Origin of the sequence: Bacillus mycoides (genome assembly GCF_001757995.1) — a bacterium.
Taxonomy (GTDB): Bacteria; Bacillota; Bacilli; order Bacillales; family Bacillaceae_G; genus Bacillus_A; species Bacillus_A mycoides_B.
Window position 1 is genome coordinate 55,952 of sequence record NZ_LXLV01000070.1, and the last position, 230,686, is coordinate 286,637.

The window sequence follows — 230,686 nt, forward strand, 5'->3', positions numbered from 1 at the left end:
ATATTCGCAGGCATAACGCAAATGGAAAAAACATATACCGATTTGCAATTTATAAATGTCCGAAAGATCATACGTGGAACCAAAAGCTTCACATTTATAAATCATTTACTGATCACGTCGAAACTGTCGATATGACTCAGCAAGAACAAACTGAAACAAGTACTACCATTTCCATTACACAACATAAAGAAAGTGGCATAGCTGAAATCACGATCGTATTAGACATCGTTTTTGGTTCCCACCGAATTGATAAAGCATTATCCACATATATTTCTGATTGGAGCCGTACACTCATTGTGGATAAAATTAAAAATGGGGATATCCAACTAAATGGACAACAAATGAAGCCAAACAAAACGCTTTCTGAAGGTGATTATATTTCAATTTGTTTGTAAGGAGGACTCTCATGTTAAAGGTAAGAAAAGGCACAATTGATTTATTGGACGAATTAGATGTGATGTATGCAGAATGTAAAGAAGCACTCTTACAGAATCAAATTTACCAATGGGATGATTCTTATCCGACGCGAGAACACATTTCCTATCATCTAGAACAGGCCGAATTGTATTGTCTATTCCAAGACCAAGTACTTGTCGGCGCCGTCGTCTTAAACGAAGCACAGTCTCCAGAATACAAACTAATTGATTGGTCAGAAACAGACGGACGCTTTCTTATCGTCCACTCTTTTGTCATCCATCCGCTCGCGCAAGGAAAAGGATATAGTAAAGTACTTTTATCCTTTTGGGAAAGTGAAGCAAGGCAGGAAGGTTGCAAAGGAATACGCCTAGATTGTTTTACAGGTAATCCTGTTTCATTAAGCCTATACGAAAAAAACAATTATATTTGCCGAGGTGCTGTTTATTTCAAAAGTAAACAGCCTCCTCATAATTGGTATAATTGCTATGAAAAAAACCTCTTACAATCGTAAGAGGTTTTTTTATTTCTTCACTTTTCGTAATACGAAGTGTGCACAACCGAAGTTACAGTACTCGTATAAATACTCTGATAAAGTACTAATTTTCGTATCATATGTCGAACGTTGATTACTATCATCAAAAAATCCACGCAATCTAAGTTGCTCATAACCCCAGTCTCCAACGATATAATCATATTTATTTAAAATTTCCGCATAGCGCTCTTTAAATGCTTCTTCACTAAAACCGTCACGAAAGTTTTTAATTACTTCGTACTGAACATTATTAACGCTCACCGTAGTATGAATCTCTTGCTTTTGCTCCATTATGAACTTCCTCTCTAAGCATTCTTCTTTTTATCGTATCACAAAGCATAACAACCAACAATTTCAAATACAAAAAATTGCAAATTAGTACATGCTATGGAGAAGGAGGTGATACATCGTGAAAAAACAAATTTTACTTTCCCTTCTCACTCTTTCCTTATTTGCAGGCTGCCAATCAACTAATAAAGCCGAAATGGAGCGTGAAGAAGGAAGTCGTGTTCTTGTTTCCAACAAAAACGACATGTATCATACAGAAAACACAAATACAAGGTTAACTAGAGTCGGTTATTCTTCTAAACAGAAACATGAAGTATCTAACAAACAAGTAGGCGCTATTAACCGTGAGAAAGTCGCCGAAATGATTACGAGCATGACAGTCAAACTTCCTGACGTCACCAATGCCGCTACACTCGTTACCGACGACGAAGTGTTCGTTGTATACCGTGCAAACACAACGGATCCGAAACTCGTAACAGATCAAGTATATAAAACAGCTTTGTCCATCGTCCCTCGCTATTATAAAGCATATGTATCAACAAACCAAAAGTTGATTTCTCAAATTCAAGGTCTTCAATCTGGTAGCTTAAACGATAAAGAATATGAACAAAGTCTTGATATGTTAAAACGTGAAATGAGCAAAAACCCTCATTTGAATAATACGGGGGATCAAACTTTAAATGATATGATAAAAAAATAAAAAGGTGGAGAAAACCTCCACCTTTTTACTATTTCTTACGATCCGCATAAACCTCCATCGCATCACACATAAACTGCGCTAAACCTTCACCAAACTTATCAATATTTTTCGTAAAGCGCTCATCAGCAACATACATTTGACCGAGTCCCTTAAATGCCGCTAATGAATATTCACCGAAGTTTTGCAAGTAATCGTACCATACCCCGATTGCTTCTTGTGCCTCTTTAGAATCCGGTGCTCCATTTCGAAGTGTTGCTAGATTTCTGTAAATATTATTAAACTCCTCCTGTTTCTCTGTAGACATACCCTTCGCTGTTTTATTCGCTTTATCTACAGCCTCATCTCCCCATTTTTCACGTGCTTCTTCTTCGTACGGGTTATGACTAAAATCAAATCCTTCAAATTTCTCTTTATTCGTCATCTCAATCTCTCCTTTTGTATGCTGAATTGTTTTATTAATCGTCGCTATCACTTTATCCAACCTAGCTCGCTTTTCAAGAAGCATTTTCTTATGAAGCTGTAATGCCTCTTCACGGTCGAATGAAGGACTCATGATAATCTCCTTAATCTTCTTTAAAGGGAAGCCAAGCTCTTTAAAAAATAAAATTTGCTGTAGTGTTTCTAAATTTTCATTGGAATACAGACGATATCCAGACTCTGTCGTCTCATCTGGGGTTAACAATCCAATTTCATCGTAATGATGCAGTGTGCGCACACTAATTCCAACTAAATTAGCTACTTCTTTTATCCTCATTGTCATGCGTATCTCCCCCTTAATACATACGATAAAGTATGACGCAACGTTAGAGTCAATAAAAATTTCATTTTGTTTTTGAAAGATTCATCTCTCCACATTCCCCTACATTTCATGCATAATATATATGTACATACATTAGAAAGCGGTGAAAGTATGGTTTCAAATACTGTAATTGCCAGTATCATAATTCAACTCGTTGTTTCGGTTCTGGTCCCAATTATTGTACTCGTTTATTTCCGTAAGAAATATAATATTAATTGGAAAATAGTTGGTGTTGGTATCCTTATCTTTATCGGGTTTACCCAAATTCTCGAAACACCATTCCAATTATTCATGCGTGGTAATCCCACAACAGCTGAGTTTTTAAAGAACCCATTTATCTTTTCGATTTTCGGCGGACTAACTGCTGGTATTTTTGAAGAACTAGGTCGTTTCGTTGCCTTTTACTACTTACTGAAAAAATATCGAGATTATAAAGACGGTCTTGCGTACGGAATTGGGCACGGCGGTATTGAATCGATTTTAGTCGGCGGATTCGCTGGGCTTCAAACTCTTACCTTTGCAACATCTATTAACAATGGTAGCTTCGCTCAAATGGTTGAACAATACCCACAGTTGAGCCATATCAAGGACTTGTTAATAGAGCAACCTGCCTATTTATACTTACTTGGTAGCCTAGAAAGAATTATGGCATTAGTGCTGCAAATTGCCTTCACAATGCTTGTCGTATACGCGGTAAAACAAAAGAAATACATTTTCCTCGCATACGCTATACTATTCCACGCACTTGTAGACTTTTTCGCAGCACTTTACCAAACAAAAATGATTAACATCTTTGTAGCAGAAGGAATTACTCTTCTCTTCGCGATTGGTGGTTTCATTCTTATTCGTAAAATGAAAGAGAAATTAGTGAGTATGCCAGAGTAAAAAATAACCCACCAATCGGTGGGTTATTTTTTATATAGATTGTCGTAGTGATGATAACTTTTCCCCCCTCGCAGCTCCCTCTTTGTTTCTGCATCTATAACGATGTACTTATGAAACTCATCTACTTCATCTTGGGAAAAGGAACCAAAAAAATAAACTTGGCGATCTGGATGAACAAACGAATCTTGAATCACCACTCTACTGCGACAGCCGACAGCAGTTTTTTGTCGGAAGTTAAATTCTGCATCTTGTACTTCTTTCCATAAAATTTTCTTTCGAACATTATACGCCGCATTTTTGTATTCCTTATAGACCTTCTTATCTAACTGTTCATAAAATAGATCTTCATTCACAAACGATTTGTTTTGATTGCTCGGGTATTCTAAGTTTTGATTTGATTGTGCATATGTTGTGGACAATTGTATGAAGAAACAAATACTGAATACAATACATATCATTTTTTTCATAATTGCACCTCGATTTTCTATTATCCACATTACTTTTCCACATACTTAGATCACTATTCCGCTTCCAAGAAAAAGGAATTTTTTCCACATTTGTCGAAGTATATATCGTCAACTTGAAAGATGGGGATGAATTATGAAGAAAATTATTGTAATACGACATTGTTCCGCAACTGGACAAAAACGTGATGCCGAATTAACGACTGCCGGAAAAGATCAAGCTAACACCCTTGCTACATTCCTCTTAGAGAATCATCTACAAATAGATCATATTATTTCGAGCCCATTTGTCCGTGCTATCGATTCCATTCGGCCCTATGCGCTCCAAGCTAACTTATCTATCCAAGAAGATGAACGATTAGCTGAACGCATATTAAGTAACGTTCCAATGGATGATTGGATGCAAAAACTAGAATCCACTTTTACAAACATAGATATTGCCTTTTCAGGCGGAGAGTCAACAAAACAAGCAACGGACCGTGCTATATCGCTTATCCAAGACGTTTTAAAATTAAACCATACTACGACACTACTTGTTACACATGGTAACTTACTTACGCTCATTTTAAAGCACTTTGATCATACTATCGGCTTTAATGAATGGAGAACTTTAACGAATCCTGATGTTTACGAAATTACAATCGATGAACGAAGCATCGTAAAACGATTATGGGAAGCATCGTCCAAGTAGTATCCCTTTCCAAAACACTCAGTTGACGCCGCGAGAAGAGACTGTATTAACAATAGAGAGGGGTATCATTCAATATGTACGAAGACGTACTTTCTTTACTACATAAAACAAATGCTTCTTATGAAAAGTTTGAACACGAACCAGTACTTGACTATGAGACTGATCGCATCGTTCGTGAAAGGCTCGGCTTACAAGGCACTCCAAGTAAAAGCCTATTTTTAAAATCAAAAGCCGGGGCGTATTACGTATTCTTTACGTTAGAGGGAACTCGCCTCAACCGAGGAGAGATGAAAGAAATAACAGGAGAAAGCTTATCTCTCTGTTCTCCTGATGAGCTAAGAGAAGAGACTGGTTGCATGCCAGGATGTGTAGCTCCTTTCGGTTATTCACAAGATGTAACGATTATTGTGGACAGTTCGATTTATACTTACAAGAAAGTTTTAATCACACCTGGTGTACCCGAATTTACAATTGAATTATCCACAGAAGAATTAAAAAGAATTTTATCAACGTGTCAAAATACAGTTTTAGAGTATAAAAAAAAGGAGAGCTAATCATTAGCTCTCTTTTTTCATTATTTCGCTTCTGCTACTTTTTCTTTCGCAGAACGAACTTGCTCGTCCGCATGATAAGAAGAACGTACAAGTGGACCAGCTTCACAGTGGCTAAATCCTTTGCTAAGTGCAATTTCTTTAAGCTCTGCAAATTCTGCTGGTGGGTAATATTTAAGAACTGGTAAATGCTTCTTAGATGGTTGTAGGTATTGTCCAAGAGTTAAAATATCCACATTGTTTGCACGTAAGTCATCCATTGCTTCAATTAAATCTTCTCTTGTTTCACCTAAGCCCACCATAATGCTCGATTTAGTTGGAATATCAGGCTGCATTTCTTTTGCTCGACGTAAAAACTCTAATGAACGGTCATACTTTGCTCTAGCGCGAACTCGGTTAGATAATCGACGTACTGTTTCAATGTTATGGTTCAAAATATCTGGTTTTGCATCCATTAACATTTTTAAGTTTTCTTCTACCCCAGCCATATCAGATGGTAATACTTCGATAGATGTGAATGGGTTTTTACGACGTACAGCACGTACTGTTTCAGCAAAAACAGCTGCTCCGCCGTCTTTTAAATCATCACGTGCAACCGCTGTTATAACAACGTGCTTTAAGCCCATTTGTACTACAGAATCTGCTACGCGTTCTGGCTCTTGTAAATCAAGCTCAGTTGGTAAGCCTGTTTTAACCGCACAAAAACGACAAGCACGTGTACAAACCGCACCTAAGATCATAAATGTTGCTGTTTTCCTTACAGCCCAGCATTCATGAATATTCGGACATTTCGCTTCTTCACAAACGGTATGAAGATTCTTAGAACGCATCATTTTCTTTAAGCCTGTATAGTTTTCATTCGTGTTTAACTTAATTTTCAACCATTCGGGCTTGCGCTTATACTCTGTTTGTTTTGTCATGGTTATCAACTCCGCACAATATGAAATAGTTTACCGTGTTCGCTTCTTTCAATGTAACATATCTATTCTAACGTATGAAAGCGATTTGCTCAAATGAAGATTCTAAGATTTTTTCCAATCGTTCCCTATAATGAAATACTCCGTATATCCCACACTAAAAAGAGTGATGTTGTGAAAGGAGTCTATTTCATGCTTCGAAAAATTTCTCTTTTGCTTTCGATTTGCTTTCTTCTCCACCAAAACATCGCTTACGGTGAAGATAATCAGCAAAGCATATATGAAAAGCGTATGGCACTATATAAAGAAACTGAGCAATCTTCAAGTATTCCGTGGTATTACTTAGCTGCAATGGATCAATACGAAAGAAACATACGGAGCGTAAGAAAGGATATTCCGAAAAAACCAGATGCCATCATTTCCCTTTATTTCAAACCTGAAATATGGGCTGGACCTGTTAATAGTAATGATACTCTCCCCCATACGATTTCTCTATTTGGCGGAATGGGTTTAGATGGTGACAAAGATGGATTTGCAAACGCAAATAACAATCGTGATCTTCTGCATACAGCAGCAACTATTTTAAAGAAACAAGGAACATCAGAAGACCGTATTAACATTATGCTTTGGGAATATTATAGACGTGCAAAAACAGTTGAATTAATTACAGAATACGCCCGAATTTATAAACATTATGGACGCATTAATTTAGAAGGAAATGCTTTCCCTCTCCCTATTCGCAGTGACCATAGCTATCGTAGTACTTTTGGTGCTGGTAGAAGTTTTGGCGGCAGGAGGATTCATGAAGGAACCGATATTTTTGCTGGATATGGCGTACCAGTACGATCAACTTGCTATGGCGTCATTGAAACAAAAGGATGGAATCGTCTTGGAGGATGGCGCATTGGTATTCGTGACCTTCATAATAATTACCACTATTACGCTCATTTAGGCGGGTTCTCTAAGGAAATACAGCTCGGACAAATTGTCGAACCAGGAAAAGTAATCGGATTTGTCGGTAGTACTGGTTATGGTCCTCCTGGCACAGCTGGAAAGTTCCCGCCTCACTTACATTTCGGCATGTATAAAGACAATGGCTATACAGAATGGGCTTTCGATCCATACATGCATTTAAGCCTTTGGGAACGAAAAGAACGAGCAAATACAAAACGATAACCGTAGCGAATTGCTACGGTTATTTTTTTATCCCGCTATTTGCCGGGCAGTAAGACCCCTACCTCAAAATTCAGCGAAAGCAAAGAAGTTCGGTGGGGGCCTTACTGCCCGTAAAAGCCCGATTGGTGAAGGCTAATAATCAGTGGGGGACGAAGCCCCCCACTGATTAAAGTCTCACTTTATATTCACTAACTATCCGTTTTCTTTTTATCTGGTACAACAACTCCGCCACTTCCGTAATAGGTAGGCACTTCACCTTGAACGATGCGCGTCGCAATCGGAATGTTTTGCTTCACCTTAATTTCTTTCGTGCGTAACGGAATCATAACTTGTAACGTCACTTCCACTTCCATAATAATTTTGATCGCTGTATTATTAATTCCTTGTGGCTCAACTAACTGTTTAATATCCGTATTCACATGACCAATTGGCGTAAAATTAATCGGAATATCCGGCCCTATATTACCAAGAAGCGCATTATCGGTTATGCGTCCAAAAGGAACTGACATAGATACCCCATTCTCTTCAAAAATACCAAGTGCTTTCGTATCCCCTTTTTCTACTTGTTGTAAATATTTCTCTATGTATGCAGTAGTCGATGTTAATATTTCATTTACTTGTTTTGTATTTAAATCAATTGTAGATACTTTCCCGTTCCTATCCGTTTGTACTTTCATTAATGAATCTACATCAAACCCTTCATTAATTCGGTCTTTTACCGCTTTCGTCATAACTGCTGTTGCCATTTTATGCGTCTCTGTTTCCCCATACTTAATTAACGTTGGCTGAATACTTTTATTTACAATCCATAAACCTTGAACTACCATTACGATAAAAATGATAAACGAAATAAGCAGTATATACCGAAAGGAAATCGGTCCCCTTCGAAACCGCGAATTTTTCGAACGAAATATGCTCATAAGAAAACCCTCCTTCTTATATTATTTCTATGCAAGAAAGAGGGACGATATATGCTTATCTCATTTTTAATAGTGCATCTTTTCCGATTGTGCCTACCGGAATACCTAAAGCTTCGGCTTCAATCGTTACTGATTCCAGCGGTGCTTCAAGAAGTTGTTCAATCGTTCTTACACCAACCGCACGGCCAGCAATAATTCCTCGATCACCTAACTTCTCATTTAGAAGACCTACATCTAAAGCACCGCACATAATATATCCTTTATCGCTCATTACAGCTAGCAAATTTGTCTTCGGAAGTTTTACGCTAACAGCAATGAACGTATAGTTATCAATTATAATTGGCTCTATATTAACCATAGTTCACACTCCTCTCTTTCTTATCTTTATGACAAGAGAAAAATGAGTGTTACAAGTTAACTAGCCTATAGTTTGACTGAAGATGTATAAGTTATCAACATGTCTGTTAACACATCTCTAAGCAATTCCGGCATATAATATTGTTTGTCAGAAAGTGTGGATAGCTCTGGGTATAAGTATCCGAATGTAAACATATCAATCGTTCCTACCGTATATATACGGTCTAATTCCAGCGATTCGCCGTTAATCAATACATCTTCTAGTAAAATTTTATTCCCTGGAATCGTATCTGGAATCACTTCCAAACCATCGTAAATCATTTTCCCCATTACTTTTCCACGAAATCCGAATCCTTTCACCTCAAGATTCTCCATATTCGGGCGGCGCGCTTTCAAAATAACTTCTCTTAACGTTTTCCCTGGTACTTTTAATAGACATGGATTAATTGGATGTGGACAAATTCGATGAATGTCTCCGCGCGTCACAACACCTTCATTTAATCCATCAAGAAGTACACCAGCGTTCACCATCCCAACATCCGCATTACACCACTCTTTAAGTGCACTTGCCAACATATGAGAAAACGTCGTCTCCTTAAACCAATCAACCGGTAATGATTCTTTTAAATGAACGACAGGCTCAGCCATTATATGTTTACTTTCTTCCTTTAGCATTTCAATTGTGGATAACGGCTCGCTATAAGCACCTAACCGTTCTGTCTTAATCGCTCTACCGTCTTTTTTCAACAGTCTCTTCGTCTCTTTATCCACAGTAAGCTGAACGTGACCGACGTAATGTCCCCACTTTTCACAACAGCAAAGCAAAGTATCGTTTACAAGAACACCGCGCTCAAATAAATGATGCGTATGTGCCCCTAAAATAACATCTATATCATAATGCTCCGCCATATACTCATCCATACTTTTTCCAAGATGAGAAAGCACAACCGTAATGTGAGCTGTATCCTTAACTTCTTCTAAAATAGACTCTAAATGGATGATTGGATCTTCAATATGCCAGTCTAACATATGATAAAACTCTGGATAAGCTACCGTTAATCCAATAAAGGCAATCGTAATCCCATCTGTCGTTGTATGTAATTTATAAGGCTGCGCCCACGCCGGACGTACACCTTCTTTTTCAAATAAATTCGCTACGAGCACCTCAAACCCAGCATCATCATATAGACGATTCAAATGCTCTTTCGCTAACGTAATTCCTTCATTATTTCCGATCGTTACATAATCATATAACGCCTCATTTAAAAGCTTCGTATTCCCAAGTCCATTTGTCGCTTCCGAAATACTATGAAAACGATCCACATGATCGCCAATATCCACAGTTAAAACAGTCTCTCCCGCTTCCTGTCTTCGCTTTTTCTCCCCTAGTACAAACCGAGAAATTTGCGGCCAATTTTCAAAATGACTATGTATATCGTTTGTATGATAAAGGTGGATGATCGTTTCTTTATTTATATTCAGAGAAAAAACCTCCTCTCAGTTCCTTACTGCCATTTACGCTACACGTACGCAATAATCCTGTAAATACTTTTCGTCTTTTCTTGCTATTTTACATTGTACTCGCATTATAAGAAAAAGCCAAAGATTGCCCTTTTAATATGAAAAACTCTATATTACTTTTTTTAATCTGTTGATTCGTTTGGGGGGTATTTTCTGTGGAAATGATTCTGGCTGGTGAAGCGGGTTCTTTGCTGGATTTGTCAGTATCTTTGCCCCACTTACCTACTTTTTGTATAGGTGCGGGGTATACAGCCCTCTCTGCTATGTCGTAATTTGTTGATAAGTCGATATTCCTTGTCGAAACGTCGATATATTGGAATAATCGCTGATATATTCCAAGTTGTGGTCGATATATTTGAAAAATCGCTGATATATTTTACCTAATACCCACCTGGGTATCCCTTCCCGACCAGACCAGCTTACCCAACACAAAAAAGCGCCCTGCACAGCAGGGCGCTTTCTTCATACATATATTAACCAATAGAACCTTCCATCTCAAACTTGATTAGGCGGTTCATTTCAACTGCGTATTCCATTGGAAGTTCGCGAGTGAATGGCTCGATGAAGCCCATTACGATCATTTCTGTAGCTTCTTGCTCAGAAATACCGCGGCTCATTAGGTAGAATAATTGTTCTTCTGATACTTTCGATACTTTCGCTTCGTGCTCAAGTGAAACGTAATCGTTTTTGATTTCGTTATAAGGAATTGTATCAGATGTAGATTGGTTATCCATGATTAACGTGTCACACTCGATGTTAGAGCGAGAGTTTTTCGCTTTTGGTCCGAATTGTACGATACCACGGTAAGTTACTTTACCACCATGCTTCGCAATCGATTTAGAAACGATTGTTGAAGATGTGTTTGGTGCTAAGTGAATCATTTTCGCACCAGCATCTTGGTGTTGGCCTTTACCAGCAATCGCGATAGATAATGTTAAACCACGAGCACCTTCGCCTTTTAAGATAACTGCTGGGTATTTCATCGTTAATTTAGATCCGATGTTACCGTCAATCCATTCCATCGTTGCGTTTTCTTCACAAACCGCTCGTTTTGTAACTAGGTTGTATACGTTGTTCGCCCAGTTTTGGATTGTTGTATAACGGCAATATGCATCTTTCTTAATGATGATTTCTACTACCGCACTATGCAGTGAGTTAGTCGTGTAAACAGGTGCAGTACAACCTTCTACGTAGTGTACATGTGCGCCTTCGTCTACGATGATAAGCGTACGCTCGAATTGTCCCATATTTTCAGAGTTAATACGGAAATACGCTTGAAGTGGTGTATCAACTTTAATACCTTTTGGAACGTAGATGAATGATCCACCAGACCAAACTGCAGAGTTTAATGCAGAGAATTTGTTGTCTGTTGGTGGGATTATTTTTCCGAAATGCTCGCGGAAAATATCTTCGTTCTCTTTTAATGCGCTATCTGTATCTTTGAAGACGATTCCTAGAGCTTCTAGGTCTTCTTTCATGTTGTGGTATACAACTTCAGATTCGTACTGTGCAGATACACCAGCTAAATACTTTTGCTCAGCTTCAGGAATACCTAATTTATCAAATGTCGCTTTAATTTCCTCAGGTACTTCATCCCAAGACTTCTCAGATTTCTCAGATGGTTTTACGTAGTACGTAATTTCATCGAAATCTAAGTCGTTTAAGTCGCCGCCCCATTGTGGCATTGGCATTTCATAGAACTTATCCAGTGATTTTAAACGGAAGTCTAACATCCACTGTGGTTCTTCTTTCATACGTGAAATCTCTTCAACGATTTCTTTTGTTAAACCGCGTCCAGCACGGAAAATCGAAACGTCTTTATCCTTGAAACCATATTTATAATCGCCGATATCTGGCAGTTGCTTCGCCATGTTGGTGTGTCCCTCCTTATATAACCTCGTTTTTAGGAACCTTTAACATTACTTATCTTCGTTTAAGCCCTTTTCTAACGCTTTCCACGCTAATGTTGCACATTTAATACGTGCCGGGAACTTGCATACGCCTTGTAATGCTTCAATATCTCCTAAATCAATGCTGTCATCATACTCTTTTCCTAGCATCATGTCAGAGAAAATTTTAGAAAGCTGAAGAGCTTCTTCAATTTTCTTTCCTTTTACTGCTTGTGTCATCATTGAAGCTGAAGACATTGAAATTGAACATCCTTCGCCTTCAAACTTCGCTTCTTGTACAATACCCTCTTCTACTTTCATCGTAAGTTGAATACGATCGCCGCAAGTTGGATTGTTCAAGTTAACGGTAACACTATCTTCTAACACGCCATGGTTACGAGGATTTTTATAATGATCCATAATAACTTGACGATATAACGTATCTAAATTATTAAATGACATTTGTGAAATACTCCTTTGTCTTGATTAGCGATTCAACAAATGTATCAATTTCTTCTTTTGTATTATATAAATAGAAGCTTGCACGTGCTGTAGAAGAAGCTTTTAGCCACTTCATAAGCGGTTGTGCACAGTGATGTCCTGCGCGAACCGCAATGCCTTCTACATCTAATACAGTTGCTACATCATGAGGATGTACATCATCAATATTAAATGTAACTAGACCAGCGCGATGCTTTGGACCATAAATTGTAACGCCATCTACTTCTGATAGTCTTTCTAAAGCGTATTGCGCTAATTCATGTTCATGCTTTTCAATATTATGAAGACCGATTTCTTCTAAGAAATCAATTGCCGCACCAAGTCCGATCGCATTACCGATAATCGGTGTACCTGCTTCGAACTTCCACGGAAGCTCTTTCCAAGTAGACTCTTGTAAGTCTACGAAATCAATCATTTCACCACCAAATTCAATTGGTTCCATATTGTTTAGCAATTCTTTCTTACCATATAATACGCCGACACCTGTTGGTCCGCACATCTTATGAGCAGATAATGCGTAGAAATCACAGTTTAAATCTTGTACATCCACTTTCATATGAGGTGCACTTTGTGCTCCATCAACGATCATGATTGCACCGTTTTCATGTGCGATTGCTCCGATTTCTTTTACAGGGTTAATCGTTCCAAGTACGTTAGAAACGTGCATAATAGAAACGATTTTTGTATTCGGTGTAACTGTTTGACGAACATCTTCAATAGAAATTGTACCGTCTAGTTGAAGCGGAAGGTATTTTAAAGTTGCACCAGTTTTCTTCGCAACTTGTTGCCACGGAATGATGTTACTATGGTGCTCCATGTAAGAGATGACGATTTCATCGCCTTCTTTTACATTATCAAGACCATAGCTAGCTGCTACTGTATTTAATGCAGTTGTCGTTCCGCGCGTGAAAATAATCTCTTCCATTGATTTCGCATTAATAAACTTGCGAACTTTCTCACGTGCACCTTCATACGCGTCGGTAGCTTTTGTACCGAGCGTATGAACACCGCGATGCACGTTAGAATTATATTCTTTATAATAACGTTCTAACGTTTCAATGACTTGAATTGGTTTTTGAGAAGTTGCTGCACTATCGAAATAAACAAGTTGTTTGCCGTTCACTTTTTGATCAAGAATTGGAAACTGTTTGCGTATTTCATGAATATTCATTAGCGAACTTTCCTTTCAATTACCTCAACAAGCTGTGCTTTTACTCCTTCAATTGGAAGCTCATTTACTACAGGTGCTAAGAATCCATGGATGATTAAACGTTCTGCTTCGCGTTTTGGAATCCCACGGCTCATCAAGTAGTATAATTGGTATGGATCTACGCGGCCTACTGAAGCTGCGTGACCTGCCATTACATCATCTTCATCGATTAAAAGAATTGGGTTTGCATCACCGCGAGCTTTCTCATCTAACATAAGAACGCGAGAAGATTGTTGTGCATTTGATTTAGATGCACCGTGTTCAATCTTACCAATTCCATTAAAGATAGATGTTGCACTATCTTTTTGTACTCCGTGTTTTAAAATCCAACCTTCAGAGTGTTTACCGAAGTGAACAACTTTAGTTGTAAAGTTTTGTGTTTGGTTACCACGGCCAATTGTTACTGTTTTCGTATCAGCATATGAACCGTCGCCCATTAAGTTCGTAACGTTCTCTGAAATTGTGTTTCCGTCATTCATAAGGCCTAAAGCCCAATCAATACGGCCGTCGCGTCCAACAACACCGCGGCGGTTAACGTAAGTTGTTACGTCTTTTGCTAATAGATCAACCGCACCGAATTTCACTTGTGCGCCTTGTTCCACGATTACTTCTGCTACGATATTTGCAATACCTTTAGCATTTTCATTTGCAACGTAGTTTTCTACATAAGTTGCAGTACTGTTCGCATCAGCTACGAATAGTACGTGGTTATATACATTAGCTTCTTCGCCGTCTACTAAGAATACAGCTTGAAGTGGCGTTTCAAGAACAACGTTTTTCGGAACATATACGAATGCACCGCCGTTGATTAATGCAGCATGAAGTGCAGTTAGACGATGTTCGTCTACTTTCACGCCGTCTTTCATTAAGTACTTTTGTACTAGTTCAGCATGCTCTGTTGCAGCTGTTACGATATCTGTAAAAATAACACCTTTTTCTTTCGCTTCGTCTGCTAAAGAAACGAAAGCAGTTGTACCAGTACGTTGTACTAATACGCTGTTATTTTCATCGATTAAGTTTTTCACTGCTTCTGGAAGCTCTGTTAAAGAACTTACAGGCTCTTGCTTAGCAGCGTCGCCTTTTCCGATAAAGTCCCATTTGTCAATTTTCGTTTTATCAGGCGTTGGCATTGGAAGTTCAGTTGCTTGTGCAAGAGCTTGTAAGCGGAACTCAGTCAACCAAGCAGCTTCGTTTACTTCGCTTGCGCGCTGACGGATTGTTTCTTGATCGAAAGGTAATGTACCGATTGTCATGTTTATGCTCCTCTCTTACGCTTCTTGCTCTGCTGTTTCGTCTTCAATACCTAATTCTTTTTTAATCCAGTCGTAACCTTCAGCTTCTAGACGTTGTGCAAGCTCAGGGCCACCAGATTTAACGATACGACCGTTCATCATAACGTGAACGAAGTCTGGAGTGATGTAGTTTAATAAACGTTGGTAATGCGTAATCATTAGGCAACCGAACTCTTCGCCGCGCATTTGGTTAATACCTTTAGATACAACTTTTAATGCATCGATATCAAGACCTGAGTCGATTTCGTCTAAGATTGCAATTTTTGGCTCGATCATCATTAATTGAAGAATCTCGTTACGTTTTTTCTCACCGCCAGAGAAACCTTCGTTTAAGTAACGTTGTGCCATTTCTGGATCCATTTCTAGGAATTCCATGTTTTTATCTAATGTACGGATAAATTTCATAAGAGAAATTTCTTCGCCTTCTTCACGACGTGCATTAATTGCAGAACGTAAGAAGTCAGCGTTTGTTACTCCGCTAATTTCACTTGGATATTGCATTGCTAGGAATAGACCTGCTTGTGCGCGCTCGTCTACTTCCATTTCTAATACATCTTCACCGTCGATGATGATGCTACCTTCTGTTACTTCATACTTTGGGTGACCCATAATTGCAGAAGATAAAGTTGATTTACCTGTTCCGTTAGGTCCCATAATTGCGTGGATTTCTCCACCTTTTACTTCAAGGTTTACACCCTTTAAAATTTCTTTGCCATCAATTGATACATGTAAGTCTTTAACCGTTAATGTAGAACCAGCCATCTCAATACCTCCATTAATCCTATATATACATTTTAAAAATTACTAAAACGTTCATATTCTCATTTTATTCTCATTCTAATCTTATATCAAATAAAATGATATCGCAAACGCTGAAAAAATGTAACAATTTTTTCACAAATGTATATAAGTATTTCCCTTGCATCCTTATATGATACACCTTTCTTCTTATTTATATAAAGCAAAAAGGACTAGGAATTTCCCAGTCCTTTCCTGCACTTATTCATTTACCGGAAGTACAGCACCTTTATATTCTTTATTAATGAAATCTTGAATTTCTTTCGAATGTAGCACTTCTACTAGCTCTTTAATTTCTTTTTTCTTCTCGTCACCTTTACGAACTGCGATAATATTTGCGTAAGGAGAGTCTGATCCTTCAATTGCAATTGCATCCTTTGTTGGATTTAATTTCGCATCAATTGCGTAGTTTGAATTAATAAATAAAGCATCACCTTCATTGTTTTCGTACAGCTTCGGTGAAAGCCCAGGTTCTACATCTGTTTTAAACTTTAAATTTTTCGGGTTTTCTACAACATCTTTTACTGTCGCTTTAACAACATCTACACCGTCTTTTAATTTAATAACGCCGCCTTTTTGTAACAACGCTAACATACGACCACGCTCAGCTACGTTATTACTCATAATAACCGTTCCTCCATCTGGAAGCTCTTTTAAGCTTTTATATTTCTTAGAATAAATGCCCATTGGCTCTAAATGAATTTTTCCTGCGTTTACAATTTTATATCCTTTTTCTTGAATTTCTTTATCTAAATACGGAATGTGTTGGAAGTAGTTCGCATCAATTTCTTTATCCGCTAACGCTTTATTTGGTAACACATAGTCCTGGAATTTTTTAATCTCTAATTTAATACCTTTTTTCTCTAATATCGGTTGTGCTTTCTCTAAAATAACAGCGTGCGGCACGTTAGAAGCTCCCACGACAAGCTTATTCTCCTCTTTCCCCCCGCAGGCAGCTAATGTAAATACAGACAGTGCTGTAACAACTGACAGTATAATCTTTTTCATATGATGTCCCCTTCTCCCCTATAGTTATGTAGTTAGAAAAAAGAACCGGCATACACCAGCCCTTCTTCAAACGATTATTCTTTTACAGGAACAACTGCCCCTTTATATTCTTTATTAATAAAATCTTCAATTTCTTTAGAATGTAGCACTTCTACAAGAGCTTTAATCTCTTTTTTATCTTTATCGCCTTTACGAACTGCTACTACGTTTGCGTATGGAGAATCATCGCCTTCAATTGCAATTGCATCTTTTTCTGGGTTTAATTTCGCATCAATCGCATAGTTAGAGTTAATTAGAACAGCGTCGCCTTCTTTATTGTTATACACTTGTGGTAATAAACCAGGCTCAATATCCGTTTTGAATTTTAAGTTTTTCGGATTATCTGCAATATCTTTTGGAGTTGCTTTAACTGGCTCTACTCCGTCTTTAATTTTTAAAATGCCTTCTTTTTGTAAAATTGCTAAACCACGTCCATGATCAGCAACAGAATTACTCATAATAATTGTCGCCCCGTCTGGAAGTTCTTTTAAGCTCTTATATTTTTGAGAGTACACGCCAATTGGTTCTAAATGAATTTTCCCCGCTATTTCAAAATCATATTTTTTATCTTTAATTTCTTTTTCTAAATACGGAATGTGCTGGAAGTAGTTTGCATCTAAATCCTTATCCGCCAACGATTTATTCGGTAATACGTAGTCTTGGAATTTTTTAATTTCTAATTCAATCCCTTTTTTCTCAAGTAACGGTTTTGCCTTTTCTAAAATAACAGCGTGCGGTACGTTAGAAGCCCCAACAACTAGTTTCTTTTCATCTTTATCTTTCGCGCCACAAGCAGCTAACCCAAAAATTGAAGTTGAAATAAGTGCTGTAAGTAATAATTTTTTCATTTGAAATACCCTCCCGTTTTTCATTATCTTTTATCTATTCGAGTCGTTACACTATCACCAATAAACTGAATGAAAAATACAACTAGTAATACACAAATTGTCGCAACGATTGTTACATCGTTATTTCCTCGCTGGAATCCTTCTAAATAAGCAAGTGTTCCAAGGCCACCAGCACCAACAACACCTGCCATTGCCGTATAGCCTACTAAAGCAATTGTCGTTACCGTAATACCAGATACTAATGCTGGTAACGCTTCTGGAATTAATACTTTCAAAATGATTGTGCTTGTTTTTGCTCCCATTGCTTTTGAAGCTTCAATTACCCCTTTATCAATTTCACGAAGTGCGATTTCAACCATTCTCGCGTAAAATGGTGCCGCTCCAATAATTAAAGCTGGCAGCGCTGCACTCGCTCCGAGAATTGTTCCAAGAAGAATCTTTGTGAATGGGATTAATAAAATAATTAAAATGATGAACGGTATAGAACGGAAAATGTTTACGAACGCTCCAATCACCGTATTAATCGCTTTATTTTCCCATAAATTATCTTTCGCTGTCATAAAGAGTAATAGTCCTAAAATAAGTCCTAAAACAAATGTGGCAAGTGCTGCGATTGCCGTCATATATAACGTTTCACCAGTTGCTTCTAACATTTGATTCCAATCAACATTTGCGATTAACTTATCCATGTGCAATCACCTCCAGCTCTACTTGATCTTGATGAATCCCTTCTATTGCTTGCTGGATCGCTGTTTCTTCACCATTTAAATGAACGACTAAACTTCCGTAAGAGCCGTTATTCGTTTGTGCGATATTTCCTTGCAAAATGCTAACTTCTATATCACCGCGCTGCATTAACCTTTGAAGTACTGGTCTTTCTACCGCTTCACCGACAAACTGCAAACGAATTACTTTTCCATCTGGATACTTTTCTATCAAACTTTCAATCGTTTCATTCGTATCTTCAGAATCAGTTAACTGCTGTACAAATCGTTTTGTAATGTCTTGCTTTGGATTACGGAATACGTCAAGTACTGGACCCGTTTCTACGATCTTTCCTTTCTCCATTACAGCAACACGATTACAAATTTTGCGAATAACGTGCATCTCATGCGTAATCAATACAATTGTTAAGCCGAGACGCTTATTAATATCTAATAATAAATCTAAAATTTGATCCGTCGTTTCCGGATCAAGAGCTGACGTTGCTTCATCACATAAAAGTACTTGTGGATTATTAGCTAACGCTCTTGCAATCCCGACGCGCTGCTTTTGTCCACCACTTAGCTGAGATGGGTACGCGTCTCCTCTTCCCTCTAATCCAACGAGATGAATTAACTCATCGACACTTTTTCTTCTCTCCGCCTTATCGACACCTGCAATTTCAAGTGGGAATGCGATATTTTCACGCACAGTTCGTGACCAAAGTAAGTTGAAATGCTGAAAAATCATTCCGATTTCTTGTCTTGCCTTACGAAGTTCATTTCCAGTAATCGCTGAAATTACACGATTCGCAATTGTAATTTGGCCAGAAGTTGGTTTCTCTAACTGATTAAATAATCTGATTAACGAACTTTTCCCAGCGCCACTATATCCGATAACACCAAATATTTCGCCTTTCTCTATTTGTAAGTTGGCGTTATCTACAGCAGTGACATCACCGCTTTTTGCCTTATATATTTTCTTTACATTTTCTAATAAGATCATGATGCTCACCCCTATTTTGTTTGGATAGACTCCGCATTTTTTTATTTTTGATGCGTGTAGTCCACCGTTATCATTACTCTTATTATTTGAATGTCCTCCGCATTCAAACAACAAAAAAACCTTTCCGCTTTTAGAGAAGCAGAAAGGTTTATATGCGTATATAACAACATTATCCCTCTCTCTCATCTCTCAAAGCATTTGCTTTGCAGGAATTGGCACCATTTCAACATAAGTTGACGGTTGCCGGGCTTCACAGGGCACAGTCCCTCCACCTCTCTTGATAAGAGAAATCAGATTAAATTTTCGTCTGATTTAAAATTTATGAAATTGTCTATATTTTATGAATTGAATTGTATCAATATCCACACGCTGTGTCAACAGGAATTTTTGTAAAAAAAGAAACTTCAGAATTTTAAGCCCCTACTGACATCGGTTTACATATATGAAACATCGATTCAACTAATAACATCGTTCGATATGTTCCAGAATATTGTACCCGTCCATCACTCATTAACGTTTGCAACCTCATATTTCCAGTCACTAATTTTTGTACATCCTCTTCCTCTAAACAAACGATTTGTTCCGTTCCTCTCGCTTCTTTCAAAAGTTCTATATAATCTCTTGAAATTTGTAACGAACAGCATTCATCTCCAAAACGAAAATTAACAGTTCTTTCTCCTTGCCTTAAAAGCGGTTCTAAATGATATTGACCATTAGCGTAATTTACAAATGATTGAAGCAAAGAATATAATTTCATCCTAAATCACATCCCTCATATCACTTTCTATTACATACCATTCCCTCTTATTAAAGCGCAATCCTGTTACTTTCGCTCGACAAATACTGTATCTATCACGCATGTCGACATATTTCCCAAGAAATATGTCGAGGCGGCAAAAACTTTGCCGCCTACTTTAATTCCGTATATAAATATTCAACCGAATGAAATGCATATATTTTCTTCATCAGTGTCCCATTTTCAAAAATAAGTAAACACGGTACACTTTCTATCCCATACTCTTTCGCTAAATGCGGAGCATAATTTAAATCTAACATTCCAATTTTCAAATCTTCAATCGTCATCTCGACGACCGTTAACATCTTCTTTGCTAATTGGCATGTTCCACACATTGGTGTATATACATATAGCACTGTTTTTTCTTCGTTTTCTATTAGGGTTGTAGCTTCGGCACCTGTCCAATCAATCACTTCTATCATTCCTTACCGTAAATATTCTGTATAAACGTCAATGTCAGCTCCCCATAATACATTTGCTAAATGTGAAGAAGGCGCAGTCGCCACCTCGCGATACGAGCGATCAATATAAATATGCTCTGCTTGCGGAAATTCTTTTCGGAATTGTTTCCTTAACTTTTCTCCTGCATCATCAGCATCCACTAGCACATACACATCTTTATCAAAAAACTGATCAATGAGCTCATCCATTTTCGACAAACCAATTGTACCATTTGTACAAACAATTTCCACTGGTTCCCGAATAATAGATTCAATCTTTCTTCTGTCCGATTTACCTTCTACAATAATGACTTTTTCCACATAAATCATATGTCATCACCCGATCACCATATACTATACAACCTTTAACTTAGTATATAGTATATTCGTTATTTTCATGTTGTTTCCTGTTTATTTTTGCAAAAGAAAAGCGGAACCGACTGTTTAGCCCTGTTGGCTAAGGTTCTTTCGCACAGAAGACGCTTTTTGTCTTCTCGTGCGGAAGGTTCTTAGACATGAAGGGCTAGGAGGTGGAGCTGGACAATAAAGAAAAGCGCAAGCGCCTCAGGTGAAGAAGTGAAATGACCGAATGTTCTAGCCGCTGGATCGGCATAAATCCTCAACGAAAAACGTTCTCCTACATGATAATTAATATATATGTTTTTAAATTCGTTATGTACACAACATAAAAAAGGACAGCACAAAGGCTGTCCTTTTTCTTCGACTATAATTAGTCTTGGTTTGTCATTTCTGCATATTTTTCTGCAGTTAATAACTTCTCAACTTGGCTTGCATCAGAAAGTTCAACTTTAACCATCCATGCACCCTCGTATGGAGATTCGTTAACTAGTTCTGGTTGGTCACTTAATTCTTCGTTTACTGCTACAACTTTACCACTTACAGGTGCGTATAATTCAGAAACTGTTTTAACAGATTCTACGCTTCCGAATGGCTCGTCAGCTTGGATTGTTGCACCTACTTCAGGAAGTTCAACGAATACGATATCGCCTAACTCACCTTGCGCAAAATGAGTAATACCGATAACAACCGCATTACCTTCTGTTTTTACCCATTCGTGTTCTTCAGAGTAACGTAAATTATTTGGAATGCTCATGACTGTACCTCCAGTGAATGTATTAATTATGTAAAAATACCTTATTGGTACTTTTTCCACACACTTTCAAACTGCTCTTCGTTAAAACCAAGTGTTACACTCGTTCCATCTGTTACAATTGGACGTTTAATTAACATGCCATCAGATGCTAAAAGCTCGTACATTTCGTCTTCGCTTGCATCCTTTAACTTATCTTTTAAACCAAGTTCGCGGTAACGCATTCCACTTGTATTAAAGAATTTTTTTAATGGTAATTCACTTTTCTCATGTAAATTACGTAAATCTTCTTTTGACGGTGGATTTTCAACAATATGAATCATCTCATATGCTACATCGTTTGCCTCAAACCATTTCTTTGCTTTTTGACATGTGCCACACTTTGGATATGAATAAAATGTTACTGTCATAAATTCACCTACTTTTTTACTAACCTTTACCTTTATCATATAGAAAACATTTTATTATTTCAAACGATTATTCGCTAAACTTTTACTTATTTCGTGATAATTTTTAATAATCCTGCTAATTTTTCTTATTTTTCCGCCATTTATTTAAGGAAAAATAAATATATAATTTTTTTAAAACTTTTTTCTCATCACACGCCGAACATATATCTTAAACAAACGTTTGATTAATTTCATATTTTTCTACCTCAACCTTTGGAATACGTAGATTCTTTTATACCGAACATATACCTTAAACAAACGTTTGATTAATTTCATGTTTTTCTACCTCAACCTTTGGAATACATGAATTCTTCCATACCGAACATATATCTTAAACAAACGTTTATTTAAAAAATAAGAAGCCCTTTTACAGGCTCCTTCATCATCGACTTAAATAGTCCGAAATGGTTTGAAATACTACTATATACATATTATGAATATTTTGATTGGAAACCGTATCATTATATAATCCTATACCCCAATATTGTCCCTCAGGTCTTCCCATATTCACAAAACCTTGCGTATACATCATTGCCCTATCCCTTGGGGCATTGTCAAAATCTAAATCTTTTTCAGTAAAAATCAAATACGGTCTATCTTGTAAGCCAATAAAAAATACCGGCTTCTTTAACGATAAAAATAAATCCGTATACTGTTCCTTTGATGCTTCTTGAAAATATTCTTTCATGACGAGAAAACCATCAACTTTTTCGGATTTCTCCTGCATCTCTTCTAACTTTACGTTTTTAAACTTTATATTCCTAAATGTATCTTTCGGCTTTTCACCAACAACTCCAATTACGAGCGCTCTCCCGTTATATTCTAATGTATCTCCTTCATTATCCTTTGCACATCCAGTACTCACTAGGCATAACAATATAAAAACTAAAAAATAAAGTGAACGCTTCATTTAGCAACCTCCCCTCTTTTAAGTCAAGTGACAAAAATGTAAGGTGAATTCAAGAAAATGTAAGTAAAATCGATAGCCCAATTGGATTTTCTATATTATAATCAATTGAATTTATTTACATTACTAAAACATAGGAGATTATCATGAAGAAATTTAAACTTTCATCTCTTCTTCCGTTAAGTTATATACTTCTACTCGTACTCGTAAGTCCCCTTTACGATGTATTAAATAAATCTACTGTTCACGCAGTAGATGTCACAACTGTAGTAGATGGTTGGATTCCATTTGTGAAAGCATTTATTATTCCTTACTTACTTTGGTTTCCATACTTATACGGTGCACTTATTTATTACTGTTTTGCTGATCGAAAGCAATATTATGTCACTTTAAGTAGTGTAATTCTTGGAAAGCTTGCTTGTTTTTCGATTTATTTTTTTTGGCAGACAACTGTACCACGCCCAACCGTCGTTGGAACAGATGTATTTTCCGAACTAGTCCGCTATATTTATAGTATTGATCAACCAGTAAACTGTTTCCCAAGCATTCATGTCCTTACGACATTTGTAATTATGTTAGCTGCCTTTAAGCGTAGAGAACAGTATGCTTTGGAATATTACATTCTTACTTTCTTCGGTACACTTATCATTTTATCAACGCTATTTACGAAGCAACATGCATTTGTAGACGCCATTTCTGGAATGACGCTTGCAAGCGTACTATACTTCGGTGTTCAACTATTGTTAGCAAAAGAAACAGTGACAGTTCCAGTAAAACAAAATCATAAAATGTAAAAAAGCAGACTGTGGCTTCTTCAGTCTGCTTTTCTCTATATTAAGGAGATTTTCAAATTAAGATTGCGGTACAGTCATATCACCAGAATGAATACGACCTGCTTTTTTAAGAGCAATGTAAAGTATATAAGAAACAGCTACTGGGATGATGATATAAGTGATTATCATCGCTGGGACAACCTCCCACCCTTGGCTAGAAATTAAATTAATTGGTGCGATAAGAGAGCTTAATCCAAGACCTGCAATTTCTTTTCCTGCTTCCAGTTGGAAAATTAATGCTGATACTGGGCCCACTATAGCACTGGCGACGACAGTTGGGACGAGAATCATTGGATTTTTAGTAATGTTCGGCAACTGTACTTTTGGAGTACAAAGTGCCTGAGCTAATATGCCACCTAAATTATTCTCTTTCGCTGAAATAACAGAGAATCCGATAAACTGAGCAACACATCCTGCAAGTGCTGCACCGCCTGCAACACCATCTAAGCTAAGTGCTATCGCTAAAGCAGCTGATGAAGCTGGAGAGATAAGTAATAGTCCCCAAACTACAGCAATCACGATAGAAGCGATGAATGGGCTACCAGCTGAACTATCTTTAATGAATGCGCCCACCGCATTTAAAACCGGGCTAATATTTTGAGCTAACCAAATACCGACTAAACCAGAACCTAATATTGCTGCAAATGGAACGAGCATCATATCTAAAGCAGTTTTTCCACTTAATCGTTTACCAATATAAACTGCTAAAGTCGCTGTTAATAATGCACCAATTGGTTCACCTGTTTTAATGATGAGACCAGCTTCAGTAATTGAAATTGAACCAGCTCCAATTGCTCCGGCTACCATCGCTGAGAAAATTACGAGCCCGTTTGCACCGAGCATAAAAGCAATCCCGGCTCCAATTGCTGGTGCCATAAGTGATTTTGCAACAACTCCGATTGTAATAAGTAATGGGATATCAACAATTCTCCCTATATTTTCGATCAGTAAACCAATTCCAAGGGATACGAAAATACCCTGTGCGATTCCGGCAGAAGCTTTAAACACACGAGACATTATATATTCCTTCATTTGTTTCACCTTCTCCTATAATTTAGTAACCAACTGTTTTCATATAATCGCGTAAAACATCGTTTGATTTTGCAAAGCGGCTTTCTTCATCTTCTGATAAGTTTAGTTCTACCACTTCTCTTATACCGTCTCTAGTAATAATTGCTGGTACTCCTGTACAAATATCGTATTCGCCATATTCACCATCTAAAATAGCTGAAACAGCGATAACACGGTGATCATCATTGAAAATTGAGCGCGCAATATAAGCTAAAGAATTTCCAATTCCGTAATAAGTAGTTCCTTTGCGCTTATAAATTTCCCATCCAGCTTTTGCAGTCTTCTCAACAATTTCATCTAAATCTATTTCACCTAAGCGTTCTTTTTGTTCCTCTAAAATTTGCAGAATTGGTTTTCCACCAACAGTTACATGAGACCAAGCAACCATTTGAGAATCACCATGTTCTCCTAATGAATACCCATGAATACTACGAGGATCTACATGTAACATTTTAGATAAAATTGTTCTTAAGCGAGAAGAATCTAGTGATGTACCAGTACCAAGTACACGATGTCTTGGCAAACCAGATAATTTCCAAACTTGATATGTAATAATGTCAACTGGGTTCGATGCGAGTAAGAAAATGCCATCAAATCCACTTTCCATTACGCCGCCAACAATGCTTTCCATAATCTTAGCGCTTGCTCCTAAAGTGTCTAAACGACTTTGTCCAGGCTTCGGCGCTGGTCCTGCTGTAATAATAACAATGTCCATATCTTTGCAGTCTTCATAACTTCCTGCATATACTTTTGTTCTTGTATTTGTAAAGTTAATGCAGTGCGATAAATCCATCGCTTCTCCAACTGCACGTTCATGATTTATATCAATTAACAATAGCTCTTCGCAAATCCCTTGGTTTACAATGGAATACGCACAGCTTGATCCAACTAATCCAGTACCGATAATTGCAATTTTTCTTGTGTTTCTATTCATAGCAATCTCTCCCAATTGATTATGTAGTCTATTTCTTTTGTTCTTTACACTCCTAATTATAGAGGTTCTCACGATAGAAACCATGGATACTTTGTGAAATATTGAGCAAAGTTTTTGTCCTTTTTGTGAATTGTTATATTTAATTTTCGTCATATTTGTTACAACTGGAAAAATATTTCTTATGTATTTATTGACATATACAAAATAAAAACGAGCGAATCCATTCGCTCGTTTCATTCATCGCGCTATTCCGCACTTAATTGACTTTTTAATTGCTGTACAATCATTGGATTAGCAGGCGCTGCCGGCTTATAATAACTTTTTTGCTTTGCGTATTCATACATATTACGTTGACGGGATTCATCTTGATTACGAATTTGAATTAACGTTTGATGTAACTGTTCATTATCAGACTGAGAAATATAATTTGCATAACTTGTTAAACTTGAATTTAACCCTGCTAAATAATCGTTTACCATATCTTTTTCATTCATTTCTCTCTTCCTCCTATCCTAAAAAATTCATTAATTGCTGTTTCGTATTTCGTGCATCTTGTGCATCCTTTTGTAGCATTTGTTTCAACTCTGGATCTGTACAAGCCTGTGCATACTGTTCCAATTTGTTAATAATCGTCGCATGACCACCAATTAAATGACGTAAATTTTCTACTTCAAGCTCTGTTAAATTTTGCATATAACATACCCGCCTTTCTTTGTTCATTCATCATTAGTATTTGGTTCTTTTTGGATTGTATTCATTAACTTTTCCCACATATAAACAAAATAAAAGATGAATAGCTAGGCCATTCATCTTTTCTGCTAAATATTCATTCAATTTTATAAAGAAACAATCATACTTATACTCACAAGTAGGTTCCATACAATATGTAAAATGATGCTAGGTACAATAGATTGTGTTTTCTTATATAACATAGCAAATACAATCCCCATAATCATTGCCGTAATCGGAAAACCACCATGAAGAATCCCAAAGATGAAGGAAGAAATAATGGTACCAACTAGAAAACTATATTTCTTTTCAAAAAATCGATACAAAATACCTCTATATAAAATTTCTTCTTTAATTGGTGTAATTATAGCAACACTTAACACATATATAATACTTTGTAGACTATTTTGAAGTCCTAAGCTCCCTAATTGATCTCGTTGCTGCTCTGCACTTTCAAAACTAAACAACTCTAACATTACATACTGAGTGAATGCAATGATGATAAAACCTATTAATAAATACAAGTAGGTTTTCCCATTTTTTAAAACAGATACATCCCAAATGTTCTTAATAAAATGAAGCACTGGTTTATAAGCAAATAAAACAATAGTAACAACAGCTGCATCAAATAGAAGTAAATAATATCCCTCTAAATTAGCACGTAATACCTCTTCTCCAAAAATTCCAAGGGCTAAAGCAAGGAATAATCCCCCTAAGAGTGAGAACCCTAGAATGCTTGCAATCGTTACAACTAGATTTTTATATGTTATGTTATCTACTTCTCTTTCTGCATTATACGCGTCTAATACTGTTTTTCTCATACTATTCCTCCATTTGTTTTCATTACCTTAACGAAAACCCTTTAATACAAATATATAGATAATATAACAAAATTTCCCAAAAGAATAATATGCAATTTTACATATCCTGAAAACTTTGTATTATATAGTTTTTGGAACTAGATTACTATAGAATAATTATTAGATGGAATTCCAAAAATTTCTTATCTATCCACCATAACCCTCGCATCATATAAAACTTATTAATTAAAGGAGAAATGAACATGAAAACCCACGACTGGCTTACAGAGATCCAGAAAGGCTCTGAACCTAATCCCTATCAAGATCCTATTGCATTTATTTTCGTTTGCTTTTCCTTAGCCATATACACATTTTTCAAACCTGCAAAATAATATCATTTAATGAGAAAAAGCCTACCGTTCTTTTGGAATCATATGCACTAAAAAACCTTAGAATTGCTTCTAAGGTTTCCCGCTATTCATATTCGAGACGCCATTCTTATAAGTAACGAGAGAATTAATAATATAACTACCAATCCGCCGGTTACTCTTGCTATAAATTTCTTTTGTTCGCCCGCACTGGAAACGGTAAATCTGAAGTATAATATGCCACCCACCGCAATAAGAATATATTCCAATATGATACTAATAGCCGGAAATCTCCACAATCCAAAACCAAGCATAGGTAAATCTCCGAGATTCCCCTGGAAGTAACGGCAAATCAGCACGGTGCACAAGTAAATCAAGAATCCAATGACTAAAAACTACAGCCCCAACAACAAAGCCACTCCGCTTGCCCCAAAACCTCATACCCACCATTCCTGCAACAAAAGCAATAAACAGTGCTCCTATTAAAGAGTGTGAATGATCGCTTCACCATAACCATTACTATTAATAGGCTCAATTGTCTCTACTCCTAAAACATAAAGCGGTAAAAAAATGACATCCAATAATTGTGTGCTTAACATGAGAGCCCAAAGTGGTAGTTTAGGTGACTTTGTTTTCACTACTGCCGCTAAGCCAAAATGCCCTGCAAACATTTCACTTCACATCCTTTTGTAATTTTGCCTCCAGCAAACCGCAGCCTACTATACAAAAAGCATGATCAGCAACAAATTCTTGTTGTCTCGCTTCTTATTCACTCTCTCATTACATGCAATCCTTTAATGAAGGTTTCTAACAATAAATGTAAACTCGTATCTAAATCTAATGGCAAACCAAATCCACCCTGCTGTTCAATCGACGCAAATCCATGACAAATACTTCTGAATCCACGTGTCGCATGAAGTGCATTCTCTCCCTCTAATCCGTATTGTTGTAAAATCTGAAGACAAAGCTTTACAATTCCGTCACCTGCTTTTCTTACTTCTTCATCTCGTAAAAAGGTTGCTTCATACAATCCAAGATGTTTTCGGACAAACGCTACGTACGCTTCTCCTAATGCATGAATTGCTTCATCCATACGTTTATCCGAGGCCGCCTCTTTCAGCTCGTAATGCAACTGTTCTATTCCGTAAATACCAATATTTTTCCGGACATCCTGTAACCCTTTCACATGATTATATAGAGAGGGCGAACGTATCCCCAACCTTTGCGCTAATGATGCTAATGTTACTTCTTGTATCCCATTTTCATCTGCAATTTCTGCAGCTGTTTCTACAATTTTCTGTAATGTAAGTCCGATTCTCGGTGACATAAATTAACCCTCTTTCATACTTTCTATATTCCGCCTAGCTTCCTTAATAGCAAGTTTTATAGCAGTGCCTGGATCCTTTATCATTTTTCCATGTCCTGCCGCAAGCAAGGAAGGCTCATATTCTCTTAGCTTCTCTGCACTTTGTAATGATATTTCTTTTCTCCACGTTGCCATCGCAGGAAACGGAAACCAAAATTTCATTTGTCCCGAAACAGCCATACCTCCTCTTGTTTGGAATGCATCTCCAACAATAAGAGCTTTATTTCGCACATCAAGAAACGACATGGATCCTGGCGTATGTCCCGGTGTCATAATCGCAAGAAGCGATCCAACCCGATCGCCATCTTCCAATAAAACATCCGGTACCGTTTTTACCTTTTTAGGTACACCGCCTTTTATTGGTATATTCGGTTCATCCTTTTGTAACGACGTATCTCCTTCTAACAACCTTGCGTCCCGCTTAGAAATATAAACCGGAACATCCGCAAGCACTTCTTTTAATGCGTCTAACGCACCGATGTGATCATCATGCGCATGTGTTAATACAATCTTAGTAATTGGTTTCCCTATTTTCTCAGCCGCCTGTAAAATGCCTTTTGCGCTATATGGCAAAGCCGCATCAATTAAAGTTAAACCATCTTCTTCCTCCACAAAGTAACAATTCACAGGAAACACTCTTGGTAAAAATGACAATTGATATACCGTTTTTTCATGTATCATTCTCATATTTCCAGCTCCCTTTCCGAAAAAACTAATGCTATTAGTTTCATTATACTAATGGCATTAGTTTTATGTCACTAAAAATTTCATTTTTTCAAAAAAAAGAACAGTAGTCGTATAAACGACTACTGTTCTTTAAAGATATTAAACTGTGTAACGCTCATCTTCTAAAATTTTCGCAGCAATTTCACGTTTCTTCGGAATTACATTAAGTGGTGTGTGGCGAGTTAATTTACGTAATGATGATAACATCATGCGCAGCATGTCGCCATTTTCAACTGCGATAAGTGTTTCTTTCGCATCTGCTTCGATTTCGTTGAATGCTTCTTGGCAGAATACTTCAGTGTATAACACTTTTTGTTTATTCTTTTCAAGACCAGTTGTTTTAATTGCTTTTTCTGTACGAAGAAGAGCTGATTCCATTGCATAAAGGTTGCTTACGATGTCAGCGATATTCACAAGAATTTCTTGCTCTTTATCTAATGCTTTACCGTATTTTTGAGCAGCTAATCCAGCTACCATTAAACCAATTTTCTTCGCGTTCTTTACTAAATACTTTTGAAGTGCTAATGGCTCATCGCCTACTTCTTCTGGCATCATCATCATTAACTCTTCTTGTAATTTTTGTGCTTTTTGTAGTAATGGTAATTCACCTTTCATCGCTTTACGTAAGAACGTACCTGGTACGATTAGGCGGTTAATTTCGTTCGTTCCTTCGAAAATACGGTTAATACGAGAATCGCGGTACATTCTTTCAATCTCGTACTCTGCCATAAACCCGTAACCACCGTGAATTTGAACACCTTCATCTACTGTATAATCTAACACTTCAGAACCGAATACTTTATTTAAAGAGCACTCGATTGCATATTCAGCGATAGAAGCAGCTACTGCTTTACCGTCTTTTACTTCTTCCTCAGATAATGTGCTCATGCGGCTTTCGAATAAACCTACTGTACGATATACAGAGCTTTCAGCTGCATATGTTTTCGCTGCCATATTCGCAAGTTTCTCTTGAATTAATGGGAAGCGAGCGATTGGTTGTTTGAACTGTTGACGTTGATTTGCATATTGTGCTGAAATTTCTACTGCACGTTTCGCAGATCCAACTGTACCAACACCTAATTTATAACGGCCGATATTTAAAATGTTGAACGCGATAATATGGCCTTTACCAATTTCACCAAGTAGATTTTCTTTCGGTACTAATGCATCCTCTAAAATTAACGTACGAGTTGAAGAACATTTAATACCCATTTTCTTTTCTTCTGGGCTTGTAGATACACCAGCGTATTCTTTCTCTACGATAAATGCTGAGAAGTGCTCACCATCTATTTTTGCGTATACGACAAATACGTCAGCGAAAGCAGAGTTTGTAATCCATTGCTTTTCACCGTTTAATACGTAATGTGTACCTTCTGCATTTAAACGTGCAGTTGTTTTCGCACCTAATGCGTCAGATCCTGAACCTGGCTCAGTTAATGCGTATGCAGCTAATTTTTCACCAGTTGCAAGTAGTGGTAAATATTTTTTCTTTTGCTCTTCGTTACCGAATAATACGATTGGTAAAGATCCGATACCTACGTGAGCACCGTGAGTGATTGCAAAACCACCAGCACGAGAGAATTTCTCTGCGATTAACGCTGAGCTTACTTTATCAAGGCCAATTCCGCCGTACTCTTCTGGTACGTCAGCGCCTAATAAACCAAGTTCACCAGCTTCTTTTAAAAGACGAACAGAACGATCAAACTCATGTTGCTCTAAATATTCAAGCTCTGGAAGAACTTCATTTACGATAAAGTCCTCTGTCGTTTTTGCAATCATTTTATGCTCAGATGAAAAATCTTCTGGCGTAAACACTTGATCAATTGTAATCTCATCTACTAAAAAGCTACCACCTTTAACCGCACTTCCTACTGTTTTTTCCATGAAAATTTCCTCCTTCATATTTTCATGAGCCGCTTCTCTCATTTTGAAAGAAGCTGGCTCTCCCATTTATTTTTTATAAACCTTTGTTGCTTCCATTCTTTGCTTTAGCTTCGTCTCGTTCTGAACGAGCCGCTTACACTTTTTTTATAGTAATTCAAATACTCCCGCTGCTCCCATTCCGCCGCCGATACACATTGTTACGATACCGAATTGTTGGTTGCGACGTTTCATTTCGTGAATAAGGGATAGTGTTAGTTTTGCTCCTGTACAGCCAAGTGGATGTCCAAGTGCGATTGCACCGCCGTTTACGTTTACTTTTTCTTCATCTAAACCAAGCTCGCGAATAACTTGGATAGATTGAGAAGCGAATGCTTCATTTAGCTCAAATAGACCGATATCAGATAGCTCTAAACCAGCTAGTTTTAACGCTTTCGGAATTGCAGCGATTGGGCCGATTCCCATTACTTCTGGTGGTACTCCAGCTACTGCAAATGAACGGAATTTTGCAAGTGGCTTCATACCATCGCTCACTGCTTTTTCACGATCCATTAATAGTACAGATGCTGCACCGTCACTCATTTGTGAAGAGTTACCAGCTGTTACAGAACCGCGAACGTTAAATGCTGGACGTAATTTGCCTAAAATGTCTAACGTCGTCTCTGCTCTTACACCTTCGTCTTGTGCGAAAATGATTGTTTCTTCTTGCAGTTTATTATTTGATCCAACCGAGCGTAACGTCACATCTACAGATACTGTTTCATCAGCAAAGTTCCCTGCAGCTAATGCTTTTGCAGCACGTTGATGACTTCTTACCGCGAATGCATCTTGCTCTTCACGAGAAATTCCATATTTCACAGCAACTTGCTCTGCTGTATGTCCCATACCCATATAATATTCTGGAGCAGCTTCTACAAGGCGACTATTTGGACGAACGACGTGTCCCATCATCGGAACTAAACTCATTGATTCCGCTCCGCCTGATAATACAGCCTCAGAGTGACCAAGCATAATGCGCTCTGCTCCGTAAGCGATACTTTGTAAACCTGAAGAACAGTAACGGTTAATTGTAATAGCTGGAACATCGTAAGAAAGTCCTGCTAGCCCGCCGATATTACGAGCCATATTTAAACCTTGTTCTGCTTCTGGCATCGCACAACCGAAAATTAAATCATCAATTGGTCCTTCATAATTCGCACGCTTTAACGTTTCCTTTACTACTAACGCCCCTAGATCGTCAGGACGAACTGTTTTTAATGAACCCCTCTTTGCTTTTCCAATTGGTGTTCTTGCTCCCGCAACAATGACAGCTTCTCTCATGAACGATATCTCCCCTCGTTATTAGTTACGTAATGGTTTCCCTTTTACAAGCATGTGCTGCATTCTTGCTTGTGATTTCATCTCACTTACTAAGCTAATAAATGCTTCACGTTCTACATCTAATAAATATTGCTCATCAACTTCTGTTCCGTACGGCACTTTTCCGCCCGCAATGACATATGCAAGTTTCTTCGCAATGTGCAGATCATGTTCAGAAATGTAACCTGATAAATGCATTGCTTCTGCACCAAGTACAAGCGTTGCATATCCTGTCTCGCCAACAACTGGTATCTTTTTGCGGATAGGCGCTTTATAACCCGCTTCATATAAAGAAAGTGCTTTTTGTTTCGCATCATATAGTAAGTGATCACCATTCACACTAATACCGTCTTTATCGCCTAAGAAGTTGTTCGATACAGCTTCTTGTGCTGATGTAGAAACTTTCGCCATCGCTACAGATTCGAATACTTTATTCGCAATTTTTTGCAGATCAAACTCTACACCGTTTGCCATTTTGTTTAAGTGTTTAATGTATAACTCTTTGTTACCGCCTCCGCCAGGGATTAAGCCAACACCTACTTCTACTAAGCCCATATATGTTTCGCTAGAAGCTTGAATGCTCGCTGCTGGTAAACAAACTTCTGTACCGCCGCCAAGCGTCATACCATATGGCGCTGCTACAACTGGCTTAGAAGAATACTTAATTTTCGTCATTGCATCTTGGAAGTTTTTCACAACCCACTCAATTTCAAAGTAGTTGTCATCTTGTGCTTCCATTAAGATCATTGCAAGGTTCGCACCAACGCAGAAGTTCTTCGATTGATTTCCGATAACAAGACCTTTATAATTTTTCTCTACTTCATCAACAGCGTAGTTAATCATTTGCGTAATATCCATACCGATTGCATTGCTCTTCGAATGGAATTCTAAGCAAAGGATGCCATCACCTAAATCAATTAAGCTCGCTCCGCTATTTTTCTTTAACACACCGTTTTTCTCTTTTAACTGCTTAAGAGAAATTGCCTTTTTATTACGTTCGATTAGCTTATATTCACCATTATCGTAATAGTAGCTATCGCCATTATCATGTTTATAGAAAGTAGTGAAACCTTTCTCTAACATTTCTTTCACCCAAGTAGGAACAACTGCGCCGTTTTCTTCCATCTTTTGAACGGACTTTTCAACGCCGATTGCATCCCAAATTTCAAATGGTCCTTGCTCCCAGCCGAAGCCCCATTTCATCGCTTGGTCAATTGCAACGATATCGTCAGCAATTTCTTTATGAAGTTTTGCAGAGTATAAAAGAGTTGGCGTGATAATATTCCATAACAACTCTCCTGCGCGGTCTTTCGCATATACAAGCGCTTTCAATTTATTCGCTAATCCTTTTTCTTGTTTACTTAACTCGATAGATGCAGCTTTTAATTTTTTGCGCGCTCCATATTCCATCGTTTCTGGATTTAATTCTAAAATTTCTTTTCCTTGTTTTAAGAAGAAACCTTGACCAGTTTTACTTCCAAGCCATTTTTTATCAAGCATGTCATGCATGAAAGCAGGTACTTTAAATACATCACGCTCTTCTTCTTGTACATTTTCATATACGTTATTTGCAACGTGTACAAATGTATCTAAACCAACAACATCTAATGTGCGGAACGTTGCGCTCTTCGGACGACCAATTAATGGGCCTGTTACAGAGTCAACTTCTCCAATACTATAGCCACGCTTAATCATTTCTTGAAGCGTTACAAGCAAGCCATACGTACCGATGCGGTTTCCAATAAAGTTTGGTGTATCTTTTGCGATAACAACGCCTTTTCCAAGAACGTCTTCGCCAAATAGTTTCATGAAGCTTAATACTTGTGGATCAGTTTCTTTCGTCGGTATTACCTCTAGAAGTTTTAAATATCGTGGTGGGTTAAAAAAGTGTGTTCCTAAGAAGTGCTTCTGGAAGTCGTCTGAACGACCTTCTGCCATTTTTTCAACGGAAATTCCTGATGTATTTGAGCTCACAATTGAGCCAGGTTTACGAACAGCATCTACTTTTTCAAATAGTTTCTTCTTTATATCTAAGTTTTCAACTACTACTTCAATAATCCAATCTACATCAGCTAGACGCTCAAGATCATCTTCTAAGTTACCTGCTTCAATCAGTGCTAGATTTCCTTTCACTGTCAGAGGAGCTGGTTTTTGCTTTAATAGTTTTTGCACAGCCGTATTACTAAAACGATTTCTCACACTTTTATGTTCTAATGTAAGTCCCTTCGCTTCTTCTTCTTTCGTAAGCGCCGGTGGTACAATATCAAGCAATAATGTCGGAATACCAATATTAGCTAAGTGTGCCGCAATCCCTGAACCCATTACGCCTGAACCTAGAACAGCAGCCTTTTTAATTTGGAACATCCATTTCTCCCCCTATTCTTGAATGAATGCTCATTCAATTTTTCGACATAAGTCGCAATCAATGAGTGAGCCTCTACTAATAAATATATGATACAGTTTGAATTTTCGCAATATATTTATTGATAAAATTTTCTGAAATAAATATATTTCTTTCATTTGGCTATGCTATACATGTGTATTTTCTTCACTAAAATGCACATTTCCTTTTTATAATCTGACGAAACTGGAGGAATATATATGGCAAAACTTAAGAAGAACCCTTCAAAAGCTGGAATTAGCGCAGCAAGCGTAACTGGAAATGCAGGTCCGCATAATCAAGGTGTTGAAAAAGGGCGTCAAAGTAATAACCAACAATATAAGAAGCATAATATGGGCGAAAAATAACGCTATATTTTTGGGCAGAGAACGTGGCATAATGATTAATGGCTGCTTTTTCTGCCCAATTTATTTGTACATATGGAAAACAAAAGAGGGAACGACGATGAAACGAACAATAGTTATGATTGTAATGATTGCCACACTATTTACAGGGATGATTTTCTTCTCTTATGCACAAAGGCAACAAGTTGTAAGAGCAGATCAGCCTAACATTACTGGGCAATACGGAATTACAATCAATGCAGACACAGGGGAAATTTTGTATGGAAAACGCGAGGATGAGCGCTCTTATCCGGCTAGTATAGCCAAAATGATGACAACTCTTCTCTTACTTGAGAATGTAAAAGAAGATGAAGAAATTACAGTTACAGAAAACGCAATTAAAACAGAAAGTCAAAGTAAGAAGATTAAGCTTCGTGCTGGTGAAAAATTAAAACGTGATGAGGCATTAAAACTTATGCTCATCATTAGTGCAGACCCGATCGCTGAGTCAATTGCAGAACATATCGCAGGATCAAAAAATGAGTTTGTGAAAATGATGAATGCTAGAGCGAAGGAACTCGGGACGAAGCATGCAACTTTCAAAAATGCAAGCGGTGCTGATGCACTTGGAAATAAAGTATCACCTTATGACATTGCTATTATTACGAAAGAAGCATTAAAGTATCCAATTGTTTTAGATTATATGAATTCAACACATACTACTCTACATACTTCAGAGCGCTCTCCAAAAATTGCAAACTATGGACGAGAAGAACTATATGCTGATCCATATGCGATTGGAAGTAAAAGCGGTTTATCAGCACTCGGAAAATACACAGTCGTAACAGTTGATAAAAAAGACGGTAAACGCGTCATTAACGTCGTGTTATCTTCTACTCGCACGCAGCTATACCCTGATACGAAGAAAATGGCGAACTACGCATTTGAGCAATTAAAATAACCAAGGAGTATTTTCTCCTTGGTTATTTTTTGATCATACCTTTTAATACGAACGCAACGTTTGCTGGACGCTCTGCTAGACGGCGCATGAAATAGCCATACCAGTCGTTTCCATAAGGCACGTAAACGCGCATTTTGTAACCTTCTTTTACTAGCTCAAGTTGACGCTCTGTACGAATACCAAATAACATTTGGAATTCAAATTGATCCCTTGGAATGTTGTGTTCTTCCGCAAGCTTTTTCGTATATTCAATAATCGCTTCGTCATGTGAAGCAATTGCAGTGTAATTTCCATTTAATAAGTGCATTTTAATAATTTTTTTATAATTGTCATCTACATCTTTCTTTTCTGGGAACGCTACTTCTTCAGGTTCTTTATAGGCCCCTTTTACAAGACGTAAATTAGGATTATAAGCGTTTAAATCTTCAATATCTTTTTCTGTACGATACAAGTAAGCTTGAATAACAGTACCAATATTATCGTATTCAGATTTTAATTGTTTAAAGATATCAATTGTTTTCCCGCAGCGCGTATAGTCTTCCATATCAATTGTAATAAACACACCGTTTTCTTTTGCAGCTTCTAAAATACGGCGCATATTGTTCATTACGATTTCGTCAGAGATATCTAATCCCATAGAAGTCATCTTTAAAGAAAGCTGTGAATTAAGACCTTCTCTTCCAATTGCACGAATCGCTTCAATCGATTCGCTGGCCATTTCATTTGCTTCCGCTTCGTTATCAACGAATTCACCTAAATAATCGATTGTTACACAAAGACCTTGCTTATTTAATGCTTTAATTGCAGCTGTCGCTAATTCAATCGTCTCCCCTGCGACGAAGCGACCTGCACCAAAGCGCAAACCATACTTTTTAGCCAGTTTTGTTAGCGCTTTATTTTTAGACAAGAAAAGAAACGAATTTCGCATTAATTGTTCCATGTAATTCACCCCTATGACTATACTTTATCTGTTTTTTACCCCTCTTCAAAATTATATCACTGTTTAAAATTATTTGATACAAATAATTATTTAGATAATTTATAAAATACTATCAAAACATTTAAAACTCTATATTCTCGCTTGTAAATATGGAGAAAATATTTTTCGACATTCAGAAAAAACGAGTTTACTAGGAAAAAAATGAGCATGCCGAAAATATTCGACATGCTCACAAAACCATTTATTTTTCATCTAAATTATATGAGGATATTAATAACAAAAACTTGAGGTAACATTATCTCAAGCCTTCTTACTTCTCATTTCGCTTCTCATCATTCAGCTTTTTAATATTCGTAATTAACTGTACCATCTCTTCTTTCGCATCTGGATAAGTCTCATTCCAATGCTTCACTAAAGCTGGCATCGTCTTCGCAATATAAGAATAAAGCGCCCATTTCTGTACCTGCTCTTTTCGCTCTTCGTCGCTCTCTCCAAGTAATAGTTCCGTGTATTTCTCTAGTAATCCGTCAAACTGCTCATTAAACTTTTCACTCATCTTATTTACCTCCAATATGAAAAAAGCAGCGAAAATCGCTGCTTCTTCTTATAATTTTGATCGAACAGAGTTTAATTTCTTCTCCATCGTACTTACTTTATCACGGCGATCATCGATACGAATTGTTGTCGCAACGCGCTGTGCACCTTTTGTATATGGAACTTCATGCATTTGTTGAATGACTTCTAAAATGACAGGAAGATCTCCTTCAATTACTGTATTCATCGGTGTTAATTGATACTTCACACGATCAGCATTTTTCTCTAGCACCTTTTGTACTTCTGCTACATATTCACTAACACTTGGATTACCTGTTCCTACTGGAATAATCGATACATCAACAATTGCCATAGTAACTTACCTCCTATAATCGCTTCTTATATATCCATTGTCTATTTTACCAAAATCTTTACCATTTTAATAATATGTTATTCCTCTACTTTAAACTGCTCAACCAATCTTTCTAAGTCCCGCATATTCTCTGTCAAACTTTCCATCGTATGAGCTACCTTTTCTAGATGATTAACCTGTGACTCGGTTGCTGCATTTACCTCTTCAGAAACAGCCGCGCTCTCTTGGCTTGTGCTAGCAATTGTTTGCATAACTTCTGTAATTTCTTCTTGCTCGTGACCTATGTTATTTACCTCTTCTACCATTTTTTCAACTGAGGTACTAATAGTGCTTACAACTGACATAATTGTGCGGAATTCTCTCTCCGCCTCTGTTGTAACTTTATTTTGTATATCCGCAATGTCTTTCAATTTACTTACAACTTCTACAACTCGTTTTACTTCTAACTGCACATCGCTAATCATTATTGCAATCTCACCCGTTGCCTCTTTTGATTGTTCAGCTAATTTCCGAACCTCTTCCGCAACAACAGCAAAGCCCTTACCTTGTTCACCTGCACGTGCTGCTTCAATTGAAGCGTTTAAAGCCAGTAAATTCGTTTGATCCGAAATACCTTTTATAAGCTCTACAACATTTTGAATTGATCCAACTCTTTGCTCTAACTTACCGGATGCTTCTTCCGTATGAACAACGATAGAAGATGATTGTCCTCTTGTACGAACTAAATTCCGCATCGTATTGAGCCCCTGCTTAGATGCTTCTTCCGCCTTGCCAGTTACGCCCTTTATTTCACCAACGGAACTATTCATTTCTTCCATCGACTGCGCCATATTTTCAAGTTGCGCTGAAACCTCCTCTACACTATTAGCAAGAGTAGACGCACCTCCGCTCACATCATCCATTGCACCTGAAACTTCTCTACTAGCTGCTACAGTTTCATTCGTTAAATAATGCAGATTGTGAGTCGATTGCTGTACTGTCGATACACTATTTTTAATTTTACTTACCATTTCATTCATTTGCTCAACCATATGATTAAAGTGAGTCGTAAGCATACCAACCTCATCTTTACTTGTCACCTTCATTTGTAGTGTTAAATCACCTTCCGCTACTTTTTGAACGTGATTTGTTAATAGTTGTAATGGTCTTGCTAATCTTCTTGAGAATATGTATGACGCAACTATTCCAATTAATAAACTTATACATGCCGTTAAAATAACCGTATTTCTTGTTTCTATTAGTAAGTTATCAATGGACTCTTTCGGATATACAATCCCGATTTTCCATTTCATCTTATCAAACAATTGACTATAGGCTACTACATCTTTTCCGCCTAATGTCGCCGCCGCAAATTTCGTTTCATCTTTATTTAAACTTTTAACAAGTGGTTCTTTCGAAACATCTTTTCCTACTTTCTCTGGGTACACAATGGCAATATTTTTATCATTTATAATAAACATTTCTCCGCCATTATTATATTGAATATTATGGAGTAGCTTTTGAATCTTCCCTAGTGATACATCCATTGCTACAACACCTAACACAGAACCATCTTGTCCGGCAATGGCTTTTGAAACTCCAATACTTAACTTACCCGTCGCGATCTCATATTGTGGTTGTCCCCAAATAATCGATTTTGTATCTGCTTCTGACGCTTTATACCAAGGACGACTTGTTGGATCATATCCTTCCGGTACTTTGCCTCCTTCAGCAAGGTTTGCACTCAACGTTTTTTTATCTTTCGTCCCTATGTAGACATCTAAAATATCAGGATGATTCTTTTTAAACCTTGAAAATTCCTTTAAAATAAAACTCTCCTCTTCTGGAGTAACCCCATCTTGTAGCATGTTTTGAATATCATCATGAGTTCCATAATGACCCATATCTTCTTCAATTCGCTGCATAAATGCAGTTAACTGCTCTGTCACAAGATCCATCGTATTTTCAGAATACTGGTCTAAGGAGTGCGTTTCTTTCTCTTTTTGCAATTGATACACAGCTGTACCTAATATTACAAACATCATAGAAATAAGCACCGAAAATACTACTGCAATTTTTAAACGTAAACTTCTCAACATCTTCCCTCAAGCATCCCCTTCTCGATGAAATTTAATCATATTAATCACTATATTAAGTATAATAGATAAATAAGAAAGCTCAATCTATATAGTTTAAAAACTTGAAATTCATTCTCATTTCAATCAACTTACTTGTTATCTCAACACTTGTGTAAAAACAAATAGTTCATTATCCTTAAACTATATAATCTCATTCGTTCGGAGGGAACTATGCTACAAAAATTCAGTTTCTCACAATATGAAAGCCAGGCCTATGAAGTTGTCGTATCAAGCAATGAACCATTAGATGCAACAACTATCGTTAAACATTCAGGTGTTCCAAAAGCAAAAATATACGAAGTGTTAGCACGACTCATTGATAAAGGGATGGTAATGGATTCTGTTTCTGAAAAGAAAAAATTGTATACAGCATTACCACTCAAGCTAGCAATTGAAAAGTTAACGACAGAATTCCAATCTAATATTAAAGAACTTGAAAATAATATTTCTAAAAAGTCATTTACAGATGACCGTGTTTGGAGTTTGAAAATGCAGTCTTCTATTAAAGTACAAAGTAGGCAACTTGTAGAAGATGCGAAAGAATCCATTCGCATCTCCGCATGGAATGATACCCTTTTAGAATATCTTCCTTTACTAGAACAAAAAGCAAAACAAGGGGTCCAGATCGAGTCCCTCATAGTTGGAAAAGTAGAAACAGACTTAGAAAACATGCATTTTTTAATCCCAGCTGAAGAGCCTAACGCATTAGAGCGTTACTTACTACTCATCGTTGACGATCGCGAAATTTTATTTGCTGGTGTGGAGCAAGAATCATGGCAAGCGATGAAAACAATGTCACAACCTTTCGTGAAGTTCTTTACGGAGTTCTTCTATCATGACGTTGCACTTGCGAAGATTACAGAGAAACACCATGATCTCTTTATGGAAGATGAGGAAATCAGAAGTCTATTAATGAAGTTGAGGTATTAAGTAATTAAAACGCAAAAAGGAGTCTAGCTCTTCACCTAGACTCCTTTTCATTTTGTTCCCTTATCTCCATCAAAAGCTCAATAATCTTCTCATTTTGCTCCACTTGTTTCTCAGAATTTTGATAGATGAAACGAACCCATCTAAATACAAAAATAATAAGAAATAATGGGACCAAAGAAATTAGAAAACCAATAATTGAAAAATTAGATTCCATATACTATCACCTCGCTATATACTCCCTTCTCCATTTCTCTACTAACCCCTGCAATTTTTTACAAATAAAAAAAGAACCTATCAAACGATAGATTCTTTTTTCGCAAACTGATTCGAGCGTCCTCTCGTAATTGAGAAAATCGCACAAAGTAGCGCCAATATAATAAAACCGCCGCCTACCCAAGCGTTATATATAACAGATGATTTCTCAATAACAACTCCGCCCACTGTTGAACCGAGCGCAATTCCTAGATGAAGTGCAGAGTTATTTAAACCTTGCTGAATACCAGCTGATTCCGGTGCAATTTCAATTAAATAGTTTTGCTGTGCTGGCGAAATCGCCCAGCTCAGCATACTCCATAATCCCATCATAATAATGAAGAGCGGGAATGAGAATGTCATCATCGGCAACATAAAGATTGCACATGCAAATACGATAATGATGGAAATAATACTTTTCTTCGATCCCCATTTATCAGCAAGCCATCCACCAAATCCGCCGCCAATTACTGCTGCAATTCCGAAAATGAAGTAAAACACACTAATCCAATTTGCTTCAACATGCATCACATCTTTTAAAAACGGTGTTAAATATGCGTATAGCGTTAAATGACCTGTTAAAAATAAAAATGACGTTAACTGTGCACTTACAATTTTTTTATCCTTTAAAGTTGCAATTTGTTCTCTTATTGATAATACCGATGTCGGTGGTACTTTCGTTAAAAATAATGAAATACAAGCAATCGCCATAACAGTTAATATTGAAATTAATACAAATGGTGCACGCCATCCATATGCATTTCCTAGCACAAGACCAAGCGGCACTCCAAGTACGAGCGATCCGCTAATCCCCATAAAAATGATCCCAATTGCACGCGCACGAAAACGCGGTTCTACTACACTAGAAGCAAGTGTTACAGATAGTGCAATAATAAGCGATCCACTCGCCGCACAAATTACCCTTGAAAACATTAACATCTCATAATTCACACTAAATGTCGAAACGATATTTCCTATTAAGAAAATTGATAATGCCACAACATATAATTTTTTTCTTTCAAACTTGCCTGTTAATGCTAATAAAACTGGCCCTGATAGAGCGAATACTACTGAAAATATTGTAATAAGCTGACCAGCTGCACTAATCGACACACCTAAATCATTGGCAACTAAATCAAGCGTTCCTCCTATAATTAGCTCAACCGTTCCGACTACGAAAGCCGCAATAGCTAAAATATATACACGAAAATTCAAGTCTTTCCCCACACTTTCTCTTTTGGTTACTACTATTATAGTAACCAAAAGAGAAAGTGGACGCAAGTACAATTTTTTTACAGCAAAAAAGCAGGCATATTATATGCCTGCCCTTCAATCATTAAACTTCAGTTTCTTTCTTCTTATTCAAGTACCAATACACCGGAAGTCCAGTAAATACAATTCCAATTGATAAGAAACAACTTACCGGATCATTAATAATCGCACTTCCAAGTACAAACAATGACCCTAAAATCGCAACGATTGGTACAATCGGGAATAACGGTACACTATATGCACGCTCTTTATCCTTGTTACGCTTTCTTAAAATAAAGACACCAATAAACGTCATTACATAGAAAATATAAATAATGAATACGGAAATCTCAGATAGCTTATTCGGATCACTAATAAGCATTAAAATAATTCCTAATATGATTTCAACAGTAATCGCATTTGCTGGTGTTTTAAATCTCGGACTTTCCTTTGCAATAAACTTAGAAAACGGAAGGTGTCCACGCTCTGCCATCGACATCGGAATACGCGGGAACGTTAAAATCTTTCCATTTAAACAGCCGAAAATAGAAATGATAATACCGATACTAATAATTTTCCCGCCATATTCTCCAAGTAACATGCCCGCAGCTGTCGCTGTTGCATTTTCTCCAAGGTCTACAATTTTCGTTGCTGGTAAGACATTTAATAACGCTAAGTTAATTAATACGTAAGCAGCAGTTACAATTAAAATACCAACTGTCATTGCCTTCGGTAATAACTTTGTTGGGTTCTTCATTTCTCCGCCAATAGAAGCGAGTAAAATCCAACCATCATAAGCAAATAAAGTTGCTAAAATTGCCATCCCGATACTTTGATTTTCTGAAATCGGTACAACTACGTTGAAGATGTCACTATTCCCTTTCCAAAAGCCTAACACAACAATTAATATAATCGGAATCATCTTTCCAACTGTCGTAACCGTTTGGACAATGCCTCCATATTTTGTTCCCATACTATTTATAACGCCTAGGAACGCAACTGTTCCAATTGCGATTGGTAAATTCCATACTTTATCTAAATAGAAAAAATTGATCATTAAAGAACTAAAATACAAACCTAACGTTCCAATAATAGCTGGTCCATAAACAATCGTTTGCATCCAGCCAGATAAATACCCCCAAAAACTTCCGTAAATCTCCTCTAAATACGTATACAACCCACCATTTTTCGGAATTTGCGCTCCAATTTCGGCTACTGTTAAACCACTTGCTAGCGTCAACAGACCACCAATTACCCAAGCAAAAATAGCCATATTAGAACTCCCTGAGTAATCTAATACGCTCCCTGGTTTCATAAACACACCAGACCCAATAATAGTTCCTACTACGATAGAAAGTGCTACTGTTAAACCAATTTTGTTTTTCTCATCATGATGCATGCTGCGTATCCTCCTTCCAATTCTAATGTGATGCAAAAATGAAATAAAAAAACACTCCTCCCTAAAAAAGGGACGAGTGTTGTATTCGTGTTTCCACCCTTGTTTCAATTAGTAAAGTGACATACTTCACCAATTTCTCAAGTCTAAATAACGGTTTTTGCCGGCAAGCAATTACTAGATATCCGTTCACTGCTGCAGTTCAGAGGTGGTAATCGATTTTCCCGTATTAGGAAGCTCACAGCCAAAGACTTCCCTCTCTGATAATCGTAAAAAACTGATCATATCCTCATCATCACTTCTTGATGTCGAATTTTGTAGTTATTTCCCATTATATTGAATTGTTAGAAAAAATCAATATATTTTTTATATAATATAAGAAATATTTCTCTTCTTATATTATAACAGAAGCTACTTTATTTCTCTAATCTCCTCATCCACGAACGCCATAAGGTGATAAATGAAATTATATCGGGGATTCGACAAGGAATATCGACTTTCCAGCAAAAAACGACAACGATAGCAATCTACATAATAAGAGGAGGCTGTTCCAAAGACAGCCTCCTCGCATACGTACCTTTCGGTTGCCCACACGAAAGATACGACATAGTTCAATTATTTATCATCTTTTCCCATGAAAAATTTATGATTTGGAAGATCGACATTTAATTCCGCTAATTGTTTCTTTTCATTTTCTAGAATCGCTTTCGCTTTTTCTTTTGTCGCTTCATCTAATCCCGTAAAGATGTCTTCATGCTTCTCTTTCTCTGGTAGGTTTACGCCTAACTCTTTCAATTTCTCTTTCACTTGCTCACGTGTTAATGTTCCGGATTTTTCTTGTTCAAAAATTGACTTTACTTTTTCTTTCGCCTGATCATCTAAGTCAGCAAGCATATCTTTACGCTTACCCTTATCTGGAAGATTTACGCCCAACTCTTTCAATTTCTCTTTCACTTGCTCACGTGTTAATGTTCCGGACTTTTCTTGTTCTAAAATCGACTTCGCTTTTTCTTTCGCCTGATCATCTAGTCCTGTGAACATTTCCTTATGCTTACCCTTATCTGGGAATTTCACACCTAGTTTTGTTAATTCCTCTTTTGCTTGCTCACGTGTTAATTTTCCAGATTTCTCTTGTTCTAAAATCGACTTCGCTTTTTCTTTCGCCTGATCATCTAATCCCGCAAACATTTCCTTGTGCTTACCCTTATCTGGGAGTTTCACACCTAGTTCCTCTAACTGTTTCTTTGTATCGTCCATAATCGTTTTTACTTTTTGTTTTGTAGCGGTATCTAAATCTTTTTTCGCAGTTTTTGTAGGTTGCTCAGCCGCCGGAGTATTCGTTGCCGCAAATGCTGGTATACCCACTCCTCCTATAATTCCAAATGATAAAGCACCTGCAATTGCTAAATACCCAACTGTTTTCTTCTTCATAGGAAATTTCCTCCTTCATATTTCTAAAGCATGTACACTTTCGTATACAATGCCAATAGTAATGTTGGTTTCTTAAAATTTCCTTAACGATTCAAATAAAAAACACCGCTCGTGATGAGCGGCGTTTTTCTAAGCTTTTTGTAATTGTAATTCTTCACGTTCCATTATTTTTCTTAATACAATTGTTTGTGTCATTGTAAATAAATTACCTGTAATCCAATACAGCACAAGTCCTGATGGTGCCGCAATACCCATAAACAAAATCATTGCTGGCATCATAATTTGCTGTATTTTCAGCATTTGTACTTGCTCTCCAGGCGTTATATTTGATTGGAACACCTTCATTTGAATAAATGTTGTTAACGCTGCGATAATCGGTAATATATGATATGGATCTGCATGTCCTAGGTTCACCCATAAAAATGAAGATGTACGAATCTCTTCAGTTCGGCTAATCGCATAATACAAAGCAGAGAAAATCGGCATTTGTATAAAGATTGGCCAGCACCCAGCTAACGGATTCCAACCGCCTGATTTCATTAGTTCTGACATTTCTTTTTGATACTGCTTTTGTTTTTCAAGATCTTTACCCACATCACCGTATTTCTGTTTCAGCTTCTGTAATTCAGGTTGCATTTTTTTCATTTTCGCTTGGCTACGATATTGCGAAACAGCTAATGGAATCATCGCTGAACGAACAACAAGCGTAATGATAATGATTGCAATCCCAAAGCTAGCTCCAGGTATATGATGAGCAACAAATTGAATCATAAATGAGATTGGATATACAAAATAATGGTTCCAAATTCCCGTACTATGTGAATCAATTGTACCTGCATTACTGCAGCCAGATAAAACAAAAACAAGTAATAATGATAAACTAATGAGCCTAGCTCGGTATGATTTTAACATGTTCATTCCTCCAATGTTTCGTAATTAATTAGCGAAACATTGGTGTATATGGACCTACCTCGTCACTCTCTCCGCTCGATTCTTGTCTGCGGACAGAACGAATCATTCCATATTTATAAAAAATAGAAAATAGCGGTACATTTCTTGTACCCTCTTCACATGTATCAACTAGTTTAAACGCTCTCTGTCTACCGCTCGATGCTTGCTGACGCACGAAACGAGAAACGTTAGCAAGAAAAAAGACTTCTAATAAACAAAGCGCTGTCGTTACAAACGATATATATAGAATTGCATCCTGCAATAAAAATTCCATCGCTTCACATCCTTAATAAAGTCATTTTAGCACATTCAACAAACATTCTCTATTTCCTTTTATTTTCAAAAAAGAATTTTGCATATTTTCTCAAAAAATTATGCCGAAAAACTAATGTATTCGCTTTCTTTAGTATATTCACACGTATCTTTGAATAGGTTTAATTTTTTAGAAATTTATAAAATTTTTGCATTATAATAAAACTATTGCCAGTTTTTGAAAAAAGCTTTATTCTCTTCTTGTAATCAAAAATGAATATGGAGATGAAACATACTATGGGTCAACTAGGAGACGCCGATTACGTTCCCGACACCGCCTTTTTATCCTTCCCAGCAGCTAAAACATTTCACTTAGAATTTATGATACAGTTAGTTGTTATTTTTATAGCCTCTATTTTGTATGCAATTTCTATGAATATGTTTTTTATCCCGCATAATATGATTAGCGGTGGGTTCGCTGGTGTAGGGATGATTATCGGTTATTTAATGCACTACAATATCGGAGCACTTATCTTTTTACTAAACATTCCGCTTCTTATTTTAAGTCACTTTTACTTAGGAAAGAAGACAACCTTTTTAACGGCATACTTTGTAGCTGTATCATCTTTAGCGATGAACATTATCCCAGTACACCAAGTTTCAGACGATATTTTACTGTCTTCTGTATTCGGTGGTGTCATCTGCGGTGCTGCCTCAGGAATCATATTCCGATTTGCTTCTTCAACAGGTGGTTTTGATGTTGTTGGATTAATTGTAGCGAAACATCGCGATGTTTCAATTGGAGCAATCATCTTTGGATTCAACTTAATCTTACTTGTTGCAGCAGGATTTATTTTCGGATGGGATATTACGCTTTATACGTTAATTAGTCGGTTTGTAGTCAGCAAAGTAATTGATGCCGTGCATACAAAACATATTAAATTAACGATAATGACAATTACAGAAAAAGGTGAGGAAATAAAAAGCTCACTATTACATCACGGCATACGTGGGGTGACAATGGTAGATGCTGTCGGCGGCTATACAAACCATAAGAAAAAAATGATTTACACTGTCGTAACTCGCTACGAGTTGGGCGAAATGAAACGTATTATCCGCCAAGTGGATAATAAAGCATTTATGAACATTACTGAAACAGTTGAAATTGTCGGCCGTTTCAAACGTATATAAAAAAGCGCAAGGAACTACAATTCCTTGCGCTTTTTATTTTTTACACTTATTACAAAATCAGATAATTCTATTATTGTATCACTAAATGTGTTATAATAAAATTAGACTTACAAAAAAGAGTATATAGACTTGGAAGTTTCTCTTATTTTTATAAGCAAAAAGAAACGAGCAGTCGGGTATATTTCAGACACCATACACGTAACGGTTTTAAAAAAACCGCTCATCTTAGTTATTCTTCACTGATCTTTTTATAAAAAGATACGTACAACTAAAATTCACTTCAATATACTATACCTACCTTTTTGACTTCCAAATCATCTTATTACATAAGGAGATGAACATATGAATCAATATATACGATACACACTAGCTGTCCTATTTGCCATCGTCGGCGGCGTGATCTGTTTCTGGACAAACACTCAACTTGGAGAGAATATCATTTTTAATGGAATCGAGACACTTGTAAGCGCTTCAATTTTAGGCGGATACATTTTCTTCCTCTTCAATCCAGAAGAAAATGCTCAAAAAACAATGTTATTAACAATGATCGGAATCGTTGGCGGATGTATATCCTACTCAATGACAAACTATACATTACCACTTCAATTAAGCTCAGCTTTCTTCCACGGTCTTTGGACTTGGTTCATTGCATTCTGCCTAGCAGACGTATTCAACCTATTACAAGACCACGAAGAAGAAAGTGGTCAACAAATTGAAAGCAATTCTTAAGCTGGAAGATACTCTTCCAGCTTTTTTGTTTGTTATTCTCCACTCTTGCATACCCCGCTTGGTATTTATCGAAATATATCAGCGATTCCTCGATTATATCGACCGTTGCTCCAATTATATCAACGATTTTTTCATTATATCGACGTTTCGAAACAGTATATCGATTTACCGACATCCTTCGACACCCCGAAAGCACAACATACCCTATCCCCCAAGCAACTTACTGCCGAACTCTACGATTAAAAAGATAACTAATAGGATCGCGAGTATCTTTAATGCTACATACGCTACTTTAAAAACAGCATAAATAAGCAAGACTATCAAAATAATCGTTAAAATTTCCATGTTTACTTCCTCCAAGCTTTGCTCTTCTTATCTCATTTTACTCGCCCTAAGCTTTTTACGGAACGGCATAAGATTACATACAGAAAAGAGGATACCTCACCCATCGTAAGATACCCTCTCCTTCAACTGCTCGAACCACTCTCTATCCAATTGTAAATATCCCATTTCACTCTTCTCAGCAGTCTTCAATTCTTTATCCGCTTTCTTCATATAAATATGGCATACTTCCATGTCTTGCTCTAAATATTTGATAATTCCTTGCGTACGGTAATACCCATGTAAGTCCATTTTTGTAATGGCCTTTGCATGCTCCTTTGCGTATTGCAGGGAAAGACTTTCCTTCTGATACAGTACTTTATATAAAAGGTACCAACTATGAAAACTACTAACGAAATATTTATTTTCTTTCGTTACAGGTAGTTGAACAATTTGTTCTACATACGGTATCGCCCTTTCCATTCCCTCTTGATCAGCTCGGACATAAAAGACGAGCATAAGTCCACTCATTATGTCCCTAATATCTTTATCCTCTTTTATTTTTTCTTCACTAATTTCTACTAATCTCTCATCCCAATCTTTCGGTCTTTTGTAACTAAATAACTCACTCGATACTTGAATCGTGTATAAGTGCTCCCTAGCCTTTTCATCATCTTTAATTAAAATGAGAAATTGCATGCCATCGCTTAGTAGCGTTCCCTTAATTGGAATTGCTGTGACGACAAAGATTGCAAGATGTAACACAGAAAAGTATAAAAGCATGTGGTAATAACTCACCATATATATGTAACCTGATACAATACCAAATACGAAACTCGTTAATGGTCCACTTAAAGTCATCCATGCCCATTTTTTTGAAAGGTTCGGTGTGTGTGTGGAAGACGGCACTAACATTGCAACGCCACCAACATACATCCATATTTTATTTTCTCGAATTCGTATTTTCCCCTTTTCTCTTTGAACAGTAATAGGCCCTACTGTCATAAACTTAAATTTCAAACCGACTATCAAACCACATATTACATGCCCTAATTCATGAATAGCTAACACAAGCAATGCAATCCCGAAAAAGGCCCATATTTCTATAATTTGCTGTACTTTTTCTATTCGAATGAATCCGTATAAAGCGGAGCAAACGAAGGCAGCGAATAATGAAAAAGCAGGCCTTCTTAAAATTTCCACCGTTTCTCTCCCCTTAATAAATCATTTTTTTGTGCATTTCGTACATGTATGTTCCAACATGTAATACCCAAACAAACGAAATCATAATGACCATAAAGAAATCTTTTCCATCTAAAAGTGCATATGCAATCGCCGCAAACCACGCACAAACAAGTGTCATATTTGTATATTGATATGCCTTATATCCCGCTTCATGAACGATTTGCTTTTGCCCTTCATCTGCATTCTTTGCCCACATTTCCATTGACTGAGAATACGTGACACTCTGTTCTGGATATAGATTGTTATACTTTTTCCTCATTACAAATCCTAACCAAGTTATAGCAATAAAGCATACTGCAGATGCCACTGTACTTACACTAACAAAAAACAAGTTCCCCTCACCTGTATACGTTCGGTAAAAAGCAATCACTGAGCAAACAAACCATGATGGAATAACAATTTCCATTACTCGAAGATAAATAAGTACTATTCCTAATCTTCTTCCCTTAACATTTTCCTCTTCATCTTTCGTTTGTGCGAGCGCTCTTGTACGCTTCCAAATATAATATATAGCTATTGCGCCAAATACACTCACCATAACAGTGCTAATAACAGGAGATATTTTACTAGTACCCGCTGTTGCAATATCCCCTACTACATACCCTATAAACCCGCCGCATACTGCTCCTACTAACAACTTCAATATAGCCGTCATTTTCCCATTCCCCTTACTCCCCATCTCCATCTTCCCCCTCCACTAACATAAATATCTCCTCCACCGGCGCTCCAAAAATTTGTGCGATTTTTAGCGATAACACAATAGATGGCGCATAATCCCCACGCTCAATTAAACTAATGGTTTGCCGTGATGAGCCAATCGCTTTACCTAACTCACCTTGTGATAAACGATGCTTTGCTCGAAATTCTCTCACCCGATTTTGAAGCCTCATATTTTACCTCTTTTTCTTTTATTTAATTAGAATTGTAAATAATATCCTGTTAGATGTCAATTATAATTGTCATTTTGACGTGGATATATGTCAAAAATACATATATATTATACTAGATATAACGTATATAATAATTTTTAAGAACTACATTATTGAGGTGTCTAATGAATAAAAAAATGCTCTTTCCTTACGCTCTTATTAAATTTTCAGCGGCCTGTTCTCTCTTTTTTTCTTTTTTATTATTTTTCTTTATAGGAAGTGATATGAACTTCTTTAAAACTTCCGAATACTTAACTGGATTTATATATATTTTTTGGTTTTACCTTCTTTTCCTCTACGCGATTTTGTGCTCGGTTATAATTGATAAATTAAATTCAAAACGTAATAGCACACCAAGAACAATTTTGCTTTATATTTTATGTGGTTACTTATTCTTCCTTCCATTCCATATATACAATGGGGGAGATGTAATCATAATTTTCATAATGGGATCTGTAGGGGCAATTTGTTCTCTTTTCTTTTATTTATGTACTTGTATAGCAAATAAATCAAAATGGTTTCGATATATGACCGCTATTATCATTCCTATTTTATTCATCGCAATATGCTCTATTGATTTTACCCAAAAAGAACAATGGGTTGAGCACAGTACAAAAAATACATTTGAGGCGGATTTCTCATATTTTAACGGCACACATAAAATACCCGTTTATGTAAAAAAGGGAGAAACACTTGAAGTTAACGTAAACTTCCTTATTACTGAAAATAGCGCCTACCAAGGTTATGGCACTGGCTTTTCTAGTGAATTTAATAAATATGAACCCCTTTCCGAACTAAGCGACGATACGTATGAACTTTCACCTAGTAAAACGGGGACATATTATATAGAAGTGACCGGTTACGGTATCGAAGGAAAAATAAAAACAAACTGGATAATAAAATAAAAAGGCAGTGCTTTTGCACTGCCTCCCTAAAATCTGACATAGAATGGATTCCATATTAACTTGCGTTTTGTAAAAATACTCGTTTTAGTTGTTTGCGGAAACGAATGCCTAACGTAATTGCTACAATGACAATAGCTCCGAAAATGATTTTACCGATATGATCTCCCAGTAATCCGAAAATATCATGTAAGTTACCACCTAACCAGTAGCCACCGATTAAGAAGAATGATACCCAGAATAAAGCACCTGAATAAATTGTAATCGCAAAACGACGAAACGGTAAGTTAATGATACCTGCAAAGTATCCTGTAAAATGACGTACACCAGGAATGAAGAAACCGATAAAGATTAGAAAATATCCATACTTATCGAACCACATTCTCGTTAAATCAATTTTTTTTTGTGTTAAAAATACGTACTTACCGTATTTTTGAACAAAAGGCATACCAAGCTTATTTCCTAAAAAGTATTGGATTGTCATTCCTACACTTGTCCCAATAAAGGATAGGATAATTAAAATAGGTAAACTCAGATCACCCTTCTGTGCTAAAAATCCCGCATATGCTAATGTTGGCTCTCCCGGAAACGGAAGTGCAATATATTCTAACAGCAAGCCTACAAGTACTACATAATACCCGTATTGCTGAAATAATTCATGAACCCATTCCATGTCATCTCCCCTTTCATTCACGTACAACTTGTTACTATTATTGTATAAAAAAATTGTCGAAATAACTATCACAATAGCTTACATTTTTATTACATTTTTGTAAGGCTCGCACTAACGTTTTCTGTTCTTTATTTAATTATATAAATTATCGTTTTAAAACGGGATGACACCTATCTATTGCAATGGCTAGAGACCTTAATATACAAATTTTATCCAGTTTTTAGCACTCAAAAATCGCCTCATTTTGTTCTCTATAAAAAACCATAACAAACTCATACTAACTTCATATTAGCTTCATATATGTATTGTAAGATTATATCGGAATTTGTTGAAAAGTTTAACTACTATATTACCTAAACATTAAATTGAATAAATATAAGTCGTTTTCCGAAATTGAAAAAAGGGAGAATAAGAATGGAAGCTTATAAAATGCATAATTTTATTAATACAAATGTTGAATCTCATCCAAATGAAACGATTTTTAATTTACACATATGTGAAACAAATGAATTTGACGTATGTGTAACAAAATCTACAACGCTATCTTTTGTCGTTTCTAAAAAGAATATTAAAATTGTCACGAAAAAATGGACTAACTCTAATCATGAAAGCATGATTGGAAAAAGTTATATCATTCCAACTAAAGCGTTTCATTATTTCTTACCAATCATTTCTGAAACAGAAGATGAAATGAACATTCAAGTACAGAGCTTCGGACTACACGGCGAGCTTTTACTAAATGAAAGATTGCTCATTGATAAAAACAACAAACATAATACAAAAATTACCACTTTTTTTGAATCACTAAATGAAAACGTAAATCAAACATTACGAGGATTACAAATTCATTGTATGTAATACTACTAAAATAGTAAAAGGAGAATATCAATGAAAAAATTACTAGTAACTATTATGTTATCGTTAGTTTTTTTAACTGTTCCATATATGTCTGCAGAGGCAGCTTCAACTAACGAACAACTTATCGTTGACACGAAATTAAATAAAATGGATTTCTATCAAAATGGAAAGCTTATAAAAAGCTTCACTGTCGCTACTGGCAAAACAGCAACCCCTACACCGAAAGGTACTTTTCAAGTGGTAAATAAAATTAAAAACCGTCCTTATTATACAGGACATATTAAAGGCGGCGATCCACGTAATCCACTTGGTGACCGTTGGCTCGGATTAAATATGGCAGGAACATACGGAACAACGTATGCGATTCATGGGACTAACAATAATCAAGCGATTGGCAAAGCTACAACACTTGGCTGTATTCGCATGTATAACAATGATATACATTGGTTATTTGAACGTATTCACCAACGTGCCACTGTCACTGTAAAATAACCTATGAACAAGATTTACATGTAGCCAAGAATTTTATATCTTGGCTTATTTTATTTATTCATTTACAGTAGCTAAACAACTCTACTTGCATATATAATGAAAGTAGACCGCACTAAATAGCATAAAAACATTAATAAACATAGATATTAAAATTATACAGTTATAATATTTTATAAATTTTACATTGCATACTATAATAGAACTACTGTGATTCTGAAATATTCAGTCCAATAAACAACTCCCCTTGCTACTTTTATGATTATTTTATAGCGGGGGCTTATTATATGTATACAACTTGAGTCATCGGAAAAATGATGAATTCGAATATTGCAGTAAAAAGCGTTATTTAGGAGGTGTTACTATGACGCATATACTGGTGATTGAAGACAACCCAGATATACAAGAACTTATTCGTGAATTTTTAACTGCCCAAAATTTTACCGTTGATGTGGTTGGCGCTGGAACAGAGGGTATTCTTCTTTTCCAAAAAAATTCATACGACCTTGTCCTCCTTGATGTAATGTTACCAGATATAGATGGTTATAGTATTTGTAAAATTATGCGTGGACAGTCTGATGTACCAATCATTATGTTAACAGGCTTACATAATGAAGAGAGTGAAATTAAAGGGTTTGAGTTGGGCGTTGATGACTATATTACGAAACCGTTCCATTACACGGTATTTATTAAACGCGTAGAAGCTGTATTAAGAAGGACAACAACGAAGGAAGCCGAAACTGCAACTATACTACAATTCCATGAATTGATGTTAAATTCTACAGCATATGCAGCTTATGTTCATGGTAATCAAATTGAACTAACAACTAAAGAATTTGAGATTATATATACGTTGTTACAAAATCGAGGAAAAGTATTATCAAGAAGTGATTTGTTAAATAAGGTATGGGGCTATGAACATTATGGTGATGTAAGAGTTATAGATACACATATTAAAAATTTAAGGAAAAAATTAGGGATTACTTATATTAAAACGGTGAAAGGCATTGGCTACAAAATCGAAGTATAGTAAGGATAACATCACCAAAAATATTTTCATCAAAACCCTATTGTTTTGTGTTCTTTTATCAATTTGTCTTTATCAAATCATTTATTTTCTAGCTTTAAACTATGATAAAGGGCGTTATGCGAAAAACCCTGAAACTCAAACTGTGGAACATGCGGATTCAGTTACGAAAAATGAACAAAATACAGCTATTTCAGGGAGTAGCATCTCAAATTTCCAGTCATCTATTATAGATTTCAAAACACTCTCTACTGCTATTAATCATCTTTTGCAACCTAGCCAAACTACAAAAGCAAAAGAAAATGTAGCAAATCTTTCTGTGGAAAGTAACAAACCTGAATCATATACTAAAGCGGAACAAACAGCCGCTAACACTGATTCCTTACATACACAAAATGCAGCAAAGAAAACAAACGAAACACATGATAATCCTAGTTTAGCAGATGCCTTGCAACAATTAGCTCCAAATATTGGTGCAACAATGCTTGCATTATCTCTGCTCGGTTCTTTATTTTATGCCAAACTAATTGCCAAACCTTTTCAATATATGAGTGATACTTTAAAAGATATTATAAATCTGGACTTTTCAGATCAACAATCACCTAACAAAAATACAGATCAAACAGATTTTAATTTGCAAGTAGCCGCTTCACAAGTCCCAACCATTGTGAAGCATCTACATGAAACAAATACAGATTTACGAAATGAGCTCAAGAAAGAACAACAATTAGAACAATCTCGCAAAGAATTTATGTCTATGGTATCCCATGAATTAAAAACACCTATCGCAGCCGTTATGGGACAACTAGATGGCATGATTCACGGAATCGGTGCTTACAAAGATAGAGATAAATACTTAAAACGTTCCTACGAGATGATGCAGGATATTAACGTATTAACGGAAAAGATGTCAGAGTTATCCAAAATACAAAACCCTCAATTCAAACCGAATTTAGAAGTTATTTCACTATCTAACATCATTGAGGACGTTATGAAGAAAGTAGATTATTTTATATCTGTAAAGCAATTAAATGTTCAATCTAATATTAAACAAGACGTACAAATTTTAGCTGATTCTAAATTTATTCAAACTGCTATTTTTAACATTATTTCAAATGCAATTCATTATACAATCGATCATCAGCATGTATATATAAAGCTTTATGAAAAACCGAACGGTTACGCATTAGAGGTATTAAATACAGGTTCACAAATTGATGAGGACAAACTCGCTCATTTATTTGAGCCTTTCTATCGCGCTAATCCTGGAAACAACGGTTTAGTACAAGGTAGCGGTCTTGGATTATATATCGTAAAACAAATACTAGATAAACATCAGTTTCCTTATGGAATACAAAACACACCTCAAGGTGTAAAATGCTCAATTGTCTTTCCAAAAGCAATGTAAACTACTACTATAATTTCATACCCCAAACTCATACTTCGTATGAGTGGCGGAATTTTGTAGAGTCTCTGACTCTGTTTCGTTCGCCCGTTGTCCTTATTAGGATAACGGGCGTTTTTTATTTATCCCGCTATTTGCGGGCAGTAAAACTCCCATCTCAAAATTCGGCTGGAGCAAAGAAGTTAGGTGGAAATCGGGCTAATAATCAGTGGGGGATGAACACACCCCCCACTGATTAAAGTTTCACTTTATATAAGGAGGTTTTTACATGGAAAAATTTAAGTATTCATTACTAGTTTTATTCGGCGCTTGTAGCTACGGCGTACTTTCAACTATTTTTAAACTCGGATTCATCGACGGATTTTCATCACACCAATTACTGGGAGGACAATATGTCTTCGGGTGGATTGGACTACTTTTACTCGTTCTTTTCTTTTCACGCCATAAAGTAACAAAAAAGCAATTCTTTTCATTACTAACAGTCGGAACAACGATGAGTATGACTGGGATTTTCTATGCTATTTCTGTAGAAGAACTACCAGCCTCTATCGCTGTCGTTTTACTCTTTCAGTTCACTTGGATTGGTGTAGTCATCGAAGCGATTGCCAACCGAACATTCCCAAGCCGTGAGAAAGTTATATCTATTATTATTTTATTTACTGGTACATTGTTTGCTGGTGGAGTATTTGAAGGCCTTGGACAAAACTTTTCGACGAAAGGTATTATCTTTGGGCTATTAGCTGCCGTCTCTTTCTCATTCTATGTATTTGTAAGCGGGCGCGTTGCTACAGATGTTCCGCCCTATACGAAAAGCTTTCTTATGACAACGAGTGCTACTCTTATTGTATGCTTATTTTTCCCGCCTACCTTTTTAACAGATGGTGCCTTACAAGCAGGCCTATGGAAATATGCTTTCTTTCTTGGACTGTTCGGGGTGATTATACCTGTCATTTGTTTTTCAATTGGCGTACCAAAAGTAGGAACAGGACTTGGCACAATATTAGGTGCAGCTGAATTACCAACAGCAATTATCGCTTCTATTACACTTGTTCATGAAGTTGTATCATTCATGCAGTGGATTGGTATTGTGGTTATATTACTCGGTATTTTTACACCACAACTACTTACTGCTAGGAAAGAAAAGAAACATAATCGTGTGCATAGTGCGTGAAAGCATCAACTTGTATATAAATGTGAATAAAGTTACGATATGTTAAACTTTAATACTACCTTCAAAATAACATATGATATTGTGGCTATTATTCTCGTAATCCTTGCTGTGCTTTTCTTTTTGAAAGATAAGAAAGAGGGTTATACAGCATAACAAAAGACCTTTCATTTATTTGAAAGGTCTTTTGTTTACATTTCACTTTACCGCTCCATATAACTTCTCTACCTCATGTTCAATTTGTTTTACATCAATTCGCTCAAATAATGGCTGCACATTATTAATTTGGTTTGGCAACGTATTTTGAGGTTCCCAATTTACTTTAACACTCGATAATGTATTTCTAACTCTTTCACTTGAAAACGGTAAAAATGGTTCAAGCAGTTGTGCAAAGTTTGCTATCAGGTAAACACAATTATAAATTGTTTCCTCACATGAAACTGGTTCGTCTTCTCTTTGTTTCCAAGGCTGCTTTTCATCAAAGTATTTATTTGCAAAGCGTACTGCATCAAATATTGTTTCTAAAGCCACCTTAAATTTAGTTTGTTCAATCGTCTCTCCTACACTTTTATATAATCCTTCTACCTTATCTCTCAGCTCTATATTAATATTTGCTTTTGGCACAATGCCATCATAATACTTTTCAATGAACTTCAACGTCCGGTTCACAAAGTTCCCGTATGCACCTAATAGTTCACTATTATGACTGTAAATGAATTCACGCCATGAAAAATCAGTATCACGATTTTCTGGTGCATTTACTGTTAAAAAGTAACGAATAGAATCTGGATTATAGCGTTCCAATATATCAGGTACCCATACTGCCCAATTTTTACTTGTCGATAACTTTCTTTTTTCTACTGTTAAATACTCATTCGAAACGATATGACGCGGGATCGCTTCTTCTCCTATTCCAAGTAATACCGCTGGCCAAATGATTGAATGAAACGGAATATTATCCTTACCATGTACATAATATGTTTTCGCATCTCTATCCCAAAACTCTTGATCAGCTTTCTCTGTTTCTTCAGCCCAGTGTTTACTCGCTGAATAATATCCTGTTACAGCTTCAATCCATACGTAAATTTTCTTATCTTCATATCCTGCCACTGGAATTGGTACCCCTATTGGTAAATCACGTGACACTGCCCTATCTTGTAATCCTTCCTTTAAATATCTCTCTGTTAATTGAATTGCATTGTCGCGCCATGTTCCTTTCTGCTTTGCAATTTCTACAGCCGTTTTAATTTGTTGTTGAAATTTATGCAATGCAAAATAGAAATGCTCTGTTTCCTGTACTGATGGCATACTACCGCATAACTTACATTTCTTTTCTAACAAATCGAGTGGATCTAAAATAGCGGAACAAGCATCACATTGATCACCCCTCGCCCCTTCATGGCAATGTGGACAAATACCTTCTACATATCGATCCGGTAAAAATTGCGTACACGTTTCGCAATAAGCTTGTTCAACTACTTTTTTATAAATATAACCTTCTTCTAATAGACGTAAAAAGACTTTTTGAACAGTTTCATGATGGTGCTCACTATCTGTACGTGTATAGTAATCATACGTAAAACCAAGATTATGAAAACATCGCTCGAATTCTTCATGATATTTATTAGCTATTTGCTTTACTGTAACCCCTTCTTGTTTTGCTCTAATTGTAATCGGTGTTCCATTACAATCACTTCCCGAAACATACAACACATTCTCACCTTTAGCCCGGTAATAACGTGCTAAAATATCTCCAGGTAACAAACTAGCAATATGCCCAAGATGTAACGAGCCATTTGCATACGGCCAAGCGCCTCCAATAAAAATACTCATCTTATATTCCTCCTTTAAAATATAAAAAGCCCCGCCCCTATCTTAAAAAAGATAAGGGCGGGGCTGTATAAACAGTCGCGGTACCACCTTATTTCGTCAGTCATTCGCATAACTAACCTTAACAAGTACGGAGCAATTCATGCTCTTATACTGTGGTTTTGATAACGAGAACCAACTCTCGTCGCCGCCTACTATTATCATTTGATAAGTTCAGGACGAAGCTCAAAGGCCATTGTTCAAATGAATATTCTTGCTTCTTCTCAGCTACCGAAGCTCTCTGGAAAGAATGGTTCCATTCTACTTTTCCTTTTCAACGCTTTTATGTATAACACGTATTTTACGACTTAATAACAGAAAAATCAAACATTTGTTCAAAAAAAAACAGGAAATCCCACTCACTCACCGAATAACTATACGTTCACAAAAGGAGTGATAAAATTGAATCAAAAGCAACTAAGTACTATTAATGAAAGAAGCTGGAATGCAGCTGCTTATGAAGCTTGGACAAATCGTCACGGCACGCCGACAGAATATGCAAAAAAACTCATGCAAGATCCTGTTCATGAAGTATCCTACTATTTACCTTACATACAATCTCCAAAAGGAAAGCGTATTATTAATTTACTCGGATCAAAAGGAAACAAGGCGGTTGCTCTTGCTCTTTTAGGAGCCGATGTAACAGTTGTAGACATTTCAGCAAGTAATGAAAAATACGCAACCGAACTAGCAGAAGCTGCTGGAGTCTCTATTCAATATATCATTTCCGATGTACTAGATTTAAATCTATCCCAATCATTTGATATCGTGTTACTGGAACTTGGCGTGCTCCATTACTTTTTATACTTAAAGCCACTCTTTCATATAATCTCTCACTTACTAAAACAAGATGGGACATTTATACTGCGTGACTATCATCCTGTTTATACAAAATTATTAGGAGTAGATCATCCATCCTTTCGAGCAAATGGAAATTATTTTGCTGAGGAACTTATTGAAGATGAAGTAGCTTATAGTGCTCTCCTTACTGAATCACAGAAATACGCTTTACCGAGAACAAAAATTAGGCGCTGGACACTTGGAGAAATTATTACAGCAATGGCAGAAACAAATTTCAAGGTTGAAAAATTGATTGAAGAACATGGTTCTCATCAAAGGTGGGTCTTCCCTTCTACTTCACCCGAAGGAATTGAAGAACGTATACCCGGTCTATATACATTAATTGCGACAACATGCAAAAAAGGATCCCTTCACGGATAGGATCCTTTTTTTGCATGCTTACGCATATAAGTTGAGGTTGGAGATTACCATAATTCTGTAGAATAGGACACAAGATATTTCAACATTCGTCTCTGACTTACGTCGTCAAAAAGGGGTATGACCAACATAACGAAGAGTAATGTTTAGTTGATAGTGATAATCGTTATCAACTAATTAGAAGTATACAGGATGTTATTTCGAATTACAATAGTATTTCTTATTTTTATTTAAGAATTTTTGATATATAAATATATCCATTTTAATTCTACTTATCTGCCTCTTTCCATTATCTTCTATAATCTTTTTAAACAAACTTCATAATAAAGAGGGATGACTTTTCAACCCTCTTTTTTCACTTTAAAATATATCTTTCTCTCTCTTCCTCTGTCTGCTATAATGCCTAAAGGAAAGAAGAAAGCTTTGTTCCTTTAGGAGTAAGGTTTTCTTTTAATTCGTTATATGGATTAATTCTAATACTAAGATTTTAAAAAAGGAGGCTTTTTTATCATATGAATTTTATGAGCATTAGAAAAAAACTTCTGTTTATGATGGGAACGATTTGCGCTTTATTTGGCATCGCATTAGCTTTTATTTTATTCTTTGCTGTTGACCAATCTCATAAATCTGAAGCACTACAAAAAGATATTTCCCCTCTTGCAACAGAATTAAAAGAACGTGGAGACGCGTATCAAGTACAGCTTTCAGCTTTAAGAGATTATTTACTGCAACACGATCAAGTCGAATTAGACAAGTTTCATGAAATGAGTAAACTTCTTGAAGATAATAAAGCACAACTTCTTTCTAACCCTAACTTATCCCAATCTGTAAAAGATGCTATGGAACTAGGCTCTACTTGGAGAATATTTATTGAAGAAAAAGTTTTCTCTCTTGCAAAAGAACAAAAATGGGAAGAAGCATTACAACTTGCTTCTTCAGAAAATGGTACTGTTTATAAAGTTATTGGTGATTTTACAAACTATAGTAACGAACAAGCTAAGTTACGTGAACAATCCATTGAAAAAATTGATCAATCTTCACTGCTAATTGAATATATTGTTTTCTTATCACTTGTTATATGTATTATTGTTGCACTCATTCTTGCATGGTGGTTCTCTGGCAAGCTGGTTAAACCAATTGAACAAATTGATACGAAATTAAAAGAATTAGCTTCTCAAGAAGGTGATTTAACAGCACGCCTACAAGTAAATAGCAATGATGAAATCGGTGCAATTGCCACATCATTTAATAACATGTTAGAAAACTTGCAGCATATCATTAATCGTGTTCAAAAAACTTCTGTAGAAGTACAAAATACTTCTGAAAATATGCTAGAAAAGACCAATACATCGCGTGATGCAACAATAAAAGTTCAAAGCTCAATGTCCAATTTAAATGCCAGCATCCAATCGCAAACTTCTAGTATGGAAGAAAGCTCGACTGCAATGGATGATATGGCAATGAGTGTTCAGCGCATTGCAGAATCTGCTTCTTCTGTAGCCGAACTAGCTGTAGCCACGTCAGAACACGCTAACGACGGAAGTACTGTTATTCAAAAATCTATTTCACAAATGACAACGATTCACGAAGCTGTAAATGCTACATCAGAAGTAGTCGAACGTCTAATCACTCACACAAAATACATTGATACAGCTGTACAATCTATCTCTAATATCGCTGAACAAACAAATCTACTTGCTTTAAATGCTTCTATTGAAGCGGCTCGTGCCGGTGAACAAGGAAAAGGATTTGCTGTCGTAGCTGATGAAGTTCGTAAACTTGCTGAACAATCAAAAACAGCGGCAACAGATATTAACCAGTTGCTACATCAAATTCAAAATGATACAGAAACTGCTAGCTCTATGATGTCTCAAGGTCGCTCTGAAGCATCTGAAGGCATTAACGTCATTCGTGAAGCAGGCTCTTCTTTCACAACAATTGTTGGTCAAGTGAATACAGTGTCTACTCGAATTCAAGACATATCAGCAACTGCTGAAGAAATGGCCGCAAGCGCTGAAGAAATGAATGCTTCACTTAATAACATCGCTTCAATTTCTAATGAAGTTTCAAGTGAGACTGTCGCAACAGCACAGTTTGCTAAGCAGAAAGTCCTTGTGATGAATGAAATGACTCTCACTGCAAAACAAATGAAACAAACGGTTGAAGAATTAGATCAGCTAGTATCTCATTTTAAAACTGAATAGCTTTTCAAAAAAATATTCCTCTCTCAGGGAGGAATATTTTTTTGAGCTCATTTCCTGCACTTTATCCCGCATATCCGTTATAATGAGAATCGATATCATTAATATTTAGGGGGTGCTACACATGTCACAACAAGCATTTGAAGAAAAGTTATATGCAAACTTAGAAGCTGTTATTGATCCTGAACTAGGTGTTGATATTATCAATCTTGGATTAGTTTATGACGTTACAGCGGATGAAAATAATAATGCTGTCATTACAATGACAATGACTTCTATCGGTTGTCCAATGGCTGGCCAAATCGTATCCGACGTTAAAAAAGTACTATCAACGAACGTACCTGAAGTAAATGAAATAGAAGTAAACGTTGTATGGAATCCACCGTGGACAAAAGAACGTATGTCACGCATGGCAAAAATCGCATTAGGTGTTCGTGACTAAATAAGGAAAAGACCTGACAATCCAGTCAGGTCTTTTTTCTATTATTATTTTACTCCTACAGCGTCATAAGCTTTCGTTACAGCTTGTAACTCTTTAGAGTTTTTACCGTATAAATCTTCTGCTGATTGAAGTGCTGCTTGACGCATCATTTTAAAGTCAGAGTTTGCAGTTAAATATTTTGTAAGAGCACGATAGTAAATTTTTTCTGTTGCTTCACGGCCCACTCCAGTTACTTTCACACCGTAATGAGTGCCGCCCTCAGATACTAAGTATGCTGCTTTATTATTGATGCTACTGTTAATATGAACGCCGCCATTATCAGCTGTTCCAGTATAACGTTTATTGTAATGATCTGGGTAACCTTCGCCAGGTTTTAATGGATTTGGAATAGATGCTGGATCTTTCAGAGAACGAAGTGCATCACCAGGTTTACCAGGTGTATAAATATCAGCACCTAAATCCCAGCTCTTCTTCTCAACCATTACACCCATAATATCAGATAACGATTCATTTAACGCTCCTGATTCATTTTTATAAACAAGGTTTGCTGTATGTTCAGTTACAGCATGCGTTAATTCGTGACCGATAACATCTAGTCCTGCTGATAATGGAATAAATGTCTTACCATCTCCATCACCATACATCATTTGCACACCGTTCCACGCTGCGTTATTCCAAGATTCACCTACGTGAACAGCAGAAATAAGTTTCGCACCTTTATCATCGAAAGAGTTACGGTTAAATGTCTTTTTATAATAATCATATACTTTTCCTGCATTCACATGCGCATCAACTGCCGCTTTATCTTCGAAGAACTTAGATTTACTTGCAATTTCTTCTCCTGTATATCCAAGAATTTGTGAGAATAAATTAAACCAGTCTTCGTTCATATTCTCTGCATCAAATGTATGGACACCTTGTCCTCGTGTACCATCAAATAAGTTGAACGCTCCTGTTTTCGTATCTTGAGCAATTTCAAATGATTGTCTAGCCCCTAATACTCCGTAACCAAATCCAGTAATGTTATCTACAGCATTATATTTCTCAATAACATTCCCATTTGTTGCATCTACAAAATAATGCCAATATCCTGGAGCTGGTTTTGAAACCGATGCTTTTACAAGATATGCAAGATAGTATTGACCATCTTTTTCATACACATATAAATCTTTTTTCACACCATCATAATTCTTTACTTTACCAATTTCTTTCTCAATATTAGCTTTCGCAATCGTTTCTGCTTGTTCCGCACTAATACTTGCAGATGCAGGAATATTTTTATCATCTAAATTCGGAATAACTTGTCCGAAAAATGCTTTTACATTATTCTCTTTATCAAGCGTAACCGTTTGATCTGAGCCATACACAGGAATGTTATTATGCTTCTCAACTAACTTCACATGTGTTGTACCAGATTCAGCATCTTTTTCTTCACCAACAATATTGAAATGCTTATCAATATTTCCTGCTAGTTTAAACATATCTTTTTTACTCTCTAAATATTGAAAGACCGTCTCTTTTTTATCTAGTCCTTCCGGTGCTTTCCATTCTTCACCTATGTAAGCTGGTGTTTTAAACTCTTGGTGATACTGGATTTTTTGCTCTTCTGCCTTCGTCGTAGTTGCTCCAAATGCCCCAAACCCACTTGCGATAACAGTTAATGCTAATGCTGATGAAATTACTTGCTTTTTCAATCTAACACTCCCCATTCCCCATAAAAGTTTTTAACACATTTATAAATATTCTGAATAACCTTCCCGATACCTGTTTTCAAAAATTGAGAAAGTTTTTTCTGATAATTCACCTCACCAAAAAGAGGACATCATTTTTCAACGTCCTCTTTCCTATAACTTTTCATCTCGCTATTCACATGCTTAAAAACTACCACTGATTAAAGTTTCACCTTATTGCATTTTCATTTCAATCGCTAAATAGTGAGAGTTTTCTTTCGCTTGAATGCGAATATCTTCTTCTACAGCCTCCGCTGCATCACGCATTACGAATGTTTCACCGTTTACAACGCTACTACCTTCAATTTGTACAAGGTATAATTGACGTCCTTCTTGAACAGGGAAATGAATTTCTTTACCAGCTTCTAATGATAAAGAATATAAATTTGCATCTTGGTGAATATGAATTGGTGCATCTCCATCAGAAGGAGATACCATATGGAACCACTCATTTTCACGTTTACTCCAATCAAATTTAAACTCACCATAGTTCGGCTTATGACCATCGCGGTCTGGTAAAATCCAAATTTGCAATAAACGTAATGTTTCACTTCCTAAGTTATGCTCACTGTGAAATACACCAGTACCTGCACTCATATATTGAACATGCCCACGCTCAATTGTCCCGCGGTTCCCCATACTATCTTCATGTGTTAATTCACCATCTATAACGTAAGAGATAATCTCCATATCACGGTGCGGATGCATATCAAACCCCGTTTGTGCCGCAACTAGGTCATCATTAATAACACGTAATGCCCCAAAATTCATGTTATCTGGATTATAATAATTTGCAAAAGAAAAATGGAAGTGTGTATTTAACCAACCGTGATTTGCTCTTCCCATATTTGTATGATCAACTTTTCTAAACATATCCTTCACCTCATATTATCTCGAGTTCGAGATAATTATTTAAAATTTTTATTACTGTAACTTCTTCAGTAATTCTAATAACTGTTTTTGTTCTTCTCTATTCAACTTATCAAATTGCTCTGCTTGAAATGTTTCTTGCAGCGGGACTATTTCTTCATATAAAACTTTTCCCTTTTCTGTTAACGAAATATATTTTGTAGTACCTTCTTGCTCACGCTGAATCCAATTTAGTTGCTCCATCTTATTTAAAAGTTGAGTAACATTTCCTTTCGTAACAAATAACTTATTTCCAAGTTCTTGCTGCGTTAAACGATCGTGTCCTCCAATTTGAACTAATACATCAAACTGCGCAGCAGATGCATTCCATTTTTTCAAATGCTGATTCGTCTCACGAATACTTCTATTATAAAAGCGGGATAAACGAAACCATAATAGTAATCCAAGTCTTTCTTCTGCTTTCATTCCATCACCTCGCTCGTTTGATACTATTAGTTTAGGACTAAACTTCATATAAGTCAACAACTTATTTTTAATTAGCAACAAACAAAAGCACAGTGATTTTATCCCACTATGCTTCATGTTAAATCTCTACTTTTATATTCATCTAGCTTCCTCTCCGCGAAATTCCTCGCATCTTTCTCAATCCATCTTTCTTCGTATAGTTCATTTCCAACATATAATACATCGTCCTTATGCTGCATCGCATGCCGAAATTCATGCAATAGTGTTTTTAGCACTTGCTCATACTCTTCCCATATACAAACGAAAATTAATTGTTTTTCCTTATGATAAAAACCACCTACCGGGAATAAAAACTCCTCTTCTTCTTCCCCTAATGATAAGAGTACATTATTCGCATCACACGTATCACAAAAAATAACTGGTGTTTTACTTACTTCAATAAGAGAAAACAAATCATTTCTAAGCCTTTTGACATCCCAAGGAAGCTCCGAATCCAACACATACCAATCCTCAACTTGTTGATATACATTTTGAAACTGGAGTTCCATTTCTCAATAATCCCCTTCCCAAACTCCCTTTTCCTATATGTATGCCACAATATGGTAAATATTAAACATACTCTTTCACCCTTTAAAAAATGACAATAAAAAAGAATCTATGTCAGCATAGATTCTTTTTCCGTAATCACTTTTTTTCATCATTTTTTTTAATATAAAATAACCAATTGCACAAACAATAGCAGCAAGCGCAAAATATTTCACATATGGCCCAGCTACTTTATTAATACTTTCCCACTCTGATCCTAATTTAAAGCCTAAATATACAAATACAATTGACCATGGAATAACAGCTAATGTAGTTAGCGTAATAAACTTAGCATGTGACATTTTTGCAATACCTGCTGGTATCGAAATAGCATGACGCACAACGGGAATAAAACGTGCGGTAAAGATAACACCAGTTCCATAACGATTAAACCACGCTTCCGCATAATCAATATGTTTCTTCTGAATCAAAATATATTTTCCATATCGCTCAAGAACAGGTCTTCCTCCGTATCGACCGATCCAATAAATAAATAGCTGTGCGATTACACCGCCAATCGTACCGAACGCAACAGCACCCCAAAATGTAATGCTTCCTGTTGATACTAAATAGCCTGCATAAGACAATACGATTTCACTTGGAATAACCTCTAACATCAATCCAAGCATAATTCCCCAATAACCAAGTCCTTCTAGAAAAACTAAAACTGAATGAATCAACTCTCCTAACATCATTTACCTCTCTTTACTGTTTTCATTGCAAAAAATAAAAGTACAAGCGGTAAATATCTTGTACTTTTATTTTTTTAAATTTAGTTTGCCTTCGTATCCCACTTAAAGATTTTATTTAAAAATTTATATACATTCTTTGACTCTTTCGTTAGAAGCGGACCTAAAATAGATAGTATAAGCACATATAGTGCTGAGAATGGTTTCAATACCGACATTAAACCACCCGCGATACCGATATTAGCCATAATGATTGAGAATTCTCCCCTTGAAACGATTGTTAATCCAATATTTGTTGATGCTTTATGAGATAGTCCAGCTTGTCGTCCTGCAATCATCCCTGCTACAAAGTTTCCAATTATCGTCAGAAGTACAGCACCTAACGTTAACCATATTGCTCCGCCTAATGAAAACGGATCTATACTTAATCCGAAACTGAAGAAGAAGATAGCTCCGAAAAAGTCTCTAAATGGAACAACAAGATGTTCAATTCGGTCACTATGCTCTGTCTCAGAGAAAACTAAGCCTAAAAGAAGTGCTCCGATTGCTTCTGCAACGTGAATTGTTTCTGAAAAACCAGCGATGAAGAATAACGAAGCAAATACTACAATAATAAAGATTTCATCTGAACTAATATTGAGCAATTTATTTAATAACGGCGTTGCTTTTCTAGCTACTACAAAGAATAGAAGCATATATCCTAAAGCGATTCCAATTGAAGTAAGAGCACCTAAGAACGAAGCATGATCCCCTAGAACTAAACCAGAAACAACTGATAAATATACAGCAAGGAATATATCTTCAAACATAATAATTCCTAATATTAATTCGGTCTCATTATTACCAGTTCTTCTTAAATCCACTAACACTTTAGCAACGATGGCACTAGAAGAAATCGTAATAATACCCGCAATAATTAAGATTTCAAGTAAAGGGAAGCCCATTATAAATCCATATAATAATCCAAGTGAAAAGTTAATTAAAATATAAATCGTTCCGCCAATCGCAATAGAACGTCCAGATTTAATTAATTTTTTCATCGAAAACTCTAGGCCTAGATAGAACAGAAGGAACAGAACTCCAATCCTTCCAAGGAAGGAAATTACACTTGCACTTTCAATAAATTTGAGATCGATAACACCTATTGTCGGCGCATGCGGTCCTACTAACATGCCAAGAACAATTAGAAAAGGTATTACTGAGAATTTAAACTTTCCAGCGATTACTGCCGCAATTGCTACTAAAACTAAAGCTGTACCAACTTCAAAAATTAAAGTATCCATCTAGTCAGTCCCCCTATTCGAAAGTAACTCATTAATAATTTTTTTAATTTCTTCTCTCTCACCCGAAACTACAAGCATATCTCCTTCTTCAATTACTGTTTCTGGCCCTGGATTAAATAGCTTTTTCATATTCTTTTTCATAACTGCAATAATCGTTACGCTATATGTTTTTCTTATTTCAAGATCACCGATTGTTTTTCCGATTGCTGGAGCTGTATTCTCGACTTTAAACCACTCAATCGCTAAACCTTCAAAGACCATTTCAACATTTTCTAATGCTCTAGGCTTGTATACCATTCCACCTAATATTGCTGCAATTTGTCTTGCCTCTGAGTCACGTAATGAAATACTTGAGATGCTTTCTTCATGGTCTGAATCAAAATGATACATTTCTCTACGTCCATCATCATGAATAACAATCACCATTTTTTCGTTACCTTTCGTAACGATTTGAAATTTGTAACCAATACCCGGAAGTTCACTTTCTCTAATATTCATATTTAGCTCCTCCACAACGATTTTTATTTGAATTTTCTGTTTTTTCGTCTTTTATTCATCCAATCAATTTTAGAAATTCTAACCATTCAGGATACCTGTGATTTGGAAATCTTTTATTGTAATAATAAGTGGCTCCTAAAAAGATACTTAAAGATGTAATGATAAAAAATAAATTACTTCTCATTTTCAAACTCTTAAGACTTACTTTCAATAAAGATTCTTCTTTCAAATTATCCCCTCTTTTTCGCTTTAAATTTAGTTTTTTAAAATGTAAATAATTCTAAAAATATTACGATGTAACATAATCATAACACGAAATATGTTTAAGTAACATGATTTTTTAGAAAAATTGATTCTGGTATATTTTTTGCATATAATTTTCTTATTACGAAAAAAAGGAAGTGTATTATATGGTTGATATCTTTAGCAGATTCCTTGAGGTAACGAATAATATTTTATGGTCATATATTCTTATTGCAATGTTAATCGGCTTCGGTCTTTATTTCTCTTTTAAATTGAAATTTGTACAGATTAGTCATCTAGGCGAAATGATACGTTTAATAGGGAATGGATTTAACCGAAAAACAAAGAAAAAAGATAGCATCTCCCCGTTCCAAGCTTTCTGTTTAAGTGCAGCAGCTCGTATTGGTATCGGGAACTTAGCTGGTGTAGCACTCGCAATTTCTATGGGTGGACCTGGTGCAATATTTTGGATGTGGTTTATCGCTATTATCGGTGCAGCTACTAGTTTTGTAGAATGTACGCTCGCACAAATTTATAAAGTAAAAGATGGAAGCAGGTTCCGTGGTGGCCCAGCATATTACATGGAAAAAGGGTTAAACAAACGCTGGATGGGTGTCTGGTTTTCACTTCTTATTACAGTTGCGTACGGATTAATTTTCAATTCAGTTCAAGCAAATACAGTAACAATAGCGTTTGAAAATGCTTTTGGACTAGAGCGAACTATCGTAGGAGCTGTATTAGCTTTATTAGTTGCGGTTATTATTTTTGGTGGTATTAAAAGCATTTCACGTATTACAGAAATGATTGTTCCTCCAATGGCGATTGTTTATATTGGTGTGGCTATTTTTGTCGTTATTAACAACTTCAATATGTTACCAAGCATTTTTACAGAAATATTTAACAGTGCATTCGGTTTAGACCAAGCCATCGCTGGTGGTATTGGAGCAGCAATCAAGTTCGGAATTCAGCGCGGTTTATTCGCAACAGAAGCTGGTATGGGTAGCTCTCCTAACGCAGCTGCAACATCAGATGTATCTCACCCTGTAAAACAAGGACTTGTTCAAGCATTAGGTGTTTTCGTAGATACATTCTTAGTATGTACATCAACAGCGTTTATCGTATTATGTTCTGGACTTTACAAAGGATCAAATTTAGAAGGTATTGAATTAACACAACAAGCATTAAGTTCACAAATTGGACCGTGGGCAAGTACTTTCTTAGCGATTATTATTTTCCTATTCGCTTTCAGTTCTTTACTAGGAAACTACTATTATGGTGAAACAAATATCGCATTTATTAAAGAAAGCAAAACATGGTTAATGATTTATCGCGTTGCAGTTGTCGGAATGGTTTTCTTCGGATCAATCGCTGCCCTTCAAACTGTTTGGAGTTTAGCTGATTTATTTATGGGACTAATGGTATTCACAAACTTAATTGCCATCTCATTCCTTAGCAAATTTGCCTACGCAGCTTTAGTAGACTATATTAAGCAAAAGAAACAAGGCAAGGATCCTGTCTTCCTTGCAAGTTCTATCCCTGGCTTAAAGAATACGGAGTGCTGGGATGGACAGGATGCAGAAGAAAATAAGCAAGCAGTATCATAATTAAAAGCAGAAGCTATATATCAAATAAAAACTCCCTATTACTTCACAGTAATAGGGAGTTTTTATTTACAACAGTTCATAATTTGTTCAAATTAATTCCAGCAAAAGGGTTGATTTATACAAATTACTAGATTATAATAATTATAAATTAGTAATTCGTATAACATAATAACTCAAGAGGAGATTGATCATAATGAACAAACAAGTAATCGAAGCATTAAACAAACAAGTAGCAAACTGGAGCGTTTTATTCACAAAACTACACAACTTCCATTGGTACGTAAAAGGACCTCAATTCTTCACACTACATGAAAAATTTGAAGAGCTTTACACAGAATCAGCTACTCACATCGATGAAATTGCAGAACGTATTTTAGCAATTGGCGGCAAACCAGTAGCAACAATGAAAGAATACTTAGAACTATCTTCTATTCAAGAAGCAGCTTACGGAGAAACTGCAGAAGGAATGGTCGAAGCAATCATGAAAGACTACGAAATGATGCTAGTCGAACTGAAAAAAGGTATGGAAATCGCTCAAGACTCTGACGACGAAATGACATCTGACCTACTACTAGGTATCTACACAGAACTAGAAAAACACGCTTGGATGCTACGTGCATTCTTGAATCAATAATAGATTTAAAAGCGGAAGCGGCTTGCTCAGAATCGCAGGACACTTCAAGCTCTCGACCTTGAAGCGCTTTTTGCTTCGAGCGAGAGAGCGAAATGACCGGAGATTCTAGCCGCTGGAGCTGGATACAACTAAAAGCGGAGGTGGCTCGTTTAGCTCTGACTGGATAAGGTTCTTTCACATAAAAGGCGCTTTTTGCCTTCTTATGTGAAAGGTTCTTAGACACGAAGAGCTAGCCACCGGAGCTGGATACTAACTAAAAGCAGAAGCGGCTCTCGTTTAGAGTCGCTTTTTTTATGTAGTGGTCGCACATCACAATGGTACATGAAATTATATCAACGTTTTTTCAAATATATCGATCGTAACTCGAATTATATCGATGTTTCGACAAAGAATATCGACTTACCGACAAATCACGACAATAATAACACTCCCCGCCTCTACTTTTATCAATATATTACAATCTCATTTATGTTAAAATATAGGAAACACCCTTTAATAATTAGATCCAAAAAGCTTTTCCAAATTCATCATTTACTACTTAAATGACGGGAGTGGTTCAGTTGAAAGACTACTTAATTAGAGCATTTTTTGCATTAATCACAGTTGGGATTCTCTTACTTATAGCTAATATTTTCAATATACGTGTCGAGGTTAAAGACTATGCTTTCCTCGTTGTTGTAGCAATTGGTGGCGGCTGGGGTGGCTGGTACCTGTATAAAAAACAAAGTAATCAAAATGATAAAGGCATTCCAAAGTAATATGGAATGCCTTCCTTTTTATTTCCGTCTATAGTAGATAACGAAATTCAGACCACTGATCAAAACAATCCCAATAAACATATTAGAAGACTGCACATCGCCACCTAAACTATATTCATCAGCAATAAATCCTAGCATAACAAGTGTTATCGCAGAAACACCAATACATATAACCGAAATAAACCAAAGTGAAAACTCATTAATCAGCTCTTTCTTCTGTCTTAAAACAATTAGCATAACAAGAATAGACGCTGCTAAAATACTTTTAAAAACAGGACGTAAATATACAAACTCCTCCATCTATTTCTCCTTTTCAAAAAACATTATATCTCAACATTAACATATTTAACTAAATTAAAAACACATGCCTTTTTACGATAAAAAAGACATGTGTTTCTATAAATCGCTATAAAAATGTACTATGATAATTGCTTCCACTTCGTCCCCAAGACAGGACGCTCGTAATTTTTGATTTCATGAATTAGTTTATCTACCGTCTCAGCGGAAACGATTAACTCTTTATTCGATGGATTCATAAAGCCTTCTTCTGCTGCCCGTTCAACCATTTGCAAAATTGGTCCGTAAAAGTCTTTTATGTTCAATAAACCAACCGGCTTATTATGTATACCAATTTGTGACCAACATACAACTTCAAATAGCTCTTCAAACGTTCCATATCCGCCTGGTAATGCAATGAAAGCATCCGCAAGCTCTGCCATTTTCGCCTTGCGCTCATGCATTGTTTCTACTTCAATTAATTCTGTTAATCCTGTATGTACGATTTCTCCTCGAAATAGACCGCGCGGCATAACACCTGTTACACGTCCACCTAAACGAAGAACTTCGTTTGCTACTTCTCCCATTAATCCAACGCATGAGCCACCGTATACGAGCTCATAGTCGTTCTCAACAAACATTTTGCCTAATTCCATTGCCTGCTCTTTAAACTCTGGTCTCTCCCCTAAATTGGAACCTGCAAACACACAAATCTTTCTCATTCCTACACCCCGAAACTATATATTGTTATGATACAATTGACATTGTACAACATATTGAAGGGATGAGGAAGAAATGGATATCGTTGCATTTCAAAGATGGGTTGAGGAATTTTACGAAAAACGAAGCTGGTCACAGTATAATGCCTTTATTCGCTTAAATTTCTTAACTGAGGAAGTTGGGGAAGTTTCACGAGTTGTTCGCGCTATTGAAATCGGCCGCGATCGTCCTGATGAAGATGCGAAAACAGAAGAAGAGCTAAAACAAGAACTAAAAGAAGAACTTGGTGATGTACTATCTAATCTTATTATTCTTTCGCAAAAATATGATTTAGATTTGCAGGACATTATGGAAGCACACGTCACAAAGCTTTCGAAAAGGTTTGAAACATCTAAATGAGAATGTTATCAATTATGATATAATATTATTGTCACAATAATAAGGGGGATTTTATGTTATCTAAAAAATTGCACGACGCATTAAATGAACAAATGAACTTTGAATTTTACTCTGCCCATGCTTATATGGCAATGGCTGCTTACTGTACAGCTGAGAGCTATGATGGATTCGCTAACTTTTTCCTTGTACAAGCTGAAGAAGAACGTTTCCACGCAATGAAGCTTTACAACTATATTAATGACCGCGGCGAGCGCGCTATTATTACTGGATTTGATAATCCTAATAACGAATACGAATCTGTATTAAATGCTTTTGAAGTCGCACTTGAACACGAGCGTGAAGTAACGAAACGTATTTATCACTTATCTGATATCGCTTGGGATGAGCGTGAGCACGCAACAATTACCTTCTTAAAATGGTTCGTTGATGAGCAAGTAGAAGAAGAAGCTTCATTCGATAGCATCATTCAAAAATTAAAACGTATTACAAGCGATTCAAACGCACTATTTATGCTAGATGCTGAATTAGAGAAGCGTACATTTACGCCTCCAGCTGAATAATAGTTTAATCACCTTAATGAATGTATTAAGGTGATTTTTTATTTTCTCTCTAGCTTAAAATCACCTTAAAATTCCTCGTATTTGACATAGAACCAGTAAATAAATGGTATTATTTTCAATATAAAGTGAAACTTTAATCCGTGGGGTTTTGTTCATCCCCCACGGATTATTAGCCCTCACCAATCGAGCGTTTACGGGCAGTTGATCTCCCACCTAACCTCTTTTGAGGTGGGAGTCTTATTGCTCGTTAATGCGGGATAAAACAATATACGAGGAGAGAAAAAATGAACCAACGTGTAGAATTTGTTGACGCCATTCGTGGTTTCGCTTTATTTGGCATTTTACTTGTTAATATAACATTAATTCAATTCGGGTTATTCGCTAATGAAAAACCCACTTATATTTTCGGGAAACTCGATGAAAGTGCTAATTGGTTTATTCAATTTTTCGGCACACAGAATTTTATTTCCCTATTCTCTTTTTCATTTGGGCTTAGCATTATTTTGTTACAAAAAAGTATTATCGCAAAAGGAAAAAAGTTTTTCCCTACATATATAAGGCGTATTAGCATTCTTTTACTACTAGGTTTCATTCACGGCACTTTTGTTTGGGAGGGAGATATTTTATTTGCCTACGGGATTGTCGGGATTTTCTTAATGATGTTCATCAATCGAAAACCAAAAACGTTACTCATTTGGGCATCCATTTTATTAGCACTCATTATGTTCGCATCTTATCAATCTGAACCTACATCAAACACATTCAATGATGTCGCACCTTATATTGAAAAAGAGCATAAAGTTCATGAAACTGGAAGCTATATGGATCATATCAACTTTAGATTAACTGAAAATCCTTTTGATTACATGGGAATTAACGGTGTCTTCGGATTAGTTATCCTGTCAATTTTCGCGTTAATTTTTATGTCCCCACTCTTCTTACTCGGCATGTACGTAGGAAAAAAGGGGTGGTTATTTGAGATTGATAAACATATGTCTGCTGTCAAAAAAATATGGCTTATTACTGGTATTTTCTCTTTTACAATCAAAATTTTAGCCACGTTCGTAAATCATCCGATTTTAATTATGTTACAGGCAGGTATTACACCAGTAACCATGACCTTCTTTTACGGAAGCACAATTATTTTATTGTTCCATTACAAAAAAGCATCGCGCTTACTAACATACATGGCGAACATGGGAAAAATGTCAGTTAGTAATTACTTAGCTCAATCTATTATCGCAACAACTATTTTTTACGCATATGGGTTTGGCTTATACGGTAAAATCGGCTATTTCTTCGGTATTCTTTTAACCATTGGAATTTATACGATTCAATTATTCGTTAGTACCTATTGGCTACAGAAATACCGAATGGGGCCTGTAGAATATGTGTGGAGACTGGGAACTTATTTAGAGAGACCACGATTTAAAAAAGACTTGGATAAAGCAAGTTAAACAAAAAAGCAATGAGCCTACGCTCATTGCTTTTCTTAATTTATTAAAGCATAACCCCAACGATAATCGCTGATAATATACTTACTAACGTTGCACCATATACAAGTTTTAATCCGAATGATGATACAACATTTGCTTGTTTGCCATCAATACTCTTCGTCGCACCTGCGATAATTCCGATAGATGAGAAGTTCGCAAATGATACAAGGAAGATAGATAAGATACCTACTGTACGAGCTGATAAATCACCAGCTACTTTGCCAAGGTCAAGCATTGCAACAAATTCGTTCGTTACTAATTTCGTTGCCATAATTTGTCCTGCTGTTAGCATCTCTGATGTTGGAATACCCATTACGAATGCTAATGGTGAGAAGACATATCCTAAAATACTTTGGAATGTGATTCCGAAAATAGAATCGAATACACCGTTAATTGCTGTAATTAATGCTACGAAACCGATTAACATTGCCGCTACTGTTACAGCGATAGAGAAACCAAGCATAATATATTCGCCTAACATTTCAAAGAATGTTTGCTTTTTATCTTCTTGTAATTCTAAAATATCGTCTTCTTCTTTCACATCATATGGATTAATGATATGAATGATAATGAATCCACTGAATAAGTTTAGTACAAGTGCTGTTACTACATATTTTGGATCAATCATTTTCATATAAGAACCAACGATTGACATCGATACTGTTGACATTGAAGATGCACAAAGTGTGTATAAACGATTTCTTGGTAATTTGCTTAATTGATCTTTTACTGTAATAAATACTTCACCTTGGCCGACAATTGCCGCTGCTACTGCATTATATGATTCAAGTTTTCCTAAACCGTTAATTTTACTTAATACGAAACCGACTGCACGAATGATAATCGGTAAAATTTTAATATGTTGTAAGATCCCAATTAGTACTGCTAAGAAAATAATTGGTAATAATACTGTTAAGAAGAATGGTGCTTGTCCATCGTTTGCTAGACCACCAAATACGAAATTAACCCCTGCTTCCGCAAATTTTAAAATAGCGCCAAATCCATCTGCAATCCCTTTTACTAATACAAATCCGATCTTTGTATTTAGTAAGAAATACGCAAGTACCAATTGAATTACAAGCATAAGTGCAATTGGTTTATATTTAATTTTCTTACGATCTGAACTTATAAGGAAACCTAGTACAAATACTACAAGTAAACCGACTAGAAACATTACTATCTTCATGTGTGAATCCTCCACTTCTCCCACGAGTTATTGGTCGTATAACGAATGACGTCTGACCATTGTTGTTAAAAAAATTTAAAACCCCTAAATACTATTCAACTGTTAACTAAAATCAGTAAGCGTTTACATAAATTGCAATTTATAACAGGTAGTCTCTTCTTCTCTACCGTATTTAACGTCTGAAATGGATACCACCTACAAATCAAATTGTAAGCGTTATCTAATCGAAATGCAATATAAATTTTAAAATATTTTTATATGTTAATATATTCCTAATCTATTGGTTTTTTTATGTAAATTTACCATAAAAAACAGCCCTAGCTACGAGCTAGGACCACCCTTTTTATAACATAACACCAACGATAATCGCTGATAAAAGACTTACTAATGTCGCACCGTATACAAGTCGTAATCCGAATGATGAAACAACGTTTGATTGGTTTTCATCGATCCCTTTCGTTGCACCTGCGATAATTCCGATAGATGAGAAGTTCGCAAATGATACAAGGAATACAGAAAGAATACCGACTGTACGAGCTGATAAATCACCAGCTACTTTTCCTAGATCAAGCATCGCAACAAATTCGTTCGATACTAATTTCGTTGCCATAATTTGTCCCGCCGTTACCATTTCTGATTGCGGGATGCCCATTACGAATGCCAATGGAGAGAAAATATATCCTAAAATAGCTTGGAATGTAATACCGAACACTGAATCAAACAAGCTATTGATTGCTGTAATTAACGCTACGAAACCAAGTAACATTGCTGCTACCGTAATCGCAATCGTGAAACCAAGCATAATATATTCGCTCAGCATTTCAAAGAATGATTGCTTTTTCTTGTTTTCTAACTGCAATGTGTCTTCTTCTTCCGTAATATCGTACGGATTAATAATATGAATGATAATGAAACCACTAAATAAATTTAATACAAGTGCTGTTACTACATATTTCGGCTCAATCATTTTCATATAAGAACCAACGATTGACATCGATACTGTCGACATTGAAGATGCACATAGTGTATATAAACGATGTTTCGGGATTTTACTTAATTGATCTTTTACTGTAATGAATACTTCTGCTTGTCCAACAATCGCAGCTGCTACCGCATTATACGATTCTAATTTTCCTAAACCATTTACCTTACTTAACAAAGTACCAATAGCACGAATAAATATCGGTAAAATTTTAAAATGCTGTAGAATTCCGATTAATACTGCGAAGAATACGATTGGTAATAATGCCGTTAAGAAGAATGAAACCTCCCCTTTATTAACAAGGCCTCCAAATACGAAAACGATTCCAGCTTCCGCATATCCAAGAAGTGCTCCAAATCCATCTGAAATTCCTTTTACTAAAATATAACCAACTTGCGTATTTAATAAGAAATAAGATAATACTAGCTGAATAATAAGCATGACCATAATTGGTTTATACTTAATCTTCTTTCGATCGGCACTTATAAGAAAACCGAGTACGAACACGACGAGTAATCCTACCAGAAACATAACAAACTGCATTAATAAAATCCTCCATTTAACTCTTTATTAACGTTGAACGTCTGACCACTCAAAATAAGAAATAATCCGAACTTTCCACTTCTCCTCAAAAATCATCAATTGGATAGGAAAAATCATAAAACCTCTTGTCTGAAAGGCATTTTCCATTCTAACACAAATTACAAATCATATCCGCACTTTTCTAAAAAAATACATTTTATTATAAAACTCTCATTAATGTTCGTCTTTTACCCCTCTCCCCTAGTTTATTACTACACAAAAAAAACGAGCATCAAATTTCTCTGATGCTCGTTCCATCTTTTATTATACAGCTTTTTCTTTATCCGCTACCGCTGGCTTATCCCAGCACTCTGTATTCGTTAAACCAGGAATAGAATCTGCACTGAAGACTGGATCTTTTCCTTGTTTCTTTTGTTTCACATAGTCTGCTAATGCCGCATACGCAAATCGTCCAAGAAGTGTGATCGCAATTAAGTTTGTGATTACCATTAGACCCATAAATAAATCTGCCATATTCCATACAACCTGAAGCGTCGCAACAGAACCGAATAATACCATTCCCACTACCGCAATACGGTAAATCGTTAACCAAGTTTTACTTTGTTTAATAAATTCAATATTCGTTTCACCATAATAATAGTTTCCTAGTAATGAACTGAAAGCAAATAAGAAAATGATAATCGCTAAGAAGCTACTTGCCCACGAACCGATTTGTGAACTTAACGCCACTTGCGTTAATTCAATACCTTCTAAATTTGTTGCCTTATATGCACCAGAACATAGTACGATAAATGCTGTTGATGTACATACTAAGAATGTATCTACTAAAACCCCAATTGTTTGAATGAAACCTTGTTTCGCTGGATGCGTTACATCAGCTGTTGCGGCCGCGTTTGGCGCACTACCCATACCTGCTTCATTCGCAAATAATCCGCGCTGAATACCAAACTTCATTGCAGCACCAATACCGCCACCTACAGCTGAATCTAAACCGAATGCACCTTTAAAGATTTCTGTAAACATGTCCGGTATTAAATAATAATTTTTAATAACAACGAAAATAGCTACTGCAATATAAATAATTGCCATCGGCGGCACAATCATTTCTGACATACGCGCAATACTTTTCACACCACCAAAAATAATAACCGCAACTAATACCGCAAGTACAATCCCTACAACATAACGCTCAATACCAAAAGCATTTTTAAATGCTAATGTCACTGTATTCGCTTGTACTGAGTTGAAAATTAAACCGTAACTAATTGTAATAAGGATAGAGAACCAAATTCCCATCCAACGTTTATTTAAACCTTTTTCCATATAATAAGCAGGACCACCACGGAAGCCACTGCCATCTTTTATTTTATAAATTTGCGCAAGCGTACTTTCTACGAAACTTGAAGACGCCCCAATAATCGCAATAACCCACATCCAAAATACAGCTCCTGGTCCTCCCATAGAAATAGCTAGCGCTACACCAGCTAAGTTCCCGATTCCAATACGAGCTGCTGAACTCATACAAAATGCTTGGAATGACGATACACTTCCCTTTTTACGTGTCTTTCCAGTTAAGCCATCACCCATTAGTCGAACCATTTCCCCTAAATGAGTAAGTTGTACGAATTTCAATTTAATAGAAAAATAAAGCCCTAAGCCGATTAACATTGCAATAAGAATATATGACCAAAGAATCGTATTCATTGATGAAACGAACTGTTCTAAAATATTCATACAATTAGTCCCCTCCCTTTTTTCTTCATAAATTGAATTATATTTAAAAAATATTCAAAAATCAACATTTTTCGACAGGATATTGCTTCCATATGTTAGATTTTATAACATGATCATGTTATTTGTTATGTTTTATGACTTTATATTTATAAAATGCACATACTAAAACAATAAATAATCCATTGACAAAAAAGCCAATCTGTAACTATAATGATTACATCGGGTTGTAACAAACCTAATTACATCAAATTCATTCATTTTCACATATACACTTTAACAAAACAATTTGGAGGGATTTATTATGAAAATTGGAATTATCGGAGCAAGCGGAAAAGCTGGAAGTCGTATTTTAAAAGAAGCATTAGATCGTGGACATGAAGTAACTGCAATCGTAAGAAGTGCTGCAAAAATTACAGAAGAAAATGTTAAAGTTTTAGAAAAAGACGTATTTTCTCTTACATCTAACGATCTTCAAGCATTCGATGTAGTCGTAAACGCATTCGGTGCACCAGCAGGTCAAGAACATCTTCACGTAGATGCAGGAAATGTACTGATTGAAGCTATGAAAGGTGCACCTAATACAAAATTACTTGTAGTTGGTGGCGCTGGTAGCTTATTTGTAGACGAAGAAAAAACGACTCGTGTATTTGATACACCAGGTTTCCCAAATGAATACCTTGCAACAGCTCAAAACCAAGGTAAAAACTTAGAAATCTTACAACAAACAAATGATATTACTTGGACATTCATCAGCCCTTCTGCACTATTTGCACTAGGAAAACGTACTGGTTCTTACAAAGCTGGTAAAGACAACCTTCTCGTTAACTCAAAAGGCGATAGCTACGTAAGTTACGAAGACTTCGCAGTAGCAGCACTTGATGAAATCGAAAATCCAAAACATGTAAACGAACGCTTCACAGTTGTTTCTGAAGCTGAGTAATAAAAAAGCTCGTAAACATAGTGTTTACGAGCTTTTTTTCATCATCTGTTATATTGATTCGGTTTATGTGGTTCATTTGGTGTATAGGGTTTATTTGGTTTATTATCATGACCATTTGCTTTTTTCCAACTTACCGCTAACTCTGGACTTGTTTTTTCTTCACTACGCTCAAGTAACACAACCGCATTTTGAATAGTCGGTGTACCTTTATGAGCAATCCCTTGTAATTTCGTTAAATTCCCTGATACTTTAAAGCTAAATCCACCCGATGGTGTTTGTTTCGGAATTAAAATGCGGAATTTCTCTCCCACATTAAATTCAGTTTTCGCTTCACCTTTTTCATTTACGAACTTCGCGCCTTCTGGTGCGCCTGTTGCTTGCACTTTATACGTTCCACTTTTAGCGTTTGTTTGCACTGTATATAAACCAGTTTCAAAAAACTCATCTTTCAATACTGCTTCTTGTTCTTCTGATGGTACTACACTCATCGTAATTTCTTGTAGTTCCTCACTAGCACTTGCTTTTGCAACAATATCTTTCGTTACTTTTTCTACATTTTTATTACGGAAATCTAAATCGTTAATATCAATTTGTTTTAACGCATTCCACACCGCAAGCTGTGTTGCGTAATGTGCATCTCTCCAATCTGAAACACCTAATTCTTGTGGACTCTTCTGTGGATATCCGTTTAATAGTACACGGTATACGTTAATATCTACTTTACCCATTTCAGGTAAATCTTGGCCGCTCGGAGATTTCAAATCTACATTTAAGCAAAAAGCAATTTTTCCATCTGCTGTTTTAATAAGCTCTGTTCGAATTGGTTTTTTCTTTGACTTACTATAACTCCAATCCATTTGATACTTCGTGTGATCCATAACTTCTGCGGATGCTTTTTGAAGTGGGAATAATAAGTTCGCAAATACAAATAAAACACTCAAAAAAGCGGCCATTAGCTTGAACGATCGTTTTATATTCATGTCTACAACCCCTTATAAAATAACAAATTTAATACTGTTTATTATTTAGTTAGAACATTTTTTTATGCATAGACAAAATAAAAAAGAGTGCAAACTTTTTTGCACTCTTTGAACTTACCTCTATTAGAAATCAAAGTTATCAGGATCTGGACCAACGCGGTGGTTCTGATTTAAAGCATCAATCTTTTCCATGTCTTCTTTTGTTAATTCGAAGTCGAATATATTAGCATTCGCAATAATACGCTGTTCTTTCGTTGATTTCGGAATCGTTACAACTTCATTTTGAAGATCCCAACGTAAAATGATTTGCGCTGTTGTTTTACCGTACTTATCAGCTACTTCTTGTAAAGTTTCGTTATCTAATAATTGCCCTTGCATAAGTGGTGACCATGCTTCCATTTGGATATTTTGTTCTTTACAGAAAGCTTGTAGTTCTTTCTGCGTTAAACGCGGGTGATACTCTACTTGGTTAATCATCGGCTTAATTTCCGCACCTTCCAGTACGTCCTTCAAATGATGGATTTGGAAGTTACTTACGCCAATTGCACGCACGCGTTCTTCTTTATAAAGTGTTTCTAACGCTCTCCACGAATCTTTATATTTCCCTTCAACAGGCCAATGCACAAGATATAAATCTAAATAATCTAGTTCTAATTTTTTTAAGCTCTCTTCATATGCAGCAAGTGTCGTTTCATACCCTTGATCTGCGTTCCACACTTTTGAAGTAATAAATAAATCTTCTCGAGAAATTCCTGCTTCTTTTATACCGGCGCGAATGCCTTCTCCAACTGCTTTTTCATTTCCATAAATCGCAGCTGTATCAATGCTACGGTATCCTTCTTTAATGGCTACTTTCACAGCCCCTACAAGTTCCGGTCCATCTTCTACTTTAAATACACCTAAGCCGAACCAAGGCATTTCTAAACCGTTATGCAATACTGTTTTACTTTGTAAATTTTTCATTATATTTTTCTCTCCTTTATTTTGCTTGATCTCTTTTTTCTAATGTCATATTCCACGCTGTTAAAATAACAGCACCTACTACCATAATGCCGCCTACCCAAGCTGTATGAATTAACCCTAACGAGTTCGTTACAATACCGCCTAAATAAGCACCGAGGGCAATTCCTGCGTTAAACGCTGCAATGTTCATTGCTGATGCAACATCGACAGCGCTCGGTACGAAGCGTTCAGCCAAAATAACGACATATACTTGTAGTCCTGGAACATTCATAAATGCGAATAATCCCATGAAAATAATTGTGATTAACCCAGCAACTTTAAACGGTGCTGTAAATGTTAAAACAAATAATACAATCGCTTGAATAAAGAACATGTAAAATAACGCTCGAATCGGATTATGATTTGATAATTTTCCGCCGACCATATTCCCAATCGCAATTGCAATCCCGTACACTAATAAAATGATTGTAACGGTACTCGATTTAAATCCTGTTACTTCTTGTAATAGCGGAGATAAATACGTAAATGTTACGAATGTTCCCCCGTATCCTAATGCAGTAATGACGAAAACAAGTAATAGTCTTCCGTTCGTGATAAGTTTGAATTGATCACGAAATGATACAGACGTACCTTTTTTTAAGTTAGATGGAATTAACATACTGTTTGCGACTAAGGCAACGATTCCAATTACCACAATCACCATAAACGATGCTCTCCAGCCAAATTGTTGACCAATAAATGTTCCAATTGGTACACCTGTAATCGTCGCAACGGTTAAACCAGTAAACATAAATGCTATCGCACTAGCTCGTTTATTCTCTGGTACAAGTGCAGCCGCAATTGTGGATCCGATCGACATAAAAACGCCATGTGCAAATGCGGAGACAACCCTCGCGATAAGTAACACAGTAAAACTCGTTGCTACCGCTGCGATTCCATTACCGATAATAAAGACAATCATAATCCACATTAATAATGTTTTTCGCGACATACTAGCAGTTAGCGAAGTTAAAACAGGAGCACCGAATGCTACTCCTAACGCGTATAAAGAAACGGTTAAGCCCGCTGTTGTAACAGAAACATGTAAATCCTCCGAAATAGATGGTAATAAACCGACGCTAATAAACTCGGTTGTACCAATTCCAAACGCACTAATTGCTAGTGCTAATAAAGCAAACATACTTCTTCGGTTCGTCTGAACAGCCGAAGATGATATTGTATATGAATTCAATTGAACCCCTCCTTAATACGAGAATTCCAATCATAATAGTGTGATAAAAAGGCCTTTTTATCTTCTACAAAAATAACTTTACTGCTGATAAATGCTATTATGAATGGCTTCACTCTTTTTTTGAAGAACGCACTTTAAAGTACGATAGGTACCCAAAAGTAACATAGACACTTTTTAGTACCGTACTACTCATTTCCCTCTTACGTATGCTATTATGGAACATATTCAACACGATAAAAAGTACGTACTTTAAAGTGCTATAGGCACTAAAAAGTAACATTTAACTTATTTAGCTTCTTTTGTTGAAGAACTGAAATTCACATTCATCAAAGGAGATTTTTATATGAAGAAATATAATATTCCTGTCGAGGCGACTTTAGAGGTTATCGGCGGCAAATGGAAAGTCGTTATTCTTTGCCACTTAACGAAAGGTACAAAGAGAACGAGTGAACTAAAACGGTTAATGCCTGGTATTACACAAAAGATGCTAACACAGCAATTACGTGAGTTAGAAGTAGACGGGGTTATTCAAAGAAAGGTATACAATCAAGTACCGCCAAAAGTAGAATATTCTCTTACTGACTACGGATGGTCTTTAGAATCAATTCTCGATTCTCTTTGTACTTGGGGCGAATGCCATCTTGAAAAAAGCGGTAACACATCGATGCTACTTACAGAAGATGAACAATAAAAAAAGGAAAAAATGAACATAAATTTGTCCGTTTTTTCCCTTTTTCATTTATATATATGTACATTTTTAAGATAGATAAAATATTTTATGCGCTTTCATTCCTTGTCATTACTAGGTTACAGGCTCAATATCAAATAATTAGGAATCATTTTTATGTTAACATACGTGTATATAGTATATAATATAGGATATATATTATATACACTTTCCGATAAGGGAACTTTCCATTATGCGGACAAGCCATGTATCGGACAGTTCATAAATAATAGGTAGGACATTATGGTTTTGGATTTATGATTTCAGCTTACTTGCTATCATAAATTTAAAGGCATTTTATTGTGCTTTGTGAAACTTTGTATAAAGTTTCGCAAGCGTTTACTATCTTACCTATCAAAAATAAGAGTATTGCTATCGTAAAGGAGAATTGGAGATGCCAGAAACTATGACTCAAACAAAGCCAGAACAAGAAACTGTACAAATTTCTGCTAGCCAAGGACAACTTGATGTACTTGATCAGTTGTTAAAACCTGAGGTACAAGAATCATTAACAACACTAGTGGAACAGCTTCCAAAATTAACTGAGCTTGTTAACATTTTAACTAAGTCTTATGACTTCGCTCAAACTGTTGCTACTGATGAAGTATTAAAAAACGACACTGTTAGTGCAATCCAAGAACTTGTAGAACCTGTAAAAGATACAGTGAAAAGCATGGCTGCAACTGCTATCGAAGCGAAAGATCGTGCTGACGAAAGCAACGAAGTTATCGGCCTGTTCGGTCTATTAAAATTACTAAAAGACCCACAAGCACAAAAAATGTTCCGCTTTGTGAACGCATACCTTCAAATTAGTGCAGAACGTAATAATAAATAATTTAATTTATAACAACAATTAGTAAAGACGGGGGATATCATACTATGTCAAAACAAATTGTCATCTTAGGTGCTGGTTATGGCGGTCTTCTTGCCGCTTTAAACGTACGTAAATACTACAGCAAATCAGAAGCACAAGTTACAGTGATCAACCAATACCCAACACACCAAATCATCACTGAACTACACCGCCTTGCAGCTGGTAATGTTGCTGAGCAAGCAGTTGCAATGCCACTTACAAAGCTTTTCAAAGACAAAGACATCGATCTTAAAATTGCAACAGTTGAGTCATTCTCAGTTGATAGCAAAGAAATCAAACTAGCTGGTGGCACTACGCTATCTTACGATGCACTTGTAGTTGCTTTAGGAAGTAAAACTGCTTACTTCGGTATTCCAGGACTAGAAGAAAACAGCATGGTATTAAAATCTGCTGCTGATGCAAACAAAATCTACAAACACGTTGAAGACCGTATTCGTGAATACGCTAAAACGAAAAACGAAGCTGATGCTACAATCGTAATCGGTGGTGGCGGATTAACTGGCGTTGAGCTAGTTGGTGAGCTTGCTGACATTATGCCTAAACTTGCAAAAAGTCACGGCGTAAATCCAAAAGAAGTTAAACTTCTTCTTGTTGAAGCAGGTCCAAAAATCCTTCCAGTATTACCAGATCACTTAATCGAACGTGCAACTACTAGCTTAGAAGCACGCGGTGTTACATTCTTAACAGGTCTTCCTGTAACAAACGTTGCTGGCAATGAAATCGACTTAAAAGACGGTCAAAAAATCGTTGCTAACACATTCGTTTGGACAGGCGGCGTACAAGGTAACCCATTAATTGGTGAATCAGGTCTTGAAGTAAACCGTGGACGTGCAACTGTTGATGCACACCTACAATCTACTTCTCACAAAGACGTATTCGTTGCTGGAGACAGCGCTGTTGTCTTCTCTCCAGACGGTCGTCCATACCCACCAACTGCACAAATCGCTTGGCAAATGGGTGAGTTAATTGGATACAACTTATACGCAGCACTAGAAGGCAAAGCATTCGAAGAGTTCGCACCTATCAACTCTGGAACACTTGCTAGTCTAGGACGTAAAGATGCTGTTGCTACAATCGGAGCAAGCAATACTCCACTTAAAGGTCTACCAGCATCATTAATGAAAGAAGCAAGTAACGTTCGTTACTTATCACACATTAAAGGTCTATTCAGCTTAGCTTACTAATCTGAATATAAGCCCGAATCATGCCCTGCATGGTTCGGGCTATTTTTATCCGTAATTTTCTCTACTTACTTATATTCGGCAAAGGAATCATATAACCCTCTTTAATTATCTAAATATACTGACTTTTTTGTGTCAAAATTGTGTATATGAAAAGAGCGGAAGCATCTTCCCTACTTCCACCCTTTCACAAAAACTATTATCCCAATTTCACTAAACTGTAGTTCTTCTTCCCTTTACGAATAATAATAAATCTTCCATCAAATGAATTTTCTACAGTAACATCAATAGCTACATCCGTTACTTTTTCACCGTTCATAGAAATGGCTCCGTTATTAATATCCTCACGTGCTTGTCTTCTAGATGGTTCAATTCCTAAATCAACTAGCCACTCTACGATGTTTTTCGTCCCTTTGGAAGACTGGAATGTCGGCATCTCTTTAAAGCCTTGTTCAATTTCATCAGCTGTTAACGATTTAATATCTCCGCTAAATAATGCTGCTGTAATTTTCATAGCTTGCAAAAATGCCTCTTCTCCATGAACGAATTTCGTCATTTCTTCCGCTAATACTTTTTGCGCTTCACGTTTATGAGGCTCTGTTTCTACCTTCACTACCAATTCATCAATGCGCTCTTTCGTTAAGAACGTAAAGTATTTCAAGTATTTAATTACATCACGGTCATCTGTATTCACCCAGAACTGGTAAAATTCAAACGGTGTTGTCTTTTCAGGATCAAGCCAAACCGCACCACCTGCTGATTTACCAAATTTCGTACCATCTGATTTTAATAATAACGGAATCGTTAATCCAAATACTTTCGCTTCATGACCTTCTAACTTACGAATTAAATCTAAACCGCTCGTAATATTTCCCCATTGGTCACTACCACCAATTTGTAATTGAACATCTTCTTTCGTGTATAAATGATGGAAATCCATCGCTTGCAAGATTTGGTACGTAAATTCTGTGAAAGAAATTCCTGTATCTAAACGACTTGCTACAATATCTTTCGCTAACATGCTATTTATACTAAAATTTTTGCCGTAATCACGTAAAAATTCAATAATGTTTATTTCATGCGTCCAGTCGTAGTTATTTACCATCTTTACTTCGCTATTCCCACCGAAATCAAATAGCTTTTTCATTTGTGCTGTTAACGCATCTACATTATGCTGGACTACTTCTAACGTTTGCAATTGACGCTCTGATTGACGTCCACTTGGATCACCAATTGTTCCTGTTGCCCCGCCGATTAAAATAACCGGATGATGACCAGCTAACTGGAATCTCTTCATCATCATAAACGGAATCAAATGTCCGATATGCATACTATCACCAGTCGGATCAACTCCGCAGTATAGTGAAATCTTTTTCTCTTCTACTAACTTACGTAAACCTTCTTCATCCGTCTGTTGATTTACAGCACCGCGCCATTCTAATTCATCAATAATATTCATCTTTTGTCATCCCCTTTATTTAAAAAAAAACAAAAAAGCCCCTATGTCTACGATAGACATAGGGACGATTATTCACCGTGTTACCACCCAGTTTGCATAAATAGCATAGCTATTCACACCACTCTTAGCAATAATATCGATTGCTACTCCGCTTAGCATTACCTAAGATACTCCAGAGTGTAATTCACAAGTTTGTTTGTGCTAGGTTCCAGCAACCCCTAGCTCTCTTTGATAACAGTGACAAACTGCTACTAGGCTCTTTCAACGTATATTTTATTTGTTAAATTATTAGCCATTATATTGAATCGAAAACGAATTGTCAACAATATCCAAATGTTATTTCGAAATAATTCATACTTTTATACGTTTTTTATTCAACGGTTACTGTAGATCTTCTCCAATAATCCTTACTTCTCTCTCTAATTTCACACCGAATTTTTCTTCAACAGTTTTTTGTACGAAATGAATTAAATCAATATAATCTTGTGCAGTTCCGTTATCAACATTCACCATAAATCCAGCATGTTTTAAAGAAACTTCCACTCCGCCAATTCGCTTACCTTGCAGTCCTGATTCTTGAATAAGCTTACCCGCAAAATTATTTGGTGGACGCTTAAATACACTACCACATGAAGGGTATTCTAGAGGCTGTTTTGACTCACGTTTATACGTTAAATCATCCATTTTTTCTTTAATTTCTTCACGTACACCTTCTTCAAGTTCAAACCTCGCTTCAAGAATAATGTAATGATTGTTCGCAAATACACTCTTACGATATCCAAATTCAAATGCTTCTTTCGTTAAAGTACGTAGCTCTCCATCACCTGTCATTACGACAGCTTCTGTTAATACAAACGATACTTCACCACCGTATGCACCAGCATTCATATATAATGCTCCGCCAACTGAACCTGGAATACCACAAGCAAATTCAAGACCTGTTAAATTGTGATCTAATGCAATACGAGATACATCAATAATTGCTGCACCACACCCCGCTACAATCGTTGTTCCTGTTACAGTAACACCTGTAATATGAATTAAACTTACTGTAATCCCGCGAATCCCACCATCTTTAATAATGACATTCGATCCATTTCCTAAAAACGTAACTGGAATATTATATTGATTTGCATACTTGATAACTTCTTGAATTTCATCATAATTCGTAGGCGCAACGAACACATCTGCTTTTCCGCCCACTTTAATATGCGTATGATTCTTTAACATTTCATCTTGTTTAACATGACCTTCAGGCAATACCGTACTTAAATATTTATAAACCTCTTGCATATTCATTTTACGATTCCTCTATTTCTATATTCTTTTTATCCCGTTATACGGGCCCATAATATCCCCACATACATGAAATGAACCTAAAGTGGTGGATACAGTGTACCCAAAATCAATTCGAGACACCTATAAACCTCTTAAATTATAAGAGGTGCCACTCATATTAAAATATATATTGCATAATAAAGCAACCCAAATGGACCACTAAACTTGACATGTAATCAGAAAGACAACAATTTGTAAAATATATAACTTTTACAAAACACTATCCCTCAGTATCTTACTATACCATATGAAAGAAAAATGGTATTTTTTTGTAATCTTTACTTTACTTACATCAATAAAAAAAGAGCACATCCCACAGAATGTGCTCTTTCTATACTCTTTAACTTATTTTTCGTTCTCTTCTTTTTCCTTATCAAACCATAACAGCTCATCGTCATCAACTTCACCATTATAATTGATTAGAATCTCTTCGCCCGCTTTTATATCTTTGTAAGCAAAGAAGTTAAACGTATGATTCTCAAAGACAATATCATACGTTGCATTCGGCTTATATGAATGATTAAATAACATGCCGTATCCTAAAAGGAATGCCGTATGATTTACCCCATACTCAAATGCGTAGTCAGCAAGTAACGTTTTCTCAATGTGTTCATGCTGTTCATTCGGATAAGAGATAACTGGTGCTGAGTGTATCAACTCACCCTTTTTAATATCACGAGTTGCAAATACGCCTCTATTAAATTCTCCATCACTAAGTTCAGAAGTCTTAACTTCAATCATATGCGTCACCTATATATTTCTTTCTTCGAAGTATTTTTCTCCTTAAGCTTGGCAGAAAACGCGGAGAAAAGCAATTAAATTCCTACCAAGTATAAAAAGAGCACATTATTTGTGCTCTTTTTATGTGATATTCTATGAAGCCCCGCGTATCAATTATTTCAGTTTAAATACCGCACTAACTGGGTTATGATCACTATTTTCAAACTTTAAGTCTTTCCCTTGTACATTTACAATTTCAACATTCGGCGAAACGATAAAGCCATCAATAATAGTGACAAAGCTTTCACCCTCCACATACTTCTTCACATCATCTCTTACCGTCATAACAGATGGATCTACAGCCCATTGGAATCCTCCATCTGCGAAGTCCTTTGGTAACTCTACTAGCCATTCAGGACGCTCTTTTACAAACTTAGGATCACTTAATTGAACATTAGAAAGTAACTGGTTCCAATCTCCACCTAATATTACGTAATCACCATTTTGATAACACTTGTTCATATATTCTTTTAAATACTCTGCTTGTTGCTTTCTAATTTTTCCGCCCTCATCATAAGCAGATAGATGTACATTTACGAGCCTAACATACTTCCCATTATTAACAGGGATTTTATGTTCAACAATCGCTCGATCTAAATCGAATAAACGCTTCGGCCAAGGCTCCATTCCTGGTAGTTGGAACCGCGTTGCTGTTTGAACTGTGTATTTAGAGAATGTACTTAATCCGCCCTCAGCATATCCCATCGGCTTTGTGACTGGGACAGGAACCCACTTAGTATCGTAGTTCTTCCCAAATGACGAAGCATAATCAGGTAATCCCTTTTTCAAAAACTCATGTTCATTTACATCAAATGATCGGTGAGATTTTATATCAACTTCTTGCAATAACACAAAATCACTATTCTCATTTTGTAAAAATGAAAGCATCTTCTTTAAGTTTACTTCAGTCTGTTCTTTACTACTCGAACCAGAACCCTTTCCACCGTCCATAAAGAAGTCTTGGTCCTTATCTAATCCAGCGTACCCAATATTAAATGTTGTAACTTTAAATTCATTTCCTGGCTGCAGTACACGCTCTTTGTTGTTTTCAACCTTTACGTCTAAAACATTCGCTGGCTGTTCTTTTGTAAGTGTCATATAAGCTAAAAAGCCACCTAGAATACAAGCCACTATTAAAATAAATATTAATACTATTTTTAAAAATTTCTTCAACACACATGACCCCTTTTTATTAAATAACGTTTTATTTTTCTGTATTTTCAGTTAAATAAAGATAAATTAAAGACACAAGAAATATTTTACCATAAAGAAAACTTGATATCATTATATTTAGCTAACAAATAATCGTTGTATCCCTCACTGCAATTATCTTGAAATTCAATCATAATATTTACGAAAGCAAGACTGTAATGTAATTACAACCCACAACAGAGGAATCACACCTTCAGAGAATATAACAGATCCTACTTTCCGCACTTTTCATTAACATATTTATTGGTAATCCAAAATAATATTTAGTACACTATAAAGTGAAACTTTAATCAGTGGGGGTTTTGTTCATCCCCCACTGATTATCAGCCCGCACCAATCGGGCATTTACAGGCAGTTGATCTCCCACCTAACTTCTTTGCTCCAGCTGAATTTTGAGGTGGGAGCTTTACTGCCTGTTAATGCGGGATAAATAGAACTTATAGGCGATGGAGTTCGCCATAACTGCTATTTAGCTAATGACTCCTACCAGTATGACTACTGGTAGGAGTCTATTTTTTTTGAGTAAACTATTAGAGAGGTGAAGAAATTGAAATATATTATTGTTGGCATAGCCGGTATATTAGGAGCTCTTTCCCGTTATTATTTAGGTTTTACTATCGATACGCTTTGGCATCATTCATTACCACTCGCTACATTAACGATTAACTTAATTGGTTGTTTCTTACTAGCTTTGTTGACCACCTATATCGCTCGGTTAAACATCTTATCTTCCGAAGTTATTACAGGGATTGGAACAGGGTTTATCGGTTCATTTACAACCTTTTCAACATTCAGCGTCGAAACTATACAGTTAATTAATCATTCACATTTTGGTACCGCATTTTTATATGTATCATGCAGTATGCTAGGCGGTCTAATTATGTCTTTGCTTGGCTATAAACTTGGAGACTTTTTACTACAAAAACACCTTGAGGAAGGTGAACTATCATGATTAATGCTTTATTAGTAGCAACAGGAGGATTCTTCGGTGCTATTACACGATTTGCAATTAGTAATTGGTTTAAAGAAAGAAATACAACTTCATTTCCAATTGCTACATTCCTCATTAATATAACAGGAGCATTTTTACTCGGATATATAATTGGCAAAGGGATAACTACAAGCTGGCAACTATTATTAGGCACAGGATTTATGGGGGCCTTCACTACATTTTCAACGTTTAAATTAGAATCTGTTCAGCTTTTTAAGCATAAAAAATTCGGCATACTACTCCTATACTTAAGTGCTACTTATATAATCGGTATCACATTCGCATTCCTTGGGGTGAAATTAGGCGGAATATAAAAAAGAAAGCGACTCTTATCAGTCGCTTTCTTTCATAAAAAGTATGTTGCCCCATATGGAATTGAAAATAAACCAGCTGGATACACATCATAATGTATACTTTGCACAGGAAGCTGTGAATACGACATATACTGGCTCTGCATCATTTGCGCTACTTGTGCTTGCTGTTGCATTTGAATAGCCTGATGCACTGCCTGAATCGTCATCTGAGCCCCGGCCAATGTAATAGCTGGTCCTACTTGTCTTCCATAGTAAAAATAATGGTTCATCATTATTCAGCTCACTTTTTATTTTTCTTCCATATGGTATGTTTCTATTTCATAGTGAGTGTTTTGTCCCGATTGGTATAGGACTGGGGGCCAAACATCATCCCATTTTTTAGAACTTCACTTTATCTATTACTTTTTTTCAGCTTTGAAGTAATAAACCCAAATAGTAATACACCAATACCACTAAAGAACAATACATAACTTACCGGTACTAGGAAAAAGAAAGGTTCTTCAAGAAATCCATTCGCTCCTACTTTACTGTTTGAAGCATGTATAGTTAAAGAAATAATCGCTAAAATCATGAAAGAAATAGCCACTACATATTTATTTTTCATCGTATATTCTCCTTCAATTCCATCATTAATTTCCACTAATCTCATTACCATCATAATACGCCCAGAAGTATCACAAGTCAATAATCATTTATCGTTTTTCAATAAATAATTGTTGTTAATCTCACAAAAAAAGCTATAGACACTGTTTCGTCTATAACCTTTTCACTCCGAAGTATGTCTTTTGGAACATACACATTCTTATCGCATTATGATAAGAACCGTCAACGAAAAACTCATCTTGCAGTTCACCTTCAACGACAAATCCAACCTTTTTATAAACATGTACAGCTTTTTCATTTTCCTTATCAACCACTAAATAAATCTTATGCATATTTAATACGGAAAAGGCATAATCCATCGCTAAGCGCGTCGCATCAGCTGCATATCCGTGCCCTTGATAACTCGGATCAATAATAATTTGGAATTCCGTTCTACGATGAATATAATCGATTTCTACTAACTCAACTAAGCCAACCATCTCATTATCTTTTTCAACGATAAATCGACGTTCGCTTTGATCATGTATATGCTTATCATATAAATCCTGTAGTTCTACATAAGCCTCATATGGCTCTTCAAACCAATAAGACATAATATGTGCATTATTATTAAGTTCATGTACGAACTTTAAATCTTCTCGTTCTAATGGACGTAATTTCAATTCCTGACTCATTCCTATAACCTCCAAGTAAAAGAAACCTCTTCACTTAACTTCTCAATTTTTTTCAATTTCAAACGCCCTAATTTCATTGTAAACTTTGAAGCAGCTTGAAGGTCAAGATGAAAAAGTAGTGCAAACTGATGTCTGCACTACTACTCTTTTCTCAAATCTCTCATATTTGATATGTATAAAGCAATAACTAAAACAAGAATAGATCCCGCATATAATAAAGTCTCCATCGGTTCCTCATGCGATACAATAATTAATCGAATTAAAGCCGTAATTCCGATATAAATAAAATAGCGTAATGGGAAATGATAATTCGATTTAAAATACTTAATAATTAATGCAATGAACTCGAAGTATAAGAAATAGACGATGATACTTTCAACTAATTTATACGATGTATACTTCTTCGCTGAAAATATGTATTGAATAAAAGTAATCGTCTCATTAATTAAAAAGATAGATAAAACAATGGATAGTATAATTAGAGCTATATTTAATATCCATTGTAAAACACTAGCTATAAAATGATCGATATTAAACTTCATTTCACACTCTCCTTCATGTAAATACTTATTTATTATAGCAAAATTATAATTGAAACGAAGTTAAATCATATATTTGTCCTTTGTTTTCCCCTGTGTGGGGGATGCTCATTGTTTGGAGGAGTCTATTGACAGTCGTACTCGATTGAACGTGAAGAAATTTCTTCAACTGCATATTTGTACAAGTGTCACTAATAAGAAATGAATAATCTTTTAAAGCAAATTCATGTGCCACTTTAGAGATAGCTTTACAATTCGAACAATACCACCCTTATATTCTGAACACTATTAGATCATTACCATCAGCTACATCACAATTTCTTATATAAGAACGGACGAAACCTACTTTGTCTAACATAATTGTGTTAGATTGTGAGCGATAACCCCGCCAAAAGATAATAATTCGCCTACAGTCACCATCCGAGCGTTCAAAGCGTCGCAGAACTGGAAGTAATGAGATACCTGTGGGACTGTTACCAACAGCCAAAAACATTAAGAGTTATCATAGGCAATCGTATTAAAAAAAGCTGCTGCCTATAAAATACAGACAGCAACTTCAACTGGAGTAGCTGGCATGATTTACGTAAGCTACAGTATACAATTTGATTTTCTATTAATTTTTTTGGCCTACTCATTTTTTGCATTTTGTAACTAATAAACAGCGATTGGCCCATAAGGACCATTGATAATTTCTATTTTTGTTTCAAAAATATCTGTCAAAATTTTTGGGTCCATAACCTCTTCTACTGTTCCAAAAGCAGCAATTTGTCCATCTTTCATAGCACAAATTTTATCAGAATATTTGGCTGCAAAATTTATGTCATGCATAACAGTCAGAATTGTTCTTCCAAATTCATTAGCCGCACGTCTCAAATGCTCCATCATTTGAACAGATCGAGCAACATCAAGGTTGTTCAGAGGCTCGTCCAAAAGTACATATTCAGTCTCTTGGCACAATACCATCGCTACATATGCCCTTTGTCTTTGACCACCAGAAAGCTCATCTAAATACCTATTCTCTAAATTAGTTAAATCCAAAAAATCAATATATTTAGAAATAATAGCTTCATCCTCTTTAGTTAACCTTCCCTTTGAATAAGGAAAGCGCCCAAATCCAACTAGTTGTCTAACAGTAAGCCTAGTTACAAAATGATTTTCTTGTCGCAATATAGTCAAAACTTTTGCTAAGTCTTTTGATTTGGATTCAGAAACATCCATATTTGCTACTTGAATGTGACCTTCATCCATATCTAAGAGTCTTCCAATCATCAAAAGTGTCGTGGACTTTCCAGCGCCATTTGGTCCAATTAAAGAAGTAAAGCCCGCTTTTGGTATTTCAATATCCAAAGGTCCTATTTTTACCTTATCAGTATAGAACTTTTTAACATTATCAATTTTTATCATAAAGCCCTCTTCCTTAAAACTATAGTTAAGAATATGATTCCACCAAATAATTCAATAATAACTGAAACTACACCTTGAGCATGGAATACATGATACATTAAAAAGTATGCACTCGTCATTATCAAAAATCCTATAGCAAAAGCCATTGGAAAAATATATCTATGATCATAAGTTGACGCCGCCTGATAACTCAAAGTTGCTACTAAAAAGCCGTAGAAAGTAAGTGGCCCAATTAGAGCTGTTGAAATGGACATTAAAATAGCTACTAATACAAGCGTATAAATTACACTAGGTTGATATTTAACACCAAAAGAAGTAGCAACATCCTTTCCTAGTGACAAAACATTCAAATTCTTAGAATGAGCAAAAATTAATACTGCTACAATTATGACCATAGGAATTACAATAGGAAAATATGCAGGATCTGCATGATTAACAGAACCAAATAATCTTGCTTGTAAAATATCAAATTCTGAAGGCGCAAGTAGTTTTCTCATGAAAGTTGACACAGCATTTAGCCCGGTGCCAATAATAATTCCAACTAAAAGCATAAGTTGTAAATTCCCGTATTTACCGGAAAGTAACCATCCATAAAGTATCAAACTCATGAAGACCATAACAACAACTTGGAATAAAAATGATCCAATTCCATTAAAATTTATTAATGCACTAGCACCAAAGAAAAATATTGTACTCGTTTGAATTGCTGAATAAAGTGATTCGAAACCTAAAAGTGAAGGAGTAATAATTTTATTATTCGTAATAGATTGGAAAGCAACTGTCGACAAGCTATGGCAAACTGCAGCAATAATCATAGCAACAATAGCTACTATCCTTCTCTTAACAACTGGGATAAAAGAAGGTGAATCTATCGGAACTGGATTGTTATAAACTAAAAGTCCATATGAAGAAAGGAGGCCTAAACCAATCAATGTGATCAGTAAAATCCAATAACGTCTTGCTTCCTTCTTAGAACGAAAAGCACTAGCTGATCTACTTTCATTATGAAGGCTAGAATCGATTTCGACATTTTCTTTATTTCTATATTCTAATGTGATCATCGTAGCCTCCTTGGTTTTCTTTGTCTCAATAAAATAGTAATAAACACGATTGCTCCCACTGTTGCAAGTATTAAAGAAACAGGTACTTCAAAAGGCTTTATAATTGTTCGAGAAATGATGTCACAGGCAGTTATTGTCCCCATTCCGATCAAACATACCCAAGGTAAATTACTCCTAAGATCATCACCTCTAAACATGGAAACAATATTTGGAACAATTAATCCCAAGAAAGGTAAGTTTCCAATAACAGCTGCAACAATTCCAACTGCAACAGAGATAAGAGCAGTCCCAAAAAGAACAATTCTATTGTAATTAACTCCAAGGCTTGTTGCGACATCTTCTCCTAGTCCAGCTAAAGTCAATCTATTAGCATACATAAAAATAAGCAAAGTAATGATAACAATCAGCCATAAATATTCATATCTTCCCACCTGAATGTTAGCAAATGAACCTACAAACCAAGTTTCAATACTTTGTGTCATTTGAAAAAGGAGCCCCATAAAAGTAGACACTGCAGAAATAACTGCTCCAAGCATCAATCCAATAATCGGGACAATTAAAGAAGAACGAAGTTTAACTCTTCTTAAAAATAAAAAGAAAATCATAGTTCCTATAAAAGAAAAAATGATTGCACCAGTCATTCTTTGCACTAAAGTCGGGGCAGGGAATAATAAATATACAAAAAGCAGGCCTAAGCCTGACCATTCAATAGTCCCCGTTGTAGTAGGTTCAACAAAGCGATTCTGTGTAATGAGTTGCATTACGAGCCCTGCCATCGCCATTGCAGCTCCAGTAAGCATTAATGCAACTGTTCTCGGAACACGAGTTATGAAAAACATCTCCATTCCGTCCTCTTGTCCACGTATATCATAAACTCCAGTAAACAGTGATATAATCCCTAAAATTATAACAACTATAATCGCTATTATAAAAGATTTTGTCCATAATTTATTGTGATTATAAAACTGGGGTTGAGAAATATTCTCAACCCTAGAAATTATATTTTTTGACACTGTTTCGTACTCCTTTACACTACTTAGTTAAAGTTTTTGCAAGATTTCCAAACAACTCTATATAAGTCTGAATTGATTCATTTGTGTAAGTATCTTCTGGTGCATAAACAACTTGTTTTTTAGAAACAGCAGTTGTGTTTTGAAGAGCTGGTGATTTAGAAATAACATCCTTAGCAGGTGTTGAAGTAGCTGCATCAGATGTTGCAGCATCACGATCTAATACGAAAAGCCAATCAGGATTTGTTTGTGCAATAGCTTCAACAGAAACGTCATCACCTTTATGACCTGCAGTAGAATTTGAAACTTCTAGTGCTGGAACCCAACCGAAAATTTCATACATTGGTCCCCAAACACGACCAGAATGAGGAGCAGCAAAACCAATATTCCCACCAGTAACAATAACACTCATAACTTTATCTTTTCCATTATAAGCAGATTTTGCAGTTTCAATAGATTTATCAAAATCAGCTACTAATTGTTTAGCTTCTTTATCTTTATCAAAGATTTTTCCTAAAGTAATTGTAGAATTTTTAAGTCCATCCACTAAATTTTTCCCAGGCGTAGTAGATTTCTCAGAAACATCAACATTAAGATCAATAACGGCTGCATTTGGCACTAATTTTTTGATTTCTTCGTAATGGCCAGCAAATCTTTGACCAACGATTACAAGTTCAGGGTTTGCAGCTGCTATAATTTCAAGATTTGGTTCACGGTGATTTCCAATATTTTGAACTTTATTATCCTTTACATATGCTGAATCAGCAGGCATTACATCCTTTGGAGCTGCCGCTAATTTAATTCCCCAATCAGCTAAAGTTTCAAAAGTTCTATTATCTAAAGCAACTACATTCTTTGGATTTACAGGGACTTTAACAGTTCCATGGGCATCAGTGATTTCAACCGTCTTCGGCTTATCACTACTATTACCTTTATTAGCCTTTGAAGTTTCCTTACTTGAATCTGAGCAAGCTACTAACATTAAAGTGAAAACTGCTAGAATACTCAATAATTTTAAAAGCATAGATTTTTTCATAAATATACTCCTTATAATGTGATTTATTTCGAAAATGATGACGTCCATAGATTGAATTAGATAGTAACTTTTATTCACCCAAATCGCTATTGATAATCATTTTCATTTGAACATCCTGTTAATTAGTATAGTCATTAATTATGTGAAAATCTTGTGAATGATGTGAGTTAATAAAATTAAACATAAATTGGATACGGTCTCAACTAATGCGCACTAGAGTCGTCCCCTCCACACCAACCAATAGATGAGCACCTTATAAAGTGAAACTTTATAAGGTGGGGGTTTTGTTCATCCCCCACTGATTATCAGCCCTCACCAATCGGGCTTTTACGGACAGCCCGACCCCCACCTAACTTCTTTGCTTTCGCTGAATTTTGAGGTTGGGGTCTTACTGCCCGGCAAATAGCGGGATAAACCATGATTTCTCCTACAAAACACGCCCATTAATAGCTAATATTTTCATAATCCATTGCCTGATAGAAATATTCTTTTTATAGTTTCCGTCTTTTAATATTTCTCAGAAACTATTTGATTATCAGATTTAATAGAAAAAAACGAGTAAAACTGAATGAAATAGTTTTACTCGTTTTTCTATTATGCTGGATATTGATTATTATGACAAACTGTACTTTACCTATTATCTTATTTTTATCATTCAATCATTGAATAGCCCCTGCCATGTATCGTTTGAATATATCTATTTTTCTTCTCGCACTTTAACTTTTTTCTTACATACCCAATATATAAGTCTACTACATTTGGATTTACTACTACGTTATATCCCCAAACCTGGTTCAAAAGCATTTCACGGCTCAATATTGTATTTTTATTCTTGATTAAAAATACAAGTAAATCATACTCGCGCTTAGTAAGCGTGAGATTTTTACCACCTTTTTTCACAATATTGCTAGATGCATCAACAAAGAGATCTTTAAACTGAAAAAAGTTTGTCTCATTTTGCTGGATACAGTCACTTCTCCTTAAAATAGCTTGAACCCTTGCTACTAATTCTTCTTTCACAAATGGTTTTCTTATATAATCATCTGCTCCTGCTTGTAACCCTGCTATGCAATCCTTACTAGAAATATTGTCGGTCACAATAATTATCGGTGTCGTTTTAACAAGTCGTATTTGTCTGCAAATTTCTGGTCCCGATATACTTAATGAATCCCAATCCAATATGATAATATCCCAATCTTGTTCATATATTATATTTAAACCTTGGTTTTCATTGTGAAGTTTTAAAATGAAATAGCCTTCTTGCGTTAGACCGCTTACGATTTTCTTTGCAAAAGACCGTTCATTCTTAATTACTAACACCTGCTTCACCGATGGTTCACCTCTACTTCAATATAACTTAGTTAGATGAAAAATTATCCCAAAAAAATAATTTAAGATTTATAAATTTTAAATCCCTAAAAAATCCGTTATAACAGCTTATTAGGAGAACTCTATATAATCTTACAATAGATATGGATGAAAACACAAAATATATGAAGATTTAAATAAATATTATTTAATCATTAAGGAGCAGCTATAGTATCTACCTGCTTATCATCAATAACTATTTCTTCATTTTCTGTTTCAGGGGTACCACCCCACCCCCATCAACTTAAACATTTTATAAAACCACAAAACAAAAAAACGGTATTCTTTCTATTTTTCTACTTATAAATACTTGTGTAGAAGTGATTTTGTTGTTGTTTATTTTAGATAAAATTGTGATCGTTAGGGGATAACACACACAAGGTGTATTGAGAATGGAATTGAAAGAACCGAAGAATTAGATACATTCTATTTTTAGAACCATAACTTTGCCGCAAACAAAAAGAACCATACCCCCGCCAATCTGGCAAAGTTATGGTTCATATTATACAATGTCACTTTACCTATAAGTTGGCCGCATTTGGAAGCATAAGCTGGCCAGAAAACACTTATTTTTGCAGATAATTATCTAATTATTCAACAGAATTAGAAGCATAAGTTGGCCGTGTGTTAATTATTAACCCATAAGCTGGCCGTGAATTTCACAAAACAGCAAATAAAAATACCTATTAGTAACATAGGATATTCAAAATTACTAGCTTATTCATTAGAATCTTTATATGATACACCCATTACCTCTAACAAAGGTGTCCTTGTATAATAACTTAATAATAAAAGAGCTCGTAACGGTAGTCTTTTTTGTGACCTTCGTAGGATAGCTCTTAAAGAAATGGGATGCATATCTGTTACTGAGCAAAATTCTTTTTGATTCCCTTGAAAAAACTTTCTCATATTTCCCTCAATAATAGAACACACTAGTTCCATTGTAGGTGGAATGACATATGGTGCTATTTCCAATAATTCTTCTATACTTCTATTAATCCATTCATCCCGTTCGGTTAAATTATGTTCTTTCTGAAGAAATTTATATTCTTTTTGTCCTAGCCAATTACCACACCTATAACAATATCCTGGGCGATCTATCTTGGCAGATTGCGACTTTTCACATTTAGGATTAGGACATAAATATTCCAATTTTCTTTTGTGCCTTAAACATGCACTTGTACTAGTCAAATACCACATTAAAGGCTCATATATTTCTTTGTTAGCTTCACTCCATTCATCAAAACATTCTGGACACCACTTCGTATCACAATAAAACATCCTATTATGTATGACTTCTTTCCAAGTTAACATCGTCATATACTTAAAACCTTTTTGTAATGTTAATAATTCTAGTGATTCAGCAAGCATTGTGGCTGTCTTCCCCGTACCGTAAAATGAGGCACTCCACCAACGAGGCACTGATGCAAATTGCTTAGGGTACAAAGAACGCTTACAAGGGTGTAATGCTATAGTATGAGCAGCAAGCGTTGTTAGCTCAACATTATGCGCTAAAGCTAACCTTCCAAGGTAGCTCATTAAGCATTCCACCATAGGTGTTCCAACATTCATAGGCTCTAGGGAATATAAATAACTAGCTGAGTGCTGTCTTGATATATACATATCTTTATCCCTCTAGATATTCTTGTTTTCCGACTGGATCTCGCTTCGGCTTACGCCTTCCTACGCCACTTTTTTGAGTTGCATCTTTTTTAACGTTTCTTTCTTTATCCCTAGCCCTTAATCCTATCTTATATAGTAAATCTATCCTATCTTGTTCATTCTCTTCAAATAAATCTTCACCTTGCTCAATTTCCTCAATCAACATCTTCAAAGCATTAACAGGCATTGCATATGTATATAGCATTTCTTTAGTTATCGTTTTCCTTCTATTATAAATAGCATCTCCTAAACAACGTGTGAGCCAGTCCTTGAGTATCCCTATGCATCCTAAAGTACGTTCATAAATAAAATCTGCATGTTCAAGTAAATTCGGTTCTTCTTCTAAAGGCAATTCTTTCTGTAGCATATGGATTATCGAAAGAAAAGTACGGTAATCCTCCAAATTACTCGCTCTGTATCTCGGGAATTGTATACTTATTGTTCTACGACTGAGCTGCGCACTTAGATTAAAAAATTCTTTTAACTCGTAAGTTCCAATTAATATGTGTGGAACTTTCGTATTATTAGCTAGCGATTTTATTGTATCTAACTGGTTTTGCAAACTTTTGGCACCAGACACCTTAAGCAAATGCTGTGCTTCATCAACTATACAGGCCACAGGATTTCTAAATCTAAAGGCGTTTTCAAGTGATCGTCTCAAGGCATACCAAGGAGATTTACTATTATAATCCTTCTTCATAAGAATATTTCTATTTTCTAAACAAATCTTATGATCTATCAACGGTTCCTGTAATTCCTCTAAAGTTCGATAATAATAATCTTTCCAGTGAAACTTTCCAGAGTCGAAACCCACAATTTCGGTTCTAACTATAGGTATTCTGCCTTTATCATTTTCTAACTCTTCTCGCATCTCTTGGATGAAATACTTTTCTAGTCCTTGGGCTAGGGTAGTTTTCCCCACCCCGCTTGGCCCAAGTACTAAAACAATAAAAGTTCCCGCTGGATTATGAATGTAAGAAATAAGTTGTTCTTTCACTTGTTTGATGATAGGATGCTCGATTACCATGTCCTCAAATTTTTTTAACTTACTTTCTTTATCAGAGAGCTCAAAACCATTAAACTTCCTTTCAAGTTCGTCCATCTAATATCATCCTCCTTTTCGGTATATCTCGAACTCTTGAAATTCCATATTTTTTATCAACTCTTTAGTATTGGTTGCAGTAGGTACAGGTAAATCCAACTCAACTTCACGTTGATTATCCTTAGATGCTAATGTATTTTTTAGACTTCCAGCCATTAATTTTTCTTTTTCCTCTATCCCATTAATAAATGCAGCAATTTTTTTAGCTGTAACAGTATAGCCCTTTGCATGATTTTGCTTTCTTTTCTTAATCTCTTCCATAGCCAATTTTAGCTCTCGCTCTGTTTTTCCTTTTAGCACATGGTAATACTCTGATGTACAAGTTATCCATTTTTTATTTACATAAGCATATGCCATACCTATATCAAATGGATCATACCTCACAGGTACACTCTGTTTTTCCAATACCGGACTATTAAATGTGGGATTCCAATAATTTATATAATTGACTTTCACACCCGTGCGAGAATTCACTTTAGCGACTCCATTCCTTGTAGACGGCAAAGTCGTGACTATAAAATTTTCATCATACACAATGAACTCCAATTTTCTTTCTCCTGTCCTATATATCCCCTCATTAAACGCTTCATCAGGAGTCTGTCCCTCCAAACCTGGATGTACATTATCGCTATATACCGCTGATATCCATCCTTCTAAAGCTTCATATAGGGCTTCCAAGCTCCACACCGCATGATTCACCGGATTCACTTTTTTAGTGACTTGGCGAACATTTTTTGTGATTTTAGTATTCCCTTGTAAGTTATGAATAAAATTAGAGTTTGAAGTTCCAAATAATCTCTCAATTACATTACCAAATCTAGATTTGGCTGGTGGCCTTACTTTTTTATTAATTTCATACATAGCTGTAAATGTATCAAAGTAAATACTATGGAACTCTTTTCCTCCATCCACTACAATAGATTGTGGTAATCGATGATACTTACGTACACATTCTCTTAGAGTCATCATAACCGATCTGTAACTGGCCGATTCAAATGAAATGTGATATGACAGAATAGTTCTGGAATATGCGTCTACTAAGAATGTCAGCCATGGTCTCCCTAATACTTTACCTGTTTTAGAGCATACGAGCTGTACATCTAACTGAGTATGATCTATATGAGTTATCTCAAATGGCCTATCCCCATGTCGTGGAACACTATGATCCAAGTTCCAATAAAATGATTCATGTTTGTAAGCCGCCCGATCTCCTTGCCTCTTTTTGACTTGTTCATAGCGATTTCTATTCTGAACTGTTGCACAGAAAGTCTTATAACTAGGCACTAGGATGTTTTTACTCTCACAGAGATTAACTAATTGTCCGTATACAATAATCTTATTTTTTTGTTTAAGGTTTTCATACTCATTTTCAATTACCTCTTCCATTAAGGTTATGGTTTCTGCCGGAAGCCTTTGATCTCTATTCCCCTTCTGTTGGTGCTTTGGGAGTAAACCTATATATCCACTTCCATATAATTGCCGTCCCTCTTTATAATCTTTTATCCAACGCCTAAGAGTCCGCTCAGAAGCTTCGTTACTAGATATTTCCTCTTCATTTAGCTTTCGCTTAACTAAATCCATCCTGTTATTAGCTATTGCTAGCTCTTCTGGTCCCGCTTCTAATAAAATGTCCAGATAGGGCGCATACTTTCGACTTCCGCTCTTCTCATCTTCGGGCGCTACCTTGCCATTATTAAGTAATTCAACAAAATACAGTTTTGGTAATTCTAAAAAACCATTTTCATCTGAATAAAGATAGACAGATTTGAAACCCATATTTACAACTATCCATGTAACTCCATCCCACATAACAGTTGAGTTAATATTTACAGTAAGTGCTGTTACTGGATAAGTATTTTCAGGTTTTGTTGAACAGATACTTTCAAAAGCTGCACTATGCTGTTCACTTAAAAAAACCGGGACATCACTGGACTTAGCAATGATGTATTGCTCTAAATCTATATACAATTCATTTGTAGCTACCAAAGTATATACATCATCAGCATCTGTTGTTTTTAAGGAGACAAGCAATTCTGCTAGTTTCATTCCTAATTCGGAAGAAAGAATATTTCTTATTTCGCTTTTCTTTTCCTCAGATACTGTATAATTTTCATTCTTCAAATAATCTTCTAGAAATATTAGATTCCTGTATAAGTTTAAATTCACTTCGGCCGATGTTCTCACACAAAATTCCAAGCCGATTTGGCTGGCTGCCACTTCAGCTGGCGGACATCGCCAACGCCCCTCCTCATCCTTAAAATACCTAACCGGATCTTTTTTTGATAATTTAATTAGTTGTTCTTCTGTTTTCCATTCCTCAATTTGCACACCGTCTCTTTTTAATACTAAAAAATCCGGATTATAAAAAAACGATATTCTCCGCCCATTTTCACGAGTATAATCTAGCTTTAAAGTAATAGGCTGATCATAATATTCAAGCACATCGTCATCATACTCTGCTAAATAAATGGCAGCTAACTCCACGGTGTGACTTTCAAATTGAATCGACATCCCCATTTTTTTACTAGGATATCTTCCAGCTACATTATATTTTGAACTTCTCACGCTTCGAGATGGAGGCGATGTTCTAATCTTTTGGACAGTTTCAATCGTTTCTTCCCTGAAATCCATCAGTGTACACCAACTTTGAAATTCCTGTTCACTTAACATAAGTTACCTCCTATCCTGAGTAAATTTCATCTTCTATTAATTCCTTAAAATAATCCCTTAGCTTCTTGTCCTTTAGTAACCCTGGGTTATTTGCCATTTCCTCAATTCTTCGTCTACTTGGGTATACCCCTTGTTGTATAAGACTTTGCACATTTTGATTAATTATCAAACAATTACTAACATAGACTTGAGTTATCTTTTCTTTAATAACACTTGTATTCTTTGCTGAGATGGCTTTACACAAATTCGGGAAGTGCTTGTAAAGCGTTCTTTTGGAGTATCCTAACTGTTTAGCTAGCACATTCATTGATACGGTGGAGTCTGGGTGGTGAGCATATTTTTGGAGTATAGATAAAGCTACATCATAATCAAATTTTCTCTCTCTTTTTTTAGTATCTCTTGTGTGGCACTCTGTATTAAAGACTACCGTTTCTTTATTCACACTTACATCTTCGGTATAAAAACTGACTGGTGACATATTAAATAAGTAACACATTTCCAACACCCTAGACAATGGAGGTAAAACTTTGCCATTACACCAATCCCACAGGGTGGTCTTCGCTAAATTTAATTTCCTTGCAAACTCCTGCATATTTCCCTCTGTATAAATATCAACAAGATAATTTAAATTTCTAATGACTTGTTGCTTACTCGCTGAAATTTTGATTTGTTCTTTATGCTTTATAATTTGTTCTGCCAATAAAGTTATTTTGTAATCCAAATTATTTTCGTCTGAGCATTTATTAAGGTTTGGTGCTTTTCCAAGCCAATTGTTGCAATAAGGACAATATCCATTTTTACTTTTCCTGTGTAAAATCGGAATCCTTTTATGGCATAAAAAACACTCGGTTTCCAAATTACGCTTATGCTTTGAACATGTATTAACCATTTCAAGGCTCCACACCAGAAGATTATAAATGGCATCCCCAGTATTAAGTTGTTCTTCATAGCATACTGAACACCATGAAAGGTGATTTTTTAATAAATAGCGTAATGGCACTACTTCTTTTATAGATGCCAACGTCAATATACCTAATTGCTGTACCTTCGTTAGTTTCTCTAAAGCACCTACCATATCTAGCGCATTGCTTCCAAAACCATTCATTGTCTTTGCACCATCATAAAATCTATTTCCACCTCTAGCTGTACTATAGATAAGAAATTCTTTATTCAATATTGGAGCAATAACGTAAGAGATTAATGATGAAGGATAAACTTGATGTGCTTCTGATAACCTAATCAAGTAACTTGTTAAAGACTCAATATATGCCCCCTCTACGCCAATGGGGTGTAAACTATACAACTGACTCCTTTGCGAATAGATATTTCTCATTTTTAACACCGCACTTTTTTAATATCCTATTACAAATATGGACACTTATCCTTTTATATAAACTTGTACGCTGGTATGATTAAATATATCGAGCGAAAAATAAATAAAATTATTAAAATTCACTCAATTTAATCATATCTAGTGATATTGCTTTGAAATAAAGTTGAATTGGAATTTTCTTCTTGGGGATTACGCATATGTTAAGTGATAATAAAGTTATTCCATTAAAGGGCCATATACTTGAGTAAAAAAGCCAATATGGATATGGCATCTTTAAAAATGATAGTGGTTAATAAAAGTTAGATTTATTACTAATAATTTTGGTGAACGCGGGAGGATACAATGGCTGAAGTAAATGAAACTAAAAAGGTTGGAGCAGATGAAAACAGAAAGAGAATAAGTAGTTTTATCAAGAATAATAAAAAGTCTATTACTTTAACATTAGGAGAAGTGTCAAATTTAAAACAAATAGGTCAAGGTGGTAATGGGCTTGTCTATGCTGGACTTCAAAACAATAAAGAGGTTGCAATAAAGTTTCTTGTTGAAGATACACAATCGAGTAAATTAGACCGTTTTAAAGCAGAATATTTTAACGTTAACTTAATAGAAGACCGTACTAACATTGTTAATTATATAAATTATGAAGAAATTCCACTTGAAGATGGCTATTTAATTTCTGCTATTATTATGAAAAAGTACGACAAAGCACTAAAGAAGTTAAGAGAAAATACTTCGGAAATAAGTGAAAATACCTTTATAAAATTATTTAACTTTTTACTCGATACTTTAGAAAAAATACACCAACACGGAATAATACATAGGGATATTAAGCCTGAAAATATTCTAGTAACAAAAACAACTGACTTTATTTTAACTGACTTTGGTATTGCTAACTATAACCCTGAATTATATACACTAAAAGCAAAAACTGAAAAGAAAGACAGATTAGGTAATTATGAATTTTCAGCTCCTGAGCAAGCAAAGAAAGATGCTACTCCAGCCCCTTCAATGGACATTTATGCCCTTGGTCAGGTATGCCAATGGTATGTATTTGGGGAAACTCATAGAGGAACAAATAGAAGTAGAATTACTGATGTTTTTAAATCAGAAGAAGCAGAAATTATTGAAATAGTGTTAAATAAGTGCCTTTATAATAATCACGAACAACGGTACCAGAGTATTAATGAGATTCGGGAACATATGGAACAAATTAAGGAAGCCAGAAGAAAAGTCGATCCCTTTGAAGAAATGTATTTGTTTAATGAGGTTATTAATGCTACATGTCCCTCTATCTCTAGAGGTCTACAATTTGTTGAAGAGGAAAAATATATAAAAAGACTAGTTGAAAATATCAATAACCGAAACTTTAAACTTAAGCTTTGGTTTAATACTGGAAAAGGAAATTGTGATTTCAGTAAAATAAAGTATTTGGGTGATAAAAAGATTTTGTTAGATTATATGGAAATAAAAATTAAAGGAATATGGCTGTACACTGGTAGTGTTTATGATGATTTAATCATGCTTGAAACGGAAGAAAATGAGCCTTTTGTTATAGATGGAGAAGAGACTTATAATGCACTAATAATAGACAACAAACACATAGTACATGGCTATCATCGGGATTCAGGATATATAGAAATTGAGGATGAAGTATATGATCTTAGTGAACTTGATGTAGAATTACACGACAGATCGAATTCTTATAAGTACTATTTTATTGGTACCCAATATCACTGTTCAATAATATGGAAAAACGAACATATTTTGGATGATTTTCAGGAGAAAGGAATAGTGAACGAGAAAACAGTAACACACTTAATTAGCGATTTAAGAAAGAGAAAACATGAAGAAGTAATAAATAGATTATAGTACCAAAATTATATTTTCATAAAGATGGACCATATACCTTAATAAAGTTTTGTGTTGTGCTATAGGAAAAACAAACAAGAGCTTATTTAGATAACATAGGAACTATTTTTGTATGTCTTTTGCATTTTCAATATTCTAGAATCGCGCGCTTTAATGGAATAAGGATCACAGAAATAATTAGACTTTTTTATAAAACAGGACAGATTTCGCTATCCATCTGTCCTTTTACTTCTGTATCAATACCCTTGCATTCATCCTATAAAAAACTGATTATAAATAATATAATATAGTGAAATGCCTGATCTAATTCAATTAATCCTGGTTGAACAGTTGGTTCTTCGGTATCTCTAATTCTTTTTATATTTTTTGCCCACCAATTTAAGAAAATTTTTCTATCAATAATTATGTGGCTAATAAATAATATAAAGATAGCAGTCCAGTTGAAGAAACCGACGAACACATAAGCCATTATGGATACAGCTAAAGTATAAATAAAGCAATGGCTAATTAAAGCTAACCAATTATCTTTCTTATTTACTGCTTGGTAATCTGTTTGAAACAAGTAATCACCAATTTTATGTCCAATATATAACACTATAAATAAGGAAACATTTAGTTCTAAATGAACCATATCAATCCTCCTCCTTATTGTGTGAAAAATTTATTGCCCGTAAGGTACAGCAATAACAATGTTGCTGTGATTAAGGAATATACCACAGATGTTATTGCCACATTTGCCCTTGCTAGTTTTACATTACGTATATAGGACACCTTTTGTAACTCAATTATTAATTCTTTTTCAACACCTTCGGAATCTAAATTAGTTAATTTATCATAATATTCTTTAGCGCTTATTTTCATTTTAGGATTTCCATAATTACTATAAAGATACTTCCCCTCTATCCCAGGGACTGTCTCTGATAAGAAAAATAAATGCTGTGCATCAAAATCCGTAGTATCGATATGTTCCCTTGGATTAATACGGGGTACCAGTGTCATATATACCATCCATACGCTTTTTGCAAAAAAGTAAATTAAGGTTACAGTTAAAATTACTACCACTAATTGTTCAACCCAATTATTAGTGGTTAGTACGCTTAAGTACCAATTGAGATCTTTACGCAAAATGATATTCAACACCAAAGTCCAAAAAACAACTACGGCACCAGCCTTTGTATCTGTAAAGCGAATGGTGTTTTGTGTATCATCGATTGCTTTATATAAGAAGTCTAACCGATTTTTATTTTCCTTTTTCTCTTCAGCCAAATGCTATGCCTCCTCCTCAAACACCTCATAATCAACCAGATTTGTAACTGAACCATCTTTTTCAATTTTATAAAGTGCGAAAAAAAATTTATTTATTTCAAACTTTGTTATGATAAAAACAGGATAATGCGTTTCATCGTAATATCGAAATAAGTGACTCATCGTAGTCCGATCAATGGCGGAGGGAACAATGTCATGCCCCTTAGGATGAGAATGCCATGTACCTACTACAAACTGTTCTTCAAGTAATTTTTGTTCTGTATACTTCGATAAATATCCACTATCGAATTCAACGCCTGAATATGTCCTTTTAGCTTTCTCGCCAGCATCTGATACATCGTTAATTTGAATCCACTCCGGATTCATCCTGCCGTATATCAATCCACCATTTTCTACCCTATCATATTTCTTTGTTAAATGTTCCATTTTTTTTAAGACATATTTTGAAATTAATATTTTTCTTTTTTTCATATATTCTCCTAATTACAAAAGCATGATTGATTTCTTTCAAGATACCCTACCAAAGGTGTTGGAATAATGTCATCCATTCCCCAATAGTAGTTTACATAATCGAACTTAAAACTTTTATTTTTAGAATAATAAGATATAATAGAAACAATTTGTGAAGCTAAAAACACCATGCGCTCCATTAATGAAGATGTATGTGGATTGCCGCAAACATCGATTTCATCTTTAGGGTATTTTGCTATTTCCTGTTTGGCTAACTTCTGCAGTTGCTTGAGTTCATTATCATCTATAATTTTTTGGTAGTAACAATTTAAACAACCTGTTGATTTTGTTGTAATAATGATTTCCTGTAAAATATTATTTTCAGAAGTCCATGCCCAAATAATTGGTTTGTTACAATTTAATAATTTTTGAAATGCCAGCTTATCGTATGCTTGGGTATCCCCTACAGTCACTACAAGCAAATCCGCATGTTCAGCAACTTCAATATCTTTATTACTACCCACTCCAATAATATTATTTTTTAAATAATACATTGATAAAAAGTGACTTAAGGCAGCTGTTTTACTCATTCCTAAATGTACGGAGCCTAATACATGACGACCAAGGTTTTCAAGTGAAAATCTATCGTAATCAGCAAGTATCAATTTTTTTACATCCTTTTCAACCAATAACCTCGCCACTTGGCTTCCTAAAGAGCCAACTCCCAATAACCCAACTGCCAAGTCTACAGCACTTTCCCTTTGGGCAATGCTTTCTATTTTTAAAATTGTTGTTTGGAAATCTTTCTTTCTATCAAAAAATTCTCTACCAACAATAAAAGAGATGAACTCCATTTTTCCGCTATCACCTTTAAACATAACAAATAAAACAATGTTTTTTACATCTTTTTCAATTTTCGTTAATTCAGTATTATTTCTTATATAAATCAGCAACTGGTAAAAAGTTTTAAATGCAGAACGGCTAGGAAGTCTAATAATATGTAATCTCGATTTTGAATGCTTTTCTCTAAGCATCACATTTTTTAACAGATTATATTCCACATCACCCTTGATTTCCGGAAAAAAATGATAAGATTGATTATAATCAATTTGACTGTATGAATATGTTTCACCTCTGTTTTTTGGAGAAGCTTGAGCCCCTGTTTTAAAAGTGAAGGGCTGGTGAAACATATCAACTTCAAAAAGAGTTTTTACTTCGCTTTTCTCCAACTCTTTAATAAAAGTTTGTGGAATATAAATAACTGATTGGCTAAATTGTGGTAAAATGCGCCACGTAATTAAATCTTCTTCTGGGTTCCATTTTTCATCTATATTAGATTTTAACCAATCTAATATTCTTTGGTATATGAACACACCATTGTATTCTTGTTTCGCACTCCAATTATGTAAACAACATATATGAAATTGGGAATTTTCGGGATTCGAGCCAACCCACTCATCCACATGTCTCCAGTGAACAGGGATACTTTTATATAAATCTTCCCTATCGTTTATGCTAACTAATTTTATTGACGGCTGTTTTACTGGAAAATTGTCCAGGCTAATCTCCACTTTAATGAAAAAACCAGATACATCACTATCCTGTGGAACTCTTCCAACAGCAATATTTGCCTTAGGAAAATGAAAACCGAGTTTTTCCAACTCGGTTTTCACATCACTTATTTGTTTATCCATGTTGAGTTTTTTCCTCCCTAGCTATATGAATACTTGCCATTCTTGCTTGTTCAGAAATATCGTGGACATTACAAAGTGCTGCTACTTCGTCAATTGTAATGATTGAATCTTTATGGTCCTTACAATCCCTATATAAAACTTTTCTGGATTGCTTTACATCAAACATCTGTTTTTCATAGTTTGCATAATGAACAATAGATGCTTCATCTATGAAGTTCATTAGTTCCTTATATCTCTCTCCCATCAATAAAACTCTCCCATATTTAGGGGTTCCTTCAATTTTATTCGTCTTAATACTATTATAATGCCCAAGCAATTTAGCGGAAAAATCAATTTCAAAAGCAGTAGCTTTAATTTCACCAACAGCTTTTTTTACTCCATCCACGTTAACGACAACCCCTTGCGGATTCATAAGTGTCTCACTTGAAAATTCAACGCCTACTTTTATATCTAATAGGTTATTATGGTTTATTGCATGCGTTGGTTTGCCTTTTTCAATTAAAATCTGTTTTAATTCCTCATTCAAAGTATCTGTAGTTTCTAAAATACGCAATGCCAAAAGGTAAGCTCTTGCTCCTAATGTCCAGTCATCCGCATCTTCTGGTTGGGTCCCACCGATAAGGATCATCAAGCCGTCCCCGGTAATAGAATGAATATGGGCTTGGTAAAATCTAGCTAATTTGATCCATGTGGAGATTGCTTTTTGTTTTAAATTTGCAATTTCTTGAATTGATTCTATACCCGGTTCATTTACAAACAAAGCTCTTCTTGTAAAATTTCGCAAGTCCACAAAAAGAGAGCACAATTTAACGTTTGCTTGCTGATTCGATTCCTTATTAAAGTCATCGTATTCTTTTATATTATCAAGCAAATAGTCAAAATCTACATGCCCACCAATTTTAAAATCCTGTTCTAATTCTAGCTCAATAATCCTTTGGACTTCTTGTTCGGAAGCTCTATATTCTGCACTTTTAAAGATGTTTTGGTTTTCATTTAAAATAAAATATAAAGGATTTTGATGGATTCTATATCTTTTATCTGTAGAAATAATTGACCGGTATTTTGTCCCTTTACTATTCACGCTAAGATTCCTCCCCTTGGTTTTATCTACCTTCTAAACAGCATAAAGTTTTCCTGGGTTTTTATAATCATTTTTTATGAAATTTAACCAATCTAAACTTTCACCTTTTAGTAAACAAAACCATAACTACTATATATTGTATTACGAAGAATCATTAAACACACTTTATAAACATTATATTTTTGAAAATTTATGTAATTTTGCGACCGAACTTAATATAGAGTTAAAATTCAGTTTATCCCATAAATCTACCGCTAAAGGAAGCATAAGTTGGCCGTAAACTAAAAGAAGCATAAGTTGGCCAAAACGGCCATCTTATGCTTCTTGTTACATACAAAATAAAAAACCACCAAATATGTATTGGTGGAGACGGTGGGAGTCGAACCCACGTCCAAAAATATCGGCACTTAAGCTTCTACGAGTGTAGTCGATATATTAGCATTTCGCAAACTCTTCGGCCTATCGACAGGCTTCCAAGTTGCTAGTCTGATTGTTCTCTTCCTTCGCCCTCAGACGGCGAACTCCGGCGTAGTCCACTTAGTTTGAGTCCCTTACCCTACCACATGGACGATGGAGGGAGGAACCTTTAGTGCAATTAAGCAGCTAAAGAAAGATTGTTTTGTTTGCCAATTATAGGCTTTGACGTTTTAACGAGGCCGATCCCCTCGACTCGCAACCTAAGCTCGAACTATCCCTGTCGAATCCGTAACGTCCCCATGATAAAAATGGAGCATACGAAGAAAATATCGTGATAGCTACTAAGAGCTGTTTTTCAATGTGCAACAACCTTACATAAGTTATTATATCATACGCGCGCCGTTTTACAAATGTAAATATCTGTATTACATCTTTTGGCGATCACGGAACACGCGTGCAATTTCACGTTTCGCTTCTTTCTCTTTTAAATCGTGACGTTTATCATATTGTTTCTTACCTTTTGCTAAACCAAGTGCCATTTTTGCAAATCCATTTTTCAAATAGATTCTAAGTGGAACTAATGCGTAACCCGTTTCTTTTGCAGCTCCCGCTAGCTTATCAATTTCTTTTTTATGAAGAAGTAATTTTCTCGTACGAAGCGGATCATGGTTAAAACGATTCCCTTGCTCGTACGTATTAATATGCATATTATGAACCCATACTTCACCATTATGTATACGTGCAAACGCATCTTTCAAGTTCACGCGACCAGCGCGAATCGACTTAATTTCCGTTCCTTGAAGGACAAGCCCTGCTTCGTATGTTTCTTCGATGAAATAATCATGAAATGCTTTTTTATTTTGCGCAATAACCTTACCTGTACCTTTTGGCATATAACGTCCCTCCTCTATTTTTACTATTGTAACAAATGTAAACAAAAAGCGAAAGTGGCTCGCTCAGAATGTGAAGCGAAGCCACTCTTTTCTTACTTACGCTTTTTCTTTTTCTTCTTGAATCCTGGTACATTTTCAAAGAATCCTTTTTTCTTCTTGCCATTACTATTACTATCTTTTTTCCCTGGCTGACTAGCGGAAGCGGATGCTGATCCTTTTCCTTTTCCTTGTCCACCACGATCAAACTTTCTTCCTGTGCCGCGTTCGCCACCGCGCTCATTACTACGCTCGCTACGTCCACCGCGTTTCTTTCTACCTGTTCTTGGCTGTTCAATCACAACTGGACGATCTTTGAACTTACGACGAGGTGTGCCTTTCATGCCAACGATTTCAAAGTCGATTGCGCGCTCGTCTTTATTTACGTTAATAACACGAATTGTAATTTCGTCACCGATGCGGAATACGTTACCTGTACGTTCCCCAATCATCGCAAAATGTTTTTCGTCATAACGGTAGTAATCATCTGTTAAATAGCTAACGTGTACAAGACCTTCAATTGTATTTGGAAGCTCTACGAATAAACCGAAGTTTGTTACAGAGCTAATCATACCGTCATACTCTTCGCCAATCTTATCAACCATATACTCTGCTTTTTTCATTTCATCTGTTTCACGCTCTGCTTCAACAGCACGACGTTCCATATTAGAAGAGTGCTCTGCAATCTCAGGTAAGTTTTCACGCCATTTCGCTTGCGTTTCGTTGTCTACTTTACCATTAATGATGTATTCACGAATCAACCTATGAACAATCGTATCTGGGTAACGACGAATTGGCGATGTGAAATGCGTGTAGAATTCAGTTGATAAACCGAAATGTCCTAAGCTGTCCGAATCGTAACGTGCTTGCTTCATAGAACGAAGCATAACTGTTGAAATGACTATTTCTTCCGGCTGACCTTGAACCATTTCAAGAATTTGCTGCAATGCACGAGGATGTATTTCGTTCGCCCGTCCTTTTACTGCATATCCGAAGTTTGTTACAAATTCGAAGAAACGCTCAAGCTTATCTTCTTTCGGATCTTCATGGACACGGTACATAAACGGTACGTTCATCCAGTGGAAATGCTCTGCTACTGTTTCGTTCGCAACAAGCATAAACTCTTCAATTAACTTCTCTGATACAGAACGATCACGCATGACAACATCAGTCGGTTTTCCTTCTTCATCTACTAGTACTTTCGCTTCTTTAAAGTCAAAGTCAATCGCACCGCGGCGCATACGTTTTTCACGTAAAATCTGTGCTAACTGCCCCATTTCTTTAAACATTGGCACTAACGGCTCGTAACGTTCAATTAGAGCTTCGTCTTCATCTTCTAAAATGCTTCTTACGTCAGCATATGTCATACGCTCTGTCGTTTTAATTACACTTTGGAAAATCTCATGCTTTACAACATCACCTAGATTGTTGATTTCCATTTCACAAGATAGTGTCAGACGGTCTACTTTCGGATTTAATGAACAAATACCGTTTGATAAACGATGCGGAATCATCGGAATTACACGGTCTACAAGATATACACTCGTTGCTCTCTCCGCTGCTTCAACATCAATTGGAGAACCTTCTTGAACGTAATGACTGACATCCGCAATATGAACACCAAGTTTATAGTTACCGTTCTCAAGCTTCGTTACTGTAACAGCGTCATCTAAGTCTTTTGCATCTGCACCGTCAATTGTAACGATCATTTGATCGCGCAAATCACGGCGATCTTTTATATCTTCTTCTGAAATCGTTTCTGGTACACTGTTTGCATGCTCCATAACTTCTTCAGGGAACGCTAAAGGTAAATGATGTTTATGAATGACAGATAAAATATCTACTCCTGGGTCATTTTTATGACCTAGAATTTGAATAACTTCACCTTCTGCGCTTAAACGGTTCTCTGGGTAGCTCGTAATTTTCACAACGACTTTATGACCTTCTACAGCGCCCATAGATGCGCTTTTCAAGATGAAAATATCACTTGTCCAGCGCTTATTATCAGGTACAACAAATCCAAAATTTTTCGATTCTGTATATGTACCGACTAGTTCCTTCGTTCCACGCTCTAAAATGCGAACAATCGCGCCTTCTTGGCGTGATCCACTTGATTGCGCGCTAACACGTGCTAATACTGTATCACCATGAAGTGCACCATTTAATTCTGTAGGCGGGATGAAAAGATCATCATCTCCCGTTTTCTTCTCCTCTGGAACAACGAACGCAAAACCACGTGCGTGCCCAATTAATTTACCACGTACTAAGTTCATTTTTTCTGGAAGACCGTAGCGGTTACTACGTGTGCGAATAACAAGCCCCTTCTCTTCCATCATTACAAGTGCCTTTACGAAATCTTTAAAGCCCTCAGAGCCTTCGATTCCAAATGCAGCTTCTAATTCTTGTATTGTTAACGGTTTATACGCTTCTTCTCTCATAAATAATAACAACTTATCAATATGTTCTTGTATGATTTCTTCCAAGCAGAAATACCTCCTTTAAACCCTTATATTATTTAGTGTATCCGAAAGATGGGGGATGTATAAAGTGAAACTTTAATCATCTCCCAATGATTTTTTACAGCTTTCATAAAGTGAAACTTTAACCAGTGGTTTTTTGTCCGTCCCCACTGATTATTAGCCCACAAATAACGGGATAATAATTCCCTTATGAAAAAAAGAGGCAACTAGACCTTACCAATCTAGTTGCTCCAAGAAGTTATATACATCCTCATGTAGCACATCACGTTCTTTATCAAGTGTAATGACATGCGTAGAGTCTTCATACCATTTAATGTCTTTTAACGTAGATTCTACACCGTTATAAATAATGTTAGCACTATCTGTATTAATCATTTCATCATGGCGTGCTTGTACAACGAATGTTGGAGCATAAATCATATCAACATTATTGCGTACGTCACGAATCAACTCTTGTAATGCTTTTAATGTATTCATCGGTGTCTGTTTAAATTCAAACATTTCCTGCTCAATTCGTTCTGGTGATTTTTGCTCACGCTTTTTATATTCGCGGGCATATGCCAATATACCTTGGTACATAATTTCTTCACTTTTAATGTACATCGGTGCACACATTGGTACAACACCTAAAATCGGTAATGTATAAGCAAGTTTTAATGAGAATACTCCGCCTAATGATAATCCAACCGCAGCTATTTTTTCGTAACCTTGATCTTTTAAATGCTGGTAGGCATTCATTACATCTTTCCACCAGTCTTCAGGACCTGTATGAACAAGCTCTTCTGGTGGTACACCGTGTCCTTTATAAATTGGTGCATGACAAGTATAGCCTTTCTTCTCTAAAAAACGTCCAAGCATACGTACATCAGCTGAGTTCCCTGTAAATCCATGTAATAATAAAACAGCGCGGTCTCCACCTTCAAATGTAAATGGTTTTGGAGATGCTAATTTCATCATGTATTTCTCCTCTTTCTCTTCTGTAATCTAGTCGTATTCTTTCTATTCTTAGTGTACCATATTTATAATTCTATAATCTAATTAGAAACTTTTTTCGAATAACAAATTAAAAAAGAAGAACCATTAGCACAAATCAGCTAACGCTTCTTCTTTTTAACTCTATAAATTTAAGTACGTAACACCAATTGTTAGTACGAAGAATAATACAGCTAAAACAACTGTAATACGGTTTAATACCGCTTCAATTCCACGTGCCTTTTGCTTACCAAACAATTGCTCTGCACCACCTGAAATAGCGCCTGAAAGGCCTGAGCTATTACTAGACTGCATAAGTACCATAACAATCATTAAAATCGATACAATAATAAGTAAAACTGATAATAACGTATGCACTTGGCGTACCTCCTACAAAGATTCAGTTATTTTAAATGTAGCATAAATTCTATAGAAAAGCGAGAGCCTATAGAGCCGCTCTCGCTTTTCTTCTATTACATAAACACCATTGCGAATAACGGTCCGAGCAAACATGTCAAAATTGCTGTTAATGTCATTGTTACCGATCCAATAACACCTTCATGTTCATTATTCTTCATCGCTCTCATAACACCCATAATATGAGAAGCACATCCAAAGCCAATCCCTTTACCAACTGAGTTTGTAACGCGGCTCCATTTTAATAAAATTGGTCCTGTAATCGTTCCAGTAATACCTGCGATAACGACGAAGGCTGCTGTTAAGGACGGGACACCACCAACTTGTTCAGATACACTCATCGCAACTGGCATTGTCACTGATTTTGGTAAAGAAGATAAAATTAAGCTTTTATCTGTCCCCATAAGTGTAGCAATAGCCAAATCACTTGCAATAGCAACTGTTGTACCTACTAATACACCACCAGCAATTGGTACAACATATTTTTGCAGAACATGACGTTGTTTATAAAGCGGGATTGCAAATGCTACAACACCTGGTCCGAGTAACTTCGCAATCCAGCCACCACCACTTTCCATATAATTTTGATATGGTATATCAAGCATTATAAATAAGAAAGCCATTAATCCTGTTGCAACAAGCATTGGAATGGTAAATGGTGTTGGAAATAATTTGTAGATTTTTTTAGATAATTGATATAATAGCACCGTAAAAAGAACCCAACCGATTCCGATTAATATTTGGCTCATTGTGTCTCTTTTTCCTTTCTATTCGCAAGATATTGTCCTGTATGTCCTGCGACAATAATAATTAAAAACGTACTCGCTACAACTGTAATGAAAAGAGAAATTCCTTTACTCATAAAAAAAGCACCGTAATTCATTAAGCCAAGCGTTGGCGGAATTAATAAAAACGGCATAATAGCAACGAGTGTTTCTGCTCCTAAATCAAACCATTTTACTGGAAGTACTTTTAGGCTAAGTAAAACAAGTAGGAGGAACATCCCAATCAAACTTCCTGGAATCGGAATATTCAACATTTCTTGCACCCAATTTCCAACCATATAAAATACATAAAGAGCAGAAATTTGGACAAGAATCTTTGTAAGTTTCATGTTCATCATCCCTCATGTTTATACGATCTTCTGTTAATATCCTTATCATAGTATAAATTGTAAAAACCTGCAATTTATCAAATCGACAACGAAAATCCACTATATTATACGCTTACACCCTTGATATGACTGCTTTTCCGAATATAATTTACGTCAAAAACCTTGACCTATTATATAAAGTTTATATATTCTGAATTTTAGCGGTTATTATTTCAATAAAATAAAATCCTTCACTCCATTTTTATTCTGCCTTCTCTCTAGCACACATATATATAAGGGTAGGTGGTGAACATATGTCTAAAAAAGTTCTCATTTTTTGTGATCCTGGAATCGACGATACGATAGCCCTCCTCCTCGCATTCTTTATCGATGAAATTGAAATTATTGGTATAGTTGCGGATTATGGTAACGTTCCAAAGAAAATGGCGGTTGAAAATGCTCAATTTCTCAAGCAAAAAGCAAAAAATACAGATATTAAAATATTCGGTGGTGCTGAACGACCTCTCACTAGTAACCCCGCTACTTTCTTTACAACGGTACACGGTGAGCATGGATTAGGAAACATATTGCCGCAAGGACCTTTTCAACATGAAGAAATGGAGAATTTTTTCGAGGTTATTCCTCTTATTCAAAAGCATAAAAAGGATTTAATAGTTGTAAGCTTAGGACGACTCACTTCACTTGCTATTCTATTTATTTTATATAAAAGTTTAATGAAACAAGTTAAATCTTACTACGTAATGGGTGGTTCTTTTTCACACCCTGGTAATGTCACACCTGTATCAGAAGCTAATTTTTATGGTGATCCAATTGCTGCTACCAACATGCATATGTATCCACTAAACGTAACTCAGTATTCCATCGTTACACCTGACATGGCTGAGTATATTCATGCAAAAGGAAAAGCACCTCTCGTCAAGCCACTATTCGATCATTACTACTATGGATATTATGAAAAAGTCTTACCACATTTACAAGGTTGCCCCTTTCATGACACAATGCCAATATTAGCCCTTCTTGATAATTCCATGTTTACTTACCATGAATCCCCCGTCATGGTCATGTCTGAATCCCATGCCCGCGGAGAGAGTATTGGTGATTTTCGCTCCTTAGTTGGAGCACCCTCATTTATTAATTGGCCAAAACAACGAATTGCTATCGATTTTGATTATAATCTCTTCTTTAAATACTTCATGTCACTTATGACGAACGAACAATTTTAGCATAAAAAAACAGACCGTGATTTCTCACGGTCTGTCGTTATTTTCTGCAATTATCGTTTGATATTGTAGAAAGATTTTAAACCATCGTAAACAGCGATTTCGCCTAGTTCGTCTTCGATGCGTAATAATTGGTTGTACTTAGCAATACGGTCAGTACGGCTCATAGAACCAGTTTTGATTTGGCCAGCGTTAGTTGCAACTGCGATGTCAGCGATTGTAGCATCTTCAGTTTCACCAGAACGGTGAGATACAACTGCTGTGTAACCAGCACGTTTAGCCATTTCGATTGCTTCGAAAGTCTCAGTTAAAGTACCGATTTGGTTAACTTTAATTAAGATTGAGTTAGAGATACCTTTTTCGATACCTTCAGCAAGTTTTTGAGTGTTAGTTACGAATAAATCGTCACCAACTAATTGTACTTTATCACCGATACGCTCAGTTAATAATTTGTGACCATCCCAGTCGTTTTCGTCTAAACCATCTTCAATAGAGATGATTGGGAAGTCTTTGCAAAGCTCTTCGTAGAAATCAACCATTTCTGCAGAAGTTAAGCCAGTACGGCCTTCGCCTGCAAGGTCATATTTACCAGTTTCTTTGTTGTAGAACTCAGAAGAAGCAACGTCCATTCCTAAGAATACGTTCTCGCCAGCTTTGTAACCAGCTTTTTCGATAGCTTCGATGATTACTTCTAATGCTTCACGGTTAGAACCAAGGTTTGGAGCGAATCCACCTTCGTCACCTACAGCAGTGTTAAGACCTTTGTCATGTAATACAGCTTTAAGTGCATGGAATACTTCAGCACCCATACGGATTGATTCTTTGAATGTTGGAGCACCAACTGGTAAGATCATGAACTCTTGGAAGTCAACGTTGTTATCAGCGTGAGAACCACCGTTGATGATGTTCATCATTGGAGTTGGTAATTGTTTTGCATTGAATCCACCAAGGTAACGGTATAATGGAAGACCTACGAAGTCAGCTGCTGCGTGAGCTACTGCCATAGATACACCAAGGATAGCGTTAGCGCCTAATTTACCTTTGTTTGGAGTGCCATCTAATTCGATCATAGCACGGTCGATACCAGCTTGGTCAGTTACGTCGAAACCAACGATTTCTGGAGCGATTGCTTCGTTAACGTTGTTTACTGCGTTCATAACACCTTTTCCAAGGTAACGAGATTTGTCACCGTCACGTAATTCTACTGCTTCGTGCTCACCAGTAGATGCACCACTTGGTACGATAGCGCGTCCGAAAGCGCCGCTTTCTGTGTAAACTTCTACTTCTACAGTTGGGTTACCACGAGAGTCAAGGACTTCGCGAGCATAAACATCAATAATTGTTGACATAATAAATTCTCTCCTTTTTATATAAGCAAATTATTTAATAATTGTTTTACCTGTCATTTCTTTCGGTTGTTCCACATTTAAAAGTGTAAGCATTGTTGGAGCGATATCTCCTAAAATACCACCTTCACGAAGCTCTACATCATTTTTTGTAACGATGAAAGGAACCGGGTTAGTTGTATGAGCTGTCATTGGTCCACCATCAGCAGTTAACTCCTGATCAGCATTACCATGGTCAGCAGTAATAAGTGCTACACCATCTTTTGCAAGAATCGCTTCTACAACTTTTCCTAAACATTCGTCAGTTGCTTCTACTGCTTTAATTGTTGGTTCCATCATCCCAGAATGGCCAACCATATCACAGTTTGCAAAGTTAAGAATGATAACATCATGTTTATCATTTTCGATTTCATTTACTAAAGCGTCCGTTACTTCATAAATGCTCATTTCAGGTTTCAAGTCATACGTTGCAACCTTCGGTGAGTTAATTAAAATACGCTCTTCTCCTGGGAATTCAGCCTCACGACCACCGCTAAAGAAGAATGTAACGTGCGGATACTTTTCAGTTTCCGCGATGCGAAGTTGCTTTAATCCCGCTTGCGCAACAACTTCACCTAATGTGTTATCAAGGTTCATTGGCTTGAATGCCACGTAACCATCTACAGTTTCACTGAAATGTGTCATACAAACGAATTCAGGAATGTGAGGTACTTTTTCACCACGATCGAACTCACGGAAGTCTTCGTTTGTAAATACACGAGCAATTTGAATTGCACGGTCTGGACGGAAGTTATAGAAGATAACTGCATCATCATTATTGATTGTTGCAACTGGCGTGTCATCTTCGTTAACAATTACAGACGGCAATACGAATTCATCATAGATACCATTTGCATAAGAGTCTTCTACACACTCTTCTGCTGATTTATAAGTAGGGCCTTCACCATTCACCATAGCACGGTAACATTTTTCTACGCGATCCCAACGCTTGTCACGGTCCATGGAGTAATAACGACCAGAGATAGTCGCGAATTGTCCTACTCCTGTTTCTTTAATCACTTCATTCGTTGCATCGATATAACCTTTTGCTGTTTGTGGTCCAACATCGCGGCCATCTAAGAATGCATGGATATAAACTTTCTCCACACCTTCTTTTGCTGCTAAGCGAAGAAGAGCAAACATATGGTTCATGTGACTGTGCACACCACCATCAGAAAGTAAACCGAATAAATGAAGAGCAGTACCTTTTTCTTTCACGCTTTTAATTGCATTTTGGAAAGTTTCGTTCTGATCGAACTCACCTTCACGAATTGCAACGTTTACGCGTGTTAAGCTTTGATATACAATGCGGCCAGCACCGATATTTAAGTGACCAACTTCAGAGTTACCCATTTGACCTGCTGGAAGACCTACTTCCTCACCACAAGCTGTAAGCGTTGTATGAGGGAATTTGTTCCAGTAACCATCAAAATTAGGTTTCTTAGCTTGTGCTACAGCATTCCCGTAAGTTTCTTCACGTAGTCCGAAACCATCAAGAATGATTAAAGCTGTTGGCTTTCTCATTTTACCGCCCCCAGAAGACCTAAGAACGAAGCAGGCTCTAAGCTAGCACCGCCAACTAAAGCGCCGTCGATGTCAGATTGTGCCATATACTCTTTAATGTTTTCTGGTTTTACGCTACCGCCGTATTGAATACGAACAGCTTCTGCAGCTTCTGGAGAAACAGCTTCTGCAACAACTTTACGGATGTGCGCACATACTTCATTTGCATCTGCAGAAGAAGAAGATTTACCTGTACCGATAGCCCAGATTGGCTCATAAGCGATAACAGTTACTTTAACTTGCTCTTCTGTTAAACCTGCAAGTGCTTTTGTCACTTGACCTGCTACTAGATCAAATGTTTTTCCGCTTTCGCGCTCTTCTAAAGTCTCACCACAACAAACGATTGGTGTTAAACCATGTTCAAATGCTGCAAGAGTCTTTTTGTTTACTGACTCGTCTGTTTCAGCAAACATTTCACGACGCTCAGAGTGGCCAAGTACTACGTAGCCTACTTTTAAGTCGCTAAGTGCTACTGGGCTAATTTCGCCAGTGAATGCACCATTTTTTTCGAAGTGCATGTTTTGTGCACCTACTTGTAAGTCAGTTCCTTCAGTATTCGCTACTAAGCGCTCTAAGAATAGAGCTGGAGAGCAAACTACTGCATCAACAGCTGAAGCTGCTGGGATTTGACCTTTAACTTCCTCTACGAAGCTAACTGCTTCAGCTAGAGTTTTATTCATTTTCCAGTTACCTGCGATAATTGGTTTACGCATGCTTTGCACCGTCCTTTTTCTTTGGCTGCTACTTATTTGTCGTTAAGACAAACTACACCTGGAAGCTCTTTGCCTTCCATGAATTCTAATGACGCACCGCCGCCAGTAGAAATGTGGCTCATTTTATCAGCCATACCGAATTTTTCAACAGCTGCTGCAGAGTCACCACCGCCGATAACAGAGTATGTATCTTCTGCATCTGCTAATGCTTGTCCTACTGCTTTTGTACCTTCTGCGAATGGAGTCATTTCGAATACACCCATTGGTCCATTCCATACAACAAGCTTAGAGTTTTTAATTACATCTGCATAAATTTCACGTGTTTTAGGACCGATGTCCACGCCTTCCCAAGTAGAAGGGATAGAGTCGATACCTACGATTTGAGTTGTTGCAGTTTCAGAGAATTCCTCTGTGATTACAACATCAACTGGCATGTAGAAGTTTACGCCTTTTTCTTTTGCAAGTTGCATAAATTCTTTAGCTAGTTCAATTTTGTCGTTTTCACATAGAGATAGACCAATTTCATGACCTAAAGCTTTAACGAATGTGTAAGCAAGTCCGCCACCGATGATTAAGTTATCTACTTTGTCTAATAGATGACGAATTACACCGATTTTATCTTTTACTTTCGCACCACCGATGATAGCTGTGAATGGACGTTCTGGGTTAGAAAGTGCTTTACCTAATACATCTAACTCTTTTTCCATTAATAAACCAGATACTGCTGGTAGGTAGTCTGCGATTCCTGCTGTAGAAGCGTGAGCACGGTGAGCTGCACCGAATGCATCGTTTACGAAGATATCAGCAAGAGCTGCAAATTCTTTCGCAAGTTCTGCATCGTTCTTTTCTTCGCCCGCATAGAAACGTACGTTTTCAAGAACTAATACGTCGCCTTCGTTCATTGCTGCAACCATTTCTTGTGCAACTGGTCCGAATGCTTCGTCCGCTTTTTTAACATCTTTACCAAGAAGCTCGCCTAAACGTGCTGCTACTGGAGTAAGACGTAATTCTTCTACTGCTTGACCTTTTGGACGGCCTAAATGACTTGCTAAAATTACTTTCGCACCTTGCTCTACTAAATATTGAATTGTAGGAAGAGCTGCACGGATACGAGTTTCATCTGTAATTTTGCCTTCTTTCATAGGTACGTTGAAATCAACGCGGCAAAATACACGCTTACCTTTTAAATCTACGTCACGAATTGATTTTTTGTTCATTGGATTTCCCTCCGACTACTAGTTAGGATTGACAAAACCCATTCAAAAGCTTAACACATTTGCTTCTAAAACGAAAGAAGAGAGAGAGGGAACAAACCCTCTCCCTCGTTTTGTCATTGATTGCTTATATACTTAAGAATTAAAGACCTTTAGAAGTCATGTATGCAGCTAGGTCTACTACGCGGTTAGAGTAACCAGTTTCGTTATCGTACCAAGAAAGTACTTTAACCATGTTACCTTCCATTACCATTGTAGATAATGCATCGATTGTAGAAGAAGCTGTACATCCGTTATAGTCGATAGATACTAATGGCTCTTCACTGTATCCAAGGATACCTTTTAATTCGCCTTCAGAAGCTGCTTTGAATGCTGCGTTTACATCTTCAACTGTTACTTCTTTGTCAAGTTCAACAACTAAGTCAACAAGAGAAACGTTAGCAGTTGGAACACGTACAGCGCCACCGTTTAATTTACCTTTAAGTTCTGGTAATACTAATGCTACAGCTTTAGCAGCACCAGTAGATGTTGGGATCATGTTTTCAGCTGCTGCACGAGCACGACGTAAATCTTTGTGTGGTAAGTCTAAGATTTGTTGGTCGTTAGTGTAAGAGTGAATTGTTGTCATCATTCCGCGTTTTACGCCGAATTTTTCGTTTAATACTTTAGCGAATGGAGCTAGACAGTTTGTAGTACAAGAAGCATTAGATACTACGTTATGGTTAGCTGCATCGTATTCTTCGTGGTTAACACCCATAACTACAGTGATATCTTCGTCAGAAGCTGGAGCTGAGATGATAACTTTCTTAACTGATCCACCTAAGTGTTTCTCAGCGTCTGATTTTTTAGTGAAACGGCCAGTAGATTCTACTACTACTTCTACTCCGTAGTCGCTCCATGGTAATTGAGCTGGGTCACGCTCAGCGATAACTTTAATTTCTTTACCGTTAACAACGATGCTGTTTTCGTTAGCAGATACTTCTGCATTTAAAGTTCCGTGAACTGTATCATATTTTAAAAGGTGAGCTAATGTTTTAGCATCTGTTAAGTCGTTGATTGCTACTACTTCTACCTCAGAGTTGTTAAGAGCTGCGCGGAATACGTTACGTCCGATACGTCCAAATCCATTAATACCAATTTTAGTCATTTAAATTTCCTCCTTGGGGGATTATATTAAAGGGTAATACCCTTTGTTAATTGTTTTGCTGCACCTTCATCTGTAATTAGAATTGAAGTGTGCCCTTGCTTTATTACAGCCTGTATTGCTTTTGCTTTTGAAGAACCTCCAGCGACTGCGACAACGTGAGATACATGTTGTAAATCTTCAAGTTGCATACCAACTGTTCTTACTTTATGAACAACATTTCCTTGTTCATTAAAGTAGTAACCGAAAGCTTCGCCAACTGCTTCGCTTGCCTGAATCTTTAACCAATCTGCTTCTGAAGTATTTCTGCGACGTGCCATTGTTAACGCATCACCAATTCCATGAATGACGATATTGGAAGATCGAATCAACTCAAGAACTTCTTTCACGGAGGGCTCTGTTACAATAGACGCATATGCTTCGCTACTAACGTGATCTGGAACATACAATAAGCGATAATTACTCATCGTATTTTGTGCCATTTTGGCGCAAATGGTATTGGCTTCTAACTCGACACCTTCTCCAATTCCACCACGTGCTGGGACAAATAGCATATGTAAATCTTTGCAATCAAGTTGCATCATGTCCGCAGCAGCAGCTAGCGTAGTTCCTCCAGCCACAGCAACGATATTATTCACTGTCAGACGGTCTTTTATACAAGTCACACAAGCACGGCCCATCTCCAGTTTGACCCAAGGTGATTCATCACTATCACCAGGGACAACGAAAACTTCATCCAAGTCTAATGTTTCCTTAAGTTGTTTTTCTAAAACCTTTAACCCGGAAATTTCTTTCATAAAGTCTTCCAAAGCAAGAACTAAAGCTGTTCCTTCTTCTGTCAAAGTCATTCCAGAAGAAGCGACGTGAACTAAGTTTTGTTCTTTCAAAACTTGAACTTCACTTCGCAATACTCGTTCTGTCATACCGAGACTTGCAGATAAGTTTCTTCTTCCAATCGGCTGCATAAGCCTAATGTACTGAAGCACTTGCATTCTCGTTTGCATAACAGGTAGCAGATCAGGTAATAATTTTTTTGTGTTCTGAATCCATGAGCGCATATCTTTTCTCCTCACTACATTGGTTCATTTTCCCTCTTGGTCACTTTATGTCCCATAGTGACATTTTGTGTCCCACTTAGGTTAAAAAAATAATCCCTGCTACGTGTATTATTGTAACAGGAGATAGAAACTTATTCAACTCTTAACTGCATTGTTTATATAGTTTATTATGACACCTTTGTGAATGTTACCATATTCTACCTGTTTCCCGCCTATTTCTACAACTGGAATCATTAAATGATATTTTTCTAAAAGGTCATTATCTTCATATATATCTATTTCCTCAATTTGAAAAGAATATTCACATTGTACTTCCTTTAAAACTTGTTTCGCCTTCACGCAAAGGCCACAATCTTTTTTTGTATATAGTACAACTTTCATCTTCTTCACCTATCCAATTGTTTTTCTTAGAGACGAAGCAGGAATATGCATTTGTTCTCTATATTTCGCAACCGTTCTGCGAGAAATAACGATTTCATGCTCTTCTTCTAATAATTTTGAAATCTTTTGATCCGAAAGTGGCTTTTTCTTATTTTCTGCTCCAACAAGCGTTTGAATGAATTGTTTCACACGCTTTGTAGAAACCGCCTCATCTTCCGTCGTAGAAATAGAATTACTAAAGAACGATTTCATCTCAAATAAACCGTGCGGCGTTTGCACGTATTTATTACGCGTTGCACGACTAATTGTAGACTCATGCACACCTAACTCTTCCGCCACCTCTTTTAAAGCAAGTGGTTTTAAATACTCTGGACCTCTCCAGAAGAAATCACTTTGCTTTTCCATTATAATACCCATCACTTGCAGGAGCGTTTGCTTTCTCTGCTTCAAACTGCGCATAATCCATTGCACATGTTGATACTTTTCAGATACATATGAAGCAACTTCACTTTCACTATTATTTAGAAGCGCACTATACTCAGAGTGAATCTCAATTCTCGGCATATTCCGTTCGTTCATTTGTAAAACGAGACGATCACCATCTTTTTTCACCGCCATATCAGGCACGATATAAAGTGGTTTATCAGAAGAAAATGCAAGACCTGGTTTCGGCTGTAATGATGTAATACAGTTCACCGCATCTTGTAATTCTTCATTACTACATTTCAACACTTGAACGAGCTTTCGCCAATCTTTCTTAACGAAATAAGCAAAGTGCTCCTCTACAACCTCTTCCGCTAATCCGTTACGCCTTTGTAAGCGCTTCAATTGTAAAGTTAGACATTCCTGAATATCACGTGCTCCTACCCCTGCTGGCTCGAGTGATTGGACAAGCTCTACAGAGCGGTCGACTACATGAAGCGATACGGGAATGAGCTCTGATAACTCTTCATTCGTTTCTTGTAAATAGCCATTTCCATCCATATTCATAATAATGAAAGAAGCTGCTTTTCGCTCTTCTTCATCTATTTTATAATACTGTAGTTGATTTAATAAATGTTGCTGAATCGTTGTAGAATCCACACTGTAGATTTCCATTTGATTATCGACTTGTTTGCCGGTACTTTTACTTGTGTTAGAGCTCTTTTTCTTCTCCCTCTCAAAACCACCTAACTCAATAAGGGGATTCTCTAACGATTGCTCATACAAAAACTCCGATAATTCTTGTACATTATACTGGAGCATTGTAATCGCTTGCCTTAACTCTTGTGTCATTGCCAAACGTAAGCTTTGTTCTTGTAAAAGACTTGCCTTCAAACTAATCTCCCCCTTGTTTCTATTGTACAATAAGTTTGGTAAAAGGAGAATCCTATCGCAGACACCCATTCCAAAATATTATTAATTTATATGTATTAATGAGATTCACATCTTACAACCGAAATTTGAATAATATTGAAAGAAAATAATAACGCGCAAAAATTATTACCACATACTAATAGTAAATCTTATAACCAGATATAACAAGGGAGAAATAAAAAAAGGTCCTAACTTACAAATGTAAGTTAGGACCTTTTTACGCGCCCAGAGGGATTCGAACCCCCGGCAGACGTGGTACCGGAAACCACCGCTCTATCCGACTGAGCTATGGGCGCATGATTATAAAACACACTTCATTTTCTTCTCATAATAATAGCAATAAAAACCATTTAAATCAACAAAAACTCTTTGATAGCACATTATATATACGCTTTTTTCTGCATAAAAACGCCCCCTAATTTCTTCATTTAGGAGGCAATTCTTATCTGTCTTATTTATCCCGCTATTTGTGGGCAGTAAGACTCCCACCTCAAAACTCAGCTGGAGCAAAGAAGTTAGTTGGGAGTCTTACTACCTGTAAACGCCTGATTGGTGAGGGCTAATAATCAGTGAGGATGAACAAAACCTCCACTGATTAAAGTTTCACTTTATCTAATTTCTCTTTAATCTCTTTTGGAATTTCATTCGGCTGTACTTCTTGGAACGTTTCAATATATTCACCCTTTGTTTTAACCTTTACATAGGCCCCTTCTCTAAGCCCACTAGGTGCATAAAACTTAACATCTCTTCCTTCACCTGAAGCATAATAACCAGTAAGTTTATAGTCTCCAGCTACCGTTCCAACTGTAGATAGTCGGCCAGATTCCTTCGCTTTTACATAGACCCAATCCTCTTTTACAAGCGGGTTATATCTATCAGTTACCTCATTATGAAAAAAGCTTGTAGTACCAATAACTAATATAAAAATTCCAATTAAACCTAATAATAACTTTTTCATTTTTCTCTCCTTAAATACCTTTTTGACTTACCTTACTTTTCTTATTCTAAGAGAAAAAAATCCTTTCAACTATCGATTATCCTTACGTACTTATTACAAAATTGTAATCTACACATGTAGCACACCTAAATTTTCCAATCATAAATTCACCCCAACTCACAAATTATAATCTTTGAATTGATATTCCAAAGGGGGCTTCATTCAATGACTGTAATTACTAAACTAAAGCAAACTGTTTCCGGATTAAAAAGTGCACAAGCTAGCTTAGAGGGATTCGCTCTTGATACGGATAACCAACAAGCTAAGCAACTTTTCCAAACAGCTGCGCAACAAACACAAACAATTATCGATTCTTTAAACCCACGTGTTGAAGAAGTCCAGCAAGAAGAACCACAATACACACAGCAATAACCGAAAGTACCATTTCATCTAATGGTACACAACTTGAGAGAAAAAGGATGATATGCAATCATCCTTTTTCTCTCACATTACATAACGCAATAGAAATGGAATGATTATAATGCGAAAACTCGGAATCATAGCCGCGTTATTTGTGCTCCTATTCGGTTCACTTACCGGATGTGATAATAGCCCCTTAGATAAAAAGGTAAAGAAAGAAGAAGCAAAACGAACGAAAGAAGAAAAGGGCCCCAAGTTAACAAAAATGAGTACAGAATCCTTTAATCAATCTATATCGCAAGAAGCTAAGAAAAAAGCTCTCGCTATGGATGGAATTATAGAAGCTACCGCAGTTAATACAAATTTAGATCTTTACATAGCTGTCAAACCTGAACATCACGAAAGATTTGGTTTAAAACCGTTACGAAGTAAATTAAAAAAGAAGCTAAGTGATGAAAATCCTACTTTCGATATTCGTGTAAGTACAGACAAAAAGATTTTTATGCTCATAGAAGAACTTGAAAACAAAATCAAGAAAAAGAAAGTAAGCAAGGATGGCATAAAAAAACAATTGAAACTCATCCAATCAGAAATGGGATCTAATATTTAAGCTTTCTAAAAGAGAAGGAAGGATTCAAATGTCTAGTAAAGATAAAAATTTAACACCTGTACAACAAGAATATAAAAAGTTCGAACAACAGCGTGAACCGAAGCGACCCGTTTTAAAAAATTGTATAAAAGCTTTTTTCGTCGGGGGATTAATTTGTTTAATAGGCCAACTAATTTCCACCTTTTATATTACTTATTTCGATTTCACTGAAAGATCTGCCGGGAACCCTACCGTTGCAACTCTTATTTTTATATCCATGCTACTGACGGGATTTGGCGTCTACGATCGCCTTGGACAATTTGCTGGTGCTGGTACCGCAGTTCCCGTTACTGGATTTGGTAACTCTGTTATTGCCGCATGTATTGAACACCGTACAGAAGGATTCGTTCTCGGCGTTGGTGGTAACATGTTTAAACTAGCCGGATCAGTCATCTTATTTGGCGTATTTTCAGCTTTTGTCATCGCTCTTATTAAAACGATTCTCTTTCAATGGGGAGGGCTGTAAATGTTACAAGGACACCGAACATGGGTATTCGAAAACAAACCAGTTATTATCTCAACAGGTGTAGTCGGTGGCCCTTTTGAGGCAAAGGGAAAAATCCCTGAAGACTTCGATACCCTTCATGAAGATTTATGGCTCGGACAAGATTCCTATGAAAAAGCACATAAAATTTTGTTTGAAGAAGCTTGTAGCCGTGCTACAGAAAAAGCGAGACTTCGAAAAGATGATATTCAATTCGTTCTCGCTGGAGATTTAATTAACCAAATTACGCCTACTAGCTTTGCGTGCCGCACACTTGGTACACCTTATCTCGGTTTATTCGGTGCTTGTTCTACCTCTATGGAGGGCTTAGCACTTGGCGCAAGTATTGTAAATGCAAAAGGTGCGAAATACTTATTAACTGGTGCATCAAGCCATAACGCTGCCGTGGAAAAACAATTCCGTTATCCAACTGAATATGGTGGTCAAAAACCCCCTACTGCCCAGTGGACAGTGACCGGTGCAGGTGCAGCTATTTTAAGTGATACAGGACATGGCCCAAGAGTAACTTCCGCCACAATTGGGCGCATTGTTGATATGGGATTAACTGATCCATTTAATATGGGAGGTGCGATGGCCCCTGCTGCTGTCGATACAATTGAAGCTCATTTAAGAGAAAGAAATCTCGATGCATCTCACTACGATTTAATCGTAACAGGCGATCTCGGACATGTCGGACGCGAAATTGCTTATGACTTACTGCATAAACATGGGACAAAAGTAACAAGTAAACAATTTCAAGATTGCGGGTTACTCATTTATAGAGAAGGTCAACCTGTAATAGCCGGCGGAAGTGGTCCAGGCTGTTCGGCAACAGTCGTATACGGGCATTTATTAAATCGAATGAAAAAAGGAGAATTCAAAAAGATACTAGTTGTTGCGACAGGTGCTTTACTATCTCCCCTTACATTCCAACAAGAAGAAACAATTCCATGTATCGCTCATGCTGTATCGATCGAATTTGGAGGTGCAACGCAATGATTTTTTTCTGGGCTTTCGTCATTGGCGGACTTATATGTGTAATTGGTCAACTTATGTTTGATGTCGGTAAACTTACTCCTGCCCATACGATGGCAACACTCGTTGTTGCTGGAGCTATATTAGATGGATTCAATTTGTATGAACCACTAATTGATTTCGCTGGGGCCGGGGCAACCGTACCCATTACAAGCTTCGGTAACGCCCTCGTTCACGGTGCGATGGAAGAAGCGGCTAAACATGGAATCGTCGGCGTAATTACCGGTATGTTTAAAGTAACGAGTGCTGGTGTATCAGCAGCTATTATTTTCGGATTCATCGGAGCGTTGCTATTTAAACCGAAAGGATAAGAGGTGTTTGCATGACTGTTATCGCTAGCGTAAAAACTTGCCTTGCCAGTGTAAGAGGGGCTCAAGCAAGTTTAAGCTCCCTTTCATTAAATTCACAAGACGAAGAATCAAAACGCGTATTTCATGAATGTATGTTAGAAATGGACAGCGTCATCGCTGATTTAAAGGATAGAATTTCAGTATTAGAACGTGAAGAACCTCAATATAAAGGGTTTTAAGTAGACTGGAGGAAATGACTATGTCTCACCTGCCCGAATGGACACTCGTTATTCTTCGCTCTGTATTCATATTAATCATTTTATTCGCTATTACGAAATGGTTAGGGAAAAGACAAATCTCTCAGCTCTCCTTTTTTGAATACATAGCCGGAATGACAATCGGTGACATCGCTGCCCAAGTATCTACAGGGCTCGATTCAAAATTTTTCCACGGCGTCTTTGCGATACTCATTTTCGCTGTGGTACCTTTTTTCACAGGAATCCTCTCCTTAAAGAACAAAACAGCTCGGGACTTCTTTGAAGGGAAATCTACCGTATTAATAAAAGATGGAAAAATACTCGAAGATAACTTAAAGAAAGAAAAATATACAAGTGACGAATTACTTGAACTACTCCGAGGAAAAGATGCGTTCAGCGTAGCTGATGTTGAATTTGCAGTACTAGAACCAAGCGGTGAATTAAATGTATTATTAAAGAAAGATCGCCAACCACTTACAGCAAAAGACGTAGGCTTAAAAGTACCAAACGAGAAGGAACCACAAACTGTTATTATGGATGGAAATGTATTAGACGAACCTCTTTCCGCTAGCGGACATAACCGCGCTTGGTTACATTCTGAACTAGAAAAACTCGGTGTTGTCATTGAAAATGTGTTTCTCGGTCAAGTTGATTCATACGGACAACTTACTATCGACATTTATAATGATAAACTCCAAATGCCTTCTCCTCAAAACAAACCTTTACTATTGGCATCTTTAAAAAAATGCCATGCTGATCTTGAACTATTTTCTTTAGAAACAAAATCGAAATCAGCAAGTGACATGTATAGTAAAAACGCGAAACAAGTCGAAACAATTTTAAATAAAGTAACCTATCTTTTAAAAGAATAAATACCGAAAGAACGCTTCAGTAAAAAGGCGTTCTTTTACCTTTTCTACACCTTTAATCACGTTTAAATTTATGTAATTCGGTTATGATGTTGAAGATACTTAAGCAGGTAATTTCAAAAACATAGCGAATAAATCATGATACAACTACATATTTTTTGATTTAAAGTGGTTTCGTTTGACCTTTATTGACCATAATTGTATTATAAACTAAGAAAGCTTTTAAAGGAGGAAATAACAGATGAATTTAATTCCTACAGTAATTGAACAAACAAATCGTGGAGAACGCGCTTACGATATTTACTCTCGACTATTAAAAGACCGCATCATTATGCTTGGTAGTGCAATTGATGACAACGTAGCAAACTCAATCGTTTCCCAGCTTTTATTCTTGGAATCTCAAGATCCAGAAAAAGATATTCACATTTACATCAACAGCCCTGGTGGTTCTATTACAGCAGGTATGGCAATCTATGATACAATGCAGTTTATTAAACCGCAAGTATCAACAATCTGTATCGGTATGGCTGCATCTATGGGTGCATTCTTACTTGCAGCAGGTGAAAAAGGAAAACGTTACGCACTTCCAAACAGTGAAGTTATGATTCACCAACCACTTGGCGGAGCACAAGGTCAAGCGACTGAAATCGAAATCGCTGCAAAACGTATCCTATTCTTACGTGAAAAATTAAACCAAATTCTTGCTGACCGCACAGGTCAACCACTTGAAGTTCTACAACGCGACACAGACCGCGACAACTTCATGACAGCAGAAAGAGCTCTAGAATACGGCTTAATCGATAAGATCTTTACAAATCGTTAATAACTAAAAGCGAAAGCGGCTCGTTCAGAATCGCAGGGCGATGGAGCCCCTGATTCCGAGGCGCTTTTTGCCTCGAATGAAGGGGCGAAGCGACCGGAGATTCTAGCCGCTGGAGCTAGATACAACTAAAAGCGGAAGCGCCCTATTACAGGGCGCTTTTTTATTATGCACTTCCGCTTTTATACCCTCCCCAGTATCAATTCGAATATATCAACGGTTCGACACAACATATCGACTTACCGACAATTCTCGACAAGCACGCGTGCCCTACATACCCCCACCACTCAAACTCATCGCAACCCACAAACAGAAAAACAAAAAAGCTATCGCACATTCGCGATAGCCTTTTATTGTACATATGCAGCTAATGCTTCCAAAGCCTCTTCTGCATCTGAACCTTCTGTTGTGATTGTAATCATGCTACCAGTTCCGATTGCTAAGCTCATAATCCCCATTATGCTCTTTGCATTAACTGTCTTTCCATCTTTCTCAATGAAAATATCAGAATGAAAGCGATTTGCCTCTTGTACAAACAACGCAGCCGGACGTGCTTGTAAGCCGTTTTTTAATGCAACTTTAACCAGTTTTTGAACCACAGCTCCATTTCCCCTTTAACCTCTTATTTTTTTGCTACTGTTTCCCCCGCGCGTAATTTCTCTGCAATTTCATCGATTTTACGCAAACGATGATTAATACCCGATTTACTAATTTTCCCCCCGGATACCATCTCACCTAACTCTTTCAATGTTACATCTTGGTAATCTCTTCGTAACTGTGCAATTTCTCTTAATTTATCTGGCAAAATATCAAGCCCAACCGTCTCATCAATATAGCGGATGTTCTCAATTTGCCTTAGCGCTGCACCAATTGTTTTATTTAAATTAGCTGTTTCGCAGTTAACTAAACGATTTACTGAATTACGCATATCGCGAACAATTCGAATATCTTCAAATCTTAAAAGTGCATTATGAGCACCTATAATATTTAAAAACTCTGTAATTTTTTCAGCCTCTTTCAAATACGTAATGTACCCTTTTCTTCTTTCCAACGTCTTACTATTTAAATCAAATCCGTTCATCAGTTCACATATAGAATCATTATGTTCCTTATATAACGAAAATATCTCTAAATGATAAGATGATGTTTCTGGGTTATTTACTGAACCACCTGCTAAAAATGCACCGCGTAAATACGATCGTTTACAACATTTCTTCTCGATTAATTCCTGCGATATATTTCGAATAAACGAAAAGTCATCTCGAACAATGTGAAGATCTGCTAATATTTCGCGAGACTTCTCAACAAGCCGCACGATATATACATTATTTTTCTTCAATCGCATTTTTTTACGAACAAGTAATTCTACCGTCACATCATATCCCTTTTTCAAAAGCGTATAAATCCTTCTTGCAATTGCTGCATTTTCCGTTTGAATATCGATAGATAGGCGACGGTTTGAAAAAGAAAGCGATCCGTTCATTCGAAGCAACGCCGATAATTCTGATTTCTCACAGCATTCCTTCATTTCAAGGTTGGTCAACTCTTTCTTTGTTTCTGATGCAAATGACACAGTCAACACCTCCTTATACTATTACTTTGGAACAAAAATCTTGTCCTATATGAATGAGGAGCGTTACCTCAAACGAGGCAACGCACATTTATAACAATGAATATAAAATAGAAGCTAACTTTAATGTATCATGTCTTACAACACGATCATCATATTTCGCTAATTGCTCTTGAATAATTTCGATATTATGTTCAGCAAAACGATCTGTATCCAGTGCAACTGGTTCCGACATTTCTTCCTCATATAAATTACGTAATTCACTAGGAATATCGCGATTATTTACAATCGCAGTGTCGATAAATGGTTTACCTAAATGATCATGTAACGCCTGCACATGATCAAACGCAGTATAACCCTTCGTTTCGCCCGCTTGCGTCATAACATTACATACATATACCTTCTTCGCTTTCGCAGCAAGAACAGCATCTCCAATTTTGTTAACAACTAAATTAGGTAATATACTTGTGTACAGACTTCCTGGACCAAAAACAAGCAAATCAGCTCGTTTAATTTCCGTCAACGTTTCACATAACGGTTCTACATCTTCTGGAGTTAAAAAGACACGATTAATCTTCTTCCCGAAATAAGGAATCTTTGATTCACCTGTTACAATTTCTCCATCTTCTAATTCTGCATGAAGTACCGCACTTTGATTCGCTGCTGGCAATACACGTCCTCTGACATTTAATACTTTACTCGTTTCCGTAATCGCGTGGTAAAAGTCTCCTGTAATCGAAGTCATACCTGCCAATAGTAAATTTCCTAACGCATGCCCTTTCAGTCCATCTCCAGTGGTAAAACGGTGCTGAAATAAAGCTTCCACTAATGGTTCTACATCCGATAACGCAACAAGTACGTTACGAATATCACCTGGAGGTGGAATTTCTAGCTCATCACGCAGTCTACCTGAACTGCCTCCATCGTCGGCTACTGTTACAACTGCTGTAATATCAACAGGATATTGTTTTAATCCTCTTAATAAAACAGAAAGTCCAGTTCCACCTCCCATGATAACAATTTTAGGTTTTCTCTCTTTTTTCATCCCTTAATGGCCCTTTCTCTTCTCCACATCACGATGAGATACATGAACGCTATACTCTGGTTTCAAATGTTTCCCAAGGTACTCTGTAAGCGTAACAGAACGATGTTGCCCACCTGTACATCCAATAGCAATTACAAGTTGACTCTTACCTTCTCTTTTATAATGAGGCAGCATGAAAGTGATAAGATCCGTCAATTTCTCTAAAAACTTATGTGTTTCATTAAATTTCAACACATACGACGAAACTTCTTCATCCAGTCCTGTTAATGGCTTCATATGTGGAATGTAGTATGGATTTGGTAAAAAACGAACATCAAATACTAAATCAGCATCAATTGGAATTCCGTACTTAAATCCAAATGACATAACATTTACACGGAATGCTTGCTCAGTTTCTGTTGAGAACAAGTGAACAATTTTCTCTCGTAATTCTTTCGGTTTCAAATCAGATGTATCAAGCACAATATTCGCTCGCGCCTTCATATCAGTTAATAGACCACGCTCAGCTTCGATTCCCTTTAACGGCAAGCCAGTTGGCGCAAGTGGATGCGAACGTCTCGTTTCTTTATAGCGAGTTACAAGTGTGCTATCTTTCGCATCTAAAAATAAAATATGAGGAATAATCCATGTGCGTTCTGATAAATCATCAAGTGCTCCCCATAAATATTCAAAAAACTCTCGGCCACGTAAATCAATACCAAGTGCTACTTTATTCATTTTACCTTTTGAATCCGCCATAAGTTCAATAAACTTCGGCAATAACATCGGTGGTAAATTATCTACACAAAAATATCCTAAATCTTCAAAACTTTGTAACGCTACCGTTTTTCCAGCTCCAGACATCCCTGTAATAATTACCATTTTTATATCATTATTCTCTGTCATCGTATCCTCTCCTTGCAGGTTTAACTCGGATCTAATCGATATGAAAGCAACTCAAAATCTGGGGTATATACAAATGTACCGTAGATTATACCATTCCCTTTAATTAAATAATCAATAATGTGATAATCTCCTGGTGCCATTGCTAAATCATCAATTTTATCAAATGTATGCCAACCAATGATGCCTTCTTCGCTCTCTAATTTGTTTTCTCCTGCAAAATCTGTTGCTAAAAAGGAGAACATCATCCATTCAGAAACAACTTTATCACCTTCTTGGATGACAAAAGTGAAGACCCCTTTTAATGCTGGATTCTTTAAATAAATACCTGTTTCTTCACGATACTCGCGAACAACGGAATCTCTTACTGTCTCACCACGCTCCATTTTCCCGCCCGGTGCAACCCACCAATTTCGGCGAGGTTTTTGGAGTAAGAGTACTTCATTATCTCTAATTAACACACAGTTTGTCACTCTTTGCATGTTTCTTCACCTCAGCTACTTGCAGCAAAATTTTTCACTGCATACTCATTTCATTATACTATCAAAAACAGTTTGCTACAACGAAGGTGCCAGTCCCCTTTTGCTAAGCAATTGTAAAAAACCTTTCTATAACAAGCAATCAAAATGCCTTACTTCCCATGAATAGCACATAAAAATCCCCTTAACGTTTTTACCGTTAAGGGGACGAAAAATCCTTATTTCTTACCGAAATAAGTAACAACCGCAAATCCTAAAATAAAAGTAATAATTGAACTTACAATTGAAATTCCACCAGTCGGAATGCCAGGGAACACAATGACAATCGACCCGATAACGAGCCCAATAATTGCCGCAAATGTCATACTTTTATAACGATCTAATAAAAAGCTAATTCCTTTACTACTTACAACAAATCCAACCATAACGCCGGCACCAATAACCACGATTAACGGTAAATTGAGTGTAGTTAAAGCGTTAATTGCTGTCGGATACACACCAATAATTAATAAAATAAACGATCCACTAATTCCAGGAAGAAGCATAGCCATACTAGCCATCCATCCTGCGAAGAATAAACCAATTGCATTTAAAATTGTTAACGTCGTAATTGGATCCGCTGCCTTATCTGGTTTAAAGAATGCTGTTATTGCAACAAGAATTGCTGCAATTATTAATAAGGCAATATGACTACCTTTAAACGTTGCCTTTGCATCAGCTTCTCTCATTAACATCGGTAATATACTAATAATTAAACCGAGGAAGAAAAATTGAGTCGGTTCATAATGATTCGCTAATAAATATTTAATAACGTGACTTAACGTTAGAAAAGCTGCCGCTACACCAGCTGCAAGTGGGATTAAAAACGCTAAATGTTTTTTCCATTCACGACTAAAGAATCCGCTAATTGCTGCAAGCAATTGTTCATAAATCCCTAACACCACAGCGATTGTTCCGCCGCTCACACCAGGAATTAAATCACTAACGCCCATACAAAATCCACGATATATATTACGCCATTCCATACTGAATAAATTCCTCATTTCTTATAGTGATTTTTTCCGTAAATTCTAGTATAACAATAAGAAACATTATATTCTTAAATATTTTTGACAAAAGTTTGACATTTGAACAAAAAAGAAAGCCACCTATCGGTAGCTTTCTTCTCATAAGGAAAAATAATCTTATTTTTCCGTTACAGTCTTTAGTTCCTCTACTAACTCTTCTATATAATGCTGTGCACTCTGCGCTGCAATACTACCATCGCCTGTTGCAGTTACAATTTGACGAAGCATTTTTTCACGAACATCACCAGCTGCGAAAATACCAGGAACTTTCGTTTCCATACGCTCGTTCGTTTCAACATAACCATTTTCATTTGTAATACCTAGCTCAACAAACGGTTTTGATAGTGGTAACATACCGATGTATACGAAAACGCCGTCAGTTTTAACTTCTTGTTCTTCTCCACTGTTTACATCTACAAGTGTTACGCTTCCTACTTTACCATTTGCATCGTTAATTTTTTTTATAGTGTGATTCCAAATGAAATCTACTTTCTCATTTTGGAAAGCACGATCTTGTAAAATTTTCTGCGCACGAAGAGTGTCACGACGGTGAACGATTGTTACTTTTGATGCGAAGCGTGTTAAGAACACACCTTCTTCAACAGCAGAATCTCCGCCGCCAATAACAACAAGCTCTTTCCCTTTAAAGAATGCACCATCACATACTGCACAATATGATACACCGCGACCGCCAAGTTCTGTTTCACCTGGCACACCAATTTTTTTATACTCTGCACCGCTTGCAACGATAATTGCACGTGCTTTATATTCTTTTTTACCAGCAATAATTGTTTTGTACTCTTTACCATCGATGATTTCTTTCACATCACCGTATGCATATTCAGCACCAAATTTCTTCGCATGCTCAAACATTTTATTTGATAAGTCTGGTCCTAAAATAGACTCATAACCTGGATAGTTCTCTACATCTTCTGTATTTGCCATTTGTCCACCTGGAATACCACGCTCAAGCATCAGTGTGCTTAAATTCGCACGAGATGTATATACCGCAGCTGTCATACCAGCTGGTCCTGCACCAATAATAATGACATCATAAATTTTTTCTTCTGACACACTATTCACTCCCATTCATACACATTAAGTTACCCTCATTATACTGTTAGCATCATTTTTTTCCCAATGATTTGCCTACCCTACGTGTGCGTGCGCTTAACAGCCTGCACATACTTTCGTACAGTCGCTACAGATACATTATATACATCACCAAGCTCTGCCTGTGTCATCTTATTTCTTTGTTCGCCGCGCACAATGTATTCAATTGCCGCTGACCAACCGTACACATTTGTAAAAGTCGCTCCAGATGTATATAGACGTATGAACGTACAAAACCAAAAGTTTAAACACTCTTCGATTAATTCATCGTCTTTTTTCGTATAATTATATAATGCATCCGCGATTCGTACGCACTGTTCAAATTGCTGTAAATCAGCTGGGATGCTTTTATGACTATTAAGTAAAAAGAAATATTTTGCAAGTTGCGATACAATTGGAACACCATTTTTCGCTTGCGTTACATCAAAGAAGAATCCAACCTTCTCTGGTGTTGACAATTCATTCATTAAATATAAAGCTAGCATTTGCTCTTCTAGCGTCGCACCTTGCTGAAATGATTTTCGTAATTCTTCAAATAAAAGGTTTTGTCCTTCATCTGCTAAATTCAGTGCATTCCACGGTTCTTTTCCTTTTTTATCAGGATGCAATTCTACAACATGTTGCCACATTTTTTCAGCTACTTGCTGTTCCTTGACCATATACGCAGAGTATGCAAACCAGTAATAAAAACTAACGTCTCCTTCGTACCCTTGACGCTTTAATACTTTGAACCATTTATATGCAGGTTCAAAATGACCAATTGTTGCAAGCGTTGTTCCAAGCTTCAAACGATGCTCAAATGAAATTGGATATACCGAAACTAACTGCCCTGCTAATGACTCTACTTGCTTATGCTCTCCAATTGAATATAGAAAAATAAGCGTATTACAAAGCGCATGCATATTACCAGGATTTTTCTCTAAAATCATTTCTGTTAACTTAAGCGCTTGATCTACATTACCTGATTGAAAATGTGCAATCGCTAAATTATTATGGCCCGACCAAAATTCTGGATATTCTTTCGTAACAACTTCTAGTGTAGCAATCGCCTCTTCTAATTGTCCGTTACGAATGTAGCGGTTCGCTTCTTCTTGCATAACAATTAGCTCATCTTCATCCTCAATCTCTTCCGCACCCATTGCTTCTTCTTCCATAATCTCAAGTAATTCTAATGTATCTTCTACGAATTCCTTCTCTTCCGCAACTTCTAAATATCGCTCTGCATACTTCTTCGCCTGTTGAAACAAGCCCATATATGCATAATTATTTGCAATAAAATAATAGCATTGCTCAAGTTCAGGATTGGATCTAACAAGCTTTAGAAATATCTGATTCGACTCTTGATATTCACCAGATTCAGATAATGCTATTGCTAGTTGGCATAAAATAAACGGCTCCTTCTCGCTTTGTGCTGCTCTTCGAAAATATTTAATTGCATCTTGCAATTTTTGCCCTTTATAAGCCCTCATCCCTTTTTTATAAAAGAAGTCCGCTAACTGATTAAAAGAGATAACTTGTCCGTTCTCCTTATATATTCTTTGATTTTTCCCCATATATCCTCCAGTTTTTTGTTTTCTTCGTTCACACATTCTTCTATCTATAAGTATAAACGATTCCGTAAAAAACAAAACAGTATATTATAATCAATTATTTCCTTTTTATTCATAAAAAGAGAAGGGAAATGTTACATTTTTAACATCAACCTTCTCTAGTGGCCATTTCCTCTTTCGTATAAATAATACGCATCGGATTTCCGCCTACGAAAGCGCCGCCTGGTACATCTTTATGGACAAGTGTGCCTGCAGAAACGATAGCACCATCTCCAATCGTCACACCTGGTAAAACTGTCGTATTCGCTCCAATCATAACTTCGTTCCCTATGACGATTTCTCCGAGTCGATACTCACGAATTAAATATTCATGCGCTAAAAGCGTTGTATTATAGCCGATAATTGAATTGTCTCCCACAGTAATCTTTTCTGGAAACATAATATCTGGCATTACCATAAGTGCAAACGACGTTTTCTTTCCTACTTCCATCCGTAAAAACGTGCGATATAACCAATTCTTTACGGATAAAAATGGCGTGTAACGTGCGACTTGGATGATAATAAAGTTTTTCATTACCTTCCAAAAGGAAACTGTTTTATACACATTCCACAATGAATTTTCTCCTGAAACAGGATAGCGCGTTGTCCGTCGCACTGAACTCTCTCCTCTACTTATATAAAGTGACACTTTAACCGGTAGGAACCCTTTTCCCCACTGATTACTAACTCTCATCAATCAAGCATTTACAGGCAGGAATCTTACTACCCGTTAATACGGGACAAAATCGGTAGTAAATCACTCATTTTATCTAGCACATAATCTGGTTTATACGCTTCTAAATACGCTCTACCTTTCAATGTCCATGAAACCGCTACTGTTCTCGTACCTGCATTTTGTCCACCGACGATATCATGATGATTATCACCAACCATCAATGTTTCTTCTGGCTTTGCATCTAATAATTTGAGCGCTTTTTGAAGTGGTTCTGGATGTGGTTTCACGTGTTCCACATCATCAATTGTCACGACAACATCAAAAAACTGATCAAGTTTCGAAAGCTTTAATCCCATTTCAACCGTCTGTCTCGCTTTCGTTGTAACGATGCCAATCTTATAACCTTGCTTCTTCAATTCTTGAACCGTTTCATATACAGTTTCATATTCTTCCACTAATTCATCATGATGCTCATGATTAAATTGACGATAACATGTAATCATCTCTTCAACCTTGCTTGCATCAATCTTACTAAAAGTGTCATGCAAAGATGGGCCGATAAATGGCAATACATCTTCACGCTTATACTGATTAGAATAATAGTGATTTAACGTATGTAAAAAAGAAGAGATAATAAGTTCATTTGTATTAATTAAAGTTCCATCTAAATCAAATAACACTGTATTTATTTTCATCGTCCTTAATCCTTTCATTACCTGAATATGAAAGAAGCAGCATCTTATATAAGATGCTACTTTTCTCTAATTTTCTAAATATCTTTTATCAGCTTGCCCCATTTTTCGTCTCACAATAATGAAAATGATAGAAATAACAACAATTCCAATAGACATTACTTGTGCAATACGAAGCGGTCCTAACATTAAACTATCTGTACGCAAACCTTCTACGAAGAAGCGTCCCACTGAATACCAAATTAAATATGTGAAGAATAACTCACCACGGCGTAAGTTCACTTTTCGTAACGCGAGTAGTAAAATAACACCTGCAAAGTTCCATAATGATTCATATAAAAACGTTGGGTGATAATACACACCATCAATGTACATTTGATTAATAATGAAATCCGGTAAATGAAGACCTTCTAAAAACTGTCTCGTCACTTCATCACCATGCGCCTCTTGGTTCATAAAGTTTCCCCATCGGCCAATTGCTTGTCCTAATAAAATACTCGGCGCAGCAATATCCGCTAACTTCCAGAATGAAAGCCCGCGTCGTTTCGCAAAAAGGATTCCTGTAATAACAGCCCCGATTAAACCACCATGAATCGCCAAACCGCCTTGACGAATATTAATAATTTGACTCGGATTTTGCGAATAATATTCCCATTCAAAAATGACATAATACATTCTCGCAAAAAGAATCGCAATTGGTACTGCAATTAATACAAGATCGATAAATGTATCTTTGTGAATACCAAGCCTTTCTCCCTCGCGAGTTGCTAGCCAAAGACCTAATAGCACACCTGTACCGATAATAACCCCATACCAATAAACAGGGAACGGCCCGAGTTGGACTGCTATACGGTCAAGCTGTGGTACAGAACCTAACAGCATATGTATGACCTCCCTCTCCAGAGTCTACTCTTGATTTCCTAACTCAATCGCACTCATTAATCGTTCAGAGAACTGCTGTGCCGCATTGACTCCCATACGTTTCAATCTGAAGTTCATCGCTGCTACTTCAATAATAACAGCCAAGTTTCGACCAGGACGAACTGGAAGTGTAATCTTCGTAAGTTCTGTATCAATAATCTTCATCTTCTCTTCATCAAGACCTAATCGATCATAATTTTTCTTTTGATCCCAAATTTCAAGATTAATAACAAGCGTAATACGTTTATAATTTCGTACTGCCCCTGCACCAAATAACGTCATTACGTTAATGATACCTAGACCACGAATTTCTAATAAGTGCTCAATTAAATCAGGTGAGCTTCCTACTAATGTGTCTTCATCTTCTTGACGAATTTCTACGCTATCATCCGCAACAAGGCGGTGACCACGCTTTACAAGTTCAAGTGCTGTCTCACTTTTCCCGACACCACTTTGACCTGTAATTAAAACACCAACGCCATAAATATCTACTAACACACCATGAACAGCTGTTGTTGGCGCTAACTTACCTTCTAAGTAGTTTGTTAAACGACTTGATAATCTCGTCGTCGTTTGAGCAGAACGTAATAAAGGCACGCCTGATTCACGTGATGCTTGTAATAACTCATCCGGTACATCTTGATTACGAGTTACAATAATACAAGGCGTCTCTTCAGTACAAAGCGCTTTCATTCTCTCTTGCTTTTGCTCTGTCGTTAACGTATCAAAGAACGTAAGCTCCGTTTTTCCAAGAAGCTGCACGCGATCAGCTGGATAATATGTGAAAAATCCTGCCATTTCAATTCCAGGTCGTGATAAATCACTCGTATCAATCGGACGATGAATCCCTTCTTCACCACTTACTAACTCCAATTGAAATTGTTCAATTAAATCTTTTGTCCTTACTTTCGGCATATGTATAAACCTCCACTCCGCTGCGGGTTCAGTCTCATTTGATGTAAAATTCCATTCTATCGGATATTGTACCATTTTTTTCTGGAAACAAGAAACACGGTTTCTAATAAATAGAAAAAAACATTTCATATGAATCATGAAATGTTTTTCTTTTTGTCATTTTCTCTTTTTTTCATGTAATGGTTCAACAATTACTTTTTCAATTATCATATTAAAAATCGAAATACAAATTGCCGCAACAATCGCTACACCAAATCCAGATATATTAAAGGCGTCCCCTAATAATGAATCCGTCATCTTTAACGTAATCGCATTAATAACAATTAAGAAGAAACCGAAAGTTACAAGAGTAATCGGTAGCGTAATTAAAATTAAAAGCGGCTTTACAAATACGTTTAAAATCGCCAATATAATACTCGCAATAATTGCAGTTTGTATATTTGCTATGTAAAATGCGTCTGGTGCAACCCCTTTTAAAAGACCGGATACAGCGATTAACACAACGCTATTTACAAGAAGTGATACAATCCATCTCATTTCGTTACACATCCTTTTGACATATATATTTCATCATACGCTAATAGATAATAAACGCAAGTAACACGCAAACTCTTATACCAATTTATTCTATTCTTTATACTTGTATACCTACTAACAATTTTACCAGTTTTCCTTAGTGAAATAAAAACCGAGCGTCATTTCCACTCGGTTTTCATTAACAACTTATTGCGATAACTCTACTTCTTTTATTTTCGCTTTCATTCTTGCTTTATCACGATCTAAAATCTCTTTTAAATACTTACCTGTATACGAGCGTTCTTCTTTCACTACTTGCTCAGGCGTTCCGGAAGCAACGATTTGTCCGCCTTTGTCTCCGCCTTCCGGTCCAAGGTCAACGATATAGTCAGCTGTTTTAATAACATCTAAATTATGTTCAATAACAAGAACTGTCTCGCCGCTTTCAACAAGACGTTGCAACACTTCTAGAAGACGTGCAATATCATGTGCATGTAAGCCAGTCGTTGGCTCATCTAAAATGTATAACGTACGCCCTGTAGAACGACGATGTAATTCAGAAGCTAATTTCACACGCTGCGCCTCACCACCTGATAACGTCGTAGCTGGTTGTCCTAATTTCATATAACCAAGTCCTACATCTACAAGTGTTTGAAGTTTACGCTTAATTTTCGGGATATTAGCGAAGAACTCTACCCCATCTTCAATTGTCATCCCTAACACTTCAGAAATATTCTTATCTTTATATTTCACTTCTAACGTTTCACGATTATAACGTTTACCGTGACAAACTTCACACGGAACATACACGTCTGGTAAGAAATGCATTTCAATTTTAATAATTCCATCACCACGACACGCTTCACAACGGCCGCCTTTTACGTTAAAGCTGAAACGTCCTTTTTGATATCCACGCACTTTCGCTTCATTCGTTTGCGCAAATACATCACGAATATCATCGAATACACCTGTATATGTTGCTGGGTTGGAACGTGGTGTACGCCCGATTGGTGATTGATCAATATCAATAACTTTATCTAACTGCTCAAGACCTCTGATTTCTTTATGAGCCCCTGGCTTCGCCTTCGCTTTATATAGCTTTTGAGCTAACGATTTGTATAGTACTTCATTAATCATCGTACTTTTTCCAGATCCCGATACACCTGTTATCGCAACAAATGTACCTAGGGGGAATGACATTTTCGCATTCTTTAAGTTATTTTCTTTCGCACCGACAATCTCCACTTTACGTCCGTCACCTTTACGTCTCTCAAGTGGTACCGGAATAAACTCTTTACCGCTTAAATATTTCCCCGTTAACGAATTCTCATCTTGCATAACTTCAGCTGGCGTACCCGCTGATACAACTTCTCCACCGTGAATACCGGCCCCTGGCCCAATATCAAGTAAGTAGTCAGCAGCCATCATCGTATCTTCATCATGCTCAACAACAATTAACGTATTTCCTAAATCACGCATTTCCTGCAATGTACGAATTAGACGATCATTATCACGCTGATGCAAACCGATAGAAGGCTCATCAAGAATGTAAAGTACACCCGTAAGACGAGAACCAATTTGTGTCGCTAAACGAATACGCTGCGCCTCACCACCCGATAAAGTTCCTGCGGCACGACTTAACGTTAAATAATCTAAACCAACGTTCACTAAAAACCCAACGCGCTCCTGAATTTCTCTTAAAATTAAATGAGCAATTTTCTGTTGTTTCTCAGTTAACTCAACACTTGAGAAAAATTCCTGTACTTCTTGAACAGAATATTTCGTTACATCGGCAATCGTTTTATCACCAACGAAAACAGCTAAACTCTCAGGCTTTAAGCGTCCACCTTTACATTTCGGACAGGCTTGCTCAGCCATATATTTCTCCATTTGCTCACGAACATAATCCGAACTCGTCTCACGATAACGACGCTCGATATTCGGAATAACACCCTCAAATAAAATTTCATTTTCTTTCACTTGACCAAATTCATTCACATAGCGGAAATAAACCTTCTCTTCTCCGCTTCCGTACAACACTTTATCAAATAAATCCTTCGGTATATCTTTCACCGGCATATCCATATCGATGCCGTAATGATTACACACAGATTTTAATAATTGCGGGTAATATTGCGAACTTGTCGGTTCCCACGGAGCGATCGCATGTTCATTTAATGATAAATCCCAGTTCGGAATAACAAGTTCTAAATCTACCTCTAACTTTGAGCCAAGTCCATCACAAGAAGGACACGCGCCGAACGGACTATTGAACGAGAACATACGCGGCTCTAATTCTCCGATTGAAAAACCACAATGCGGACAAGCATGATGTTCACTAAAGAGAAGTTCTTCCTCTCCCATTACATCGATTAAAACTCGGCCCCCGCCAAGCTTTAATGCACTTTCAAGAGAATCTGCAAGTCGGCTTGCAATTCCTTCTTTCACAACAATACGGTCAATAACAACTTCAATTGAATGCTTCTTATTTTTATCTAACGTAATCTCTTCAGATACATCCAGCATCTCTCCATCAACGCGCACACGAACATAACCTTGCTTCTTAATATCTTCTAACACTTTCGCATGCGCACCTTTACGCCCTGACACGATAGGCGCTAGCACTTGCAACTTCGTACGCTCAGGATATTCAAGAACACGGTCTACCATCTGTTCCACTGTTTGTGATGTAATTTCAATTCCATGATTCGGACAAATCGGCGTACCAATTCGCGCGAATAATAAACGTAAATAATCATAAATCTCCGTTACCGTTCCAACCGTTGAACGAGGGTTACGACTCGTCGTTTTTTGATCAATTGAAATCGCTGGAGATAAACCTTCAATCGTATCAACATCCGGCTTATCCATTTGCCCTAAAAACTGGCGTGCATACGCGGATAAAGATTCCACGTATCTACGCTGCCCTTCTGCATAAATCGTATCGAATGCTAACGATGATTTCCCTGAACCAGACAATCCCGTCACAACAACAAGCTGATTTCTCGGAATGGTTACGTCAATATTTTTTAAATTATGCGCTCTAGCACCTTTTACAACAATAAAATCTTTACTCACTCTTTTCACCCTTCCGCTTTTAATTCTAATAGTAAATCTCTTAATTCAGCTGCACGCTCGAAGTCTAACGCTTTTGCTGCTTCTTTCATCTCTGCTTCGATCTTAGCGATTGTTTTCTCACGTTCTTTCTTCGTCATCTTCTTAGCAGGAGTTGCTTCATATGTTTCCGGTTCTTCAGCCGCTGTCGTTGCACGGATTACATCACGAACGCCTTTTTGAATCGTTTTCGGCGTGATACCATGCTCTTCATTGTAAGCTTCTTGTATAGTACGACGACGCTGCGTTTCTTCAATTGCAATTCCCATTGATCTCGTTATACGATCTGCGTACATAATAACGCGGCCATTTGCATTACGCGCCGCACGACCAATTGTTTGAATTAATGAACGCTCTGAACGTAGGAATCCTTCCTTATCAGCATCTAAAATAGCTACAAGTGATACTTCTGGAATATCTAATCCTTCTCGTAATAAGTTAATACCGACAAGTACATCAAATTTACCAAGGCGAAGGTCCCGGATAATTTCAATACGTTCTAACGTTTTAATTTCAGAGTGAAGATAGTTCACCTTAATTCCTACATCTTTCAAGTAATCCGTTAAATCCTCTGACATTTTTTTCGTTAAAGTCGTAATTAATACACGTTCATTTTTCGCAATCCGGTCATGGATTTCTCCTAATAAATCATCTATTTGTCCTTCAATTGGTCGTATATCAATTGGTGGATCTAAAAGCCCTGTTGGACGAATAATTTGTTCTACTACTTCCGGTGACTGCTCTAATTCGTATGGTCCTGGCGTTGCCGAAACGTAAATAACTTGATTCGTTTTCTCTTCAAACTCATCAAACGTGAGCGGTCTATTATCTAAAGCTGATGGCAGACGGAATCCATGATCCACAAGCACTTGCTTACGTGCTTGGTCCCCGTTATACATCGCTCTTACTTGCGGAACCGATACATGCGACTCATCCATAACAATTAAGAAATCTTCTGGAAAATAATCTAATAACGTATACGGCGTCGAACCCGCTGGGCGAAGTGTTAAATGACGGGAATAGTTTTCAATCCCTGAACAAAAGCCCATCTCGCGCATCATTTCTAAATCATAACGTGTTCGCTGTTCTATACGCTGCGCTTCTAACAACTTACCGTTATCATTTAATTCTTTTAAACGTTCTTCTAATTCTTTTTCAATATTTTCAATAGCGACCTTCAGTTTTTCTTCACGTGTAACGAAGTGAGATGCCGGGAAGATTGCTACATGATCACGTTCTGCTAATACTTCACCCGTTAATGCATTTACTTCTCGAATACGATCGATTTCATCACCGAAAAATTCAATTCGAATACAATGCTCGTCAAGCGATGCCGGGAAGATCTCAACTACATCTCCGCGAACACGGAATGTACCACGCTTGAAATCAATATCATTACGTCCATACTGTACATCAACAAGTTCACGAAGCAATTGATTGCGGTCCTTTTCCATACCAACTCGAAGTGAAACAACTAACTCGCGGTATTCTTCCGGAGAACCTAAACCGTATATGCACGACACACTCGCAACGATAATAACATCATCTCGTTCAAATAAAGAAGACGTTGCCGAGTGACGTAATTTATCGATTTCATCATTAATTTGCGCATCTTTTTCAATAAACGTATCCGTATGTGGCACGTACGCTTCCGGCTGATAATAATCGTAATAACTAACAAAATACTCCACAGAATTGTTAGGAAAGAAATCTTTCAGCTCACTATATAACTGTCCTGCTAACGTTTTATTATGAGCCATTACAAGTGTTGGCTTCTGCACCTCTTTAATGACATTTGAAATCGTAAATGTCTTACCCGTCCCTGTCGCTCCAAGCAACACTTGCTTTTTCTTACCACTATTAATTCCCTCTACAAGCTTCTCTATCGCTCCCGGCTGATCACCTTGCGGGGAATACTCTGAGATAATTTCAAATGGATGTTCCAACTAAAAACCGACCTCCTCATAAAAATCTGTAGTATTATTTTACCACGAATGCTCATAAAAAACCTAAAAAAACGAACAGATATTCGGTAAAACTTTCGACAATATATACATAAAAAAGGAAGGAGTAAGAACTTCCTTCCTCTATCAATTTTATTTTTTAGGTATATATAATAAGTCATATCCATTGCGTCCATTTTCATTTGTACAATCTATTAACCTATAAACAACCTCTACTTCATGCAGCTCTTTTTCCTACTGTCATCCTCTCCGATACAAACTGTTTATATACCATAAAAAGAAACCTATACTAAATTTACAAAAAGCTACTTTCCTCTATGAAAGTAGCCTCTCTTTTCCTTTTTCCTTCTTAGGAAAAATTACATATGAAAATGAAATCACCGTATCAACTAAAAATATAATCGCCCAAACTTGGCTCACGCGACTCGCTGCTTTATTTAAAACGATTCCTGACTCTAACCAATTTCCCCACTGTTCAAATGGAATAAATCCATACATAAAGAAAAAGAAAATATGCACAACAGCAAATAAAATAAGATGCAAAGCCCAATTTTTCATTTCCTGTTTCGCATGCGCCATACCCGTTAATTCAAGTGGATCTTCGATAATAGGAATCGGTTCATTGCGCCATTTCGCAACTAGTTTTTGCACAAGTATATCTAATTTCTTTAAATCCTTTTTCCCATAAAAAACCGCATACAATAAAATAATTACAGTAATGATTTGAAAATTAGAGAACTTTCCTGTTTGATAGTAGTCCACTACTCCTAAAGTTAAAATAAACACTTCATTTACGAGTAGCACAATCCCCATAATAAAGCTCGCTTTTTTCAAGCGAAATCCATACCTTAGTAAAAAGAAGCCGATAGCGGATAACCAAAATACAATCTCTGCACCAATTAAAAAATACCATCGATATTCTGCGAGTATACTCATTTATCCTTCTCCCTTTCATCATATATAAGAAAAGCCTCATCCATATATACTAAAAGCTCCTCTTCAATTGGATACATGCTCATTTTCTGTGAATCATCCTTCGATTTTCTAACTTCCCATAGCTTATCTAAAAACGATTCATCACCATTAGCCATCTCTAAACACTTCTGCATTAATTTCTTCGTTGCCTCTTGTACTTCATCAGATGACGCTTCCTTACCGTCTTTCATAAAGTTACGTAATTGCTTTAATAAATCTACCCATTCTAAAACATTCGGATCTTCTTCACTCATATTCGGCAAATTATGAAGTAACTTTTGCTCTTCCTTTGAAAACAGTTCATTTTGGAATATTTCACGTATACGCGGAGACTGTCTTGAAAGCTGAATAAGCTCAAACATAACTTTCCAATCTAATTCACCTTCCATATTTACTGAATGCACTACCGCTTGTAAAATACGTTCCATTCGATTGAACTTTTTCTGTTCTTCTTGTACAAACTTAAGTTGCTTTTCAAGCGATACTTTTAAATTGAGCTCACCCGTTATTAACATATTCATAATTTCTTTTAATGAAAAACCCATTTCTTTTAAAAATAAAATTTGCTGCAAACGAATAACATCTTTCTCGCTATATAACCGATGTCCCCCATCCGTTTTTCCGCTCGGCTTTAATAAATCGATTTGATCATAATAGCGTAACGTTCTTACTGTAACCCCTGTTTCCTTCGTAAGTTCTTGAATCGAAATCAATCCCATCACCTCTTCTCTTTCATTATAAAAGGTGACGCAACGTAACTTTCAAGTAGTTTGTAAAAAAAATACAAAAAGCTGTTTATACCTTTTGTATAAACAGCTTTTATGGAAGAAGACCCTTTTGTATAGCACGCCCACAAAATAAAATAAGCGCTCCAACAATACTCTTTGCTGTTTTATGGTAATGCGCTGATAGTAATAAATAATATGATAAACCTACAGTACCAATCATAATACAAATACTCGGCACTGGATTACGAGAAAAGTTTTGCATTCCCCAAAGAAGCGCAAATATAGCTGTAGCGACACATAACACCGGTAATCCCATCCCAGTTCCCCTTTTTCTATCTATTTATTTCTTGGTGCTAACACACTCGTCGATGCCATACTCATTAGTAAACCAAAAATAGCAATATATAATAACTCATTTACATTTACTACTTGTCTATCTAAATACTTATTTACGCAAAGATACATAATGAACAAGAAAAAGCAGCTTGTAATACAAATAGTAAAATAAGACTTCATCTTACTTACAACTCTCTCATCAATCGATGGTACTCCCTCTTCTTTCAAGCGCTTCTGCTCTCTATATTCCGAAATTCCATATAAAATGACTAACGTCACATTCGATATAAAAATTACTTCCCACGAAATACTTAAAATTATTAAACTCACATTCAAAATCAAACCTGCTAACGATAAGCTACCGATAAACTTTATAACATCATGTTTACTCATACACGATCAGTCTCTTTACTATGTCTATATTTCCACTTCGGCCAATAATTCACAACGAAATAAACAAACTGTCCGAGTACAAATAAAACAAATGGCATACCAGCATTTCCATAAACAATTAAATTATATAAACTCCATATCGCTAAACTAATTGTTAAAAATAACCCTAAATATTTAAACGCTTTATCCGATTGAAATCTCTCAAACTCATCTTGCATTTTCATTCCTCCTATCGCTATGCTCGTTTTCCCGCCATAACTCCTACGATGAGACTACCAGCAAATAAGAAACTACATACAATGAATATTTCTGGCGTAGGTATGCCATCTCTGCCTACGACTTTGCTCGCACCAATGTAAACAATGAGAAGGATAAATGCGAATATAAATGAGACATTTACATACTTTTTTATATTTTCATTTACTCGCTCATCTATCTCTGGCAGTTCTTCTTTTTTGTACTTACGTTTTTTATAATACGTATACACTGTTAAAAGTAGAATTGCTAAAATGTTACTAACTATTAGCGATAACATCGGTATGGATGGATCCATAATACGAACTAAAACGTCCCCTCCACATAATCCTAAGACAGTAGCGATATACAACTTTTTAGTATCGTTCATTTTCTCTCCCCTTACTCCAGCATAAATATTTCTTCTACCTTCATTCCAAAATATTTGGCGATTTTTAGGGATAACTCTAGACTTGGGTTATAGTGGTGGTTCTCAACCGCCACTATTGTCTGCCGCGTCACTTGCATCGCCTTTGCCATTTCAATTTGCGTTATATGATTTTGTTTTCGTAATTTCTTAATTTTATTTTTCACACCCATAGGCTCCACCTTCGAAAGTAAAGATATCTTTACTTTAATTATAAATATTTTCCAAATACAAGTAAAGATATCTTTACAAAAAAAGGTAAAAAAAGAGACATCTATAAGATGCCTCTTTGCTACTACATAAATCCTAATGCATATACAAGAATGTATCCAAGTACCGAAAGGCAAACCGAGCCAATTAGCCCTGCCACGAATGCCCTACTTCCTAATTTGCGGAACGTTTTAAACTCTACATTTAAACCTAGCCCTGCCATCGCCATTGCGATAAGCATGTACGCAATTATTACAATATAGCCGGCAACAACTTCGGGGATAATCCCAAGTGAATGCACCGCACTCATCGCTAAAAATCCGAATATGAACCAAGGAATTGGAAGGTCCTTCCACGATCCCTTTTCTTCGCTTCCCTCGCTCTTACCAAACCATAACCCAATTAAAATTGCTACTGGAACAAGCATCGCTACGCGCGTTAATTTCACAATAACTGCGATGTCTACAGCCGTGCTACCGCCTGGCGCTGCAGCCGCGATAACGTGAGCAATTTCATGCAGCGTCGCTCCCGAGAATACACCGTAACCGTACGGAGATAAGCCAAGCACTGGATATAATAACGTATAAATAAGCGTAAATATCGTACCTAAAATAGCAATGATTGCGGCGCCAACCGCCGTTTCATCGTCCTTTGCTTTCACTTGTGGTGCAATTGCCACGACCGCAGCAGCACCGCAAATCGCTGTCCCACACGCCGTTAAAATCCCTAATTTCTTCTCTACTTTAAATACTTTCGTTAGTCCATATACAACGAAAATTGTAAATGTAATAACAACTGCAGCGATGACCAATACTTTCGGTCCCGCCTTTGCAATATCTACAAGATTTAACCGCATTCCAAGTAAGATAATCCCAAAGCGAAGCAACTTCTTACTCGCAAAGTTCGTTCCCGCTATCGCTTCTTGAGGAATCCCGATTGCCGCGCGCCAAACCATTCCGATTAGAATAGCGATTACTAATTGTCCCATAATATTTAAAAATGGAAGCTCTGCTAAATATTTCGCGGCGATTGCGATTAATAACGTAATCCCAATACCTTGCGAAAATCCAAAGCCCTTCTTCTTTTGTATAACAAGTGTTTGTTCCACTTTGTACCACCCCAATAATCGTATTGGAACATGCATGTTCTTTCTAGTTACATTATAAGAGATTTTTAATAATAAGTTTAATATCAATATTGAATCCCTATCATCAGAAATACTTATGATAAAATGAAAACAAAAATAAAGGGGCCTAACAAATGAACGTCGACATTTTGAAAATCTTTGTGACTGTCGTTGAACAAAAACATTTCTCTCGTGCAGCAGAACTTTTAAACCTTTCACAACCCGGCGTTAGTATGCACATTCGCAACCTGGAAAATGAATTTGGGACGACACTTATTCAGCGCTCCCCAAAGCACGTCCAAGTTACAGAAGCAGGAAACATATTATACATACACGCAAAGCAAATGCTCTCTCTTTACGAAGATGCCAAACAAGAAATTAATGAACTACATAACGTTGTAACAGGGACGCTCCGCATTGGCGCTAGCTTTACAATTGGCGAATACTTACTTCCGAAAATACTTGCGCGCTTTGCCAATGAAAATACACACGTCGAAGTTCATACCTTTATCTCCAATACGGAAGAAGTTTTGCAAAGCCTCCGCTCTAATCAAATTGATATCGGCTTAGTGGAAGGCCAAGTCGTATACGCTGACGTAGATGTTGAAACTTTTATGCAAGATGAAATGAAACTCGTCGTCCCGCCAAACCATCCATTGCTCCATATCGAGGGAATTAACGAAAATACATTGCAAGATCAAGTCTGGGTATTAAGGGAAAGCGGTTCTGGCACACGTGCCTATAGCGATCGTTTTATTCATCAACATCATTTGAAAATGAAACGATTCTTTACATTTAGCAGTATTCAAAGTGTAAAGGAAGCCGTCGCTGCCGGGCTCGGCATCGCTATCCTTTCAGACTGGACTGTGCGGAAAGAGCTACTTGCAAAAGAGCTATTCCACGTCGAAGTTCCAAATGAACAATTAATCCGCCCATTCTCCATCGTGCGCGGCAAATATTTTATTCCATCTAAAGCTATTCAAGTGTTCTTAAATCATGTGGATTCTTTTGCGAAAAAACAGAGTTGACCTTCACATTAGTGTGAAGGTTTACAATACATGTAAAAGGAGTGAAATGCAGTACGAATTGGAGAGTTATCTAAAAAAACAGGGGTCAGCGAGCGCTCACTGAGACATTATGAAGAAAAGGGAATACTCTCTTCGAAACGCCTTGAAAATGGCTACCGCAAATTTGATGAAAGTGCCATCGAAAAAGTAGAACTTATTCAAATGTACTTACAAATTGGCTTAAATTTAGAAGAGACAGAACGAATGCTACGTTGCCTCGAAATCGATCCGCATCTTTACGAAAATCCGTGTAGTAGTATCCTTACACTTTACGAAGACAAACTTGATGAGGTAACGAAGCAAATCACATTACTTTCCAACATTCAAACGAATTTACAAAAACACGTTTCACTCCTAAAACAAGCAAAAGAAAAGGGATGATTACATGTTTGTTATACATGGCAGTTCAAGACAAAACGGAAATACGGAAGCTTTAACACATATGGTGATTGATGGGATTGAAACAGAACAAATTTACTTGCGTGATCATATTGTCCATCCAATCATAGATCAGCGCCATGATGCAGAAGGATTTCAACCTGTAAATGATGACTATAAACAGTTACTTGAGCGTATGCTAGAGCACGACACGATTATCTTTGCTACACCGCTATACTGGTACGGAATGAGTGGCCATATGAAAAACTTCGTTGATCGCTGGTCACAAAGCTTGCGCGATATATCTCTTCATTTCAAAGAGAAAATGAAAGGTAAAAAAATGTACGTTGTCATCGTTGGCGGAGACAATCCAAAGCTGAAAGCATTACCGCTTATCGCCCAGTTTCAATATATCTTTGATTTTGTTGGTTCATCATTTGAAGGGTATGTTATTGGGGATGCGAATGGATTAGATGAAATCCAGAACGATGCTGAGGCAATAGCAAACGTACAGTTGTATAATAATAAATTCAAAAATAGCCAACAGAAATAAGTTTGACAAACCCGTTTGTATGCGCATACAATAAAAATAATATTATGAAAGGAAGGTACTTTGACCAATGAAGTTCTAATTCTCTTATTTATTTCATCCATCACAAATAGTGAACAAAAATGATGAAAACTAGCAGGGGATTAGTCTGTCCATTTGTCGATACTTTCTTTCGAGACGATCATGTGAAAAATCGTTTATTTATGTACGATTTTTACATTGAAGGGCGACTTTTATCCTCTCTAGTGAAACTAGGGAGGTTTTTTTATGACTATTTTAATCGCACGTAATATCGAAAAGAGCTTTGGTGATCGCACCATATTTACGTTACCATCACTAGAAATTCACGCACACGAACGCATAGGAATTGTCGGCGTCAACGGAGCTGGAAAATCTACGTTATTACAAATATTAAGTAAAGAAATAGAAGCTGACAAAGGGACAGTAACTCATCATAGTTCTATCGCCATCATTCCTCAGCTTAGCGATGAACTACCGGGAACCGCGTCTTCTCTCGCAAAAGGAAAATGGAGTATTTCAAACGTTACAGATGCAATGAGCGGCGGTGAACGAATGCGCCTAAAGATCGCCCATGCCCTCGAACAAGATGCAGGCATTCTATTTGCTGATGAGCCAACAAGTCACTTAGATATGTTTGGTACAGAGCAATTAGAAAAGGCATTTTTATCTTATAAAGGGGCACTTGTTTTAATATCGCATGATCGTGACTTTTTAGATAATATATGTACCAAAATTATTGAAATTGAAGACGGGATGATTCAAGAATATAAAGGAAACTATTCCAATTATCGAAAGCAAAAAGAACGTGAGCGAATACAAAAGCAAGCAGAATATGATCAATATATACAAGAAAAAAATCGGTTAGAACAGTCAATTTCACAAAGAAAGCAACGTGCTTCTAGCATGACAAAAATCCCAACACGGTTCAGTTCATCTGAATCTAAACTTTATAAGTGCAGCGGGGCTCATGGGCAAGAAAATGTTAGCAAAGTAGCGAAAGCACTAGAAACACGCCTTGAAAAGTTGGAACAGAAAGAAAAACCGAAGAACTTTTCTCAAGCTCAGTTTGACGTACAATACCACACACCAATTCATAGTAAAGCAGTTGTTCAGTTTAATAAAACAACGAAGAAAATAGGGGATCGTACATTATTTAAAAATATGAATGGAACAATTGTCCCTGGGGCAAAGCTTGCTATTTTAGGGGCAAACGGAAGCGGCAAAACAACTTTGTTCAACATGCTTCTCGCAAACGAGCGTGGCATTCAGCTTTCGAAGAGTTGTAAAATCGGATACTTCGAGCAAACACTATCTATTTTAAACACAGAGAAAACAATTTTAGAAAATGTTCTAGAAGAAACGAACTATACTGAGTCGTTCGTTCGAACAATACTTGCACGGCTCCTTTTCCGCCGTGAAGATGTTCATAAACCCGTGCACGTCTTAAGTGGTGGTGAACGAATGAAGGTTGCACTCGCAAAAGTATTTTTAGGAAACTATAATATGCTTCTGCTCGATGAACCGACGAACTATTTAGATTTAACAACACAGGAAGAATTAGAAAACATGTTACGAGAGTATCCTGGCACAATACTTTTCATTAGCCATGACCGTGCCTTTATTCGCTCTGTTGCAGACCATATTCTACAAGTAGATGAGAGTGAACCAAGACTCTTCCACGGTAATTACGAACAATACACAAAAAGAACAACCGGGGATTCTGTAAACGTTATTGAACAAGAACTATTACGATTACAAACAAAACTAACAGAAATCATCGGCCGAATTTCCATACCAAATCATCACGATGACATCACATCTCTCGAACAAGAATACGAAACATTATTAGTTCAAATCCAAGAATGTAAAGAAGCGCTCTAATGTCTTCCCTATATATCGACAGGGCCTTCCGCATTTCCCAAGAAATATTGAAACTTCGACATAGAATAGCATCAATAAAAGTGAAAAAGCCGTGCATCAGCACGGCTTTTTACTTTATCCCGCTATTTGTAGGCAGTAAGACTCCCACCTCAAAATTCGGCTTGAGCAAAGAAATTAGGTGGGAGATCAACTGCCCGTAAACGCCCGATTGGTTCAACTAATAATCAGTGGGGGATGCCCCCCCCACTGATTAAAGTTTCACTTTATATACGGACAGCAGTCCCACTCACCGCAACCATTAGCATCCCTTCGCGAACTACTTCATAGTCCACGTCGATACCAACAATTGCGTTCGCATTTTTTTGTCTTGCGAGAGTTTTCATCTCTTCCATTGCAATGTCGCGCGCTTCTTTTAATTTGCTTTCATAAGCGCCTGCACGGCCACCGACAACGTCGCGAACAGAAGCAAACAGGTCACGCACGATATTCGCCCCCATAATTGCTTCGCCATTGACGATATCGATATAGTCACTAATCTCTTTTCCTTGAATTGTAGAAGTTGTTGTTACAATCATGCTTTATAGCCTCCCATATAAGATTTTCACTTACTTATGGTGCACTAATTCAGCAGAAATTATATTTACGAACTAAACTGAGCTTCGTATAACCTGCTATACCCTCCGCCCCGCTCAATTAATTCAGCATGTGAACCTTGTTCTGCAATACCGTCTTTATTTACAACGACGATGCGATCTGCATTTTTAATAGTTGCAAGCCTGTGAGCGATAACTAACGTTGTACGACCGACAGATAGTTCAGCAAGTGATTTTTGAATAGCAAGTTCCGTCTCTGTATCTAGCGCAGAGGTCGCTTCATCTAAAATTAAAATTGGCGGGTTTTTCAAGAACATACGGGCAATTGCTAAGCGCTGCTTTTGTCCTCCTGAAAGTTTCACACCACGCTCACCAATAACTGTATCTAAACCGTCTGGTTGCGAGTAAATTAAGTCCTCCAACTGAGCACGTTTTACCGCCTGCCAAATTTCAGCTTCTGAAGCTTTTAAGTTTCCGTAAGCGATATTTTCACGAATGGTTCCTGAAAATAAGAAAACATCTTGCTGCACAATTCCGATTTGTTTCCGAAGTGACGATAGCGTCATCTCTTTCGTATCAATGCCATCAATTTGAATCGATCCAGATGAGTGTTCATAAAAACGCGGTAATAAACTACATAGTGTTGTTTTCCCTGCCCCTGATGGCCCAACGAAAGCAACTGTTTCACCTGCATGTATTTTCAAATTAATATCTTTTAAAATCGGCTCTTTATTTTCATATCCGAACGTGATGTTATTGTATTGAATATCGCCGTGTACATGTTTAACTTCGATTGCATCTTTAGAATCTACAATATCCGGCTCTGTTTCCAGAAGTTCTACATATCTTTTAAAACCAGCGATTCCTTTCGGGTAACTTTCAATAACCGCATTAATTTTTTCAATTGGGCGGAAGAAAATATTCGTTAATAAAACGAATCCAATAAATCCACCGTACGTTAATTCACCTTGCAGTACGAACCATGTACCACATATTAATACAAAGAGTGTTACGAGACGCATCAGCATATAACTAATAGATGAATTTAACGCCATAATTTTATACGCCATTAATTTTGTTGTACGGAAACGAGCATTGTTTACAGCAAATTGCTCTTTCTCAAACTTTTCATTTCCGAATGCTTGTACAACGCGGATACCACCAACATTGTTCTCGATACATGCATTGAAATCCGCAACGTCTGAGAATAAACGTCTAAACGTACCTGTCATTTTTTTATTGAAGTAAAGTGCCAACCATAATAAGAACGGGATTACGAAGAATGTTAGAAGTGCTAACTTCCAGTTAATCATCATCATAAATGAAAATGCTCCGACTAAAGTCATAATGGCAATGAATAAATCTTCTGGTCCATGGTGAGCAATTTCCCCAATTTCCATTAAATCGTTTGTAAGACGTGAAATTAAATGACCTGTTTTATTATTATCAAAAAATCTGAATGATAGCTTTTGAATATGATCAAATAATTTCTGTCTCATATCAGTTTCAATGTTAATACCAAGCATATGTCCCCAATATGTAACAACGTATTGCAAACCTGCATTTAACACGTAAACTGCGAATAAACCGAAACAAGCCCATAAAATAAGCGTCCAGTTTTGCCCTGGTAATAACTTATCAATAAATTGATTTACGATAAGCGGAAAACCAAGTTCGAGTAAGCCTGCGATAACTGCACAGGAAAAATCAAGTATAAATAAACCTTTGTACGGTTTATAGTAAGAAAAAAATTTACGTAGCATATTTTTCCTCCCTTTTCCAAATTAAAAGACTCCCTAAATGATAACCATTATCAAATAATTATTCAAGTTATCCGTCTATGAAACTAAAAAACCTTCATCTGTGTTTGATGAAGGTTTCCATTTTATTTTATATAGCTTCCGAATCCCACTCATGCTCTTGCTGGACAAACACAACACCTAATTCATGATGTCCCCCGGCGTATAATGCTGTTTGAGCAAGACGAAGCTCACCATTTGTATCTACTACTTCTAATTTACAAAATGCTCCTGTCGTCTTCGTTTGAAGCGCATCATAAAACTCTTCGGTACTTCTCGGAATGATTCCATTTACTTTCGTAATAACTTCTCCAGGCTTTAAATTCATCTCCGCCCCGATTGTATTCGGAATTGTATCTAACACAACAAGTCCATCATTACGTGCGGCAAAGTATGCTGGTCTTTTCTCGTCTGCAATTTTCTCTTGCATCGAGATTGTAAAGCGTCCAAGCATCGCGACTCCCATCGCGATAATTGCGAGTACGTGCCACCAGTAACTTGCGATACCTAAAACGAGTACGAGCCCCGCTAATCCATAGACACGTCTTCCTGTAAATAATAAAGCTTCCGTCGGCTCATAACTTCTAACCTTTCTCATAAATCCAATTAAAAATGGTACGAGGAATAAAGAGTATGTAGTCGAACCTATTGAAACGACAGGCCACCAAGAAATAAACCCTGTCACCGCATCTCCTGGTATAAGAATAAATACCGGTACAAGCCATAAACGATTTGATTCATGTAGTCCAATTCTTAACCCACGCTTACCTTTTTTAATTTTCGGCGTAGAATAGCGAACTGCATTTTTAGAGATTAATAAACCCTCTACAACGAGCATAACGCCTAGTAAAATAGCAAGGGATACAATCGTACCCTCTTCACCTTCTCCAACCTGTAAGAAGGCAACTGGTATCTTAGACGATAACAACAAGAGTGCAATAGCGATTCCGAAAGTATAAGCTACAGATAAATATCGATACATAGCAGTTAATCCAAATAATAACGTCCAAAGTAAAATTGTCCATAAACTCGCTTTTGAAACAACAAGCCCAAGCCCAATCGTAATAATAGATACGATTAATCCGTACCCAATACCTGCAAATAGAGAAGTTCGCAGTTCAAACCAAATATCATATACTTTAAAAGAAAAATCTTTTCGTTCTCGTAATATACGTAAGTATCCAACGAAGATACTACTAATTAAAAATACATAAACAGCAGGGTGTAAGAAAAAACGTCCAACTGCTCGTAGTATTTCAAAAAGCCATGCCTCCACGAATTCATTCACCACCATTTATATCATTTTTTCTTTTTATCTTATCATAACTAAAGAAACGTTTGTTTAACACATAAAAAAATACAGGCATCAAAGTGCCTGTATTCTTTCTTATTTCGCTATTAATTTCAATGCGGTTTGTAATTGTAGATCATTTTCTCCAGAACGGATTTTTTCAATGATTTTAGTTTGAATCGCTTCAGCTGTCTTTTTATCAAGTTGTCCTGTCGCTTCCATCTCATTCGCATTTTGGAATGCTTTCAGTGCTGATTCTGTCTCTTTACTAAAGTATCCATCTTCACGGCCTGGTACATATCCTAAGCTCTTAAGCATTTCTTGCGCGTGTTTTACTTGTACATCATTTGAATTGTATGAAAGTGTCTTTTCAATTTGAATTGGTGTCGCATGATAATAATCTGGTTGCTTCACTTCTACAGTTGGCGCGATTCCTTTTTTATGAATCCAATTGCCATCTGGTGTTAACCATTTAAACATTGTTAATTTAATGTTGCTGCCATCTTTAAATGGAACAGCTTGTTGGACAGTACCTTTACCAAACGTTTTTTCACCAATTAAATCGTATCCTTCTCCCTCTTTCAGCGCGCCCGCTAAAATCTCTGAAGCAGAAGCACTTCCATTATCAATTAATACTGAAATTGGATATGACTTTCTTTCTTTCAGTTCCGTAGAGAATTTCTTCTTCTCACCATTTCGCTGTTCTACTTGTAGCATTGGCTTTTTATCTGTCATGATGTCTCCTAGTATATCTTCTACACTATTTAAATAACCACCAGGATTACCACGTACGTCAATAACTAAGCCTTTTATGTTTTTCTTCTCTAACTCTTTTAACTGATCCTTAAATTCTTTCGCAGTATTTTCAGCAAAAGAAGTAATTTGCATATAACCGATATCTTTTCCGCTCTCTTGCTTTACGGAACTAAATACAGTGAAGATTGGAATCTTTTCACGCTTAATTTTAAATACAATCGGATCAGCTACTCCTGCGCGCTTAATTTCAATTGCAACAGTCGTTCCTTTTTTACCACGAATTTTCAATACTGCTTCTTCACGGGATAAATCTTTCACACTATTTCCATCTACAGATAAAATTTGGTCATTTGGTTTAATTCCTATCTTTTCTGCTGGTGAACCTTTAATTGGCGATACGATAATAAGCTTACCGTCCGTTTTGTTCACTTCAGCTCCAATCCCTTCAAGTTCAGGATCTAGTGATTGACTAAACTGTTTTGCCGTTTCTTTATCCATATACGTGGAATAAGGGTCCTTCAGCGTAGACAACATGCCTTGTATTGCACCTTCGACTAACTTGTCGTCTTTCACGTCTTCCACATAACGTGAATCAATTAGTGCATACGCCTCATTAATTTTTGCCAAATTCCCTTGCGCTGTGCCAGCATTACCATTCGATACTGTTTGCGTTACATACGCTGGGTTTATCCCAAACCAGTACATACCACCAAACATCCCGCCAGCACCAATTAAAAATGCAACAACCATTCCAATAATTGCAACTCTACGTTTCAATGCGGAATTCCCCTTTCCAGAACACACAGGTGGTGTAGCAAAAGGCATCACACGATGTGTGATGCCTTTACCTATTTCTACTATATGATAAGCTTGTACGAATTATGTTTGCAACTTTTTATACTTTTAAGAAGCGACGAATTGACATTACACTTCCCCACATACCGATTAATGCACCGATTAACACTAATAAACCAGCTAATTGGAATACGAATGGGTTGTATGGTAGAAGCTCGAAAATTGTTCCGCCAAGTTTTTCATTAAACACACCTTGCAATGAATTATATATAACTAAAATTAGGCCAATTGGAATAATTGATCCTAATACTCCTAGGAATAATCCCTCTAACAAGAACGGCCAACGAATAAACCAGTTTGTTGCACCAACAAGTTTCATAATTTCAATCTCAGTACTACGAGCATAAATTGTAATTTTAATTGTGTTAGAGATTAAGAACATCGCTGTGAATAGAAGACCAGCAATTAACGCAATCCCGATGTTACGACCAGTTTTTACAGTATCAAATAATTTTTCAACTTGACCTTTACCGTATTGAACATTACTTACAAACTGCATTTTCTCAATCTTTTTCGCAATTGTTGCCGTATCTGTTGGTTCTTTCGCCTTTACAACAAATACATCTTTCAGTGGGTTATCTTGCTCAAATAACTCGAACGTTTTTCCACTATCGCCTAAGCTTTTAATTAAACGTTTCAACTCTTCTTCTTTAGAAGAATATTTAATAGAATCTACTTTCGCAATTTTACTCATATCTTCTTCTAATTTCTTTTGATCAGCTTCTTTTGCTGCTGGATCAATATGCACACGAATTTCTACATCTTGCTCTACTTTCGTCGCAAAATGGTTCATATTCATAATCGCTGCCAAAAAGACACCTACAAGTAATAATGTAACTGTTACTGCACTTACAGAAGCAAACGTCATCCATCCGTTACGGGATAGATTTTTTACACCTTCTCGCAAATGTCGACTAAGGGTTTTAGCCTTCATATCCGTATCCTCCCTCAATCTCGTCTCGAACAATTTTTCCGCCTTCAATTGCAATTACACGATGACGAATTGTATTTACGATATCTGCGTTATGTGTCGCCATAACAATCGTTGTACCACGCTCATTAATACGTTTAAAAATATTCATAATATCAAGCGCTGTTTCAATATCTAAGTTACCTGTTGGCTCATCAGCAATTACAACCTTTGGTCTATTTACAATCGCTCTTGCAATCGCCACACGTTGTTGCTCTCCGCCTGAAAGTTCGCTTGGAAGTGCATCTGCACGATCATCTAGACCTACAAGACCTAACACTTCTGTAACACGTTCACGAATCGCATCTGGTTCTTCTTCAATTACTTCTAAAGCAAACGCAACATTCTCATATACCGTTAATTTAGGTAGTAATTTAAAATCTTGGAAAATTACGCCTAATTGACGACGAAAATATGGAACATCTCTTTCTGCTAATGTTTCAATTACAAGTCCATTTACATTAATTGATCCTGTAGATGGCTTCTCTTCACGATACATCATTTTAATAAATGTAGATTTTCCGGCTCCACTCGGTCCAACTACGTATACGAATTCACCTTGTTTAATGTTAACTGTGAGACCAGCAATGGCTTTCATACCATTTGGGTACTCCTTATAAACATTCGTCATTTTTATCATTATTTATCACCCAATGCTTAATGATTTTTTTCGAAATACTTTTCTGTACATTTGAAAATAAAAGAAAAACCCTTATTTTCGCTCGACCATTCTTGTTGAAGGTAGCTTCCATACATGCTTTTTATTAGCAACGCTACTCTATGTAATATATTTCATCAAAATTCTACAAACCCCATTGTAACATCAATCGGTTTCCAGTTCGGATACAATTTTGTTACAGTTATGTTACATCCAAAAAGGTAAACGAGCTGACACATTTCTTAACCTAAATCATTTTTAGGTAAGATCATATAATCAACTCGTCTATTTCACCTTTTTTATTTATGTTCAGCTAACCATTCAGATACTTTTTTTGCGTCCTCACCTTGAATAAGTCCAGGTGACATTGAGCCGCGACCTTTTTTAATAATTTCTTCGATATCTGCAGCGTCATACTTACCGCCTACTTTTCTTAAATCAGGTCCAGTTGCTCCTGATAAATCCTTCGCGTGACAACCTGCACAACTTTTTTGGAAAATTTGTTCTGCACTATCTGTGCTTGCAGATTGTTTCGAAGTTTTACTCTCTTCTTTATTCCCACATGCTCCTAAAGCAAAAACGACTGATGTCCCTAACGCAATAGCCAACAATTTCTTTTTCACTTCTATCGCTCCCCATTGTTGATATTCTTTTCATTCATAACTAGACCATAGTTTTCATAACACATTCAATATTCATTATAAGCATTATCTTTATATAGAAAAACTAAGGTATATTTCATATTTTTTACAACTATAGTGAGAAGCCTAATAAAATAAGCTTTCATAAATTGTTTCAATTCTGTGAACACCTTAAAAAGTTCTATAAAGAGCCTTTTTCTCCAAACCAAAACTGAGAATCCCTATATAAAGCCCTACTCTATTACCGCTCTGTTTTACTATTCTCTACTTTTTACAAAACAATATACGGCATTGTATTCTACATATAATCTCATCAAAAAGAGAAGTTGTCGCCTTCAACTTCTCTTCCTCTTTATTTCATCAATATAAATAAGATAAGCCTCTTTATATCCTCTTGGACCTCAACATGTGCCAACAATTCTGTTGGCTTTTTCTCTTATTAAATACGAGAACGTAAATACGCATCAATAAACGGATTAATTTCCCCATCCATAACTGCTTGTACGTTACCAACTTCTGTATTTGTACGATGGTCTTTCACAAGAGAGTACGGGTGGAATACGTAAGAACGGATTTGGCTGCCCCATCCAATTTCTTTTTGCTCTCCGCGGATCTCATCTAATTGTGCTTGTTGTTCTTCTAATTTCTTTTGATATAATTTCGCTTTCAGCATTTTCATCGCATGTTCACGGTTTTTAATTTGAGAACGCTCTGACTGACATGTTACAACCGTGTTTGTTGGTAGATGCGTTATACGAACTGCTGAATCTGTCGTATTAACGTGCTGTCCGCCTGCACCACTTGCACGATACGTATCTATTTTCAAATCTTCTGTACGCACTTCAATTTCAACTTCATCATTGAATTCAGGTACAACTTCACAAGATACGAACGATGTATGACGACGACCTGAAGAATCGAACGGTGAAATACGTACAAGACGATGTACACCTTTCTCCGCTTTCAAGTAACCGTAAGCGTTATGACCTTTAATTAATAATGTAACACTCTTAATACCAGCTTCATCGCCCGGTAAGTAGTCAACTGTTTCTACTTTAAATCCACGTTTTTCAGCCCAGCGTGTGTACATACGTAATAACATAGAACCCCAGTCTTGTGACTCTGTTCCACCTGCACCTGGGTGTAATTCTAAAATAGCGTTATTTTTATCATAAGGATCGCTTAATAGTAACTGAAGCTCGTACTCATTCATTTCTTGAATTAAAGTTTTCACTTCAGATTCTAATTCCTCATGTAAATCTTCATCATACTCTTCTTTAAGTAGTTCATGCGTCATTTCTAAGTTTTCGAACGTCTCATCTAAATGACGGAACCTTCCAACCATATCTTTCAGCGCATTCGCTTCATTAATTACAGTTTGTGCGCCTTGTTGGTCATCCCAAAATCCTGCGCCCATCATCTTTTCTTCTAATTCTGCAATTTGTTTTTCCTTAGTAGGAAGGTCAAAGAGACCCCCTAAAAGCCGCTAATCTCTTAGCCATTTTTTCTAATTCTTGCCTAATTTCTACTAATTCCATTTCCTTCACCTCTATGTAATTGCTGTTACTTTCATATGAAAACAAGGGAAACTCTCTCCGCTTATTACGGAGAGAGTTTAATCCTTTTATCCCGCTATTCGCTGGCAGCAAAACTCCCATCTCAAAATTCGGCGAATGCGAGGTGGGAATCGCGCTGCCGGTAAATGCCCATTTTGTGAGAGCTAATAATCAGTGGGGAATAGGAAAAACCCCACTGATTAAAGTTTCACTTTATCATTTTCCAATGCCACAGCAGTTTTTATATTTCTTGCCACTACCGCATTTACATAAATCGTTACGGCCCATTTGGTCACCTTTTACAACCGGCTGTTTCTTCGCCTCTTCGCCATCGCTAGATGGATGAACAGCTTCACCTTGAACAACTTCTTGGCGCTCTAGATTTTGCTCAATTTCAGCTTTCATGATGTAACGAGAGATTTCCTCTTCAATAGAAGCAATCATCGACTCGAACATTGCGAACCCTTCCATTTGGTATTCACGAAGTGGATCGATTTGTCCGTAAGCACGTAAATGAATACCTTCACGAAGGTGATCCATTGCATCGATATGATCTGTCCATTTCGTATCTACAACACGGAATACAACCACCTTTTCGAATTCACGCGTCTGCTCTTCAGGTAGAAGTTTTTCTCTTTCGTTATAACGTTCTAATAATTTCGCGATAATTGATTCGCTCATTTCTTCTGGAGCAAGGCGACGTAACTCTTCTTCTTTTACATCTCCTTCTTCAAGAAGGTTTGTATTTAAGTAATCGACAAGACCTTTAATGTTCCAATCTTCCTCGATTTCTTCTTGCGTATGAAGTGCAACAGCACGTTCTATCGTAGATTTCATCATACCTTCAATAATGCTGCGTAAGTTCTCAGAATCCATTACTTCTTGACGCTGTTTATAAATTACTTCACGTTGTTGACGAAGTACATCGTCGTATTGCAATAGCTGTTTACGTGCATCATAGTTATTTCCTTCTACACGTTTTTGTGCAGATTCTACAGCACGAGAAACCATTTTACTTTCGATTGGCTGTGAATCATCCATGCCAAGACGATCCATCATCGCTTTCATATTATCAGAACCGAAGCGGCGCATTAGTTCATCTTCCATTGATAAGTAGAACTGTGTTACACCAGGATCCCCTTGACGACCAGCACGACCACGTAACTGATTATCAATACGACGGCTTTCATGACGCTCTGTACCGATAACTGCTAGACCAACGTTTTTAATATCGTCTCCAAGCTTAATATCCGTACCACGACCAGCCATATTCGTCGCAATCGTTACAGCACCTTTCATACCAGCTTCTGCAATGATATCTGCTTCACGCGCATGGTTTTTCGCGTTTAAAATGTTATGGCGTACACCTTTACGTGTTAACATTTTTGAAATAAGCTCTGACGTTTCAATTGCAACTGTACCAACAAGAATAGGTTGCCCTTGTTTATGACGATTTACAATATCCTCAACAACTGCATTGAATTTGCCTTCCATTGATTTGAAGATTAAATCAGCACGGTCATCACGAATAATATCTTTATTCGTTGGAATTACGATAACATTCATATTGTAAATACTACGGAATTCTTCTTCTTCCGTTTTCGCTGTACCAGTCATACCAGATAATTTTTCGTACATACGGAAGTAGTTCTGGAACGTAATTGTTGCAAGCGTCATACTTTCATTTTGAATTTCTACGCCTTCTTTTGCTTCAATAGCTTGGTGTAAACCTTCACTATAACGACGACCTTTCATAAGACGGCCAGTGAATTGGTCTACGATTACGATTTCGCCTTCTTGTACAACATAATCTGTATCAAGGTGCATAACAACGTGTGCACGAAGCCCCTGATTAATATGGTGAAGAAGTGCGACATGTTTTAAATCGAATAAGTTGTCAATATGGAAAGCTTTCTCAGCTTTCGTAATACCATCTTCTGTTAACATTACATTTTTCGTTTTCACATCAAATGAATACTCTTTTTCATTTTCTAATGTACGAACGAATGCATTTGCAAACATGTATAGCTCTGTTGATTTTTGAGCTTGTCCAGAAATAATAAGCGGCGTACGTGCTTCATCGACTAAAATAGAATCGACTTCATCGATAATAGCAAAATTAAGTGGACGCTGAACGCACTGCTCTCTATATAACACCATGTTGTCACGTAAGTAATCGAACCCAAGCTCGTTATTTGTGCTATACGTAATATCAGCAGCATAAGCAGCTTGTTTCTCTTCACGTGACATACTATTTAAGTTAATTCCTACTGTTAAGCCAAGGAACTCATGAAGTTGTCCCATTTCACTTGCATCACGTTGTGCTAAGTATTCATTGACTGTAACAACGTGAACGCCTTTTCCTGTTAAAGCATTTAAATATACAGGTAAAGTAGACGTTAACGTTTTACCTTCACCCGTTTTCATCTCAGAGATATTCCCTTCATGCAAGGCAATACCACCCATTAACTGCACACCATATGGACGCATTCCAAGAACACGAGTTGCGGCTTCACGAACAACTGCAAAAGCTTCAGGAAGTAGATCGTCTACTGTCTCACCTTTTGTTAAACGCTCTTTAAATTCAAGCGTCTTTCCTTTTAATTGCTCATCAGTTAGTGGCTTAATAGATGATTCTAATGCATCAATTTGCTCAACTGTCTTCTGCATACGTTTAATTTGGCGTTGGTTAACATCGAACACCTTTTTTAAAATACCGATCATAGGGAATACGCTCCTCTTTTTATTAAAATAAAACTTCCGATTGCTTTTTTCTTTTTCTCTTTACAATCAGTCGTTATAAAAATCAAATATATGTTATGCCAATTTTTCTCCTAATTAAAAAAACTAAAATGTATAAACCTAATGATAATTGTAACACTTGTCTTATAACTATGACAACAATCGTCCAAATGTCTGGCCCTATATTCAGAAAAAGTTTGTATTTCATTTGTTCCAACAAACTAATCTCTCTTCGTTACAAATTTTGTATTAAATCTAAGTAGTATTCTTTTAAGTTCTCTTTTAAAGAAGATGGCTCAATTATTTTTATAGTTTTACCAAAACTAGCTAGATACGAGATGATAAAGTCAATTTCAGCAGGCTCATAAGTTCCTATTAAATATGTCCCTTCATGTTCCTCCCGTAATTTCATCGAAGGATATTGTTGTTGCTTAAATATCTCTATCCCCCTCGCAGTAATTGAGCATTTAAATTGAATAGCTTGTTCAGTTGCTTTCCAAAGACTATGTGCGTTATGTATATTTATATTTTCCAAATCCAGACTATCCTGAGCATCTACTATTTCTGACGACCTAATACGATCACAGCGAAACACTCGATAAGCAGATTTATCTAAATCGTAAGCCTGACAATACCAATAACCTTTCATTGCATAAATCGAAATCGGCTGAATACGGCGCATTGTCGTTTGTTTCGGCGTTACATAGTTTATAGTTAAAGCCCTATTTTGAACAGCAGCTAACAAAATCTCTTCTAGATAACCACATTCATGTGCTTGTTCCAAATGAAAAAAGGAGACTCTTTTTTGCAAGTTTTCAATTTGCTCACGCTGCTTTGACGAAACACTATCTAAAAATTTCTTATTAATGGAACGAAACGAGACTTGAAAGGGAATACTTACAAAACTACTTAGTGCTTGCATTGCAAAATAAAGCGCAAAAACTTCATGATTTGTAAATGAAATCAGTGGTAATGTCATCGTTTTTATTAAACGATACCCTCCATACCGACCATACTCTGCAAAAAGAGGTACACCCATTTCCTCTAAAGATGCAATATCACGTAAAGCTGTCCTTTTTGAAATTTGAAATTCATCCATTAAATCTTTCAATGTGAATGTTTGTTTTTGATTAATAAAGCGTAGCATCTTATTTAAACGTTCAACTTTTTTCATAAACTCTCCCTATAGGTGCCAATGTGTGGCACCTTATACTTGTATAGTAATAAGTGTAAACATATATGAAGGAGGCAATACAATGAACTTTGAAGTAATCACTTTTTTATCATTAAATGGGCAAGGTGCTAAAGCAATTGCATTTTACGAACAGTATTTAGGTGCTAAAGTTTTATTTAAAAAGAATTATAAAGAAATGAAAGAAATAGATCCGAATTTCACGTATAAAGAAAGCCAAGAACATTATATTACCCATTCCGTTTTACAAATTGGTACTAATAAAATTATGATTGCAGAACAGGCAGTGGATTCCACACGCCCTTGGCAATTAAGTAATAGCTCATCATTATGCATTCAATCTAAAGATTTCCAAACGATTGAATCACTCTATCATAAGCTAATTGAACATGATGAGGTTTATATTTTAACGCCTTTTGAAAAAAACTCCTTCAGCCCGGGTTATGCCATTGTGCGAGATCCTTTTGGAATAGTAATACAATTAACCGTGACAAAACATGACTTCTAAATTCCATTACGAATTAGCCATTAAAATTCATATCAATATTACAAGATAAGGAAGTAAAAAACATATAAAAAAAGCGTAGCCATTTTGGCTACGCTTTTGAATGATTATTTAGTTTCGATTAAACCATATTTCCCGTCTTTACGGCCATATACAACATTAGTTTCATTTGTATCAGCATTTGTGAAGACGAAGAAATTATGTCCTAGCATATCCATTTGTAAGATCGCTTCTTCAACGTCCATCGGTTTTAAATCGAATCGTTTTGTACGTACAAGTTCTAATTCATCCTCTTCTACCGCATCCAGAACAGCTACTGCTTCTGGAAGGATAAAGTTAGTTTTCACAGAACCTTTCTCACGTAATTTACGGTTTACTTTTGTTTTATGTTTACGAATTTGTCGCTCAAGTTTATCAACTACTAAATCAATCGCAGCGTACATATCGCTATTTGTTTCTTCTGCACGAAGTAATAAATCTGTAAATGGAATTGTTACCTCGATACGTTGCTTGTCAGAGTATACTTTTAAATTAACTTTAATCTCTGGGAATGTATCAAAATAACGCTCTAATTTACTTAGCTTTTTCTCTACATATTCCTTTAATGCTGGAGTTACTTCAATATTTTCACCACGAATGTTGAATTTCATAGATGAATTCCTCCTTTCAAGCCTATGTACTATAATTTCGACATTGGCTTAAAAACTCCTTCTAATTTTTTTAAAAAAATTAGTGGAATTGCGATTTTTTTATCGTTTTTTGTTGAAATGAAAAGATGCATCGTTTCTATCTTTATTTTATCCTATTAACATCATGAATAACGAATGTAACTGTGGACAATTGGTTACAGAAAAGAAACAACTTTTTGACAACTTCTCCGCAACAAAAAAGCCCCTGTTACGAGCAAGAGCTTCGCCATCTATATAACGCTGCTAAAAATAAAGCTCTATCTTTTCCAAAAACTTAATTTTTACAGTTTCACAACATTAGCCGCTTGTGGTCCACGTGCTCCATCAACAATATCAAACTTCACTTGTTGACCTTCTTCTAACGACTTATACCCATCTTGTTGAATAGCAGAAAAATGAACAAACACATCGTCACCATCTTCACGCTCAATAAACCCAAATCCCTTTTCTGCATTGAACCATTTTACTCGTCCTTGCATGTTCATTCCATTCCCTTCACTCTTAAAATCAGGGCATTCGCCCCATATTCTGACTATAACGAATGACAAGACTGTAAGTCAAAGAAGATCTGTCGTCTTTTTATTATTCCTTTCGACATTCACATATTAACCTCTACAAAGCGTCAAACAAGAAACCTCTCTCGCTCCTCGATCATACAAAAGGCTTCCAATTTGCCTAACAGTAATTCCTGTCGTATACACATCATCCACGATTAAAACATGTTGCTCATGAAACATCTCTTCTCTCTGAAAATAAAAAGGATTAACTCCCGATATCCTTTCTTTACGTTTCTTCTTACTTTGTTTTTCTGTTTCGATTCTTCTTAATGATGTACAAAACATTTTGATAGGCAAACAAGAAGCTAGTAACTCCGCTTGATTAAAACCACGCTCGTATTCTCGCTCTTCACTAAGAGGGACCGGAATGACAGCTGAAACATTCGCAAAATACTTTTGAAAAAGACTCCGAAAAGGCTGATGAAAAATATGTACTAATTCAGCATCTCCTCGAAATTTAAACTGTGCTAATATTTCTTTCATCCCTTCATCATACACATGCAACGAACGATTTATGAGAGACGGAAACCTCTGCTCGTTCGTCCACCTTATGCAGTCCATGCAAATATCCCCGTTTTTATATTCAGCTGGTACAAGTTCTAAAGGCCGACCACACTCCTTGCAAATCTCTCCTATAATATAGGAAAGATTTTGTTCACATCTATCACATATATACTTTTTTTGAAGCTTAACAAAAAAAGTGTACCAACTAATCGCGCACGAAATATATTCATCACAAAGTAGACAATGCATTAATCTATCAACCCTTGTTCTTTAGCATTTTTATTCATACTTTGAATATGTTTTTTCGCGCGCACCATCGCCTCTGTCTTTCCATAATGAAAATAGATGACATCTCCATGCGGTTCATCAGAGCTTCTGCCAGCACGCCCTGCAATTTGAACGAGAGCACATTCTGAAAATATTTCTTCCTCAGCCCCTAAAACTGCCACTTGTAAATTTTTCACAGTTACTCCTCGTTCCAAAATCGTCGTTGTAACTAATAAAGGGATCTCTCCCTTTCTGAAAGCTGCTACCTTCTCTTTTCTCGCCGGATCTTCTGCATGCACACCGTCAATTTGGTTGTTTAATGATTTTAATAACTGGCTAATTTCTTCTACATATCGCACATGAGGAACAAATAGAAAAATGGGATATTGTTTAGATAAGTACATATTTAACCATTGTAATAAAGCACGAGGAATTTTTTTACGCATAAGACCCTTTTTCCAATTTCCGCACCACCGAAATAGTGGAACTGGCAATGGATGACGATGATAACGTCCTGAAATAATAATCCCTTTTTGCTTACCATTCCGCAATTTACGCTTCCACTTTTCATCTGGAGTTGCAGTTAAATAAATACGTGCTGCCTCCTCTTTCATCGCTTTGTTTACTGCATAATGCAACATCTTATCCACATGATACGGAAAAGCATCTATCTCATCTACAATCATGACATGGAACGCCCTATAATAACGTAACAATTGATGTGTAGTTGCAACGATTAACGCTGCATCTTTTTCTCGGTCTAAACTCCCTCCGTATAAAGCAGCTACATTTATATTTGGAAACACTTCTTGTAATCTTGGTGCTAATTCAAGTACAACGTCCGTTCTCGGCGTTGCAATACAAACTCTCTCTCCCTTTTGTAGCGCCTCTGCAATTCCGCGAAACAACATTTCTGTTTTTCCAGCCCCGCACACCGCCCAAATAAAAAATGATTCTTTCTGCTTAACAGCGTCAACGACACTTTGCGCAGCTAACTCTTGACCAGCAGACAAAACGCCTTCCCACTGTAACGGATTCAAATAATTTTCTCCGCTTATTTCAGCAATCCCGCGAACAAGTACAGTACATTCACTTACCCTGCCCATCGTTATACATTTCCGGCAATACGTACATACTTCATTGCACCTTTTGCATAGAAATGATGCAAATAGTCGCTGCTCTATATTTCCGCAGCGCTGGCACATATATTTTGAAGATTGCTTAATTACCCCTTGTACACAAACGACGTCTCGATTCTTTTTCAAATGATCCAATTTATCCTGCAAATCTGAAGAAAGTTCTTCTAACAGTAACTGTCTACCAGCTAACATCATCAATAGCCACCTCCAGCACTACTATAAATCCTTCTCTTTATCTCGTAAAAACTCAAAAAAGCCGATAACCTACTTATAAAATAGTAAGCTATCGACTTTATACACGTTTTTATTCAATTATAAATCCTAGAATCTACCGTATCCTAAGAAATGTTTTTGGTTGTAGCTACTGCTTAAGCTAGAGTAAGCAATCCCTTTATCACCAGCATGAATCATTTGGTCGTTACCAACGTAAATACCGATATGAGATGGACCTGCTTTATAAGTACCTTGGAAGAATACTAAATCTCCAGGTTGTGGGCTACTTACTTTAGAAACTGAGTTCCAGTAACCTGCAACGTCTTGACGACCTACACCAAATACGTATGAAATGAATCCACTACAGTCAAAACCACCGTTTGATGGAGATGCACTCCCCCAAACATATGGCATACCTAAGTATTGTCGTGCTTTACCAATCACGCCAGGATCCGGAGTTGGCCCTGGTGCTGGCTCTGGTTGTTTCTTTTCTTGTTTAGGTGCCTCTTTTTTAGGCTCTTCTTTTTTAGGTTCTTCTTTTTGAGCTTGTCCACCATTGTTCGCTGGTGCAGCTTGCTCTGCAGGCGCTTGCGTTGGCTGAGCTTGTGCTTCTTTAGCAGCTTGTTCTGCTTGTTTTTGAGCAGCAGCTTCTTGTGCTGCTTTTGCTTGCGCTTCTTCTTCCGCAATACGTTGTAATTGCAGTGCTTGTTTTTCAAGATCTTTCAATTGACCTTCCGTACTTGTCATTGAAGTTACAACTGTATCCATTTTACCGCTTAAATCGTTTACTGCTGTTGCTTTTTTCTCTTTTTCAACGTCAAGTTCTTTCTTAGCAGTTTCAATTTGAGCTTGTGCTTCTTTTAATTCTTTTTGCTTCGTTTTTACTGTTTCAACATCTTTTTTCACGTTCACTTGATCTTCTTGTTGTGTTTTCATGATATCTTCGTCAGATTCCATAATTTTAGACACAGAAGCTAAACGATCAACTAAATCTGCAACGTTTTTAGAGTTTACAAGAACTTCTGTCACAATGTTCGTATTTGGCTGTTCTTGAAGTGCAACTAAACGTTTTCTTAATAACTCTTCACGTTTTGCAATCTTTGTTTGTAGTTCTGCAATATCTTTATTTTTATTTTCGATTAATTGCTCAGTATCAGAAACTTTTTTTGTTGTTTCATCAAGTTTTGAAGAGTTCTCTTGAACAGACTTATCCAAACCTTGGATTGTTTTGTTTAAATCATTCATTTGTTTTTGTAGTTCATCACGTTCTTGTTGTTGTTTATGTAAAGTATCATTTTGTGTGTTAATTTGTGATTTCACGTCAGAAATTTTATCTTCTGCAAATACATTTGGTGTTAGCCCTGAAAACATTAACCCTGCAACTAATGCGCAAGATGCCATTTTTAGCTTTTTCATTTTATTTTTCACACCGCTTTCTTTTTTCATTTTCCGTATATAACCTATTAAAATTTATACCATAATTCGGGAGTTTTTTTGCTAATGTTACGGTTTTGTAAAATAAATGTAATATTACATTTATCTCTATAGCAAATTATATCTAAATTTGTATATATATGTAGAATTTTAAGAGCCTTACTCCGTTTTTTATAGAATTGAAAAAAACGTAAGGGATTCCCTTACGTTTTGAAAATACTCCAATATGAATGAGATAGAAACGTTACTTCATCCATTTCTCAGCCCAATTTTGGACCTCATCCATAACACTTTCCAACGCTTTCCCTTTATCAGTTAAACCGTACTCGATTCTAACTGGTACTTCTGGGTAAACACTACGAATTACAATGCCTTCGCCTTCTAATTCCTTTAAACGTTCTGACAACATACGATCGCTCATATTTGGTATAATATCTGCGATTTCTCTAAAGCGTTTCGGCTCTTCCAACAAAGATTTAATAATTAAGCCAGTCCATTTCTTACTAAGCATTGTAAAAGCTGACTCAAACTTTGGACATAAACAAGAATTATGCTCCATATGTTTCACCTCTCTTCTATTATAAGATAGTTTCTTGTAAAAAGTAAGTAATAAAACTTTCCTCATTCTTTAATTTTACGTACATTTTACCATTTCCAAATATTAACTTGTCAAATCCCCGTAAAATATCCGTAAAAAAACCCTCTTCAAGTAAGAGAGCTTTTATATCTTTATCACTTCGTATACCAGCCTAAACCAAGCGCACCTTCACCTAAATGCGTCCCAATTACAGCTCCGAAATAACTCGTGCGAATTGTAACATGAGGGTATATCTCTTCTAATTCTTGTTTCCATTCATTAGCTTCCTCTTCACGATTCGCATGAATAATAACAGCTTCCATAGGCACACCTTTATTTGCCTGCTCATCAAAGATTTCAACGATACGCTTTAACGCTTTTTTACGCGTACGAATTTTTTCGAATGGAATAATTACTTTATCTCTAAAGTATAATACTGGTTTGACTTGTAACAAACTACCGATGAAAGCTTGCGCGCTATTTAATCTTCCACCGCGTTGTAAATGATGTAAATCATCCACTACAAAATAAGCATCCATCGTTTGCTTCATTTCATCAAAGCGAGCGATAATCTCTTCTGGGGCTTTCCCTTCACTTACTAATTTCGCACCTTCACGCACGTAAAATCCTTGCACTTCACAACTAATTTCAGAGTCGTACGTATATACATCAATACCATCTACCATCTGTCCAGCTGTCGTTGCTGTTTGGTATGTACCACTAATCCCACTAGAAAGATGAATGCTAATAACTGCATCATATTCTTTAGATAACTCTTCATATAACTCTAAAAACTTTCCAATTGCTGGTTGCGAAGTTTTCGGAAGTTCCTCTTGTTCACGTACTTTTACATAAAAATCATCCGCTGAAACTTCAGCCTCTTCTTGATAAGATTCCGTTCCAAACACAACGTTTAATGGAATCATATATATATTGAGTTCGTCACGAATATGCTTTGGTATATATGCTGTACTATCAGTAACAATAGCTGTTTTCATTTTCGTACCTGCCTTATAAAAAATTTTTATCCCCTAATTTTACACGAAAACTAGAAAAGGTGCATCCATACATAAAAATGCCGGTTAGAAACTACAATCACCCGCTCGACAAATTACAACAAAAAGATAAAATACTCACCAAAAATTTCAACATATTTGTAAAAAATGTTTGAATATAAAAACGCTCGCTTTTAAAATGTAAAGTACTAGTCATTTTGAAAGATAGGGGCGTATACCATTGTTATTACAATATTTAACAATTAAAGGCTACGGTGAGCACGAAATTGTCATTCAAAAATCAAGATTCATTTGCTATGTAAGTCGAGCCACAACTGAAGAGGAAGCTCAAGCATTTATACAAAAAATAAAAAAACAAAATTGGAATGCAACACATAATTGTTCCGCATATTTAATCGGTGAACAAGATCAAATTCAAAAAGCGTACGATGACGGTGAACCGAGCGGCACAGCTGGTGTACCTATGTTAGAGGTATTAAAAAAACGAGGTCTAAAGGATACTGCCGTTGTCGTTACGCGCTATTTTGGCGGCATTAAACTTGGTGCTGGCGGATTAATTCGTGCATATGGAAAATGTACAAGTGAAGGTCTTAACCATGTAGGCGTTGTCCAGCGAAAACTAATGCGCGTTATGCAAACAGAAATTGATTACACTTTACTTGGCAAAGTCGAAAATGAATTACGCAATTCAGAATATGCCATTAAAGATATACATTACCTAGAAAATGTCACATTTAATACGTATGTAGAAGAGGACAAAAAACAACCATTCACAAATTGGATGATTGAATTAACAAACGGGAAATGTACAATTAAGGAAGGGGATATGTTGTACTTAGAACAAGACGTTATCTAAGAATAGCTAACTTATCGCCTTTAAAGATTAATGTAGTGAATTAATTCCCTACAAATGAATAAGGAGATTATATATGGAAGAACGTTATTATCATCTCCAAAATAGCAGAATAAAAAAGAAACGTAGAAGAAAACTTTTCTTCTTTCTTATTTTCGCATTTTTATTTGGTAGCGTAGGACTTTATATGTTAAATTCCTACACTTCTCTCATGGGGATGTACAGTGGATTTGCTCGTGAAAAATCTAAATTACGAGCAGAAGATGTGGAAATCACAAAAAAACCTTTCACAATACTAATTATGGGTATTGAAGATTACGCAACAGATGGTCAAAACGGTCGAACAGATTCACTTATGTTCGCAACAGTTAATCCAAACTCAAAAAAGATTTCACTTATGAGTATCCCACGCGATTCTCGTGTTAAGATTGTTGGCAAAAATAAAGAAGACAAAATTAACGCTGCTCATGCTTACGGTGGAGAAAAGATGACAATTGACACTGTCGAAGGGTTTTTAAACGTTCCTGTTGATCATTATATTAAAATTGATTTCCAAGGCTTTAAAGGTATCGTTGATGCTGTTGACGGTATTACCGTTGATGTCCCCTTCGATTTCTGGGAACGCTCTGACGTGGATTACTATAAAAAAATCCAATTTAAACAAGGTCAACAGAACTTAAATGGTGAAGAAGCACTCGCATACGTCCGTATGCGAAAGCAAGATCCTAACGGTGATTATGGTAGAGCTGCTAGACAAAGACAAGTACTGGCTGCTGTTGCCCAAAAGCTAAACTCTGCTTCTACCGTATTTAAAATTAAAGATTTAACAAAGGTAGTTGGAAAATATATAAAAACCGATATTCCTATTTCAGACGGACTTGCTCTTTACAATAAAATCTCTGGATTCGATCCTTCTACAATACAAACGTTAAAACTTGAAGGAGAAGACAGAAAAATTGGCGGTATTTATTACTTCCTTCCAGATCCAATCAGTGTAGAGACTGTACGTAACGAAATTGAAAAGGAAATAGGAGAAAAAGCAAAAGTTCCAACAGAGACTACGAAAAATGAGAATACAAATTCCGATTCAAATTCTAACTCCAGCGCAAAAGCAAAGAAGGAGCCGAGTGAGAACAAAACACCACCGCCTCCTCCCCCTTCTACAAATGCTCATGCAGAGTGGATTATGAGGAATCATGAATAAAAAAAGAGCCAAATCGTATACGATTTGGCTCTTTTTATTTCACGCAATTGTTGCGGGCTAATAATAAACGGAAGATGCAAACCCCATTTATTAAAGTTTCACTCTACTTGTTGAAGTGTTGTAAAATCGCTTCTACAATACGCTCTGATGCACGACCATCGCCGTAAGGGTTAGATGCTTTCGTCATCTTATCATGAGCTTCTTTATCAGATAACAACTCATCAGCAAGACCAAAGATTGTCTCTTCATCGGTTCCTGCTAATTTCAATGTACCTGCTTCGATACCTTCTGGGCGTTCCGTCGTGTCACGAAGGACAAGAACTGGCACACCTAGTGATGGTGCTTCCTCTTGTACACCACCAGAATCAGTTAACATTAAGTATGAACGAGCTGCAACGTTATGGAAATCGATTACATCTAGCGGCTCAATTAAATGAATGCGGCTATGCTCACCTAAAATATCATTCGCTATTTCGCGAACAACAGGGTTCATATGAACAGGATATACAACTTGTACATCTTCGTGCTTATCAACAAGACGCTTAATTGCACGGAACATATTGCGCATTGGTTCTCCTAAGTTTTCACGACGATGTGCTGTCATAAGTACAAGACGATCATTTCCAAGTTTCTCTAACACCGGATGGCTATAAGTTTCTTTTACAGTCGTCTTCAGTGCATCGATCGCTGTATTTCCTGTTACGAAAATACGTGACTTATCTTTATTTTCTTTTTGTAAGTTCGCTGCTGATTTTGTTGTGGGTGAGAAATGGAGATCCGCCATTACACCTGTTAGTTGGCGATTCATCTCTTCTGGATATGGAGAATACTTATCCCATGTACGAAGTCCTGCTTCAACATGTCCTACTGGAATTTGATTATAGAAAGCAGCTAAGCTTGCAATAAATGTCGTCGTTGTATCACCATGCACAAGTACGATATCAGGCTTCGCTTCTTTCATTACTTTATCTAAACCTTCTAAACCACGTGTTGTAATATCAATTAACGTTTGACGATCTTTCATGATATTCAAATCGAAATCTGGCGTAATTCCAAAGATATTTAATACTTGATCTAACATTTGACGGTGTTGTGCTGTTACAGTCACAATTGATTCAATCTTTTCTGGGTGCTTTTGCAACTCTAATACAAGAGGTGCCATTTTAATTGCTTCTGGTCGTGTCCCGAAAATTGTCATTACTTTTAAACGTTCAGTCATTTCATTTCCTCTTTTCTTTCACTAGTTAAAACTTCTATTATCGCATATAAAAATATGCATGTAGAAATACATTTTTTAACGCGCCTGAGAAACATTACTATTACAGACACCTTTTCGCCCAACTGAGTAATAATCTAATCCCTGCTTCTCGGCATCCTCATTAGTATAACAATTTCTCCCATCAAATAGAATAAGTTCCCTCATAAGCTGTGCATACTTTTCTAGCGGATAATTTCGAATTGATTCCCATTCTGTTACGATAAAAACTGCATGCGCCTCTCTAATCGATTCATCTATACACTCAGCGTATCGTATCGTATTTCCAAATAAACCTCTTACATTTTGAATGGCTTGCGGGTCATATACAACCACATCCGCACCTATATTAATCAATTCTTCTATTATAATAAGAGATGGTGCTTCCCTAATATCGTCAGTATTCGGTTTGAATGCTGCACCAAGAACCGCAATTCGTTTCTTCTTCATATCTATAATTTTCTTCGCTTTTTCAACTAACAACAACTGTTGTTTATTATTCACTTCGATGACTGCTTTCAACAAGCGAAAATCATGAGAAACATTCCCTGCAATTTGCACAAGTGCTTTCGTATCTTTTGGAAAACAAGATCCTCCATATCCGATGCCTGCATTTAAAAAAGATGCACCAATTCTCTTATCCATCCCCATCCCTGTAGCTACATCTAATATATCTGCGCCCACTTGCTCACATATATTAGAAATTTCATTAATAAAACTAATCTTCGTAGCTAAAAAAGCATTAGATGCATATTTAATCATCTCAGCACTTCGAATATCTGTAATATACGTTTTTAAGCTTAATTTACTGTACAAACTCTCCACTTTCCTTGCAGCTTCTTTACTACATGCTCCAATTACGATACGATCACCATGAAAAAAATCATAAATACCAGAACCTTCCCTTAAAAATTCTGGATTCGATACAATATATAATTCATGTCTACCTTGTAGTTTATCCTCAATCCATTCTCTCATTACATCATTTGTCCCTACAGGAACCGTACTTTTCGTAACAACAATAATATCGTTATTCACATATGTTCCAATATCATCACAAGCACTACGAATATACGTTAAATCTGCTGTTCCATCTAATGAAGATGGCGTTCCAACTGCAATAAATATAAACTCTACATCATTAAATGCCGTTGATTTACTTGCTGTAAAAGTTAAATGACTATTTTCGTATGCTTCATTTATTAATTCACTTAATCCACATTCATAAATAGGTAACTCGCCTTGTTTAATCCGTTCAATTTTTTCACTATTTATATCGAAACATGTGACTGAATGTCCCAATCTCGCCAATCCTACTCCCGTAATCAATCCAACATATCCGATACCTATTATCGTAATTTTCATTTTCCTTTCGCACAGGAATATACATAAGAAAATATACGAATACATAGAATTCTCCCTGTGCTTCCCCCCCTCACACTAAGAATGAGAAAACTCTGTCACTTCTTTATTATATGAATTGTTTTTTCATTCTTTTTTAAGATTTTGTAAAGTTAAATGATGCAATATATACAAAATGTAAATTCCCACAATTTAACACGGAACTTACTCATTTTTACGTGCAACACTTATAATACTGAAACAAAAGTCATCGCTATATGAGAGGGAAGTACAATGTCATATTACAAGCCACAATATGAGAGCAACCTTCTCAAAGGACACAACATTCCATATCCAATTGTCATATATTCTATTCACTACCCTTTACAGCCAAAAGAAAAAAAGATTGAATTCTAATCTTTTTGTGATACCATATGTTATGAGCCTGTAAATAAACATCATAATTTTCAGATAAATACAATTGAAAAAATTACGTTAAACTATAAAGGGTGGGGTATTAATGGACTCACAAGTGATTTATGCCATTTTGGCATCTTTCATCACTGTACTCGTCGTTACTCCTTTAGTTATTAAATTAGCTTTCAAAATAGGAGCAACAGATAAGCCAAACGCGCGTAAAGTACACCAAAAAATTATGCCTCGTCTTGGCGGGTTAGCAATTTTCATTGGTGTAGCTGTAGGATTTGTTGTTGGTGGATTATACGAACAAAGAATGCTATCGATAACTTTAGGTGCTATCATCATTGTTATCATCGGGATTTTAGATGATATGTACGAACTATCTGCGAAGGTAAAATTCGGTGGACAACTATTAGTTGCCATCATGATTGTCAAAAGTGGATTATTAGTGCAAGTATTATATATTCCAATCCTTGGAGATACTGAACTCGGATGGCTTGCTTATCCAATTACAGTATTTTGGATTGTCGGTATTACAAATGCCATCAACTTAATTGATGGATTAGATGGATTGTCCGCAGGGATTTCATCTATCGTACTTGCAACGCTAGCATATATGGCCTTCACTAGCCCATGGGGTACTGGAGCAGCTATTATATTACCTCTAGCACTGATTACATTAGCAAGTACAATTGGATTTTTATTCTACAACTTCCATCCAGCAAAAATCTTCATGGGAGATACAGGAGCACTATTTTTAGGATACTGTATTTCTGTTATATCGTTACTTGGATTATACAAAAGCGTAACGTTATTCAGCTTTATCGTTCCAATTATTATTTTAGGTGTACCTATATTTGATACGACGTTTGCAATTATCCGCCGTATCGTAAATAAAAAGCCTATCTCAGCACCAGATAAGTCGCATTTACATCACCGTTTACTTGCAATGGGATTCTCTCATCGTAAAACGGTACTAATTATTTACGCATTTGGTATTTTCTTTAGTGTAAATGCAATCATTTTCACTAGTGCGACATTATGGTTATCCATCATTCTTCTTTTCGTTTTAATCTTCTTTACAGAAATCATTGCTGAAGTAATCGGTCTTGTACACGAACGTTACAAACCAATTATTTCCTTCTATAAAAAAGTGAAAAAACGCGAAGACTAATTGTAGTATAGCCTTTACTATTATGAAATATTCAAATAGCCTCCTCTTTTCATAAGAGGAGGCTATTTTTTATTTTTTAATCCTTATTCCCCATTTCCAAAATATAGATTGTTTGAGAGTGCCTCTATTGGAGAAAGATATACGTATAACGAAAAAAGTATCAAATTTTTATTTTTACATCTTGATTGTCAAACTGAGGGTGAATGTTATGATCAAGCGATTACTTCAATGTATAATTTTATTTTTAACTATTACTATGTACGCATCATCGAATACAAAAGCAACTACAGACATTCAAGCAGAAGATCACCAAAGCACTCAAACTACCTCTCCTACAAAAAAAATTGCGTACTTAACATTTGATGACGGACCAAATAAATACACACCACAAATTTTAAATATTTTAAAAGAGAAGAACGGAAAAGCAACCTTCTTCGTTATTGGCGGAAAGGTGCCACATTATAAAAAAACGATGGAGCGATTGATTAAAGATGGACATTATATCGGTCTCCATAGTATGTCGCATGATGTAAAACGTCTTTATACTGGTGAACCATCTGTTTTAATTGCAGAAATGGAGCAAACCCAAAACATTGTCCAGCAAGTTACACATTTAAATACACATCTCGTTCGTGTCCCATACGGTAGCATGCCTTACTTAAAAAAGAATTACCGTGATGCACTCGTATCTGCCCAGTATAAAATGTGGGATTGGACAATTGATACATATGACTGGAAAAGCTATGATAATCCTTCCGCAATACTAGAAAGAGTACGAAATCAAAGCGATGAACAAGTAGAGGTTATTTTAATGCATGATTCTAGTGTCACAGTGCAAATACTCCCAAAAGTAATTGATTATTTACACTCACAAGGATATAAACTACTTCCCTACAATCCATCTTCCCATCTCGAAGTGAATTTTTGGAAAGACACAAGATTGTAACAGCTTTAGTGCCTATGTACTAAAGCTGTTTTATTTTTCTCTTCCCACACTTCTCATTTTTGTGTAAAATTTTAAATAGTGATGAAGTTTCGAGGTGAATAGAAATGAAACGAATAGATCTCATTTTTAACGCAATACAAAAAGGGAATTATACAGAAGGTGTAACAGCATCAGAACTCGCTACACTTCTACAGTTAGACCGTGCAAATGTTAGTAGCGATTTAAACAAGCTTGTGAAAGATAATCGTTTATTAAAAACGAGTACACGCCCTGTCCGTTTTTATATAGAAACGAACACTTCATTGGAAACGCATTCAGCAAAGGGTACTTCATTAGATACATTTGCTATTGAAAATACAAGCCTAAAAATTGCAATTGAAAAAGCAAAAGCTTCTATTCTCTATCCTCCAAACGGTATGCATACTTTACTACTTGGAGAAACAGGTGTCGGAAAATCGATGTTCGCTTCTTTAATGCACGAATACGCAATTGAAGTGGAACAACTTCCAAAAGATGCACCTTTTATCGTCTTTAACTGTGCTGATTATGCAAACAATCCACAACTACTACTTGGACAGTTATTTGGGATAAAAAAAGGAGCTTACACAGGTGCTAGTGATCAAAAAGGGTTAATTGAAAAAGCACATGAAGGAATCCTTTTCTTAGATGAAGTACATCGCCTTCCTCCAGAGGGACAAGAAATGCTTTTCACCTTTATTGACCGCGGGGTATACCGCCGCCTTGGAGAAACAGAAAATGAACGTAAGGCACGAGTGTTGATTATTACTGCAACAACCGAAGAACCAAATTCATTTTTATTAAAAACATTTACAAGACGTATTCCGATGACCGTTACGCTTCCACCACTTCGTGAGCGAACACATAAAGAACGGTTTGCTTTACTACAGCTATTTTTCACAAATGAAGCAATTCGTCTAAGGAAAGAGATTCATGTTAGTCCAAATACAATGCGTGCTTTCGTCTTTTACAATTGTCCAAATAACATCGGTCAATTGAAAACGGACGTACAAATTGCCTGTGCGAAAGCTTATTCTGATTTCGTAACAAAGAAACGTGATTCTGTCTGTGTTTCAAGTACAGATTTACCTTGGTATATGAAAGAGGGATTATTTATTGAAAGAAAGAGCCGTCATCTATATCAAATACCAAATGAAACATTTGTATTTACAGGCGATGAAGGTTGGAGTAAGCATACAGTAGAACCCGAAGGAAGTCGCTCTTCTATTTACGATTATATTGATTATAAATATGAAGAACTTCAAGCACGAGGCATTGAAGAGGAAGAATTAGAATTACTAATAGAAAATGATGTTCAAAGCTTTTTCGTCCAATACTTTAACCAAATATCTAAAAAAACAAGTCATGAAAATGTTTTTAAAATTGTGGATCGTAATATTGTTTCTGTATGTGAAAAAATTGCGGAACTAGCTGAAAAATATTTATCTAAAACTTTCGATGAAAAAGTGTTTCTCGCCTTAAGTTTACATGTACAGACAACTCTACAACGTTTACAGGGCGGGAAACAAATTCACCACCCACAATTAAATCAAATTCGTACGAAATATAAAGAAGCTTTTTCCGTAGCTATGCAATGTATTCAGCTATTAGAAGAAGAATTACAAATAACCATGCCTATTGATGAAGCAGGCTTTTTAACAATGTTCTTCGTTGTTGATCCAATTCCTGCCTCACAAACAGAAGTAAAAGTATTAATATTAGCACACGGTAATGGCATCGCAACAGAAATGGCAAACGTTGCAAACGAACTTCTCGGTATCGATGAAGTAACTGGTATCGATATGCCCTTGCATGAATCACCAAAAGACTTCTTAGAGCGTGTTAAAGTGTATATGAAAACACTTCAAAATGTAAACGGGCTTCTCTTGCTTGTTGATATGGGATCTCTCGCTTATATTGGTGATATATTAGAAACTGAATTCAAAATCCCTGTCCGTGTTCTTTCAATGACGAGCACACCACACGCATTAGAAGCAGCTCGAAAAGCTCAGCTTGGCTATTCATTAGATGCACTATACGAAACAGTGAAGAACTTAACGCCGTTCTATTTAAACGTACAGGAAGAAAAGAAAAAGCCACTGTCGCCAATGAAATCCGTGATTTTAACAGCTTGTTTAACTGGCGAAGGAAGTGCTTTAGCAATTCAAAAAATGTTAGAGAACTATTTACGCTTTGATAAAGACTTAATTGAAATTATTCCGATTAGCATCGTTCACGAAAAAGATTTAACGAAAATGATTGAGAACATTAAGAAAGAGCGTAACATCATTTGTATCGTCACGAATTTCGATGTGCAAGTACCTTGCTTAACATATCATTTCCAAGACATTGTGAACTACACAGCTATTCAACCAATTCAAGAATTAATTACGTATGAAGAAACATATGCGAAAATGGCTGATATTCTTGAACAACAAATGCAGCGTAACGATGGGGCATTACTTATTAAAACAATTCGTTATGCATTAAATACAATTCAAGAATTGATTTCTTTACAGCTAACTCCCGACAGTTTAATGGGTGTGATTTTGCATATGAGCTGCATGGTTGACCGTCTTCAAAAAGGCGAAAGTCTCCTCCCTCATCCTGATAAAGAGAAACGAAGACAAGATGAGTACTGGATGTATATGAAAGTGAAAAAAGCACTGCAACCTATCGAAAATACATTTGAAATACAAATACCAGATGACGAAGTATTTTATGTAATGGACTTCTTCATCAAAAATCAACCTGTAAAGAATTAAACTAGGCGATATTTTCGAGTAGTACCTAAGTACGTAGTAAGTGAAATTATATTAGTGATTTTTAAAATATATTGATTTACCGACAATAATCAACAATAGTAGCACTCTATATAATTAGAAAAGGCTGTTCCAAAATGTTTTTTGGACAGCCTTTTCGCTTACTTCTTTACTTCCCTTATTCTCCCCCTTATTTCTCCCTTTTTATTAGATTTCGTATAAACATTTACATATACATTTGCTTGCATTATCTCTTGAAACAAGCTGTCAAATGCTCTCCCCTGTAAAGGCCCTTCAAAATCCTCCACTTTAGCTACACCAGTAACGACTCCTTCATTCACACTAATTCCTTGCTCTAACGGACCAAACAAACTTAAAACAACTGGGCCCATTTGATTCGCTTTCCCTAAATGAATTTGGCATGACGTGATTTTTTTTATGTTTTTTAATATGACCCGATATTGCAACTTCTTTAAATCTTCACTAAAAATGAGCTCTGTTACACCGTAAGCTTCTGTATTTACAGGAGGTACTTCCCTCTTCCCTGTTAACCTAGCAAAGAAATGTGTTGTCATACGGGCATTCTCCTCATATAAATTTCCCAGCACTACTTCTACTACTTTATGGTTTAGACATAATCATTTATGACTTTTTCAACTTTTAATTACGAAGAAAAGATTCACACAATCTTTACATTAAAATCGTTTCTTTTGCTTTACTCCCTCTTGTATAATGCACTTAGAAAAACAGTCTAGGAGGAAATTTTGAAAAATAATAACAACTCTTTCCAATCATTAATAGAGATTTTCCTCGTATCATTTAAATTAGGACTTACTTCATTTGGTGGTCCCGTCGCCCATCTTGGTTATTTCCACCACGAATACATGCAAAAAAGAAAATGGATGGATGAACGAAGTTACGGAGACTTAGTAGCACTATGTCAATTCCTTCCTGGACCAGCCAGCAGCCAAGTCGGGATGGGGATTGGGCTATTACGCGGCGGATTATTAGGTGCCATTATTTCCTGGATTGGATTCACTCTACCATCTGTGCTCGTTTTAGTTTTCTTCGCTTCCTTCCTTAACCAGTTCGAACTTGGAAGTACAGGCTGGATTCATGGACTGAAACTTGTAGCGGTCGCAATTGTCGCTCATGCAATATGGGGAATGGCTCAAAAGTTAACACCGGATCGAAACCGCGCAACGATTGCAATTGCAACTGCCGCAATCGCCCTATTATGGACAAGTAGCTGGACACAAGTCATTCTCATTATAGTATCTGGCTTTATTGGTTGGTTTTTATATCGCGGTCAGCCAATTAGCCAAGCAAATAAAATAAACGTACCTATTTCAAAAATGGTAGCTATGTCTTGTCTCGTCTTATTCTTCGGGCTATTAATACTGCTACCAATGTTACGACCGTACTCTTATTTCATCTCTTTATTTGACAGCTTCTATCGCTCTGGTGCACTTGTATTCGGAGGAGGGCATGTCGTACTTCCTCTTCTTGAAAGCGAATTTGTACAAAACGGGATGATGACAAAAGAACAATTTCTAGCCGGATACGGATTAACACAAGCAGTGCCAGGGCCACTATTTACATTCGCTTCTTATATAGGAGCAGTGCTAAATGGAACCGCCGGAGCAGTTGTTGCAACGATCGCTATCTTTCTTCCTGCCTTCCTGCTCGTTGTTGGCGTTTTACCATTTTGGGACAGTGTAAGGAGAGTATCTTACATACAAGGTGCACTACTTGGAGTAAACGCAGCTGTTGTCGGTATTTTACTTGCAGCTTTTTATGATCCAATTTGGACGAGTACAATTATGAATTCTGTAGATTTCGTTTTTGCTTCTCTTCTATTTTGCTTACTCGCTTTTTGGAAAACACCACCTTGGGTTATCGTTATACTCGGGGCCTTCGGTGGATATGTTCTATCCATTTTGTAAGCACAAAAAACGACGGCCCTATTCAACCGTCGTTTTCTTATTAAAACTTCACAAGCTCCATTCCCTCAGGCAGCTCACTCTCCGTTAAAATACGTAACTCTTTCACACGATCCATTACGTAAGAAGAACGTTTCACAAGCTCTGGATCAATATAAGCTGGATGAACCATAATTTCTACCGTTTGCTCGTCCTGCACTCTTTCCTTTAACTTCACAAAATAATCTTCCGTTACACCATCAGCGTAAAAATCACTGTAAAACACATCTGAAAATGGGCGCACCGCTCGCTCTTCCTCACAACGACGAATTGGAACATTATATTTACTTGCTAATCTCTCAAGAACGTCGTGTAAAAGCGGTAACCCATGCACGTGATGATGACTATCTAAATGAGTTGGTATTAAACCGTAAGATAAAAACTTCTCAATTTGAGCCGTCCACTCTCTTTCTACCTCTTCTGGATTTATATTTCCTCCCCATACAACTACTTGTTTATGAAACAATCCATCGCTACTCACAAGTGATGGAACGTCTTTAAGAAGCGGTTCTCCTGCCGTTAATACGAGATGAACTCCTATCCCTAACGTTTTATACTCTTTTGCTAAACGTACCGCATGCTCTGTCCCCGGCATATTCATCATCATCGTCGTTGAATTTACAAGCCCGTTTTTATGTCCATCAATAATTCCGTAATTTGTACCTTCTGTAAGACCGAAATCATCTGCATTTACAATTAACTTAATCACCTTTATCCCTCCTACTGAAATAAAAAAAGCGGGCTAAATAGCGCCGCTTCTTATTTTTCTACCTTTTTAAAGAACTGTGGAAGATGTTCTTTATGTGCTTCCAACATTTCATCTAAAATTTGTTTTGCAACTTTATCTGATGGTACAAGTGGATTAATTGTCATAGCAAGCAGCGCCTTATGATAATCCCCTGTAACAGCAGCTTCAATTGTTGTGCGCTCAAATGATTTAATTTGCTGTACTAAACCGCGAACTGGTACCGGTAAGTCTCCAACCGCAATTGGTTTTGGACCTTCTTTCGTAATAATACAGTTCACTTCAACAGCCGAATCATGTGGCAAGCTTGCAATTGTTCCGTTGTTTCTCGTATTAACAGGTTGAATATCACCTTTATTATTGTAAATAGACGTAATTAAGCTACATGCTGCATCACTATAATAAGCTCCGCCACGTTTTTCTAATTGTGGTGGTTTAATATCTAAATTCGGGTCTTTATATAACTCGAATAAATCATTTTCTAATTGTTTTACTACTTCTGCACGTGTACCTTTTTCAATCGAAGCTTCTTTCTCTTCTTCTAACATTTCACGTGTTTTGTAGTAGTAACGATGGTATGGACACGGAATTGCACGAAGGCCGCGAATGAAATCTGGCTCCCAGTTAAGCGCAGCGATGTTTTCCATCGTAATTTGCTTTTCTGGATCTGTTACAAGTTCTAATACACGATCCATTACACTTACGCCATCCAAGTATACATCTAATCCGTATACCATATGATTTAAACCAGCGAAATCAACGTGGACACGGCTTGCATCTACTTCAAGTAATCTTGCAAGACCCATACGAATTCCGATTGGAACGTTACATAGACCAACTACTCTTTGAATATTTGTATAACGAAGGACAGCTTCTGTTACCATACCAGCTGGATTCGCGAAGTTAATTAACCATGCATTTGGACAAAGTTCCTCCATGTCCTTACAAATATCTAAAATAACAGGAATCGTTCTCAGTGCTTTGAATAAACCACCAGGACCATTCGTTTCCTGACCAATTACATCATATTTTAACGGGATCGCTTCATCTTTTGCACGTGCTTCTAATAAACCGACGCGAAGCTGTGTTGTTACGAAGTCAGCATCCTTTAATGCCTCACGGCGATCAAGTGTTAAATGAATATCAATTGGTAAACCTGATTTTTTCACCATACGTTTCGCTAAGTTACCAACGATTTCTAACTTCTCTTTTCCTGCCTCAATATCTACTAACCAAATTTCACGAACAGGAAGCTCATCATAACGTTTAATAAATCCTTCAATTAACTCTGGTGTATAACTAGATCCACCGCCGATTGTAGCAATTTTAATTCCAGTCATGCTTTATTCCCCTTTCGCTTCTAGCTTTTTATAAAGGTCAATAAATTCTGCTGCTAATTCTTTTACTGTAATAGAATTCATTAAATGATCTTGTGCATGAATTAAAAGAACACTAATCTCTGTTTTTTCCCCTCTTGCTTCTGATTGTATGAGCTCTGTTTGGAAATGATGCGCTTCATTAATCGCTTCTTTCGCCTTTACCATCGCTTCGTCTGCTTCTGCCATTTTCCCCTGTTTGGCAAATTGAAGTGCCTCCATTGCAAAGCTTCGTGCATTACCACTATTTAAAATCAATTGGAATGGAATTTGTTCTGCTGTAGTCATCATAATTACCGCCCTCTCTATTATGGTTCAACCGATTTAAATACCCCTTCAGTTTGAACATGTCTATTAAATTATTATTTTATTAATGATAGTTTGGTGTTCTTGTAGATGTTTTTCATCTTTTTGAACATGATATAAAAGTTAGTTGTTCTGACGAGCTATAAAAACTCGCCAGAACAATACTTTTTAAAGTGATACTGAATTGTCGCTTGCTTTTGCAGCATCTTTTGACGCTTGTACATACGTACGGTCACACATTAATACGAATGGATAGTAGATTACTACCGCGATTGCAAAGTTTACTAGCTGCAATGCAGCACCAGCGATGCTTCCGCCCGCTACAAGATAACCACTAAAGATTGGTGGCATTGTCCACGGAACTAAAGCAACTGTTTTTGGTACCCACCCTAAGGAAATCGCTGTATAAGAAGTAATAACTAATACAACTGGTGTAAGTACGAATGGAATAATTAACGCTGGATTTAATACAATTGGTGTACCGAAAATAACTGGTTCATTAATGTTGAAGAAACCAGGACCGATAGATACGCGACCTACACCACGAAGCTGTGCACTTTTCGCAACAAGCATTACTGCTACTAAAAATGCTAATGTCGCACCTGATCCACCGATGTACACATATACATCAAAGAATGGTTTTGTGAAAATGTGCGGTACATCATATGCAGACATACCATCGTTAAATAATTTAATATTCTTTTCTAATGCTGGTAAATAGATTGGATCGATAATACCACCGATAATATTAGGACCATGTAATCCAAAGAACCATAATACGTGAATAAGTAACGCGATAATAATTGCACTTGGTAATGTGCCCGCTAAACCTTGTAATGGTACTTGAATTGTTTCAAATACGAATTTATGAATACTTGTTCCTGCTAATTTCACTGCTAATTGAATGCCTGCTGTTACGATTAAAATAACGAATGCTGGTACTAACGCTGCGAATGACTTCATTACTGCTGGTGGAACACCATCTGGCATTTTAATTGTAATATCCTTTTGAACAAAGAATCGAAATACCTCCGTTACAAGAAGAGCAACAATTATGGAAACGAATAAACCTTGTGATCCTGTCCAAGCTAAATCAATACCGCCTTCTTTTGGCGTTGTCGGAGATATAATAATTAATGCACCGAATGTAATAATTGCTGCTGACAACGCGTCTACACCGTAAGATTTTGCTAAATTATAACTTATCCCAACTGCGGCTATGAGAGCCAATATTGCAAAGGATCCTGTCCACATACCACCGCCGACATCTTTCCAAACATCCCCAAATGCACCCTTCATAAGCTTTTGGAATGCATCAACTGGTAAATTATTTATAAGTACCGCAAACGATCCAACTAAAATAAGAGGCATAACTGCGATAAAGCCATCACGGATTGCAACTAAGTGGCGCTGCGATCCAATTCTACCTGCGACTGGAACTAAATACTTCTCCATAAATGCAATAAATTTTTGCATTTCGCTTCCCCCCTAATTATTTTTTAAGTGTTAACGCGTGATCTAAAACTGCTTCTCCATTCATCATGCCGTAGTGCATTGGATTAATAACATCGACTCCAACGTTTTTCTCATCGGCAAGCGTTTTCATTGAAGAGAGCATGTAACGAACTTGTGGTCCTAATAATAGTACATCTGCTTGATCGATATTGTTTTTTACTGCATCCCCAGATACAGCCCAAATCTTACCTTCTAGACCGCGAGCCTTTGCAGCCGCTTCCATTTTTGTAACTAGTAAACTTGTAGACATCCCTGCTGAACAACATAATAAAATATTCATTTATAAATCCCCCTTGTGTGGTATAAAAATTTATGTTTTTTATTTTTCTTTACGCTATTTATTAATGCAATTAGCGTGCCAACTTTTTAAAACGCCTAAAATCAGCGTTTTTTCGAGCAATTCATTTGTGTGTTACCGCTTTCAATCAGTGTGTCACCAAAAAAACACACAGTGTGTTATAAAACAACACGCTTTTAACACATAACTGTATGAAAATAGATTAGTGTTTAGTTGTCTAGTTGTGTTTGAAACAAAAAACACTAATTTTTTTAAAGCGTGACAATATAATAACGAAAAATATAATATTTCGACTCAAATCAAAAACAAATACCTATTCAAGACACTCGTCTACCTATTGTCCAGTCAAACTCTATTAAATTACATAGAATAGAATAAAATAAAGTATTTTGAAAGGGGATTCCAATGCCAAAGCATAGAAAAAAGAATAGAATGAAGATTTATAGAATACAGTTTCAAAATAAATGGTATAAACATGAAGAGGGTTCTGAATTAGATTCAAACACGTATAAACTAGACAAACAGGACACTGAAGATACGCAAGATAAACAAGACAAGCAAGATAAACAAGACAAACCAGATAAACAAGACAAACCAGATAAACAGGACAAACCAGATAAACAGGACAAACCAGATAAACAGGACAAACCAGATAAACAGGACAAACCAGATAAACAGGACAAACCAGATAAACAGGACAAACCAGATAAACACGATAAACAAGACAAGCAAGATAAACAGGACAAGCAAGATAAACAGGACAAACCAGATAAACACGATAAACAAGACAAGCAAGATAAACAGGACAAGCAAGATAAACAGGACAAACCAGATAAACACGATAAACAAGACAAGCAAGATAAACAGGACAAGCAAGATAAACAGGACAAACCAGATAAACACGACAAGCAAGATAAACAGGATAAACACGATAAACAAGACAAGCAAGATAAACAGGACAAGCAAGATAAACAGGACAAGCAAGATAAACAGGACAAGCAAGATAAACAGGACAAGCAAGATAAACAGGACAAGCAAGATAAACAGGACAAGCAAGATAAACAGGACGAAGACGATAAGCAAGTACAATCGGAAAATGTAATAATAGTACCCACAGATTCGCACAGCTTAGATGTATGGGATGAAATTTCGCTAAAAGAAATACAAGCTGGCGAACATACAAGTTTATTTGAAGAAAAAAGCAATTATCAAAACATTAATTTACTCCAAGTAAGCGATATCCGTCTCTATTTAGACAAACAACTACAATTTAGTTCCGTCGATGAACAAATTTATCATGAAGCACTTGTCCATCCAATTATGTCAAAGGTAATAGATCCAAAGCGTGTTCTCATATTAGGTGGTGGCGATGGCCTTGCTTTAAGAGAGGTTTTAAAATATGAAACGGTTCTTCATGTAGACCTCGTCGACTTAGACGAAGAAATGATTAAGATGGCCCGCAATGTTCCAGAAATAGTTTCTTTAAACCAACGCGCATTTTTTGATGATCGTGCTAATGTGCATGTATGTGATGCAAAAGAATTTCTGAAATCCCCTTCCTCTTTATATGATGTAATTATTATTGATTTTCCGGATCCGGCGACAGAAGTATTAAGTACTTTATATACGACTGAACTCTTTGCCCTTATAGCTACGTTCCTAACAGAAGATGGCGCATTTGTTTGCCAATCTAATTCACCTGCTGATGCACCTCTTGTATATTGGAGTATTGGTAACACAATTGAACATGCCGGATTAACTGTAAAAAGCTATCATACAATTGTTCCTTCTTTCGGAACTGACTGGGGATTTCATATTGCTGCCAACTCCTCGTTTGTACTCGATCAAATTGAACAATTATACGTAGTACCATCCCCTCGAACATTACCTTCTCTTCTTGCTCCTTTATTTCAATTTAAAGAAGAACATTTAGATCAACGTAACAATGCCGTTTTAAATTCAGAATCTGACCTTACCCTACATCATTGCTATCAAAAAGAAATGAAGTTTTGACAAGGAGGGTACAAATATATGGAATATTCTACGTTTGGGCGTCATATAATAGTAGATTTATGGGGCGTAGATTTTTCTCTATTAAATGATATTCATTTTTTAGAGCATCATTTAGTTGCCGCTGCGAATCGCTCTGGTGCCCATGTTTTAAATGTAAGTAACAAGGAATTCTACCCTTATGGAGTTACGGTATTAATTTTACTATCAGAAAGCCATCTCTCTATTCACACTTATCCTGAAAAGAAATTTGCAGCAATTGATTGTTATACTTGCGGCACATCTGTCGATCCTCAAAAGGCCATTGATTCTATAATAAGCGTATTAAAACCAGAACGTATGCATATAAAAAAATTAATTCGTGGTGTAGGAGAATTTGTTACTATCGATTAATTATCATCCCCATTTACCCATGAAGAAGGAGGCTTGTTAATATAAAAATACCATCAGTGGAATTTATAACACTCCACTGATGGTAAACACACATACATAGTCTATTCATCTGAATTAATGATTTAATTTTGCTATTTTTCGTTTCCAATATAAAGTCAGCATAAACCATATAATGAAGCTCCCTTTACACTTTCATTTTCACATAAACTTGGAAATAACACATACAATCCTGCGTAAGTGGTCCTCTTTTCGTCATAACTGGCACTGGCGCTGGCGCTTTTAAAAACATAAAAAAAACCTTGCATAAGCAAGGGTCATTTATCATCTTCTAATTTCCTATATAATTCTACAAACTCACTCGCCAACTCCTTCACTGTAATAGCATTCATTAAATGATCTTGCGCATGTACCATCAGCAGGGTAACTTCGGTCTTTTCCCCGTCAGCTTCTTTCTGTATGAGCTCTGTTTGTAAGCGGTGCGCCTCTTGCAATTCATTTAACGCTTCTTGTAGTTTAGCTTCCGCTTCCTTAAATTCACCGTGCTTAGCGCAATCAATTGCTTCCATTGCACAACTTCTCGCATTTCCCCCATGCAAGATTAAATGAAAAACTTTCGTCTCTATCATATCCATTTTAGCTCTTTACTCCCCCTTTTCTTCCGCTACTTTTTGCTTATCCCATATTTTTAAAAATGGCAAGTAAATAAAGAATGCAAGCGCAAAGTTAACGAGTTGCAAAACAACCCCTGAAATTTTCCCACCTGATCCTAAATATCCACTAAAAAGAATAGGTGTAGTCCAAGGTACAGCAGCTCCGCTCGGACGTGCAACCCATCCCCACTCCATTGCAAAATAAGAAACAATCGTTAACACGACTGGCACCAATATAAATGGAATAAGTAAAAGTGGGTTCATTACAATCGGCATTCCGAAAGTCACCATTTCATTAATATTAAAAATACCAGGTGCAATCGACAATCTTCCTAAACTTTTCAATTGCTGACTTCGCGCAAATAATAACATTCCTACAACTAAAGCAAGTGTTGCACCAGAACCGCCCATATAAATCCATAAGTCAAAAAACTGTGCAGTAATCGTATTCGGTACGTCTTGCCCAGCCTGAAAAGCAATTCGGTTTTGGTCCATTAACGACAACCAAATCGGGCTCATTACACCACCAACAATTGCAGCGCCATGAATTCCACACGCCCAAAGTACATGGACAATAATAACGGCTATTACCGCGCCCCAAAGACTGGCACCAAGTGCACTAAGTGGTTCTTGTAAAATTTTCCCCACAATATTATGGATGCTGCCGAAAGAAGTATTTTCTATCATTAAGCGCAAGATCCAAATAACAGTTACAACAATAAACCCTGGAACGAGTGCTGCAAATGAACGTGTTACGGCTGGTGGTACCGTTTCTGGCATTTTTATAATCAGCTTTTTTTGTACAATAAATCTATAAAGTTCAGTAGATATAAGTGCTATAATCATCGCAACGAATAACCCTTGGCTTCCCATTAATACAGCTGGTATAGCCCCTTCTACAAGTACACTTTCCTTCGTACTTGGCACGATATATGCAACTTGAAACGGCGTTGCAAGTAAGAATGTCACAAGTGATAATGCCCCTGCCGCTAATGCATCGACCTTATAGTATCCCCCAAGTCTGTAAGCGATTCCAAAAGTGGCTATTAAAGACATTATATTAAATGTTGCGCTAACTGGATACCCCAAAGCTTTTTGCCAACTCTCCCCAAACAATCCTGCCATAAAATCATTATACCCTGGTATGGGTAAAGCACTAATAATTAGAAAGAAAGATCCAATAATCAAGAAAGGCATCGTCAAAATAATTCCATCTCGAATCGCTTGCAAATGCCTCTGCTCTGCAATCCTTCCTGCCACTGGCATCACATATTTCTCTAAAAACTTTATCATCTATCCCACTCTCCTCATGGTTTCATTGACAAAGCTGCTTGTAAGATAGCTTCTCCATTACAAAGCCCATAATGGACAGATTGAATGACATCAACAGGTATTCCTTTCTCCTTACATAATTCTTTCATTTTCGGTAATAAATAACGTACTTGTGGTCCAAGTAAAAGTACATCCGCATCATCGATATGATTTCGTACTTCTGAACCTGATACAGCCCAAATCTTTACCTCTATCCCCCTTGCCTGTGCTGCTTTCTCCATTTTTGTAACTATCAAACTGGAAGACATTCCCGCTGCACAGCAAAGTAAAATATTCATCCTGTTTCCCTCCCTCTTTTTCTAAACCTAAGTTATGGTACAGCCCTTGCCACCACTAGGTTACAAATATATATGTCTAGATTTCTAACTGTATGCCGAGCTTAAAAACAAAAATTTCTCGGTTTTCACGCTATTCCATCTATCCGTATTTTCCTAGTAAAGAAGTCTCTAACTCGCTATAATGATTCAGTATGATTTTTTATAATCGATAGGAGGGTATATTTATGAAGGCATATCGCTTTCCGCTTATTTTATTATCTTCTATCCTAATTGGTGGTTTCATTGGTTATTTCATGGGTGCCGATGCAGTTGCTTTAAAGCCGCTTGGTGACATTTTCTTAAACTTAATGTTTACGATTGTTGTACCGTTAGTGTTCTTTAGCATCGCGTCATCTATTGCTAATATGGATGGATTAAAACGTTTCGGTAAAATTATGTCTAGTATGGCTGGAACTTTCTTATTTACAAGTATTTTAGCTGCTATTTTTATGATTATTATCGTGAAAGTATTCCCGCCAGCACAAGGTGTTGTATTAGAACTAACGCAGCCTGATAAAGCTGAAAAAGCAGTTAGTGTTGCTGATCAAATTGTCGGTATCATAACAGTATCAGACTTCTCGAAGTTACTATCTCGTGAGAACATGTTAGCTCTTATTTTCTTCTCTATTTTAATGGGAGTAGCAACTTCAGCAGTTGGAGAAAAAGGAAAGCCATTCGCTACATTCCTACAAGCTGGTGCAGAAATTTCAATGAAAGTTGTATCTTTCATTATGTACTACGCTCCAATCGGACTAGCTGCTTACTTCGCAGCATTAGTTGGTGAATTCGGACCACAACTTCTTGGAACTTACTTCCGAGCAGCAATGGTATACTATCCAGCGTCTCTTATTTACTTCTTTGTATTCTTTACTTTCTATGCGTACCTTGCTGGTCGCAAACAAGGTGTACAAATATTTTGGAAGAACATGGTCTCTCCTACAGTTACATCACTTGCAACTTGTAGTAGTGCCGCAAGTATTCCAGCAAACTTAGACGCAACGAAGAAAATGGGTATTTCTTCTGACGTTCGTGAAACAGTTGTCCTTCTTGGATCTACACTTCATAAAGACGGATCTGTTTTAGGCGGAGTATTAAAAATTGCTTTCTTATTCGGTATTTTCAACATGGAATTCGAAGGACCGAAAACATTAGCAATTGCACTTGTTGTTTCTCTATTAGTAGGAACAGTAATGGGTGCTATTCCGGGCGGGGGTATGATTGGTGAAATGTTAATCGTTTCTCTATATGGATTCCCACCAGAAGCATTGCCAATTATCGCAGCAATTAGTACAATCATCGATCCTCCTGCAACGATGTTAAACGTAACAGGAGATAACGCTTGTGCCGTAATGACAGCTCGCCTTGTAGAAGGTAAGAACTGGATGAAAAATAAATTTGCTTAATGTATAGAAAGAGGATGCTCGTTGGAGCATCCTCTTTTTGTTGTCATTTGTCAGTGAATCGATATATTGGAAAAATCGTTGATATATTTGAAGTTGTGATAGATATATCGGAAAAATCGTTGATATATTTGAAGTTGCGATAGATATATTAGCAAAACCGTTAATATAATCTCATCCCGCCACAAATTTGTTATAATCTTCACAAATATTCCACACCTTTTATCCTTTCTCCGTACTATAATCATGTATGGAAAAGGAGATGGACATAATGACTCAAAGCGCACCAGAATTTAAAGTTTTGCAAAGCATTGCATTTCTTGCTGTCGTTTTGCAAAGTTCCTTATTATATACAATGAATCAAGGGAATATCTTACTCGAGCAATCTCTCATCATGGGGATGCTATTTAATCTAGCAAAGTTTTCAGCACCTGCATTCATATTTATCGTCGGATTTCACTTAATTCGTCAATATACGAAACAACTAGTATATACAGAATATCTTTATGAAAAAGCCGCACATCTACTCATTCCTTATTTCTTCTGGTCTATTCTTTACTTATTAACAACAAACGAAATCGTTACAGTACAAAGTGGAATAAAAAGTTTATTACTTGGAACAGCCGCACCTCATCTTTGGTACGTTATTATGATGTTCCAAATTCATTTATTGTTCCCTTTACTATGTACACTATTTTATTGGTTTCAAAAACGAACAGAAAATAAAAAAGACATATATAAATATATGACCATTTTCGCTTGTCTATATTTCCTTTTAATGTGGTACTCTTCTCACTACATTTTCAATGGAGAGAAATTGACTAGTTCGACCATTTTACATTACACAGATCGTTCTTTCTTCTTCTATTCATTCTATTTCGTTATGGGGGGAATTGCTGCTGTAGCATTAAAAACTTGGCGTTTATTCGTCATGAAACATATCCCGCTTATAACAATCTTATTCTTCATTTTATTTTTATTTATCAATTATGAGTTATTTAGTTTTTACGGCGTGAACTCTATTCATTTAACTGTTTCTACCTATTTAAAACCATCTATGTTTCTATATATCGTATGCGAAATTATCATACTATACGTGTTATCTATTACAATTGTACAGCGACGTGGTTTCTTATATAAAGCTTTACGTTTCATCGGAAACTACACGTACGGTGCTTATTTAGCTCATTTTTTCTTCTTACAGCTATGTACAAAATTTCTTTCCTTATTCACACTACAAGAAAACACAATATTATATAGCCTATTACTATTTATATTAACGGCCACTCTCTCTATTTCAGCAATGGTCGTTTGCAGCATACTACCATTTCATATGTGGATTACAGGACCTTCCCCTACAACTAAGATGAAATGGACGATTCTTTCAATCCGGAAGAATCACGAAAAACTATTCAAACCATATCTTTGATATAATAGTATTTCATACGAGAAAAGAAAGTGAGAGAAACCTATGATCAATCAAGTTGGACAAATTATGTTATATGTAAACAATCAAGATGAAGCAGTACAATTTTGGACAGAAAAAGTAGGGTTTCATATCGTTGCTGAAGAAAATAACGGCCAAGGATTCCGATGGATTGAAATTGCTCCAACAAACGAAGCAGGAACAAGCATCGTCCTTCACGATAAAGCGTTAATCGCGAAGATGCAGCCTGAATTAAACTTAAATACACCTTCTCTAATGTTCTTCTCTAATAACTTAGATCAACTTTATAAAGATCTTTCTGAGAAAAATGTTACAGTTGGACAAGTTGTAGATTTACCTACAGGTAGAGCATTCAACTTTGCTGACAGCGAACAAAACTACTTTGCAGTTATGGAAAAGAAATAAGAAAAAGCTATCCGAAAAGGTCATAATAAAACCTTTTATCCGGATAGCTTCTTTTATTAAGAAACTTGCTCTGCATTCGTTTCCTTATGCTGTATATGACTCGTAACCCATGTGATTCCACCAGCAACAACGAGGTAGCATAACAATATTAAAATTTGCATTCGTAGTTGCGACCAATCTCCTAAAGAAATAACATCTTGTAATCCTCTAAGAGAATGAGACATTGGGAGAAACTGTCCAATTTTGCTAAGCACAGCTATATTTAACTCTCCTGGGAAAGTACCTCCGCTCGTCGCTAATTGAAGAACGAGAAGCGTTACCGCTGCGAACTTCCCAACAATGCCGAATACCGTTACTAACATAAGAATAAATGTCATGAACGTAAAGGAAATAATAATACTTGATAAAACGAACAGTGGTACACTTACAACTTCTAATTTCATAATTCCAAGCACAACCGCATCTACAAGGAATGCTTGAATTAATCCAATTAAATATACTAAGCCTAATTTATTTACAAAATGTACCGTTCCGCTTACCTTCATATTTTGTCTACGTCCAAGAGGTAAAATATTTGATGCCATAATTCCACCAACATAAAAGGCAAGGGATAAGAAATATGGCGCAATTCCTGAACCGTAGTTAGGTACGTCAGAAACTGTTGATTTCACTAATTGAACTGGCTCTGAGAACATCGCATTGCGCGCATCATCATTACGAACATCAGCTATCTTCTCTGCACCCTCTCCCAATTTCGTAGAAAGTTCCTTCGCACCATCATCAAGTTTAATAAGTCCATCAGTTAACTTCCCAGTACCATTATTTAGGTCCGTTCCACCACTTGCAAGCTGATTTACACCTTCTTGTAATGATGTAAATCCATTTCCCCACTTCGTAAATCCATCAGCTAAATTCGAAGTACCATCTGCTATTTTTTTCGTTCCAGCCGTAGCTTCACTTAACTTAACACCAAATGTATTCATACCTTCTTCGATCTTATGTTGACCATCAGCTAATTTCTTCGCAAATTGCGTCACTTGTTGTTGGCTATTATTCAAAGTATTTGTTGCTTTAGCTAATCCATTAGAAGTATCGACGATTTTTTGAAAAGCAGGATCTTGCTGTGCTTCTGGATGACTTTTCATGTACTCCTCTAATTGCTTCTTCATACTACTTGCCGCATCATCCGCTTTTACTTGTCCCTCAGCAAGTTTCTCACTTCCGTTCACCCATTCATTTGTACCGGCACTTAATTCACTAACTCCTGATTGTAAAGTTTTTTCACCTTGCGCTAGTAACTCCATACCACTATGAAGTGATGTCGCTCCTTGACTAAGCTCATTTGCTCCCCCTGTTAACGCCGATTGGCTAGAGGCAAGCTTACCACTTCCTTCTTTCAACTTCACTGTCCCGTCACTTAAACGATGAATACCATCTGCAAGCTGATTCGCCCCATTTTTTGCATCCGTCGTTCCTTCATGTAACTTCTCAGCACCATTACTTGCATCACTCAATCCTTGCGCCAAATCTTGAAACTTTGAAAAGACACCTTCTGTATAAGATTTCGTAATACTATTTGAGATTTTTGTTTTCATATTTTCAACAGCTGTCGTCCCAATTTGAGCTGCTACAAAGTTTTTACCTGGATTTACTTTATACTGCAATTGTGCCGGCTCTGGTTTCTCATCCATAAGTGTACTTACCTTTTTAGAGAAATCCTCTGGAATCGTAACAACCATATAATACTTGTCTTCTTTGAGCCCCTCATCAGCATTTTTTTCTGATACGAAATGAAAAGCCAGTTCCTTATTCTCTTTTAAATTTTTAACAAAATCGTCTCCTGCATGAATTGTTTTTTCATCCATCGCAGCACCCTTATCTAAATTCACAACCGCAACAGGTAATTTATCTAATCGTCCGTATGGATCCCAATATCCAGCTAAGAAGAATCCTGAATAAATTAAAGGAACGATTAACAAAAAAATTAAAGCGATACGTCCATGTTTATGGTTCCACATCGCCTTCCAATCTTTAAATATAAGTTGAATTCCCTTCATGAAACATACTCCTTCTCCTAATTTAACACCCTTCCGAATGGTTTAACAGATTTACTATACACGTCACTTTCCATACTGTATAATACATCTTTAATTATCAATTCATTCCTTTTGGTCTATAGAAAGGAGATTCGAAATGGAACTTCTTCAATTAAAGTACTTTCAGACAGTCGCACGATTAGAACATATGACAAAAGCGGCTGAAGAATTGCATATCGCGCAACCTTCACTCAGCAAAACAATCGCTAGACTAGAAAAGGACTTAGGCGTTCCATTATTTGATCGCCAAGGTCGACAGATTACATTAAACTCTTTCGGAAAAGTATTTTTAAAACGAGTAGAACGTATTTTTCATGAATTAAGTGAAGGAGAAAGAGAAATTAAAGATTTAGCTGAATTACAACAAGGCTCTATTACATTGGCCGTTTCTATTCCGAGAATATTACCGGAACTACTCGGTTCTTTTTTACTAGAACATCCTAACGTTCGATTCCAGCAGTTTCTCGCATCTACTCCTTCTATGAAACGACAACTAGATAATATGGAAATTGACTTTTGTATTTCCTCCGTACCGATTGAAGGAGAAGAAGTTGTTTGGGAGCCACTTATTACAGAAGAAATTTTCTTAGTCGTTCCTTCAGGGCATCGTTTATCAAACCGCGAAAGTATTCATCTGCATGAAGTAAAAGACGAAGCGTTCATTAGTATGAACACTGGTTACGGCTTCCGACACTTAACAGATGAATTTTGTAAAGAGGCTGGTTTCACTCCGCATATCGCTTTTGAAGTAGATGAACCAACTGTTATTAGCGATTTAATAAAGCAAGGACTTGGCATTGCTTTTGTTCCAAGCTTAACGCTATTAAAAAACTCTACTTTAGCATCAAACAAGCTGCGTATTATTGCACCCGCTTGTAAGCGAACAATTGGCTTAAGTTGGTCAAAGAAACGTTACTTATCAAAAACCGCCCAGCAATTTCGTGAGTTTGTGATTGATTACTTCTCTAATATTAGGACGTAAAGTTATATAAACGCTTTTTAAAATATATCGATTTATCAACAAATAACGAAAACATAAAAAGGCGCCACCTCTTAGGATGGCACCTTCTATTTTTTACTCTTCTCCAATTCCATTTCAGCCAAAAGCGGTAGTACGTTATCGAAAATATGTGTATTATTATTCTCACCTGCTACATATCCACCATAATATCTACTAAATACATTATCATTGCGGAATGTAGCCATCCGCTCATACAATTTCTTCGCAAACTTTGTATCACCTGTTTGTAGTACGTACAAAATTGTTAATCCGTAAGATGCTGGTGATTCATAGTTCACAGCTTGTTTTCCCGTTTCTAAGTTATAACGACCGTATAACTTTCCGTCTTCGCGAAATTTCTTCTTTATAAATTCCAAATAAGCATCTGATGAAAGACCGCCTAAACTACGATGATAAGCAACGTATGATTGATCAATAAGATTCACTTCTTTATCATACGTAAATGTCCCATCATCTTTATACTCTTTCGGGAATGCCCAGCCCTGCCTTGGATAATCAGCTAAAAACTGAACAACTTCCTGATACTGCTGTGCAGAAATTTTCCCGTACTTTTTCATATAAGAGAATGCATGAGGATTTATGTAAGATGTTGTTGCAAAGTTATTTTGTTTCCCTGCATCTGCATCGTAATAATCAACGTAATAATTACCTTTTTTATTATAACGAAGTACAGAATCACTCAATTGATCTGCAAGGTTTTTGTAGCGATCTTCCTTGTACATTTCATAAGCACGATATAATTGTTCTATAATACGAAGATCATCGATAAGTGCATTAGTAGCCGACTGCATTTCTCCCTTTTCAGAGATTTTCCATATAACGATGCGATCCTTGTGTACAAAGTTATTTTGAATAACCTTCACTTGTTCATCAAATAAAGCTTGATCATCTTTATCAAGTGTATATTGTAGCCATAACCCTGCAGATTCTGATAAAGCTTCACGACCCTTCGCTTCACCCTTACCTGCCTTTGTATCCTCTAAGCGATACGTTGCAAGTGTTCCATTTTCATTCACCATATGTCGTAAAATAAAATGCTCGGTACGATTTCCTTGTAAAGCTGACCAAAATACAACTCCACCTAAAGCGATTAAGAGAATAACCCCAATCCCTATATATAAACGTTTTCGCAAACTCTTCACCTCCCTAGTAAGGCTAACCTTAATTTTACCAGAACATACGCAAATATAAAAAAGACAATCCGTTAGATTGTCTCTCCCACCTTATCCTTCGCAAGCCTCTTTAGAAGGTCTATATAGCGATTCCACAAGTCGATCATATTCACGACGCGTAATTTCTTTATTATACAATTTTAATAATAAATCTCTATGCTCTCTTGAAAATGCCATCTTTTTAATGACTTCAGGATACATAAAACACCCTCTCCATTTCACATAAACTTCTTCATCCCGGAAATAGAACTTACGTTCGCATAAAAGGTTATAAAAGATTCAGCCCTAAAAAACAAATAAAATATTATCAAATATTAATTTCTTTCTTTTTTGAATATATCGATATTATATTACCATACTCATTTTTTAAATACATATATATTTTTGGCAGTTTTTTGAATAAATCTTCCAATTCAATCAGAAAATAATGGCAAAAAAGAAGAGGAGTATACATATGGATACCGTAACATTAGCAAGGGCATTTTTTGGTTCTTCATTGGCATTCCACATTATCTTTGCAACGCTTGGAGTCGGGCTTTCTTTAATGATTTTTATAAGTGAAATACTCTATCACTGGAAGAAAGATTCCGACTATGCCATTATGGCAAAAAGATGGACAAAGGCTTTTGCTATCCTTCTCGGTGTAGCAATTCCAACTGGAACAATTGTTGGTGTACAAATTTCACTTCTTTGGCCTGGTTTCGCCAAAATTGTTGGTCAAGTTATTTCCGTTCCGTTTCAAATTGAGATTTTCGCCTTCTTTTTAGAGGCTTTATTCATGTCTATTTATGTATATGCAGCTGATAAACTACCTCCAGTTATGAGATTAATCTCGCTATTTTTCGTTATGATTGGTGCCACTGCATCCGCCGTGCTTATTACATCAGCAAATACATGGATGAATACACCTGCGGGCTTTTCAATGGGGCCAGATGGCTCAGTTTTTAACGTTGATCCGTGGAAAGCATTCTTTAATCCGAGCTTTGGCACAAGTGCATTCCACGTCGTTATTACAGCTTATACAACTGGAGCAGCTGTTATCGCTTCTATCGCTGGATTTAAATTATTAAAGAAAAATTTAAGTGCGCGTGAAATTGCTTACCATAAAAAAGGATTACTGCTAGGGCTTGTCGTTACATTTATCACAGGTGCTACGATGTGGCTTTCAGGACACGAATCTGCTATTGCCTTACATAAACATTCACCTGAAAAACTAGCATCTGCTGAAGCTTTGTTTGAAACGACATCACACGCTCCGTTATCGCTTGGCGGGGTTGTGGATCCTAACACACTTGAACTAAACTATGCACTCGAAATTCCGAACATGCTTAGCTTATTAGTGGGACTAGACCCTAGCACCGTTGTAAAAGGTCTAAAGGAATTCCCGCGAGAAACGTGGCCACCATTTTACACACATACACTGTTCAACTTAATGGTCGGCACTGCTGCCTTTACCTTTGCAGTTGCAGCTATTGCCCTCTTATATTGGTACTTTGTTTACCGAAAAAAAGGAGTAGAGTTACCGAAGTGGCTTCTTTGGGGAGCTGCCGCCTGTGGACCCGTTATGTTGCTCGGTATTGAATTCGGATGGATTTTTAGTTGTAGTGGTCGTCAGCCATGGACAATTTATGGCATGCAACGCACGGTAGATGCTTCTACACGCGCTGATTTCGTCGGTCCTTTATTTGCTTTATTCATCATTTTATATATTGGACTCGGTATTTTAACAGTCTTTGTACTACGGACATTCTTTAAGAAACATCCGTTAAAGAATGATTTACATCACGAAGGAGGCGATTCTCGTGCATGAGGAAAGCATTGCAATCATCATCTTATGGGCTCTTATTTTCGTATATAGCATACTAGGGTCTATTGATTTTGGAGCTGGTTTTTGGGGCATGGTATACGCTAAACACCCGACGCTTGCTGCCAAGCTTGCTAATCGGTACTTATCACCAACTTGGGAAGTAACAAATACTTTTCTTGTCTTTGTCGTTGTTGCTTTTCTCGGTTTCTTTCCAAAAGCGGCCTTTACCCTTGCAACCGTTATGTTTGTACCAGTTATGTTAATTTTAGTACTCGTTGCGATTCGTAGTACATTTATGGTATTTGCTTATTCCCTGCCAAAGTACCAACACCTTCTTCGGATTATTTCAGGTATTACTGGGCTCTTAATCCCAGCTCTATTAATTACCGTTCTACCCGTTACAGAAGGTGCCTATATTACGATGTCTGAAGGAAAAGAAGTGCTCCTTTACGGAAAACTTCTTTCTAGTCCCGTTATTTATTGTTATATGCTCTTCGGACTAACTTCGGAACTATTTCTATCATCTCTCTTTCTTGCTGATTTTGCTAGGGAACAAGGTTCTGAAGATACGTACCGAATTTATAGAAGAAATGCCATCATACTTGGTCCTGCAACGCTCGTGACTGCTATTATCGCTCTCGTTGTAATGGACCCTGAAACACACTGGCTTATGCAAGGACTAATAAAGCAATTCCCATGGTTTACAGTCTCTATCATTTTATTTGTTATCGGATATTCCTCCCTTTGGTGGACAAATAAGAAGTATGGCACACTAGGCTTTCCTCGTATTGCAGTTTTAGCTGTCGTCGCCCAATATGCATTTGCAAGCTACGCTTACGGCGTCGCCCATTTACCGTATATCATTTACCCGGACGTAACTGTATTTACAAGCTTTACGACGGTCGAAACATTCTATGCACTTCTTATTCTTTACGCAATCGGGATTGCAATTTTACTACCCGGATTCATTTTCTTCTGGAATTTATTCTTGAAGGATCGAACTTTTTTGAAGGAAAAATAATAAATGAGGGGCATTCGTACATAGAATGTCCCTCATTTATTAGACGTCTCTCCTAATAGTTATTACACTACCACTGATACTTGTCCTATAACTCAAAGAACACATATTCACTCTATTCCATTATATGCCTAGTTCTTCTTATTTCCTGCTGAATATACTAGCAATATAAACTTGAGACAAGCTACATTTGTTCAAGGGAAAATAGAAAGGTAGGTTAAATATGAGCATTGAAATATGGATTACTATTATTGTATTCTTCTTAACAATGATTGTTGTCTTTTGGCGACCCCGTGGCTTAAATGAGGCATGGCCGGCAGCAGTCGGCGCTGGCATTATCCTCATTACTGGACTTGTATCAAAACCAGACGTCATGGACATTATAAGTAAAATCGGCGGTGCCTCTATAACGATATTAGCGACCATCGTTATGGCGGTTATATTAGAAAGCTTCGGCTTCTTCCACTGGTCCGCAGCAAAACTTGCAAATTTAGCAAAGGGCTCCGGTCGCCGTTTATACTGGTATATTCAATTATTATGTTTTCTTATGACTCTTTTATTCAATAACGACGGTAGTATTTTAATTACAACACCGATTTTGATTTTACTTCTGAGAAACCTTCAATTAAAACCTCATCAACAAATCCCTTATTTATTAAGCGGTGCTTTAATCGCTACTGCATCTAGTGCACCAATCGGTGTAAGTAATATCGTAAACTTAATCGCATTAAATATTGTTAATATGACTCTTTATATGCATACAGCTATGATGTTTGTACCTGCAACACTAGGACTACTGTTTATGTCATGGCTCATGTATACAGTTTTAAAGAAAAAACTTCCAGAAAGATTACCTGTTTCTTCATATGATATTGAAGAGATTTTTTTCACGAAAAACTTCCATCCATTAAAAGGAAAAAATTCTGTTAATACGAAAAAAAAACGTACAAAATTCATGTTAAAAGTATTAGGCTTCGTCTTCCTTATGCGCTGTCTTCTATTCGTTGCATCCTTCTTATCAATTCCAATCGAAATTGTTGCTGTACTCGGTTCACTCGTTCTTCTCATTTGGAGATGGTACTACTTACGAACAAACCCAGTCGATATTTTGAAAAAGACACCGTGGCACATTTTAATTTTCGCTTTCTCTATGTATGTAATTATTTACGGGCTTCATAACGCAGGATTAACAGCGGCACTTGTAAGTTGGCTCGAACCAGTTGTAAGTCAGCATCTACTCTATGCCAGCTTTGCAATGGGCGGACTCGTTTCCCTCCTCTCTAACGTCTTCAATAACCACCCTGCACTTATGATTGGTACAATCACATTAACAGAAATGGGACTAGATCCAGTCACATTAAAAACTATCTATCTCGCAAATATCATTGGTAGTGACATCGGTTCACTATTATTACCAATTGGTACGCTAGCTTCCCTCATTTGGATGTATATACTAAGACAAAACAAAATTAAAGTGAAATGGAAAGATTATTTAAGCGTATCTCTCATCGTAATCCCACTCACAACAGTCGTCACATTATTCCTCTTATACTACTGGGTACACTTATTCTTCTCCTTATAGACAACAGAAGCCCCCTTTGCTACCGTCTTAGCAAAGGGGGCTTCTTCTATATTTAAGTTAGGTACAGTGTGATCAATCAAGTAAAGAGGTGTAACGTATTATTGATATAAGTGACTACCAGTCTCTTTAAATTCTACCGCTTTCTCTTTCATTCCCTTTTCAATTGCTTCTGTCGTTTCTAAATCATTTTCTTTCGCGTATTCACGAATATCATGTGAAATTCTCATACTGCAAAACTTCGGTCCACACATTGAACAGAAATGCGCTGTTTTCGCCCCTTCTGCTGGCAACGTTTCATCATGATACTCCATCGCACGTTCAGGATCTAAAGATAAATTAAATTGATCGCGCCAACGGAATTCAAATCGTGCTTTTGAAAGTGCATCATCACGCTGATGAGCCGTTTTATGCCCTTTCGCAAGATCGGCTGCATGCGCAGCGATTTTGTACGTAATAACCCCTTCGCGAACATCATCTTTATTTGGTAAACCTAAATGTTCTTTCGGAGTTACATAACAAAGCATCGCCGTTCCAAACCAGCCGATCATCGCAGCACCAATCGCTGATGTAATATGGTCATAACCTGGTGCAATATCTGTCGTTAACGGACCAAGTGTATAGAACGGCGCGCCCTGACAAATATCAAGTTCTTTCTCCATATTTTCTTTAATTAAATGCATCGGTACATGCCCAGGTCCTTCAATCATAACTTGCACATCATGTTTCCAAGCGATTTTTGTTAATTCACCAAGTGTTTCAAGCTCAGAAAACTGCGCTTCGTCATTTGCATCTGCAATAGAACCTGGACGTAATCCATCTCCAAGAGAGAACGAAACATCGTACTGCTTCATAATTTCACAAATCTCTTCAAAATGAGTATATAAGAAGTTTTCTTTATGATGGAATAAACACCACTGCGCCATAATCGAACCACCGCGCGAAACAATACCTGTCATACGCTTTGCAGTAATTGGAATGTAACGAAGTAATACACCAGCATGAATTGTGAAGTAATCAACGCCTTGCTCCGCCTGCTCAATTAACGTATCGCGATACACTTCCCACGTTAAATCCTCTGCAATTCCGTTTACTTTTTCAAGCGCTTGATAAATTGGCACAGTTCCAACTGGTACCGGGGCATTACGAATAATCCACTCACGTGTTGTATGAATATTTTTGCCTGTAGATAAATCCATAATCGTATCTGCACCCCAGCGAGTCGCCCACGTCATCTTCTCTACTTCTTCTGCAATAGAAGACGATACAGCAGAGTTTCCGATATTTGCATTTACCTTTACGTGAAAATTACGTCCAATTATCATCGGTTCCGCTTCCGGATGGTTAATGTTCGCCGGCAAAATCGCACGACCTTCTGCAATCTCCTTACGAACAAATTCAGCCTCTACCCCTTCACGAACCGCAACATATTCCATCTCAGACGTAATAATGCCATTACGCGCATAATGCATTTGCGAAACATTTGCACCTTGCTTCGCTCTAAGCGGCTTACGATCCATTTGCGGGAAAACAGGTGTATGTTTCGAAGCCACTTTCACACCGTCATCCTCTGGTTTTACTTCGCGCCCTTCGTATCCCTCTACATCACCACGCCCCAGGATCCAAGAGTGGCGCGGCGTTGGAATCCCTTTTTCCAGCTCCACTTTATACCCTGGATCTGTATAAGGTCCACTCGTATCATACACACGGATTGGCGGATTTTGAACACCATTCGTATCGCTTTGTTCAATCTCGCGCATTGGTACTTTCATACCTTCACGTGGCCCATCCACATACACTTTCTTACTTCCTGGTAAACTCGATTTCAATTCAATTTGCTCAGCAGAAACAGAATGTTTCATAACCTTTATTGCCCCCTGTTCGTGACAAGGACGAGATATGGCCAGCGTATGCCAAAATAAAAAGAGCCAGGTCCATAAAAAAATAAGGACCTGGCTCATAAAGGCAAAATTATGTAAAGCCGTTAACTTCCCTACGCTGGTACGAGCCAGATCAGGTCCAAAGGGTTAAGAAGTTCACACGCTTCTCTCTCAGCCTACGCATACGTTAGGCACCCCTAGTTTATCACTGATTTAATTTTCAATACTTTCCCATCATACACGATAATCTGAAAAATGCAAAGGTTATTTCTTTTTCGTTTACGGAATCATCCAAGTTAAATAATAAGCCTGTACATAAGTCATAATCCCAATAATAGTAACGAAGAATAAACTATGCTTCAATGTAAAGCGGAACAAATCTGACTCTTTCCCAGCAAGTCCAACTGCCGCACAAGCAATCGCAATTGATTGCGGAGAAATCATTTTACCTGTTACACCGCCCGTTGTATTTGCTGCAACGAGAAGCACTTCAGATACACCGACTTGCTGCGCTGTAATTGCTTGTAAATTCGAGAACAGTGCGTTCGCTGACGTATCTGATCCTGTTAAGAATACCCCAATCCAGCCTAAGAATGGTGAGAAGAACGGGAATAGTCCGCCAGTTCCTGCAAGTGCTAACGCTAATGTAGAAGATAAACCAGAATAGTTTGCGATAAATGCAAATCCTAATACGAATCCAATAGATAGAATTGGCATTTTTAATTCGTTTAACGTTTCTTTAAATGTTGCTACTGCATCTTTTGCACTCATTTTCAAAATAAAGATAGAAATGATACAAGCAATTAAAATTGCTGTTCCAGTCGCTGATAAAACATCTAATTTCAAGATTGCTTCATAAGGTGTTGGTTTATTTACAATTGGCTCTGCTTTCATTACTAAATTGTGCAAGCCTGGAACTTCAAATTTAAATACGAGACTTTCTAAAGCACCACCTGGAGCGAATAATGCTTTAAAGAAACTTTGACTCCAAATGACTACCATCACAGTTAAAATAATGAATGGAGACCATGCTTTTACTACTTTTCCTACCGTTAGTTTCGGCATAGATGTCGCCTTCGTTGCTGCTACTTCACTATTTGCTTCTTTAGACTGATAAATTTCTTTCGGCTGCCAAACTTTTAAGAATAGCGACAAACTTACTAAACTTACAAGTGCTGACGTAATATCAGGAAGTTCTGGTCCTAAAAACGTCGCTGTAATAAACTGTGTAATTGCAAATGAACTACCTGCTACAAATAAAGCAGGCCACGTTTGTCTTACTCCTTTAAAACCATCCATTAAAAATACGATAAAGAACGGAACAAATAAAGATAAGAACGGTAATTGATGCCCAGCCATTTGTCCAATTTTATGTGGATCAATGCCCGTTACTTGTCCAGCAACTGTAATCGGAATCCCCATCGCTCCGAACGCTACTGGTGCAGTATTTGCGATTAAACAAAGACCTGCTGCATATAAAGGATTTAGCCCAAGACCTGCAAGAAGCGCTGCCGTAATCGCTACTGGTGCACCAAATCCTGCTGCCCCTTCCAAAAATGCTCCAAATGAAAATCCGATTAAAATAACGAGTAAACGATGGTCATTCGTAATGGATAATACAGATGCACGAATGACATCAAATTGACCTGTTTTCACAGAAATTTTATATAAAAATACTGACATAATGATAATCCACGCAATTGGCCATAATCCGTATAAGAAACCGTATCCGGTCGCTGCCATTGCCATTGTGAATGGCATTTTATACGCAAATAACGCCACCAAAATCGTTAATACAACGGTAATAAATCCTGCCACATACCCCTTCATGCGGAAAACTGCTAAAGCTAAGAAAAAAAAGATGATTGGAATAAGTGCGACTGCTGCCGAAATCCAAATGTTACCGAACGGATCGTAAACTTGTGTCCATGTGTTCATTGTTCTCTCCCCCTAAAGAATCCCCTTTAAATAGATATAACCTTATCAATAGACTATCAGGTCATCATACCTTTAAGTCTAAAAATAAAAAACGTTCGAGAAAACGTTTTCATCTATTTTCATTTATACTTTATCACATCACTTTCTATTAAAAAAGATTTTTTTGAAAATTATATTATTTAGCACGAAAATCTTACAAAAGCGTCACGTTCTTGTAATGTTAATCGATAGGAAGCTCGCCAAATTTTCTGCATAATAAAAGTATAACAACGGACATTACTTATGAGGTGATATATATGAACGGAAACAAAATATTAGCAGCTTTATCATACTTTAGTGTACTATTCGCGCCTATCTTATTCCCTATTATCGTGTGGATTGTGGGCGACTCTGAAACGAAACCACATGCAAAACGTGCTCTATGGACACATATCATTCCAAGTATCGCTACATTTATTGGATTAGTTATTTTAGGAATTATGGGTATCGGATCTGATCAACCAGATGTAACACTTGGAATTGGAGCAATGATTGTCTTATGCATTTGCGGAATCATTAGCTTATACTACTTCATTTGGAATATTGTAAAAGGGATTAAGGTACTGAAAGCTTAGTTTTAAACAAACGTTTGATTAAAAAGAAACTGTCCAAAAATTGATGTCGCATGATGGTAAATAAAATTTTATCGGCGATTCGACAAGGAATATCGACTTAACTACAAAATACGACAAGAGTAACCTACCTATTAATAAGAAAAAAACCGTCCCAAAATACCTTTTGGGACGGTTTCTTTATCTTCTGCGTTTCTTCTTTTTTCTCATCATTTTCTTTCGGCGCGTATTCGCTTTATCCGCTATAATGTGGAGCGTACTTGCCACAACAATCCCCATTACAAACGTTACAATTTCAACCTCGTGTTCCTTCGCAATTTCTATTAAATTTCCGTCGAATGCTATTATATTTAATAGGAATAAAAACGGAGAAAACACGATTAACATGTATGCAATACGAATAATATCACCAATTATAATCGTATGTGTGAAGAAGGAACGATGGGGCATTACGCTCCTATATGGATACCAAAAAATGCGGAGGAATCCCCATTTATTATACGCATTACTGTACGTATCTAAATCCGGTGTTAAAAATGAAGTACCTACTAAAAAGCCAATTGCAAAAGTTAATAAAAAATCAAAATTTGTTAATCCATACGAAAAGAGCATAAACAAAACAACCGGAAGGGATATTAAGTTTATTTTCGTATGCGTTCTTCCTGATGGCATAATGCACTTCCTCGCTTACGTTCGCCCTGTCATCCTATGACAGTTCTCACCTATTGATCTAATTTTTGATCGATAAATGATGTGTCTATCTCCGAATCAAACCATTCTGCCAACTTCACTCGTGCCTTATCTTTCACTTCTTCATTTACGTATATCGATGCTTGTAATAGTGCGGCCATTAACGCACCTAAATCATCCGTATAACCAATTCCAGCAACGAAATCTGGGATTGCATCAATCGGTGCAATGAAATAAGCAAGTGCTCCGATGACAATAATTTTCACTCGTTTTGGAACATCCGGTCTTTGCAAAACGTAAAACAACAATAAACTCGCATAGATTACCGACTGCCCTGCCTGCTTCGCAACATGTTTTATTTTCTTCCAAAACGCTTCAACTGAAAATTTTTGTTTCATTCAAAAGCCTCCCTATTTTCAAAAGAAATAAGCTACAATATGTTATGTTATCAGTAAAAGTTCATCAAAATTACACATAATCTATCAATGAAATTTCATTGTAACAAACAAAACCAAAAAGAACAAGTGTTCGTTAATTTTTCTGTATTTTCCTTCATATAATAGTTTTCTAGACAACCACTTAAAGATTTCTATTCCATATTTCTCAACCAAAAAACTTTCAATTCTGCTTAACATTCTTTTCTATTTTTGTTATATTTTCTAGTTGACGAGCATATAAACGAATGTTAAAGTTTTCTCTGGTAGTGACAAAGCACATACAAAAAATGTAAAATGTTATAGTGTTTCTCAGAAATGAATTTTGTTGTATAATACAGAAATGACGTTATGCTTATGAGCAGCACAAGAAACCAAAAAGGGTATGCATAGTTAAAGTCGTATATGGGTGAATATAGAAACTCTAATTATGGCCAAGAAAACTATGTATTTTTTATTTTAACATTTTTCGCTCCAAAATCGACCAAGCCTGATAGAGAAAGGGTGGAAATGAATGAAAGAAACCATGAAATCACAATTTCAAAATGTGCGTTTCACTTTATTCGTAGCTTTGGCCGTATGGCTAAAAACCTACATCATTACACGCACAAGCTTCGATTTAAAACTTGAATCTTTTATGCAAGAATTCATTTTATTCATTAGTCCATTAGCAGCATCATTACTGTTTGTGGGTCTTGCATTATTTGCAAAAGGGAAAAAACGTAACTATATAGCACTAGGAATTAACTTTATCTTAACGTTTATCCTTGTTGGTAACGTAATGTTCTACGGATTCTACAATGACTTCGTTACTTTACCAGTACTAGGACAAACATCTAATTTCGGAAGTTTAGGTTCTAGTGTGAAAGAATTATTTAACTTCAAAATCATCCTTGCATTTGCGGATATTATCGTATTCTTCGTTCTATTGAAGAAGAAGAAAAATTTTGCACCGACAGAGCGTGTAGCACGTCCGATGCGTTCCCTATACTTCGTGTCAACAGTTGCTATTTTCTTCGTAAACCTAGGATTTGCAGAAGCTGAGCGTCCAGAACTATTAACACGTTCATTCGACCGCGTTATGCTTGTTAAAAACCTAGGATTATATGTACACCAAGCATACGATCTTGGCTTACAAGCAAAATCAAGTTCACAAAAAGCGTTTGCTGATAGTAGTAAATTGCAAGAAGCAGAAAACTATGTGAAAACAACACAAAGTAAACCAGATCCAAATATGTATGGTACTGCAAAAGGGAAAAACGTAATTGTTGTCTCTCTTGAATCATTACAAACATTCTTAATTGGTGCGCAAGTTAACGGACAAGAAGTTACACCATTCTTAAACCAATTTGCGAAAGAAAGTTATTACTTCGATAACTTCTTCCATCAAACTGGGCAAGGTAAAACATCTGATGCTGAATTCTTAGTAGATACTTCACTATATCCACTAGACCGTGGTGCTGTATTCTTCACACACGGTAACAACGAATATACAGCAACTCCAGAGATTTTGCGTCAGCAAGGATATCACACATCAGTATTCCACGCGAATAACGCAACGTTCTGGAACCGTAACATTATGTATCCGGCACTTGGTTATGATCGTTACTACAACGAGCTTGACTACAAAATTACGCCAGAAACAAAATTAAATTGGGGATTAAAAGATATCGAATACTTCGATCAATCTATCGATATGTTAAAAGAAGTGAAGCAACCGTTCTATACTCGCTTCCTTACTTTAACAAACCATTACCCATTCACTTATGATGACAGTACGAAATTAATCGATGAATACAATTCTGGTGATGGCGTATTTGACCGTTACATGGTAACTGCTCGCTATTTAGACGAAGCAATGAAACACTTTATTGAGCGTCTAAAAGCAGAAGGTATTTACGACAACTCAGTTATCGTATTCTACGGTGATCACTATGGTATTTCTGAAAACCATAACCGTGCAATGGCACAGTTCTTAGGAAAAGAAGAAATCACTACATTTGACCATATGAACTTACAAAAAACACCGATGTTTATTCACGTTCCAGGTCAAAAAGAAGGTAAAACAATTTCAAAACCAACTGGTGAAATTGACATTAAGCCAACAATTCTAAACTTACTTGGTGTAGATTCTACGAATCAAATTCAATTCGGTCATGATGTATTCTCACCAGAAAATAAAGGATTCGTTGTTCTTCGTGACGGTAGCTTCGTTACAGATAAGTACATGTACACGAACAGTACATTCTACGACCGTAACACTGGCGAAGTTGTACAATTACCGAAAGAAGAATCTCAACCACTAATTGATCGTGCCCAAAATGAATTGAACATGTCTGACAAAATCATTGAAGGTGACTTACTTCGCTTCTCTGAAAGTAACAAGATCAAAACTGGTGAAGTAAAGACAGCTATTAAAGAAGAAAAGAAGAGCGCTGAGTAATCTCAGCCTCTTTTTTTATTTTCTGCTATCCTTCCTCTCCTATTCATTAACTTTAAAATTACATAACCTTCACCGAATATTTACACTACATTAATGAAGTATCTTTATAATGAAATATGTAAACGAGGTTTCACATATTTCTTATCTCTCATCTGTAATAAGATCCCTTAGAGAAATATGTGCACCATTTGTTTTCAACTTTCTTATAATTGTCTTACTAAAACTTTTAATAAGACGATGTCCCTACGAAAGATAGCTACCCTCCTTGTGCAGCATTCAATACGAATGTTGCTTTTTTTATTTCAAAAAGCAGGATTCTTATTTCTCATTTTCGAATTTGTATATACAAAATGCTATAAATCACTACTACTTCTCTATAATTTTCAAATACATATACGTCATATGAAGAGAATTGCTCACATAAAAATAACTAGAGTGCTTTTTATTCATGTACTAACGAAAGGATGGGACAAAAATTGGCATACGAAAAATTTGTACTATGGAATGATGCAGTTATTGATACAACAAAACATCAGGCGTACATAGAACTTGAAGAAAGGGGCTTACAATTTGGCGATGGTGTCTATGAGGTTATTCGCCTATATAAAGGGAACTTTCACTTATTAGATCCGCATATCACAAGGTTATATCGCTCCATGGAAGAAATAGAATTATCACTTCCTTTCTCAAAAGCAGAGCTTATTATCCTACTTTACAAACTAATTGAAAGTAATAATTTCCACGAAGATGGTACTATTTATTTGCAAGTATCTCGTGGTGTACAAGCCCGTACCCATGCATTCTCATATGACGTCCCTCCGACAATCTATGCCTATATTACAAAGAAGGAAAGACCAGCTTTATGGATTGAATATGGTGTACGTGCTATATCAGAACCAGATACGCGCTGGCTACGCTGTGATATCAAATCTTTAAATTTATTACCCAATGTATTAGCTGCTACAAAAGCTGAACGCAAAGGTTGTAAAGAAGCCCTTTTCGTACGAAACGGTACTGTGACTGAGGGGAGCTGTTCTAATTTCTTTCTTATAAAAAGTGGAACTCTTTACACACATCCAGCCAATCACCTTATTTTAAATGGCATTATTCGTCAATATATCCTTTCCTTAGCGAAAACCCTTCGTATTCCTGTACAAGAAGAACTGTTCAGCATTCGAGATGTTTATCAAGCAGCTGAATGCTTCTTTACGGGAACGACTATTGAAATTTTACCGATGACCCACCTTGATGGAACTGCAATTCAAGATGGTCAAGTTGGCCCTATCACAAAAATGCTACAAAAATCCTTTTCTCAAAGCTTGTTACAATCCAACATGTCATCTTCTTAAACACGAATAATTTCTATTCTCTCTACATCCAACATATGTATTTAAATAAAAATCAAGGTGTAGATTTATACCTTGATTTTTTCTTGTAATCTTTTTGTCATATTCAGATTCCCGCATAAGTCTTGACAGTAATCGACATGCTCTTTAGAATTTTTAACAGTTGGTAAATATTTCTTCACTACATTACAGACAGAAAGGAATCGACAAATTATGAAAAAATACCTTGCCGGTCTTGCGGCAGTGTCTGTAGCAGGAGGAGCAGCACCTACACTTGATAGCGTTCAAGCTGCCCCAGAACAAAACACACAAAAAGCTGCTACACAAACTGTCCAAGCTTCCGCATCAAACAACTCATCTTATAAGGTAACTGCTGACGTATTACATGTTCGTGCAGGATCTAGCACTTCTCATGACATTATCTCTCGTGTTTATAACGGTCAATCATTAAACGTGATTGGCGAAGAAAATGGTTGGTTCAAAATTAACCTAAATGGGAAAACAGGTTATGTGAGTGGTGAATTTGTATCAAAAAATGGAGCAACAACAAATAACAATGTAAGTACAGGCGGAAACAATAAAGTTACTGCTGATGTATTACGTGTTCGCACAGCTCCTAACACTTCTAGTGCTATTTCAGGCCGTGTGTATGAAGGACAAACTTTAAACGTTATCGGTCAAGAAAATGGCTGGGTAAAAATCAAACATAACGGACAAGTAGGTTATGTGAGTGGCGAATTTGTATCTGGCATTTCTTCAAATGGAGGCCCTACAAACAATAACGACCAAACAAATGTACAGCCAGCAAGCGGAAACTATACAGTAAACGTATCTTCCCTTCGCGTTCGTACAGGTCCTAGCACTTCTCATACAACTATAGGTTCTGTGAAAAAAGGACAAGTAGTACAAGTTGTAGGCGAAGTTCAAGATTGGTTCAAAATCAATTATGCAGGACAAACAGCTTACTTAAGCAAAGACTACGTAACAAAAGGCGGTTCTAACGAAAACGCCACGCAAGGTAACAACCAGGAACAAAACAATAATGTAACTGTTCAAACTGGTGGCACTTACGTCGTTAACGCAACATCATTACGTGTTCGTACGGGCCCTGCTACTTACCATAGCGTAATTGGTGGCGTATTAAATGGTACGAAATTAAACGTAGTTGGATCTGAAGGTAGCTGGTTTAAAGTTAATTATCAGGGAAAAACAGGCTACGTTAGCAGCGAATTCGTAAAATTCGTTAAAGGTGGCACTACTACTCCTGAACAACCTGAGCAACCTAACCAAGGTGCAATTGGCGACTACTACATTAATGCTTCTGCACTAAACGTACGTAGCGGCGAAGGTACAAATTATAGAATCATAGGCGCACTTCCACAAGGACAGAAGGTTCAAGTAATCTCTGAAAACTCTGGATGGAGCAAAATTAACTACAATGGTCAAACTGGTTACATCGGAACACGTTTCCTATCTAAAACACCAGTTGGGGGCGCAGTAGATAATAAGCCTAATGAAAATCAAAACAACAACAACAATACAAGCAATAATAGCGGTGACAGTTCTTCTATACTTGCATACGCGAAATCTATGCAAGGCGTGCCATACGTTTGGGGCGGTTCTTCTGCTAACGGCGTTGACTGCAGTGGTTACATCTACCACGTATTTAAGAAATTTGGTCATAACATTAGCCGTCAAAGTGTTGCTGGATATTGGAGCAGCTTACCACAAACTTCAAGCCCACAACCTGGAGACTTAATTTATTTCAAAGACACTTATAAAGCAGGTCCTTCTCACATGGGTATCTACCTTGGGGGCGGATCATTTATCCAAGCTGGAGATAAGGGTGTAGCAATCGTTTCATTAAGTAACTCTTATTGGAGCAAGCACTTCTTAGGTTATACGAAAGCACCTTAAGTTATAGTTTCAGAGTCTTCTAGTTTACTAGAAGGCTCTTTTTTAAAGGGTTCAGGGTTCAATATATTAATCCTCTTTTATTCTCTCTCTACGAAAAAATTATGTGTTCGTTCTCCTATTTCATACACTATATTCTATGAAAATTGTCCATAGCGTTATCATAATGAATATGTTTCCATAAAAAAACATAACCTATTTCATGTCTATTCATTTAATATGTGTTTTTTTAAAGAATTTTCTTTCTATTTAAACTTTTCAATAGACGTTTGACCTCTGATGTCCATTATGATAAGTTACTTAAGATGTTATATTTGCAGAAGTATAGACAACTGTTTTATACACTTTTTTACTATGAGGAAGGAGCATACACTGCATGAATCTTTTATGGGGAATTGGCGGCGTGATTGGAGTATTAGCAATTGCTTTCTTATTATCTTCCAACCGCAAAGCTATTAATTGGCGCACAATTTTAATCGCGCTAGCATTACAAATGACATTTTCATTTATCGTATTACGATGGGATGCTGGAAAAGCAGGCTTAAAAGTTGCTGCTGACGGCGTTCAAGGATTAATTAATTTTTCTTACGAGGGAATTAGGTTCGTTGCTGGGGATTTAGTCAACGCAAAAGGCCCTTGGGGATTTGTTTTCGTAATTCAAGCACTACTTCCAATTGTATTTATTAGTTCATTAGTTGCAATCTTATATTACTTAGGTATTATGCAGAAATTTGTTAGTATCATTGGTGGTGCATTAAGCAAACTTCTTGGAACTTCTAAAGCAGAAAGCTTAAATGCAGTAACGACTGTATTTTTAGGACAAACAGAAGCACCAATTTTAATTAAACCATACTTAGCACGTTTAACTAATAGTGAGTTCTTCACTATTATGGTAAGTGGTATGACAGCTGTTGCCGGATCAGTTCTTGTCGGCTATGCAGCGATGGGCATTCCATTAGAACATTTATTAGCAGCAGCAATTATGGCAGCTCCATCAAGTCTATTAATTGCAAAACTAATTATGCCAGAAACAGAAAAAGTAGATAATAATGTTCAACTTTCAACAGAGCGTGAAGACGCAAACGTTATCGATGCAGCTGCACGCGGTGCATCTGAAGGTATACAACTTGTTATTAACGTAGCAGCAATGTTAATGGCTTTCATCGCATTAATCGCTTTATTAAATGGCTTATTAGGATGGATTGGTTCTTGGTTCGATATTAAACTTAGCCTTGATTTAATCTTTGGTTACTTATTATCACCATTTGCAATCTTAATCGGGGTTTCACCGGGTGAAGCTATACAAGCAGCAAGTTTCATCGGCCAAAAACTTGCAATCAACGAATTCGTTGCATATGCAAACTTAGGACCACACATGGCAGAATTCTCTGCAAAAACAAATATGATTTTAACATTTGCAATCTGTGGTTTCGCAAACTTCTCTTCTATCGCAATTCAATTAGGTGTAACAGGAACGTTAGCTCCTACTCGCCGTAAACAAATTGCACAATTAGGGATTAAAGCAGTTATCGCTGGTACACTAGCGAATTTCTTAAACGCAGCTGTTGCAGGTATGATGTTCCTATAAATTCATGTAAAGTCTCCTCTTTAAAAGAGGAGACTTTTTTATATACTATAAATATAATTTTTTATATATTAAACACTTTATATATATATACAGACAATATACTGTACTAATTAGTATGTCTGTTTATTTTTTCTTGTAAAAGAGGGATACTATTTGATGTATCTCGCCCCAAAAAGAATTCTAGCTACATGTTCCATTCCTTAATAATTGTGCATACTACAAATATCCCACGCGAATTATCTTTAAGGAGGAATGTTTCGTGAAAGATAAGTCCTATAAAGCCCTCTCTATGTGGATTTTACAAATTCTATTTTATTTTACTACTGTACATGTGACGAAATATGAGCACGCGCTCATTTTTACAATTATATATGTCATCATAAATGTACTATTCCTATTTTTAGCTGATAAAACAGCATTTGTTTTCTTTATACTGGGAACCATTATTTCAGTATTCTATTTATTTTATGAAGCGTGGCTTCACTTATGGAGTCCATCAGATCAATGGGAATATATTATTACCCACTTCCTGATAGCAGCTAACTTCTTCATTGTTTATATTTCAACCCATCTATTAAAAAAGGTTATTCTTGAAAATAGAGATTTAATTGAACGAGTGAAAGTGTTGGAGCAATACATTGGAGAATCCAAATTATTAACAAGACAAGAATTCGAAAGACGACAAGCATTATTAACAACTGCAATGAATCGTCGTAATGAAACAGGCATTATCATTTACTTCGATTTCATTTCCTTTAGTAAATACACGAAGGAAAGTGTCATGGATCGTGTAGCTTCATTATTAGTTGAAACGGTAAGAAATGACTTTGACCTTGCCGCTGAATATAACAGCAATACATTGGTCATTTTACTACAAAACACAAATGAAGCCGGTGCTGATATTGTTATGAATCGCCTACAGCCAAAAATGAAAAAATGGCTTGCAGCTGAGGCAATCCAAGATATAAAAATTTCGCAAGAGCAAATTGGAGAAAAAGGACAGACATTATTATGATGACACTCGTTATACTCCTTTTATTCCTTCTGTTCTGCGTACTCGTTTTTTGGATCAGCATCACATTTTCAATTAAATATGTACTTATTTTTACTGCCTTTCTATTCTCAGGCCTACTCGTTTACTACTCTCTCTTAACACTCGCGGGCTTAATTCATCGAAATAGTAAACGAAAAGATCGTACGCTAGAACATTATCCAAGCGTAGATATTTTAATACCTGCCCATAATGAAGGGGTCGTTATTAAAGATACATTAGAAGCGATGGCAAAGATTGAATACCCAGGCAAACTAACCGTTTATTTATTAAATGATAACTCTCAAGATGAAACACCAGAAATTGGAGATGATTTCGACAAAGCTTATGCCCATATTCGTCACATTCGTGTACCATCTGGCGAACCGAAAGGAAAATCACGTGTATTAAACTATGGTCTTAGCATTTCCGATGGTGAATATTTCTGTGTATACGATGCAGATAATCAACCTGAACCACATGCTTTACGAATGCTCGTAGAACATGCTGAAACAATTGAGGATGCTGTTGGAGCAGTTGGACATGTTCGTACCGTAAATGAGAAAAGAAACTGGCTTACACGAATGATTTCATTAGAATTTCAGATTTTCCAGCTCCTTATGCAGTCTGGACGCTGGTTACTATTCCAAACAGGATCACTGACAGGAACAAACATGCTCCTTCGTCGCTCTGCATTAGAAGAACTTGGTGGCTATGATCCTTATGCAATTGCCGAAGACGCTGAGTTAACATTACGAATTACACAAAAAGGCTATCTCTTACCAATCGTCCCGGAATCGATTACATGGGAACAAGAACCTGAGCATTTAAAGATTCTTATTAAACAGCGTACACGTTGGCTCCAAGGAAATTTATACATTTTAGAAAAAATGTTTTCTTCTTTAAGCTTCTTTAAAGGGAAACTTCTCGTCCATTCCTTACAGCAAGTTTTAGTGTATGTTGTATTTTGGCTATTTCTAATCATTTCAAACGTTTGGTTTGTAATTGGACTACTCGGGATATTCCAAATTCAATATAGCATTCCGTTACTATTTATGTGGTACGTCGCATATATTACATATGTTTCGCAATTATTTAGTGCCCAGAGCGTCGAACGAACCTTTACACCAACCAACATTTTCATTAGCGTCATTATGTACTTTACGTACGCACAGCTCTTTACGTATTTATTTATTCGCAGCCTCATTCTTTACTTACGTGCAAAGAGCAAGAAACAAGTAATCGGTTGGGATAAAACAGTACGATTCAAAAAAGAAAAATAGAACTTGTTTCATTAAAAAATAAGCACAGAGCGCCGTATGCTCTGTGCTTATTTCTTACCGTAATACTATATATCAGACAATACCCCTTAGCTGAAAGTTATTTCACGTCCATCCCCCAACGAACGATCGAACTTCATTTATATACGAAAAAGTGACTGCTATTTTTGTAGAACCAATTGCTTCTCTTGATGCTCTTTACGAGTTTCAGCCTTTAGTTCCGTGCTTTCCTGGACATTTCGATGTGCCACACGTTTCAAACAAATATGCTTCCACTTTCTTTCGTAACGTTTCATTATTCTAGATGTCCCCCTTGAATGCGCTTAAAAACCATTTGAAATCGCTTACAGGAAATAATATAGCACATATGCATAAAAGTGACAACACATTTCCGACAATTTTATGTCAAAAATATGAATATATTTTATACAATATCGAACTTTGTCGAAATATATCAATTTTCCTTTTTAAAACTGCTTATATCCACACTTTTTCCTAATCTCTTACTCTATAACAAAGGCGCATGAAAAAAGGAGCTGATATAAAATCAGCCCCTTTCCTTCTATTATTTATGTTCCTTCATACGTCCTTCTTTTTGCAACTCTTTAAACAGCGCT

General features: G+C 36.6%; 231 protein-coding genes, 1 tRNA gene, 1 other RNA gene, 2 pseudogenes, 3 riboswitches and 3 other annotated features (2 of these 241 cut by a window edge). Of the genes and pseudogenes, 71 read left to right on the top strand and 164 right to left on the bottom strand.

The features are described from left to right. Window positions 1-395: the 3' portion of a cytoplasmic protein gene (locus BWGOE10_RS24750; RefSeq protein ID WP_070145348.1), read on the top strand. Its footprint begins 103 nt before the window's first position; 395 of the gene's 498 nt are visible here — the last part of the coding sequence; its start codon lies beyond the left edge, outside the window; it ends in the stop codon at window positions 393-395. A gap of 11 nt (window positions 396-406) precedes the next feature. After that, complete coding sequence (locus tag BWGOE10_RS24755; RefSeq protein ID WP_070145349.1) at window positions 407-928, top strand: GNAT family N-acetyltransferase; 522 nt, start codon at window positions 407-409, stop codon at window positions 926-928. Window positions 929-937: 9 nt separating this feature from the next. On the opposite strand, the gene BWGOE10_RS24760 is transcribed toward BWGOE10_RS24755, so the two are convergent. Beyond that, complete coding sequence (locus tag BWGOE10_RS24760; RefSeq protein WP_000435944.1) at window positions 938-1,240, bottom strand: YutD family protein; 303 nt, start codon at window positions 1,238-1,240, stop codon at window positions 938-940. A gap of 118 nt (window positions 1,241-1,358) precedes the next feature. Between BWGOE10_RS24760 and BWGOE10_RS24765 the strand changes: the two genes are divergently transcribed. Continuing rightward, window positions 1,359-1,937 (top strand): YhcN/YlaJ family sporulation lipoprotein, encoded by a 579-nt coding sequence (locus tag BWGOE10_RS24765; protein WP_070145350.1) that lies wholly within the window; start codon window positions 1,359-1,361, stop codon window positions 1,935-1,937. Between the two features lie 28 nt (window positions 1,938-1,965). Here BWGOE10_RS24765 and BWGOE10_RS24770 read toward each other — a convergent pair whose 3' ends face one another. Then, window positions 1,966-2,697 carry a MerR family transcriptional regulator gene (locus tag BWGOE10_RS24770; RefSeq protein ID WP_070145351.1) on the bottom strand — a complete coding sequence of 244 codons (732 nt, stop codon included), beginning with the start codon at window positions 2,695-2,697 and terminating at the stop codon, window positions 1,966-1,968. Between the two features lie 108 nt (window positions 2,698-2,805). On the opposite strand from BWGOE10_RS24770, the gene BWGOE10_RS24775 reads away from it, so the two are divergent. Next, window positions 2,806-3,621 carry a YhfC family intramembrane metalloprotease gene (locus BWGOE10_RS24775; RefSeq protein WP_070145352.1) on the top strand — a complete coding sequence of 272 codons (816 nt, stop codon included), beginning with the start codon at window positions 2,806-2,808 and terminating at the stop codon, window positions 3,619-3,621. A gap of 23 nt (window positions 3,622-3,644) precedes the next feature. Here the strand turns inward: BWGOE10_RS24775 and BWGOE10_RS24780 are convergent, their stop codons facing one another. Beyond that, a complete protein-coding gene (locus BWGOE10_RS24780) occupies window positions 3,645-4,088 on the bottom strand; it encodes a hypothetical protein (protein ID WP_070145499.1) in 444 nt (147 codons plus the stop codon). Window positions 4,089-4,221: 133 nt separating this feature from the next. On the opposite strand from BWGOE10_RS24780, the gene BWGOE10_RS24785 reads away from it, so the two are divergent. Beyond that, window positions 4,222-4,776, top strand: coding sequence for a histidine phosphatase family protein (locus BWGOE10_RS24785; RefSeq protein WP_070145353.1), 555 nt, complete (start codon window positions 4,222-4,224; stop codon window positions 4,774-4,776). A gap of 74 nt (window positions 4,777-4,850) precedes the next feature. Beyond that, window positions 4,851-5,330, top strand: a complete 480-nt coding sequence (locus BWGOE10_RS24790; RefSeq protein ID WP_002145059.1) for a YbaK/EbsC family protein — start codon at window positions 4,851-4,853, stop codon at window positions 5,328-5,330. Between the two features lie 20 nt (window positions 5,331-5,350). On the opposite strand, the gene lipA is transcribed toward BWGOE10_RS24790, so the two are convergent. After that, on the bottom strand, window positions 5,351-6,247 hold the full coding sequence (lipA, locus tag BWGOE10_RS24795; protein ID WP_002112653.1) for a lipoyl synthase: 897 nt from the start codon (window positions 6,245-6,247) through the stop codon (window positions 5,351-5,353). Between the two features lie 189 nt (window positions 6,248-6,436). Between lipA and BWGOE10_RS24800 the strand changes: the two genes are divergently transcribed. After that, complete coding sequence (locus tag BWGOE10_RS24800) at window positions 6,437-7,420, top strand: M23 family metallopeptidase (protein ID WP_070145354.1); 984 nt, start codon at window positions 6,437-6,439, stop codon at window positions 7,418-7,420. 188 nt (window positions 7,421-7,608) lie between these two features. On the opposite strand, the gene yunB is transcribed toward BWGOE10_RS24800, so the two are convergent. The 18 genes from yunB to BWGOE10_RS24890 all read right to left on the bottom strand — a co-directional run bounded on the left by yunB (window position 7,609) and on the right by BWGOE10_RS24890 (window position 23,216). Next, window positions 7,609-8,340 carry a sporulation protein YunB gene (gene yunB, locus BWGOE10_RS24805; protein WP_070145355.1) on the bottom strand — a complete coding sequence of 244 codons (732 nt, stop codon included), beginning with the start codon at window positions 8,338-8,340 and terminating at the stop codon, window positions 7,609-7,611. A gap of 55 nt (window positions 8,341-8,395) precedes the next feature. Then, complete coding sequence (locus tag BWGOE10_RS24810; RefSeq protein ID WP_070145356.1) at window positions 8,396-8,698, bottom strand: YunC family protein; 303 nt, start codon at window positions 8,696-8,698, stop codon at window positions 8,396-8,398. 65 nt (window positions 8,699-8,763) lie between these two features. Further along, window positions 8,764-10,179, bottom strand: coding sequence for a bifunctional UDP-sugar hydrolase/5'-nucleotidase (locus BWGOE10_RS24815; RefSeq protein WP_321969984.1), 1,416 nt, complete (start codon window positions 10,177-10,179; stop codon window positions 8,764-8,766). Window positions 10,180-10,691: 512 nt separating this feature from the next. Beyond that, window positions 10,692-12,089: a Fe-S cluster assembly protein SufB gene (gene sufB, locus BWGOE10_RS24820; protein ID WP_070145358.1), complete on the bottom strand. Its 1,398-nt coding sequence runs from the start codon at window positions 12,087-12,089 to the stop codon at window positions 10,692-10,694. Window positions 12,090-12,137: 48 nt separating this feature from the next. Further along, the gene (gene sufU, locus BWGOE10_RS24825) at window positions 12,138-12,569 is read right to left on the bottom strand and encodes a Fe-S cluster assembly sulfur transfer protein SufU (protein WP_000009523.1); all 432 of its coding nucleotides are present in this window, start codon (window positions 12,567-12,569) and stop codon (window positions 12,138-12,140) included. After that, window positions 12,559-13,779: a cysteine desulfurase SufS gene (gene sufS / locus BWGOE10_RS24830; protein ID WP_070145359.1), complete on the bottom strand. Its 1,221-nt coding sequence runs from the start codon at window positions 13,777-13,779 to the stop codon at window positions 12,559-12,561. Before sufS ends, sufU begins: the two co-directional genes overlap by 11 nt. Next, window positions 13,779-15,071, bottom strand: a complete 1,293-nt coding sequence (sufD, locus tag BWGOE10_RS24835) for a Fe-S cluster assembly protein SufD (protein WP_070145360.1) — start codon at window positions 15,069-15,071, stop codon at window positions 13,779-13,781. Before sufD ends, sufS begins: the two co-directional genes overlap by 1 nt. Before the next feature lie 15 nt (window positions 15,072-15,086). Further along, window positions 15,087-15,872 (bottom strand): Fe-S cluster assembly ATPase SufC, encoded by a 786-nt coding sequence (gene sufC, locus BWGOE10_RS24840; RefSeq protein WP_016112396.1) that lies wholly within the window; start codon window positions 15,870-15,872, stop codon window positions 15,087-15,089. A gap of 237 nt (window positions 15,873-16,109) precedes the next feature. After that, window positions 16,110-16,916 carry a methionine ABC transporter substrate-binding lipoprotein MetQ gene (metQ, locus tag BWGOE10_RS24845; protein ID WP_002159995.1) on the bottom strand — a complete coding sequence of 269 codons (807 nt, stop codon included), beginning with the start codon at window positions 16,914-16,916 and terminating at the stop codon, window positions 16,110-16,112. Between the two features lie 74 nt (window positions 16,917-16,990). Then, window positions 16,991-17,803, bottom strand: coding sequence for a methionine ABC transporter substrate-binding lipoprotein MetQ (metQ, locus tag BWGOE10_RS24850; RefSeq protein ID WP_070145361.1), 813 nt, complete (start codon window positions 17,801-17,803; stop codon window positions 16,991-16,993). 23 nt (window positions 17,804-17,826) lie between these two features. After that, a complete protein-coding gene (locus tag BWGOE10_RS24855) occupies window positions 17,827-18,492 on the bottom strand; it encodes a methionine ABC transporter permease (RefSeq protein WP_070145362.1) in 666 nt (221 codons plus the stop codon). Further along, window positions 18,485-19,510, bottom strand: a complete 1,026-nt coding sequence (locus BWGOE10_RS24860; RefSeq protein WP_070145363.1) for a methionine ABC transporter ATP-binding protein — start codon at window positions 19,508-19,510, stop codon at window positions 18,485-18,487. The genes BWGOE10_RS24855 and BWGOE10_RS24860 overlap by 8 nt, the downstream gene beginning before the upstream one ends. A gap of 179 nt (window positions 19,511-19,689) precedes the next feature. Then, a riboswitch (SAM riboswitch) is annotated at window positions 19,690-19,797 on the bottom strand. Window positions 19,798-19,922: 125 nt separating this feature from the next. Then, complete coding sequence (locus BWGOE10_RS24865) at window positions 19,923-20,267, bottom strand: hypothetical protein (RefSeq protein ID WP_002068015.1); 345 nt, start codon at window positions 20,265-20,267, stop codon at window positions 19,923-19,925. 152 nt (window positions 20,268-20,419) lie between these two features. Beyond that, window positions 20,420-20,728, bottom strand: a complete 309-nt coding sequence (locus tag BWGOE10_RS24870; protein ID WP_098786209.1) for a thioredoxin family protein — start codon at window positions 20,726-20,728, stop codon at window positions 20,420-20,422. Between the two features lie 3 nt (window positions 20,729-20,731). Further along, the gene (locus BWGOE10_RS24875) at window positions 20,732-21,076 is read right to left on the bottom strand and encodes a toprim domain-containing protein (RefSeq protein ID WP_000640865.1); all 345 of its coding nucleotides are present in this window, start codon (window positions 21,074-21,076) and stop codon (window positions 20,732-20,734) included. A gap of 400 nt (window positions 21,077-21,476) precedes the next feature. Next, window positions 21,477-21,860, bottom strand: coding sequence for a glycine cleavage system protein GcvH (gene gcvH / locus BWGOE10_RS24880; protein ID WP_000026895.1), 384 nt, complete (start codon window positions 21,858-21,860; stop codon window positions 21,477-21,479). A gap of 41 nt (window positions 21,861-21,901) precedes the next feature. After that, the gene (locus BWGOE10_RS24885; RefSeq protein WP_002129756.1) at window positions 21,902-22,267 is read right to left on the bottom strand and encodes an arsenate reductase family protein; all 366 of its coding nucleotides are present in this window, start codon (window positions 22,265-22,267) and stop codon (window positions 21,902-21,904) included. 421 nt (window positions 22,268-22,688) lie between these two features. Then, on the bottom strand, window positions 22,689-23,216 hold the full coding sequence (locus BWGOE10_RS24890; protein WP_070145365.1) for a hypothetical protein: 528 nt from the start codon (window positions 23,214-23,216) through the stop codon (window positions 22,689-22,691). Between the two features lie 143 nt (window positions 23,217-23,359). Between BWGOE10_RS24890 and BWGOE10_RS24895 the strand changes: the two genes are divergently transcribed. Next, window positions 23,360-24,007, top strand: a complete 648-nt coding sequence (locus tag BWGOE10_RS24895; protein ID WP_070145366.1) for a phosphatase PAP2 family protein — start codon at window positions 23,360-23,362, stop codon at window positions 24,005-24,007. A 57-nt stretch (window positions 24,008-24,064) separates the two neighbouring features. Here BWGOE10_RS24895 and BWGOE10_RS24900 read toward each other — a convergent pair whose 3' ends face one another. The 11 genes and pseudogenes from BWGOE10_RS24900 to BWGOE10_RS24950 form a co-directional block, all read right to left on the bottom strand. Continuing rightward, entirely contained in the window at window positions 24,065-25,078 is a 1,014-nt protein-coding gene (locus BWGOE10_RS24900) for a PTS transporter subunit IIC (protein WP_070145367.1), read from the bottom strand. Window positions 25,079-25,100: 22 nt separating this feature from the next. Then, window positions 25,101-26,051, bottom strand: coding sequence for an L-lactate dehydrogenase (locus BWGOE10_RS24905; RefSeq protein WP_415858228.1), 951 nt, complete (start codon window positions 26,049-26,051; stop codon window positions 25,101-25,103). Window positions 26,052-26,296: 245 nt separating this feature from the next. Next, window positions 26,297-26,545 carry a spore coat protein gene (locus tag BWGOE10_RS24910; RefSeq protein WP_002034620.1) on the bottom strand — a complete coding sequence of 83 codons (249 nt, stop codon included), beginning with the start codon at window positions 26,543-26,545 and terminating at the stop codon, window positions 26,297-26,299. 13 nt (window positions 26,546-26,558) lie between these two features. Beyond that, window positions 26,559-26,744: a hypothetical protein gene (locus tag BWGOE10_RS24915; protein ID WP_070145369.1), complete on the bottom strand. Its 186-nt coding sequence runs from the start codon at window positions 26,742-26,744 to the stop codon at window positions 26,559-26,561. Between the two features lie 143 nt (window positions 26,745-26,887). Further along, a complete protein-coding gene (locus tag BWGOE10_RS24920) occupies window positions 26,888-27,601 on the bottom strand; it encodes a CPBP family intramembrane glutamic endopeptidase (protein WP_070145370.1) in 714 nt (237 codons plus the stop codon). A gap of 457 nt (window positions 27,602-28,058) precedes the next feature. Further along, window positions 28,059-28,619: pseudogene (locus BWGOE10_RS24925) on the bottom strand (permease). 98 nt (window positions 28,620-28,717) lie between these two features. After that, entirely contained in the window at window positions 28,718-29,275 is a 558-nt protein-coding gene (locus BWGOE10_RS24930; RefSeq protein ID WP_070145371.1) for a TetR/AcrR family transcriptional regulator, read from the bottom strand. Between the two features lie 3 nt (window positions 29,276-29,278). After that, window positions 29,279-30,001 carry an MBL fold metallo-hydrolase gene (locus BWGOE10_RS24935; RefSeq protein ID WP_070145372.1) on the bottom strand — a complete coding sequence of 241 codons (723 nt, stop codon included), beginning with the start codon at window positions 29,999-30,001 and terminating at the stop codon, window positions 29,279-29,281. 138 nt (window positions 30,002-30,139) lie between these two features. Continuing rightward, the gene (locus BWGOE10_RS24940; RefSeq protein ID WP_149917089.1) at window positions 30,140-31,942 is read right to left on the bottom strand and encodes an acyl-CoA dehydrogenase family protein; all 1,803 of its coding nucleotides are present in this window, start codon (window positions 31,940-31,942) and stop codon (window positions 30,140-30,142) included. A gap of 126 nt (window positions 31,943-32,068) precedes the next feature. Then, a complete protein-coding gene (locus BWGOE10_RS24945) occupies window positions 32,069-33,241 on the bottom strand; it encodes an acetyl-CoA C-acetyltransferase (protein WP_001206332.1) in 1,173 nt (390 codons plus the stop codon). Between the two features lie 21 nt (window positions 33,242-33,262). Next, on the bottom strand, window positions 33,263-35,644 hold the full coding sequence (locus tag BWGOE10_RS24950; RefSeq protein ID WP_070145373.1) for a 3-hydroxyacyl-CoA dehydrogenase/enoyl-CoA hydratase family protein: 2,382 nt from the start codon (window positions 35,642-35,644) through the stop codon (window positions 33,263-33,265). Between the two features lie 237 nt (window positions 35,645-35,881). Here BWGOE10_RS24950 and BWGOE10_RS30575 point away from each other — a divergent pair, with 237 nt between their 5' ends. Then, window positions 35,882-36,028: a YuzL family protein gene (locus tag BWGOE10_RS30575; RefSeq protein WP_080448040.1), complete on the top strand. Its 147-nt coding sequence runs from the start codon at window positions 35,882-35,884 to the stop codon at window positions 36,026-36,028. A gap of 97 nt (window positions 36,029-36,125) precedes the next feature. Next, the gene (locus BWGOE10_RS24955; protein ID WP_070145374.1) at window positions 36,126-36,965 is read left to right on the top strand and encodes a D-alanyl-D-alanine carboxypeptidase family protein; all 840 of its coding nucleotides are present in this window, start codon (window positions 36,126-36,128) and stop codon (window positions 36,963-36,965) included. Between the two features lie 22 nt (window positions 36,966-36,987). Here BWGOE10_RS24955 and BWGOE10_RS24960 read toward each other — a convergent pair whose 3' ends face one another. From BWGOE10_RS24960 to BWGOE10_RS24975, 4 genes are all read right to left on the bottom strand, one after another. After that, the gene (locus BWGOE10_RS24960) at window positions 36,988-37,905 is read right to left on the bottom strand and encodes a proline dehydrogenase family protein (RefSeq protein ID WP_002015957.1); all 918 of its coding nucleotides are present in this window, start codon (window positions 37,903-37,905) and stop codon (window positions 36,988-36,990) included. 310 nt (window positions 37,906-38,215) lie between these two features. Next, on the bottom strand, window positions 38,216-38,461 hold the full coding sequence (locus BWGOE10_RS24965) for a YusU family protein (RefSeq protein WP_070145375.1): 246 nt from the start codon (window positions 38,459-38,461) through the stop codon (window positions 38,216-38,218). Window positions 38,462-38,509: 48 nt separating this feature from the next. Then, the gene (locus BWGOE10_RS24970) at window positions 38,510-38,812 is read right to left on the bottom strand and encodes an MTH1187 family thiamine-binding protein (RefSeq protein WP_001018862.1); all 303 of its coding nucleotides are present in this window, start codon (window positions 38,810-38,812) and stop codon (window positions 38,510-38,512) included. A gap of 77 nt (window positions 38,813-38,889) precedes the next feature. Then, complete coding sequence (locus tag BWGOE10_RS24975) at window positions 38,890-40,890, bottom strand: methyl-accepting chemotaxis protein (RefSeq protein ID WP_070145376.1); 2,001 nt, start codon at window positions 40,888-40,890, stop codon at window positions 38,890-38,892. A gap of 210 nt (window positions 40,891-41,100) precedes the next feature. Here BWGOE10_RS24975 and BWGOE10_RS24980 point away from each other — a divergent pair, with 210 nt between their 5' ends. Then, window positions 41,101-41,859: a TrmB family transcriptional regulator gene (locus BWGOE10_RS24980; protein WP_070145377.1), complete on the top strand. Its 759-nt coding sequence runs from the start codon at window positions 41,101-41,103 to the stop codon at window positions 41,857-41,859. A 31-nt stretch (window positions 41,860-41,890) separates the two neighbouring features. On the opposite strand, the gene BWGOE10_RS24985 is transcribed toward BWGOE10_RS24980, so the two are convergent. The 6 genes from BWGOE10_RS24985 to BWGOE10_RS25010 all read right to left on the bottom strand — a co-directional run bounded on the left by BWGOE10_RS24985 (window position 41,891) and on the right by BWGOE10_RS25010 (window position 47,414). Next, the gene (locus BWGOE10_RS24985) at window positions 41,891-42,073 is read right to left on the bottom strand and encodes a hypothetical protein (RefSeq protein WP_070145378.1); all 183 of its coding nucleotides are present in this window, start codon (window positions 42,071-42,073) and stop codon (window positions 41,891-41,893) included. Window positions 42,074-42,153: 80 nt separating this feature from the next. Next, window positions 42,154-43,398: an MFS transporter gene (locus BWGOE10_RS24990; RefSeq protein ID WP_081338214.1), complete on the bottom strand. Its 1,245-nt coding sequence runs from the start codon at window positions 43,396-43,398 to the stop codon at window positions 42,154-42,156. A gap of 49 nt (window positions 43,399-43,447) precedes the next feature. Beyond that, window positions 43,448-44,761 carry an APC family permease gene (locus BWGOE10_RS24995; RefSeq protein WP_070145380.1) on the bottom strand — a complete coding sequence of 438 codons (1,314 nt, stop codon included), beginning with the start codon at window positions 44,759-44,761 and terminating at the stop codon, window positions 43,448-43,450. Between the two features lie 65 nt (window positions 44,762-44,826). Then, window positions 44,827-45,063 (bottom strand) — a binding site (T-box leader). A gap of 310 nt (window positions 45,064-45,373) precedes the next feature. Continuing rightward, window positions 45,374-46,189, bottom strand: a complete 816-nt coding sequence (locus tag BWGOE10_RS25000) for a hypothetical protein (protein WP_070145381.1) — start codon at window positions 46,187-46,189, stop codon at window positions 45,374-45,376. Between the two features lie 129 nt (window positions 46,190-46,318). Continuing rightward, entirely contained in the window at window positions 46,319-47,101 is a 783-nt protein-coding gene (locus BWGOE10_RS25005) for a membrane protein insertase YidC (protein ID WP_002145018.1), read from the bottom strand. Window positions 47,102-47,129: 28 nt separating this feature from the next. Then, a complete protein-coding gene (locus BWGOE10_RS25010) occupies window positions 47,130-47,414 on the bottom strand; it encodes a hypothetical protein (RefSeq protein WP_070145382.1) in 285 nt (94 codons plus the stop codon). 275 nt (window positions 47,415-47,689) lie between these two features. Between BWGOE10_RS25010 and BWGOE10_RS25015 the strand changes: the two genes are divergently transcribed. Together BWGOE10_RS25015 and BWGOE10_RS25020 are read left to right on the top strand one after the other, a co-directional pair. Then, the gene (locus BWGOE10_RS25015) at window positions 47,690-48,583 is read left to right on the top strand and encodes a YitT family protein (protein WP_002145016.1); all 894 of its coding nucleotides are present in this window, start codon (window positions 47,690-47,692) and stop codon (window positions 48,581-48,583) included. Between the two features lie 342 nt (window positions 48,584-48,925). Then, window positions 48,926-49,312, top strand: a complete 387-nt coding sequence (locus BWGOE10_RS25020; RefSeq protein WP_070145383.1) for a DUF3938 domain-containing protein — start codon at window positions 48,926-48,928, stop codon at window positions 49,310-49,312. A 204-nt stretch (window positions 49,313-49,516) separates the two neighbouring features. Here BWGOE10_RS25020 and BWGOE10_RS25025 read toward each other — a convergent pair whose 3' ends face one another. The 4 genes from BWGOE10_RS25025 to BWGOE10_RS25040 form a co-directional block, all read right to left on the bottom strand. Next, the gene (locus tag BWGOE10_RS25025) at window positions 49,517-49,657 is read right to left on the bottom strand and encodes a DUF3985 family protein (RefSeq protein ID WP_000404783.1); all 141 of its coding nucleotides are present in this window, start codon (window positions 49,655-49,657) and stop codon (window positions 49,517-49,519) included. A 96-nt stretch (window positions 49,658-49,753) separates the two neighbouring features. Further along, window positions 49,754-50,836 carry a M50 family metallopeptidase gene (locus tag BWGOE10_RS25030; RefSeq protein WP_070145384.1) on the bottom strand — a complete coding sequence of 361 codons (1,083 nt, stop codon included), beginning with the start codon at window positions 50,834-50,836 and terminating at the stop codon, window positions 49,754-49,756. Between the two features lie 13 nt (window positions 50,837-50,849). Continuing rightward, the gene (locus BWGOE10_RS25035) at window positions 50,850-51,563 is read right to left on the bottom strand and encodes a DUF3169 family protein (protein ID WP_070145385.1); all 714 of its coding nucleotides are present in this window, start codon (window positions 51,561-51,563) and stop codon (window positions 50,850-50,852) included. Further along, window positions 51,547-51,768 carry a helix-turn-helix transcriptional regulator gene (locus tag BWGOE10_RS25040; protein ID WP_070145386.1) on the bottom strand — a complete coding sequence of 74 codons (222 nt, stop codon included), beginning with the start codon at window positions 51,766-51,768 and terminating at the stop codon, window positions 51,547-51,549. Before BWGOE10_RS25040 ends, BWGOE10_RS25035 begins: the two co-directional genes overlap by 17 nt. Window positions 51,769-51,932: 164 nt before the next feature. Between BWGOE10_RS25040 and BWGOE10_RS25045 the strand changes: the two genes are divergently transcribed. Beyond that, window positions 51,933-52,712, top strand: coding sequence for a hypothetical protein (locus BWGOE10_RS25045; protein ID WP_070145387.1), 780 nt, complete (start codon window positions 51,933-51,935; stop codon window positions 52,710-52,712). 55 nt (window positions 52,713-52,767) lie between these two features. Here BWGOE10_RS25045 and BWGOE10_RS25050 read toward each other — a convergent pair whose 3' ends face one another. Then, window positions 52,768-53,382 (bottom strand): DedA family protein, encoded by a 615-nt coding sequence (locus tag BWGOE10_RS25050; RefSeq protein ID WP_016106555.1) that lies wholly within the window; start codon window positions 53,380-53,382, stop codon window positions 52,768-52,770. Between the two features lie 414 nt (window positions 53,383-53,796). Between BWGOE10_RS25050 and BWGOE10_RS25055 the strand changes: the two genes are divergently transcribed. The 5 genes from BWGOE10_RS25055 to BWGOE10_RS25075 all read left to right on the top strand — a co-directional run bounded on the left by BWGOE10_RS25055 (window position 53,797) and on the right by BWGOE10_RS25075 (window position 58,332). Next, window positions 53,797-54,240, top strand: a complete 444-nt coding sequence (locus tag BWGOE10_RS25055) for a DUF3978 family protein (RefSeq protein WP_070145388.1) — start codon at window positions 53,797-53,799, stop codon at window positions 54,238-54,240. A 30-nt stretch (window positions 54,241-54,270) separates the two neighbouring features. Beyond that, entirely contained in the window at window positions 54,271-54,732 is a 462-nt protein-coding gene (locus BWGOE10_RS25060) for a L,D-transpeptidase (protein WP_070145389.1), read from the top strand. A gap of 361 nt (window positions 54,733-55,093) precedes the next feature. Then, the gene (locus BWGOE10_RS25065; protein WP_070145390.1) at window positions 55,094-55,759 is read left to right on the top strand and encodes a response regulator transcription factor; all 666 of its coding nucleotides are present in this window, start codon (window positions 55,094-55,096) and stop codon (window positions 55,757-55,759) included. Further along, on the top strand, window positions 55,737-57,164 hold the full coding sequence (locus BWGOE10_RS25070; RefSeq protein ID WP_070145391.1) for a sensor histidine kinase: 1,428 nt from the start codon (window positions 55,737-55,739) through the stop codon (window positions 57,162-57,164). Before BWGOE10_RS25065 ends, BWGOE10_RS25070 begins: the two co-directional genes overlap by 23 nt. Window positions 57,165-57,429: 265 nt before the next feature. Next, window positions 57,430-58,332 carry an EamA family transporter gene (locus BWGOE10_RS25075; protein WP_070145392.1) on the top strand — a complete coding sequence of 301 codons (903 nt, stop codon included), beginning with the start codon at window positions 57,430-57,432 and terminating at the stop codon, window positions 58,330-58,332. 195 nt (window positions 58,333-58,527) lie between these two features. Here the strand turns inward: BWGOE10_RS25075 and metG are convergent, their stop codons facing one another. Next, window positions 58,528-60,162 carry a methionine--tRNA ligase gene (gene metG / locus BWGOE10_RS25080; protein ID WP_070145393.1) on the bottom strand — a complete coding sequence of 545 codons (1,635 nt, stop codon included), beginning with the start codon at window positions 60,160-60,162 and terminating at the stop codon, window positions 58,528-58,530. Window positions 60,163-60,212: 50 nt separating this feature from the next. Continuing rightward, window positions 60,213-60,485: a binding site (T-box leader), on the bottom strand. Window positions 60,486-60,600: 115 nt separating this feature from the next. Between metG and BWGOE10_RS25085 the strand changes: the two genes are divergently transcribed. The 3 genes from BWGOE10_RS25085 (at window position 60,601) to BWGOE10_RS25095 (ending at window position 64,059) form a co-directional block, all read left to right on the top strand. Continuing rightward, window positions 60,601-61,419 (top strand): class I SAM-dependent methyltransferase, encoded by an 819-nt coding sequence (locus tag BWGOE10_RS25085; protein WP_070145394.1) that lies wholly within the window; start codon window positions 60,601-60,603, stop codon window positions 61,417-61,419. Between the two features lie 509 nt (window positions 61,420-61,928). After that, complete coding sequence (locus BWGOE10_RS25090; RefSeq protein WP_070145395.1) at window positions 61,929-63,620, top strand: methyl-accepting chemotaxis protein; 1,692 nt, start codon at window positions 61,929-61,931, stop codon at window positions 63,618-63,620. A gap of 121 nt (window positions 63,621-63,741) precedes the next feature. Further along, window positions 63,742-64,059 carry a metal-sulfur cluster assembly factor gene (locus BWGOE10_RS25095; protein WP_070145396.1) on the top strand — a complete coding sequence of 106 codons (318 nt, stop codon included), beginning with the start codon at window positions 63,742-63,744 and terminating at the stop codon, window positions 64,057-64,059. A 44-nt stretch (window positions 64,060-64,103) separates the two neighbouring features. Here the strand turns inward: BWGOE10_RS25095 and BWGOE10_RS25100 are convergent, their stop codons facing one another. The 7 genes from BWGOE10_RS25100 to BWGOE10_RS25135 all read right to left on the bottom strand — a co-directional run bounded on the left by BWGOE10_RS25100 (window position 64,104) and on the right by BWGOE10_RS25135 (window position 70,179). After that, a complete protein-coding gene (locus BWGOE10_RS25100) occupies window positions 64,104-65,753 on the bottom strand; it encodes a M4 family metallopeptidase (RefSeq protein ID WP_171903143.1) in 1,650 nt (549 codons plus the stop codon). Between the two features lie 210 nt (window positions 65,754-65,963). After that, on the bottom strand, window positions 65,964-66,662 hold the full coding sequence (locus BWGOE10_RS25110; protein ID WP_070145398.1) for a pirin family protein: 699 nt from the start codon (window positions 66,660-66,662) through the stop codon (window positions 65,964-65,966). Between the two features lie 51 nt (window positions 66,663-66,713). Next, window positions 66,714-67,124 (bottom strand): MarR family winged helix-turn-helix transcriptional regulator, encoded by a 411-nt coding sequence (locus tag BWGOE10_RS25115; protein ID WP_070145399.1) that lies wholly within the window; start codon window positions 67,122-67,124, stop codon window positions 66,714-66,716. A 113-nt stretch (window positions 67,125-67,237) separates the two neighbouring features. Further along, window positions 67,238-67,672 carry a DUF3920 family protein gene (locus BWGOE10_RS25120; RefSeq protein WP_070145400.1) on the bottom strand — a complete coding sequence of 145 codons (435 nt, stop codon included), beginning with the start codon at window positions 67,670-67,672 and terminating at the stop codon, window positions 67,238-67,240. A gap of 75 nt (window positions 67,673-67,747) precedes the next feature. Continuing rightward, the gene (locus tag BWGOE10_RS25125) at window positions 67,748-68,401 is read right to left on the bottom strand and encodes a DedA family protein (protein WP_070145401.1); all 654 of its coding nucleotides are present in this window, start codon (window positions 68,399-68,401) and stop codon (window positions 67,748-67,750) included. Window positions 68,402-68,481: 80 nt separating this feature from the next. Next, entirely contained in the window at window positions 68,482-69,681 is a 1,200-nt protein-coding gene (locus BWGOE10_RS25130) for a cation:proton antiporter (protein WP_002159952.1), read from the bottom strand. Then, the gene (locus tag BWGOE10_RS25135) at window positions 69,682-70,179 is read right to left on the bottom strand and encodes a cation:proton antiporter regulatory subunit (protein WP_001026076.1); all 498 of its coding nucleotides are present in this window, start codon (window positions 70,177-70,179) and stop codon (window positions 69,682-69,684) included. 410 nt (window positions 70,180-70,589) lie between these two features. Here BWGOE10_RS25135 and BWGOE10_RS25140 point away from each other — a divergent pair, with 410 nt between their 5' ends. The 3 genes from BWGOE10_RS25140 (at window position 70,590) to BWGOE10_RS25150 (ending at window position 73,418) form a co-directional block, all read left to right on the top strand. Beyond that, complete coding sequence (locus BWGOE10_RS25140) at window positions 70,590-72,026, top strand: alanine/glycine:cation symporter family protein (protein ID WP_070145402.1); 1,437 nt, start codon at window positions 70,590-70,592, stop codon at window positions 72,024-72,026. A gap of 193 nt (window positions 72,027-72,219) precedes the next feature. After that, window positions 72,220-72,660 carry a Dps family protein gene (locus BWGOE10_RS25145; protein WP_002144991.1) on the top strand — a complete coding sequence of 147 codons (441 nt, stop codon included), beginning with the start codon at window positions 72,220-72,222 and terminating at the stop codon, window positions 72,658-72,660. Between the two features lie 560 nt (window positions 72,661-73,220). Continuing rightward, window positions 73,221-73,418: a hypothetical protein gene (locus BWGOE10_RS25150; RefSeq protein ID WP_000656312.1), complete on the top strand. Its 198-nt coding sequence runs from the start codon at window positions 73,221-73,223 to the stop codon at window positions 73,416-73,418. 18 nt (window positions 73,419-73,436) lie between these two features. Here the strand turns inward: BWGOE10_RS25150 and BWGOE10_RS25155 are convergent, their stop codons facing one another. Beyond that, complete coding sequence (locus tag BWGOE10_RS25155) at window positions 73,437-73,718, bottom strand: hypothetical protein (protein ID WP_002015993.1); 282 nt, start codon at window positions 73,716-73,718, stop codon at window positions 73,437-73,439. 119 nt (window positions 73,719-73,837) lie between these two features. Beyond that, complete coding sequence (locus BWGOE10_RS25160) at window positions 73,838-74,401, bottom strand: TIGR00730 family Rossman fold protein (RefSeq protein ID WP_171903146.1); 564 nt, start codon at window positions 74,399-74,401, stop codon at window positions 73,838-73,840. Window positions 74,402-74,489: 88 nt separating this feature from the next. Between BWGOE10_RS25160 and BWGOE10_RS25165 the strand changes: the two genes are divergently transcribed. The 3 genes from BWGOE10_RS25165 (at window position 74,490) to BWGOE10_RS25175 (ending at window position 76,830) form a co-directional block, all read left to right on the top strand. Continuing rightward, complete coding sequence (locus tag BWGOE10_RS25165; RefSeq protein ID WP_001990794.1) at window positions 74,490-74,813, top strand: MazG nucleotide pyrophosphohydrolase domain-containing protein; 324 nt, start codon at window positions 74,490-74,492, stop codon at window positions 74,811-74,813. 53 nt (window positions 74,814-74,866) lie between these two features. Next, the gene (locus tag BWGOE10_RS25170) at window positions 74,867-75,373 is read left to right on the top strand and encodes a ferritin (RefSeq protein WP_000949400.1); all 507 of its coding nucleotides are present in this window, start codon (window positions 74,867-74,869) and stop codon (window positions 75,371-75,373) included. A gap of 284 nt (window positions 75,374-75,657) precedes the next feature. Continuing rightward, the gene (locus BWGOE10_RS25175) at window positions 75,658-76,830 is read left to right on the top strand and encodes a DUF418 domain-containing protein (protein WP_070145404.1); all 1,173 of its coding nucleotides are present in this window, start codon (window positions 75,658-75,660) and stop codon (window positions 76,828-76,830) included. A gap of 43 nt (window positions 76,831-76,873) precedes the next feature. On the opposite strand, the gene BWGOE10_RS25180 is transcribed toward BWGOE10_RS25175, so the two are convergent. From BWGOE10_RS25180 to BWGOE10_RS25190, 3 genes are all read right to left on the bottom strand, one after another. Beyond that, entirely contained in the window at window positions 76,874-78,055 is a 1,182-nt protein-coding gene (locus BWGOE10_RS25180) for a NupC/NupG family nucleoside CNT transporter (RefSeq protein WP_070145405.1), read from the bottom strand. A gap of 343 nt (window positions 78,056-78,398) precedes the next feature. Continuing rightward, window positions 78,399-79,580 carry a NupC/NupG family nucleoside CNT transporter gene (locus BWGOE10_RS25185; protein WP_070145406.1) on the bottom strand — a complete coding sequence of 394 codons (1,182 nt, stop codon included), beginning with the start codon at window positions 79,578-79,580 and terminating at the stop codon, window positions 78,399-78,401. Window positions 79,581-79,883: 303 nt separating this feature from the next. After that, complete coding sequence (locus BWGOE10_RS25190; protein ID WP_070145407.1) at window positions 79,884-81,314, bottom strand: alanine/glycine:cation symporter family protein; 1,431 nt, start codon at window positions 81,312-81,314, stop codon at window positions 79,884-79,886. Between the two features lie 301 nt (window positions 81,315-81,615). On the opposite strand from BWGOE10_RS25190, the gene BWGOE10_RS25195 reads away from it, so the two are divergent. Further along, window positions 81,616-82,254 (top strand): NAD(P)-dependent oxidoreductase, encoded by a 639-nt coding sequence (locus BWGOE10_RS25195; protein ID WP_070145408.1) that lies wholly within the window; start codon window positions 81,616-81,618, stop codon window positions 82,252-82,254. Window positions 82,255-82,295: 41 nt separating this feature from the next. Here BWGOE10_RS25195 and BWGOE10_RS25200 read toward each other — a convergent pair whose 3' ends face one another. The 3 genes from BWGOE10_RS25200 to BWGOE10_RS25210 all read right to left on the bottom strand — a co-directional run bounded on the left by BWGOE10_RS25200 (window position 82,296) and on the right by BWGOE10_RS25210 (window position 85,377). After that, complete coding sequence (locus BWGOE10_RS25200; RefSeq protein ID WP_070145409.1) at window positions 82,296-83,234, bottom strand: thioester domain-containing protein; 939 nt, start codon at window positions 83,232-83,234, stop codon at window positions 82,296-82,298. A 123-nt stretch (window positions 83,235-83,357) separates the two neighbouring features. After that, a complete protein-coding gene (locus BWGOE10_RS25205) occupies window positions 83,358-84,197 on the bottom strand; it encodes an aldo/keto reductase (protein ID WP_070145410.1) in 840 nt (279 codons plus the stop codon). A 16-nt stretch (window positions 84,198-84,213) separates the two neighbouring features. Next, the gene (locus BWGOE10_RS25210; RefSeq protein ID WP_171903147.1) at window positions 84,214-85,377 is read right to left on the bottom strand and encodes an MFS transporter; all 1,164 of its coding nucleotides are present in this window, start codon (window positions 85,375-85,377) and stop codon (window positions 84,214-84,216) included. A 394-nt stretch (window positions 85,378-85,771) separates the two neighbouring features. Between BWGOE10_RS25210 and BWGOE10_RS25215 the strand changes: the two genes are divergently transcribed. The 3 genes from BWGOE10_RS25215 (at window position 85,772) to BWGOE10_RS25225 (ending at window position 88,213) form a co-directional block, all read left to right on the top strand. Continuing rightward, window positions 85,772-86,119 carry a winged helix-turn-helix transcriptional regulator gene (locus BWGOE10_RS25215; protein WP_070145412.1) on the top strand — a complete coding sequence of 116 codons (348 nt, stop codon included), beginning with the start codon at window positions 85,772-85,774 and terminating at the stop codon, window positions 86,117-86,119. A 430-nt stretch (window positions 86,120-86,549) separates the two neighbouring features. Continuing rightward, window positions 86,550-86,990 carry a DUF1641 domain-containing protein gene (locus BWGOE10_RS25220; protein ID WP_070145413.1) on the top strand — a complete coding sequence of 147 codons (441 nt, stop codon included), beginning with the start codon at window positions 86,550-86,552 and terminating at the stop codon, window positions 86,988-86,990. Window positions 86,991-87,034: 44 nt separating this feature from the next. Next, window positions 87,035-88,213 (top strand): NAD(P)/FAD-dependent oxidoreductase, encoded by a 1,179-nt coding sequence (locus tag BWGOE10_RS25225; RefSeq protein ID WP_070145414.1) that lies wholly within the window; start codon window positions 87,035-87,037, stop codon window positions 88,211-88,213. Window positions 88,214-88,409: 196 nt separating this feature from the next. On the opposite strand, the gene tyrS is transcribed toward BWGOE10_RS25225, so the two are convergent. The 4 genes from tyrS to BWGOE10_RS25245 all read right to left on the bottom strand — a co-directional run bounded on the left by tyrS (window position 88,410) and on the right by BWGOE10_RS25245 (window position 92,960). Continuing rightward, window positions 88,410-89,669 carry a tyrosine--tRNA ligase gene (gene tyrS / locus BWGOE10_RS25230; RefSeq protein ID WP_070145415.1) on the bottom strand — a complete coding sequence of 420 codons (1,260 nt, stop codon included), beginning with the start codon at window positions 89,667-89,669 and terminating at the stop codon, window positions 88,410-88,412. A 57-nt stretch (window positions 89,670-89,726) separates the two neighbouring features. Then, window positions 89,727-89,943, bottom strand: a binding site (T-box leader). Window positions 89,944-90,050: 107 nt separating this feature from the next. Beyond that, complete coding sequence (gene murB / locus BWGOE10_RS25235; RefSeq protein ID WP_070145416.1) at window positions 90,051-90,968, bottom strand: UDP-N-acetylmuramate dehydrogenase; 918 nt, start codon at window positions 90,966-90,968, stop codon at window positions 90,051-90,053. A gap of 384 nt (window positions 90,969-91,352) precedes the next feature. Next, the gene (locus BWGOE10_RS25240; RefSeq protein ID WP_000573656.1) at window positions 91,353-91,748 is read right to left on the bottom strand and encodes an SET domain-containing protein; all 396 of its coding nucleotides are present in this window, start codon (window positions 91,746-91,748) and stop codon (window positions 91,353-91,355) included. Window positions 91,749-91,901: 153 nt separating this feature from the next. Continuing rightward, a complete protein-coding gene (locus BWGOE10_RS25245) occupies window positions 91,902-92,960 on the bottom strand; it encodes an endonuclease/exonuclease/phosphatase family protein (protein ID WP_070145501.1) in 1,059 nt (352 codons plus the stop codon). 472 nt (window positions 92,961-93,432) lie between these two features. Next, window positions 93,433-93,492, top strand: a riboswitch (Fluoride riboswitch). Between the two features lie 54 nt (window positions 93,493-93,546). On the opposite strand from BWGOE10_RS25245, the gene crcB (BWGOE10_RS25250) reads away from it, so the two are divergent. Next, on the top strand, window positions 93,547-93,951 hold the full coding sequence (gene crcB, locus BWGOE10_RS25250; RefSeq protein ID WP_070145417.1) for a fluoride efflux transporter CrcB: 405 nt from the start codon (window positions 93,547-93,549) through the stop codon (window positions 93,949-93,951). Further along, on the top strand, window positions 93,948-94,304 hold the full coding sequence (crcB, locus tag BWGOE10_RS25255; RefSeq protein ID WP_070145418.1) for a fluoride efflux transporter CrcB: 357 nt from the start codon (window positions 93,948-93,950) through the stop codon (window positions 94,302-94,304). The genes crcB (BWGOE10_RS25250) and crcB (BWGOE10_RS25255) overlap by 4 nt, the downstream gene beginning before the upstream one ends. A 32-nt stretch (window positions 94,305-94,336) precedes the next feature. Here the strand turns inward: crcB (BWGOE10_RS25255) and BWGOE10_RS25260 are convergent, their stop codons facing one another. From BWGOE10_RS25260 to BWGOE10_RS25320, 14 genes and pseudogenes are all read right to left on the bottom strand, one after another. Then, on the bottom strand, window positions 94,337-94,576 hold the full coding sequence (locus BWGOE10_RS25260) for a DUF3947 family protein (protein ID WP_070145419.1): 240 nt from the start codon (window positions 94,574-94,576) through the stop codon (window positions 94,337-94,339). 119 nt (window positions 94,577-94,695) lie between these two features. Continuing rightward, entirely contained in the window at window positions 94,696-94,962 is a 267-nt protein-coding gene (locus tag BWGOE10_RS25265; protein ID WP_098786273.1) for a DUF3955 domain-containing protein, read from the bottom strand. Between the two features lie 97 nt (window positions 94,963-95,059). Beyond that, window positions 95,060-95,581: a spermidine N1-acetyltransferase gene (speG, locus tag BWGOE10_RS25270; RefSeq protein ID WP_070145421.1), complete on the bottom strand. Its 522-nt coding sequence runs from the start codon at window positions 95,579-95,581 to the stop codon at window positions 95,060-95,062. 140 nt (window positions 95,582-95,721) lie between these two features. Then, entirely contained in the window at window positions 95,722-96,123 is a 402-nt protein-coding gene (gene psiE, locus BWGOE10_RS25275; RefSeq protein WP_070145422.1) for a phosphate-starvation-inducible protein PsiE, read from the bottom strand. A 43-nt stretch (window positions 96,124-96,166) separates the two neighbouring features. Further along, a pseudogene (locus BWGOE10_RS33580) lies at window positions 96,167-96,391 on the bottom strand (NERD domain-containing protein); the annotation flags it as partial. A gap of 380 nt (window positions 96,392-96,771) precedes the next feature. Beyond that, window positions 96,772-97,524 carry an ABC transporter ATP-binding protein gene (locus BWGOE10_RS25280; RefSeq protein ID WP_070145423.1) on the bottom strand — a complete coding sequence of 251 codons (753 nt, stop codon included), beginning with the start codon at window positions 97,522-97,524 and terminating at the stop codon, window positions 96,772-96,774. Next, window positions 97,521-98,585 carry an iron chelate uptake ABC transporter family permease subunit gene (locus tag BWGOE10_RS25285; protein WP_070145424.1) on the bottom strand — a complete coding sequence of 355 codons (1,065 nt, stop codon included), beginning with the start codon at window positions 98,583-98,585 and terminating at the stop codon, window positions 97,521-97,523. The genes BWGOE10_RS25280 and BWGOE10_RS25285 overlap by 4 nt, the downstream gene beginning before the upstream one ends. Then, a complete protein-coding gene (locus BWGOE10_RS25290; protein WP_070145425.1) occupies window positions 98,582-99,598 on the bottom strand; it encodes an ABC transporter permease in 1,017 nt (338 codons plus the stop codon). Before BWGOE10_RS25290 ends, BWGOE10_RS25285 begins: the two co-directional genes overlap by 4 nt. A 19-nt stretch (window positions 99,599-99,617) precedes the next feature. Further along, window positions 99,618-100,631: a siderophore ABC transporter substrate-binding protein gene (locus BWGOE10_RS25295; protein ID WP_070145426.1), complete on the bottom strand. Its 1,014-nt coding sequence runs from the start codon at window positions 100,629-100,631 to the stop codon at window positions 99,618-99,620. Between the two features lie 651 nt (window positions 100,632-101,282). Then, entirely contained in the window at window positions 101,283-101,960 is a 678-nt protein-coding gene (locus BWGOE10_RS25300; protein WP_070145427.1) for a response regulator transcription factor, read from the bottom strand. Window positions 101,961-102,716: 756 nt separating this feature from the next. Further along, the gene (locus BWGOE10_RS25305; protein WP_070145428.1) at window positions 102,717-103,622 is read right to left on the bottom strand and encodes a TniQ family protein; all 906 of its coding nucleotides are present in this window, start codon (window positions 103,620-103,622) and stop codon (window positions 102,717-102,719) included. Window positions 103,623-103,626: 4 nt separating this feature from the next. Further along, window positions 103,627-104,763, bottom strand: a complete 1,137-nt coding sequence (locus tag BWGOE10_RS25310) for an ATP-binding protein (RefSeq protein WP_070145429.1) — start codon at window positions 104,761-104,763, stop codon at window positions 103,627-103,629. Window positions 104,764-104,769: 6 nt separating this feature from the next. Next, window positions 104,770-107,433: a TnsA endonuclease N-terminal domain-containing protein gene (locus BWGOE10_RS25315; RefSeq protein ID WP_070145430.1), complete on the bottom strand. Its 2,664-nt coding sequence runs from the start codon at window positions 107,431-107,433 to the stop codon at window positions 104,770-104,772. 10 nt (window positions 107,434-107,443) lie between these two features. Then, the gene (locus tag BWGOE10_RS25320; RefSeq protein WP_098786275.1) at window positions 107,444-108,766 is read right to left on the bottom strand and encodes a TniQ family protein; all 1,323 of its coding nucleotides are present in this window, start codon (window positions 108,764-108,766) and stop codon (window positions 107,444-107,446) included. Between the two features lie 342 nt (window positions 108,767-109,108). On the opposite strand from BWGOE10_RS25320, the gene BWGOE10_RS25325 reads away from it, so the two are divergent. Beyond that, entirely contained in the window at window positions 109,109-110,635 is a 1,527-nt protein-coding gene (locus tag BWGOE10_RS25325) for a protein kinase domain-containing protein (RefSeq protein ID WP_070145432.1), read from the top strand. 256 nt (window positions 110,636-110,891) lie between these two features. On the opposite strand, the gene BWGOE10_RS25330 is transcribed toward BWGOE10_RS25325, so the two are convergent. The 12 genes from BWGOE10_RS25330 to BWGOE10_RS25385 form a co-directional block, all read right to left on the bottom strand. Further along, window positions 110,892-111,266: a DUF3307 domain-containing protein gene (locus BWGOE10_RS25330; protein WP_070145433.1), complete on the bottom strand. Its 375-nt coding sequence runs from the start codon at window positions 111,264-111,266 to the stop codon at window positions 110,892-110,894. A gap of 14 nt (window positions 111,267-111,280) precedes the next feature. Continuing rightward, window positions 111,281-111,901: a hypothetical protein gene (locus tag BWGOE10_RS25335; RefSeq protein WP_070145434.1), complete on the bottom strand. Its 621-nt coding sequence runs from the start codon at window positions 111,899-111,901 to the stop codon at window positions 111,281-111,283. Window positions 111,902-111,904: 3 nt separating this feature from the next. Beyond that, window positions 111,905-112,372, bottom strand: a complete 468-nt coding sequence (locus tag BWGOE10_RS25340; RefSeq protein WP_070145435.1) for a Mov34/MPN/PAD-1 family protein — start codon at window positions 112,370-112,372, stop codon at window positions 111,905-111,907. Window positions 112,373-112,380: 8 nt separating this feature from the next. Continuing rightward, a complete protein-coding gene (locus tag BWGOE10_RS25345) occupies window positions 112,381-114,045 on the bottom strand; it encodes a ThiF family adenylyltransferase (RefSeq protein WP_070145436.1) in 1,665 nt (554 codons plus the stop codon). Continuing rightward, window positions 114,038-115,126, bottom strand: a complete 1,089-nt coding sequence (locus BWGOE10_RS25350; protein WP_070145437.1) for a hypothetical protein — start codon at window positions 115,124-115,126, stop codon at window positions 114,038-114,040. The genes BWGOE10_RS25345 and BWGOE10_RS25350 overlap by 8 nt, the downstream gene beginning before the upstream one ends. 361 nt (window positions 115,127-115,487) lie before the next feature. Then, window positions 115,488-115,842, bottom strand: a transfer-messenger RNA (tmRNA) gene (ssrA, locus tag BWGOE10_RS25355). 126 nt (window positions 115,843-115,968) lie between these two features. Then, window positions 115,969-116,436 carry an SsrA-binding protein gene (gene smpB, locus BWGOE10_RS25360; RefSeq protein ID WP_001123917.1) on the bottom strand — a complete coding sequence of 156 codons (468 nt, stop codon included), beginning with the start codon at window positions 116,434-116,436 and terminating at the stop codon, window positions 115,969-115,971. A gap of 92 nt (window positions 116,437-116,528) precedes the next feature. Continuing rightward, the gene (gene rnr / locus BWGOE10_RS25365) at window positions 116,529-118,955 is read right to left on the bottom strand and encodes a ribonuclease R (RefSeq protein ID WP_070145438.1); all 2,427 of its coding nucleotides are present in this window, start codon (window positions 118,953-118,955) and stop codon (window positions 116,529-116,531) included. A gap of 210 nt (window positions 118,956-119,165) precedes the next feature. Next, window positions 119,166-119,906 (bottom strand): alpha/beta hydrolase, encoded by a 741-nt coding sequence (locus BWGOE10_RS25370; RefSeq protein ID WP_162836430.1) that lies wholly within the window; start codon window positions 119,904-119,906, stop codon window positions 119,166-119,168. Window positions 119,907-120,068: 162 nt separating this feature from the next. After that, window positions 120,069-120,302 (bottom strand): preprotein translocase subunit SecG, encoded by a 234-nt coding sequence (gene secG, locus BWGOE10_RS25375; RefSeq protein WP_002144925.1) that lies wholly within the window; start codon window positions 120,300-120,302, stop codon window positions 120,069-120,071. 95 nt (window positions 120,303-120,397) lie between these two features. Next, entirely contained in the window at window positions 120,398-121,090 is a 693-nt protein-coding gene (locus tag BWGOE10_RS25380; protein ID WP_070145439.1) for an LrgB family protein, read from the bottom strand. Continuing rightward, complete coding sequence (locus tag BWGOE10_RS25385) at window positions 121,087-121,464, bottom strand: CidA/LrgA family holin-like protein (RefSeq protein ID WP_171903144.1); 378 nt, start codon at window positions 121,462-121,464, stop codon at window positions 121,087-121,089. The genes BWGOE10_RS25380 and BWGOE10_RS25385 overlap by 4 nt, the downstream gene beginning before the upstream one ends. 284 nt (window positions 121,465-121,748) lie before the next feature. On the opposite strand from BWGOE10_RS25385, the gene BWGOE10_RS25390 reads away from it, so the two are divergent. Further along, window positions 121,749-122,678, top strand: coding sequence for a nucleoside hydrolase (locus BWGOE10_RS25390; RefSeq protein WP_070145441.1), 930 nt, complete (start codon window positions 121,749-121,751; stop codon window positions 122,676-122,678). A 50-nt stretch (window positions 122,679-122,728) separates the two neighbouring features. On the opposite strand, the gene eno is transcribed toward BWGOE10_RS25390, so the two are convergent. The 10 genes from eno to BWGOE10_RS25440 form a co-directional block, all read right to left on the bottom strand. Continuing rightward, window positions 122,729-124,024: a phosphopyruvate hydratase gene (eno, locus tag BWGOE10_RS25395; protein WP_002124088.1), complete on the bottom strand. Its 1,296-nt coding sequence runs from the start codon at window positions 124,022-124,024 to the stop codon at window positions 122,729-122,731. Between the two features lie 30 nt (window positions 124,025-124,054). Next, window positions 124,055-125,584: a 2,3-bisphosphoglycerate-independent phosphoglycerate mutase gene (gpmI, locus tag BWGOE10_RS25400; protein WP_070145442.1), complete on the bottom strand. Its 1,530-nt coding sequence runs from the start codon at window positions 125,582-125,584 to the stop codon at window positions 124,055-124,057. Further along, a complete protein-coding gene (gene tpiA, locus BWGOE10_RS25405; RefSeq protein ID WP_002144919.1) occupies window positions 125,581-126,336 on the bottom strand; it encodes a triose-phosphate isomerase in 756 nt (251 codons plus the stop codon). Before tpiA ends, gpmI begins: the two co-directional genes overlap by 4 nt. 32 nt (window positions 126,337-126,368) lie before the next feature. Beyond that, complete coding sequence (locus tag BWGOE10_RS25410; protein WP_002198882.1) at window positions 126,369-127,553, bottom strand: phosphoglycerate kinase; 1,185 nt, start codon at window positions 127,551-127,553, stop codon at window positions 126,369-126,371. 139 nt (window positions 127,554-127,692) lie between these two features. Further along, window positions 127,693-128,697: a type I glyceraldehyde-3-phosphate dehydrogenase gene (gene gap / locus BWGOE10_RS25415; RefSeq protein ID WP_070145443.1), complete on the bottom strand. Its 1,005-nt coding sequence runs from the start codon at window positions 128,695-128,697 to the stop codon at window positions 127,693-127,695. Between the two features lie 26 nt (window positions 128,698-128,723). Next, window positions 128,724-129,752 carry a gapA transcriptional regulator CggR gene (gene cggR, locus BWGOE10_RS25420; protein ID WP_002089545.1) on the bottom strand — a complete coding sequence of 343 codons (1,029 nt, stop codon included), beginning with the start codon at window positions 129,750-129,752 and terminating at the stop codon, window positions 128,724-128,726. A 135-nt stretch (window positions 129,753-129,887) separates the two neighbouring features. After that, a complete protein-coding gene (locus BWGOE10_RS25425; protein WP_070145444.1) occupies window positions 129,888-130,133 on the bottom strand; it encodes a glutaredoxin family protein in 246 nt (81 codons plus the stop codon). Between the two features lie 9 nt (window positions 130,134-130,142). Then, the gene (rpoN, locus tag BWGOE10_RS25430) at window positions 130,143-131,450 is read right to left on the bottom strand and encodes an RNA polymerase factor sigma-54 (protein ID WP_070145445.1); all 1,308 of its coding nucleotides are present in this window, start codon (window positions 131,448-131,450) and stop codon (window positions 130,143-130,145) included. A gap of 259 nt (window positions 131,451-131,709) precedes the next feature. Continuing rightward, window positions 131,710-131,785: transfer RNA gene (locus BWGOE10_RS25435), tRNA-Arg, on the bottom strand. Between the two features lie 299 nt (window positions 131,786-132,084). Then, on the bottom strand, window positions 132,085-132,447 hold the full coding sequence (locus BWGOE10_RS25440; RefSeq protein WP_070145446.1) for a YxeA family protein: 363 nt from the start codon (window positions 132,445-132,447) through the stop codon (window positions 132,085-132,087). A 204-nt stretch (window positions 132,448-132,651) separates the two neighbouring features. Here BWGOE10_RS25440 and BWGOE10_RS25445 point away from each other — a divergent pair, with 204 nt between their 5' ends. The 8 genes from BWGOE10_RS25445 to clpP all read left to right on the top strand — a co-directional run bounded on the left by BWGOE10_RS25445 (window position 132,652) and on the right by clpP (window position 137,253). After that, window positions 132,652-132,858, top strand: coding sequence for a DUF1657 domain-containing protein (locus BWGOE10_RS25445; protein ID WP_000216167.1), 207 nt, complete (start codon window positions 132,652-132,654; stop codon window positions 132,856-132,858). 109 nt (window positions 132,859-132,967) lie between these two features. Beyond that, complete coding sequence (locus BWGOE10_RS25450) at window positions 132,968-133,456, top strand: YhcN/YlaJ family sporulation lipoprotein (RefSeq protein ID WP_070145447.1); 489 nt, start codon at window positions 132,968-132,970, stop codon at window positions 133,454-133,456. A 28-nt stretch (window positions 133,457-133,484) separates the two neighbouring features. Beyond that, window positions 133,485-133,961: a stage V sporulation protein AC gene (spoVAC, locus tag BWGOE10_RS25455; RefSeq protein WP_002034730.1), complete on the top strand. Its 477-nt coding sequence runs from the start codon at window positions 133,485-133,487 to the stop codon at window positions 133,959-133,961. Further along, entirely contained in the window at window positions 133,962-134,978 is a 1,017-nt protein-coding gene (spoVAD, locus tag BWGOE10_RS25460) for a stage V sporulation protein AD (RefSeq protein ID WP_070145448.1), read from the top strand. Beyond that, the gene (gene spoVAE, locus BWGOE10_RS25465; protein ID WP_000575919.1) at window positions 134,975-135,325 is read left to right on the top strand and encodes a stage V sporulation protein AE; all 351 of its coding nucleotides are present in this window, start codon (window positions 134,975-134,977) and stop codon (window positions 135,323-135,325) included. Before spoVAD ends, spoVAE begins: the two co-directional genes overlap by 4 nt. Before the next feature lie 11 nt (window positions 135,326-135,336). Next, window positions 135,337-135,543 (top strand): DUF1657 domain-containing protein, encoded by a 207-nt coding sequence (locus BWGOE10_RS25470; RefSeq protein ID WP_000215909.1) that lies wholly within the window; start codon window positions 135,337-135,339, stop codon window positions 135,541-135,543. A gap of 20 nt (window positions 135,544-135,563) precedes the next feature. After that, complete coding sequence (locus BWGOE10_RS25475; RefSeq protein ID WP_070145449.1) at window positions 135,564-136,433, top strand: DUF421 domain-containing protein; 870 nt, start codon at window positions 135,564-135,566, stop codon at window positions 136,431-136,433. A 238-nt stretch (window positions 136,434-136,671) separates the two neighbouring features. Then, a complete protein-coding gene (gene clpP, locus BWGOE10_RS25480; protein WP_001049163.1) occupies window positions 136,672-137,253 on the top strand; it encodes an ATP-dependent Clp endopeptidase proteolytic subunit ClpP in 582 nt (193 codons plus the stop codon). Between the two features lie 347 nt (window positions 137,254-137,600). Here the strand turns inward: clpP and BWGOE10_RS25485 are convergent, their stop codons facing one another. The 23 genes from BWGOE10_RS25485 to BWGOE10_RS25595 form a co-directional block, all read right to left on the bottom strand. Then, complete coding sequence (locus BWGOE10_RS25485; RefSeq protein WP_002124065.1) at window positions 137,601-137,849, bottom strand: HPr family phosphocarrier protein; 249 nt, start codon at window positions 137,847-137,849, stop codon at window positions 137,601-137,603. Between the two features lie 23 nt (window positions 137,850-137,872). Next, window positions 137,873-138,823 (bottom strand): DNA-binding protein WhiA, encoded by a 951-nt coding sequence (whiA, locus tag BWGOE10_RS25490; protein ID WP_002016082.1) that lies wholly within the window; start codon window positions 138,821-138,823, stop codon window positions 137,873-137,875. Window positions 138,824-138,911: 88 nt separating this feature from the next. Then, entirely contained in the window at window positions 138,912-139,865 is a 954-nt protein-coding gene (locus BWGOE10_RS25495; protein WP_070145450.1) for a gluconeogenesis factor YvcK family protein, read from the bottom strand. 3 nt (window positions 139,866-139,868) lie between these two features. Continuing rightward, window positions 139,869-140,750, bottom strand: coding sequence for an RNase adapter RapZ (rapZ, locus tag BWGOE10_RS25500; RefSeq protein ID WP_002016084.1), 882 nt, complete (start codon window positions 140,748-140,750; stop codon window positions 139,869-139,871). A 20-nt stretch (window positions 140,751-140,770) separates the two neighbouring features. After that, window positions 140,771-141,229 (bottom strand): NUDIX hydrolase, encoded by a 459-nt coding sequence (locus tag BWGOE10_RS25505; protein ID WP_001190080.1) that lies wholly within the window; start codon window positions 141,227-141,229, stop codon window positions 140,771-140,773. 215 nt (window positions 141,230-141,444) lie between these two features. Beyond that, complete coding sequence (locus BWGOE10_RS25510; RefSeq protein WP_070145451.1) at window positions 141,445-142,251, bottom strand: DUF368 domain-containing protein; 807 nt, start codon at window positions 142,249-142,251, stop codon at window positions 141,445-141,447. A gap of 159 nt (window positions 142,252-142,410) precedes the next feature. Next, window positions 142,411-143,367: a thioredoxin-disulfide reductase gene (gene trxB, locus BWGOE10_RS25515; protein WP_070145452.1), complete on the bottom strand. Its 957-nt coding sequence runs from the start codon at window positions 143,365-143,367 to the stop codon at window positions 142,411-142,413. An 80-nt stretch (window positions 143,368-143,447) separates the two neighbouring features. Next, window positions 143,448-144,959, bottom strand: a complete 1,512-nt coding sequence (locus tag BWGOE10_RS25520) for a tetratricopeptide repeat protein (protein ID WP_070145453.1) — start codon at window positions 144,957-144,959, stop codon at window positions 143,448-143,450. A gap of 145 nt (window positions 144,960-145,104) precedes the next feature. Continuing rightward, window positions 145,105-145,611, bottom strand: a complete 507-nt coding sequence (locus BWGOE10_RS25525) for an acyltransferase (protein WP_070145454.1) — start codon at window positions 145,609-145,611, stop codon at window positions 145,105-145,107. Between the two features lie 107 nt (window positions 145,612-145,718). Continuing rightward, a complete protein-coding gene (gene ppaX / locus BWGOE10_RS25530) occupies window positions 145,719-146,366 on the bottom strand; it encodes a pyrophosphatase PpaX (protein ID WP_070145455.1) in 648 nt (215 codons plus the stop codon). A 66-nt stretch (window positions 146,367-146,432) separates the two neighbouring features. Further along, window positions 146,433-147,245, bottom strand: coding sequence for a prolipoprotein diacylglyceryl transferase (gene lgt, locus BWGOE10_RS25535; protein ID WP_002034719.1), 813 nt, complete (start codon window positions 147,243-147,245; stop codon window positions 146,433-146,435). A 24-nt stretch (window positions 147,246-147,269) separates the two neighbouring features. Next, the gene (gene hprK, locus BWGOE10_RS25540) at window positions 147,270-148,199 is read right to left on the bottom strand and encodes an HPr(Ser) kinase/phosphatase (RefSeq protein WP_002016091.1); all 930 of its coding nucleotides are present in this window, start codon (window positions 148,197-148,199) and stop codon (window positions 147,270-147,272) included. Window positions 148,200-148,355: 156 nt separating this feature from the next. Then, entirely contained in the window at window positions 148,356-148,736 is a 381-nt protein-coding gene (locus BWGOE10_RS25545; RefSeq protein WP_002089574.1) for a phage holin family protein, read from the bottom strand. A gap of 186 nt (window positions 148,737-148,922) precedes the next feature. Further along, window positions 148,923-151,793, bottom strand: a complete 2,871-nt coding sequence (gene uvrA, locus BWGOE10_RS25550) for an excinuclease ABC subunit UvrA (protein WP_070145456.1) — start codon at window positions 151,791-151,793, stop codon at window positions 148,923-148,925. A 5-nt stretch (window positions 151,794-151,798) separates the two neighbouring features. Continuing rightward, window positions 151,799-153,775, bottom strand: a complete 1,977-nt coding sequence (gene uvrB / locus BWGOE10_RS25555) for an excinuclease ABC subunit B (RefSeq protein WP_070145457.1) — start codon at window positions 153,773-153,775, stop codon at window positions 151,799-151,801. Between the two features lie 333 nt (window positions 153,776-154,108). Continuing rightward, the gene (locus BWGOE10_RS25560) at window positions 154,109-154,729 is read right to left on the bottom strand and encodes a hypothetical protein (RefSeq protein ID WP_070145458.1); all 621 of its coding nucleotides are present in this window, start codon (window positions 154,727-154,729) and stop codon (window positions 154,109-154,111) included. Continuing rightward, window positions 154,726-155,487 carry a MerR family transcriptional regulator gene (locus BWGOE10_RS25565; protein ID WP_070145459.1) on the bottom strand — a complete coding sequence of 254 codons (762 nt, stop codon included), beginning with the start codon at window positions 155,485-155,487 and terminating at the stop codon, window positions 154,726-154,728. Before BWGOE10_RS25565 ends, BWGOE10_RS25560 begins: the two co-directional genes overlap by 4 nt. 100 nt (window positions 155,488-155,587) lie before the next feature. Then, window positions 155,588-155,812 carry a hypothetical protein gene (locus tag BWGOE10_RS25570; protein WP_070145460.1) on the bottom strand — a complete coding sequence of 75 codons (225 nt, stop codon included), beginning with the start codon at window positions 155,810-155,812 and terminating at the stop codon, window positions 155,588-155,590. 20 nt (window positions 155,813-155,832) lie between these two features. Next, window positions 155,833-156,225 (bottom strand): ATPase, encoded by a 393-nt coding sequence (locus BWGOE10_RS25575; RefSeq protein ID WP_070145461.1) that lies wholly within the window; start codon window positions 156,223-156,225, stop codon window positions 155,833-155,835. Continuing rightward, window positions 156,222-156,443 carry a hypothetical protein gene (locus tag BWGOE10_RS25580; RefSeq protein WP_070145462.1) on the bottom strand — a complete coding sequence of 74 codons (222 nt, stop codon included), beginning with the start codon at window positions 156,441-156,443 and terminating at the stop codon, window positions 156,222-156,224. The genes BWGOE10_RS25575 and BWGOE10_RS25580 overlap by 4 nt, the downstream gene beginning before the upstream one ends. 17 nt (window positions 156,444-156,460) lie before the next feature. Continuing rightward, window positions 156,461-156,850: a hypothetical protein gene (locus BWGOE10_RS25585; RefSeq protein WP_070145463.1), complete on the bottom strand. Its 390-nt coding sequence runs from the start codon at window positions 156,848-156,850 to the stop codon at window positions 156,461-156,463. 11 nt (window positions 156,851-156,861) lie between these two features. Then, window positions 156,862-157,059, bottom strand: a complete 198-nt coding sequence (locus tag BWGOE10_RS25590) for a helix-turn-helix transcriptional regulator (protein ID WP_070145464.1) — start codon at window positions 157,057-157,059, stop codon at window positions 156,862-156,864. Between the two features lie 122 nt (window positions 157,060-157,181). Then, window positions 157,182-158,204 (bottom strand): YeiH family protein, encoded by a 1,023-nt coding sequence (locus BWGOE10_RS25595; protein WP_070145465.1) that lies wholly within the window; start codon window positions 158,202-158,204, stop codon window positions 157,182-157,184. Window positions 158,205-158,356: 152 nt separating this feature from the next. Between BWGOE10_RS25595 and BWGOE10_RS25600 the strand changes: the two genes are divergently transcribed. The 4 genes from BWGOE10_RS25600 to abc-f all read left to right on the top strand — a co-directional run bounded on the left by BWGOE10_RS25600 (window position 158,357) and on the right by abc-f (window position 162,119). Next, window positions 158,357-159,250 (top strand): LysR family transcriptional regulator, encoded by an 894-nt coding sequence (locus tag BWGOE10_RS25600; protein WP_070145466.1) that lies wholly within the window; start codon window positions 158,357-158,359, stop codon window positions 159,248-159,250. Between the two features lie 57 nt (window positions 159,251-159,307). Continuing rightward, window positions 159,308-159,670, top strand: coding sequence for a MerR family transcriptional regulator (locus BWGOE10_RS25605; protein ID WP_070145467.1), 363 nt, complete (start codon window positions 159,308-159,310; stop codon window positions 159,668-159,670). A gap of 4 nt (window positions 159,671-159,674) precedes the next feature. Continuing rightward, on the top strand, window positions 159,675-160,220 hold the full coding sequence (locus tag BWGOE10_RS25610; RefSeq protein ID WP_070145468.1) for a flavodoxin family protein: 546 nt from the start codon (window positions 159,675-159,677) through the stop codon (window positions 160,218-160,220). Between the two features lie 264 nt (window positions 160,221-160,484). Then, the gene (abc-f, locus tag BWGOE10_RS25615; protein WP_070145469.1) at window positions 160,485-162,119 is read left to right on the top strand and encodes a ribosomal protection-like ABC-F family protein; all 1,635 of its coding nucleotides are present in this window, start codon (window positions 160,485-160,487) and stop codon (window positions 162,117-162,119) included. A gap of 263 nt (window positions 162,120-162,382) precedes the next feature. On the opposite strand, the gene BWGOE10_RS25620 is transcribed toward abc-f, so the two are convergent. From BWGOE10_RS25620 to BWGOE10_RS25665, 10 genes are all read right to left on the bottom strand, one after another. Then, the gene (locus tag BWGOE10_RS25620; RefSeq protein ID WP_070145470.1) at window positions 162,383-162,694 is read right to left on the bottom strand and encodes a heavy metal-binding domain-containing protein; all 312 of its coding nucleotides are present in this window, start codon (window positions 162,692-162,694) and stop codon (window positions 162,383-162,385) included. A 65-nt stretch (window positions 162,695-162,759) separates the two neighbouring features. Then, on the bottom strand, window positions 162,760-164,475 hold the full coding sequence (locus BWGOE10_RS25625; protein WP_070145471.1) for an ABC transporter ATP-binding protein: 1,716 nt from the start codon (window positions 164,473-164,475) through the stop codon (window positions 162,760-162,762). A gap of 127 nt (window positions 164,476-164,602) precedes the next feature. Beyond that, window positions 164,603-165,787, bottom strand: a complete 1,185-nt coding sequence (locus tag BWGOE10_RS25630; RefSeq protein ID WP_171903145.1) for a PDZ domain-containing protein — start codon at window positions 165,785-165,787, stop codon at window positions 164,603-164,605. A 111-nt stretch (window positions 165,788-165,898) separates the two neighbouring features. After that, complete coding sequence (locus tag BWGOE10_RS25635) at window positions 165,899-167,383, bottom strand: S41 family peptidase (RefSeq protein ID WP_070145473.1); 1,485 nt, start codon at window positions 167,381-167,383, stop codon at window positions 165,899-165,901. 70 nt (window positions 167,384-167,453) lie between these two features. Continuing rightward, complete coding sequence (gene ftsX, locus BWGOE10_RS25640) at window positions 167,454-168,347, bottom strand: permease-like cell division protein FtsX (RefSeq protein WP_070145474.1); 894 nt, start codon at window positions 168,345-168,347, stop codon at window positions 167,454-167,456. Continuing rightward, on the bottom strand, window positions 168,337-169,023 hold the full coding sequence (ftsE, locus tag BWGOE10_RS25645) for a cell division ATP-binding protein FtsE (RefSeq protein ID WP_033712425.1): 687 nt from the start codon (window positions 169,021-169,023) through the stop codon (window positions 168,337-168,339). Before ftsE ends, ftsX begins: the two co-directional genes overlap by 11 nt. 317 nt (window positions 169,024-169,340) lie before the next feature. Further along, complete coding sequence (gene cccB, locus BWGOE10_RS25650) at window positions 169,341-169,664, bottom strand: cytochrome c551 (protein ID WP_070145475.1); 324 nt, start codon at window positions 169,662-169,664, stop codon at window positions 169,341-169,343. A 457-nt stretch (window positions 169,665-170,121) separates the two neighbouring features. Further along, a protein-coding gene (prfB, locus tag BWGOE10_RS25655) for a peptide chain release factor 2 (RefSeq protein WP_098786280.1) occupies window positions 170,122-171,220 on the bottom strand; the annotation gives its coding sequence in 2 pieces (ribosomal slippage) (window positions 170,122-171,147 and window positions 171,149-171,220; 1,098 coding nt in all). 234 nt (window positions 171,221-171,454) lie between these two features. Beyond that, window positions 171,455-173,962 (bottom strand): preprotein translocase subunit SecA, encoded by a 2,508-nt coding sequence (secA, locus tag BWGOE10_RS25660; RefSeq protein ID WP_070145477.1) that lies wholly within the window; start codon window positions 173,960-173,962, stop codon window positions 171,455-171,457. A 253-nt stretch (window positions 173,963-174,215) separates the two neighbouring features. Then, window positions 174,216-175,154 carry a helix-turn-helix transcriptional regulator gene (locus BWGOE10_RS25665; protein WP_070145478.1) on the bottom strand — a complete coding sequence of 313 codons (939 nt, stop codon included), beginning with the start codon at window positions 175,152-175,154 and terminating at the stop codon, window positions 174,216-174,218. Window positions 175,155-175,236: 82 nt separating this feature from the next. Between BWGOE10_RS25665 and BWGOE10_RS25670 the strand changes: the two genes are divergently transcribed. Beyond that, the gene (locus BWGOE10_RS25670; RefSeq protein WP_070145479.1) at window positions 175,237-175,680 is read left to right on the top strand and encodes a VOC family protein; all 444 of its coding nucleotides are present in this window, start codon (window positions 175,237-175,239) and stop codon (window positions 175,678-175,680) included. Window positions 175,681-175,784: 104 nt separating this feature from the next. On the opposite strand, the gene hpf is transcribed toward BWGOE10_RS25670, so the two are convergent. The 7 genes from hpf to BWGOE10_RS25705 all read right to left on the bottom strand — a co-directional run bounded on the left by hpf (window position 175,785) and on the right by BWGOE10_RS25705 (window position 182,055). Next, the gene (gene hpf, locus BWGOE10_RS25675) at window positions 175,785-176,327 is read right to left on the bottom strand and encodes a ribosome hibernation-promoting factor, HPF/YfiA family (RefSeq protein ID WP_000671183.1); all 543 of its coding nucleotides are present in this window, start codon (window positions 176,325-176,327) and stop codon (window positions 175,785-175,787) included. Between the two features lie 320 nt (window positions 176,328-176,647). Continuing rightward, window positions 176,648-176,845, bottom strand: a complete 198-nt coding sequence (gene cspC / locus BWGOE10_RS25680; RefSeq protein ID WP_044439520.1) for a cold shock protein CspC — start codon at window positions 176,843-176,845, stop codon at window positions 176,648-176,650. Window positions 176,846-176,971: 126 nt separating this feature from the next. After that, entirely contained in the window at window positions 176,972-177,676 is a 705-nt protein-coding gene (locus tag BWGOE10_RS25685; protein WP_070145480.1) for a ComF family protein, read from the bottom strand. After that, a complete protein-coding gene (gene comFA / locus BWGOE10_RS25690; RefSeq protein ID WP_070145502.1) occupies window positions 177,676-179,025 on the bottom strand; it encodes an ATP-dependent helicase ComFA in 1,350 nt (449 codons plus the stop codon). Before comFA ends, BWGOE10_RS25685 begins: the two co-directional genes overlap by 1 nt. A 129-nt stretch (window positions 179,026-179,154) precedes the next feature. Then, complete coding sequence (locus BWGOE10_RS25695; RefSeq protein WP_070145481.1) at window positions 179,155-180,492, bottom strand: NlpC/P60 family protein; 1,338 nt, start codon at window positions 180,490-180,492, stop codon at window positions 179,155-179,157. Between the two features lie 232 nt (window positions 180,493-180,724). Beyond that, the gene (locus BWGOE10_RS25700; protein ID WP_070145482.1) at window positions 180,725-181,039 is read right to left on the bottom strand and encodes a winged helix-turn-helix transcriptional regulator; all 315 of its coding nucleotides are present in this window, start codon (window positions 181,037-181,039) and stop codon (window positions 180,725-180,727) included. Between the two features lie 173 nt (window positions 181,040-181,212). Further along, window positions 181,213-182,055 (bottom strand): DegV family protein, encoded by an 843-nt coding sequence (locus tag BWGOE10_RS25705; RefSeq protein ID WP_070145483.1) that lies wholly within the window; start codon window positions 182,053-182,055, stop codon window positions 181,213-181,215. 238 nt (window positions 182,056-182,293) lie between these two features. Here BWGOE10_RS25705 and BWGOE10_RS25710 point away from each other — a divergent pair, with 238 nt between their 5' ends. Together BWGOE10_RS25710 and BWGOE10_RS25715 are read left to right on the top strand one after the other, a co-directional pair. Further along, window positions 182,294-182,929, top strand: coding sequence for a YigZ family protein (locus BWGOE10_RS25710; RefSeq protein WP_070145484.1), 636 nt, complete (start codon window positions 182,294-182,296; stop codon window positions 182,927-182,929). A 73-nt stretch (window positions 182,930-183,002) separates the two neighbouring features. Next, window positions 183,003-184,130, top strand: a complete 1,128-nt coding sequence (locus tag BWGOE10_RS25715; RefSeq protein WP_070145485.1) for an LCP family protein — start codon at window positions 183,003-183,005, stop codon at window positions 184,128-184,130. A 103-nt stretch (window positions 184,131-184,233) separates the two neighbouring features. Here the strand turns inward: BWGOE10_RS25715 and wecB are convergent, their stop codons facing one another. After that, the gene (gene wecB / locus BWGOE10_RS25720) at window positions 184,234-185,349 is read right to left on the bottom strand and encodes a non-hydrolyzing UDP-N-acetylglucosamine 2-epimerase (protein WP_070145486.1); all 1,116 of its coding nucleotides are present in this window, start codon (window positions 185,347-185,349) and stop codon (window positions 184,234-184,236) included. 75 nt (window positions 185,350-185,424) lie between these two features. Next, window positions 185,425-186,795 (bottom strand): UDP-glucose dehydrogenase family protein, encoded by a 1,371-nt coding sequence (locus tag BWGOE10_RS25725; protein WP_070145487.1) that lies wholly within the window; start codon window positions 186,793-186,795, stop codon window positions 185,425-185,427. 451 nt (window positions 186,796-187,246) lie between these two features. Between BWGOE10_RS25725 and BWGOE10_RS25730 the strand changes: the two genes are divergently transcribed. From BWGOE10_RS25730 to BWGOE10_RS25740, 3 genes are all read left to right on the top strand, one after another. Continuing rightward, window positions 187,247-188,320 carry a glycosyltransferase family 4 protein gene (locus BWGOE10_RS25730; protein WP_070145488.1) on the top strand — a complete coding sequence of 358 codons (1,074 nt, stop codon included), beginning with the start codon at window positions 187,247-187,249 and terminating at the stop codon, window positions 188,318-188,320. 208 nt (window positions 188,321-188,528) lie between these two features. Continuing rightward, complete coding sequence (locus tag BWGOE10_RS25735; RefSeq protein ID WP_070145489.1) at window positions 188,529-189,266, top strand: polysaccharide deacetylase family protein; 738 nt, start codon at window positions 188,529-188,531, stop codon at window positions 189,264-189,266. 104 nt (window positions 189,267-189,370) lie between these two features. Beyond that, a complete protein-coding gene (locus BWGOE10_RS25740; protein ID WP_070145490.1) occupies window positions 189,371-192,049 on the top strand; it encodes a PRD domain-containing protein in 2,679 nt (892 codons plus the stop codon). Window positions 192,050-192,207: 158 nt separating this feature from the next. Here BWGOE10_RS25740 and exsM read toward each other — a convergent pair whose 3' ends face one another. Then, complete coding sequence (exsM, locus tag BWGOE10_RS25745) at window positions 192,208-192,621, bottom strand: exosporium regulatory protein ExsM (protein ID WP_070145491.1); 414 nt, start codon at window positions 192,619-192,621, stop codon at window positions 192,208-192,210. A gap of 189 nt (window positions 192,622-192,810) precedes the next feature. On the opposite strand from exsM, the gene BWGOE10_RS25750 reads away from it, so the two are divergent. Continuing rightward, window positions 192,811-193,992: a chromate transporter gene (locus tag BWGOE10_RS25750; RefSeq protein WP_070145492.1), complete on the top strand. Its 1,182-nt coding sequence runs from the start codon at window positions 192,811-192,813 to the stop codon at window positions 193,990-193,992. A gap of 40 nt (window positions 193,993-194,032) precedes the next feature. Here the strand turns inward: BWGOE10_RS25750 and chbG are convergent, their stop codons facing one another. The 5 genes from chbG to BWGOE10_RS25775 all read right to left on the bottom strand — a co-directional run bounded on the left by chbG (window position 194,033) and on the right by BWGOE10_RS25775 (window position 198,250). After that, on the bottom strand, window positions 194,033-194,737 hold the full coding sequence (chbG, locus tag BWGOE10_RS25755) for a chitin disaccharide deacetylase (RefSeq protein ID WP_070145493.1): 705 nt from the start codon (window positions 194,735-194,737) through the stop codon (window positions 194,033-194,035). 50 nt (window positions 194,738-194,787) lie between these two features. Beyond that, a complete protein-coding gene (gene celF / locus BWGOE10_RS25760) occupies window positions 194,788-196,113 on the bottom strand; it encodes a 6-phospho-beta-glucosidase (protein WP_070145494.1) in 1,326 nt (441 codons plus the stop codon). Between the two features lie 3 nt (window positions 196,114-196,116). Then, the gene (locus BWGOE10_RS25765; RefSeq protein ID WP_000989054.1) at window positions 196,117-196,440 is read right to left on the bottom strand and encodes a PTS lactose/cellobiose transporter subunit IIA; all 324 of its coding nucleotides are present in this window, start codon (window positions 196,438-196,440) and stop codon (window positions 196,117-196,119) included. Between the two features lie 183 nt (window positions 196,441-196,623). Beyond that, window positions 196,624-197,931 (bottom strand): PTS cellobiose transporter subunit IIC, encoded by a 1,308-nt coding sequence (gene celB, locus BWGOE10_RS25770; RefSeq protein WP_070145495.1) that lies wholly within the window; start codon window positions 197,929-197,931, stop codon window positions 196,624-196,626. A 16-nt stretch (window positions 197,932-197,947) separates the two neighbouring features. Continuing rightward, the gene (locus BWGOE10_RS25775) at window positions 197,948-198,250 is read right to left on the bottom strand and encodes a PTS sugar transporter subunit IIB (protein WP_001023564.1); all 303 of its coding nucleotides are present in this window, start codon (window positions 198,248-198,250) and stop codon (window positions 197,948-197,950) included. A gap of 423 nt (window positions 198,251-198,673) precedes the next feature. Here BWGOE10_RS25775 and BWGOE10_RS25780 point away from each other — a divergent pair, with 423 nt between their 5' ends. Then, the gene (locus BWGOE10_RS25780) at window positions 198,674-200,281 is read left to right on the top strand and encodes a polyamine aminopropyltransferase (RefSeq protein ID WP_070168354.1); all 1,608 of its coding nucleotides are present in this window, start codon (window positions 198,674-198,676) and stop codon (window positions 200,279-200,281) included. 18 nt (window positions 200,282-200,299) lie between these two features. Further along, entirely contained in the window at window positions 200,300-200,671 is a 372-nt protein-coding gene (gene speD / locus BWGOE10_RS25785; RefSeq protein WP_070145504.1) for an adenosylmethionine decarboxylase, read from the top strand. 314 nt (window positions 200,672-200,985) lie between these two features. Here speD and BWGOE10_RS25795 read toward each other — a convergent pair whose 3' ends face one another. Genes BWGOE10_RS25795 through BWGOE10_RS25805 form a run of 3 tightly spaced genes read right to left on the bottom strand, consistent with a single transcriptional unit; the run spans window position 200,986 to window position 202,931 of the window. After that, window positions 200,986-201,303 (bottom strand): PTS lactose/cellobiose transporter subunit IIA, encoded by a 318-nt coding sequence (locus BWGOE10_RS25795; protein WP_070145505.1) that lies wholly within the window; start codon window positions 201,301-201,303, stop codon window positions 200,986-200,988. A gap of 9 nt (window positions 201,304-201,312) precedes the next feature. Continuing rightward, window positions 201,313-202,614 carry a PTS cellobiose transporter subunit IIC gene (celB, locus tag BWGOE10_RS25800; protein WP_070145506.1) on the bottom strand — a complete coding sequence of 434 codons (1,302 nt, stop codon included), beginning with the start codon at window positions 202,612-202,614 and terminating at the stop codon, window positions 201,313-201,315. Between the two features lie 14 nt (window positions 202,615-202,628). Then, window positions 202,629-202,931: a PTS sugar transporter subunit IIB gene (locus tag BWGOE10_RS25805; protein WP_002198836.1), complete on the bottom strand. Its 303-nt coding sequence runs from the start codon at window positions 202,929-202,931 to the stop codon at window positions 202,629-202,631. 224 nt (window positions 202,932-203,155) lie between these two features. On the opposite strand from BWGOE10_RS25805, the gene BWGOE10_RS25810 reads away from it, so the two are divergent. From BWGOE10_RS25810 to BWGOE10_RS25820, 3 genes are all read left to right on the top strand, one after another. Continuing rightward, the gene (locus BWGOE10_RS25810) at window positions 203,156-204,373 is read left to right on the top strand and encodes a dicarboxylate/amino acid:cation symporter (RefSeq protein WP_070145507.1); all 1,218 of its coding nucleotides are present in this window, start codon (window positions 203,156-203,158) and stop codon (window positions 204,371-204,373) included. 268 nt (window positions 204,374-204,641) lie between these two features. Then, entirely contained in the window at window positions 204,642-205,799 is a 1,158-nt protein-coding gene (locus BWGOE10_RS25815; RefSeq protein ID WP_070145508.1) for an acyltransferase, read from the top strand. A 42-nt stretch (window positions 205,800-205,841) separates the two neighbouring features. Then, window positions 205,842-206,222 (top strand): VOC family protein, encoded by a 381-nt coding sequence (locus BWGOE10_RS25820; protein WP_070145509.1) that lies wholly within the window; start codon window positions 205,842-205,844, stop codon window positions 206,220-206,222. A gap of 56 nt (window positions 206,223-206,278) precedes the next feature. Here BWGOE10_RS25820 and BWGOE10_RS25825 read toward each other — a convergent pair whose 3' ends face one another. After that, a complete protein-coding gene (locus BWGOE10_RS25825) occupies window positions 206,279-208,279 on the bottom strand; it encodes a YhgE/Pip domain-containing protein (RefSeq protein ID WP_070145510.1) in 2,001 nt (666 codons plus the stop codon). Window positions 208,280-208,415: 136 nt separating this feature from the next. Here BWGOE10_RS25825 and BWGOE10_RS25830 point away from each other — a divergent pair, with 136 nt between their 5' ends. Then, the gene (locus BWGOE10_RS25830; protein WP_070145511.1) at window positions 208,416-209,300 is read left to right on the top strand and encodes a LysR family transcriptional regulator; all 885 of its coding nucleotides are present in this window, start codon (window positions 208,416-208,418) and stop codon (window positions 209,298-209,300) included. An 86-nt stretch (window positions 209,301-209,386) separates the two neighbouring features. Here the strand turns inward: BWGOE10_RS25830 and BWGOE10_RS25835 are convergent, their stop codons facing one another. Both BWGOE10_RS25835 and BWGOE10_RS33015 read right to left on the bottom strand, forming a co-directional pair. Then, the gene (locus tag BWGOE10_RS25835; RefSeq protein WP_070145512.1) at window positions 209,387-210,472 is read right to left on the bottom strand and encodes a transcriptional regulator; all 1,086 of its coding nucleotides are present in this window, start codon (window positions 210,470-210,472) and stop codon (window positions 209,387-209,389) included. Between the two features lie 90 nt (window positions 210,473-210,562). After that, window positions 210,563-210,712, bottom strand: a complete 150-nt coding sequence (locus tag BWGOE10_RS33015; protein ID WP_002016173.1) for a hypothetical protein — start codon at window positions 210,710-210,712, stop codon at window positions 210,563-210,565. Between the two features lie 253 nt (window positions 210,713-210,965). Between BWGOE10_RS33015 and cydA the strand changes: the two genes are divergently transcribed. The 3 genes from cydA (at window position 210,966) to BWGOE10_RS25850 (ending at window position 214,918) form a co-directional block, all read left to right on the top strand. Continuing rightward, window positions 210,966-212,321 carry a cytochrome ubiquinol oxidase subunit I gene (gene cydA / locus BWGOE10_RS25840; RefSeq protein WP_070145513.1) on the top strand — a complete coding sequence of 452 codons (1,356 nt, stop codon included), beginning with the start codon at window positions 210,966-210,968 and terminating at the stop codon, window positions 212,319-212,321. After that, window positions 212,314-213,339 (top strand): cytochrome d ubiquinol oxidase subunit II, encoded by a 1,026-nt coding sequence (locus BWGOE10_RS25845; protein ID WP_002089640.1) that lies wholly within the window; start codon window positions 212,314-212,316, stop codon window positions 213,337-213,339. The genes cydA and BWGOE10_RS25845 overlap by 8 nt, the downstream gene beginning before the upstream one ends. A 220-nt stretch (window positions 213,340-213,559) precedes the next feature. Further along, window positions 213,560-214,918 (top strand): arsenic transporter, encoded by a 1,359-nt coding sequence (locus tag BWGOE10_RS25850; protein WP_070145514.1) that lies wholly within the window; start codon window positions 213,560-213,562, stop codon window positions 214,916-214,918. 98 nt (window positions 214,919-215,016) lie between these two features. Here BWGOE10_RS25850 and thiC read toward each other — a convergent pair whose 3' ends face one another. After that, a complete protein-coding gene (thiC, locus tag BWGOE10_RS25855) occupies window positions 215,017-216,777 on the bottom strand; it encodes a phosphomethylpyrimidine synthase ThiC (RefSeq protein ID WP_070145515.1) in 1,761 nt (586 codons plus the stop codon). A gap of 111 nt (window positions 216,778-216,888) precedes the next feature. Beyond that, a riboswitch (TPP riboswitch) is annotated at window positions 216,889-217,004 on the bottom strand. 70 nt (window positions 217,005-217,074) lie between these two features. Further along, on the bottom strand, window positions 217,075-218,733 hold the full coding sequence (lldP, locus tag BWGOE10_RS25860; protein WP_070145516.1) for an L-lactate permease: 1,659 nt from the start codon (window positions 218,731-218,733) through the stop codon (window positions 217,075-217,077). Between the two features lie 296 nt (window positions 218,734-219,029). On the opposite strand from lldP, the gene BWGOE10_RS25865 reads away from it, so the two are divergent. Continuing rightward, window positions 219,030-219,347: a DUF4870 domain-containing protein gene (locus BWGOE10_RS25865; protein ID WP_070145517.1), complete on the top strand. Its 318-nt coding sequence runs from the start codon at window positions 219,030-219,032 to the stop codon at window positions 219,345-219,347. 177 nt (window positions 219,348-219,524) lie between these two features. Here the strand turns inward: BWGOE10_RS25865 and BWGOE10_RS25870 are convergent, their stop codons facing one another. Both BWGOE10_RS25870 and BWGOE10_RS25875 read right to left on the bottom strand, forming a co-directional pair. Continuing rightward, window positions 219,525-220,016: a metal-binding protein gene (locus BWGOE10_RS25870; protein WP_070145518.1), complete on the bottom strand. Its 492-nt coding sequence runs from the start codon at window positions 220,014-220,016 to the stop codon at window positions 219,525-219,527. A gap of 50 nt (window positions 220,017-220,066) precedes the next feature. Then, complete coding sequence (locus BWGOE10_RS25875; protein ID WP_070145519.1) at window positions 220,067-220,432, bottom strand: YkvA family protein; 366 nt, start codon at window positions 220,430-220,432, stop codon at window positions 220,067-220,069. 550 nt (window positions 220,433-220,982) lie between these two features. On the opposite strand from BWGOE10_RS25875, the gene BWGOE10_RS25880 reads away from it, so the two are divergent. The 6 genes from BWGOE10_RS25880 to BWGOE10_RS25905 all read left to right on the top strand — a co-directional run bounded on the left by BWGOE10_RS25880 (window position 220,983) and on the right by BWGOE10_RS25905 (window position 230,072). Then, window positions 220,983-222,911 carry an LTA synthase family protein gene (locus BWGOE10_RS25880; protein WP_070145520.1) on the top strand — a complete coding sequence of 643 codons (1,929 nt, stop codon included), beginning with the start codon at window positions 220,983-220,985 and terminating at the stop codon, window positions 222,909-222,911. A gap of 464 nt (window positions 222,912-223,375) precedes the next feature. Next, window positions 223,376-224,260, top strand: coding sequence for a D-amino-acid transaminase (locus BWGOE10_RS25885; RefSeq protein ID WP_081338223.1), 885 nt, complete (start codon window positions 223,376-223,378; stop codon window positions 224,258-224,260). A 210-nt stretch (window positions 224,261-224,470) separates the two neighbouring features. Then, window positions 224,471-226,174 (top strand): SH3 domain-containing protein, encoded by a 1,704-nt coding sequence (locus BWGOE10_RS25890; RefSeq protein ID WP_070145522.1) that lies wholly within the window; start codon window positions 224,471-224,473, stop codon window positions 226,172-226,174. A 373-nt stretch (window positions 226,175-226,547) separates the two neighbouring features. Further along, complete coding sequence (locus BWGOE10_RS25895; protein WP_070145523.1) at window positions 226,548-227,759, top strand: NupC/NupG family nucleoside CNT transporter; 1,212 nt, start codon at window positions 226,548-226,550, stop codon at window positions 227,757-227,759. Between the two features lie 259 nt (window positions 227,760-228,018). Next, on the top strand, window positions 228,019-228,774 hold the full coding sequence (locus tag BWGOE10_RS25900; RefSeq protein ID WP_070145524.1) for a diguanylate cyclase: 756 nt from the start codon (window positions 228,019-228,021) through the stop codon (window positions 228,772-228,774). Then, the gene (locus tag BWGOE10_RS25905; protein ID WP_070145525.1) at window positions 228,771-230,072 is read left to right on the top strand and encodes a glycosyltransferase family 2 protein; all 1,302 of its coding nucleotides are present in this window, start codon (window positions 228,771-228,773) and stop codon (window positions 230,070-230,072) included. The genes BWGOE10_RS25900 and BWGOE10_RS25905 overlap by 4 nt, the downstream gene beginning before the upstream one ends. A 158-nt stretch (window positions 230,073-230,230) precedes the next feature. Here the strand turns inward: BWGOE10_RS25905 and BWGOE10_RS33765 are convergent, their stop codons facing one another. Further along, window positions 230,231-230,365 (bottom strand): hypothetical protein, encoded by a 135-nt coding sequence (locus tag BWGOE10_RS33765; protein ID WP_002159835.1) that lies wholly within the window; start codon window positions 230,363-230,365, stop codon window positions 230,231-230,233. Between the two features lie 269 nt (window positions 230,366-230,634). Beyond that, a protein-coding gene (gene opuD / locus BWGOE10_RS25910) for a glycine betaine transporter OpuD (protein WP_070145526.1) crosses the window boundary here: on the bottom strand, window positions 230,635-230,686 show its 3' end. The gene runs 1,466 nt beyond the window's last position; 52 of the gene's 1,518 nt are visible here — the last part of the coding sequence; its start codon lies beyond the right edge, outside the window; it ends in the stop codon at window positions 230,635-230,637.

Excerpts from the sequence above, each read along its gene's own strand:
- BWGOE10_RS24755 (WP_070145349.1), top strand. The coding sequence starts at position 407 with ATGTTAAAGGTAAGAAAAGGCACAATTGATTTATTGGACGAATTAGAT.
- BWGOE10_RS24760 (WP_000435944.1), bottom strand. The coding sequence starts at position 1,240 with ATGGAGCAAAAGCAAGAGATTCATACTACGGTGAGCGTTAATAATGTT.
- BWGOE10_RS24770 (WP_070145351.1), bottom strand. The coding sequence starts at position 2,697 with ATGACAATGAGGATAAAAGAAGTAGCTAATTTAGTTGGAATTAGTGTG.
- BWGOE10_RS24775 (WP_070145352.1), top strand. The coding sequence starts at position 2,806 with ATGCATAATATATATGTACATACATTAGAAAGCGGTGAAAGTATGGTT.
- BWGOE10_RS24780 (WP_070145499.1), bottom strand. The coding sequence starts at position 4,088 with ATGAAAAAAATGATATGTATTGTATTCAGTATTTGTTTCTTCATACAA.
- BWGOE10_RS24785 (WP_070145353.1), top strand. The coding sequence starts at position 4,222 with ATGAAGAAAATTATTGTAATACGACATTGTTCCGCAACTGGACAAAAA.
- BWGOE10_RS24790 (WP_002145059.1), top strand. The coding sequence starts at position 4,851 with ATGTACGAAGACGTACTTTCTTTACTACATAAAACAAATGCTTCTTAT.
- lipA (WP_002112653.1), bottom strand. The coding sequence starts at position 6,247 with ATGACAAAACAAACAGAGTATAAGCGCAAGCCCGAATGGTTGAAAATT.
- BWGOE10_RS24800 (WP_070145354.1), top strand. The coding sequence starts at position 6,437 with ATGCTTCGAAAAATTTCTCTTTTGCTTTCGATTTGCTTTCTTCTCCAC.
- yunB (WP_070145355.1), bottom strand. The coding sequence starts at position 8,340 with ATGAGCATATTTCGTTCGAAAAATTCGCGGTTTCGAAGGGGACCGATT.
- BWGOE10_RS24810 (WP_070145356.1), bottom strand. The coding sequence starts at position 8,698 with ATGGTTAATATAGAGCCAATTATAATTGATAACTATACGTTCATTGCT.
- sufB (WP_070145358.1), bottom strand. The coding sequence starts at position 12,089 with ATGGCGAAGCAACTGCCAGATATCGGCGATTATAAATATGGTTTCAAG.
- sufU (WP_000009523.1), bottom strand. The coding sequence starts at position 12,569 with ATGTCATTTAATAATTTAGATACGTTATATCGTCAAGTTATTATGGAT.
- sufS (WP_070145359.1), bottom strand. The coding sequence starts at position 13,779 with ATGAATATTCATGAAATACGCAAACAGTTTCCAATTCTTGATCAAAAA.
- sufD (WP_070145360.1), bottom strand. The coding sequence starts at position 15,071 with ATGACAATCGGTACATTACCTTTCGATCAAGAAACAATCCGTCAGCGC.
- sufC (WP_016112396.1), bottom strand. The coding sequence starts at position 15,872 with ATGGCTGGTTCTACATTAACGGTTAAAGACTTACATGTATCAATTGAT.
- metQ (WP_002159995.1), bottom strand. The coding sequence starts at position 16,916 with ATGAAAAAGATTATACTGTCAGTTGTTACAGCACTGTCTGTATTTACA.
- metQ (WP_070145361.1), bottom strand. The coding sequence starts at position 17,803 with ATGAAAAAATTATTACTTACAGCACTTATTTCAACTTCAATTTTTGGG.
- BWGOE10_RS24855 (WP_070145362.1), bottom strand. The coding sequence starts at position 18,492 with ATGGATAAGTTAATCGCAAATGTTGATTGGAATCAAATGTTAGAAGCA.
- BWGOE10_RS24860 (WP_070145363.1), bottom strand. The coding sequence starts at position 19,510 with ATGATCTTATTAGAAAATGTAAAGAAAATATATAAGGCAAAAAGCGGT.
- BWGOE10_RS24865 (WP_002068015.1), bottom strand. The coding sequence starts at position 20,267 with ATGAAATTATATTCTTTGCTTCAATCATTTGTAAATTACGCTAATGGT.
- BWGOE10_RS24870 (WP_098786209.1), bottom strand. The coding sequence starts at position 20,728 with ATGATAGAAGTGATTGATTGGACAGGTGCCGAAGCTACAACCCTAATA.
- BWGOE10_RS24875 (WP_000640865.1), bottom strand. The coding sequence starts at position 21,076 with ATGATTTATGTGGAAAAAGTCATTATTGTAGAAGGTAAATCGGACAGA.
- gcvH (WP_000026895.1), bottom strand. The coding sequence starts at position 21,860 with ATGAGCATTCCAAATAATTTACGTTACTCTGAAGAACACGAATGGGTA.
- BWGOE10_RS24885 (WP_002129756.1), bottom strand. The coding sequence starts at position 22,267 with ATGACAGTAACATTTTATTCATATCCAAAGTGTGGCACATGTCAAAAA.
- BWGOE10_RS24890 (WP_070145365.1), bottom strand. The coding sequence starts at position 23,216 with ATGAAGCGTTCACTTTATTTTTTAGTTTTTATATTGTTATGCCTAGTG.
- BWGOE10_RS24895 (WP_070145366.1), top strand. The coding sequence starts at position 23,360 with ATGAAGAAATTTAAACTTTCATCTCTTCTTCCGTTAAGTTATATACTT.
- BWGOE10_RS24900 (WP_070145367.1), bottom strand. The coding sequence starts at position 25,078 with ATGAAGGAATATATAATGTCTCGTGTGTTTAAAGCTTCTGCCGGAATC.
- BWGOE10_RS24905 (WP_415858228.1), bottom strand. The coding sequence starts at position 26,051 with ATGAATAGAAACACAAGAAAAATTGCAATTATCGGTACTGGATTAGTT.
- BWGOE10_RS24910 (WP_002034620.1), bottom strand. The coding sequence starts at position 26,545 with ATGAATGAAAAAGATATGGTAAACGATTATTTAGCAGGGTTAAATTCA.
- BWGOE10_RS24915 (WP_070145369.1), bottom strand. The coding sequence starts at position 26,744 with ATGCAAAATTTAACAGAGCTTGAAGTAGAAAATTTACGTCATTTAATT.
- BWGOE10_RS24920 (WP_070145370.1), bottom strand. The coding sequence starts at position 27,601 with ATGAGAAAAACAGTATTAGACGCGTATAATGCAGAAAGAGAAGTAGAT.
- BWGOE10_RS24930 (WP_070145371.1), bottom strand. The coding sequence starts at position 29,275 with ATGTCACCGAGAATCGGACTTACATTACAGAAAATTGTAGAAACAGCT.
- BWGOE10_RS24935 (WP_070145372.1), bottom strand. The coding sequence starts at position 30,001 with ATGAGAATGATACATGAAAAAACGGTATATCAATTGTCATTTTTACCA.
- BWGOE10_RS24940 (WP_149917089.1), bottom strand. The coding sequence starts at position 31,942 with ATGAAGGAGGAAATTTTCATGGAAAAAACAGTAGGAAGTGCGGTTAAA.
- BWGOE10_RS24945 (WP_001206332.1), bottom strand. The coding sequence starts at position 33,241 with ATGAGAGAAGCTGTCATTGTTGCGGGAGCAAGAACACCAATTGGAAAA.
- BWGOE10_RS24950 (WP_070145373.1), bottom strand. The coding sequence starts at position 35,644 with ATGTTCCAAATTAAAAAGGCTGCTGTTCTAGGTTCAGGCGTAATGGGT.
- BWGOE10_RS30575 (WP_080448040.1), top strand. The coding sequence starts at position 35,882 with ATGGCAAAACTTAAGAAGAACCCTTCAAAAGCTGGAATTAGCGCAGCA.
- BWGOE10_RS24955 (WP_070145374.1), top strand. The coding sequence starts at position 36,126 with ATGAAACGAACAATAGTTATGATTGTAATGATTGCCACACTATTTACA.
- BWGOE10_RS24960 (WP_002015957.1), bottom strand. The coding sequence starts at position 37,905 with ATGGAACAATTAATGCGAAATTCGTTTCTTTTCTTGTCTAAAAATAAA.
- BWGOE10_RS24965 (WP_070145375.1), bottom strand. The coding sequence starts at position 38,461 with ATGAGTGAAAAGTTTAATGAGCAGTTTGACGGATTACTAGAGAAATAC.
- BWGOE10_RS24970 (WP_001018862.1), bottom strand. The coding sequence starts at position 38,812 with ATGGCAATTGTTGATGTATCGATTATTCCAGTAGGAACAGGTAATCCA.
- BWGOE10_RS24975 (WP_070145376.1), bottom strand. The coding sequence starts at position 40,890 with ATGTTGAGAAGTTTACGTTTAAAAATTGCAGTAGTATTTTCGGTGCTT.
- BWGOE10_RS24980 (WP_070145377.1), top strand. The coding sequence starts at position 41,101 with ATGCTACAAAAATTCAGTTTCTCACAATATGAAAGCCAGGCCTATGAA.
- BWGOE10_RS24985 (WP_070145378.1), bottom strand. The coding sequence starts at position 42,073 with ATGGAATCTAATTTTTCAATTATTGGTTTTCTAATTTCTTTGGTCCCA.
- BWGOE10_RS24995 (WP_070145380.1), bottom strand. The coding sequence starts at position 44,761 with ATGCATCATGATGAGAAAAACAAAATTGGTTTAACAGTAGCACTTTCT.
- BWGOE10_RS25000 (WP_070145381.1), bottom strand. The coding sequence starts at position 46,189 with ATGAAGAAGAAAACAGTTGGGTATTTAGCAATTGCAGGTGCTTTATCA.
- BWGOE10_RS25005 (WP_002145018.1), bottom strand. The coding sequence starts at position 47,101 with ATGTTAAAATCATACCGAGCTAGGCTCATTAGTTTATCATTATTACTT.
- BWGOE10_RS25010 (WP_070145382.1), bottom strand. The coding sequence starts at position 47,414 with ATGGAATTTTTATTGCAGGATGCAATTCTATATATATCGTTTGTAACG.
- BWGOE10_RS25015 (WP_002145016.1), top strand. The coding sequence starts at position 47,690 with ATGGGTCAACTAGGAGACGCCGATTACGTTCCCGACACCGCCTTTTTA.
- BWGOE10_RS25020 (WP_070145383.1), top strand. The coding sequence starts at position 48,926 with ATGAATCAATATATACGATACACACTAGCTGTCCTATTTGCCATCGTC.
- BWGOE10_RS25025 (WP_000404783.1), bottom strand. The coding sequence starts at position 49,657 with ATGGAAATTTTAACGATTATTTTGATAGTCTTGCTTATTTATGCTGTT.
- BWGOE10_RS25035 (WP_070145385.1), bottom strand. The coding sequence starts at position 51,563 with ATGGAGATGGGGAGTAAGGGGAATGGGAAAATGACGGCTATATTGAAG.
- BWGOE10_RS25040 (WP_070145386.1), bottom strand. The coding sequence starts at position 51,768 with ATGAGGCTTCAAAATCGGGTGAGAGAATTTCGAGCAAAGCATCGTTTA.
- BWGOE10_RS25045 (WP_070145387.1), top strand. The coding sequence starts at position 51,933 with ATGAATAAAAAAATGCTCTTTCCTTACGCTCTTATTAAATTTTCAGCG.
- BWGOE10_RS25050 (WP_016106555.1), bottom strand. The coding sequence starts at position 53,382 with ATGGAATGGGTTCATGAATTATTTCAGCAATACGGGTATTATGTAGTA.
- BWGOE10_RS25055 (WP_070145388.1), top strand. The coding sequence starts at position 53,797 with ATGGAAGCTTATAAAATGCATAATTTTATTAATACAAATGTTGAATCT.
- BWGOE10_RS25060 (WP_070145389.1), top strand. The coding sequence starts at position 54,271 with ATGAAAAAATTACTAGTAACTATTATGTTATCGTTAGTTTTTTTAACT.
- BWGOE10_RS25065 (WP_070145390.1), top strand. The coding sequence starts at position 55,094 with ATGACGCATATACTGGTGATTGAAGACAACCCAGATATACAAGAACTT.
- BWGOE10_RS25075 (WP_070145392.1), top strand. The coding sequence starts at position 57,430 with ATGGAAAAATTTAAGTATTCATTACTAGTTTTATTCGGCGCTTGTAGC.
- metG (WP_070145393.1), bottom strand. The coding sequence starts at position 60,162 with ATGAGTATTTTTATTGGAGGCGCTTGGCCGTATGCAAATGGCTCGTTA.
- BWGOE10_RS25090 (WP_070145395.1), top strand. The coding sequence starts at position 61,929 with ATGAATTTTATGAGCATTAGAAAAAAACTTCTGTTTATGATGGGAACG.
- BWGOE10_RS25095 (WP_070145396.1), top strand. The coding sequence starts at position 63,742 with ATGTCACAACAAGCATTTGAAGAAAAGTTATATGCAAACTTAGAAGCT.
- BWGOE10_RS25110 (WP_070145398.1), bottom strand. The coding sequence starts at position 66,662 with ATGTTTAGAAAAGTTGATCATACAAATATGGGAAGAGCAAATCACGGT.
- BWGOE10_RS25115 (WP_070145399.1), bottom strand. The coding sequence starts at position 67,124 with ATGAAAGCAGAAGAAAGACTTGGATTACTATTATGGTTTCGTTTATCC.
- BWGOE10_RS25120 (WP_070145400.1), bottom strand. The coding sequence starts at position 67,672 with ATGGAACTCCAGTTTCAAAATGTATATCAACAAGTTGAGGATTGGTAT.
- BWGOE10_RS25125 (WP_070145401.1), bottom strand. The coding sequence starts at position 68,401 with ATGTTAGGAGAGTTGATTCATTCAGTTTTAGTTTTTCTAGAAGGACTT.
- BWGOE10_RS25130 (WP_002159952.1), bottom strand. The coding sequence starts at position 69,681 with ATGGATACTTTAATTTTTGAAGTTGGTACAGCTTTAGTTTTAGTAGCA.
- BWGOE10_RS25135 (WP_001026076.1), bottom strand. The coding sequence starts at position 70,179 with ATGAATATTAGAGAAAGTGAACTTCCGGGTATTGGTTACAAATTTCAA.
- BWGOE10_RS25140 (WP_070145402.1), top strand. The coding sequence starts at position 70,590 with ATGGTTGATATCTTTAGCAGATTCCTTGAGGTAACGAATAATATTTTA.
- BWGOE10_RS25145 (WP_002144991.1), top strand. The coding sequence starts at position 72,220 with ATGAACAAACAAGTAATCGAAGCATTAAACAAACAAGTAGCAAACTGG.
- BWGOE10_RS25155 (WP_002015993.1), bottom strand. The coding sequence starts at position 73,718 with ATGGAGGAGTTTGTATATTTACGTCCTGTTTTTAAAAGTATTTTAGCA.
- BWGOE10_RS25165 (WP_001990794.1), top strand. The coding sequence starts at position 74,490 with ATGGATATCGTTGCATTTCAAAGATGGGTTGAGGAATTTTACGAAAAA.
- BWGOE10_RS25170 (WP_000949400.1), top strand. The coding sequence starts at position 74,867 with ATGTTATCTAAAAAATTGCACGACGCATTAAATGAACAAATGAACTTT.
- BWGOE10_RS25175 (WP_070145404.1), top strand. The coding sequence starts at position 75,658 with ATGAACCAACGTGTAGAATTTGTTGACGCCATTCGTGGTTTCGCTTTA.
- BWGOE10_RS25180 (WP_070145405.1), bottom strand. The coding sequence starts at position 78,055 with ATGAAGATAGTAATGTTTCTAGTCGGTTTACTTGTAGTATTTGTACTA.
- BWGOE10_RS25185 (WP_070145406.1), bottom strand. The coding sequence starts at position 79,580 with ATGCAGTTTGTTATGTTTCTGGTAGGATTACTCGTCGTGTTCGTACTC.
- BWGOE10_RS25190 (WP_070145407.1), bottom strand. The coding sequence starts at position 81,314 with ATGAATATTTTAGAACAGTTCGTTTCATCAATGAATACGATTCTTTGG.
- BWGOE10_RS25195 (WP_070145408.1), top strand. The coding sequence starts at position 81,616 with ATGAAAATTGGAATTATCGGAGCAAGCGGAAAAGCTGGAAGTCGTATT.
- BWGOE10_RS25200 (WP_070145409.1), bottom strand. The coding sequence starts at position 83,234 with ATGAATATAAAACGATCGTTCAAGCTAATGGCCGCTTTTTTGAGTGTT.
- BWGOE10_RS25205 (WP_070145410.1), bottom strand. The coding sequence starts at position 84,197 with ATGAAAAATTTACAAAGTAAAACAGTATTGCATAACGGTTTAGAAATG.
- BWGOE10_RS25210 (WP_171903147.1), bottom strand. The coding sequence starts at position 85,377 with ATGTTTGCTTTATTAGCACTAGCAATTAGTGCGTTTGGAATTGGTACA.
- BWGOE10_RS25215 (WP_070145412.1), top strand. The coding sequence starts at position 85,772 with ATGAAGAAATATAATATTCCTGTCGAGGCGACTTTAGAGGTTATCGGC.
- BWGOE10_RS25220 (WP_070145413.1), top strand. The coding sequence starts at position 86,550 with ATGCCAGAAACTATGACTCAAACAAAGCCAGAACAAGAAACTGTACAA.
- BWGOE10_RS25225 (WP_070145414.1), top strand. The coding sequence starts at position 87,035 with ATGTCAAAACAAATTGTCATCTTAGGTGCTGGTTATGGCGGTCTTCTT.
- tyrS (WP_070145415.1), bottom strand. The coding sequence starts at position 89,669 with ATGAATATTATTGATGAATTAGAATGGCGCGGTGCTGTAAATCAACAG.
- murB (WP_070145416.1), bottom strand. The coding sequence starts at position 90,968 with ATGAATATGCAAGAGGTTTATAAATATTTAAGTACGGTATTGCCTGAA.
- BWGOE10_RS25240 (WP_000573656.1), bottom strand. The coding sequence starts at position 91,748 with ATGATTGAAGTTAAGACTTCTGAACTTAGTGATGGAGAATTTAATAGA.
- crcB (WP_070145418.1), top strand. The coding sequence starts at position 93,948 with ATGATTAATGCTTTATTAGTAGCAACAGGAGGATTCTTCGGTGCTATT.
- BWGOE10_RS25260 (WP_070145419.1), bottom strand. The coding sequence starts at position 94,576 with ATGATGAACCATTATTTTTACTATGGAAGACAAGTAGGACCAGCTATT.
- BWGOE10_RS25265 (WP_098786273.1), bottom strand. The coding sequence starts at position 94,962 with ATGATGGTAATGAGATTAGTGGAAATTAATGATGGAATTGAAGGAGAA.
- speG (WP_070145421.1), bottom strand. The coding sequence starts at position 95,581 with ATGAGTCAGGAATTGAAATTACGTCCATTAGAACGAGAAGATTTAAAG.
- psiE (WP_070145422.1), bottom strand. The coding sequence starts at position 96,123 with ATGAAGTTTAATATCGATCATTTTATAGCTAGTGTTTTACAATGGATA.
- BWGOE10_RS25280 (WP_070145423.1), bottom strand. The coding sequence starts at position 97,524 with ATGATAAAAATTGATAATGTTAAAAAGTTCTATACTGATAAGGTAAAA.
- BWGOE10_RS25285 (WP_070145424.1), bottom strand. The coding sequence starts at position 98,585 with ATGATCACATTAGAATATAGAAATAAAGAAAATGTCGAAATCGATTCT.
- BWGOE10_RS25295 (WP_070145426.1), bottom strand. The coding sequence starts at position 100,631 with ATGAAAAAATCTATGCTTTTAAAATTATTGAGTATTCTAGCAGTTTTC.
- BWGOE10_RS25305 (WP_070145428.1), bottom strand. The coding sequence starts at position 103,622 with ATGTATATATCAAGACAGCACTCAGCTAGTTATTTATATTCCCTAGAG.
- BWGOE10_RS25310 (WP_070145429.1), bottom strand. The coding sequence starts at position 104,763 with ATGGACGAACTTGAAAGGAAGTTTAATGGTTTTGAGCTCTCTGATAAA.
- BWGOE10_RS25315 (WP_070145430.1), bottom strand. The coding sequence starts at position 107,433 with ATGTTAAGTGAACAGGAATTTCAAAGTTGGTGTACACTGATGGATTTC.
- BWGOE10_RS25320 (WP_098786275.1), bottom strand. The coding sequence starts at position 108,766 with ATGAGAAATATCTATTCGCAAAGGAGTCAGTTGTATAGTTTACACCCC.
- BWGOE10_RS25325 (WP_070145432.1), top strand. The coding sequence starts at position 109,109 with ATGGCTGAAGTAAATGAAACTAAAAAGGTTGGAGCAGATGAAAACAGA.
- BWGOE10_RS25330 (WP_070145433.1), bottom strand. The coding sequence starts at position 111,266 with ATGGTTCATTTAGAACTAAATGTTTCCTTATTTATAGTGTTATATATT.
- BWGOE10_RS25340 (WP_070145435.1), bottom strand. The coding sequence starts at position 112,372 with ATGAAAAAAAGAAAAATATTAATTTCAAAATATGTCTTAAAAAAAATG.
- BWGOE10_RS25345 (WP_070145436.1), bottom strand. The coding sequence starts at position 114,045 with ATGGATAAACAAATAAGTGATGTGAAAACCGAGTTGGAAAAACTCGGT.
- smpB (WP_001123917.1), bottom strand. The coding sequence starts at position 116,436 with ATGCCAAAAGGTACAGGTAAGGTTATTGCGCAAAATAAAAAAGCATTT.
- BWGOE10_RS25370 (WP_162836430.1), bottom strand. The coding sequence starts at position 119,906 with ATGAAATTAGCATCTCCAAAACCATTTACATTTGAAGGTGGAGACCGC.
- BWGOE10_RS25380 (WP_070145439.1), bottom strand. The coding sequence starts at position 121,090 with ATGAGCCAAATATTAATCGGAATCGGTTGGGTTCTTTTTACGGTGCTA.
- BWGOE10_RS25385 (WP_171903144.1), bottom strand. The coding sequence starts at position 121,464 with ATGATGAACATGAAACTTACAAAGATTCTTGTCCAAATTTCTGCTCTT.
- BWGOE10_RS25390 (WP_070145441.1), top strand. The coding sequence starts at position 121,749 with ATGTCTAAAAAAGTTCTCATTTTTTGTGATCCTGGAATCGACGATACG.
- eno (WP_002124088.1), bottom strand. The coding sequence starts at position 124,024 with ATGTCAACAATTATTGATGTTTATGCTCGCGAAGTCCTTGACTCTCGT.
- gpmI (WP_070145442.1), bottom strand. The coding sequence starts at position 125,584 with ATGAGAAAGCCAACAGCTTTAATCATTCTTGATGGTTTCGGACTACGT.
- tpiA (WP_002144919.1), bottom strand. The coding sequence starts at position 126,336 with ATGCGTAAACCAATTATCGCAGGTAACTGGAAAATGAATAAAACTCTA.
- BWGOE10_RS25410 (WP_002198882.1), bottom strand. The coding sequence starts at position 127,553 with ATGAACAAAAAATCAATTCGTGACGTAGATTTAAAAGGTAAGCGTGTA.
- gap (WP_070145443.1), bottom strand. The coding sequence starts at position 128,697 with ATGACTAAAATTGGTATTAATGGATTTGGACGTATCGGACGTAACGTA.
- cggR (WP_002089545.1), bottom strand. The coding sequence starts at position 129,752 with ATGCGCTCATGGATTCAGAACACAAAAAAATTATTACCTGATCTGCTA.
- BWGOE10_RS25425 (WP_070145444.1), bottom strand. The coding sequence starts at position 130,133 with ATGAAAGTTGTACTATATACAAAAAAAGATTGTGGCCTTTGCGTGAAG.
- BWGOE10_RS25440 (WP_070145446.1), bottom strand. The coding sequence starts at position 132,447 with ATGAAAAAGTTATTATTAGGTTTAATTGGAATTTTTATATTAGTTATT.
- BWGOE10_RS25445 (WP_000216167.1), top strand. The coding sequence starts at position 132,652 with ATGACTGTAATTACTAAACTAAAGCAAACTGTTTCCGGATTAAAAAGT.
- BWGOE10_RS25450 (WP_070145447.1), top strand. The coding sequence starts at position 132,968 with ATGCGAAAACTCGGAATCATAGCCGCGTTATTTGTGCTCCTATTCGGT.
- spoVAC (WP_002034730.1), top strand. The coding sequence starts at position 133,485 with ATGTCTAGTAAAGATAAAAATTTAACACCTGTACAACAAGAATATAAA.
- spoVAD (WP_070145448.1), top strand. The coding sequence starts at position 133,962 with ATGTTACAAGGACACCGAACATGGGTATTCGAAAACAAACCAGTTATT.
- spoVAE (WP_000575919.1), top strand. The coding sequence starts at position 134,975 with ATGATTTTTTTCTGGGCTTTCGTCATTGGCGGACTTATATGTGTAATT.
- BWGOE10_RS25470 (WP_000215909.1), top strand. The coding sequence starts at position 135,337 with ATGACTGTTATCGCTAGCGTAAAAACTTGCCTTGCCAGTGTAAGAGGG.
- BWGOE10_RS25475 (WP_070145449.1), top strand. The coding sequence starts at position 135,564 with ATGTCTCACCTGCCCGAATGGACACTCGTTATTCTTCGCTCTGTATTC.
- clpP (WP_001049163.1), top strand. The coding sequence starts at position 136,672 with ATGAATTTAATTCCTACAGTAATTGAACAAACAAATCGTGGAGAACGC.
- BWGOE10_RS25495 (WP_070145450.1), bottom strand. The coding sequence starts at position 139,865 with ATGAAAAAAGAGAGAAAACCTAAAATTGTTATCATGGGAGGTGGAACT.
- rapZ (WP_002016084.1), bottom strand. The coding sequence starts at position 140,750 with ATGACAGAGAATAATGATATAAAAATGGTAATTATTACAGGGATGTCT.
- BWGOE10_RS25505 (WP_001190080.1), bottom strand. The coding sequence starts at position 141,229 with ATGCAAAGAGTGACAAACTGTGTGTTAATTAGAGATAATGAAGTACTC.
- BWGOE10_RS25510 (WP_070145451.1), bottom strand. The coding sequence starts at position 142,251 with ATGGAATGGCGTAATATATATCGTGGATTTTGTATGGGCGTTAGTGAT.
- BWGOE10_RS25520 (WP_070145453.1), bottom strand. The coding sequence starts at position 144,959 with ATGGGGAAAAATCAAAGAATATATAAGGAGAACGGACAAGTTATCTCT.
- ppaX (WP_070145455.1), bottom strand. The coding sequence starts at position 146,366 with ATGAAAATAAATACAGTGTTATTTGATTTAGATGGAACTTTAATTAAT.
- lgt (WP_002034719.1), bottom strand. The coding sequence starts at position 147,245 with ATGCTGTTAGGTTCTGTACCACAGCTTGACCGTATAGCAGTCCAACTC.
- hprK (WP_002016091.1), bottom strand. The coding sequence starts at position 148,199 with ATGCCGAAAGTAAGGACAAAAGATTTAATTGAACAATTTCAATTGGAG.
- BWGOE10_RS25545 (WP_002089574.1), bottom strand. The coding sequence starts at position 148,736 with ATGAGATGGATTGTATCACTTCTTGTAAATAGCGTTGTGTTAATCGCT.
- BWGOE10_RS25560 (WP_070145458.1), bottom strand. The coding sequence starts at position 154,729 with ATGAGTATACTCGCAGAATATCGATGGTATTTTTTAATTGGTGCAGAG.
- BWGOE10_RS25565 (WP_070145459.1), bottom strand. The coding sequence starts at position 155,487 with ATGGGATTGATTTCGATTCAAGAACTTACGAAGGAAACAGGGGTTACA.
- BWGOE10_RS25570 (WP_070145460.1), bottom strand. The coding sequence starts at position 155,812 with ATGGGATTACCGGTGTTATGTGTCGCTACAGCTATATTTGCGCTTCTT.
- BWGOE10_RS25575 (WP_070145461.1), bottom strand. The coding sequence starts at position 156,225 with ATGAGTAAACATGATGTTATAAAGTTTATCGGTAGCTTATCGTTAGCA.
- BWGOE10_RS25580 (WP_070145462.1), bottom strand. The coding sequence starts at position 156,443 with ATGCAAGATGAGTTTGAGAGATTTCAATCGGATAAAGCGTTTAAATAT.
- BWGOE10_RS25585 (WP_070145463.1), bottom strand. The coding sequence starts at position 156,850 with ATGAACGATACTAAAAAGTTGTATATCGCTACTGTCTTAGGATTATGT.
- BWGOE10_RS25590 (WP_070145464.1), bottom strand. The coding sequence starts at position 157,059 with ATGGGTGTGAAAAATAAAATTAAGAAATTACGAAAACAAAATCATATA.
- BWGOE10_RS25600 (WP_070145466.1), top strand. The coding sequence starts at position 158,357 with ATGAACGTCGACATTTTGAAAATCTTTGTGACTGTCGTTGAACAAAAA.
- BWGOE10_RS25610 (WP_070145468.1), top strand. The coding sequence starts at position 159,675 with ATGTTTGTTATACATGGCAGTTCAAGACAAAACGGAAATACGGAAGCT.
- abc-f (WP_070145469.1), top strand. The coding sequence starts at position 160,485 with ATGACTATTTTAATCGCACGTAATATCGAAAAGAGCTTTGGTGATCGC.
- BWGOE10_RS25620 (WP_070145470.1), bottom strand. The coding sequence starts at position 162,694 with ATGATTGTAACAACAACTTCTACAATTCAAGGAAAAGAGATTAGTGAC.
- BWGOE10_RS25625 (WP_070145471.1), bottom strand. The coding sequence starts at position 164,475 with ATGCTACGTAAATTTTTTTCTTACTATAAACCGTACAAAGGTTTATTT.
- BWGOE10_RS25635 (WP_070145473.1), bottom strand. The coding sequence starts at position 167,383 with ATGCCTTTTGCTACACCACCTGTGTGTTCTGGAAAGGGGAATTCCGCA.
- ftsX (WP_070145474.1), bottom strand. The coding sequence starts at position 168,347 with ATGAAGGCTAAAACCCTTAGTCGACATTTGCGAGAAGGTGTAAAAAAT.
- ftsE (WP_033712425.1), bottom strand. The coding sequence starts at position 169,023 with ATGATAAAAATGACGAATGTTTATAAGGAGTACCCAAATGGTATGAAA.
- secA (WP_070145477.1), bottom strand. The coding sequence starts at position 173,962 with ATGATCGGTATTTTAAAAAAGGTGTTCGATGTTAACCAACGCCAAATT.
- BWGOE10_RS25665 (WP_070145478.1), bottom strand. The coding sequence starts at position 175,154 with ATGAAAAAAGTTGAACGTTTAAATAAGATGCTACGCTTTATTAATCAA.
- BWGOE10_RS25670 (WP_070145479.1), top strand. The coding sequence starts at position 175,237 with ATGAACTTTGAAGTAATCACTTTTTTATCATTAAATGGGCAAGGTGCT.
- hpf (WP_000671183.1), bottom strand. The coding sequence starts at position 176,327 with ATGAAATTCAACATTCGTGGTGAAAATATTGAAGTAACTCCAGCATTA.
- cspC (WP_044439520.1), bottom strand. The coding sequence starts at position 176,845 with ATGCAAGGACGAGTAAAATGGTTCAATGCAGAAAAGGGATTTGGGTTT.
- BWGOE10_RS25685 (WP_070145480.1), bottom strand. The coding sequence starts at position 177,676 with ATGCATTGTCTACTTTGTGATGAATATATTTCGTGCGCGATTAGTTGG.
- comFA (WP_070145502.1), bottom strand. The coding sequence starts at position 179,025 with ATGTTAGCTGGTAGACAGTTACTGTTAGAAGAACTTTCTTCAGATTTG.
- BWGOE10_RS25695 (WP_070145481.1), bottom strand. The coding sequence starts at position 180,492 with ATGAAAAAAGAAAGCGGTGTGAAAAATAAAATGAAAAAGCTAAAAATG.
- BWGOE10_RS25700 (WP_070145482.1), bottom strand. The coding sequence starts at position 181,039 with ATGGAGCATAATTCTTGTTTATGTCCAAAGTTTGAGTCAGCTTTTACA.
- BWGOE10_RS25705 (WP_070145483.1), bottom strand. The coding sequence starts at position 182,055 with ATGAAAACAGCTATTGTTACTGATAGTACAGCATATATACCAAAGCAT.
- BWGOE10_RS25715 (WP_070145485.1), top strand. The coding sequence starts at position 183,003 with ATGGAAGAACGTTATTATCATCTCCAAAATAGCAGAATAAAAAAGAAA.
- wecB (WP_070145486.1), bottom strand. The coding sequence starts at position 185,349 with ATGACTGAACGTTTAAAAGTAATGACAATTTTCGGGACACGACCAGAA.
- BWGOE10_RS25725 (WP_070145487.1), bottom strand. The coding sequence starts at position 186,795 with ATGTATTCGTATATTTTCTTATGTATATTCCTGTGCGAAAGGAAAATG.
- BWGOE10_RS25730 (WP_070145488.1), top strand. The coding sequence starts at position 187,247 with ATGGACTCACAAGTGATTTATGCCATTTTGGCATCTTTCATCACTGTA.
- BWGOE10_RS25735 (WP_070145489.1), top strand. The coding sequence starts at position 188,529 with ATGATCAAGCGATTACTTCAATGTATAATTTTATTTTTAACTATTACT.
- BWGOE10_RS25740 (WP_070145490.1), top strand. The coding sequence starts at position 189,371 with ATGAAACGAATAGATCTCATTTTTAACGCAATACAAAAAGGGAATTAT.
- exsM (WP_070145491.1), bottom strand. The coding sequence starts at position 192,621 with ATGACAACACATTTCTTTGCTAGGTTAACAGGGAAGAGGGAAGTACCT.
- celF (WP_070145494.1), bottom strand. The coding sequence starts at position 196,113 with ATGACTGGAATTAAAATTGCTACAATCGGCGGTGGATCTAGTTATACA.
- BWGOE10_RS25765 (WP_000989054.1), bottom strand. The coding sequence starts at position 196,440 with ATGATGACTACAGCAGAACAAATTCCATTCCAATTGATTTTAAATAGT.
- celB (WP_070145495.1), bottom strand. The coding sequence starts at position 197,931 with ATGCAAAAATTTATTGCATTTATGGAGAAGTATTTAGTTCCAGTCGCA.
- BWGOE10_RS25775 (WP_001023564.1), bottom strand. The coding sequence starts at position 198,250 with ATGAATATTTTATTATGTTGTTCAGCAGGGATGTCTACAAGTTTACTA.
- BWGOE10_RS25780 (WP_070168354.1), top strand. The coding sequence starts at position 198,674 with ATGCCAAAGCATAGAAAAAAGAATAGAATGAAGATTTATAGAATACAG.
- speD (WP_070145504.1), top strand. The coding sequence starts at position 200,300 with ATGGAATATTCTACGTTTGGGCGTCATATAATAGTAGATTTATGGGGC.
- BWGOE10_RS25795 (WP_070145505.1), bottom strand. The coding sequence starts at position 201,303 with ATGGATATGATAGAGACGAAAGTTTTTCATTTAATCTTGCATGGGGGA.
- celB (WP_070145506.1), bottom strand. The coding sequence starts at position 202,614 with ATGATAAAGTTTTTAGAGAAATATGTGATGCCAGTGGCAGGAAGGATT.
- BWGOE10_RS25805 (WP_002198836.1), bottom strand. The coding sequence starts at position 202,931 with ATGAATATTTTACTTTGCTGTGCAGCGGGAATGTCTTCCAGTTTGATA.
- BWGOE10_RS25810 (WP_070145507.1), top strand. The coding sequence starts at position 203,156 with ATGAAGGCATATCGCTTTCCGCTTATTTTATTATCTTCTATCCTAATT.
- BWGOE10_RS25815 (WP_070145508.1), top strand. The coding sequence starts at position 204,642 with ATGACTCAAAGCGCACCAGAATTTAAAGTTTTGCAAAGCATTGCATTT.
- BWGOE10_RS25820 (WP_070145509.1), top strand. The coding sequence starts at position 205,842 with ATGATCAATCAAGTTGGACAAATTATGTTATATGTAAACAATCAAGAT.
- BWGOE10_RS25825 (WP_070145510.1), bottom strand. The coding sequence starts at position 208,279 with ATGAAGGGAATTCAACTTATATTTAAAGATTGGAAGGCGATGTGGAAC.
- BWGOE10_RS25830 (WP_070145511.1), top strand. The coding sequence starts at position 208,416 with ATGGAACTTCTTCAATTAAAGTACTTTCAGACAGTCGCACGATTAGAA.
- BWGOE10_RS33015 (WP_002016173.1), bottom strand. The coding sequence starts at position 210,712 with ATGTATCCTGAAGTCATTAAAAAGATGGCATTTTCAAGAGAGCATAGA.
- cydA (WP_070145513.1), top strand. The coding sequence starts at position 210,966 with ATGGATACCGTAACATTAGCAAGGGCATTTTTTGGTTCTTCATTGGCA.
- BWGOE10_RS25850 (WP_070145514.1), top strand. The coding sequence starts at position 213,560 with ATGAGCATTGAAATATGGATTACTATTATTGTATTCTTCTTAACAATG.
- thiC (WP_070145515.1), bottom strand. The coding sequence starts at position 216,777 with ATGAAACATTCTGTTTCTGCTGAGCAAATTGAATTGAAATCGAGTTTA.
- lldP (WP_070145516.1), bottom strand. The coding sequence starts at position 218,733 with ATGAACACATGGACACAAGTTTACGATCCGTTCGGTAACATTTGGATT.
- BWGOE10_RS25865 (WP_070145517.1), top strand. The coding sequence starts at position 219,030 with ATGAACGGAAACAAAATATTAGCAGCTTTATCATACTTTAGTGTACTA.
- BWGOE10_RS25870 (WP_070145518.1), bottom strand. The coding sequence starts at position 220,016 with ATGCCATCAGGAAGAACGCATACGAAAATAAACTTAATATCCCTTCCG.
- BWGOE10_RS25875 (WP_070145519.1), bottom strand. The coding sequence starts at position 220,432 with ATGAAACAAAAATTTTCAGTTGAAGCGTTTTGGAAGAAAATAAAACAT.
- BWGOE10_RS25880 (WP_070145520.1), top strand. The coding sequence starts at position 220,983 with ATGAAAGAAACCATGAAATCACAATTTCAAAATGTGCGTTTCACTTTA.
- BWGOE10_RS25885 (WP_081338223.1), top strand. The coding sequence starts at position 223,376 with ATGGGACAAAAATTGGCATACGAAAAATTTGTACTATGGAATGATGCA.
- BWGOE10_RS25890 (WP_070145522.1), top strand. The coding sequence starts at position 224,471 with ATGAAAAAATACCTTGCCGGTCTTGCGGCAGTGTCTGTAGCAGGAGGA.
- BWGOE10_RS25895 (WP_070145523.1), top strand. The coding sequence starts at position 226,548 with ATGAATCTTTTATGGGGAATTGGCGGCGTGATTGGAGTATTAGCAATT.
- BWGOE10_RS25905 (WP_070145525.1), top strand. The coding sequence starts at position 228,771 with ATGATGACACTCGTTATACTCCTTTTATTCCTTCTGTTCTGCGTACTC.
- BWGOE10_RS33765 (WP_002159835.1), bottom strand. The coding sequence starts at position 230,365 with ATGAAACGTTACGAAAGAAAGTGGAAGCATATTTGTTTGAAACGTGTG.